Genomic DNA, 230,686 nt, shown 5'->3' with positions numbered 1-230,686 from the left:
TCAAAATTAATTGTATAGAATTACATTCGCATGCAAAATTTAAAGCTGAAAAACTCCGGAGGAGTTACATATTTATAGAATTACAATATTAGTATATAAGAAAAAGCCCCAGCGGGGAGACATATTTATTAAATAACAATAAAATATTTGCCCACAGAAACTAAACCTTAGAGGCTTAGAATCTGAGCAACTTAGCACCTCAAAAAAAATGACTTTCAAAGAACAAATACAACAAGGAATTCCTTCAATATTACCGCCTAAACAGGCTTACGATCCAGCTATTAATCATGCACCAAAACGAAAAGAAATTCTTTCGGCAGAAGAAAAAAAACTGGCATTGAAAAACGCTTTACGTTATTTTGATCCAAAACACCACGCTGAGTTAATTCCTGAATTTTCAGAAGAATTAGAAACTTACGGACGTATTTATATGTATCGTCTTCGTCCAGATTATAAAATGTACGCAAGACCAATTGACGAATATCCTGGAAAATCATTGCAGGCAAAAGCAATTATGCACATGATTCAGAACAATCTGGATTATGCTGTAGCACAGCATCCGCATGAGTTGATAACTTATGGAGGAAATGGAGCGGTTTTCCAAAACTGGGCGCAATATTTATTGACGATGCAATATTTGTCTGAAATGACAGACGAGCAAACTTTAACGATGTACTCAGGTCATCCGATGGGGTTATTCCCTTCGCATAAAGAAGCGCCGAGAGTTGTCGTAACAAACGGAATGGTAATCCCAAATTATTCTAAACCTGATGATTGGGAAAAAATGAATGCTTTAGGCGTTTCGCAATACGGACAAATGACAGCGGGAAGTTATATGTACATTGGTCCACAAGGAATTGTACACGGAACTACGATTACGGTTTTGAATGGTTTTAGAAAAATAAAACAAAATCCAGAAGGAAGTTTATTTGTAACTTCTGGTTTGGGCGGTATGTCTGGCGCACAGCCAAAAGCTGGAAACATTGCGGGTTGTATTACGGTCTGCGCCGAAGTGAATCCGAAGATTACAAAAATTCGTCACGAACAAGGCTGGATTAATGAAATTGTAACCTCAACCGAAGAATTAGTTGCGAGAGTAAATTCGGCGAAAGCCAAAAAAGAAACCGTTTCTATAGCTTATTTAGGAAATGTAGTTGATGTTTGGGAATGTTTCGACAAAGAAAACATCAAAATTGATTTAGGTTCTGATCAGACTTCACTTCATAATCCATGGGCTGGAGGTTATTATCCGGTTGGAATTTCGTTTGAAGACGCGAACAAAATGATGGCTGAAAATCCAGAATTATTCAAAGAAAAAGTTCAGGAAACGTTACGTCGTCACGCAGATGCAATTAACAAACATACTGCAAAAGGAACTTACTTTTTTGATTACGGAAATGCCTTTTTATTAGAAGCTTCTCGTGCTGGTGCCGATGTTATGGCTTCAAATAATATCGATTTTAAATATCCAAGTTACGTTCAGGATATTATGGGGCCAATGTGTTTTGATTACGGTTTCGGTCCTTTCCGTTGGGTTTGTACTTCTGGAAATCCAGAAGATTTATTAAAAACAGATACAATTGCGTGTCAGGTTTTAGAAGAAATGGCTAAAACGGCTCCAAATGAAATTCAGCAACAAATGCAGGATAATATCAAATGGATTAAAGGCGCGCAGGAAAATAAACTCGTTGTAGGTTCTCAAGCTCGTATTCTTTATGCAGATGCTGAAGGAAGAATCAAAATTGCAGAAGCGTTTAACCAAGCGATTGTAAAAGGCGAAATTGGCGCTGTGGTTTTAGGACGCGATCATCATGATGTTTCGGGTACAGATTCTCCGTACAGAGAAACTTCAAACATTTATGACGGTTCTCGTTTTACTGCCGATATGGCCATTCATAATGTGATTGGAGACAGTTTTAGAGGAGCAACCTGGGTATCAATACATAACGGCGGCGGCGTTGGCTGGGGAGAGGTTATAAACGGTGGTTTTGGTATGGTTCTTGATGGTTCTAAAGAGGCTTCAAAGCGTTTAACATCAATGCTTTTCTGGGATGTTAACAACGGAATTTCGCGTAGAAGCTGGGCTCGAAATGAAGGTGCTGTTTTTGCTATAAAACGTGCCATGGAAGTAGAACCTTTACTAAAAGTAACTTTACCCAACTTAGTTGACGAAAGCTTGCTTTAACAAACATGAACATTTAATTTTAATACTATGAGAACTTTCAAACTAATTCCTGTCTTTTTGCTTTTGGTACTTGCTTCCTGCAGCAGTGTTACGGTATATTCTGACTACGATAAAAATGTAGATTTTGCGCCTTATAAAACGTATGCTTTCTTTAAGCCCGGAATTGATAAGGTTGAGATTTCTGATTTGGATAAGAGAAGAATTCTTCATGCAATTGACAATGAAATGCAGGCTAAAGGTTTAACTAAAAGTGAAAATCCAGACTTATTGGTAAACATTTTTACTAAATCAAGAGAACAAGTTAATGTAAATCAATTTAGTGCCGGCTGGGGTTACGGCTGGGGCTGGGGTTGGAATCCGTGGATGATGTACGGAGGAAACCAAACTACTGTTTCTACTTCTACAGAAGGAACTTTATATATAGATTTAATCGACGCTAAAAAGAAAGAAATGATCTGGCAAGGTGAAGGTCAAGGAACTCTAACAAGAAACATTGATAAAAAAGATCAAAAAATCGCTGAATTTGTAAACAAAATTTTAGCGCAATATCCGCCAGTAAAAAAATAATTTTAAGTACATTTGTTTTTCAAACAAGAAAAAATGACAAATTTTAATAACATTATTATCGCTATTATCAGCATTATTGCAATTCAGCAGTAATGGCGAGGTGTTATATAAATAAGTAAACATACAATTTATGAAACCTCCCAAAACTGGGAGGTTTTTTTATTTTAAATAATTAAAAAGTCAGCCACGAATTGCACGAATTGGCACTAATTTTAAAATATAATTTGCCACAGATTTCACAGATTAACATGGATTCAAATCTTTAATAATCCTTTTAATCTGTGGCAAAAAACAAAAACAAACCATTATGGATTTATTCAACGAAGTATTACACGCCAAAAAGCAGCTTGAAAATGTAGTTGCCTCTACTCCGCTTACTCAAAACCTAAATCTTTCAGACGAATTTGAAGCTAATATTCTGCTAAAAAGAGAAGATTTACAAATTGTTCGTTCCTATAAAATTAGAGGCGCATACAATAAAATTTCCTCTTTAAGAGAAAAAGAAAAAGCTAACGGAATTGTTTGTGCAAGTGCAGGAAATCATGCGCAGGGAGTTGCTTATTCTTGTAATCTTCTAAAGATAAATGGCAAAATTTACATGCCGAAAACCACTCCAAAACAGAAAGTAAAACAAGTACAATTGTTTGGAAAATCGTTTGTTGAAATTGTTCTTACGGGAGATACTTTTGATGACGCTTATGCTTCGGCAACAGCAGACGCTATTAAAAATCACAAGACTTTTATTCATCCTTTTGATGATGAAAAAGTGATTGCCGGGCAAGGAACCGTTGGTTTAGAAATTCTCGACACTTATGCAGCACCAATCGATTACGTTTTTGTGCCAATTGGTGGCGGCGGATTGGCTTCTGGTTTGTCTGAAGTTTTTAAACATTTAAGTCCGCAGACTAAAATAATCGGCGTTGAACCCAAAGGTGCGCCTTCTATGAAAACTTCTATTGAAGAAAATAAAAATACAGCTTTAAAAACGATCGATAAATTTGTGGACGGTGCCGCTGTAAAACAAGTCGGTGATATGACTTTTGAAATCTGTAAACAAAATCTTCATGATATTATTCTGGTTCCCGAAGGAAAAGTCTGCACCACAATTTTGAGATTGTATAATGAAGAAGCAATGGTTGTAGAACCCGCCGGAGCTTTGACAATTGCAGCTTTGGATTTTTATAAAGAAAAAATAAAAGGTAAAACCGTTGTCTGTGTTGTAAGCGGCAGTAATAACGATATTGAAAGAACAGCCGAAATCAAAGAACGTTCTTTACTTTACGAAGGTTTAATGCATTATTTTATGATTCAGTTTCCGCAGCGTCCAGGTGCTTTAAAAGAATTTGTAAATAACATTTTAGGTCCAGATGATGATATTACTTATTTTCAATTTCATAAAAAAAACAATCGCGAAGTAGGTTCTGTGGTCGTTGGCTTAGAATTAAAAAACAAAAACGATATTATGTCTATCAAAATAAATATGACACAAAACGGATTCGAATTTCAATATTTAAACGACAATCAAGATTTATTCACACAATTGATTGGATAAAATAAAAGGCTGTCTAAAATTTAGACAGCCTTTTACAACCAAATATAAAATTACTAATTGAATCCTAGATTTGCAATTACTGCTTTAAGACTTTTTTAGAATAAGTTCCCTCGTTGTCATTTACTTTCACAATGTAAACTCCTTTTGAAAGTCTCGAAACTTCAATTTCAGAAATATTTCCTTTTACAAAACTTATATTTTTATTTAAAATAAGTTGTCCAGCCGTATTGAATATCTGCACATCTGCATTTCCTTCATGACTGGTTTTAATTTTTAAATGATTACTTGCTTCATCAATAAAAATAGCCATATCGGTTGTATTTTCCTCTTCCAAAGGAGTTGCTGCTAAAGCCTTTTTTGCCGTAGATTCAACTTGAACAAACTGCCATTGCTGATTTAATCCGCCCGTATATGCCCAAACTTGAATATTCGCTCCGTTTGCAGTCGAAACACTTTCAACATCAAGTGATTTGCCCGTGTTTACATTCGTGATTTTATAGTAACCAGTTCCAAGGTTTGCAACTGTCCATTTAAATTCATTAGAAGATGTAAAAGTTCTCTGCTGTACTTTTAATCCATCAGCAGTTCCGTTGCTTTCTACTGCAAGATACATTCCCGTAGATTTTACAATGATATAATAATTACCGCTTCCGTCAGAAACAAATTTCCAACGCTGGTTATTTCCTCCTCCATTTGTAATATCATATTGCTGAATTCTGCTGCCACTTGTCGTTGCATTATCAGCAACGTCTAAACCTTTATTGCTGTTTCTTGAAATGATATTATAATAGCCTGGAAATCCTGTAGTACTCGCATTTACCGTAATGGCACTTGTCGCTGTTTTTGCACCGTCTACAGTTGTAACCGTAATTGTTGCATTTCCTGCAGCAACTGCAGAAACCAATCCGTTTGAATTTACTGTGGCAACAGCTGTATTGCTTGAACTCCAATTTACAGCAGTATTAGTTGCATTACTTGGAGAAACTGTCGCTGTTAACTGCTGCGTCTGTCCAGTCGTAATGGTTGAAGAAGTCGGATTTACACTTACACCTGTAACCGCAATAGGACTCGAAGTTCCCCAATTGAAAGTAACTGCCGAAGAACCTGGAACAGCATAATTAAATGCTGATGATCCCGAAACTACTTTTATTGTATTTGATGATCCGCTTGTGTTGTAAAGTACAAGAGCCGTTGTTCCGTCAGGATTTTTGAAAGCAACTGAAAGAATACTGCCGCTTGTACTTGAAGCGCCGATTCTTACCGCTCCCGGTTTTACAAATTTTGAAATCTGCCCGATAATGTAATAAGCAACATTTCTAGTGTAACTTGTGCTATTGTTAACCGTAATAGCTCCTAAACAAGTTGTACATCCTCCAGGAGTTCTTGGGCCAAAACTTGGATTATTGGCTGCATTCCATTCTAAAACTGTTTTAGACCAGTTTGTTGTACTTCCAATAACTACGTTTTGCATATGCCAGCCAAAATCCCCGCCAAAGTTACCGCCAGCACCTGTATATTGCTCTGTAAAATAAACATTTTTATTAGTCGCATTTTTTACCGTTGACATAGCTGAGATATTCCCTAAATATAAGTGAAACGCAGCACCATCGACATAAGAACTATTATTTAAAACATCAATCGGATAAGCTGTATTATCGCAGTTATGATCGAAAGCAATAATTTTGACATTTCCAAAACCTGCCGATGCCATTTGAGGCCCTAATTGCTGATTGATAAAATTCTTTTGTTCTGTAGAATTCATCAGCATACTTGGTTCGTTATGCGGGTTTTCTGGTTCGTTTTGAGGTGTAATTGCCCAAATCGGAATTCCCTGCGCCTGCATTGCCTGAAGGTATTTTACAAAATATCTGGCATAAGCCGCATAATATTGTGTCTGCAGACTTCCTCCTATCCATGAGCCGTTGGTTTTCATCCAGCGCGGAGCCGACCAAGGTGTTGCCAAAATTTTAATATTTGGATTGATCAGCTGGATTTTTTTGATAATCGGAATTAGATACGTTAAATCTGGTCCGTTTAAACTAAAGTTGTTCATATTCGTATCTCCAGAAGTTTCGTTATAACTGTAAGAAGAACTGCTTAAGTCTGACGCAGCAATACTAATACGAACTACACTAGCGTTTAATCCTGTAGTTGGATTGTATAAATCGTTTAATAATTGATTTTGCTGTGTCGCTGCCATTCCGCTGATCACTTCGCAGCTTCCTTCAGTAAGCGTGTAACCAAAACCATCCATAGTCTGGTAAGTGGTTCCTGCATTAACAGTAACTGTAGAGGGGTTTGTTCCCGAGTTTGTTCCGAAACTTACAGAAGACTGCTGCTGTAATAATCTTGATTGATCGCCAGAGGTTATAAATGGCGTTACCGTCTGTGCATTAGTTTTTGTACTAAATAAAAGCAGCATAATGATAAAATTCATCATGGCAAACTTTACTCGATTTGTAGGTTTTTGAGTAGTTTTGTGCATTTTTTTGTGGTTTTTTAGATAGTTAAACTTTTCTCATTTTATTATGATATTTTTTATTAAAACGTATCAAAAGTACTATCATTCTCACGAAATCGATATATATCCACCTCTACAAATACACATCATTTGTAAAAATTAACTTAACAAAAACTTATCTGATAAAAAAACAAACACTTGACTATCAATACACTACAAAAACAAAAAGCACAAAAAATCTTACTTAACAATTCGGTAAAATTCAAAATCTAAAAACGATGAGTTTTTAAAACCTGTAAATTCTCTTTTGCCTTGAAATTACAGCTTGTTAAATGACAAATATCATGGATTAACCAAAGAGTTATGTTGTATTTTTGCGTTTTATATTATTTCGCAAAATCATGGAAACTCTTAAAGATATAACCACAATAGAAGATATTAAACAAATGGTCGATAGTTTTTACGGAAACGTGAGAAAAGACGAACTTATCGGACCTATTTTTAATGACAAACTGCAGGATCGCTGGGAACCGCATTTACAAAAAATGTATAATTTCTGGCAGACGATTTTGTTTGATGTACGTGCTTATTCTGGAACACCTTTTCCGCCGCACAAACAACTGCCTGTAGATAAAACGCATTTTGACCGCTGGATTGCTATTTTTAATTCAACTATTGATTCGCAATTTGCAGGACCTATTACTGAAGAAGCTAAAATGCGCGCAACAAACATGGCGTTTATGTTTAGCCATAAAATTGAATATTTTAGAAATCAGGGATTATAATATCAATGTTTTATTTTATGGATGCTATAATTTGTCCGTTTTTATATTGATTTTCGCCGTCTTCCCATGTTCCATATTCTGACGAGAATTTGAATTTTTCAGGATTTGATCCTTTTAGAATCGTATCTTCAAAATACACACTTTGGTTGTCTTTAGAATATTGATCTGAAAGAATTTCGAAGTTTGAAGAGTCTGCTCCGGCAATTTTTTTGAAATTATAATAAACGCCATTTTTGTCTTTTGAAAAATCATATCGTAATGATTCAAAACTTTCCGCATCAATTTCGGGATAGATTACGCCTTTGTCAATCAAAAGATTATTAACTTTAATTCGCCAATAATCAATTTCTTGAATTAATGTAATAGAATCAAAAGTATTGATTTCAAACTCAGCTTTTGTAAAAGCAGAAACAACTGAATTACCAATTCTGGCGTACGTTTCGTTTATAGCATGAATTTCGCCTTCAATCATTTTGTGTTTTTGGATAACCTCATCGACCTCAATCATTTCATTTCCTTCTCCTCTAAAGTTGAGAATTGCATAAATAAAATCAGCATCAACGGCAATTGTATCGTTTAAAGGCCTAAAAGTTTCTGGATTTACGTTGATTCTTTTATTTTTATAATAAACAGAATGAGCATCTTTAAACCAATAATAACGTCGGTAATCTGTAATCGACGGATCTAATAACTGATAGGTTTTAGGATCAGCATCATGGATTATTTCTAACTCATTAAAGTTTCTTCCATCTCGGCTGTAAACATGATTTTTGTCTTTAATGAGATAAAAATAATTCACTTCAAAAGTATCATAATCAACCTGTTGCTTTCTTCCTTTCCAGAAAATATTATTTTTATCTTTTCCGAAATCAACATTTAAAGGCTGAAAAGTAGCAACATCTGCATCTAACTCAAAATAGCCCAATTCGAACCAATTTCCCATTGGAGAATAAACGATTATATTTTTTCTGTAATGATGAAAATAAGAATTCGATACATCCAAATTTACAGGTTTTCCGATTTTAAAAAACAAATATCTAAAACCTAAAACAATCAGAATGATTATGGCTAAAACGATTAAAATAACTTTCATAATTATGGATTGGGACTGAAATGACAGCAAGTGTAAAACTAACCATTTTCTTGCAAGAAACATTTAGTCTTAATAAAGAAAGAAAAAATCTCAAAATGATTTTTATATCAAAGCCTTCAAATTAAAGATTGCGCAAGAAAACGTTCTTATTTTTAAAAATCTATTTAGAAAAAATTTATTTTAGTACTTGAAATTCGTAATTTTACATTTTAATCTACAACGTTTTCGAAATGAATCCAAATATTGAAACTAATCCGCTTTTAGATCGATTGCCTAAACATTTACAGCAATTCATTAAACCACAAGATTATAGTGATTATACTCCGATTAATCAGGCGGTTTGGCGTTACGTGATGCGCAAAAATGTGGATTATCTTTCTAAAGTAGCACACAGTTCATATTTGGATGGATTAAAGAAAACCGGAATCGAAATTGATTCAATTCCAAGTATGTACGGGATGAATCGCATTTTAAGTGAAATAGGCTGGGCGGCGGTTGCAGTTGATGGATTTATTCCCCCAAATGCTTTTATGGAATTTCAGGCGTATAATGTTTTGGTTATTGCTTCAGATATTCGTCAGTTGGAACACATCGAATATACTCCTGCTCCAGACATTATTCACGAAGGTGCCGGCCACGCTCCTATTATTGCCAATCCAGAATATGCTGAATATTTGAGACGTTTTGGTGAAATTGGCTGTAAAGCGATTTCTTCTCATAAAGATTACCAAATGTATGAAGCGATTCGACTGCTTTCAATTCTAAAAGAAGCGGAAGATACGCCACAAGAAAAAATAGATGAAGCCGAAAAAGCAGTTGCTGATCTCCAAAATAATATGGGCGAATTGTCTGAAATGGCTCAAATTAGAAACCTGCATTGGTGGACGGTAGAATACGGTTTAATCGGAACGGTCGAAAATCCGAAAATTTATGGTGCAGGACTTCTTTCTTCTATTGGCGAAAGTGCACACTGTATGACGGATAATGTGAAAAAAATCCCTTATGATATTTCGGCAGCCAACCAAAGTTTTGATATTACACAATTACAGCCTCAATTATATGTTACTCCGACATTCTCTTATTTGAGTTTGATTTTGGAAGAATTTGCCAATAAAATGGCTTTACGTACGGGAGGTTTATCTGGAATTCAGAAATTAATTCAATCGAATGCTTTAGGAACAATTGAATTAAGTACTGGTTTACAGATTTCAGGAGTTTTCACTAATGTTATTGAAGAAGATCATAAACCAGTTTACATTCAGACAACTGGAAAAACAGCTTTGGCTTACCGCGAAAAAGAATTGGTTGGCCACGGAACTTTAACTCATCCGCACGGTTTTGGAAGTCCGATTGGGAAATTGAAAGGTTTTAATCTTGCGATTGAAGATATGAGTCCGAAAGATTTACAAGCTTACAGCATTGTCGAAAATGAAACGGTAAAGCTTGAATTTGAAGGCAATATTATTGTTGAAGGTGAAATCATAACCGGTTCCCGAAATCTTCACGGAGAAATTATTTTAATCAGTTTTAAAAACTGTACGGTAACTCATGGCGAAACTGTTTTGTTTCAGCCGGAATGGGGAAATTATGATATGGCAATTGGTAAAAAAGTCGTTTCTGCTTTTTCTGGTCCTGCCGATGTAAATAGTTTTGACTTGATTAATATTGTTCCGACAACTCAAACTATTAAAGCAAAGCACACAGACGAACGTGATGAATTGGAAAATTTATATGCGTCTGTTCGTGATATTCGTGTAAACAAAAAATCAACTGCAGAGCTTCAAAATATCTTTAATAAATTAAAAGAAAATCATAAAAATGACTGGCTGCTTTCTGTTGAAATTGCTGAGCTTTTAAAAGATTCTTCAGATTCTCTTTTACAGGAAGTTCTTTCATATTTAGAGCAATTGAAAGAAAGACGTAAAGAAGTTGCACATTTAATTTCTGGCGGTTTAGATCTGATTTTTTCTACTGCTAAAGTTTAGAGTTTTTTTGCCGGAAAGGTACTTTTTGCCACAAAGGCGCAAAGGCACAAAGTTCATTTTCTCAGTATTGTCATTTCGACGAAGGAGAAATCTCCGCAAGCAGCTCGACAAAGTTTTTCCTAATCTTTGTAGAATATTGTCGCGGAGATTTCTCCTTCGTCGAAATGACAACCAGTGAGTAACTTTTAGTAGATTAAAATAAAAAACTTAGCGTCTTAGCGCCTTTGTGGCAAAACTCATAACTTAAGATCTTCTGTAAACTCTTTTTCCGATTCGATAGTTTTTCCGTTGTATTGAAGTGTCCAGCCCATTGAATTGGTTAGAATTAAAATCTTAGACAATTCGCTTATTAAACGGTTTTGGGCATTTTTTTTAAGAGAAGAGTTTTCGATCTTCTTTGCAAGATTGGCTTTTACCGACTTATTAATTTTATTGTAATCGTCTCCCGTAAACGGATTCAGTTTACTTTGTTCAACATCATAAAACTTAATATCGGGATTGATTTTAATTTCTTCTTTTGGAATATTTAAAATCGTAATCGTTTTGTTTTTTTCATCAATATCATATTTCATTTGATGTAAATCGTACGCAACTGTAACGTCAGCATTTACGACAATTAAAGCTTTCTTTTCAAAGGAAAGCATGTCAAGAAAATATTTTTGCTGGTTTTTATACGTTACAACTTCAGAGAAATGTCCTTCGGTTACAACCAATTTCCCAACATTCAAAATCTGCTGCTGAATTAGATTGGTATTGTATTCCATATCAGAATCATCTTCTTTTTTGAATTGGCAGTATTTAAACGCCAAAACAATCAGTACAACAATTACCGTGATTCCTAAAATTCTCTTGATCAAGTTTTGCATTCTCTAAAATATTTTAGACCAAATTAGTTATTTTGCCACGAATTGCACGAATTTACACTAATTATTTTGCTCATATTAATTCTAATTTCACAAATTAAAATTCGTGAAATTCGTGGCGAAAAAATCGTGGCAAAAAAACTAAAAAGGATATCCAATCGCGATATTCAAAATCAGATTGTCTTTTCTCCATGAACTATCTCCAAAATTAATTTTATCAATAACCCATCTTTGCCCGTCTGGAAGCGATGGATTTCTAAGCGGAATTGCTAAATCGGTTCTTAATACCAAGAATGATAAATCGAAACGCAGACCAACTCCCGCTCCAACGGCAATTTCTTTCATAAAATCTTTTGAAATCTCTGCTCCAGGTTTGTCGGGATCGGCGTGTAAAAGCCAAATATTCCCTGCATCAAAAAAGACTGCACCTCTCACAATACTAAACAGTTTTGCACGATATTCTGTATTGAATTCCAATTTCAAATCTGCCGATTGATCGGGCGTATAATTGATATTTGTAGATGGCGGAATAACGTAACTTCCCGGCCCTAAAGTTCTGGCTCTAAAAGCACGAATACTATTGGTTCCTCCAACCACAAATTGCTTAGACGTTGGTAATGTTCTTGAGTTGCCGTATGCAAATCCTGCTCCTACAATTAGTCTGCTGGCTAGTTCGCTTTCTTTACCTAATTTTAAATAATGTCTAAAATCAGATTTTATTTTTACATATTGGCTAAATGGTACATCAAAGATTGTTTTCGGATTATTATTATAATCAGCACCTGTAACCAAACCAGTAATATTTCCCGCTAAATCTAATTCTCCATTAAAATAAATGGTGTTTTTTCGGCGTTTCTGCATCGTATTGGTATACGTGTAATTGTATGTCGGGCCAAAAATCAATTGTTTTTCAATTACTCTGCCTAAGGCTGGATCTTCATCAATATCTTGTTGGTATTCCGGAGTTACATGATTTGGACTTACATATGTAATATCAATTACATTTAATTGATGTTCTTTTCGAATGTTTTCTTTCCATAAATAGCCAAACGAAGTATTAAATGAATTCAGTGCATATAATTGCGTTCTTTTCTGATATTCGTAACGCAGCGTTGTTTTTGTTCTCGGCACAAATTCGCTGTTTCCTTCAATATTAAAAGGCGTTATAAATCTTGGCCAAGTCAGACTAACTTCACCTCCAAGTTTATAAATATTTTTTCCTTTGTTTGGTCCACCCAACTGAAAATCGGCTCCTCCAAAAACAGATGCTGTAAACAATTCTGCACCTCTAAAAAAGTTTCGATTGTTCCAATTTAAATTCAATTCAGTTCCCGTATAACTCGCTGAATTGGTTTTCCCTAAAACCTCAACACGAATGAATTTCTTTGGCAGAAGTGTTAAGTAGTAATAAGAATCCAATGCATTTTCGATACTGTCTGAAGGTTTAAATTCGTTTTTAACGAAGCTGAAAGTCCCCAGATTTACAAATCGGTTCAGCGTTAAATTATGATCTTTTCTGTTGTATAAATCGCCTTTTTTAAAGTAAATCGTACGATCAAAAACTCTTGGTTTAAAAGTATCCGCAGTATCAATTATCGTAAAATCTTTGTACTGTACGATATCTCTTTTTCTGTAAACCATTGTATCATTTGACAACGAATAATTCGGATACACAAAAATATTGTTGATTGTATAAGCTCTCAGCGCTTTAGCAGGCGTTTCGTTTTTGATTACGATTTTAATTTTCACTTCATGATCACCTTTACTACTGTCAACCTGCGCCAGAAGATAATCGGGATTAAAGTAGTAATATCCTTTTTCTTTTAATCTCGCATCGATTCGTTCTCTTTCGGCTTTTATCAAATCCAAGTCATAAGGTTTTCCAACTTTCAAAAGACTTCTTCGGCTTGAACGACCAATTATTTTAGACATTTTAAGCGAATCATCAGGAAAAGTCACGCTTTTAATGATGTATTGTTTTCTTGGTGTTACAATATATTCTGCTGTTGCTCTTTTGTTTCGAACAGTAGAATCGGCGCTGACACGGGTTTTAAAATATCCTTTGTTTTCGGTATAATTTCGTAAAACGGAAGAGTTATAATCTAAATCTACTTTACTGAAAAGTACAGGCTCTTCTCCGACTTTATTTCGCAGCCAATATCTAAAACCTTTTTGTTTTTTAGGTTCACCTGCAATGTTATAAAACCACAATTTCGGGCGTAGTCCTAAAATTGATTTGTTCGGTTTTGGACGTAACAAACCTTCCAATTCTGTTTCCAGCGCTTTTCTGTCTTTCTTTTTGATGATCGAATCTTTAACCTTTACAGAACCTCCAACATATAAATAATCGCCTTCTGGAAGATATTTGGTATTACTGCATCCTAAAACAAAAAACAAGGAAAACAGTGCTACACATTTTGTAAAACAGCTTGTTGTATGATTATGTTTTTTGCTCATTTCCTTCAATTTTATTTTCTTCCTGATTTTCCTGCAGTTTCTCCTTTTCCTTCTGTTCTTTCTTTTTCTGCTTTTCTTTTTCTTTACGGATTTTTTCTTCTTTAATAAGTTCTTTTTCAGCTTCAGTACGATGAAAAAGCTCTCTAAATTTATTGTAACTCATCGTAATAATAAAAGCCACACCAGTTTCTACAACCTGACCTTCTACCGCAACCTGATATTGATTTTTTCTATAGGCACGAACCATATAACGTCCGTCTTTTGTGAGTTGATAATCTAAGGCAACGTCACCGGCAATGTTCGTGCTTTCTTCGTTCGCACGTTCTTGCCCTTCAACACCAAAACTACTTCCTACGGTAACTTTCAATCGGTCATCAAGTAATCTTTTAGAAACCGCTACGTTCAAATCGGTACGATTCTCTCTCGATCCCGTTGTGTAATCTTCTGTAGATTCTAAATCAAAATTTACTTCAAAACCTGTAATTAATTCTCCTGCCAGATTATTTAATTGCTGCGAAAGAATTTTACTCACACTCTGTCTTGCCAGCGTTTCTGCACTTGTACCGCCGCTTTCACTCGCAAACGGATTTTCACCCACAAATCGATTCAATAATAAAAGGGCAAAAACCTGTTTGTTTAATTCTGCCGGATCTTGTTCCAGCTGTTTTAATTTGTTTTGCGTCGTTTCTACAACATTTGACGAAACATCATAATTACCATCTGGGAGTTCAATTCCAAACGAAATTTCAGGTTTCATCAATTCACCATTCATTTTTAGCAGCGTATTAAAAGGAAGTTTTTGTTTGTAAGTATTTCTAACTGCCTGATCCATTGTAGACAATTGATTTCCTAATAAATCTATCGGAGCCGCATTTGCTTTATAAATGGCTGTAATATTTACATTTGCCATTGTCGGTTCGCCATTCCAGGTAATATAACTGCCTTTTTGAAGTTCGAATTTTCTTTTAATTCCGTTAAAATTCATTTCGTAAGCACCTTCACTAAACTCATATTTACCTGTCAAAGTCGTTTTACCCGATTGATCGATTCCGCCGACTAATTCTGCTTCTCCTTTTAATTTTAAATAATCGCCATTTCCTTTATCAATAATCAAATTCAGTTCGGCTTCTTTGTCAATTGTAATGGCAACATTGACGTTCATACCTTTTAATTCCGACTGATTCAGCTGATTTTCCATTTCAACTGTTTGTTTCAGATACATATTATCTTCATCCACGAACTCTACAATTCCCTCACGATCTGCAATTGATGGATCGGATTGTGGAAGAACTACAGAAAATTTGGTTTCTTTATTAATTTTAATCGTACCGTCAATAACAGGTGCATCCAGATTTCCTTTGATGTTTAATTTAGTATCTAAAAATAAATCTCCATAGAATAAATCATTATCTGCTGCTTTCGAATTTATCGCTCTAAAGTCGTTTGCCGCAACTAATAAATTGAAATTGTAAGCTTTAAAATCTGGTGTTTTAATATCACCGTCTACAAATAATTCATTGTCATTTTCGTCTAAAAGCGAGAATTTATCAAATGAAATAGTTCCGTTATTAATGGCTATTTTTTCTTGTTTAACTTTAAAATACGAGTTCAATTGCGTTACTCTAAAACCTGCGTCATTAAAATTTAATTCGCCGTTAACCTGAGGCGTTGCTGTACTTCCTGTAACTTTAAAATTCCCTGATAAATAACCGGTTCCTTCTTTGATATTATCCATGCTGAAACCCTGAATACTTTTGATATTGAGTTTATTGATATTTAAATCCAAATCAAAAGTCCCGGCGTCTAATTTATAATCTCCCGTCAGTTTAAGGTCGTTTCCTTCATCGCTTAACGCCACATTTGCAGCAAGTGTATTGGCAGTTTTATTGTCTACTTTTATTTCTAAATCTCCTACTTTGTCGCCTTTAAAAACAAAATCATCAATTTTTAAATCAGATGTGAAAGTTGGACTTGTCATAACGTTCTCAACAACTGCCGAACCGTTTATTAAACCCTGCATTAATTTTTCGTCTTTTTTGACGATGTTCATAATCGTTTCAATGTTGAAGTTTACAAACTCGACTTTTAGCGGTGAATTGTTTTCACTTCCTTCCGATTGTATCTTTAATTGATTCCCGGCATTGTCTAAATAAAACTTATTGATGTAAAGTCTTTTATCTCCAAATTCAATTGCATTTTCAGGATCAATGCTCCATTTATCATAGTTTAAAACGAAAGTATCAGCATCAATTTTAAAGATGTTTTTCGAGTTTTCATGATTCAGATTTCCAGCGATATAATATTGTTGCTTTTCTTTAGCGTCTTTTACTTCAAGTGCATAAATCAGTTTATTATCTGCTACATTTCCTGAAAGACTAGTAAACGGAATTTTAAGCGAACCGCTGTCGATTCCCGCAACTGAAACCAAATATTCTAAAGCATTTTCTTTGGCTTCGATATTTATTTTAGCATCAGAAATAGTGTTTTCTGCATATACAATTCGCGGAATTGTTCCTTTTACGTTCAAAGAATCTGTTTTGTTATCGTAATTTCCTGTAATTGTAAAAGGTTCTAAACCTGTTAATTTTGGTAATAACTTAAATAAAATCGGATCGTTATCTACTTTCAAAGTAAAAGCCAAACGTTGTTCATCTGCTTCTGCGTTTACTTTTGGATTTTGAAGATCAATATATTTTGATAAAGAGTTTTGAATCGAATTCGCCAAAGTCGTCAGTTTGTATTTTCCAACCACTTCTGCTTTTAAAAATTGAGACGAAATTTTGATCGAATTACTGTCTTTATCAGCGAAAGCTAAAACTCGAATAGAATCCAAAACAATCGGTTCTGCATCTTTTAAAATCTGAATATTGGATAGAAATACTTTTCCGTTCAAGAAATCTGGATTACTGTTGGCAATATCGGCGTCTACATTTCCGCGCAGTTTCATTGGACCTGCGTGAAGATTCAGTTTTTCTAAATCGGCAATATCTAAATTCAGTTTTAATTTTACAGACGGATATTTGTCTTTTGTATCGCCGCTTGCCGTTAACTCAAAATTCAGATTTGGATCTTTCATTCCTGATTTTACAGCAAAAGATCCGTTTTCAATATTTCCTTTTAAAGCTAAATCTCTGTACGTATATCGATTAAAAACGGCTTTCTGTACCAAACCATCAATCGCTGCATTTGCCGTTTTAGGGTCTAAGCCTGTTCCTTTAACTTTCGCTTTAAGCGTAATTTTTCCAATCGAATCGTTTTTAATCAATCGGCCTAAATCGAATTCCTGCAAAGAAACTGTGGCGTCGTATTTCTCTTTATTTTTAATACGCTGATCAAAAAGTGCGTCTACTTTTGCATTTCCGAAACTGCTGTTTAAAGCCAGATTCGTATTGAAATTCTGTACCGAACCTTTAAATTTTCCTGTCAAACTAATTTGCGACGGAATTTGAATATTCTTTGGAATTGTTCCCGCCGGGACAAACGAATTAATATCTTTTGAAGTACTTGAAAGCTTTTTGATATCTAAATCGAAATATGATTTTTGCGCATCAGGCAGTCCTTTGATCTTCCCCGAAAGGGAAACTTTTGTAGTTCCGATTCCGCTCATTTCGAATTGCGGAATATTCAAGTCTTTTACTTTTCCGTTTACTCTGGCATTCAAACTTAAAACCGCGTTTGGATCACTTTTAAACGGATTTTGTTTTTGTAAATCAGGCACAAAAAGCAAAATGTCTTTAAAGCCAATTTTAGATTGTTTTAGATTGGCGTCTAAACTCAGATTTCCTAAATCCTTTTTCAAGGCATCCAGCGAAGCATATTTTACAATAATTTTATCCTGAACAAGTGTTTGAGGCGTTCTCAGATATAGATTATCAAGAGAAGCATTTTTTGGTCCGTAAAAGAAATTAGTTTTAAGCGATTGAATATGTAAACCGCTTTTATCGTTTACAGTTAAGGTTTTGATATTTCCCGAAATCGTATCGTTGGAGTAATACAATTTATCGGCTTCAAAGTTGAATTTACTCAAATCCATGTGTGCATAATCGATTCCTTTTGCAACAGGTTTCGACTGCATATCATCAAATTTGAAAGCGATATTTTTTAAATCAACCTGATTTAATTTTACTTTCCAGCCGGCTTGTTTTATGGCTGTAGTGTCGAGGCTTGGCGCTTGGATCTGCTTATCTTTTGCACCCAGACGTAGATTTCCTTTAAGATCTTTAACTTCAAAAGTATCAAAATCCAAAAGCTGTTTTGTAAGATCGATTTCATTTACTGCTAAATTTAAGTTTCCTAATTTTATTCCAGAATCTAATCTGGAATCTTTATTATCATACGCAATATCAATTTTTGAAAGCGCAATTTTGCCTAAGCTGAGTTTAAAATCAGGTCGTTTAGAAACTGTATCAACGGTTTTCACTGAAACTTCCGCGATTTTTTCTACAACATCCTGATCCAGAACTAATTTTAAGCCGTCGAGATTTATATTCGGGATATTAAATTTCATATTATCCAAATCAAATTCTTTGAATTTGGTATCGAAATGTGTCAAATTTACCCGAATATCATTTTTAGCATAATCATCTTTAAAATTGAATTTAATTTTATCGAGATTGACTTTTACCACTGATATTTTAAAAGGTTTGCTGTCCGGATCTTCAACCTTTGGTTCTTTCGATTCGAATGCTTTTATGATGTAATCGAAATTGAAAACGCCGTCTTTGTTTCTTGAAATATTGGCTGTTGTATTTTCTAACGAAACTGAATTGATTTCGAGTTCGCTGCTTACCAATTTAAAAAGATCAACATCGACCTCTAAACGCTTACCTGCCAGTAATGTATCTTTCTTTTGATCTTCAAAATAGAAACCTTCCAGAACTACATCTTTGGGAAATTTTATGAAGATTTTATCGAGAGAAACTTTGGTTTTTATTTTTTTATGAAGAAAAGTTATGGCTTTATCTTTAACGAAATTCTGAACCGACGGAACCTGAATTAAAATAATTACCAATAATAAAAGTGCAACTACAGAAACCGCGCACCAAAGCAATATGCGAAGTGTTTTTTTTAGAAAATAAACGGGTTTCTTATTCATACGCTAATAAAATCAATTAGATTAAAATTGCTTCTGAAAAAAGCATAATTAGACATCTTACAAAAATGTAAATTTTAAGCTTTAACAATTTACATAATTATGAGCAATTATTCTAAAATTATACGATGGAATAGTTAATTTTCTTACTTTTTATTTTTTAAGAGACAGAGATACAAAGAGACAAAGTTTTTTATTAGAATTTTATGTGTGGTTGTTTTTTACCTAAAACATTTATTTTTTGCTGAAGTTTAGCTAAGAATTTTTGATGCTGTTCTGATTCTGGATTAAAACTGCGATGACGAAGGCTTTTTTGGATTTCGTCTACTTCTTTCATTACAGAAAAACTGGTTTCTGAAATATAATTTTCGCTGAAAAGTTTCCAGATGTAATCGATCGCAATTTGATTGGGATGAAGCATGTCTTCATTATAAAAACGATAATCGCGAAGTTCATCCATCATGATTTCGTACGAAGGAAAGTACTCAGTGTTCAGTTTATAGTGTTCAGTTTTTAGAGCAGAATGCAATGCTGTAAATAAATGCGATTTGCTTAATTGATTTTCGACAAAACCGTCTTTAATGTGACGTACGGGAGAAATCGTAAAAATGAAGTTTATATTAGGATTTAATCTCTGAATTAACTCAATTATGTTTTGAATACTCTTGTGAATAACTTCTGCCGATAGTAATTCTTTTGAAAATTGTTTTTGAGGTACTTTGTGGCAGTTAGCAACAATTTCATTACTTTCTAAACTTCTATAAATCCATGAAGTTCCGTATGTAATAATAATGTGAGTTGCTTCTTTTAACTGTTTATAGGTTTCCTGAACGGCTTTATTTAACGATTCTAAAAGTTCCTGGCGATCGGCATTGCTTAAATCTGAATGTACTTCAAAAGAATGCCAGCGTTCGTTATGAAAAAAAACATCTTTTTCCTGAAAGAAATTCTGTTCAGCTATTCTTATAAACAATTTTTCAATTGAAACCGGATTAAAGATTATCCCAAAAGGATTGGTTTCATTTTGAAATTTAAAATAATCGAATTTCGCGGCCATATTTTCTGCAAAACAAGATCCAATGGAAAGTAATTTCGAATTATAATCGATTGGAGTATTACTTTTTTGAATTGGCATTTGGGTTCTGAATTGCATGTTTTCTAATTTAAACAAAGTTAAAAATTCTTATTGACTCTTTCAGTTAATATATTTCAATCAAATTAAATAGTTTCACTTTTAGTGTAATTACTATCTAACAATAATCTTTTAAAAAAATTACACTTTTAATAACAAAAATCCATTTAAGAAACTAAAACAATTGCTTACTTTTGCATCTTCCATTTTTTTAAATACTCTATGAAATTATTATATTCTTATATAATCAAGCATAAAATGCTTTTGCTTTTTGCTTTGATTATGGCCTCTATAAACATTTGTTTCAGTTTATCAGACTCTATTATTACCGGAAAGTTAATGCAGGACTGCGGTGTTGGTCTTCACAAATATGACGGTAACGCAGCCGGTTTTATCAAATCATTATCTTTCTGGCTTGGTCTTTCGCTTGGCGCAGCCATGATTTCCAGAATTACCAAAAACTTTCAGGATTATTTTACCAACGTTGTCATTCAACGAACTGGTGCGCAAATGTATACTGACGGAATTAAAAAATCGCTGGATTTACCTTATGCTGAGTTTGAAGATCAGCGAAGCGGAGAAACGTTAAGCAAACTAACCAAAGTTCGTTCTGATTCTGAAAAATTAATTACACTTTCGATTTCTTTGATTTTTCAAACCATCATCGGATTCATTTTTGTAATTCTTTACGTCGCCCGAATTGATTACCGAATTTCAATTATCTTTTTAATTACGGCGCCAATTATTGCTTTGGTGAGTTCGTATTTAGGTAAAAAAATCAAGGTGGTTTCAAAGAAAATCGTAAATCAAACGAATGCTTTGGCTGGTTCTACAACCGAAAGTTTACGAAATATTGAGCTGGTAAAAAGTCTTGGATTAACGTATCAGGAAGAAAAACGTTTGAACTTAAATACTTTTAAAATTCTTCAATTAGAATTAGAAAAAATCCGTTTTATTAGAAGTTTGAGTTTTATTCAGGGAACAACGGTTCACTTTTTAAGAACCTGCGTAGTTTTTACTTTGTATTATTTCTTGTTTGGCGGAAAAATTATTGTGGGTGATTTGCTTACAATGGTTTTCTTTACTTTCTTCATTTTTGGGCCTTTACAGGAACTTGGAAATTTCATTATTGCATTGAATGAAACCAAAGTATCTATGGAGAATTTTAAAACGTTATTAAGCGCTCCAAAAGAATTTCGCCCAAAAAATCCAAAACATGTTGGCGCTATTCAGTCATTATTGTTTTCTAATGTAAGTTTTCAACATAAAACGGCAAAATTTAAAGCCGTAGAAAATATCAATTTCGAAATCAAACAAGGTCAGACAGTTGCATTTGTGGGTCCGTCTGGTTCTGGAAAAACGACTTTGGTAAAATTACTGGTTGGGTTGTATACACCTGCCGAAGGAGAGGTTCTTTATAATGATATTGATTCTACCGAAATTGATTTGCTGGATCTACGAAAACAATTAGGTTTTGTAACACAGGATGCACAGTTATTCTCTGGTACAATTCGCGAAAACTTATTATTCGTTAAACCAAATGCAACCGACGAAGATTTATACGATGCTTTAAAACGCGCCAGCTGTGATAAACTTTTAAGACGTGCCGAAGACGGTTTAAATACTACAATTGGTGAAGGCGGAATTAAAGTTTCAGGTGGTGAAAAACAGCGTTTGTCTATTGCCCGTGCTATTTTAAGAAATCCGAATTTATTGATTTTTGACGAAGCTACTTCTGCTTTGGATTCTATTACGGAAGAAGAAATCAATGACACTATTAGAAATATTTCAGACAAAAACCGAATTACAGTTTTAATCGCTCACCGTCTATCAACCGTTATGCACGCCGACAGAATATTTGTTCTTGAACAAGGTAAAATTATCGAACAAGGTAAACACGATGATTTGATTGTAGAAAAAGGCTTGTATTACGCAATGTGGAGACAACAGATTGGTGAGCGTAAGTAATTTTTAATGTTTTAAGTTAATCGTTTTCTCTTTGCGCAGAATTAATCTCGCAAAGTCGCAGAGTCGCAAAGTTTTTTTTAAGCTTTGCGACTCTTTGTCTTATTAGAGATTACTTACTACTCTTTTGATACCAAATTTTATTATTGGCACATTAAAATTTATTAGCAAACCTAATTTCATTTTTGTGATTTTAAGATAAGTTAATACTTGTTTTGCGTGGATATCTGTCAGTTGCTCTATTGATTTTATTTCTAAGATTACTTTATTCTCAACTATTAAATCAGCACGAAAGCCAATATCTAAATTTATTTGATCCCAAATTACAGGTAGTACTTTTTGTCTTTCTACACTTAAACCTCTTTTAGTTAATTCGTGAAATAAAATTGCTTCATAAACAGATTCCAATAAACCTGGTCCAAGTTTTACGTGTATTTTATAGCTAACATCAACCACAACAGCCGAAATTTCATTCTCATTCATTATTTATTTTTTAAAGTATAAACTTACAAAATTTAAAACTTAAAAAATAAAAAAACGCAAAGCTTAAAAAAACTTTGCGCCTTTGCGTCTTTGCGAGATTAAAAAATTACTTCACAAAATCAATTGCGTGTGTCAAAGCCTCAGAAATTCCAGAAGCATTTTTACCTTTTCCAGAAGCGAAGAAAGGCTGTCCTCCTCCATTTCCATCAATGTATTTTCCTAACTCTTTAATAACTGCATTTGCGTTCAAACCTTTTTCAGCAGCTAATTCTTTTGTGATATAACAGTGAATATTTGGCAAACCGTCTTCAATAGAAGCTAAGAAAACGAATGCATTTGGTTTAGAACTTCCAATGGCCTGCGCTAATTCTTTAGTCGAAGCCATGCTTAAATCTACTTGTTTTGCAAGGAAATTTACGCCGTTTACTTCTTGGAAATCATTTTCTAAAACCGTTTTTAAAGCGTTTACTTTTTCTTTTAATAACTGCTCAACTTGTTTTTTCAATTTTGCATTATCATCCTGAAGAGAAGCAACCGATTTTAAAACATCCTGCGGATTCTTAAGCGTTTCCTTTATCTCTGCTAAAGTATTTTCCTGATTTACATAGAAATTCTTCACTGCATCACCAGTAATCGCTTCAATACGACGAATTCCCGCTGCAACTGCACCTTCAGAAATAATTTTGAAATGCCAGATATCAGCCGTGTTTTTCACGTGAATACCTCCACATAACTCTTTACTATCTCCAAACTCGATCATACGAACAGTATCACCGTATTTTTCACCAAATAAAGCCATTGCTCCTTTATCTAAAGCTTCTTTGATTGGAATATTTCTGTGTTCAACCAATTGCAATTGCGCTTCAATCTGCGCGTTTACAGAAGCTTCTACTTGTTTAATTTCTTCGTCAGAAACTTTGCTGAAATGAGAAAAGTCAAAACGTAGGTAATTTGGATTTACCAACGATCCTTTTTGCTCAACGTGTGTTCCTAAAATATTTCTCAAAGCCAAATGCATCAAGTGCGTAGCCGAGTGATTTTTAGAAGTTGATGTTCTTAAATCTGTATTAACTTTTGCTACAAAACCTGCTTCAACATTTTCTGGAAGCTGTTTTGCAAAATGCAAAATCAAGTTATTTTCTTTTTTCGTATCGATAATTTCGATTGTTTCATTTGCAGAAACAAGCGTTCCTTTATCTCCAACTTGTCCTCCTCCTTCTGGATAAAATGGCGTGTTGTCTAAAACGATTTGGTATAAAATTCCATCTTTTTTAGAATCAACTTTTCTGATACGCGTAATTTTTACTTCGTTTTCTGTTTTATCATAACCTACGAACGTTTCAACGTTTCCAGGAATTAAAACATTCCAGTCTTCTGTCGAAACTTCAGAAGCTGCACGAGAACGCGCTTTTTGTTTTTGTAATTCAGATTCGAATTCTTCTTCGTTATAAGAGAATCCTTTTTCTTTTAGAATCAAAGCCGTTAAATCTTTTGGGAAACCAAATGTATCATACAATTCAAAAACTTTTGCACCAGAAACCTCTTTTCCAGAAGTTTCAGCAACCACGTTTTCTAACAACTGTAAACCTTGATCAAGTGTTCTTAAGAAAGAAGCTTCTTCTTCACGAATTACATTCGTAACCAATTGCTGCTGTGATTTGATTTCCGGGAAAAATTCTCCCATCTGGTTTGCTAAAACTTCTACCAATTTATTGATAAAAGGTTCTTTTGTACCTAAAAATGTAAATCCGTAACGAATTGCACGACGTAAAATTCTGCGGATTACATAACCAGCACCAGTGTTAGATGGCAACTGTCCGTCTGCAATTGCAAAAGCTACTGCACGCACGTGGTCTACCACAACACGAATTGCAATATTTGTTTTATTTTGTTCTTCGCTGATGTTTTTTACTTCATCAGATGTATATTTCAAGCCTGTAATCTGCTCTACTTTTTCGATAAGCGGCGTGAAAACATCAGTATCATAGTTAGACGTTTTTCCCTGCAAAGCCATACACAAACGCTCAAATCCCATTCCGGTATCAACGTGTTGTGCTGGAAGTTTTTCAAGAGAACCATCTGCTTTACGGTTGAATTCCATAAATACGTTATTCCAGATTTCAACTACCTGCGGATGATCATTATTTACTAAACTCTTTCCTGTAACCAAAGCTTTTTCAGCTTCCGGACGTAAATCCACGTGAATTTCAGAACAAGGCCCGCATGGTCCCTGATCTCCCATTTCCCAGAAATTGTCTTTTTTATTTCCAAGGATAATTCGGTCTTCATCAATTAAAGTTTTCCAGATATCCCAAGCTTCCTGATCAAAAGGAACGTTGTCTTCTTTACTTCCCTCAAAAACAGAAACATAAAGATTTTCTTTAGGAATTTTATAAACTTCTGTCAATAACTGCCAAGCCCAATTGATAGCTTCTTTTTTGAAATAATCACCAAAAGACCAGTTTCCTAACATTTCAAACATTGTATGATGATAGGTATCAAAGCCAACATCTTCAAGATCGTTATGTTTTCCCGAAACACGAAGACATTTTTGCGTATCGGCTATTCTTGGACTTTTTGGAGTTCCGTTCCCTAAGAAAAATTCTTTAAACTGGGCCATTCCCGAGTTGTTGAACATAAGGGTTGGATCGTCTTTAAGCACGATTGGAGCAGATGGAACAATTAAGTGTCCGTTGCTCTTAAAAAAGTCTAAAAATTGTTTACGTACGTCTTGTGATTTCATATTTAAATTAGAAAATGTATCTGTTTACAAATGTGTCAATTTGATAATGTGATAATTAGGAATGATCTCCAATTAATAATGCGTTAATTTTAAAATCGAAAGTTAAAAACTTATGTTTTAAAACAATAAATTCGCTATTTTGCGCATTATATAATTTATATAATTCCCCCAAATTATCAAATTATTTTGTTCTTGTAAAAAAGACTTCGATCAACTGAAACAATTCGTGATTTTGCTCGTCTACTTATTTTACAAGCTGCAAAAATAGCGTATTTTAAAATATGGCGAAAGTAAAATATTATTACGACTCAGAAAATCTGGCTTATACAAAAATAAAAACCAGAAAAAGAATAAAAATTGGTTACGCATTACTGTTTTTAGTGGCTTCGGCATTGTTTGGTTTTTTAGTTTTTGTTCTCTTAATCAACACTCCTTATTTTGAAACTCCAAAAGATCGTTTACAAGCGCGTGAAATTGAAAATCTAAAACTTCAATATGCCATTTTAAACAAAAAATTAGACGAAATTGATGCTGCTGCAGATGCCTTAGAAGAACGAGACAATAATATTTACAGAGTATATTTTAATAAAACCGAAATTCCGGATTCTATTAGAAAAGCTGGTTTTAGAAATTCTGACCGATATAAAGCATTAGAAGGCTATAATAACTCACAACTGGTTTTAAACACAACAAAACGAATTGACAAATTGTCTAAAGAGCTGGCCATACAATCTAAATCATTAGACGAAATATTAAAATTAGCAGGAGCAAAAGAAAGTCTTTTATTAGCCATTCCTGCGATTCAGCCTGTTCAAAATGAGAATTTAAAACGAGTTGCCTCAGGTTTTGGATACAGAATTGATCCTTTCACGAAAGTGCGAAAAATGCATAACGGAATGGATTTTACAGCCAACACAGGCGCTCCGGTTTATGCCACCGGCGACGGAGTTGTGGCAAGAGCTGACAACACGGCTTCTGGCTTTGGAAACCATGTTGTGATCAGGCACGGTTTTGGATATGAGAGTTTATATGCACATTTAAGCAAATACAACTGCAGACCCGGACAACATGTCAAACGCGGCGACGTAATTGGTTATGTAGGAAGCACAGGAAGATCTGAAGGACCACACTGTCATTATGAAGTTCACAAAGACGGAAAAGTGGTAAACCCGCTAAACTTCTATTACGGAAACATTTCGGCGGCAGAATATGTGGCAATTTCACAAATGGCAAACCAGGAAAATCAGTCATTAGATTAATACTACAAAAAGTATTATTTTTGAATAAAATTAGAAACAAAAACAAACATGCATATTGAGCTTTCAAAAGATAAAAGATATTACAGCATTGGCGAAGTTGCCAAAGCCTTTAATGTCAATGCATCATTGATACGTTTTTGGGACAGCGAATTTGATATCCTGAAACCCAAAAAAAACGCCAAAGGCAACAGAATGTTTACGCCGGAAGATATTACCAATCTTCAGCTTATATATCATTTAGTTAAAGAAAGAGGTTTTACGCTGGAAGGAGCCAAAACGCATTTAAAAGAAGGTCAGAAGAAAACGTTAGATAAATTCGAAATTATACGTAAATTAGAGACCATTAAAACACAATTAAACGATATTAAAAACGAATTGTAATTAAAAAATAGAAATAAACTTAAATCAAAACAAATATGAAAAAGTGGTTAATCCCTGTAGGAATTATTGTAGCACTTATTGCTATTATCGCATTTTGGTCAATTGGAATTAAAAATACTGCTTTACAACACAGTCAGGCTGTAAATAAAGAATGGGGTAACGTACAAACAGCTTACCAAAGAAGAAATGACCTTATTGGAAACTTAGTAAATACAGTTAAAGGTGCTGCTGATTTTGAAAAATCTACTTTAACAGCCGTTATCGAAGCTCGTGCAAAAGCGACATCTGTAACTATTGACCCAAGTAATGTAACTCCAGAGCAATTAGCACAATTTAACCAGGCACAAAGCGGCGTAACTTCTTCTTTATCAAGATTATTGGTTTCTGTTGAGCAATATCCAACTTTAAAAGCTAATGAAAACTTCCTGAAATTACAGGACGAATTAGCAAGTACAGAAAATCAGATTTTAACAGCAAGAACTCGTTTTAACGAAGCTGTACAAGTTTACAACGGATATGTTTTAAAGATTCCTAACAACTGGTTCTTGAGCGAATACAAAGAAAAACCATACTTTGAAGCGTCTACAGGTGCAGATAAACCCGTTGAAGTAAAATTCTAAAATCAGCAATTTAAACTCTAAAATCATTTCCCATGTCGAAAGTTGAAGATTTTTTAACCAAAGAAGAAGAACACGAAATTGTTGAAGCTATTCGTATGGCTGAAAAAAACACTTCAGGCGAGATTAGAGTACATATAGAAAAAACATCTTCTAAAGCTCATTACGATAGAGCTTTAGAAGTTTTTCATGAATTACGAATGGATGAAACTAAATTGCAGAACGGCGTTTTATTGTATTTTGCAGTTGAAGACAAAAATTTTGTGATTTGCGGCGACAAAGGAATAAATGACCTTGTGTCTGACGATTTTTGGGATTGTACCAAAGATGTCATGACAAATCATTTTAGAGCAGGGAATTTTAAGCAGGGAATTGTTGACGGTATTCTAAATGCCGGCGAACAGCTTAAAAAATATTTTCCTTCAACTGAAGACGATATAAACGAATTATCTAACGAAATTTCAAAAGGATAAATAATGAAAAATTCCAATATTAAAACCTTAAATTCCAATAGAATTTTTCAGTTTAGCTTTTTATTTATCGCATTTTTTTCCTGCAATATCATATTTGCACAATTTGACATTCCCAAAAAACCGGATTTTCAAACTTCTGTTTATGATTATGCTAATGTTCTAAGTGCTTCTGAAAAAACACAATTAGAAGAAAAATTAATTCGTTATTCTGATTCAACCTCAACTCAAATTGTAGTTATAACCATAGAAAGTCTAAAAGGAGAAGATGTAAGCCAGTTAGCCACAAAATGGGCACAAACTTGGGGATTAGGTCAGGAAAAAGAAGATAATGGTGTCATAATTTTATTGGCTAAAGCCGAAAAAAAAATCGCTATCAATCCGGGCTATGGTTTAGAAGACAGATTGACTGCTGGTATTGGCGGTACAATTATTCGAAATATTATCATTCCAGAATTTAAAGCGGGAAGTTATTATAATGGACTTGATAAAGGTGCCGATGCGCTTTTTGATGTATTTAAAGGAAAATACAAAGGCGAACGCAAGCAGTCTAAAGGAAATGATTTTCCAATATTACCCTTTATTATTATTGTCGTAATTGTTTTAATTTTACTTTCAAGAAATAAAAGAGGCGGAGGAGGAAATTCTGGAAACAGCGGCGGCGGACCAAGCCTGATGGATGTAATTCTTTTAAGCAGTCTTGGCAGAAGCAGTGGCGGTGGTTTTGGAGGTTTCGGAGGCGGATCATCTGGCGGAGGCGGTTTCGGCGGTGGATTTGGCGGAGGCGGATTCTCCGGAGGAGGCTCAAGCGGAAGCTGGTAAACTATTTTTGTTTCAGGTTACTTTTGTTTTAAGTTTCAGGTTAATTTATACAGATTTTAGTTTGTCCTTATTTTAGTTTAAATTTGTCATTAATAATTAACAATTTATAATTCATAACTACTATAGATGTTATCACATAAAGCAAAATACGCCCTTAAGGCCTTACTTTATTTAGCAGAACAAGACGAAAATCACATTTCTAGAACTATAGAAATAGCTGATGGCGCGAACATTCCTAAAAAGTTTTTAGAGCAGATTCTTTTAGATCTAAAACGAGGACGTTTTGTAAGCAGTAAGCAGGGAAAATTTGGCGGCTATTATTTGATAAAATCAAAAAATGACATCACTTTGGCAGAAATCCACCGATTATTTGACGGTGCAATTGCGCTTTTGCCATGCGCTTCTTTAAATTTTTATGAGCCTTGCTCTGATTGTAAGACCGAGTCTGAATGCAGTCTGCGTCACGGTTTAATGCTTATTAGAGACAAAACTTTAAAGGCAATGGAAGGTATCACAATCGCTTCATTAGTAAAAAAATAAAAAAATATTTTCTAATTCCTAGTAAATCGATAGAATTAATATTTATATTTGCACAAAATATATAACTAACCATTTACAAATTTTTAACTCATGAAAGTACATTTTAGGTCATCAGGTGTCAAAAAACTTTTGCAAAACAAACAAACCAAAATTACAGCCGCTGTAAAAAGCAATTCATTTATGATGTGTATATGTTGATTTAAAAAAATTTGATTTTAAATTCTACTAGTCACATATACTTAATATAAAAATGAAAACATCAATACAAAATATCTTTACAATATTATTCTTTTTAACCTTCTCTATCTCATTCGCTCAAAACATTGAAGGTGTAGTTACAACAAGTGAAAACATACCTTTAGAAGCCGTAAACGTGGTAGTTAAAGGAACAACAAACAGCGCTGTTACAGACAACAGCGGTAAATTTGTAATCGATTCTAAAGGAAGATTACCTCTTACGCTTTTAATTCAGTATGTAGGTTATACAACTGCCGAAATTGAAATTGCTGCAATACCTGTAAATCCAATTCAGGTAGCATTAAAAGAAGAAAACGAACTTATTGAAGTAGTCGTTTCTTCAAGAAGAAGAATTGAAAAAGTTCAGGATGTGCCAATTGCTATTTCTGTAATTACAGGAAAACAAGCAGAGCAAACCGGAGCTTTTAACGTAAACCGTATTAAAGAATTAGTGCCTTCTGTTCAGCTTTATTCTTCAAACCCAAGAAATACGGGAATCAACATTAGAAGTTTAGGTTCACCGTTTGGATTAACAAATGATGGAATTGATCCGGGAGTTGGTTTTTATGTTGACGGTGTTTATTATGCACGTCCGGCCGCTACAACTCTTGATTTTATCGATGTAGAACAAATTGAGGTTTTACGTGGTCCGCAAGGTTCTTTATTTGGAAAAAATACAACTTCGGGAGCTTTTAATATTACAACTCGTAAACCAAGTTTTACTTCAGGAGCAGATTTTGAAGTAAGCTACGGAAATTATTCTTTCCTTCAGGCTAAAGCTTCTGTTACTGGCGCTTTAGGCAGTAAAGTTGCAGGTAGATTATCTTTCTCAGGTACATCACGTGACGGTCTGGTTGATAATATTGCAACCGGAAGAGCAACAAATACTCTAAATAATCAAGGAATTAGAGGACAATTACTTTGGACTCCAACTGTAAATACGAATGTTATTTTTGCTGCTGATATTACAACACAGCGCCCTGACGGATATGCTCAGGTAGTTGCTGGTGTTGCTCCAACGCAAAGAGCAGCTTATAGACAATTTGACGCTATTATAGCCGATTTAAATTATAAACTGCCAAGCCAAAATGCTTTTGATCGTAAAATCGATCAGGATACTCCATGGCGTTCAAATCAAGATATGGGAGGTTTTTCTTTAAATGTTGATACAAAAATTGGAGGAGGAACGCTTACTTCTACGACGGCATGGCGTTTTTGGAACTGGGATCCGTCAAATGACAGAGATTTTACAGGATTACAGGTTTTGGCTAAATCTCAAAATCCAACAAGACAAACACAAATTACTCAGGAAGTTCGTTACGCAGGACAGATTACGTCTAAAATAAGCGGTGTTGCAGGAGTATTCTTTATCGATCAAACTTCGCAGACAGACGGAACTGAAGAATCAGGAAATGCACAATGGAGATTCTCTCAAAGTACGACAAGCAACTTATGGAAAACTCCGGGACTTTTTGAAGGATACGGTATTAAAACAGATGCCAGAATCAGAGCTTCGAGTGCTGCTGTATTTGGACAAATTGACTGGGCTGTTACAGATCGTTTACACATTTTACCAGGTTTAAGATATAATTTTGACAAAAAAGATGCACATTATGCACGTACAACATATGGTGGTTTACAAACAACAGATCCGCAGTTATTGGCTTTGAAAAAACTGGTTTACTCAGATCAGGCATTTGACTCAAGTACTGATAATACTGACTTTTCTGGAAATATTACCGTTACTTTTAAAGCTTCAGACAGAATTAATGCTTACGGAACTTTTGCAAAAAGCTACAAACCGGTTGGTGTAAACGTAGCGGGTCTTCCAACAAACTCTGCCGGGCAGCCGTTACTTGATCTTGCTGTAATTAAACCAGAAAAAGTATATCATTATGAGGTTGGAGTAAAAACTTCTCCTTTTAAAAATTCAATTTTCAATCTTGCATTCTTTAAAACTGATATTAAAGATTTCCAAACAAACGTTCAGGCTGCAGAATTAGGTGTAAACCGCGGTTATCTTGCTAATGCTGATAAAGTACGTGTACAAGGTGTAGAATTAGATGCAAGTTTTGTTATCAGTTCACACTTAACCATAAATGGTGCAGCAACTTATACAGACGGGACTTACGTAAAATTTACAAATGCACCGCTTCCGTTAGAAGAAACCGGAGCGCCGGTATCTTTTAAAGATGTTTCCGGAACTAATCTTCCTGGAGCTTCAAGATGGGCAGGATCTTTAGGCGGTGAACTTTCAGATAATGCGAGATTCTTTGGAAACGCAGGTAAAGTTTTCCTTGCTGTTGATTCTTATGCTCGTTCTGAATTTTCTTCAAGCCCTTCTGCTTCAAAATATTTAGTCGTTCAGGGATATGCAATTTTCAATGCTCGTTTAGGTTTCCGCGCATCACAAGGTTTATCTGTTCATTTTTGGGGACGTAACCTTTTAAACAAAGATTATTATGAGCAGTTATTGCCTGCAGGTGGTAACTCTGGACAATATGCTGGTGTTCTTGGCGATCAAAGAACTTACGGAATTACATTGAAATACAACTTATAAAATTAAAACTAAAAACTAATTAACGGGAACGTGTAAGCGTATCCCGTTTTTTTTTCTCAAAGCCTAAAGCAATTATAAATTTGACTTAGGCTTTTTTTACATTCTTCATTCAGCTGGTCAGCAACCTCATAAAATATCTTAGACCTTTTTTAAAACCTTTAAAGACTATTAAAAGAGACTTTAAAGAAAAAATTCTGCGTTTAAGCAAATAACTTTTAGAAAATAATTTAGCATTTGGCAAAAACGGAACCGAAATGTTTGTTATTACTTATTATCAAATAACTAGTTCTAATGTGTTTTTAGAATTTAACATTATTCCCTTAAGCTTATTCTTAAGGGTTTTAATTTTTAAATCCCAAATTGTATTAAATCTTGAATACACAAACAAAAACTTACCCTAAAATGTCATTTTTAAAACTTATAAAGGCAATTTTCAAAAAATCATTTACAGAATTTTGTTCGTTGACTTATCACATCTGATTTACAAACTAATCTTGATACTTTATCAATTTAAAGCTATTTATGATAATACAATAGGCGCAGATGAAAAGCTTGATGTTAAAAAGATATAGTTTAAAACCGAAAAAGATAAAATACTTTTCAATCAATTATCAAACATTAAAAATGAATAAAATGAGCAAAATGAACAAAGTAAAACAGTTTTTCAATTTAAGTATAATGCTTGCATTTACAGCATGTTTTCTATTAACGGGATGCGGAAAAAGCAATAAATCAGGAGAAACAACTGATGCAGCAGGTGAAAATACATCAGAAACTACACGTTTTATAAATGGTACTTATGCTGTTATGACAATGCAGAATGAAGGCGATTATAATTTAGTTGGAGGTCAGGACAGCAGCATGAAAGAATCTATAAAACAAATGCTGCAGCAATGGTGGTCAATATCTGATTTAAATTCCGGAATGAAACAAGTCAATGAACTTACATCTGAAAATGGAATGCACAGCAAAGAATTTGTAAGCGAAGTAAAAGAACTAGGTATTGATAAAATGTCTAAAGAAGAGTTTGAAACTAAATTAGCTGCTATTACAAATCCAGAACAAAAGATCCACTTTCAATTATTATATGATGCTTACAGTGACCTTGGTTATAAGGCAGTTACAGGGTGGGATCTTGGAAGAGCTAATTTTTTACTAACTAGTTTTTATGTAGCCGATTTTACAGATGAAAATACTGCTTTAGATAAGGCATTAGAAGTAACTAAGCGCATTCAAAAAACTTTTAAATCATGGGACGAATATAACAGAAGTTACATGTACGGCTATTTATACTGGAGTAATGAAGACCCTAAAGACAGCTCTTCTAAGTATACTCAGCGTCAAGGATTTATTTCTGAATTGAAAAAAGATTCGAAAAGTCCATTCCAGGTAAAATGGGACACAAAATTAGAAAAAGACTGGAAATAATTCCTAATAGTTAAAGGACAAAAAAATGAGTGATACAATTCATGGAGTAAATCTTCCGGAATATGAGGCCGCAATTGGTGTATAATGTAAAGGAATACGAACAGGCTTTAGCTCCAGTTTTAAAATTAAACATTGACGAAAACGGAAATCCGAAAGACATCGATGCGTGGGACATTGAAAGAATAGCTTCATTATCTCGTTACTGCTATGCCGCAGGATATATAGATCAAGAAACTTGTTTAGAATATCTGGAAACCGCAAGCAAAATGGCAAAAGAAAGATACAATAACTGGTCAGAATATGCTTCATCATTTATGACAGGTCGTGCATTCATGTACGGAGGAAATCCAGCAGACTTTGCAACTGTAATCTTGGGAATGCTAAACAACCAAAAAAGCATGTGGAATTTATATCCATTGAAATAATCTAAATACATTCTTCGGACATAATTATTTTTAGAGGGACTATTAAGTCCCTCTTTTATCAAATAAATCAAAGAAAAAATATTTGGAAAAAACTAGACAATAAAAAATAAAATGAACAATACTAACATACAAGAAATCCTTTTAAGAGAACATAATCGTGATAAAAAATTAACCTATTATGCTTTTGCATTTTATGCAGTAATTGGCATTTTGGTTTTAATTGTTTTATCTAACGTTTTATTTTCTCGTTTTGGTACTACCAGTACTCCTATTTATTACAAATTGATTATCCCAATTATTATTATCGGATTTGGTTTTTCAATACTTAAAAAATTCAAAGCACTTAATAATCGACACCTTTTAATAGAGCAGCTTTTTAATGATTTAAATACAGGAAAAAAAGCTTCTTCAATAACTCAATACGTTGATTACAAGATCATCTTACCGGTGGGGAAAATTAAAATTAAATTAAATCCTATAAATTTTCTTAGTTTCTCTATAGAAAATCAAATCTATATTCTGCCTGTACCTGCAGGAATTGAACCCGATTTTAAGGTTTTATTAAGCGGTGTAAATATAGAACATGTAAATAATTTAAAAGAAAATCTTAACAGCACTGAAGTAATCCAAATGACAGAATCTGTACCCTTAAAAACAATCGCTGAATTTAAAGAATATGCCGAAAAGGAGCTAACTCCTGTTTTGGATAATATGGAAAAAAGCCGTAAAAAAGGTTTAAATATGTCTATCATATCAATAATCTTTTGTGTTTTGATTATTGGAGGATATATGGGATTTAATTTCATAACAGCATCAAGTGCAGCTGCAAGTAATACAGATGACGGAAGCTCTGTATTTACAAACTATATAATAGGATTTGGGATAATTTGTGCCTTAATTTATTTGGTTTATATACCGATAATGAAGAAAAAATATCCGCAGACAGGAAATTCCGGAGAAAATTACGTTTCATTTAAAGAACAGATTTTCAAGAAAATGATTGCTTTTATTAATCCGTCTTTTCAATATGTAGAGCACGGTTATATTGGGGCAAGAGAAATATACGAAATTGGAATACTTGAAGATAAAACTTATGACGTGACTGGAAATGATCAAATACTGGGCTGCCATAATGGAGTTCCTTTTCAATATAGTGATTTGTATATAACTCATAAGCCACTCATCCATATGGAAAATCAATCGGATACAGAAATTTTCTCAGGGCAATTCTTCATGGCAAAATTCAATAAAACATTTAGTACACAAATTGTAGTTGCCCCCAAAACAGGAATTAAAGATTTAATTACCAGCAATTCTTTTTCTTCCAATATAATTAAACCAAAATCCAAAATAATACTGGAAGATCCTGATTTTACAAAAATGTTTGATGTTTATGCTGATGATCAAATAGAAGCCCGATATATTTTAACACCAAGCACTATGCAGAATATTAAGGATATTTCGCGTAAAGCAAAAGGAAACCTTTTCTTGTTTTTTACTAACAACAAAATAATCGTAGCTAACAATAATCGTACAAACAAATTTGAAACGGGATTAACTACGAAATTAAACCCTGAATTGCTTATTTCATTTTACGAAGATTTACACAAGCAATTTTCGATAATTGATGATTTAAAATTGAATATCAATATTTGGAAAAAATAATCTAATTCATAAAACATTCATATCCATATCATGACAGTATTTATTTTAAGCATCGCCATAATTGTCATTATTTTAATCTCTGTAATCTCTGTTTATAATTCGCTGAATACAAAACGTAATCAAATTCAAAATGCGTTTTCGTCACTCGATGCTTTATTTATAAAACGAAGTGATCTTATTCCAAATCTCGTAACAATTGTAAAACAATATACCAATTACGAAAAAGGTGTATTAGAAAAAATAACGCAATTACGTGAATTAAAATCCAGTACAACAGAATATTCAGCAGATAGTGAAGCCAGCCAGATGATGAAACAAATTATGCTTCAGGTAGAAAATTACCCTGAATTAAAAGCTGACAGCCAATTCAGTAATTTGCAGTATATCTGGAGTGAATCAGAAGAACAAATTGCTGCTGGACGTCGTTATTTAAGCGCATCTATTACAGATTATAATAATAGCATAAGTACTTTTCCAGGAAATTTTATTGGTTCTAAATTTGGTTTTACAAAACATGAATGGCAAATGGCTGCAGAGGCACAGCGTCAAAATCCAAATGCAGAAGATTTGTTTAATAAATAGATTAAAAAACATTCATTAAGGACGGACTATTTTATATAGCCCGTTCTTCAATTTACAAAATCACAAAATAGCATTTAAAACACATTTAATCCTGCTACAAATTAATTCTGGTTGTCTATATTCGCAGTTTGAATCTATCTTTTAGATGAAGATTTTAAGATTATTACTTATTTTAGGGATTTTAAGCCCTTTTTTATCAGCACAAAATGTAAAGAAAACAGATCAGCAGACGCTGACCTGGATTCGTTATTACAATATTTTTCCTTTGACTGAAAAATGGGCTCTGCATTCTGAATTTGACAACAGAAGTTTTGTTAATCCTGTTCATCAAAACCTATTTGTTATACGATCTCAAGTCCGTTACAGGTCAAATAAAATGACAGAATTAGGCGCCGGATTTGCTTATTTTAGTGTGAATACCCAAAATCCAAATGTCGATCCAGATTATTCCGTTCCCGAATATAGAGGCCAGCAAGATGTAACTTTAATTAATGATATTTCAAAAATTACATTTCACAATCGTTTTCAGCTCGAAGAACGTTTTATTCAAAAAGCAGATAAAAACGGACTTTTAGATGAGTTCTCATTTGCTTTTCGATTTAGATATCGTTTACAATCTATGTTTACTCTTTGGGAAAAAAAAGGTCAAAGCTTAAAAGGAACTATTTCTGACGAAATTTTATTCAATTACGGCAAAGACAATCGTAGAAATACATTCGATCAAAATCGCATTTATGCCTCATTACGCTATCATTTTAACCCTAATCTTGGTATAGAACTTGGCTATTTAAAAAACTTTCAAAGACGCGCAAGCGGTGTTGATTTTTATGATCGTGATATTATCAGACTTACGGTTTATCATAAAATTAATCGTAGATTTTAGATTTTAGATTAAAAAAGCGCGATCAAATTTGCAATTTGATCGCGCTTTTTTATTGCCTTTGTAACTTTGTCACTTTGCAACTTTGTCACTCTTTAAAAAACTATCCTCTCGCTTTTCTCTTCCCTCCTTTTTCAGATCCTGTAAAATTTCCAATTTTGTAAGCTAGAGAAAACATCACGTAGCGTCTTAAAACTGTATTTTCTTCATCACGGATTGAAGTTGCCGAAATAGTTCTCGTTGCACTTAAATTTTGATTTAAAACATCGTACACTTTTACTTTTGCATACAAGGTTTTATTTAAAAATCCGTAAGACAAACTTGTATTCCACAGATAAAAATCTTTTTTGAAATCGCCCGAAATATTTGAATTATAAGTGTATCCAAAATCATTTCCGAAGATTAAATTCTCTGGCCAGTATGTTGTTGTCTGTACATTAATTCTGTGCACAACATTTGAAGTCGCATCTCTTGAATAATTCTCATATTTAGACTGATTGTATGATAAATTATACGATGGCGCAATGGTTAACACATCTCCATAATCATACGACAAATATACTTTTGGCGTGATCGATGTAGATTTTGCATTGTATAAAACTGCATTTGTAAAACCTTTATCAAAGCTGTAACCTGCGTTTAAACCTAATCCATATCGCAGTGTATGTGCGCCGCTTTTTACAGACTGGTTCCAGTTTGCTCCAATCGAAGCATTATAAACGCCTGAAATATTTACATATGTTGTAGTTCTTTTTCCGCTGTCGTCGTAAACTGAAGTCGAAACAATATCATTGTCATAATAATCTCCTTTTACATACAAACTGTAACCTGAACGCGAACGGAAATCATAATTTCTGAAATTAAAATTAACGCTGTTTTTTTCTACAGGATGCAAATCAGGATTACCCACAATGGTATTTAACGGATTATTTAAATTTACAATTGGCATTAACTGCGCCGCTGTTGGCAGTGCATTTGAATAATCGTATTTAAATGATAAATTTTTAGAACGATTAAATTTATATCTCAATACAGCTGTAGCAAAAGGCAGAGCGTATTTTTTACTTAAATCAGTCGCATTATTTAAGTACAGCGAATGGTTATCAAAATTTACAATTGATGTACGGCTGTCCAGATTAAGCGTAAATTTATTTTTTTGAAGCGTAACACCCACTTTTGGCGTAACCGAGTTTTGTGTTGAACTTGTATAGTTACTTAATGCTAAATTAAGATCGTTATATTCCTGCGTATCCGGATCAAAATTAAATGTTCTTTCGTCGTTTATAGTGCTTTTCCAGTCAAAATCAGATCCAAATCTTACTCGTAAAGAATCTGTTATGGGTTCTGTATATTCAATATCGGCAGAATAAGAATCACTGCTGTTTCTCTTTTTTGTGGTTTGATTTCTTTCATCATTTGGCTGGCCGTCCTGATAAAAAATCGTTTCTGAAATATTCAAACCATCTGCGGTATTTTTTGTATTATTATTAGTAAAAACAAAACTGAAATTACGAGACTTTTTTTCAAATGATTTATTGAAATTAATCGTATTTCCAAAATTGGTATTATCGCCTTCAGAATATGATTTGGATGTACTTTCATTTAAAGGATTTCCGTTTTCATCTTCAGAAAAACTAGACGACGTTACATTGCTGTTTGTTCTTGATTGATTAAGTTTTGGCGCCACAACAATTCGCATACTTGGACTGATTTTATATTCCAGTTCGAAATTTACGTTGTTTCCGGTACTTTCATTTCTGGTTTTAGATTCCGCCTGAGTTATAAGATTTCCTGTTGGTAAAAAACTAAGCTGATTTGATTTACTGTCGTTATTATTTATGGTGTTTGAAAAGTTATAACTTCCCATCGCCAGGAGTTTTTCTGTCCAGTCATCAGAATAATTAACTCCAACTAAATTCGACTGCGTAATTCCTTTTCCGCTCGCACCAGAGCCAGAACTTCCTCCTTTAGAATTTCTTCCGCCTCCCATATTATCAAAAACATCGTCCATTGAAAATCCGGTCGAATTGATATTGTTTGATGAAGCCAGAAGACTGATTTTTTGTTTATTATTAAAATAATTCAAATTGACATTAGCTTCATAGCGATCATCTGTTCCATAACCGCCCATGACTTTTCCAAAATAACCTTTGTTTTTCTTCTCATCAATAGTAATATTGATACTAGAAAAATCTGAAGTTGATTCTTGTTTTGAGAGCTCTTCTTTTTTGGTTTTAAAGTCCGAAACCTGAATTTTTTTAATAATATCAGCTGGTAAATTTTTAATAGCAATGGCACCGTCTTTGTCAAAAAATGTTTTGCCGTTTACTAAAACCTGATTGACTTCTCGCCCGTTTACGGTAATTTTTCCATCATTATCGACATCAAAACCGGGTAATTGTTTTAGCAAAGTTTCGACATTAGAATCTGGACGGACTTTATATGAAGCTGCATTAAATTCTAAAGTATCTTTTTTAATGGTAATTGGTGCTGCCTCTGTTTTAATAACAACATCGTTCAGGGCATTTACATTTTCGATCATGTACAATTTACCAAAGTCTTTACTTTCTGTAAGCCCCTTGTATTCTTCGTAATAGGTTTGATATCCCATATAGCTCACCTTTAAAAAAACAGGCTTCTCATATTTTTTAATATCCATTCTAAAAGCACCATTTTTATCTGTGGTGGCATATTCAATTACGGTAGAATCTTTTATAGTAGTAAAGTAAACTGTTGCCATTTCTAACGGCAGCTGTGTGTTAACATCAAGAACGGTTCCTCTAAGTGTAATGTCGTTTTGTGCATTTGCAGCAAAGACAAAAAGGAAGAAAAATGATAAAAATGAATAAATCTTGGTCATAAAATTAGGTTAGTTAGATTAGTTAGACTTCAAAAAAAACAAAAGGTTTAATTGTTTTAATTGTAGTTTTTACATTTATTCAAATAACGTGCCATTTAAATTTAGTAATAAAAAAAGTCCCCATTTTAGCGGGGACTCATTTTTTTATTTTTCTCTGATATAAATGTCGATTGGAACTCCTGCAAAATCCCAGTTATCTCTAATTTTATTTTCTAAATATCTTTTATATGGTTCTTTAACATATTGAGGCAGGTTAGCAAAAAATACAAACTGAGGCGTTTGTGTTGGCAGCTGCATACAATATTTAATTTTTACATATTTACCTTTCATTGCCGGCGGCGGATATGCTTCAATCACTTTCAGCATATATTCATTGAATTTTGAAGTAGAAATTCTTTGTTTTCTGTTTTCAAAAACCTGAACCGTTGCTTCAAGCGCTTTTAATAAACGCTGTTTTGTTAATGCAGATACAAACAAAATAGGCACATCTGTAAAAGGCATTAATTCTTTACGGATTTTTTCTTCGTAATCACGGCTCGACATAGTATCTTTTTCAACTAAGTCCCATTTGTTTACCAAAATAACAACTCCCTTACGGTTTTTTTCTGCCAGCCAGAAAATACTCTGATCCTGACCTTCAAAACCACGTGTTGCGTCGATTACTAATATACAAACATCTGCATGTTCAATTGCTCTTACAGAACGCATTACAGAATAAAACTCTAAATCTTCTTTAACTTTTGCTTTACGACGAATTCCAGCTGTATCAACCAAGTTAAATTCAAAACCAAAACGGTCAAATTTTGTATCAATAGCATCGCGTGTTGTTCCTGCAATATCAGTTACAATATAACGATCCTGACCAATTAAAGCGTTTATAAAACTAGATTTTCCTGCATTTGGGCGTCCTACAACCGCAAAACGAGGCAAGTCTTCTTTAACTTCAACTTCTGGTTTTTCCGGGAAAGCTTCGATTAAAGCATCTAATAAATCTCCCGTTCCGCTTCCTGAAATACTGGCAAAAGTGTAATAATCTCCTAAACCAAGATTATAAAACTCAACTGCATCTTTTTCACGCATAGCGTTATCAACCTTGTTAACAGCCAATAAAACCGGTTTTGTTACTTTACGAAGTAATTTTGCAACGGTTTCATCCATTGGTGTAATTCCTTCTTCAACATCAACTACAAAAATAATAACATCAGCTTCGTCGATAGCAAGTTCTACTTGTTTTCTGATTTCGCCTTCAAAAACGTCATCAGATCCGCGAACGTATCCTCCGGTATCAATGACAGAAAACTCTTTTCCGTTCCACTCGCTTTTACCATAGTTTCTATCACGGGTAACCCCAGATACTGAATCTACAATAGCTTCTCTTCTTTGTATCAGCCTATTAAAAAGGGTTGATTTCCCTACATTAGGTCTTCCTACTATCGCAACAATGTTATTCATTTTTTTGAATTTTAGATTTCAGATTCTAGATTTCAGATTTCAATTTCCTTGAAATACTGCCACTTATAATCCAAAATGCTTTATTTAAATTTTTTGCAAAGGTAGTTAAAAAAAGATGTTAAGCTACTAAGTTTCTAAGTACCTAAGTTTTTTATTGTATTTCTTGTTATTTATGGAGCTGTTCCTGCTATCCGTTCCAATCTTTTGTTCCGCTAAAGAAGCGTCACAAAAGGATTTCCACTTCTATCAGGGCTAGATATGAGGATTTAAGAATATTTTCGTTTTTACGATTAAACAAATCAACGATTAACCGATTAAACAAAAATTACTGATTATACCCAAATCGTTTCAACATATTGGCGTTGCTTCTCCAGTTTTTGTTCACTTTTACGTAAAGTTCAATATGAATTTGTTTTCCGAAGAATTTCTCTAAATCAGCACGCGCGTCAGTTCCTACTTTTTTCAAAGCAGCACCTTTGTGACCAATAATAATTCCTTTTTGTGTATCGCGTTCTACCATAATTACAGAACGGATTCTGATAATATTATCGTCTTCTAAAAATTCCTCAGTAACAATTTCCACCGCATACGGAATTTCTTTACTGTAATTCAATAAGATTTTTTCGCGGATAGTTTCGTTTACAAAAAAACGTTCTGGTTTGTCTGTAAGCTGGTCTTTTGGGTAATAAGCTGGAGATTCTGGCAGTAATTGAATAATTCTGTCAAAAACTTCGGGAACATTAAAATTTTGTAAAGCCGATATTGGGAAAATTTCAGCATTTGGTACTTTTTCTTTCCAAAAAGCAACCTGTTCTTCCAGTTGTTCCTGATTTGAGTTGTCGATTTTGTTTAATAACAGTAAAACCGGAATTTTAGCATAAAAGATTTTTTTAAAGAAGTCTTCGTCTTTTAGGTTCTGCTCTCCTATTTCGACCATGTAAACTAAAATATCTGCATCTTCAAAAGCGGATTTTACGAAGTTCATCATCGACTCCTGCATTTCATAAGCCGGTTTTATAATTCCGGGAGTATCTGAAAGCACTACCTGAAAATCATCGCCATTTACAATTCCGAGAATTCTATGACGTGTTGTTTGTGCTTTTGAGGTAATAATAGATAATCTTTCTCCAACAAAGGCATTCATTAGAGTTGATTTTCCAACATTTGGATTCCCGATGATATTTACGAAACCTGCTTTATGTGACATTTTGAGTATAATTTATTTTGCAAAGGTAGTCATATCAAGTTAATACAGAAAATAAAACATTTTTTAAAATTTTCGTTGTTTTTCTCAAAAATCAACGTATCTTTGCACCCGAACATCGCGGGATAGAGCAGTAGGCAGCTCGTCGGGCTCATAACCCGAAGGTCACAGGTTCGAGTCCTGTTCCCGCTACTAAGACAAAAAAGCTTCAGAGAAATCTGGAGCTTTTTTTATAATGTCTGATTCAGAATATTGAATTAGATATCTAATAACAAAGTTTCCTTTTTACTTTGGTTATGACAAAATCTCCATTATCATATACTAAATACTTTATAATATATTCTTCATAACCGTAATTTGTTGAAAAATATACTTTAAAAGAATAATTTACAATATTCAAAATTCGCACATAAAATAATGGTGAATTCTCTGAATTATGTTTCAACGCAAAATTGTCGTTTACATTCTTAATATCATCTAAGATTTTTCTAGAGATCTTTAATATCTTTTCTTCGTTTTCAATAAACCTATCGATAAAATTTATTAAATATGAATTGAAATCATAACCTTCAATAATGTATTTTTTAGAAATTATTTTTTCCTTAAAAGAAAATTGATAATTGAATTTACGGAAGTCATCACCTGCAGACAATTCGGTCTTAGTTTCCCATATTCTTTCATCTGTAATTTGTCTAAAAATTAATGTCCTATTATTTTTAGTTTTTATTTCCATGAAATAACTCTTCTCGATTTTGTCTGTTAATAAATATTACACATTGATTAGTTTTCAAATATATGGATATGTAAACAAAAAAAAGCAGGAAAAAGAATTAAACTACATTTTACAATTTGTTTTTTTAAATTCTTTGAATAGTTCAATATTTCAAAAATAAAATTTAATCCGCGTATTTTATTATCCCATAATAATCTTAAAATAAAGAAAAAAAAAAAAAAGAATTTGAGAAATGCTTTTGAGTGCTTGTAGGAGTAGTCATGCAAAAAAAATAGAAAAGAAAAATTAAGATGCACATGCTAAAATACTGTATTAATCCAAGATAATCTGGTTAGATATTTGAATGCTTCCCGCTACTAAGACAAAAGCTTCAGAGAAATCTGGAGCTTTTTTTATTATATCAATTATGTTCACAAGTCTGACACTTGCATCGGCAGAAATCAGCTAAGTAATTTCATTATGAAATCCATTAAAGCTTTTTAAGAACGCGGTTTAGACAAATTTCTATCGTACATAATAATAGTTCCGGCAACGGCCACATTTAAACTTTTTTCTGATTTAAATTTGACTAAATGATGACATTTTTCCATTGCTTTTTTAGACAATCCATGATCTTCTGCTCCTAATAAATAAACGCATCTTCTTGGATGTTCAAAAGTTTCTAAATCGGAAGCTTTTTCAGCCAGTTCTACACCAACCAGCCTTGCTCCTTTAGGTAAATTTTCAAAGAAAGCTTCAAAAGTTTCATAATGAAAATAAGGAATTGATTTTACTGCATCATGAGTATCACAGGCTTGTTTCGCATATCGATTACCAATGGTAAATATAAAAGTCGCACCCATATTTTGAGCCGATCGCCATAAAACTCCCAAATTTTCTGGTGTTTTACCATTTTGTATTCCTATACCAAAGTATTCATTTATAAAGTTATCATTCATAAGGGCAAAAATACAAACTGTAAGTACACAAATCAATTTTTATTAAAAACGAAAAAGAAATCTAGAAAAAATGCGCAATCCCAAAACGTTTAGGATTGCGCATTTTTTATGAGTTTTCTTCGGCAAGATTATTACCAAATTGTGATTCTGTCTTTCTGAGGCAGAAACATTTTATCTCCAGATTTTACGTTAAACGCATCGTAAAAAGGCGTCGTGTTCATTAGAGGACCATTAACTCGCCAATTTGGGGGCGAATGCGGATTATTGTTAATCCATAAACGCAGGAACTCATCTTTCATTTTTACCCTCCATATTTTAGCTATAGAAATAAAAAAGCGCTGGTCTGGAGTAAAACCGTCAATTTTTGTATTTCCTTTTCCTTGTTCCGTCATTTTAAAAGCATCGTAAGCAACTGCAATTCCGGCAATATCTGCTGTATTTTCGCCAACTGTCATTGCGCCGTTTATATGCAGACCGTCTAAAACAGTATAGGTATTATACAAATTAATAACCTGCTGTATTCTTGACTTAAATTGCGCATAATCTTCTTTTGTCCACCAGTTTTTTAAGTTTCCATTTTTATCATATTGAGCACCCTGATCATCAAAAGTATGAGTTATTTCGTGACCAATTACCATTCCGATACCGCCATAATTAAGTGCATCATCTGCATTATTATCAAAATACGGAGCTTGTAAAATACCGGCAGGAAAAACAATTTCATTAGCTGTAGGATTATTATACGCCGTAACGGTTGGAACTGTAGTAAACCATTCTGATTTATCGACTGGTTTGTCCAGCTTTGCCAATTGAAATTGATATGCCGCCGAAGCTGCGGAAATCATATTCTCAAAATAAGTATTTCTTGCTATCTTTACATTACTGTAATCCCTCCATTTATCCGGATATCCAATTTTCTTGGTAATGGCGAATAATTTTTCTTTAGCTTTTTGTTTGGTAACACTGCTCATCCAATCCAGCTTATCGATTCTTTTGGCATACGCTTTTTGCAGATTATTAACGAGAACCAGCATGCGTTTTTTAGCATCTTCAGAAAAATATTTCTTTGCATACAATTCACCCAATGCTTCGCCTAAGTAATTGTCAACAACATTAGCCATTTTTTCACCGCGTGATTTTTGAACTGCCTGACCAGAAAGCACTTTGGTATACTCAAATGAAGCATCTACAAAAGGCTTGCTTAAATCATCTGCATATCTTTCGAGTGAATTTGCTTTCAGATAAATTTTCCAATTATTAATAGGAATGGTTTTTAAAAGTTTATTCAGTGCATCATAATACGCAGGCTGACCTACATTAATAGAATCTGTTTTTGCACCTAAATTATTTAAGAAAGTATTCCAATCTATATTTGGGTGTTTTTTTACAAGATTTGTCACTGCCATTTTATTATAATTTGCCTGTACATCACGAAGTTCAACTTTCGTTTTATGAGAAACCGCTAATTGTTTGTCAATATCGTACACCAAATCTGCATTCTTTTTAGCTTCCTGAGCATTACTTCCCGTTAATTGAAACAATGCAGTAAGATATTTTTTGTACGATTGCTGTATAGCTACAGTTGAAGAATCTGATTTAAAATAATAATCTCTATCTGGCAGACCAATACCCGTTTGATAGATTTGAGCAATATTCATACTGCTGTTTTTCTCATCTGGCGACACTCCAAAACCTATAATTGAAGAGTTGTTCACTTTTTCTTCATTAACTACAAAATTCATTAACGATGGTAAATCGGTGATTGCTTCAATTTTGGCAAGCAGAGGTTTAATAGGCGTATAACCCCGTTTATCGATAGTTATCGTATCCATACCCGATGCATAAAAGTCTCCCACTTTTTGCGCTATACTTCCTTGAGTATTACTGCTTTTCGAAATACTGTCTAATATTCCCTGCAGACGCATTCGTTGTGGAAAATTCATAAACATATAAGCGCCAACTCCGGCTTGAGAGGCAGGTATAGAAACAGAATCATACCATTTACCATTTACATATTTAAAAAAATCATCGCCAGGGCGCAATGTAGAATCTATTCCTGTAATGGCGACATTTTTTTTCCCTTCATGTTTTGAGCACGCCGTGAAGGCTAAGAATGCAATAATGAGTATTAATGTTTTTTTCATAGTCTAGATATTTCTATTAAAAATGAATAAAAATGTTTGAAAGAAGATGTTAAATATAGTTCATTTGTTCAGTAATTTTCGATTTTGATATAAAATTAAAAATCAAGAAACCATTTTATAAAGCCCATTAATAATTGGCTAAACATTTTAAGACTTGCTACAGCAATTAAACAACTGGTAAAACTTAAACTTTTATTTTTCAACAAAAAGCTCATTTACTACATCTAACAATTCAAATTCATCGACAGGAAATAATTCAACTGTTTTTTCCAAAATTAATCTTAAATCAATAGATGGTTTATCACAATCATCATATTCTAAAGCCAGAATACACAATTTTAGCATATTGAGAATAACACATCCCAACTCAGAGTAACTTGACATTTTAATTTCAGCATTATATATATTATTCGCAGTTGGCTTTAAAATGTTTAAATATCTGAATGATAATTTTTTAATATTTTCTAAAGCTCTTAATTCCTCTGATTCCATTTTATGATTATTAGATCAATTGATTTCATTCTTTTTCACCGATCAAAGAAAATACATATGTAATTAAATCGCTATAGCACATGTGCTATAATGCATCTTCAAAAAAAACATGGAAGTATATTTCGCTAAAGACATCTTTCAAAACCTAAAAGAATATTCTTTCAAAACAAAAAATATTCACTTTTATTAAAAGTTTTTTTGAATAAAAAAACACCTTGCTAATCTCATTTTTCACTCAAAATAACAAATTACAAATCAAACAAATACGTAAACATTAACTCAATTTATTTACAATTGAAATGTTATTAAATCTTATATTTTAGAAAATTTAAAGAAAGTTTTTTTGAAAAATCCTTTGCACATTCCAAAAATAGTTGCACTTTTGCACCCGCAATAACAAAGCAGGTCCGTTCGTCTATCGGTTAGGACGCCAGGTTTTCATCCTGGTAAGGGGGGTTCGATTCCCCCACGGACTACAAAAAAGCTTCAGAGAAATCTGAAGCTTTTTTTTTACTTTAAATTGGATTTTTATTTTTAGACTCTTTTGTCAATACTTCGTTAACTACATCCAAAAGTTCCATTTCATCAGCGCAAAATATACAAAGAGCCATATTCTAAAACTAACCCATATTCAAATAAAACTTAAGATGAGAAAAAAAGAAGTTCCTGAATCAGTGAAGATTGTCGGGAATAATATAAAAGAAATTATCAAAGAAAAAGATCTTAAAGTACGTCATGTTGCTCACGAATCAGATTTAGATATTGAAGCATTAAGAAGATATATGCTTGGAAAACAGATTATGGGAATTGACAAACTTATCCGAATTAGCAAAGCTTTAAATGTTGAAATTTCGGAGCTTTTTAAAAAAATATAATCACAAAAAAGTTTCAGATTTCTCTGAAGCTTTTTTATTTTAAATAATATTCATTTCTTTTAAGTTTTGAATTCAAATTAAAAAAACACAGACCTAAACTTTCCTAAAGGCTATTTTTCTAAAACACAAACTATTTTTCTAAAAACAGACTTACAAACCCACTTGATTTTCTTACATTTGTCCCGCAATGGTTTAACTGCAACTTTTCGAGGGCAGTTAACGAAGAGGGAATCAGGTGCAAATCCTGAGCAAGCCCGTTACTGTAAATTCCATGCAACATTTTGACTGATATGAAAACTCATTTTAGTTTTCAAAATCAAATCTTTTGCCACTGCATTTTATGCGGGAAGGCGGTTCAAAATGGGAATAAGTCAGGAGACCTGCCATTGTTGAGAAAATTCAGGCTTTCGCGGACCAAAGCTTTGAAACACCATCAAATTGATATTTGATTTTATTTTTTTTCGTTTTAAAACTATTTTTTACAAATAGACAATTTGCTATGCATATACGCAAAAGCATTTTAAGTCTGGTTGTAGTCAAGTTTATAATTAAAATAACGCAGAGATTAGTCGTAAGTAAGAACATTGCGCCAAATCTGCGGGATTTAAAAATCTGAATTTATCACAATTTAGAAATCATGTTTTTGGAAACTAAAGCCTCAGTTTTTCTGAGGCTTTTTTTTAATTATATGCTAACAACAAAACAGTCAGCCCTTTACAGAATACAAGCGTAAATTGTGAATATCTATTTGATGTTTTTCCAAATTTATTTTGCTGCAAAATCTATCTTTGGCATCCTTAAAAAATAGAAAAGATGAGCGCAATTTGGTACGAATGCAAAGTAAAATATAGAAAAACAGATGAAACTGGAGGCCAAAAAGTTTTAACAGAACCTTATTTGGTAGATGCTATATCTTATACAGAAGCCGAAAAAAGAATTAATGAAGAAATGGCGGCTTATATTAGTGAAGAGTTTAAAATCACGAATATAAAAGTGGCAAATTATGCCGAAATACATCCGTTTGAAAATGCAGACAGATGGTTTAAATCAAAAGTTTCTTTGATTGCTTATGATGAAGAAAGCGGAAAAGAAAGAAAATCAAACATGTACATGCTGGTTCAGGCAAATGATGTTAGAGAAGCCTACGATAACACGATTCATGTTATGAAAAATACAATGGGAGAATATTCTATTCCTGCCATTTCTGAATCGCCAATTATGGATGTTTTCCCATATTTCAGCGGTGAAGAAGAAGAAACTGAAATGTTGGAAAGATTTAATGCTCTAAAAGCTTCAAAACCTGTAAAGGCAGATGAAGAAATAATAGATCACATGGAATTTGAAACCGCAACAGAGGAATAAACAAACAAAAGCTTCAGAGAAATCTGGAGCTTTTTTATTTTAAACCAAAAAATCAAAATTAATCCTATATTAGCTTTGCATTTTAACTGAACCAAAACCACTTACCTTTTAAACCAAAAGTTCAATGAACAAAAAAACACTAATTTTAATTGGGTTTATTTTACTGAAATTTGTTCTGCAATACGTTTTAATAAGTCCCGAATATGATTTACAGCGCGATGAATATCTGCATCTCGATCAGGCACATCATTTGGCTTGGGGTTATTTATCGGTTCCGCCGGTTACTTCATGGATTTCGTATATAATTTTACTTCTAGGGAATTCTGTTTTTTTGATAAAGTTCTTCCCTGCCCTTTTTGGCGTTTTAACTCTTTTAATTGTCTGGAAAACTATTGAAGCTTTAAAAGGAAATCTTTACGCTTTAATTTTAGGCTCGCTTTGTGTTCTATTTTCGGCATTATTGCGAATAAACATGTTATATCAGCCAAACTCGTTTGATGTTTTATGCTGGACAGTATTTTATTACATTCTAATACAATATACCATTTCCGAAAAACCAAAATGGCTTTATATAGGAGCCGTAGTTTTTGCCTTTGGTTTTTTAAACAAATACAACATTGTTTTCCTTTTAATCGGACTTTTACCGGCACTTATTCTGTCTAAACAAAGAAAAATATTTACTGAGAAACATTTATATTTTGCCCTTATTTTGGGCTTAATCCTAATTTTACCAAACTTGTTATGGCAGTACAATAATCATTTTCCAATTGTACACCATATGAAAGAATTGGCCGAAACACAGCTTGTAAATGTAAACCGAGCCGATTTTTTAAAAGAACAAATTTTATTTTTTATTGGGTCTTTCTTTGTCATTCTTTCATCGTTTTACGCTTTGTTATTCTACAAACCATTCGAAAAATTCAAATTCTTTTTTGCATCAATTATCTTTACCATACTTGTCTTTTTATATTTTAAAGCAAAAGCTTATTATGCCATTGGTTTATATCCAATTTATATTGCTTTTGGTTCTGTTTTTCTTGCCGACATTTTACAAATCGGAAGAAAACGTTATTTAAAACCTGTTTTTATTGCACTTCCGCTGTTGTTTTTTATTCCAATGTATTTTATGGCTTTTCCCATTAAAAGTCCCGAAAAATTAGCGGCTCAAAAACTGGGAACACATCGCTGGGAAGACGGAAAAGAACATAATTTATCGCAGGATTTTGCCGATATGCTAGGCTGGAAAGAATTAGCCCGAAAAACCGATTCGGTTTATGCATTGTTTCCAAAATCAGAAAACACATTAGTTTTGTGTGATAATTACGGACAAGCCGGAGCTATAAACTATTACACCAAAAAAGGAATTAAAGCAGTTTCTTTTAATGCTGATTATGTGAATTGGTTTAATTTGAATGTCTATTACAAAAATCTGATTCGGGTTAAAACATTTGAAGAAAACAGCGCTGAATTTAAAGAAACAAGTCCGTTTTTTGAATCTGCATTTATAGCAGGACAAATCACAAATAAATATGCCAGAGAATACAAAACCACGATTTTTGTTTTTACAAATGCCAAAATCAACATCAATAAAAGACTTAAACAGGAAATTGATGAAGAAAAAAATTACGCTGATTAAATGACTGATTTTACCAATATTGAATATTTAAAAACCGGAAATCCAAAGCAGATTCTGGCTTATAAAATCTTAACTCAAAATAAGGTTTTAGAAACTCTATCTGAATTTGACCCTATTTTGGCCGGCACTATCCCAATTAATATTGATATCGAAAACAGTGATCTTGACATTATTTGCTATTGGAAAAACAAATCCGAGTTTGTTTCTAAAATTTCCTCGGCTTTTCAAAACAAAACCGATTTTAAAATTTGGGAAACTATTATCAATGAAAATGAATCTGTAGTTGCCAATTTTAGAATTGATGATTTTGAAATAGAGATTTTTGGACAAAATATTCCTTCGCAAAGTCAAAATGCTTACAAACACATGATTATTGAACATGAAATTCTGAAATTAAAAGGCGAAAGTTTTCGATTAGAAATCATAAAACTGAAGCAAAACGGCTTAAAAACTGAGCCGGCTTTTGGAAAATTATTAGGTTTTAAAAACGATCCGTATCAGGAACTACTGGATTACAAAACATAACAAACTTTAAAACAAATAGTTACAAACAAAAAATACATTCGCAAAAATATTTCACTAATTTCTTTGCATAACAGTATTTAGTGTGTATCTTTGCACCCGAAACATCGCGGGATAGAGCAGTAGGCAGCTCGTCGGGCTCATAACCCGAAGGTCACAGGTTCGAGTCCTGTTCCCGCTACTAAGACAAAGCTTCAGAGAAATCTGAAGCTTTTTTTGTATAAAATCAAGCACACGCCAAAAATGATCAATATTTGATTGATTTTCTTTGAGTTGATAAGATAAAAATCAATAATTTATTTAAAATTATATTATAATCGTAATTACAATGCTTAAAAAAAACAACCCCCAGATTTTATTTTTTATTCTTTTAAATTTATTTTTCACCCTAAATTCATTTTCTCAAAAAAGCATTTATGCCGGAATTGAAATTGGACGCAGAGCGATCAAAGTTTCTGTTATAGATGTAAACAACATTAGAAAAGCTGATTATAAAATTCTTTCTTTCTGGACTGAAAGAATTCCTTTTGCAGATCACATTGCTGCTAATAATGCACTTCCTCAGGAAGATATCAACAGAGCAAGTGTTATAGTTAGTGATCAATTAAAAAAAATAAGAGCTGAATATAAAATTCTCGAAGAAAACATTTTTATCGTCGCTGCTCCGGTTTTTCAATCAGCACGTAATATTGATGCATTAAAAAACAAAATTTCTTCTCTAACCAGCAAAGAACTTGATGTACTTGATGTTAGCGAAGAAGCAAAAACTCTTGTTAAAGGTGCTATTCCTCCAGTTGATTTTGCTAACGCTTTTCTTCTTGATATTGGTGCTCAAACTACTAAAGGCGGTTATATTGACGAACTTAAAGACAACAAATTAGAGTTTATACCATTAGAATTGGATTTTGGTACAATGACTCTTACTGATGCTGTTCAAAAAACGGTTTTAAATCCGTCTCAGGCAAATGACATGTCAACTTATCAGGAAAAATCATTTGATTTTAATTCGGTTTTGCGCAAGAAAGTAAAAGACTTATTGGATAAAAATCCGCTTTTATTGAAAAAAGACAAAATGTATTTATCAGGAGGAGCTGTATGGGCTTTTTCAACTTTATACTTTAATGAAAACGTAAAAGATCATTATATAGCTTTTACTTTGCAAGACGTTATTGATTACGATGCTGTTTTGAAGAACAATTTCGGTAAATTCACTGCACTTGCCAAAACCAATTCAGAAGCAGCAAGAGTTTTAAATACGTACGACCAAAAATATCTAATTTCTGCCAATAACATTCTTGTTTCATGCTTAGAAGGAATTCCAAATTTAGAAACTAAGAAAATATATTTTGTAAAAGAAGGACAGGTAACATGGTTAATCTCTTACATTGCAGATCGTTCTAAAAAAGTAAATACAAATTTCTAAAAAAGAACGGCATTACATTTTAAAAAGCTTCGGAGAAATCTGGAGCTTTTTTTTTGTTTTTAACAATCAGAAAGTCATTTCTATTTTTCTCATCTTTGTTTTTAAAATTCAATTCGACAAACATGAAAAGATCTATTTTCTGTATTTTAATCTTATCCTCTCTATTCGCCTGCAATCATAAAAAAGAAAATACTCCTATTTATAATATTGAAACCGAAAGCAAATATGAGATTAGCGAAGAAGATTCTATTATTACAATGAATCAGCTTGGCACTAATTACGATACTCTTATTAACAGAATTCGAAAAAAAGGAGATCGAGAAGCTTATATGGAGCTTTTTTATCATTTAATGGAATCTACCCGAGAAGAACAAACAGACAGTGTTATGGCACTTTCTAAAATAATGGCTCAGAAATATCATTACGAAACTGCCTATTTTGATTATTTTACTGCATTGTGCAAAAAACAAAACATTGAAGTTTATTATGAAGATTATATGTCTATCGATATTTCAAAAATGGACAAAACTTCGAAAAAAATGGCAGAAGACTGGCTTCAGCAAATGATTAAAAATAAAATAATTACAAAACAGCAGTACGATTCTATTCGAAAATAAAAAAAAACCGTTCCTTAAAAAGAACGGTTTTTAGAATATTTTAAAATCTGCAAATTATGCTCTAAACAAAGCATATTTGTTGTAGTTAAATAAAACTCTATCGTAAGGAACATAAAGTGAAACTATTTTTTCTGATGATTCATCGAATTTAATTCCGTTATGTTTTCTGAATAAGTAAATTTCTTTTAAACAATTTGAAAGACTTTGATGAATTTCACTTGTAAATGTCGGCAGTTTTTTATCTCCAACCAATAAATCAATTTGATAATTAGAACTGCTTTTTGAAAGATTGTTCCCTATAATTCGAATAGTAAATGTGGTTTGTTTTCCGTATTGTTCACCTTGATATTGTAGTGTCATAATTTTAGCGTAAAAAGGTTAATATTTTGTTTTCAGCTTTTATTTAAAATTGAATCGAATTTTAAAGTTATAAAAAAAATTGACTGCTTTAAAACTTAGATCAAAATTATTGAAACAAAGTTAAATATTATTTTAAAGTTCAGATTAAATTAAAATTAAAAAAAGCCGTTGTAATACGGCTTTTTCGCAATTAACTAAATATATTTAATCAACTTGTTTCAACGAGTAAAATTCATTCATAAGCACGATTAATTTACGGTAATATTTTCATTTTTTATTTCTTCGTTTACATCTAACAAAAATGGATTCCCATTGTTGTCAAACATTATCATATTTAAAGAATCCAGAACAGCAAGATTTCTAGATACAGAACCTTTAAACTTATTATAAGAAAGATTCAATTCAGTTAAATTAGACAAACTTTCTAATTCTTTCGGAATTTCTCCTTCTAAATTATTATTGAACAAACTAAGGTTTTGCAAAACATTTAAATTCACAATCTCTGAACTTAAATTACCAGAAAGTTTATTACTGTTTAAAAGAAGTACTTTTAAACTTGAAATTCTATAAAGCGAATTGGGCAATGCTCCTTCTAATTCATTATCAGACAAACAAAGAACCTGTAATTGATTCAGCTTTCTTATTTCGCTTGATAATCCTCCTTTTAGATTGTTTTTATGTAAATCCACAACAACCAAATTTACCAGATCAAAAAAATCAGCCGGCAATTCACCCTGCAGATTATTATTGGCGAGATTAAGACTTGTCACTTTTCCATTTTCGGCATGAACTCCATACCAGGTTGAAACTGACAACGATAAATCCCATTTTATTTTCCACTGCGAACCATTTGTTGCGTGGTAAAATTTTATCAGCACATCTTTCTCTTTATCTGAAACAGTATCTGCAAAAATATTAAGAGAAAAAACAAATGCTAAAAAAAGTGTTGCAAAGCTTTTCATAACAGACTTGGGGAGACTATGTTTTTCTTTGTTCCAAAATTAGAGAATTACTAGACATAAAGCACTGTATGTCGATAAAGTGTTGATAAATAAAAAATCGTATTATTTTTCCTTCTTTTAAAATTTAATCGGCGTTATTCTTTTTTGATTAATTTTGAATTAACTAATTACAAAAACCTAATATTATGGATTTTAACTTTTACGCATTACTAACCGCTGCGGTGGTAACTTTACTTGTTGGTTTTGCCTGGTATCACCCAAAAATCTTTGGAACAATCTGGATGAGAGAAAGTAATCTCACAGAAGATGAGCTCAAAAAAGGAAGCATGCTTAAAATTTTTGGCCTCACTTACATTTTTTCACTTATGATTACAATGACATTAATGTCGCTCACAATTCATCAGTCGGGCGCTGTTGGAATGGTTGGAGGACCTCCTTTAATTGCAAGTGCCAAACCATCATTTGCTGCTTTTATGGCTGATTACGGAAATGCCTACCGCACTTTTAAACACGGTGCTTTACACGGATTTATTTCAGGCCTGTTTTTTGCGCTGCCAATAATAGGAATCAATGGCTTGTTTGAAAGAAAATCATGGAAATACATTTTTATTCATGCCGGGTACTGGATTGTTACGCTTACATTAATGGGCGGTATAATCTGTGGATTTGCTTAAATTAAAAAATATAATACCCGTTTGAATTTTAATTTCAAACGGGTTTTCTTAATAATAACTTAAAGAAATGCAGTTATTATAAATATTATCTAATTTTGAAGAAATTAGCTCAAACCTTTGAATACAACATATTCTTTTCAAATTTATAACAGCACTTCATTACTGCCTTCAGAATGGAATTTGCTGGCCTCAGACAACATTTTTTTAACGCGTGAATATCTGGAAGTACTCGAAAATTCTTGTCCGGTAAATATGATTTGTCATTTTATTGGCATTTTTGAAGAAACTAAACTTATAGGAATCGTTTTAACCCAATTTTTGTTTGCCGAAAAACTGGAATCTTTTGGCGAACGTGATCAGTGCTTAAAAACTTCTGTACGCAACTTTGCGCTTAAGAATTTTGCTTCCCATGTTTTATTTATTGGAAATAATATGCTTACGGGCCAGAATGCTTTTGCTTTTGATAAAAATGTAAAAGAACCAAAGGCTGTAAAAACGCTTCATAAAGCAATCAATCAGCTTAAAAAAGATTTAAAAGCAAGTGGCAAAAAAGTCCACATTACCAGTATAAAAGATTTTACTGCAAAAGAAATCGAACCGCTTCAGGCTGAATTTAAAAACAATTATACGTTTTCGACACAGCCCAATATGATTTTTAAAATCAAAGAAAACTGGAAATCAGAACAGGATTATATTGATGCTTTGTCAAAAAAATACCGCGATCAATACAAACGTGCCCGCAAAAAATCTGAAGGAATCGAGAAAAAGCAAATGTCGTTATCTGATATTCGAAAATATGAAGATGTGATTTACGATTTATATTTTCATGTGGCTAAAAATGCGCCCTTCAATACTTTTTTTCTAGCTCGAAATCATTTCAGCTTTTTTAAAGAAATCATGAAAGAAGATTTTTTATTGTATGGTTATTTTTTAGACGAAAAATTAATCGGTTTTAATACCCTGATAAAAAACGGAGAGGTAATGGACACTTATTTTTTAGGATATGATGAAAGTATTCAACGCGAAAAAATGCTGTATTTAAACATGTTGTACGACATGATTGCCTATTCTATCAAAAAAGGTTTTAAAGAAATTGTTTTTGCCAGAACTGCTCTTGAAATAAAAAGTTCTGTAGGTGCAAAACCTGTAAAAATGTATGGTTTAATCACGCACAGCAATGCTTTGATAAACCATAACATTTCCAGATTTTTTAATTATTTAGAACCCAAAACAGAATGGCAGGAACGAAATCCGTTTAAATAAAAAAATATGTCGCTCCGCTTAGAGCTATGCTTCTTTTAAATAATTTTTCGCTATAGATATTTTGCTCTTCCAGAGCTGAAAAGTTCCGTGAAAAGCAAAATATTTATAGAAAATATTTGATGAATAGGTCTTAAAACTCCTGCGGAGAGACATATTCAACAACAAAATTTCTTCAATAAAAAAATCAAGATTACGGCACTGCCAATTTCATTTGCTTATGCAGAATATGGATTTCTAAAGAACTTTGTGCGCCGCAATATTCACCATCGATTTGAAAATGAACCGGATAATTTGTTTTTATTTCAGCTTTATCTGTCGAAATAATTACAATATCATCAGAATCAATTGGCATATTTCCGGTGATGATTTTTCCAATTAAAAGTAAATCTAAACTCTTTAAAATTACCAATTCAAACTTGCCATCATTGACCGCTCCGTTTGGGTTAATAATTACACCCGTTCCATATTTTTGCGAATTGGCAATTACAATCATTCTCGCTACATGCTGAACCGTTTTATTATTTGCCGTAATAGTTGCTGCAAATGGCTCTTCAGATTCTGTTAAGGTGGTAAAAGCCTGTAATGCATATCCCCAAAAACCTCTCACATCACTTTGTTCGTAGTTTTTTACCAAATTAGCATTCAACCCAAGATCACTTAAATGGATACTTTTTTTGCCGTTTATACAAATCATATCCATTTCAACATAATGATGCAGAAAGGCTATTTTTAAGTTCTCTTCGATTCCGGCTGGCAGATTTAAATCTACCGAAAGTCCGTTTGCAGAACCAGCCGGCAGAATTCCAATAATTACATCTTGGTCTTCCATGGCTTCTGCCACCATTTTTATCGTTCCGTCGCCGCCCGCAACTATAATTCTTTCCGGTTTATAATGATTATAAAGGGCTTGTATTTCTCTTACATCATTTTTTCCGTTAGTTTCATAAACTTCAAGATCAAAATGATTTGTTGCTGCAAATTCCTGAACCGACTCAACTAAATCTGATTTGTCAAGATCGCCCGAAATGGGATTTACAACGAATATGATGTTCTTTTTCAACTTTTTTATTTTTAAAAATCAATTAAAATAATTAATTTACAGTATTCTATAATATAAAAGTACGCAATTAATGAAACCAATTTTACAATTATATCGAGGTTATGCCAATGAAGAAGAATTAATTGTAATGGGGCATGTTTTTAAACGAACGTATAATTATGATTTCCAGAAGAAAAACTTAAAAAATGCACGTTCAATTATTAATCAGTTCAGGATAAAAACAATCCAAAATTTTGACGTTTACTTAAAATGCAATAATCAGGAAATCCATACCAAAACGCTGGACGATGGTTATTTTAAATTTTGTATTCCGTTGGAAAATGAAACACATTTTGGATGGATGGATTATGAAGTAACGATTAAATACAATAACAAAATCATTACTTCGAAAGGAAGTTTTATACGTCCGCACAAAGGAAAACTCGGTATTATATCAGATATTGATGATACTTTTTTGATTTCGCATACGCGGAATATTTTTAAGAAAATGTATATTTTACTTTTTAAAAATGTAAATGACCGAAAAGTTTTTAAAGATGTTGTACCGTATTATCAGGCTCTAAGTCAGGCTGGGCGAAGCAATAAAGAAGAAGAAAATGCTTTTTTTTATGTCTCGAGCAGCGAGTGGAATTTGTATCGTTTTATTGTAGAATTTACTAAAATTCATCAGCTGCCTAAAGCGGTTATTTTATTGAAAGATATTAAACGCGGCATTACTGATTTCTTTATGAGCGGACGCGGTAATCACGATCATAAATTTGAAAAAATCAAACACGTTTTAGAGTTTTATCCTAATTTAAAATATGTTTTGCTGGGAGATGATTCGCAGCACGATCCTGTTTTATATGAAAGAATATGCAAAATATTTCCGGTTACAGTTATAGCAGTTTACATTAGGCAAACCGGAAAAAGTAAAAAGAAGAAAGTAAAAAAAATCATGAAAAACCTTGAATCCTTAGATGTTTCGGTTTGTTATTTTAAAGAAAGCCGCGAAGCTATAGAGCATTCTAAATCTATTGGAATAATAAAGTTATAAGTTTTAGGTTTTGTAACGTGAAAACTGAAACCTAAATCCTTAAATAAAAAAACCTTTGTCAAAGTTTTAAACTTTAACAAAGGTTTAGAATATAACTTTCAGAAACTGAAAACTGTGACTGTGCCTGAAAACTAATTAAGCATTAAAATTATCAATTTCTTCCTGAACGATTTCCCAGTCTGTAAGCAATTGTTCCAAATCTTCTTTCTTTTTATTGTAAGCAGTAAAAAAAGAAGCATCTTCGATATGTTTATCGTAATTGGTTTCAAGCATTTTATCGTCATGCTGAATATCTTTTTCTAATTGTTGAATCTGGCTTTCGATTTTGCTTAATCGGTTTTGAAGCGCTTTTCCTTTTTTCTGATCTTCGTATGAAACCTTACTGGCTTCTTTTACCGGAGCTGCTGTTTTTACAACATCTTTTTTCTCTACTTCACGCATATTTTCAAGATTGCGCTGTTCCAGGAAAAAGTTGATATCACCCAGATATTCTTTGATTTTCTGATCTTTAAATTCGTAAACAATATTTGACATTCCCTGAAGAAAATCCCTGTCGTGAGAAACTAATAACAGAGTTCCTCCAAATTTTTGAAGTGCAGCTTTCAGAACGTTTTTAGATTTAATATCTAAGTGGTTTGTAGGCTCATCCATCAGCAGTACATTAATTGGCTGTAGTAATAGTTTACAAAGTGCCAAACGGTTACGTTCTCCTCCAGAAAGTACTTTTACTTTTTTCTCTACATCATCTCCTCTAAAAAGAAAAGATCCTAACATATCACGAACTTTCATACGGTTGGTATCCGTTGCCGCGTCTTCCATGGTTTGCAGCAAAGTGATTTCTCCATCTAAATATTCAGCTTGATTTTGAGCAAAATATCCTAATTGTACATTATGTCCTAATTTGATATTTCCTTGGTATTCAAATTCGTTTACTAATGCTTTAATGAAAGTCGATTTTCCTTGTCCGTTTTGACCCACAAAGGCAATTTTACTTCCTCTTTCAACCAGTAAACTAATATCTTTTAAAATGGTTTTGTCTCCGTAAGCTTTTGTAACATGTTCAGCTTCGATTACTACTTTTCCTGGCTCCTTTGAAACCGGAAAAGAAATATTCATTACAGAATTGTCGTCTTCATCGACTTCGATTCTTTCTACTTTATCCAGTTTTTTAATCAGCGATTGCGCCATAGAAGCTTTTGAAGCTTTGGCACGGAATTTCTCGATTAATTTTTCTGTCTCTTCAATTTTTTTCTGCTGATTCTTTTGAGTTGCTAATTGTTTTTCGCGAATTTCATGACGCAGTTCTAAATATTGAGAATAGGGTTTATTGAAATCGTATGCTTTTCCTAATGAAATTTCGATTGTTCTGTTGGTAACGTTATCTAAGAACATTTTATCGTGCGAAACAATTACAACAACTCCCGGATAATTGCGAAGGAAGTTCTCTAACCAAATGATACTCTCGATATCTAAGTGGTTCGTTGGCTCATCCAGAAGCAGTACATCATTTGACTGTAATAATAATTTTGCCAATTCGATACGCATTCTCCATCCTCCTGAAAAAGTTTCGGTTTGGTTATTAAAAACTTCTCTTTTAAAACCAAGACCTAAAAGAATTTTTTCTGTATCGCCCACATAATTGTAACCTCCCAAAAGATCAAAACGATGTGTGTAGTCTGAAAGGGCTTCAATTATTTGCCCGTATTCTTCACTTTCATAATCGGTTCTGGTAACCAATTGATGATTGATTTCTTCTAACTTTTTTTCTACAATTTTAATTTCTGTAAAAGCTTCATATGCTTCTTCTAAGACAGTTCTTCCCTGTTCAAAATCAATATCCTGACGAAGGAAACCCATTTTGATATCTTTTTCCTGAGAAATTACTCCAGAGTCAGGTTTAAAATCTCCGGCAAGCATTTTTAACATTGTCGATTTACCAGCTCCGTTTTTCCCAACCAGACCTACGCGGTCGCCGGCACCTAAACGAAAAGTAACTTCTTCAAATAAATATGTTCCTCCAAAAGAAACGGAAAGATTGTGTATATTAAGCATAATTTATAACTATTGTTATCAGCAGTAAAGGTTGAAAAATCGTACCTTTGTTGAAATTTTTTGCAAATGTTAAAAAAAGGATCCAAACTAAATAGTATTTTAACAGGAAGTTGTCCAAAATGCCAAAAAGAGAGCATGTATTCAGACAAAAATCCACTCCACTTGACTAATGTTCTAAAAATGAACGAGAATTGCAGTCATTGCGGTTTTAAATACCAAATTGAACCTTCATTTTTTTATGGAGCTATGTATGTAAGCTACGCTTTGAATGTAGCGGTTGGAATTGCTGCGTTTATTGTTTCATTTGTATTTTTTGGTGCAAGTATCGAACAATCATTTATAGCAATTGTAATTACACTGATACTCTTGTTTCCTTTTGTTTTAAGGCTTTCGCGAAACTTATATATTAATATGTTTGTTTCTTACGATCCTAAGGCCGGTCAGGCATAAGAGATTTTAAATATCTTCTGTGAAAACGTTTAATATCAGCTTCGCGGTCTATAGGAATGCCGTTTTCAATATGTTCATATAACATTTTTGCCAGTGCCGGTCCAAGCATTACGCCACGTGTTCCTAATCCGTTAAGAACATGTAGTGACTTATAAGCTTCATGAGTACCAATAATAGGTCTTCTGTCTGCAACAGTTGGCCTTACCCCTGCAAAATGTTTTATAATCTCAAAATCACAGGTTATAATCTCTTTTATACGAGCTAAAAGTTCCTGTTTTCCTTCTTCAGTTGGAAGATCTGTTTTGTCATGCCAATTATAAGTCGCACCTACTTTAAACAAATTACCGCCTACAGGAAGAATAAAAACACTTGTATTTACAATAACGTCTAATTTTAATTCCGGTGCTTTTATTAAAAACAACTCACCTTTTGTTCCATCCAAAGGCAGATAATTAAAATAAGGGTTTTTATGCAGTCCAAAACCTTCAGCAAATATGATATGACGGGCTTTAATATTTTTATACTGAATTCCTGAATCAAGCATTTCCAGAAAAGAGCTATGAAAAGATTCTTGAAGAAGTAAATCATTTTCTTTTAGATATTCTTTATAACTTTCTAATAATTGTCCGGTTTTAACATAGCCTGTATGCAAAACTTCACCATAATCGTATGGAGAATCAATGCTTTGATATTTTTTAGTAATCAGTTTTGTAGACAAAAAAGGAGCTAAATTAATTTTATCCGAAGCTGTAAACCAATTGTTTTGTTCTTCGATAGAAAAAAACTTTCTAAGAATAGGCAATTTAAAGTTGAACTTTTCCTGAAGTTTATCTTCAACCTGATCATAAAATTGATTCATTAACACCAGATGCTCTTTTGCATTCCAAACTTCGCTGAAACGCTTTAAAATTACAGGATTATACAAACCTCCGGCAATTCTCGAAGAGTTTTGCGATTTGTCATCAATAACTAAAATAGATTTATTGTTCTTTAGGGCAATTTCTGCAAAGGAGATTCCGGCTAATCCAGATCCGACGATTAAATAGTCAAGCATTGGTAATATAGATAAAATAAAAAAACTCTTACTGCAAAGGTAGCAAGAGTTTTTCGTTTAATTGTGCAAATCGGAATTTAGTAATTCCACATATCTTCTTCAAAGTTTCGGATTTTTTCTTTCACCCTTTCTGATTCTAATAACTGACTTTGTGCATTATCTTTAATATAATCTTTAATTTCACGATCTCCATATACGTTTTCCTCTTTATAAATTATCGAATTAAAACGTCGCGAATTTAAAATTTGATCGAATGATATGGGCAGTGCAGAATTTTGATCGTTAAAAGCTTTTGCTTCATGCAACACATCTCGTGCGTTTGGAAAGAAAACCCAAAACAATTCTATGTAATCCTTTTCGTCGCTGTTCATTGTGTAAACATCTGGAGTTACAGGACAAATTCCTAATAATCGATATTTCAATTCGCTTTGTCGTTTATCGAAATACCAGTATCCTTTAATTTTGTATTGAGAAACATCGGCAGAAGTAAGATCCTGCTTTAAAATATACTCAGCAGGAACCGTTCTTTTTGGTCCAACAGTTTCATCTACATAAGTAACCGATTTCTTTTTACCAGTACCCGTAACTACTTTCTTTTTTACAACTCGAGATCTGTAATCATCCGGATATTGATTGATAAGTTCTCGGCCGGCATCTGTAGTATCAACACGAGATAAAGCACCTTCAATATCTTTCATAGATTTTTTTGTATTGAAATAGCTGTCAGTATAAACTTCGGTTATTTTACCCTGTCGAATAGCTTTAGTTAATACATCATAAAGCGAACGTCTGTCTGGTCCAATGTTAACCGTATCCACAGGATAATACAACGGGAAATTTATTTTTTCGTTTAAATCAATAATTTCCCAAGTTGTCTTGGCCATTAAAACATCTCTGTCGTCTACATACCCATAAGCTAAGGGTTTGTCATTATCTGAAATCTGCTGTGCCGCAGTTTTTTGCCCAATTTGGTCAGCTCTTTTAGCATTCAATAAATTCGACTGTGCACTTCCTGTATACCCGCCGCATAAAGCAAACGTAGCAATTAAAAAATTTCTTACTTTCATCATGATCCAATATTATAAGAAATTAAACGTAATTTTATACTGAATATTATTATTTTTCTTACATAAAATCAAAATTACTAAAAAGTAATTTAAAGTGAGAGTTTTTATTACTAATTAACAAAAAGAAGCTTAACACAAATCCAAAAAAAAACTCTTACTACAAAGGTAGTAAGAGTTTTTTAAATATTTTATTTTCAGACACTTAGTAATTCCACATATCTTGTTCGAAGTTACGAATCTTCTCTTTTACTCTTTCAGATTCTAACAATTGATTTTGTGCGTTGTCTTTCATATAATCACTGATAGCTCTGTCTCCGTAAAGGTTTTCTTCTTTGTAGATCACCGCGTTAAAACGTCTAGAGTTTAAGATTTGATCAAATGAAATTGGAAGTGCCGAGTTGTTGTCGTTAAACGCTTTTGCTTCATGTAACACATCACGTGCATTAGGGAAGAAAATCCAAAACAATTCGATATAATCCTTTTCGTCACTATTCATTGTATAAACGTCTGGAGTTACAGGACAAAGTCCAAGTAAACGGTACTTTAATTCACTTTGACGTTTGTCAAAATACCAGTATCCTTTGATTTTATATTGTGTAACGTCAGCAGAAGTAAGATCTTGTTTTAAGATGTATTCAGCAGGAACTGTTCTTGTTGGTCCAACTGTTTCATCTACATAAGTAACAACTTTCTTTTTACCAGTACCAGTAACTACTTTTTTCTTCACAACACGTGATTTGTAGTCATCTGGGTATTGGTTAATAAGTTCTCTACCAGCATCTGTTGTATCAATACGAGATAATGCACCCTGAATGTCTTTCATAGATTTTTTAGTATTGAAATAACTATCAGCATAAACCTCAGTTATTTTGCCTTTTGTAATGGCTTTCGTCAAAACGTCATAAAGAGAACGTCTGTCAGAACCGATATTAGCTGTATCTACAGGAAAGTACATTGGAAAATTGATTTTTTCATTTAAATCAATAATCTCCCAAGTAGTTTTTCCCATCAAGATATCTCTATCATCAACATAACCGTAAGCTAGAGGCTTATCGTTATCTGAGATAAGCTGCGCAGGAGTTTTAAGTCCAATTTGAGCAGGAGTTTTTGCATTAAGCAAATTAGATTGCGCATTAGAAGCAAAACCTCCAGCGATAGAAACAATAGCTATTAAAAAATTTCTTACTTTCATCATGATATCATTATAAGATATTGAACGTAGCTTACACTACTTTATTATTGTATTTCGTAAATTACCGGAGCAGTTCTTGGTAATAAGTAACTTCCAGCTCCAACAAGTTTAGTTTTAATTTCAGAAATAGTAACTTGGTCTCCTTTACCAGCTCTAGCAAGAACTGATTTGCATTGTGCATTCATTTTATTACCAGTAACAACAACTGTAGGCTGTCCAGCAATTTTCATGTTGAATCCAACAACATCTAAACCAACTTCAAAATCAAAATCAAGTAATTTAGCACCAATAGTAGCAATTTCTAAGTTAGATTTAGGACCTTTAACAACTCCCATTTCACCTCTAATTGTACCTGTTGGACCAGGAATACCTTTAATTCTGAATGTTTTCTTATCTGTTACTTTATCTCCGTTTGGCAATGTACCAGTTACAGAAATTGTAGCTTCAGTACCTTGTCCAGGGCTCATGTTATATTTTCCAGGTTTTCCTGCAGAAGATAATCCAGGAGCACTTGCAACAATTTTGTTTGCATCAACACCAGCGAATGATACAGAGATTGGGTTAACAACTCCTCTATATACTACATTCATTTTATCAGCAGAAATTGTAGCTGAATTTGGTCTTGGAACTACAACGTATTTTCCAGCGAATTTAAGTGGAATATTTTTACCATCCTCTAAGAATGTAAATTGTCCGTTGATATCTTGTTCTCCAACTCCACCAGCAGTTAAAGAGATAACAGCTTGTCCGTTAACAATTTGTCCAGGACCTTGGAAAGAAGTTGGTTTTGTGTTTTCGTCATAACGACCTAAAACTACTTTACCAGTAACTTTTTCTCCTTGGAAATAAGCATTTTTGTCTAAAACAACAATTGCTTGGTAGTTGCTGTAAGAAGCAGCAGCAACTGCAGCTTTTCCTAATGCACTGTTGTAAACGTCAGCTTCAGTTTTCTTAACGTCATTTTGCCAAGCTGAAAGTTTAGCAGCTGATGCGATTGCAGGAAAACCTTTAAAGTGATATGCTAAGTATTTTTCTTTTATACCTTCTTTGTTTTTAACGTCAGATACATCAAATTTTTTCTCAACCTCAGAAATAATTCCAGCATATTTTTTATCTGTACCTAAAGCAGCTTTAATATCTGATTTGTATTTCTCGATTTTAGCGATAATTTCATTACCTTTTTTAGTGTAACCGTCTCCTGTAAACCAGTCATCGATGTTATCACCTCTATCCATAGCTTCGTATGGCATTTTTCCAGTTTCTTTATCAACTTCAAATCCTTTAACAGCTTGAGTTTTTAAAGATCCGATATATTCGTAAAAATCTTTAGAGATTGCTTCAACTTTGTGAGCTGTTTCTGCAGCTTTAGTGAACTCACCTTTTGCTTCAGCAGCTTTTTGATCTAAAGATGTTAATAAACTTGCATTTGTTTCTGTTGAACTAGTATTTGCACTTTCAAATTTTTCATTCATCAAACCAAAAGCAGAAATAACTTCTTTTGATACGTTCATTGCTAACATTGCGATGAAAACCAGATACATCAGGTTGATCATCTTCTGTCTAGGGGTTAATTTTCCTCCTGCCATTTTTTTCTAATTAGTTCTTTATTAATAAATTTAATATTTAGTTAAAAACTAATTATCCTTTGTTACTCATTGCAGAAAGCATACCACCGTAAACGCTGTTTAAAGAAGCGATGTTTGCAGTCATAGACGCCATTTGTTCTTTTAATTTAGCAGCATTTTCAGCAATTTCGCTGTTAGCTTGTGCATTTTTAGAAGCACTTTCTAATTGAACTTTATATAAACTGTTTAATGATTCCATTTGTGAAGCAGCTAAAGCCATTTCATCAGCATATTTCTTTTGTCCTGCGATTGAATCTACAGTTGGAGAAATTGCTTTTGCAGCTCCTTCGAAGTTTTTAATGCTGTTACCTAAACTTGCCATTAACTCACCGTCAACTTTAGCTTCTTTTAACATAGCATCTAATTTTTGAGATAATAAACCTTGGGCATCAGCTGTAGTCTCTGCTTTAACTTCTTTTTTTCTAGCTTGTCCGTTAGCTAATTCTGGGTAAACAAGAGTCCAATCTAACTCATCTTCAACTGGTTCAAAAGCTGATAACGCGAAGATTAATGCCTCAGTCAAAAGACCGATAGAAAGCATCACAGTTCCTGTCAATGGCCCAATCTCAAAGTGAGTAATTTTGAATAAAGCTCCAACGATTACCACTGCCGCTCCCATACCATAAGCGAAATTCATAACTTTTTTACTTAATAATGCCATAATAATTCTTTTTTAGGTTTTAATTTTAAATAGATTCGATTTGGTTTTTGTATATTGATTTAATTATACACTAATTATTATTTTCTTCCGCCTCCTGTTACTTGAGTTCCCATGTAATCTTGTACAGTTCTGAAACCAATGTAGCTTCTTGCAGAATCAGCATATTCGTGATCACGAGTACTTACTTGTAAGAAGTAAGCAACATCTTTCCAAGATCCGCCACGAACAACTTTTCTTTGGTTGTTTCCATCAATAACGTTAGGGTTCATTGTAGAAACATACTCGTATGCATTTGGATTGTAAGCCGAATCTGTCCACTCTGAAACGTTTCCTGCCATGTTATATAATCCGTATCCATTTTGCTCGTAAGATTTAGCTTCAACAGTATATAAAGCTTCGTCAGCAGCGTAATCTCCTCTGTTTGGTTTGAAGTTTGCCATGAAACATCCTCTATCACTCTTAGTGTAAGGACCTCCCCAAGGGTATGTAGCAGACTCTAGACCACCTCTTGCAGCATACTCCCATTCTGCTTCAGTTGGAAGTCTGAATGCATTAACTAAATCACGTCCTTTTTTCTTAGACTTGATGTAGCTGTTTTTATTTAAAGTTCTCCAAGCACAGAATGCTTTAGCCTGTTTCCAAGTCACACCAACTACTGGATAATCTCCATAAGCTTTGTGCCAGAAATAATCATTGTGCATTGGCTCATTATATGAATAAGCGAAATCTTTAATCCAAACTGTTGTATCAGGATATACACTAACCTGCTCAGTTTTAACGAAGTCTTTTCTTTTTCCAACTTTAGCTTTTGCAGCAGCCTGAATATCCATCCAAGAATAACGGAATTTCAATTTATTTACATCAATTGTTCTTAAACCATTGTATGATTCTTCAATTGGTAAATACATAGAGTCCATTACTTCAGCATAATACTCATCTGGATAAGCTTTAGTATCTCTAATTAATTTTACTTTTTTGTTTAATTTTCTACCAGCATACGGATCATCTTTTGTTCCTACACTATAGTAGTTATCATACATATATTTATCATAAGCCGTCATTTTATCTGGCTCAGAATCATTAAATGCATAATCAGCAATACTACCGCCTTTTTTACCTTTGTCACCAGTACTTTTTTGACCAGTTTCATCAGCTAAAATAGCAAGACGTACTCTCATTGTAGAGTCTTTTACCCATTCTACAAATTGACGGTACTCACTATTAGTGATCTCAGTTTCGTCCATATAAAACGAACGAACTGTTACAGTTCTTGTTGGAGCATCTTCTACATTAGCTAAGTCACCATCCGATTTACCCATAATAAAAGATCCACCCGGAACCAAAGTCATTCCATACGGTTTTTCAGGATGCCATTTCCCTCCTGTAACACCAACTAATTCACCTTTGTCACCTGACTTACCACAGCCGATTACTAGTGTTAACATTGCTGCAAATGCAATAAACTTCTTCATATAAATTTGGATTATCTATTCATTATTAAAAGTCCGTAAACGTATTTATTATTTATCTAAAAAACAATACCTATTTGCGAAATTTATTTTACCGTTCAAAAATAATGTTAAATAAAATAAAAAAAAAATATTTCCTCGACAAACTGATTAAAAAAATCGACGTAAAACGTTAAATTTTATAATAAATACTACTTTTCTTACTAATTATTTTAACTTATTTTTCTAAAAATTAAAAAAATTAAGATTTCTTTCGAAATTTTCTTCTACAAAGCGTTTTTTCGCTGTGCTTTCCACCATCTTTCTGGCAATTCTTGGTTACAAGCGCTCAAATATTCGTCATAAGAACACGGTAATAACGTATTTCTTTTTAATTTATTGCTGCCGTTTGTTTCAAATGGAATTTCAATCCACCAGCGCTCTGTTTTGTCACTTTTGTAAAAAACAAGCTCTTCTTCTTCAAGAGGAACAATATATTTTAAATAGTTTGTTCTGCTTCCAAATGGATATTCTTTAGAACGATAATGATATCCTTCAATAAAATACCATATTATCTGAGCCATAATAGGCGATTCCGGCAATGTACTGTTATGATTAAATATCCCGAAAGATGAAACTTTATCACTTATTCCGGCATATCTCGCCAAAGCACAAATCTCTTTTCCATTGAAACCATTTGGCTCAAAAGAGACCATATTTCCTGAAGCAGAAGACTTTACAGAATTTAAATCAATACTAACTAAGTCAGCATCTCTAAATACAGGTTCTGCCAGAGCAATATTATTTGAAATTTCACCTAAACGATATGCGTCAAAAAACAGCTTTTCAATTAAATCAATTTCTTCCTGAGAATTATAATAAGTCTGGTATCCTATATTACAGTAATTAAACAAATTATTTGGCTCATTGATAATGATTTGAGTCAGATAAGAATTAGCAGAAACTGTTTCATTTTCTTTACCAAAATCAAATTTATTATCTACGGCTACCATATTTACCATTTGCTCTAAATCATCATAGGCACGATACAAAGCGTAGGTTAAATCCTGAGAACCTCCCAGGACTATAGGAATGACTTTATTCTTAATTAAAGCCGCTACAACTTTCTTTACTGCAAAATAAGTATCCTCTACAGAATCACCTGCAAGAATATCTCCTAAGTCTGCAATCGATGCATCCCAGTTACCCGGAAACATACCGTAAAGCTTTTTACGTACAGCGGTTAGATTAACTTCATTTACCATATTAATATTGCGGCGGTCTTCAAGAACACCAACAATTGCAATATTAATTTTGTTTATATCCGGAAACTGATCCTGAGTATGCAAAACAATTTTGCTTCCCAGTTCTTGTGAAGACAATGAACTAATGAATTTTAAAATTCCGTCATTTAAAGGCTCTAGAAAATCAAATTCCATTGTTTATTTCTTTTTTGCTGGTGCTTTTTTAGCAGTAGTTTTTGTTGCTGTTGTTTTCTTTGCAGGAGCTTTTTTAGCCGCTGTTTTTTTAGCTGGTGCTTTAGCTTCAATCATTTCCTGAACCTGAGCAAGAGTTAATTTTGAAGCATCAACATCTTTACTTAACTCAATTTTAATTTTTCCTTTTAGGATTACAGAACGTCCCCAGCGTGCTTTTTCAACTACAATTCCTTCTTCTTCCCAGTTATGAATTACTTTATCAATATTTTTTTGAAGCTTATCTTCAATTAATTCTTCAACATCTGCCTGAGATAAATTATCAAAATTGTATTTTTTACTAACATTTACAAAAAGGCCATTCCATTTAATGAAAGGACCAAAACGTCCCACTCCTTTTTGAACTGCTTCTCCTTTATAAGTAGCAATTGGAGCATCAGCTAATGCTTTTTCGTCAATTAATTCCTGAGCTCTTTCTTTAGAAACTCCAAGCGGATCTTCTCCTCTTGGCAATGAAATAAAGACACTTCCGTGACGAACATAAGGACCGTAACGACCATTATTTACTTCAACTTCTTCTCCTTTATAATCACCTAAACTTTTTGGAAGCAAGAATAAATTCAAAGCTTCTTCAAGTGTAATATTTCCAATATTTTGATCTGCCATTAAGCTGGCAAATTTTTTATCTTCGTCATCTGCTTCTCCAATTTGAGCCATTGGTCCAAATTTTCCTAAGCGAACAGAAACTTGTCTTCCGTCTGCATCTTTTCCTAAGATTCTTTCTCCGCTTTCACGTTCTGCATTTGCCTCAACTTCTTTCACATTTGGATGAAACTGATTGTAGAAATCCTGCATCATTTTTGCCCAGTCGATATTTCCTTCGGCAATTTCGTCAAAATCCTGCTCTACTTTTGCAGTGAAATTATAATCCAGAATGTTTCCGAAATTCTTTACCAAGAAATCAGTAACAATTGTCCCGATATCTGTTGGAACTAATTTTCCTTTATCTGAACCTGTATTTTCTTTAAGGCTTTTTTCACCTACTTTATTATTTTGCAAAGTAAGCTGTGTATAATTACGTTCTACGCCTTCAAGAGTACCTTTTTCAACATAATTTCTGTTGATGATAGTCGAAATAGTCGGCGCATAAGTAGACGGACGCCCGATTCCAAGTTCCTCTAGTTTTTTAACCAAAGATGCCTCAGTGTAACGAGCCGGCGGTCTTGAATATCGTTCTGTAGCTGTAATATAGTTATTCGCTAGTTTTTCGTTTACTTTAAGAGCAGGAAGCATTCCTTCTTGTTCTTCTTCGTCATCATCATGACCTTCTAAGTATACTTTTAAGAAACCTTCAAAAAGTAAAACTTCTCCAGAAGCTGTAAAAATTTCGCTGTGATTATCGGCTTCGATTTTTACGTTTGTTCTTTCTAATTGAGCATCGCTCATTTGAGATGCTAAAGTTCTTTTCCATATCAAATCGTATAAACGAGCCTGATCGCGGTCGATATTTACGGTATGACGCGACATATCAGTCGGACGAATTGCTTCGTGCGCTTCTTGTGCTCCTTTGTTTTTATTAGCAAAAACACGAGGTTTAGAATATTCTTTTCCGTAAGATTTGATGATTTCTGCTTCTGCAGCATTCATTGCTTCGCTAGAAAGATTTACCGAATCCGTTCTCATATAAGTAATAAGTCCGGCTTCGTACAAACGTTGTGCAAGCTGCATAGTGATTCCAACTGGCAAGTATAACTTTCTTGCTGCTTCCTGTTGCAACGTAGAAGTTGTAAAAGGTGCTGTTGGAGATTTTTTGGTAGGTTTAGTTTCTAAATCTGCTACCTTATATTTAGAACCGATATTTTGATTTAAGAAATCTTCGGCTTCTTTTTTAGTATTAAAATTTTTTGGAAGTTTTGCTTTAAAAGCTTTTCCTGCTTCGTTTACAAATTCTGCAACAATTGAATAGGTTGCAACTGCATTAAAGTTCTGGATTTCGCGTTCTCTTTCTACAATTAAACGCACAGAAACAGATTGCACACGTCCAGCTGAAAGTCCGCCTTTGATTTTTCTCCATAAAACCGGAGATAATTCATAACCTACTAAACGGTCTAAAACTCTTCTTGCTTGTTGTGCGTTTACTAAATTATAATCAATTTCTCTTGGATTATCGATTGCTTTTAGAATCGCAGATTTTGTAATCTCGTGAAAAACAATTCGTTTGGTTTTTTTTGTATCTAGCTTTAATTCTTCCGCCAAGTGCCATGAAATAGCCTCTCCCTCGCGGTCCTCATCGCTTGCTAACCAAACCGTTTCGGCATTCTTAGATAGTGATTTTAGTTTCGTTACCAAGGCTTTTTTATCCGGAGAAACTTCATATTTAGGTTTAAAACCATTCTCTACATCTACTCCTATTTCCTTTGATGGTAAGTCGGCTATGTGACCATAACTTGACTCCACCTGAAAATCACTTCCGAGAAATTTCTCTATCGTTTTCGCCTTTGCAGGTGACTCCACTATTACTAAATTCTTTGCCATTGCTCTATTTTTCTGCAACAAAAGTATTTATTTTTTTTAAATATTAACCTTACGGATGCATTTTTGAAGTATTTTGATATTATGAAACTTAAAATTGCAGATTTATCTGTAATATTCTGTATTATATATATAGGTATAACTTTTACTTGAAAATGACCTTTTAATTCAGATTTTAGATTTTAGTCCCGAAGCTTCGGGATTAGATTTTGTATTTATGAATGATTTAAATCCTGCTCCATCTAAATCTACATTCAAAAATCTCAAATCATGTTCTTTCTAGCCCAGATTGAAGTGGAAAGCCCGGAGTAAAAAAATGCAAAAGTTTCTTGTTTTAAAAAAGCGACCAACGGAAGCTCTTTTTAAAACTTAGAAACTTTGCTTTTTTTATGAGGACTTGAAACGGAAAGCTGGAAATAGCTCCAAATAAGTAAAATGCAATTTGTAAAATGTAAAATGTATTTTGTAAAACAATGTCTATCAACGATTCTCAAAACATTGTTAATTCTTTATCTGACATCTTGTCATATTAACCTCAATTACGCTATCTTTGCACTTTGAATTTTTACAATGGAAAAGATTATTGAAGAAAGCAAACAGGGCGAAAGTCTTGTTTTAGAGAATAAACCTGAGAATACTAAAAAACTTTTTATAGAAAGTTACGGCTGTGCGATGAATTTTTCGGACAGTGAAGTCGTAGCTTCCATTTTATCTGACGGCGGTTATAACACAACTTCGGTTTTAGAAGAAGCTGATTTGGTTTTGGTAAACACTTGCTCTATCCGTGACAAAGCGGAACAGACAATTCGTAAACGTCTTGAAAAATACAATGCGGTAAAACGCACGAATCCGAAAATGAAAGTGGGCGTTTTGGGCTGTATGGCTGAACGTTTGAAAAGTCAGTTTTTGGAGGAAGAAAAAATCGTTGACCTTGTTGTAGGTCCGGACGCATACAAAGATCTTCCGAATTTATTGGCTGAAGTTGAAGAAGGACGTGACGCTATCAATGTAATTTTATCGAAAGAAGAAACATACGGAGACATTTCGCCAGTTCGCTTGATGAGTAACGGAATCACAGCTTTGGTTTCGATTACGCGTGGTTGCGATAATATGTGTACTTTTTGCGTTGTGCCTTTTACACGCGGACGTGAAAGAAGTCGTGAACCGCAAAGTATTATGTCTGAAATTCAGGATTTATGGAGCAAAGGTTTTAAAGAAATCACTCTTTTAGGTCAAAACGTTGACAGTTACCTTTGGTACGGAGGCGGTTTGAAAAAGGATTTCGTTAATGCTTCTGAAATGCAGAAAGCAACTGCAGTAGATTTTGATCAATTGCTTGAAATGGTTGCGGTTGGTTTTCCTAAAATGCGTATTCGTTTCTCGACTTCAAATCCGCAGGATATGCACGAAAGCATTTTACATGTTATGGCGAAATATCCAAACATTTGTAAACATATTCACTTACCGGTTCAGTCTGGAAGTAACAGAATTTTAAAAGAAATGAATCGTCTGCATTCTCGTGAAGAATATATGGCTTTGATTGACAAAATTAGAGCAATTGTTCCAGATGCTTCGATTTCGCAGGATATGATTGCTGGTTTCCCTACAGAAACTGAAGAGGATCACCAAGATACCATGAGTTTGATGGAATATGTAAAATATAATTTCGGTTATATGTATTCGTATTCTGAACGTCCGGGAACGCTTGCAGGAAGAAAAATGAAAGATGATGTTGAGGAAGAAACCAAAGCAAGAAGATTACAAGAAATTGTTGATTTACAGCAAAAACACGCTTGGTTTAGAAGTGAAGAATTTGTCGGCAAAACTGTTGAAGTTTTAGTGGAAAAAGTTTCTAAGAAATCGAAAGACGAATTTTCCGGAAGAAACTCTCAAAGTATTACAGTTGTGTTTCCGAAAGAGAATTACAAAATTGGGGATTTCGTAAACGTAAAAATCACAAGCTGTACTAGTGGAACTCTTAAGGGCGAAGCTGTTGGGTTGAGTAGTATGAATTGATTTTTTTAACCGCTAATTTCACAAATTTCCACAAATTAATTCTTCATGACTAACACAACTGAATATTATTATAAAAAAGATGAAAACTACCAAATAGTAGGGATATGTATGGAAGTACATAGATTATTAGGGCCTGGTTTACTTGAAATTGTATATAAAGATGCATTAGAAGTAGAATTCAAAATCAATAAAATTCCTTATCACCGAGAAAAGGAATTTGCAATTGAATATAAAGGAGTTATTTTACCTCATAAATTTTATGCTGATTTTGTAGTTTATGATGACATAATATTAGAAGTAAAATCTGTAAAAGAAGTTTGCAATGATCATCTTGCACAGGTCTTAAATTATATGAAACTAGCTGATACTCCTGTTGGAATAATTGCAAACTTTCAAAATAAATCATTAACACATAAACGATTAATAAATTCATAAAGCAAATTTGCGCTAATTTGCGTAATTTGTGGTTAATTAAAAAACCTAATTATTCGTCAATATTAAAAATCTGTGCCAATCCTTTTAATCTGTGGCAAAAGAAAAAAATATAAGCCAAGTTTTAGGCTATAAATATATCCTGAAACAGACAAAACTTGAAACAAAATATACATGGAAACAGTTCAAGCAATAAAACAACGATTTGAGATTATTGGTAATGATCCGAAATTAAATCGTGCTATCGAAAAAGCCATTCAGGTTGCTCCAACTGATATTTCAGTAATGGTAACTGGAGAAAGTGGTGTTGGTAAAGAAAATATTCCAAGAATTATACATTCGCTTTCGCACAGAAAGCATGGTAAATATATTGCCGTAAACTGCGGTGCAATTCCTGAAGGAACTATTGACAGTGAACTTTTTGGACACGAAAAAGGCGCTTTTACAGGCGCAACAAGCACGCGTGAAGGTTATTTTGAAGTAGCTGACGGCGGAACAATTTTTCTTGATGAAGTTGGTGAACTGCCTTTAACAACTCAAGTAAGATTATTGCGTGTTTTAGAAAACGGTGAATTTATAAAAGTAGGTTCGTCTCAGGTTCAAAAAACCAATGTAAGAATCGTTGCTGCAACAAATGTGAATTTGTTTAATGCAATCGAAAAAGGAAAATTCCGTGAAGATTTGTATTATCGTTTAAGTACGGTTGAAATCACGCTTCCTCCTTTGCGCGAAAGAAATGATGATATTCATTTGTTATTTAGAAAATTTGTAGCCGATTTTGCTCACAAATATAAAATGCCTCCTTTAAGACTGGATGACGATGCTGTTCAGCTTCTACAAAAATTTAGATGGAGCGGAAATATTCGTCAGCTTCGAAATGTGGCCGAACAGATTTCGGTTTTAGAAACTAATCGCGATATTAGCTTAGCAACTTTAAAATCATATCTGCCAACAGAAGGAAGCAATCTGCCTTCTGTAATCAGTGACAGTAAAAAAGAAAGCGATTTCAGTACCGAAAGAGATATATTATATAAGGTACTTTTTGATATGAAAAGCGACCTAAATGATTTGAAAAAACTGACCTTGGAATTGATGAAAAACGGTTCGTCTAAAGTTCAGGATATTAATCCAAATCTCATTCAGAAAATATACGGAAATCAGCAAAACGACAGTGAAATTGATTTTGAAGAAGAACCAAGAACCGCAGTTATGACACCGGCAGTTCGCGAAGAAAACTATCAAATTCCTGAAGACAATTATTTGTTTGCCGAAACTATTGAAGAAGAAGAAGTATTGCGTTTGGAACAAAAGGAAATCGAAATGATCAAAAAATCATTAGAAAAAAATAAAGGAAAACGAAAAGCTGCTGCCGATGAGTTAGGAATTTCAGAGAGAACTTTATATAGAAAAATTAAACAGTTCGATTTATAAATTCATGTAAAGAAGTTAAAACACAAAAATGTTTTAAACGAAATGAATATCTTTGACCCAAGCCTCTGCAAACTGGCAAAGCAATCCTAAAAACAAAATGAAACACTTAAAATATCTTTTACTATTATTAGTTGCGACCACTTTTAGCGGATGCGGCGTTTATAACTTTACAGGAACAGGAACAATTGATGCCAAAACATTTCAGGTTAACTTTTTTCATAACAATGCTGACTTAGTTGAACCGGGAATTGACAGAGATTTTACACTGGCATTGCAGGATTTGATCATGAATCAAACCAACTTAAACCTGGTAAGCAGCGGAGGAGAATTAGTTTATGAAGGTGAAATTGTTGATTATAGAATTACGCCAATGACAGCGACAGCAGATCAACAAGCGGCACAAAACCGTTTAACAATACGTATTAATGTAAGGTTTACAAATAAAAAGAAAGAAACTGACGATTTTGAAAAGCCTTTTGAGTTTTACTATGATTTCCCTGGAACAAGTCTTCCAACAGGAACGGTTTTAAACGAAGCTATTAAAACTATTTTTGAGAGAATCACTCAGGATATTTTTAATGAGTCACTGGCAAAATGGTAAAATGTTTATTTTCTAATAAACAATAATAACAAACAGATTAAACAAACAATAATGAACGTTACTGATTATACCTACTTAATGAACAAACCCGATGCTATAACAGATAAGCATGCGGAAGCATTAGGAAGTGTTTTGAATGAATTTCCGTATTTTCAAAGTGCAAGAGCGCTTCGATTAAAAGGTCTCTACAGTCAAAACAGCTTTAAGTATAATTATGCTTTAAAAGTAACCGCTGCACATACTGCAGATCGTTCGGTTTTATTTGATTTTATAACATCTGAAACGTTTACTTCTATTCAAAATGATTTTTATGATCAAAAATTAAAAGAGCTTTTAGAAATAAAGGTTTTTGACAGCGAAGTCGTTTCATTTGAGGAAGTTAAAAAAACTCCTGAAGTTCGTATTGATCCTATCGAACAATCTATTTTAAAATCGATTAAAGAAGCAACGACAGTAGTTTTTGAAGAACCTTCTAAAATTGAAGCAAAACCAGAACCTGTACTTGAAGAACCAATTTCTGCTCAAACAGAAGAAATACAGGAACAGCCAGCTGTTGTAACACCTAGTGAAGAAGAAATCCTTAGTTCGTTTAAAGAAATTAATGAAGTTGAAGAAAATACAGAAAATCAAATTATCGATGAACCTGTAGCAATTCTAAACGAAGAAGAAATATTTAATTCTTTTAAAGAAGTAACCGAAGTTGAACAAGGAACAACTGCGTCTACAGAAAATGCAGTTGAAACTTCTACAGAACAAGAGACAATAACAAACACTTTTACAGAAGATATTCAAGAAAAACCTGTTGAAGGAATTATTGTTGAATCTGTTCTTACACCAAGTGAAGAAGAAATACTAAACACTTTTAAAGAAGTAACAGAAATCGAAGAAGAAGTAATTGATCCAATTTTAGAAGAGGAATCAATTGCTGCGCCAAGCGAAGAAGAAATATTAAATACATTTAAAGAAACGCCTGTAGAGAACACAGCTGATTTAAATATTGTAAGACCTGCTGCAAGAGCTACTTTTTTTGATGAATTTGTAGATGATGAGCTTCCGGAAGTTCGTATAGACCCAGCTGAAGAATCCGTTTTAGTTTCTATTAAAAAAGCGGCTAATGTTAGTTTTGAAGAACCTGTATTAACAGACGAAACAAAGACTGAAGAAATAACAAAAGCTGAAGAAACTGAAATTTCAGAAATAGAAATTCCTGAGAATGAAACTTCTGAAGTAGAAATTCCTGAAATAGAAACATCTAAAACTGAAATTTCTGAAACAATAAAAGAAGCAGAGGAAAATTTAGAAATAGGAAAACCAATCGATTTTTCTGTCAGCGAAAAACATTCATTTCAGGAATGGCTTCAATTAGCAAGAGCAGAACCTATAGACCGTTCTGAAGATGCAAATGAAACTGGAAACAGTGAAAAAAAAACAATTGAACCAACTGAAATAGTTTCTGTTGAAGAGGAAAAGAAGAAAAAAGCGGAAATTATTGACAGATTTATAGAAACAAATCCTAAAATCTCTCCAATAAAACCAACAATGTCCACTCCTCCTATTCAATTTAATATAAATGAAGAGGAGAATTCATACCTTATGACAGAGACTTTAGCCCGTGTATATTTGGAACAAAAAAAATATACAAAGGCCATACAAGCATATGAAATATTAATTTTGAAATATCCAGAAAAAATTAGTTTCTTTGCAGACCGCATTTCGGATATAAAGATTTTACAACAAAATAACAATAACAATTAATACAATGAGCACATTTTCAATTTTCTTAGTTTTAATCACAATAGTTTGCTTTCTATTGATCGTAGTGATTATGGTACAAAACCCTAAAGGAGGAGGATTATCTTCTACTATCAGCGGAACTCAAATGTTAGGCGGTGTACAAAAAACAACTGACTTTTTAGATAAAAGTACCTGGACATTAGCTACTATTTTGATTGCTTTAATCCTTCTTTCAAGCTTAAGTTTTACTGGAGCTTTAGGAGATACAGGATCAAAAATTATTGAAAAAGGTGAAGCTCCGGCTGCAACTGCACCTGCTGCACCAGCTCAACAAACTCCTGCTCCGGCAGCACCTGCTACAAAATAATAATTTTGATATAATTCAGAAAATGCCAGCCTGTCAAAGCTGGCATTTTTTTTAAGAAAAAATGTCAGTTTATAGAGCATGGCACAATTTCTGAAAGTTTATAGAACATTAAAAAACGTATAACCTATAATAATATAAAATCATGGCTTTAAACATTAAACCGCTTTCAGACCGCGTACTTATTGAGCCTGTTGCAGCTGAAACTAAAACTGCGTCAGGGATTTTTATTCCAGATACTGCCAAAGAAAAACCACAAAAAGGAACTGTAGTTGCAGTAGGAAACGGATCTAAAGATCATACTATGACTGTAAAAGTTGGCGACACTGTTCTTTATGGTAAATATGCCGGAACAGAATTAAAATTAGAAGGCACTGATTATCTAATCATGCGCGAGGATGATATTTTAGCGATTATCTAAAAATATTGTATTTAAGTACGAAGCATAAAACTTCATTAACTTGAAACAAATCAAACTTTAAACAAAAATTAAAAAAATGGCAAAAGATATAAAATTTGATATTGAAGCACGTGACGGTTTAAAACGTGGTGTTGATGCATTAGCAAATGCTGTAAAAGTAACACTTGGACCAAAAGGTCGTAACGTAATTATTGGAAAATCATTTGGTGGACCAACAGTTACTAAAGATGGTGTTTCGGTTGCAAAAGAAATCGAATTAAAAGACTCATTAGAAAATATGGGTGCTCAAATGGTAAAAGAAGTAGCTTCTAAAACCAATGATTTAGCGGGTGACGGAACTACAACTGCTACAGTTTTAGCTCAGGCTATCGTAAAAGAAGGTCTTAAAAACGTTGCTGCGGGCGCAAACCCAATGGATTTAAAACGTGGTATCGATAAAGCTGTTGAAGCTATCGTTGCTGACTTAGCTTCTCAGGCTAAGGTTGTTGGAAGTGATTCTGACAAAATCAAACAAATCGCTTCTATCTCTGCAAATAATGACGAAGTTATTGGTGAGTTAATCGCTGATGCTTTCGCAAAAGTGGGTAAAGAAGGTGTTATTACTGTTGAAGAAGCAAAAGGAACTGATACTTTTGTTGACGTTGTTGAAGGAATGCAGTTTGACAGAGGTTACCTTTCTCCATATTTCGTAACAAACCCAGAGAAAATGGAAGTTGAATTAGACTCTCCATACATCTTATTATACGACAAAAAAGTTTCTTCTTTAAAAGAATTACTTCCTGTTTTAGAACCGGTTGCACAATCAGGAAAACCATTATTAATTATTGCTGAAGATGTTGACGGAGAAGCGCTTTCTACATTAGTAGTAAACAAATTAAGAGGTGCTCTTAAAATTGCTGCTGTAAAAGCTCCAGGTTTTGGTGACAGAAGAAAAGCAATGTTAGAAGATATCGCAATCTTAACAGGAGGAACTGTAATCTCTGAAGAAAGAGGATATACTTTAGAAAACACAACTATCGAAATGTTAGGAAATTCAAAAAGAGTTTCTATCGATAAAGACAATACAACTATAGTAAGTGGTGCTGGTGAAGCAGATATCATCAAAAACCGTGTAAACCAAATCAAAGGTCAGATGGAAACTACAACATCTGATTACGATAAAGAAAAATTACAAGAACGTTTGGCTAAATTAGCCGGAGGTGTTGCTGTTCTTTATGTTGGTGCTGCTTCTGAAGTAGAAATGAAAGAGAAAAAAGACAGAGTTGACGACGCTTTACACGCAACTCGCGCTGCTGTTGAAGAAGGAATCGTTGCCGGAGGTGGTGTTGCTTTATTAAGAGCAAAAGCAGCTTTAGCATCTCTTAAAGCTGACAATGCTGACGAAGCAACTGGAATTCAGATTGTATCTCGTGCAGTTGAATCTCCATTGAGAACTATCGTTGAAAACGCAGGTCTTGAAGGTTCTGTTGTTGTAGCTAAAGTTTCTGAAGGTTCAGGTGATTTTGGATACAATGCTAAAACTGACGAATATGTAGATATGCTTGTGGCTGGAATTATCGATCCTAAAAAAGTAACTCGTGTAGCTCTTGAAAATGCTGCATCTGTTTCTGGAATGATCTTAACTACAGAATGTGCATTAATCGATATTAAAGAAGAAAATGCCGGAGGCGGAATGCCAATGGGAGGTGGAATGCCGGGAATGATGTAATCGTTTCTTAATTTTCTTAAAACTTAAAAGCGCTGGATTTATCCGGTGCTTTTTTTTAGCCACGACTCGAGCGATAGCGAACAGACGAAGCAATTAGTGGCTAATCTTTTATTTAACATTCTCTTTTTCTTTTAAAAATGGTTTAGTGCTAACTTTGTATTCTTTAAAATTACACAATGAGAAAATTCACTACTCACCTTTTACTTTTTACATTTTTACTCCTCACTCCATTTTTAAATGCCCAAAACAAAAAAGACAATTACGTCGTTTTAGTTTCTATGGATGGATTTCGCTGGGATTTTCAGAAACAATTTGATCTTCCGAATTTAAAACAGATTGAAAAAGAAGGTGTTCATGCAAAATCTATGAAACCTTCATACCCAAGTAAAACTTTCCCAAATCATTATTCGATTGTAACGGGGCTTTATCCGGATCATCACGGAATCATTAATAATGTTTTTTATGATACTTCTTTAAATCAGTCTTTTTCATTATCAAGCGATGCAAAAAATGATTCCCGTTTTTATGGAGGAAATCCAATTTGGAATTTAGCCGAGCAACAAGGCGTAAAAACAGCTTCTTTCTTTTGGCCGGGTTCTGATATTGATAAAAGAAATCCAAGTTATTTCAAAAATTATAATGGTAAAATTCCGTATGAAGCCAGAATCGATACGGTTATGAAATGGCTGCAGCTTCCGGAAAAACAACGTCCGCATTTAGTGACTTTATATTTTGATGAACCAGATCATACCGGACATAATTTTGGGCCGCTTTCGCCGGAAAACAAAAAAATGGTCATTAAAATGGATTCTATTATGGGCGAAATTTCAAGAAAATTAGAACAACTGCCTATTGGAAAACAAATCAATTTAATCATTGTTTCAGATCACGGAATGGCCGATATAAGCAACGATAAAAAAGTGGCTGTTCTTGATTACTTAAAACCAGAATGGCTGGGTTATAAAGATGTAGTAAACCCAATTATGAGTCTGCAGGCAAAAGCCGGTTATCAGGATTCTATTGCTAACGCATTGAAGAAAGTACCGCATATTAAATTCTGGAAATCATCAGAAGTTCCAAAACGATTACATTACGGAACCAATCCCCGTGTACACGATTTTGTAATTGAAGCAGAAAAAGGATGGAGTTTGGTAAGTAAAGAAAGTACGCATATAAAAGGCGGCACACACGGTTATGATAATGACGAAAAAGATATGCACGCTATTTTTTACGCAAAAGGACCTGCTTTTAAAATCAATAAAAAAGTAAAAACATTCCAAAACGTTTCTGTTTACCCTTTAATTGCCCATATTTTAGGTTTACAAACCGGAGAGATTGATGGTAAGCTGAGTGATGTTGATGCAATGTTGAAATAATGTGCTAATTTGAGAATTTGTCTATTAGATAGTTCTATTCATTACATAAAAATCAATTGTCTCCTGTTTTAGCTGGAGATTGACTGATTGAATCCCAAGAGGGCTTTAGCCAAACTTTACAGTTCGGCTAAAGCCCTCTTCATCATTTATTTTGTTCCTCCAGATAAATCTGGAGACAATTCAACAAAATTTCTAATTATCAAATTGACATATTCTCTAATTAAAATTAGTTCCAACAGAAACTTCTTTCCATTGTCCTAATTCACTTTGAACACTTGCTATTTTTTGGTTTGCCATATTAAAGGCATCTTCACCTAAAAACAAATGAAGCGGTGGATTTTGATCCTGACTTACTTTAATTAAAGCTTCGGCTAATTTTATAGGATCTCCCGGCTGATTTCCGTTGATTCCTTCCTTGTGTGCGTTTTCAGATTGTCTTACTTCTTTGTATTCCGCAATTGGAGTTTCCGGCAGTAATAAAGAACTATCTTTTAAGAAATCAGTTCTAAAATAACCCGGATATACAATCGTTGCATGAACACCAAAAGGTTTTATTTCTGCTGCTAAAGATTCTGTTAAACCGGCAACAGCAAATTTGGTTGAACAATAGATTCCCCAGCCCGGAAACTCACCGTAATATCCTCCAACAGAAGAAATATTAAAAATATGCCCAGATTGATTTGCACGTAAAATAGGCATTGTATGTCTGATTACGTTTAATAATCCAAAAACATTTACTTCGTAATTCTTTCTTGCTTCTGCATCTGTTAATTCTTCTAAAGCTCCAAGTAAACCGTAACCGGCATTGTTTACCAAAACATCAATCGTTTTAAAATAGCTTATAGTTTTGTCAATAGCATTTTTTACACTTTTTTCATCTACCAAATCCATTTCAAGCGGAAGGAAATTTTCAGATGTATTTCCTAAAACTTTTATTAAAGCATCTTCACTTCGTGATGTTGCTGCAACTTTAAAACCTTCTGCTAAAAGTTTTTTAGCCAATTCTAATCCAAGTCCTTTTGAAGCACCTGTGATAAACCAAACTTTGTTATTTCCCATGATTTTAAATTTTTACGTTTATAATTACAAGACAAAGGTATTGGCTTAATGCTTCTTAAAAATTAAAGCAATCAAGTAAGAAGCTGCAAAAATCAAACAATTTCTGCTAACCGGTAGTTTTTAGGTGAGATTTGAGCGTTTTTCTTGAAAAAATTAATAAAATGAGACAGTTCTTCAAAACCTAAACACCAGGCAATTTCACTAATATTCCAATTGGTTTGTTTAAGCAGAATCATGGCTTCCTGAACAATTCTCTCTGAAATAATTTGCGAAGTCGTTTTTCCGGTTGTTTCTTTTAAGGCTTTGTTTAAATGATTAACATGCACATTTAACTGACTTGCATATTCTGAAGGCGAACGGAAATTAATTTGCTGTGTAATAGATTCTATTGGGAACTGACGTTCTAATAATTCTAAAAATAAAGAAGAAATCCTGATTACAGCATTTGATTTACTGTATAATGAAGTAGTTACAGTTTGTGTTTTGAGTGCGAGGTGAATAATTTCAAATACCAGATTTCGAAGTACATCATATTTAAAAGCATAATCGGAATTGATTTCATCGAACATTCTTAAATAAACCAATTTTAGAGATTCTGCTAATTCTTTAGAAATAGGAACAATAGGATTTCCTCCCGGCTGAAACAAAGGATATTCTTTTAAATTACCATACTGACTAAAAAACGCATCAGTAAAAATGCAGAAAAAACCGGTTTGATTTTCATCAATCTGTTCCCAATTATACGGAATCTGCGGATTAGCAAAAAATAAAGCCTGTTCTTCAATACCTACAACTTTATCAGCGTAGTGAACTTTGTTTTTTCCAATAATCAAACTGATTTTATAAAAGTCTTTTCTTGTGTATGGAAATGGTTTGCAGATACTTCCAACAAAATCATCAAGTTTAAAAACATTAAAGTGTCCGATTTCTTTTTTAAGATTCTCGGGCATTCCATTTACTTTTATCGTGTAAAAATCTTCTAAGGTTTCTGTAAGTTTCATTTCGTAAAGTTACAAAAATCAATCTTTGGTTTAATTAGAAAAATTTAGTGATTAGAAAATAAGAGAAATTAATTAAGAAACCACTTTATACGTTGGATCATCAATTACGTTTACACTTATAACAGCATCGGCATTTTTAAGTAATTGTCTGCAGTCGGCGCTTAAATGTTTTAGTTCGACTTTTTTATTAAGCTGATTGTATTTTTTAGTGAGATTATTTAATGCTTCAATCGCCGACATATCAGACACACGGCTTTCTTTAAAATCTAATATTACATGAGCCGGATCGTTCTGCACATCAAATTTTTCTAAAAAAGCAGTAACCGAACCAAAAAATAACGGACCGTAAATTTGATAATTTTTCACCCCGTTTTCATCAATAAAATGTCGGGCTCGAATTCTTTTGGCACTTTCCCAGGCAAAAACCAAAGCCGAAATAATTACACCAATTAAAACTGCCAAAGCCAGATTATGCAGTACAATAGTTATAAGCGCTACTAAAATTCCAACAAAAATATCATGTCTTGGCATTTTATTAATAATCCTGAAACTAGCCCACTCAAAAGTAGTAATAGCAACCATCATCATAACACCAACAAGTGCAGCCATTGGTAATTTTCCAATTACCGGAGCACCAACAAGAATAATCAGCAAAATGGTTAAAGAAGCAATAATCCCCGAAAGCCTGGCTCTTGAACCTGCTCCCAGATTTACCAAAGTCTGTGCAATCATAGGACAGCCTCCCATTCCGTAGAAAAACCCGTTTAAAATATTCGAACTTCCCTGCGCAATACATTCGCGGTTACTGTTTCCGCGGGTTCCGGTGATTTCGTCTACCAGATTCAGCGTAAGCAGACCTTCTGTTAAACCAACGGCCGCTACTATTACAGAATATGGAAATATAATTTTTAGAGTCTCATAAGAAATAGGAATATTTGGAATATGAAATGGAGGAAATCCGCCCTGAACAGATGCAATATCTTCTACAGTTTTGGTTTCAATATTAAAAATAATAACCAAAGCAAAAACAACCATAATAGCCACTAAAGATGCCGGAACTGCTTTTGTAATTTTAGGAAAAACCAAAACAATGGCAACAGTAAGCGCAACCAAACCCAGCATTATATACAAAGGTGTTCCCTGAAGCCACGAAACCTGACCGTTTACAATGGTTTTAAACTGTTCGAGCTGCGACATGAAAATTACAACCGCCAATCCGTTTACAAAACCAAACATAACAGGCTGAGGAACTAAGCGAATAAATTTTCCAAGTTTAAAAAGTCCAATACAAATTTGCACAACACCGCCAAGTGCCACGGCAGCAAAAACATATTCTATTCCGTGCGATTTCATAAGAGCAATTAGAACAATAACTGTTGCTCCTGCGCCGCCAGAAATCATTCCCGGTCTTCCGCCAAAAACAGCGGTTACTAATCCGGCAATAAAAGCCGCATACAATCCAACCAAAGGCGGAAATCCGGCTAAAATAGCAAACGACAACGATTCTGGAATCATGGTCATTGCAACTGTTAAACCGGCTAAAATTTCATTTTTATAATTGACTTTTTGGGTAAAATCAAAGAGTTGGAAAGCTTTTTTCATATCGCACAAATGTAGAAAATAATGCTCAAAAAGCGATTACTCATTTTGACTATGAAAAAGCTTTAAATATGCAGAAAAAAACAATTTGTTATGCCAAAAGTTTAAATAGCATGACAAAAACCGAAAGAATAAAACTTATCATTGTAATAAAATTTTTAAAAATAAAAAACAAAGCAAAATACTTACAAAAAAGCCAGATGCAATCACGTATTTATACCTGTTTTTATTTAAGTTTTTTGAGGGACTTAAAATCCTAACCCTGAAGCATTTTAATATTATTCTAGCCTGATACATGAAAATCCCAAACGATTTACATAATCGATAATAACGTTCCACTGTGGTTCTACAGCTTCTACACGAAGTATTTTATCGCAGTCTTCCAGATCAAAATTAATTTTATAAGAAGGAAACTGCCTTTTGATTACCGCAATTATATAATTTGTTTGGGCAGCCTTTTCTACGTTTGTTTTAAAAATTTCAACAACCATAATTAAACATTTTTTAGATCTTAAATTTTGATGATTCAAAAATAAATCACGTACACGTATTATAACAGCAATTTTATACCAGCGCCATATGATTTATACGAACGGCGTTTGTATAAAATATTTTATTCAAAGCATTATAAACTATAGGATTATAGTATTTTTGCCATTATGACATTTGCAAAAATCTACCAGAATTTTTTTCTCAGAAACCTCATCGTAAACATTCTCTTTTACCTAGTTATTGTAGCCTGTGTTTTCGACGAAATAAGAGCCGAAGGCTATAATTGTATCTACATATTCAGCAAAGTAGCTATAGGGTATTTTCCTTGTATTGTATGGATTACGCTTTTTAATATGTTTATTATTAAACCGTTTTTGTTTCGTAAAAAGTTTAAACTCTTTTTTGTACTTCTTGTGGCATACTGGGTGGCTTTTTATTACTTTATGAACTGGTTTTTTCCAAATGTGGGACTGGGAGATTTAAAAACCCTTCAAATTGTATCGCTTATTATTAACGGCACATTTTTTTATTTTATGCACATCGCCATAACTAAAAAAATGAGTCAGGCCGATAAAGATATTATGAACTTCAAGTCAGAAGTTTCCTTTTTAAAACAGCAGCTCAATCCGCATTTTTTATTAAATGCCATGAATAATCTTTATGGAGAAGCACTGGCAGAACCCGATAAAGTGCCAGATCGAATTTTAAATCTTTCAGATTTACTTCGGTATCAAATTGAAGCTTCTAAAAAAGATTATGTTTTAATGGAAGAAGAAATCGCTTTTATTAAAAAATACATTGATTATTATAAGTTTAGAAACGAAAGACTTGTTGTAAACCAAAACTTTGAAGGTCTTCATGATCTAATAGAAATTCCGCCTTTGTTCTTTTTACCTTTGGTAGAAAATGCAGTAAAGTTTTCTGCCGAAACCGCAGAACCTTTTATTAATCTGGATTTGAAAGTAAAAAACCGAAATTTGATATTTACCTTAAAAAACAATTATCTCGAATCAGGATCACGACTTTCCGGAACCGGAATTGGAATTGAAAATCTCAAACGACGTTTAGAAGTTTACGGCATAAAACACGATTTGAGCTGTAAAAAAGAGAAAAATACGTTTACTGTAAAATTAAGCATATGGCACTTACCTACCGCTGTTTAATAATCGATGACGAATCGCCGGCGCATAAAGCGCTGATTTCGCATATTTCTAAATTTGACGAACTGGAACATTCCGGAAGTGCTTTTAGTGGCATGGAAGCCTTAAAACTGCTTAATGCCAACCAATACGATATTATTTTCCTAGATATTAATATGCCTGTAATTTCAGGCGTAGAATTAATGGAAATGCAGCCCAATCGCCCGCTTACGATTGTCACTACGGCATATTCTGATTTTGCCCTTTCGGCTTACCAAAACGATGCGATCGATTATTTGCTAAAACCCATTTCTCCCGAAAAATTTGCCAAAGCCATAGAAAAAGCCAAAACCTATTTCTCTGGCAGCAACATAAAAAAGAATATCGATACCGAAACCAAAACATTTTCTTGCCGCGTAAACGGTCAGACAATCGACATGATGCTTTCTGATATTATTTATATCGAAAGTCTGGGCAACTACATGAAACTTTACAGTACAAAACACAATTTACCGCATATTATTTATGGTTCGCTTTCGAGCATTGCCGCAGAAATTAACTGCACCAGCTTTGTACAAGTGCACCGTTCTTTTATTGTAAATACAAACAAAATTTCATCAGTTACATTTAAAAGTCTTACGATGTCGAACGGAGAAATTATTCCTGTGGGAAGGAAATATCAGATTTTGTTAGATAATTTGATACGGTAATTACAGATTTAAAAATACGCTGAAAAATACTCCCCAGCTAGCGCGAGCGTCCCGCTCGTGAACGTATTAAATCTCTTGTATCAGCTAATTTTGCACGAGCGGGACGCTCGCGCCAGCATACATAATTCCAAAAACAAAAAAGAGACTTTAAAGTCTCTTTTTTCAATTTTAAGCATTTAGAAATTTTACATTAATAAAATTAAATTGCTTTTACCATTGTTACATTATCGCAGGCTTTTTGAATTTGCTTATCTGTGTATTGAGATAAAACTTTAACCAAATCTCTGCTTGTTTTAAGACAGCTTAACATTTTTTGTCTTACAATGAGATCGTTTCCAAATTCTGTATTGAGTAATAACTCAAATATTTCCTGCAAATACACAGGTTGTTTTTGAAATTCGCCGTCAAAACTCAGGTTTGAAACGAAAATGGCTACTGACCGCATTACGTCGCGGTGTGTTTTTTGATTTTCTTTTGTCATGTTCTGAAAATATTAAAACGCACGAAGCCCTCATCTTCGGTTGTGACAAAACATTCTTAAGGAATGAGATTAGGGCTATCACTAGCTCCATCAACGTGAATGAGGGCTCGTTTATTTAAACTTATAAAAGTCTTAGGAAATAAATCCTTAATAATGTTTTGTCGATGACAAACGTACAAAATTAATACATTCTGAAAAAGGAAAAAACAGGATATTTTCTTACAATTATTAATATTAGAATTTCCTTTTTAAATAACTAATAGCTCCCGTACTCCACAACGCCAGAAAAATCAAAACAGGCTGAAAAAACAATCGTATCAATCGGGCTTGATCGGTGTCGAGACCAAAGGCGGGCGTTTTGTTTAGATATTGCGCTATGTTACCCGGAAAAACCAATACGTAAAATACTGCCAGCGCAATTCCCACATACACTTTATATCGGGTAAGAAACAACATGCTGAGTCCTAAAGCTATTTCGACAACTCCGGAAAGAATTACAACAAGATCTTTATCCATAGGAACCCAATTAGGAACCTGCGCCTGAAAATCGGCTCTTTGAAAAGTAAAATGACCAAATGCGGCCGTAATCATAAAAAGCCCTAACAGAATTCTAAAGAAATTCTGCAATTTTGTGGTTTGTATATTTTCCATCTTAAAATCAATTTGTTTAGTAAAAATCTTCTGTCAAATTTAGAACATTAACACCTAAACTTCTTTGTATTGAAAGAGCAAAATAGCTGCGTAATATCCATGTTTTAAAAGTCAATATAAACAGAAATATGCGTTGTAATACCGCAGAAAACCGTTTGTTATTAAAAAATAGTCTTCATTAAAATAATTTTCTTACATAAATAATTATATTCGCACTTCAGGAAAACCACTAACCAAACTTGCAGCAAAATGTCCATTTTTAAATTTTTATTTAAAAAGTCAGATTTAGAATGTCCCAGATGTCTGGGAAAAGGATTTGTAGATCAGGAAGATATTCGACGTTTAAACAGGCAGTTAAAATGGGTGCCTGCTCCTTGTGCTTATTGTAATGCTTCGGGAACAACTTCTCCCGAAATGCTGGCAAATGTTCCTGTAGATGCGAGTTACCTTACGATCGATTTACCGGAATCTGAAATAGAAAAAATCAAAAATGCCGACCCCGAAATGCTGGAAAAAGGACGCCAGAAAGAGCTTTTTCTGGATAATTTAATTCAATATGTAGAGCATCATTATCAAACTCAAAACATGAATGCCGAAGGTATTGCAGAGTTGTATATTAAAAACGAAGATGAAAGGGCTTTGTTTGCTGTAGACAAAGAAGATTTGAAGGAATACATTGAAAAGATAATCAAATTAAAAAAATCGGAAATTAACTAAAAGTTTTAGTTTTTAGTCATTTTTTCTTTTTTTAAGGTTTCAACCTGCTCTTCTAAAAGCAAAATTATCTTTTGCAAACTGTCAATTGTTTCCTTTCTGGCATCGGCAAGATCTTTATAAAGCACTGATTCTTCTATATTAGATTCCTCAATTCCTACAAATTCTGTATTTTTTATCATTGGTCCTGCATTTTTTATCAACCAGTCGCAAGAATATCGGGGATAATTTTCAACTATTTTTTTTATCCATTTTGCCTGAATATCACTATTGTTCGCTATTGCACGAGATAAAACTCCCTTACTCGCACCAATCACCTGCTCCAATTTGGTTATTGTAATACCTTCATGAACAGCCAGGCTCTTTACATTTTCCAGAATACCACCCATTATGTAAGAAATTATCTTCGAAATAATTTTTTAGTTGAAAATTATCTTCTAAATTTGTTTTAATATTTAAAACAATTTAAACAATGGGTAAAAGTAAGACAAAAATTTACAAATCCTATGATTCTAATATTTTAGAAGCTTTGTTTTTAAAATACAAAGTTTCTAAATATTACATCCGCCAGTGTATAAATGGTTCTGTACAAGGAATAAAACCGGATAATATTAAGAAGGATTATGTAATAATGGAAAGAGCGAATAGGAACCTGGTTGAAAATCTTATCAAAAAGACACTTGAATAAAACCATTAAGGAACGGTTACATAAAACACCATAGGTGTATATCTATTTTCAAAGAAGAAGTATAAGAAATTATAAAGCTGCAAATTGGGTTTGCAGCTTTTCTTTTTTTAACATTAAATAGTAAAAAAACCTTTGTTTTAATTAAGCTTTATATCAAAAAAACAAAAACAGGTATAAATACTTGGTGTCCAAACTTTATTTCGGCGTATACTTGCATGCAATAATTTTTTTAATTTTAGAATATAGTTTTTCGCAAGAAAGCTTGTTAAGTTTTGTCACTTTTTTTTGGAACTGAAAGTGGGATTTCAAATCGCTGGTAACGATTGGAAATCCCACTTTTCATTTTTATAAGTTGTTCTAAAACAAAATAAGGTTTAGCAATTCTAAAATTGAGAATTAAACCTCACAGAAGCTTTAACAAGTGCCAGCGTTTTAATACTGCTTATTGGAAATTCTACCGTTTCATAATCCTTATTATACGATTCAAACTGTGCATATCCTTTTCGATTTGATTGTTTTAAATATCGGGTCAGGAAAAACTCGTTATCATCGTTATTAATGTATGCCAGATACATTTCACCCCAAACAATATTGTTTTCAATATTATTTATTTTTTTATAAACTACAACATCGCCGCTTTTTAAAAGTGGATACATGCTCTCGCCAATTACATACAATGCGCCGTCGTATTCAGAAATTCTGGGAACATTTAAAAAACTAATAGGCTTTTGAGTGCTTTTTTCTGCAAACAAATCAGCAATTCCGGCAGTTGTTTCGATATCATAAACCGGAATGTTATAACTATGCGCTCTTTTTTCTGTTTTTTTATAAACCTCGCGGTCCTCATTTACGCTGTCATATAAAAGCATTTCGCCATTGCCTTTTAAAAGCCATTCTGAATTAATATCCGGATACTGGTGTAAGATATTTTCTAATTTATCTACACCAATTGTTTTGTCATTTTTTAACTGACTGGCAAACGATCCATTCGACATTCCCACTACCCTCTCGAACGCCCTCACTCTAATGCGCTTGTAATCTAAATACTGTTTAATCCTTTTAAGTGTATTCTCCGCCATAATTTTCACTTTTTAATATAATATCCTACAAATAATTTGTAACTAAGAAATATCCTACGTATATTTGTCCTACTTTTAATACAAAATATACAATGGGCAAAAATATAAAATCTCAGCCAAGTTACAATCAAGAAGTGTTAAAGATTATTAAAGAAAAGCACGGTTATTCTTACGATTATATTCGAAAGTCGATTCGAGGTGACCGTACAGGCATTATATGCGACATTATAAAGGCAGAATACAAAAGGCTTGACAACGAATATAAGATTGTTAGAGAACGTCAGGAACAACGATTAAAAGAAGAAAAAAATAATTTATAAAACATTAAAATTTACCAGGGCAAAAAACCAAATTTTTCCAAAAACCGCGGTTCGCCCTTTTCGCCAAGGGTGTTCATAGAAAGTATTTAGAAATCCGCTATCCTTCTGGATATCTATATGAGAGAACCAAAATTAAGTCTGTTTATAACAGATCAAAAAAATTAGATATGCAGCTAATCCGGGCATGTCTAATGTATTGTCCCTGGGAAACAAAGCCGTAAAATTATTTTACGGCTTTTGTATTTTTTATACTCGCATTTTAATCGATAAAAGTCTGCAGTGCCTTTTTTAAATAAAGTTTTTCGGGTTTATTAATTTCTTCAATTACAAACATCCAGCTTTTTTCGAGACTAACTTTTTTATAAAAAATAAGAACAAGAGACCAATCAGCATTTTTAAGTTCTTCTTTGCGGTTAATTGCAATCTCGATTACGGTAAGCCACAAAAACCAATATTCATCATTTTTAAAATCCTGCATTATGGTCTGAAACATCGCATCATTGCCATTTTCAACAAATTTTGAATAACTCAGTAATCCAATTCGTAAGGTATTAATATAATGTTCGGCAATTTTAGTATTCTGGCTGTTACTTTTCGTGAGTTTTATGGCTATTTTCAAAAGTTGTAAAATCTCTTTTCTTTGCTCTTCGGGCTCTTTATAAAGATCTAGAAACCATAAAGCATCTACATAATGATAACCGGGCCAGAATTTAAAAGTACAGTTTTGATACAGCGCACTTCTGATTTCTTTGTTTTCAAGCAAGGCCGTTTTCTGCTGTTCATCTTCGGCATTTACCGCAATCAAAAGTCGGCTGCCTTTTATCTGCGGTTCCAGCTTAGACGAATGCACAAGTGCTTTTCCTATCATAAAATCTTTTGTAATAGCAAGCGAAGTATCTCTTTCGCCAATTGTCATTGCGCCCACGCTTACAGCGCCGCGGGGAAGTAAATAAAAATCGGCATTTGTAAACGAATCATTCAGCAGAAAACATTCGCGGTAAATTTCTGCAAGACAATTTATAAGCGCCGCATAATCTTCAGAATAAACCAAAAGACAATCAGAAGATATATTTCCTTTCAGCCTTTCATCATCTTTAATAATTCTAAAAGCAATATCGTAGAACTTCAAAAGCAGCTCTTCGGCTTTTTTATGATCATTTTCGATCATCTTCGTAAATCCGAGCAGGTCGATATAAGCCAGAATTTTTTCCATAGAAAATAATTTTACCGCTAAGGTTTATGCAAAATACGTCATTTTATTTAATTGATATTTAAGACCTTAAAAAATATTGAAATTGCTTTTCTAACCGTTTTTCAAATTCAAAAACAAAACCTTGTATCTTTGCCGCTTCTGCGCCTAAAAACAAATTAATGCCCTGATCGATATGAAACGAGAACATTATATTCCGTTTAATAAGGAATTCTTACTTGAGCAGCAAATTGCCGCTTTTGCCGAAGACAAACAAAAGGTTGACGGATATAAAAAATTATTCGAAATTATCGAACATTATTATCATTATGAGTCTTTTAACCTTAACCGAAATTTAAAACAAAACTATGCTTTATACGATCCGGATTTAAGCGAAAAGGAACGTGAAAAATATATTGGCAAAAGTGATTTTTCGGTTTTTAAAGAAACCCTGCTTACGGTTTTAGAACGCGGCAATTATTATCGAATCAGCGAAGAAACTTTAAAAACAGCGTTTGAAGAAAATGACTTAATTGGCTTAAATCTTTCTATAGATTTTAATGCTTTTAAGGATTACGAATTATACGTACGCGGTCATCATAAAGCAAAAGAAAAAATCAAAAAGTATTTTTTCTGGAAAAAAGAAGTCGAAATCGAATATTACGAACGTGTTCTTATTTACCTTAATTACAGCGATGCTGATTATCTGGCCGCCAAGAAAGTAAAATTAGGTAAAATGCCAATTGATCCGGGTTCGATTGCGTTGAAGATTTTTAAACGTGTTCCTAAAAACGATCTTGAAACCATTTTTCCAAATGCGGTTCCAAAAATGTCTTTAAAAGACAAAATGCTGCTTTGGGTTCCGGGTGTTTTTGGAGGTATTTCGTTATTGAGTGCCAAAGTAATTCCGGCTCTTATAAATATGTACGAAGCGTATCAAACCGGCGAAACGATTGACTTATTAAATAGTAAAACCTCTTTAAATCAGGGTTTAATTGCTTTAGGAATTCTGGCTGCTTATTGTTTTAGACAGTACAATAATTTTATAAATAAGAAAATCCGATATTCTAAAACACTTTCAGACAGTTTGTATTTTAAAAATCTCGGGAACAACAGCGGTGCTTTTTATTCGCTTTTAAATTCATCTGAAGAAGAAGCATTAAAAGAAACCATTCTGGCATATACTTTTTTAAATCAAAGCCAAAATCCATTAACGGCCGAAGAACTCGATTTACAGATTGAATCCTGGTTTTCTTCAAACTTAAAAACAGAACTTGATTTTGATGTACACGATGCACTTTTAAAACTAAAAAGCATTGGACTTGGAATTGAAAATAACGGAAAATGGCAGGTAATTCCGCTAAACGAAGCGTTGATTAAAATTGACGAATTGTGGGATAATGTTTTTAAATACAACCAAAATTAGGTTTTAGATTTTTTAACTCAAATAAAATATTCTTTTTGGGCTTACTTCGTAATCAATGTGTAATTTTGTAAGAACAATTTTAGGTTTAAACTATTTTAAATCTAAAATTTGTTATCAATTTAACGACTAGAATAACTTAAAAGACCCCAAAAATGAAACTTACCACATTTTTAAGCAATCAGGGCTATGATATAATTCAAGGTCCTGTACGAAACCACAAACCGCTGCAATTATGGCTTAAAAGGCCGTTTGATGAAGCTCAGCTTTACTACGCTCATATTGAGCACGCTTTTAAAAGTAACATTATTTTAAACGAAATTGTAAATCCTGCGTTAAATGTTAATTCAAACCATAAAGATGATTATGGATTTAATATTGGTATAACGCTTTTACAGCAGATTATGGAGACTTTGGGACTGGGAAATTTTGAATTAACTTCTAAAATTAAATCCGGAAAAAAAGTAACGATTAGTTATGATAATTCAATTACCAAAGAATACGCAGTTGGAAATCTGGAAGATTATATGTTTAATGCTGATTTTCTGCATCCAAATCCTGCTCTTCTTAAAAATGCCAACCGCAATTATATTCTTGTAATAAGCGGTATTGTGTTTGCCAAAAACGTAATTGTTGATATCGAAACTGATTTTGTTGTAGATAATAATTTAACGGCCAGTTTAAACGAAATTGCCAGCGGAAAAGTCGACTTTTCGGTTAACTCGCAAAATCAGCTTAAAATGGTTTCAAATACAGATACCCTTTTCCCAATAGCGGTAAAAGCCAACCGAATTGATTATGATAAAAGCAGATTTAAAAAATTAAAATTAGTTACAGATACTAATGATATTTTTTAATTTTTTGATCCTTAAATAACAAAATTAAAAACTGCGCAGAAGATAAAAACTTCTGCGTTGTTTTTTAAAATTTATAATGCATAAAAAAACATCTTTTGAAATTAAATCCTTCTAAAAACGAAACAAATTTGAGTTACACATGTTCTTGCTGCGGCGAGGTTTACGACGAAATGCCATTGTGTTTCGGCAATGAATTTCCTGCTTATTATTTCTCTGTTCCACCCGAAGAAAGAGAAAAGCGTATTGAATATGGAGGAAGCTGGTGTTATGTAGATGAAGAACATTTTTTTCATCGCGGCAGACTGACAATACCAATTATCGATTATCACGAAGATTTGGTTTTTAATGTCTGGACAACAATCAGCGAAGCTAATTTTTGCGTAAGAATGGATTTATGGGAAGATCCGGAACGTGTAAATCAGGAGCCTTATTTTGGCTGGATGCAGACTGATGTCCCTACGTACGGCAAAACAATTTCGCTGAAAACCATTGCCATTGAACAGGAATTAGGCTTAATTCCGGAAATAAAAATGATCGAAGAAAATCATCCTTTAACAATCGATCAGGAAAACGGAATAACTTTTGAAAAAGCGGTTGAAATTGTCAATCAAATAATGAAAATACAGCACGGTAAAAGCTAAAGGAAATTTTACTAGATTTACGGTAACTAACCTAAAACCACAAAAAATGAGAACATTAGAACAATGGTTTGCAGAATATGCCGTAAGTCATCAAAACCCAAAAAACAAAGCCATACATTACATTTGTGTTCCGGCAATTTACTTTTCTATAGTAGGTTTATTAATGAGTATTCCAAGCGGTATTATTGCGAATACTTTAAACCTAAATTTACCGGTTATCGAAAACTGGGCTTTTGTGATTTTGCTTTTTGTTCTAATTTTTTACATTCGGTTATCGATTACTATGGCGGTAAAAATTGCTATTTTTTCAGGAATCTGTCTTGTTGTTAATTATTACATCGGCCAGATATTTCCTTTATGGATATTCTCAATTGGTGTGTTTGTTATTGCCTGGATTGGGCAGTTTTACGGTCATAATATTGAAGGTAAAAAACCATCATTTTTAAAAGATTTACAGTTTCTTTTAATTGGCCCTGCATGGGTTGCAGAGAATTTGTTTTCTAGAAAACAGCCCTAAAATTCAGATTAAATTATTATTTTCGTTTATCCAAAAACAAATTTTATGCTGCAGTTAATCTGGGGAATATTAAATATTTCTATCGTAATTTTTTTCATTGTTTTGTGTTTTAAAGCGGTAAAACATATTCGTGAAAAGATTGGCCTTTTTGCAGCAATCATTTTTTCTTTTTGCTTATTATCTTTTATGGGCGGTCCTAAAAAAGACTATGAAAACAAAAAATTTAGTTTTGAAAATAAAAAAGAAAATACCCCAAATACTCTCGAAACACACACTACCACTATTATTCTGGAAGATAATTTAGTATCGCAGCTTAAAATGCTTGTGCAATATAATGATAAAGAGGCACTTTCTGCCATAACAACCACAACAGGACTTGTAAGCGGTACTAACTGGCGTACTGATTTTATCAATATCAATAAAACAAATAAAGATAACTTTTACAGATATCATGTTGGAGGTGTTTTAGAATGGAAACTTGCCGGAGTTGTTATGTATTCTCAATTATTGACTTTTGAGAAAACGGTCGAGTTTAAAAAAGAAAATTATTATTTTATTACCAAATAAAACCTTTTAGTTTAAACAGAACAAAAAACAGCTGGTATATTATTTGGTTTTAAATAGATAATCTATTTATTAATTTCAAAATTATATACCATGAAAGTAACGTACTACGGTCATTCGTGTTTTTCTGTTTTTGCCGGCGGGAAACATCTTCTTTTTGACCCTTTTATTACTCCAAACGAATTAGCAAAAGATATTAATGTCGACGAAATAAAAGCCGATTATATTTTTCTTTCGCATGCGCATTACGATCATATTCTGGACGTAGAACGAATTGCAAAAAATACCGGAGCAAAAGTTTTAGGAAACTTTGAAATCTACAACTGGCTTTTAAAACAAGGCATTGAAAATTCGCATCCCATAAATCCCGGCGGTAAATTCAGCTTTGATTTTGGAACTGTAAAATGTGTGATAGCACAGCATCCGAGCAGTTTTATGGATGGAAGTTACGGCGGTATTGCTTCTGGTTTTGTACTTACAACTGCCGACGGAAATTTTTACTACAGCGGCGATACGGCTCTGACGTTAGACATGCAGCTGATTCCGAAATTTACTAAATTAGATTTTGCCGTTTTTCCAATTGGTGATGGTTTAACAATGGGAATTGAAGAAGCCGTTGAAGCTTCAAAACTGGCTAGCGTAAATAAAATTCTTGGCGTTCATTACGATACTTTTGGTTTTATTAAAATGGATCATCAAAAAGCTTTAAATGATTTTCAAAAAGCCGGTTTAAATCTATTTTTACCCAAAATTGGAGATACAATCGAGATATAAAATCTGCTGCATTTCGTGAAATAGTCATTTTTTAGCGAAATAAAACTACGCTAAAAGTTTCCCTTTTCTGCCGAAGCGTGATTTTATTTCTATTTTTCAAAAGGCATCAAAATTGTTTGTTCATTCATTATTAACTAAAAACTAAAAATAATGAGTACTGTAAAAATAAATGCTGTAAACTCTGAAACTCAATTTGCAGATTTTCCTAATCGAAAAATTGCTTATCGCACTATTGGCGAAGGAAATCCAATTATTTTGATTAATCGTTTCAGAGGAACACTCGATACCTGGGATCCGCTGTTTTTGGATCTTCTGGCAGAAAAACATCAGGTTATTACTTTCGATTATTCGGGAATTGGATATTCAACCGGAAAACTGCCAACTGATGTTAAAGAAGTCGCCAAAGATGTAAAAGATTTATGTGATTTTCTAAAAATCAAAAAAGCCGTTTTTATGGGCTGGTCTTACGGCGGATTGGTCACGCAGGCCGCAACACATCAATATCCTGAACTTGTTACACACACTATATTATTAGGAACAGGACCAATAGGAAAAAGAGTTGTGCCTCTGGAACAATCATTTCTGGACCATGCCTTAAAGCCTGTAAATGATTTTGAGGATGAAGTTGTTCTTTTCTTTGAACCGGAATCTGAAGAAAGCAGGCAAGCGGCAAAGGCTTCTCACGAACGAATTGCGCAAAGAATCGATGTTTCTAAAATCCCATCAACAATGGAAATTTTTCAGCTGTATTTTGCAGGAGGCGAAGGCGCTGCCGAAGACAAAGAGAATTATAGAGATAAACTTAAAACAACTAAAACACCTATTTTAATAATTTCCGGAGATCACGACACTAGTTTTGCTGTGGAAAATTGGTATCCGCTGACCAGACAGCTCCCAACATCTCAGTTAATCGTACTGCCGCAAACAGGGCATGCTCCTCAGCATCAAAATATTCCGCTGGTAATACATTACATCGATAATTTTTTACAAAATACGAAATAGACTTCCGGAAATTTTTTAAGCTTATTCTTTAAAATTAATCATGGCTTTTACATTTTCATACAACTCCGGGAATTCTTTTTTAAAGATTTCCGGAGTTTCAAAAAAATGTTCCAGAATCACGGCCAGAAATTCAAACTTATTGGTATAAGCGTATTCTCTAAAATACTGTTTTTCTTTTAGTTTATTCCTTAAATGTTCTTCGTCAAAATATTTTTCGATTTCTGTAAATTCATCATAAAAAATTACGGCTCCGGCATCAGAACTTTTTCGGGAATAAAAATGCAGCACATGGGTAAATTCATGCAGTCCTAGATTGATATTATCTTTCGTTTGATGTCCGCTTAGGAAATCTTCCCAGGAAAAAACTACTGATTTCATTCTTGGATTGTATTCTCCTTTATGATATTCCTGATTTATAGTCGAATAATATACTGAGGGATAAATAATGATATTTTCAAATAATTCGAGCAAATAGGTTCGCATTCCAAAAGTCAGCATTATGTAAGTTCCGGCAATAATGAGTTTCATTTCCTGTATAACTTCAATATCTTTTCCATCAAAATTATAATGATCAATAAAGCATTTTACGCGATGTTCAAAATAGCCTTTCTTTTTGTCTGAGAGATTGAGATAAAACGGAAATTCACGACGAAGGATTGTTTTATCGGCTTCATTAAGTTTATTTAAAACCGGATGCCAGAATATAAATAATGGTTTATTAAAAAACAGTAAATAAGCGGGTTCAATAATCCTAAATATAATTACCAACAGAAATAAAACCCCAATAAAAAAGAGAACCAAAAAAAGAATAATCATGAGTTTTAATTCAATTTAAAAACAGAAAACTTTATTGGTCTCTGCTTTGCTAAAATATAAAATTGAAATTAAATATTTCTTTATATTCGTCCTGATAATCTTAAACCAAACTACAAAAAACTTTCCTTAAAAATGAAAAACATCACGCAGATTGAACTTGACAAATATAAGAGCCCGAATTATGAACTAATTGAAAACGGAATCTATTTTGACAAGCAAGACGGCGATTTATATGTTTTTGCCGTAACATATGAATTAGAAGAAAATGAAGATTCTCAATATCCGCTTGAAGACATTCTGGATGAATTCTATCTTCATGTTTCTGATTTTATTGATGAAGATGCTTTTAATATTTCAAAAATTGTTACTCTTGAATTAGGCGGAGATTTAGAGGATGCGCAAAATGCCGTAAAAAATCTTATTGGCAAACGAGCTTATAATGCTGAATATATTGACGAAGACGGCCATACTTATGTAAAACTTGTGATTGAATAATAAGTTTATTTATTTGTCTCTGAATATATTTAACTTTACATAAAACACAAAATCAATATATTATGAGAAAAATAATTGTTTTGTCGATGATTTCTTTAGATGGCGTAATGCAGGCTCCGGGCGGGCCAAAAGAAGATAAATCAAACGGATTTAAATTTGGAGGTTGGACAGCTCCTTTTGGAGATGAGGCTTACAGTAAGGCTGTAAAAAACGAAATAAAACCTGCTGATTATCTTTTAGGCCGAAAAACATTTGAAATCTGGGAAGATTATTGGCCAAAAAATGCCGCATTCTGGCCGGGAATTAATGAAGGAAATAAATATGTTCTTTCTAAAACGAGAAAAAAATCAGATTGGAAAAATTCTAATTTCATCAAAAGTCTTGCTGATATCAAAAAACTCAAAAATTCTGAAGGTTTAGATATTCAGGTTTGGGGAAGCAGTGAACTTGTGCATTTATTACTAAAAAATGATTTAGTGGATGAACTCAGATTAAAAATTCATCCGTTAATACTTGGTAAAGGCAAAAAGCTGTTCAATGATACGGCGCATCCTTCAGGATTTACATTAGTAGAAAATACAATAACTACAACCGGAGTTGTTTTAGCAAATTATAAACGAACCGGAGAAGTAAAAACAGGAAATGCCGGAAAAACAATTAAATAATCTATTAACCAATAAAACCAAAAACATGGAAAATAAGAATAATGTACCTGTATTTACGTTTAGCATTATAGCAATTATTGTTGGTGCTGCATTATATAAGCAATTCGATTTTGAAACTTTGAAATTTGAAAAACCTGCTCTGGCAGTCGTATATTCCATAGTTTTTGTTTTTTCAGTTTTTGTTTTAATTAAAAATTTCAGAAAACGAGCTGAAAAATAAAAAACAATTATCGAAATATTCAAAAGTCTGAAAAGTGATTTCTTTTCAGGCTTTTGTTTTTTTGAAGCTTCATCACCTCAAAAATATATCAAATTAAGATTGTCTCTTTTTTCCCAAAAACACATCAAAAATACCCTTTTGCTAACATTCCGTTAACACCTCGCTTTTCAAATGTTATAATTTTGCTAAAAATTTAAACTTATAACATAAAAAATGAAAAAAATTATTTTTGTTTTGATTATTTTTTTAACAGCATTGGGGCATGCACAAGTAACAGGTTCTGCTATGTCCGGTACTATTAAATCAAACAAAGGGGAGGCACTTCCCGGAGCAACAGTAGAAATTGTTCATAAACCAACAGGTACAAAGTACTTTTCTACTTCAGATTTTGACGGCGGATATTCTGCACAGGGTTTAAGACCAGGCGGACCGTACACAGTTAAAGTAAGCTATATGGGATATAAAACTTCCGAAATAACAGATATTAATGTTGGCTTAGGAAGTAACCTGACTGTCAATGTTAAAATTGAGGAAGAATCGAATGCTCTTCAAGAAGTTGTAGTTTCTACAAAATCAAAAGGGAATTTTAATAAAGGGAGAACGGGAGCTTCTCAACAATTCTCAAACAGAGAAATTACAGCCGTTCCTGTTTTAGGATCACGTTCTGTAAACGCGGTTACAAAATACAATGCTAATGCTGGTGCCAATGGAACTTTTGGCGGTCAGGATTCAAGATTAAACAATTTTACAATTGACGGTTCTGTTTTTAACAACGGATTTGGTCTTGGTTCTGAGTCACAAGCTGGAGGAAGAACCGGATCTACAGCAATTTCTCTTGACGCTATTGAACAGCTTCAGGTAAATATTGCTCCATTTGACATTCGTCAGTCAGGATTTTTAGGTTCTGGTATTAATGCTGTAACAAGAAGTGGAACTAATGAAATTGAAGGATCGGTTTACAATTCTTTCAGAAATAACAAAAAGAGTTTTATTGGAACTCATCCTGGTAAAGATGTAACTATCAAACCTGGAACGTTCGACGAAAAAATCTGGGGTGCACGTGTTGGCGCACCGATTATCAAAAATAAATTGTTCTTTTTTGGTAACTTCGAAACTATCGAAAATACAAGTCCTGCTACAACCTGGACATCTACAGGTTCTCCAAATGGAGGAGCGCAGATTTCTGCTCCAAGCTATACAGAAATGGAGACTCTTTCTAATTACATGAGAGATAAATTTGGATATGCAACTGGTCCTTGGGAAAATTATGATGCAGCAAAAACATCTAAAAAATTCTTAACTCGTATTGACTGGAATATTAATGACAATCATAAACTTACTGCTCGTTATGTATTCCACAATTCATCTTCTGATGAGTTAACTTCAAATTCAAACTCTTTAGGTTTTGGTAACAGAAGAACAAGTCCGTTGGCAATGTCTTTTAAAAACAGTGGTTATACTATTTTAGATAACACAAGATCTATCGTAGTAGAGTTAAACAGTAAATTTGGAAATTCATGGTACAACAACTTTATTGCTGGTTATGACAAACAAATTGAAGACAGAGGTTTACAAGGCGGTGGATTATTTCCAACTATTGATATTAAAAATGGTGCTGCAACTTATATCTCTGTTGGTTTAGATCCTTTTACACAAGGAAATAAACTTAGCTATTCTACACTTCACTTTACAGACAATTTAACTAAAACAATTGGTAAACATTCTATTGTTTTAGGAGCTAATTTTGAATATTTCAAATCAAGCAACTTATTTTTCTCAGGTTCAAACGGAGTTTATGTATTTAACTCTCTGGCTGATTTTTATGCTGCTGCAGATGAATCTATCGTAAACGGAGGCAAACCTTCAACTGCTACCAATACGTCTCCTGCACGTTTTCAATACAGATATTCTGCTTTACCCGGAGGCGAAGAACCAATGCAGGTTTTAAAGTCTAATAAATTTGATTTATATGCTCAGGATGAAATTAAATTAAGCGATAAACTTAAGGTAAGTATTGGTCTTAGAGCTTCTAGAGTTTGGTTTGCAGACACTGCTTTAGAAAACCCTGCAGTAACAGCTATGACTTTTGCTAATGGAGAAAAATTCAATACAGGAGAAATGCCAGATGCACAATACTTATTTGAACCTAGACTAGGTTTCAACTTAGATTTAAATGGAGATGCTTCTACATTAATTCGCGGAGGTTCTGGAATTTTTACAGGAAGAGCTCCATCTGTTTATCTTTCAAATCAAATTGGAAACAATGGTGTACTTACAGGATTTGTTGATGTAAGTGGTCCTGCTTTAGCAGCCGGAGGATATGGTTTTACACCAAGACCTGCTGAATATTTTACACCATCAACTCCAACTTTGCCAACTACTTTTGATTTAGCGTTTACAGATAAAAAATTCAAATATCCACAAGTTTGGAAAACAACAATGGCAGTAGATCAAAAACTTCCGTTTGGTTTCGTAGGTACTGTTGAAGGTATTATCCAGAAAAACATTAACGCTATTGATTATTACAACGCCAACTTTGATGGTCCGGTAGGAACTTTTGCAGGACCTGACAACAGACCAAGATATTCTCGTAACGATGCCGGAACAAGAGTAAATGATAATGTTTCTAACGGTATTGTATTAACAAATTCTGACAAAGGTTACTACTACTCTACTACTTTCAAATTAGAGTACCCATATCAAAATGGTCTTTGGGGATCTTTTGCCTACACACACTCTGAGGCAACAGATTTGATTTCTCCGGGATCAATCGCATCTGGTTCATGGACTGGTGCAAGATCTGTAAACGGAAATAATGATTTAGCTGTTTCTGCATCAAACAACAATACTCCAAACAGACTTGTTGGGGTTATTGGATACAGAATTGAATATGGTAAAGGTTTAGGCGGTGCTACTTCTATTAACTTAGGTTATATTGGAGAACAGGCAAATCCATTTACATATGCATACGGTGGAGATATGAATGGAGACCGTGTGAATGGAAATGATCTTATGTACATTCCTAACAGTGCTTCAGAAGTACGTTTCGCACCATTATCAGTAACAAATGTTGTAAACGGTGCAAATGTTGTAACAACGTATACAGAAGCTCAACAACAGGAAGCATTTGACGCTTACATCAATCAGGATAAATACCTTCGTACAAGAAGAGGTCAGTATGCTGAAAGAAACGGAGCGATCCTGCCAATGTTACACAGATTAGATCTTTCTCTTACTCAGGATATCTACATCAAAATTGGTGGTAAAAAGAATTCTTTCCAGGTAAGAGCAGACATCTTGAACTTTACAAACATGATTAATAAAGACTGGGGAGTTACTCAAAGAGCTACTAATCCAAACGTATTGGCTTACAACTCTACAACTACAGCAAACGTACCAGTTTATCAGTTAGCTACACAAACTAATCCAGATGGAACAAAAGTCTTAATTAAAGATACATTCCAAAAGAATGCTTCAACGTTTGATGTATGGCAGGCACAATTTACCATTAGATATACATTTGGTAATTAATACTGCATAACAACTTATTTAAGAAAGCCGTCTCAATAAATTTGAGACGGTTTTTTAATTTTATTTTACGTAGAAAACTCAGTGATTGTTGTTGGAAGTTTTATGAATTTATTTTCTTCATAATCGTAAACTCAATAGAATCAATTCGATTTATATTTTTTAGTTAATACTTCGCCTATTTTTTATTTTCTAAAAGGTTTACAAAATCAAGAATTATTTACGATAAACAAAAAAGCCTGAGAAAAAAATCTCAGGCTTTTTTTAGCATTTTAGTGACCACGGAGGGGTTCGAACCCCCAACCCTCAGAGCCGAAATCTGATATTCTATCCAGTTGAACTACGTGGTCATTTTTATTTTAGATTTATGATTTTAGAATTCAGATTAATCTAAAATCCGAAATCTAAAATTATTTACGAAAGTAATTTTTTTACAATTGTAGAGATTGTTTTTCCTTCAGCAGTTCCGCCTAATTGTGCAGATGCTAATCCCATTACTTTACCCATTGAAGCAATTCCAGAAGCGCCTGTTTCTGCAATGATTTTTGCAATTACAGCTTCTACTTCTGCTTCGCTTAACTGAGCCGGTAAAAACTTCTCAATTACCGCAACCTGAGCTAATTCTGGTTCAGCTAAATCAGGACGGTTTTGTTCTGTAAAGATTCTTGCGCTTTCTTTACGTGTTTTTACTAATCTTTGAAGTAATTTAATTTCTTCGTCTTCTTTTAAATCTTCTTTAGATCCTGAAGCTGTTGAAGCTAACAATAATTCAGATTTTACTGCTCTTAATGCTTCTAATGCTACTGTATCTTTTGCTTTCATGGCCGTTTTAATCTCATCCATGATTTTTGCCTGTAAACTCATCTTTACTATTTTTTATTTAAATAAGCTGCGCTTATAAATTTGATTATTGATATTGAAAGTCTTTTTCGCTTTCACTTGAACTGACAACAGAAATTAACTTTAAAAGTTAAATAAAGAAGTCAAATTTCTAAATTCTGTGCGAAGATAAAAAAAATAACCCGAAAATTAAATCCAATTTTCGGGCTATCCTTATATTATGATTGCAAAATTAATCTACGTTGTCGTGCAAAAATGAATTATTTGAACGCAATTGCAAATCGTTGTTACTATCTGTTCCTACCGAAATTCTAGAATTTGTATTGTTTGACTGAGAATTCGACAAATCGATTCCTAATCTTTTGTAAGCCGGCTCTTTTTCCAACTCATCAATTCTTGAAACGTTATTGTGAAATTTATAATTAAATTCTTTTAGTTTCTTTCTTCTTTCTTCTGCTCTTAAACGAAGTGTTTCTTCAATTGTTAATTCCATTGGAGAAACCTCAGAAGTTGTTGTATAATCCGGCTGACTTGCAAAATCAGCTCTTGACTTTAATGTAATATTTAATTCCTCAGGAACTACATCTTCAACCACTTTTTCAACTGGTTTTGAAGCCATTAAATCGTTTTCAACTTCCATGTATTCTTCTAACGAATATTTGATAATTCCGTTATCTGAAAGTTCTGTTACCGGTACAAATGAAACCGGATCGTTTACTTTAATGTTACGAGTTTCATTTGATAACTCAAAAACAATTTTATTGTCCTGTTCTGCAACTGGCTCTCTTTTCACTTCAGGCTCTGATTTGAAAAGTGGTAAATCAAATGAAAAAGTAGTTTGTTGTTCTTCTCTTTCAAAAGTTCTTTGCTGTACTGGTTTTACTTCCTGAACCGTTTCTGCTGCCGGAGTCGTAATTTTAAAATCAATATCAGTAATTGGTGAAACAATTTCAAAAGTTACATCTAGGTTTTTAATAAACTCAGACATTACTACCAATTCTTCCTGATTGATTGTTGGTGTTGTTACCGGAGCAACTGGAGTTTGTACGGGAGCAACCGTATCTTCCATTAAATCAAAAACAATCTTCTCTTCTGATTTTGCAGTAGGTGTTTCTGCATTTAAATCAAAAGAAGTAAGCGGTTTGTTTGTTAAATTATGAACACTTCTCTGCTCATCTTCTAACGTGTGAATGATTTTTTTAGGCTCTGTATTAACAATTTCGTTTTGCTGCTCGACATCAAAACCAGTCGCGATAATAGTTACAGCAATAGCTTCACCAAGGCTTTCGTCTTCTCCAACCCCCATGATAATATTAGCATTATAACCCGCTTCTGCCTGAATGTGATCATTGATCTCACCGATTTCGTCAAGTGTTATTTCGTTAGATCCAGAAACGATAAGCAACAATACGTTTTTGGCTCCTGTTATTTTGTTGTCATTCAATAATGGTGAATCCAGTGCTGATACAATTGCATCTTTTGCTCTGTTTTCTCCTTCTGACACAGCAGATCCCATAATAGCTGTTCCGCTGTTTGCCAAAACTGTTTTAGCATCGCGTAAATCGATATTTTGAGTATAGTGGTGCGTAATTACTTCGGCAATACCTCGAGAGGCTGTTGCTAAAACTTCATCTGCTTTAGAGAATCCGGCTTTGAAACCTAAATTCCCGTAAACTTCTCTTAATTTATTGTTGTTGATTACAATTAAAGAATCTACTTGTTTACGTAGTTTCTCGATTCCTAAAAGTGCCTGCTCCTGACGTACTTTCCCTTCAAACTGAAACGGAATAGTCACGATACCCACTGTTAAGATCTCTCTTTCTTTTGCTAATTGTGCAATAACGGGAGCTGCACCAGTACCGGTTCCTCCACCCATACCAGCGGTAATAAATACCATTTTTGTCCCGCGGTCTAACATTTTTTCAATGTCAGCAATGCTTTCAATAGCAGATTGCTGTCCCACGTCAGGATTAGCTCCTGCGCCAAGACCTTCTGTTAAATTCATACCTAACTGAATTTTGTTAGGCACTGAACTGTTCTGCAGTGCTTGTGAATCTGTATTACAAACTATAAAATCAACACCTTTAATACCTTGTTTAAACATGTGGTTAATAGCGTTGCTACCTCCTCCACCTACACCTATTACTTTGATTACATTTGATTGGTTTTTTGGTAAATCAAATGAAATACTTCCAAATTCTGAGTTGCTCATCATCTTTTTGGTTTTTTGAAATTCTTATTTAGTACATTTTTTACTTCTTGACTTGGGGCCAGAAAGTAATCCTTCTCTTTTATTATTCTGCGTTGTCTAAAAAATCTTTGATTTTGTCGACATATCTATCAAAAAATGATCTTCTGATTTTTGTTTCTGTAGATTCTGCTTCGGCTTTAGTCCTTACTGGTCTTGATTCCTCAATAGCCTCTACTTTCTCAACGTAGTTTTCTTCAACTTCGTATCGTTGCTGCACAGGTTGTTCAACAGTTCTGTAAACTACTTTTGGCTGTTCATTTACAACTTCCAATCTAATAGCACTTTGCGTACTATTTTCGATGCTGTTCATTACTAATCCAACTGCTGTTGCAAATAACGGACTTGAGATTTCTTCGCTTGAGTTTCCTGCTAAATGCTCGTTTGGATATCCAATTCTGGTATCCATACCAGTAATATACTCAACTAATTGCTTAATATGCTTTAGTTGCGCACCACCACCAGTAAGAACGATTCCTGCGATTAACTTTTTACGAGGATCTTCATGCCCGTAAGCTTTGATTTCTGCAAAAACCTGTTCAACGATTTCCACTACACGAGCGTGGATAATTTTTGAAAGATTTTTTAATGAAATCTCTTTTGGCTCTCTTCCTCTTAAACCCGGAATAGAAACAATTTCGTTGTCTTTATTTTCTCCCGGCCATGCAGATCCGAATTTTATTTTTAAAAGCTCTGCTTGTTTTTCGATAATCGAACAGCCTTCTTTGATATCATCTGTAATTACATTTCCTCCAAAAGGAATTACTGCTGTATGACGAATAATACCATCTTTAAAAATCGCCAAATCTGTTGTTCCGCCTCCAATATCGATAAGCGCAACACCAGCTTCTTTTTCTTCCTGACTTAAAACGGCATCAGCAGAAGCTAATGGCTCTAATGTTAAACCAGACAATTCGATTCCTGAACTCTGAATACATCTTCCTACGTTTCTGATAGAAGATGCCTGCCCAACTACAACGTGGAAGCTTGATTCTAATCTTCCGCCGTACATACCAATTGGTTCTTTTATTTCAGACTGTCCATCAATTTTAAACTCCTGAGGAAGAACATGAATAATTTCTTCTCCCGGAAGCATAGCCAGTTTGTTAACCTGATCGATTAAAAGCTGAATATCTTTTTCGCCAATTACTTCTTCCGGATTATTACGGCTGATGTAATCAGTATGCTGAATACTTCTGATGTGCTGTCCGGCGATACCCACAACAACATCTTTTATTTTGTAACCTGAGTTATTTTCTGCTTCAAGTATTGCCTGCTGAATAGATTGAATAGTCTGCGTGATGTTGTTTACAACTCCTCGTGCCACTCCCAGACTTTTGGATTTACCAATACCCAAAATTTCCAATTTACCATACTCGTTTTTCTTGCCTATCATGGCAACTATCTTTGTCGTTCCAATATCTAGACCTACTGCAATGTTATCTTTTTCCATTTTCTATTATTTTGTGCAAACTACTTGTTCCGTAAACCTAAGGTCAATTTTATTGTATTTGTATAATGTGCTATCTAAAACAGCCTTTTGAAAAAAGGCTTTATAATTTCTAAATTTTTTATCAACATTCATTGTACGACCAAAATCTATGACATAATCATAGTTTCGGTTAAACATTTTTAGGCTTCCATTAGGCATAACTTGAATCGCAATGATGTTTTTTTTCAAAAACGCATCATCGTAAATTGTGCGAAATAAAGCAGCTAAATCTTCGTTATTTTTTTCATTTATTGCCCCAGAAACAAGCGGAACTCGCGCCGTAAAATTATCTGACAAGGGCATTTTACCTCCCTCATAGTCAATATAAAAAGAGCGATCACCATTATAGATTCTTGCTATTGGTGTCTTCTGTTTTACTACCGCTTTTAGAACGCCATCGATACTTACAAAAACATTTGACTTCTCAATCATGTCTTGCGTATCAAGAGTTTTCTCTATCTTATTCAAATCTACTTCATCTTTTCTAATACTGGAAGCGTCTCTTTTATTTTCTATCAACAATTTATTAACCGTTTCCGGCTTCACAAAAAGCGTATTTTCACCTACAAAAATGACCATAGATTTTTTCAATTTTCTATCTCCATTTCTGTGCTGCGCGAAAGAGTATAAAAAAAGTACAAGCCCTAAAATGAGTACTAATCGAATATTTGTCCAATTAAATATTTTCATTCAGCATTTTTTTAATTGATGGTACCATTTCACCAATATCACCAGCTCCTATTGTTACAATTATTGGCGCATCACTGGCTTTGATTTCCGCTAATAAATTTTCTTTTGCAACATTTTTTTTGTTCGAATTTGTCATTTTACCCAACAGCCATTCTGATGTGATCCCTTCCATAGGTAACTCACGTGCAGGGTAAATATCCATTAAAAACACTTCATCAAACTGAGACAGACTTTCTGCAAATCCATCGGCAAAATCCCTTGTTCTGCTAAATAAATGCGGCTGGAAAACTGCCAGAACTTTACGTCCCGGATATAATTCTCTAACTGCCTGATGAACAGCATTTATTTCTGTTGGATGATGTGCATAATCATCAATATAAACTAACTTTTCAGATTTTATCTGATACGAAAAACGTCTTCTGATTCCGTTGAATGAGGCAATAGCTTTTGCAATGGCATCGGTCGGGGTGCCATACGTTTTTGCCATCGCAATAGCCATTAACCCATTCATTAAATTGTGTTTACCTGGTAGTCCAAAACGAAGATCTTTCATAATTTCTGATGGTGTCTGCACATCAAAAACATAACTTCCATCTTCGATTCGAACATTAAATGCTTTATATACAGCATCTTCATTTATAGCACATTGAACACCTTCCAGAGGTAATTCTTTGGTTATAAACAATTTGCTTTTATCGGTTACTTTTGAAGCAAATTCTTTAAATGATTCCTGAATTGCATCGCTTGTTCCGTAAATATCCAAATGATCTGCGTCCATTGATGTTACACAGGCAATATTTGGATGTAAATGCAGGAACGAACGGTCAAATTCATCTGCTTCAACAACCGTTACCGTTTTTCCAGTTCCAATTAAATTAGAGTTGTAATTCTCTACAATTCCGCCCACAAATGCCGTAACATCGGCACCGCTTTCGTGCAAAATATGCCCCAAAATACTAGATGTCGTTGTTTTACCGTGCGTTCCGGCTACTGCGAAACTAAACGTACCTTTTGTAATAATTCCTAAAACTTCGGCACGTTTTTTAACCTGATAATGTCTTTCTATAAAATAATTCCACTCAGAGTGTGTCATTGGTACTGCTGGTGTAAAAATCACCAGTGTATTTTCAACATAATAATCTGAAGGAATCAGACCGATATTATCTTCAAAATGAATATCTATACCACTTTCGATCAATTCAGCTGTAAGCATAGAAGGCGTTTTATCATATCCGGAAACATTTTTCCCAATATGCTTGAAATAACGAGCCAAAGCACTCATTCCGATGCCTCCGATACCTATAAAATAAACGTTCTGTATTTGATCTAAATTCATTTTAATTTGCTTTATGCATTAAGCCTCAGGCTTTAACCTTTCTGCTTTATTTTACTTTTTAATTAACTTCACAATTTCGGCAACAATATCTTGTGTTGCTTTTGGTCTTGCCAGTTTTTTAATGTTGGTACTTAATTGTTTTTGTTTTCCATCATCTTTCAGCAGCGCTTCAAAAACAATGCTAAATTCGCTTTCCAGCTGAGATTCTTTCAACAAAATTGCACCTTTTGCATCTACAATCGCCTGAGCATTTTTAGTCTGGTGATCCTCAGCTACATTGGGCGACGGAATAAAAATTACCGGTTTACCCACAATACATAATTCTGAAACTGACGACGCTCCTGCTCTTGAAATAATTACATCTGCCGCCGCGTAAACAAAATCCATTCTTTCTATAAAATCAACAACTCGTACATTTTGCTGATTGTATTTTTTATAATCTTCAAAATATAACTTTCCGCACTGCCAGATTATCTGAACATCTTGCGAAAGAAAATTATCCAGTTCCTTTTCGATTAACTGATTGATTCTTCTGGCTCCTAAACTTCCTCCCAGAACCAGCAGTGTTTTTTTATTTGTATCTAAACCGTAAAAAGCTATTGCTTCATCACGTTTTGTATCAATATCAATTAAATCCTGACGTACCGGATTTCCCGTTAAAACGATTTTCTCTTTCGGAAAAAATCTTTCTAAATTTTCATACGCCACACAAATTGCATTTGCTTTTTTACTCAGCAATTTATTTGTGATTCCCGGAAAAGAATTCTGCTCCTGAATTACGGTTGGAATTCCTGCCGAACCCGCAGCCTGCAATAATGGTCCGCTGGCAAAACCTCCGGTTCCAATTACAACATTGGGTTTAAACTTTTTAATGATTCGTCTTGACTCTAATAAACTGCTTGCCAGTTTTAGAGGAAACATCATATTTTGCAAAGTCAGTTTTCGCTGTAAACCTGCGATCCAAAGACCTTTTATTTCATAACCTGCCTGAGGCACTTTCTGCATTTCCATTTTATCTTTGGCACCTACAAAAAGAAATTCAGCTTCAGGATATTGTAATTTTAATTCGTTTGCAATCGCAATTGCAGGATAAATATGTCCTCCTGTTCCTCCTCCGCTTAGTATGAATTTATACTTTGTCATATCTTGTAATAGTTATTATTAAACTATTTTATCCTTTTATTTGTTTAAAACTGCATTCATCGGGTTTCTTGAATTGTCTTCGATGGAATACATGGCTTCTTCTTCGTAAATTTCTTCTTTTTCATTATTTGGCAAGTCTTCTTCTGCCAGTTCTTTATCTATCAATCTTTGAAGCGCTTCTTTTCTTCTTGCTTTTTCTTCCTGCTCTTCGGCGATTTCTTCTTCTTTTTTGGTTACACTAATAATAATACCAAGAGAGAAACAAGTCATCCAGATCGAACTACCTCCGGAACTTATTAATGGAAGTGTCTGCCCTGTTACCGGCAGCAATTCTACTGCAACCGCCATATTAATCATGGCCTGGAATATCATTGGAAATCCGAGACCAACGACGACTAATTTTCCAAATAAGGTATTGGCTTTATGTGATGCAATTACAAATCGAAACAATAACAACAAATACAAAACCAATATCGAAACTCCTCCTACTAAACCATATTCTTCTACTACAATGGCATAAATAAAATCCGAAGATGATTGCGGCAGAAAATTCTTCTGAACACTTTTTCCTGGTCCTAGTCCGCCTAATCTTCCAGATGCAATTGCAATTTTTGCTTTTTCAATTTGATAATCATCTTCATCTGGTTTATCTGTGGTAAAGTTCATAATACGACTTTCCCATGTTGAAACCCTGCTGAAAAATCTTGACTCCGGAAACGCTTTGGCAACCAAAAGGAAAAATGCCAGCATAGCGATTCCTGAACCAATGATAAAAGCAATATATTTTAATGGATATTTACCAATAAATGTCAGCATCATTACCATTGAAAAGATCAGCGCTGTGGTCGAAAAGTTCGCTGGCAGAATCAATGCCAGTGTTATAAAAACCGGAACCCAAAGCTGAATAAACGAGGTTTGAAACGGTTCGTTTTCTTCTTTTGTTTTCGACAAATAACGCGCAACGTAAATAAACAATACGCTGGCCGCTAATGTCGAAGTCTGAAACGTAATTCCAATGAACGGCACCTGAATCCAACGACTTGCATTTGCTCCTGCAATTACAGTTCCTTTCAACAAAGTGTAAAGCAGCAATAACCAAACTACCGGAAGCGCAATTTTTGAAATCGCTCTAAAATAATGGTACGGCACTTTATGAACCCAGTAAATAATCAGAAAGCCAATACATACGTGAGCCAAATGCTTAATCAAATAACCTAAAGTATTTCCGGTTCCGTGACCTATGTATGCCAGATTACTACTCGCACTAAAAACAGGCATAAACGAAAACAGCGCTAATAAAGCCACAAATGACCATATTACTCTATCTCCTTTTAGTTTGTTTACTAGTTCTTTCATAATTTTTTTGTTTCAGGTTTTTCTTGTTTCACGTTTCAAGTTTTAGGCATCGAACTTGAAACCTGAAACTTTAAACTTGAAACTATTATTTACAAGTTGTGAACTGCTTGTTTAAATTGCTTTCCACGATCTTCGTAGTTTTCGAATAAATCGAAACTTGCACAAGCTGGAGACAATAAAACCGCATCGCCTTTTTCTGTTAATCTTTGAGCTGTTTTTACAGCATCATTCATATTGTTTACTTCAACCATAATATCTACTACAGCTCCAAAAGCATCGATAATTTTACGATTATCAACTCCTAGGCAGATAATTGCTTTCACTTTTTCGCGTACTAATGACATTAATTCATTGTAATCATTTCCTTTATCAACTCCTCCAACAATCCAAACCGTTGGAACATTCATACTGTCTAAAGCAAAGAAAGTTGCGTTAACGTTTGTTGCTTTTGAATCGTTGATATATTGTACGTTCTGAATTTTTAATACTTTTTCTAAACGGTGCTCAACACCTTGGAAATTAGATAAACTTTCACGAATTGTTGCATTTCTAATTTGCATCAATTTTGCTACAGAGCTTGCTGCCATTGCGTTTTTCATATTATGTTTTCCTTCTAACGCAATGTGTTCTGTATCCATTGTAAACTCTTCTTGGTTGATCTTTATTTCCATTTTGTTGTTATTTATAGAAGCTCCTTCGTCAAAACTTTTCGTCAGTGAAAAAGGAATTAATTTTGCTTTTGTTTTGTTATTTTTTAACCATTCTGTGCTTGCCTCATCGTCTGCATCGTAAATGAGATAATCACTTTCGGTTTGGTTCATCGTTATTCGGAATTTCGAATTGATATAATTTTCATATTTATATTCATATCGATCTAAATGATCTGGACTTATATTGGTTATGATCGCAATATCAGGTCTGTAATCTATAATCCCGTCTAACTGAAAACTGCTTAATTCAAGAACGTATGCATCAAATTTATTTTCGGCAACCTGCCAGGCAAAACTCTTTCCTATATTTCCTCCTAATCCTACATTAAGTCCAGCCGATTTCAGTAAATGATACGTTAACATTGTTGTTGTCGTTTTACCATTACTTCCTGTAATTCCTACTGTGAGTGCTTCTGTGTAAGGTTTTGCAAACTCAATTTCAGAAATTACTTTTACTCCTGCAGCAACCAGTTTTTTTATTATTGGTGACTTTTCCGGAATTCCGGGGCTTTTCATTACCACATCAGCATTCAGAATCAAATCTTCGGTATGCTGTTCTTCTTCCCAGGCTATTTTATTAATGATAAGAACTTCTTTGTAACTCTCTTTAATCTTTCCAAAATCGGATACAAAAACATCATATCCTTTTTTCTTTCCAAGGATTGCGGTTCCTACACCGCTTTCTCCTCCTCCCAAAACAACCAATCTCATCTATCTTAGTTTTAAAGTAACGATTGACAATATGGCTAACATTACAGCAACAATCCAGAAACGGGTTACGATTTTACTTTCGTGATATCCTTTTTTCTGATAATGATGATGCAACGGTGACATCAGGAATATTCTTCGGCCTTCGCCAAAACGCTTTTTCGTATATTTAAAATAAGTCACCTGTATAATTACCGAAGCACTTTCGGCAAGGAAAATGCCGCAGAATAACACAATCAATATTTCTTTACGAACAGCAATAGCAAGAACAGCAATGATTCCTCCAATGGTTAAACTTCCCGTATCGCCCATAAATACTGATGCCGGAAATGAATTGTACCAAAGAAATCCGATTAAGGCTCCAACAAAGGCCGATATAAAGACGGTCATTTCTCCTGAATTGGGTATGTACATTATATTCAGATAATTTGAGAAAATGATATTTCCTGAAACGAATGTAAATATCCCAAGCGCGAGGACGGAAACTGCGGAAGTTCCGGCGGCGAGTCCATCGATTCCATCTGTTAAATTAGCTCCGTTTGAAACCGCTGTAATAATGAAAATTACTACCGGAATAAACACTAACCAAGCCCATTTTTCATATCCGTCCCCCATGAATGACAATACTTCTGCATAATCAAATTCATTGTTTTTTACAAAAGGAATTGTCGTTGCTGTCGATTTTTCTTCAACCGGCGCAGGCAATATTACTGTTGTATTTGCAGAGGTTCTAAAAACATCTGTACGACCGGTATCTGTTCTTACTGTAACGGCAGGATTGAAATACAAAACAGCTCCTACAATAATTCCTAAACCAACCTGACCAATAACTTTAAAAATACCTTTTAGTCCTTGTTTATCTTTTTTGAATATTTTGATATAATCATCTACAAAACCAATTGTTCCCATCCATAAAGTGGTTACAATAAGAAGCACGATATAAATATTGTGCAGTCTTGCGAATAACAATACCGGAATTAATGTGGCAAAAATGATGATTAATCCCCCCATTGTAGGCGTTCCAGCTTTTTCGTTCTGACCTGCAAGACCAAGCTCACGAACTGTTTCTCCAACTTGCTGACGGCGCAAAAAGTTAATCACTCTTTTACCATAAATAGTTGACAAAAGCAGTGAAAGCAAAAATGCTAAAGCCGATCTGAATGTTATATACTGGAAAACTCCTGTTCCAGGCACATCAAGTGTTTTGTCAAAATATTCAAATAAATAGTACAGCATATTTTTCTATTTTTTAAATTCCAATTTTGAAACTCCAAATTCCAATTGTGTGGTGGTATTTGAACTTAAAAATTCTTTATTATTTGTTTAGTTGAACTAAAATTTCTTTTACCGTTTCCATATCATCAAAATGGTGGCGAACTCCATTTATTTCCTGATAAGTTTCGTGTCCTTTACCCGCAATTAAAATGATATCATTTGGCTGTGCCAATTGACAAGCCGTTTTAATAGCTTGTTTTCTATCTGTAATTCTTAATATCTTTTTGTAATTATGAGCTTCAACACCTTGTTCCATTTCGTCGAGAATCACTTCTGGATCTTCATTTCTTGGATTATCTGATGTTAAAATTGCTTTATCACTTAAATCTGTAGCAATTTTTGCCATAATTGGCCTTTTTGTTTTATCTCTGTTTCCGCCGCAACCCACAACTGTAATCAATTGTTCGTTTTTGGTTCTAATATCATCAACCGTTTTTAGAACATTTTCTAAAGCGTCAGGCGTATGTGCATAATCTACAATTGCTGTTACTTTAGAATCAGTTACGATGTATTGAAAACGACCCGAAACACTTTCTAAATCAGACAATAAACGCAACGCTTCAAGACTATCCAATCCTAACTCTACAGCTGTTCCGTAAATTGCTAAAACATTGTAAGCATTAAACGTTCCAATTAGTTTAACCCAAACTTCGTTATCATTGATTTTCAACAATAGTCCTGATAACTGGCTTTCTAAAATGGTTGCTTTAAAATCGGCATAGGATTTTAGCGCATAAGTAAACTTTCTTGCCACAGTATTTTGCAGCATTACTGTTCCGTTTTTATCATCAATGTTAGATAATACGAAAGCTGTTTTTGGCAGAGAATCAAAAAATGATTTTTTTACATCTCTGTATTCTGCAAAAGTTGGATGGTAATCCAAGTGATCGTGCGAAAGATTAGTAAAAATTCCGCCTGTAAAATGTAAAGCTTCCGTACGCTTTTGATGAATTCCATGCGAACTTACTTCCATAAAACAATGCGTTACTCCAGCTTCGATCATCTCATTCAAATAATGATTGATTGTAATTGAATCCGGTGTAGTATGCGTTGCAGGATATTCTTTATCATCGACCATAATTTTTACAGTTGATAATAACCCAACTTTAAAACCTGCTTTTTTAAACAACTGAAACAATAATGAAGCAATTGTTGTTTTTCCGTTTGTACCTGTTACACCAACTAATTTTAGTTTTGAAGACGGATCTTCAAAATAATTAGCAGCCATAAAAGCCAAAGCTGTATTGGTATCTTTTACCTGAACATAAGTAACGTCTTTCTGAATATTTTCTGGAAGTGTATCGCAGATAACAGCTTTTGCTCCTAATTGAATTGCTTTTTCGATATAATCATGTCCATCAGAAAGTGAACCGCGAATAGCCACAAAAACATCATTTGATTCTACTTTCCTGGAATCAAATTCAATTTTCTGGATACTGATATCTGTCGAACCTGTTACAGATTCGATAGCAGCTTTATATAATATGTCTTTTAGTATTTTCACGATAATTCTAATACTATAGTTGTGTTTCTAATTATGTTTTGTCCTGCCTGAATCGATTGATTCTTAACTTTTCCAAATCCGTTGACTTTTACTTTTAAACCTAAATTTTCCAGTAAAGCAACGGCATCCATTCCCGGCATTCCTTTTAAATCAGGAATTTGATTTAATTTTTTATTCGATTCTTTGTCGTATTTATCATAACTGATTTCTTGTTTTGAAATCTTAGAATCCAATTGTTTTATTTTATTGGTAGAAGGCGCATCTGTAAAAATCTTTTGTGCGATTCTTTTAAAAACCGGCCCTGCAACATCGGCTCCGTAATAATTATTCTTAGATGTATTTGGCTTGTGAACTACCACAATACAAGAATATTTTGGATGGTCTGCCGGAAAATATCCTACGAAAGAAGATGCATAATACAAATCAGATTTTCCTTTTACGCCGCCATAATTTACCTGAGCTGTTCCTGTTTTTCCTGCCATCGAAAAATCTTTCGAATACAATTTAGAACCTGTTCCCTTTTTAACTACATTCAGTAATACTGCTTTTACTTTCTTCAATGTCTCTGGCGAACAAACTTTTGGATTGATTACTTCAACATCAAACTTTTTAATGGTTTTATTCCATTCTTTAATTTCAGATACAAACTGTGGCTTTACCATTACACCATTATTGGCAACAGAATTGTAAAGTGCCAGCGTCTGCATTGGTGTAACCGAAACGTTATATCCAAAAGCCATCCACGGAAGTGTAGTTCCTGACCAGTGTTTATCTCCCGGCTGTGGAATGTACGGTCTGCCTTCTCCTTTAAAATGAAGCCCTAGTGTTTTATTTAATCCCCAGCCTTTAATATGGTTTACAAACTTAGACGGGTTACTCTTGTAATTTTCATAAACTGCCTGTACCATAACAGTATTTGATGAAAGTTCGAAACCGCGCGCTAAAGAAACTTTTCCGTAACCACCATTGTGTGAATCACGAACACTTCGTCCGTAATACTTTACTACTCCTCCATGAGTATCATAAACCTTGCTCGTATCTGCTACTTTATCTTCTAAAATCGCCATTAAATCAACTAATTTAAAAGTCGATCCGGGCTCCTGAGATTCGGCAATTGCATAATTTGTAGTTTCATAATACGATCCGTCTTCTGCTCTCCCTAAATTCGAAATCGCTTTTACATGACCCGTTTCTGTTTCCATAACGACAACACAACCATGATCTGCTTCGTAGTCTTCTAACTGTTTCAACAAAGCGTGATGCGCAATATCCTGAATAAAAACATCTATTGTTGAAATTACATCGTAACCGTCAATTGGATCTACTTCGTTTACGTCACGAATTGGTTTCCATTGTCCTTTTGCGATTTTTTGTTTTAAAATCTTACCGTCTTTTCCATTCAGGTAACTTTTAAAAGCCCACTCGATTCCTTTTCCAACTTCAACTCCGGTTGCAGGATCGATTCGGTCGTAACCAATCGTTCTTTCTGCAATTTTTCCAATTGGGTGTTTTCTAACCGTTTCCTGCTCTACAATTATACCGCCTTTAAAAGCGCCTAAATTAAAAAGTGGAAATCCTTTAATTTTTACATATTCGGTATAGCTCAAATTACGAGCTATTAAATAATAACGGTTTTTATTAGCTCTCGCTTTTCTTAATTCCTTTTCATAATATCCTGAAGGTCTGTCTAAAACAGTTTCAAGAGAATCAGATAATGATTTTATATACTTTTCAAAAGTTTCTGTTTTTGGTGCTTTTGCATCAAAACGAATCTCATAATTTGGGATTGACGTAGCCAGTAAACTTCCGTCGGCAGAATAAATATTTCCTTTATTGGCAGGAATTACAAAATTTCTAACCGTACGCTGTTTGGCCAGTTTTCTGTAATAATCTCCTTCAACCCATTGAATATTGGTTAATTTAACGACAATAGCAATTGCCATCAAAAAGATGAAAACTGCTACGAGGTAAATTCTGTAGGATATATGTTTATCGTCTACTGCCATATTCTTTTAAAGAAACTTTTTTCTTCTTCTTTTTTAACTTCTATTTTTACAGGAGGAACTGTCGACGGAAAAATTTGTTTCTCTAACATTTTATCCGAGATGGTTGACTCCATTTTTAATTTCATCAATTCTGAACGTCGATCGACAAATTCTGATCTTAGTTCTTTTACTTCATTGTTCAGCTTTGCTATTTCAAATACTTTCTGCTCGTATCGCTGTGTATTTGCAATCATCAAAATCGCCAGCAGAATTATAAAAACAATGAATCGCCAGTTTTTTACGGCATCATCGTTGATTAAAAATCTTGCCTTTAATATGCTGAATACTCCACTTTTCATTTCTACCTATATATATGTATTATATTTTTTCAGCAATTCTCAATTTAGCGCTTCTCGCTCTGTTGTTTATTTTGATTTCTTCATCATCCGGAACGATCAGTTTTCCTATTGTTTTAAACGGCACCGAATAGTTTCCGTAAAAATCTCTTTCTGGTTCTCCTTCAAACATTCCGTTTTTAATAAATCTTTTTACCAGTCTGTCTTCAAGAGAATGGTATGAGATTACTGAGAATCTTCCGCCTGGTTTTAAAATCTCTAATGACTGCTCAATAAATTCTTTTAAAACATCCATTTCCTGATTTACCTCAATTCGAATGGCCTGATAAATCTGAGCCAGTATTTTGTTTCGAACTTTCTCTGGTAAATATTTTTTAAGAACTTCTTTTAATTCGTCTGTTGTTTTAATCGGCCTGTGCTGTCTCGCTTCTACAATTGTTCTTGCTAAAACAGGCGCATTTTTCAACTCCCCATAATCAAAAAAAACACGACGCAAATCCTGTTCTTCATATTCATTTACCACCCGGTAAGCATTTAAGTCATTTTTTTGACTCATCCGCATATCCAGCTCGGCATCGAATCGGGTTGAAAAACCTCTTTCCGGAACATCAAACTGATGTGATGAAACTCCTAAATCGGCCAAAATTCCGTCAACCGCTTTAACTCCGTGAAAACGCAGAAATCTTTTTATAAATCTGAAGTTTTCATTAATCAGCGTAAATCTTTCGTCTGGCAGTGCATTTGCCAGTGCATCTTCGTCCTGATCAAAAGCAAACAATTTTCCGTTTGGCCCTAAACGTCTCAAAATTTCTTTTGAGTGGCCTCCGCCTCCAAACGTTACATCTACGTAGATGCCGTCTGGTTTAATATCTAAACCATCAACTGTTGGATGAAGTAAAACCGGATTATGATATTCCATTGTCGTCGTCATTAATATTTCCCATTACTTCCTCGGCTAAATCAGCAAAATCCATATCTTCGCCGCTTATTGATTTTTCGTATAAATCTTTATCCCAAATTTCCACAATATTAACCGCAGATGAAAAAACAACATCTTTAGAAATACCAGAAAACGTTACCAAATCTTTTGGCACTAACAATCTTCCTAATGCATCAATCTCTACCACTTTTACGCCGGCAGTAAATCTGCGAATGAAATCATTGTTCTTTTTTACAAAACGATTCAACTTGTTAATTTTCGCCATCATCAAATTCCACTCATCCATTGGATACAATTCTAAACACTGCTGAAAAACAGAGCGCTTCAAAACAAAACCGTCCTGAAGCGAGGAAGCCAATTGCTTTTTTAAAGGCGCAGGTATCATTAACCTCCCTTTAGCATCGACTTTACACTCATATGTTCCTACAATTGTATTCAAGAAAAACCACTTAACATGTTATACAGCAAAAATATAAAAAAAAATACCACATATTACCACAAAATACCACTTTGTTGATAAGTTTAACCATTTTATTACCACTTTGCATAAACATTAAATAATCAGCCGTTTAGATATTAATCAGCTCACAGAATGATTCTTTTAACAATTAAAAATTTTAAACATCATTTCTCTTAAAAAATTAATTATAATGCAATGAATTTAACATTTACATAATATAACAAAAACCATTCTAAAAGCTGATTTTTAAACAGTTATAAGTTCTACTAAAATTATGTAGTTAAAAAATGGCGGCAAAAATTCATTTTTGTTTATTAAACCCTATATTTGTCGAAATTGAAATTGGCATTAGATTAGATGGACAAACACTATAAAAAAGAAGGCAAATACAGCTATTTTGAAGCTGGAGAAGGTACACCTATCGTTATTCTGCATGGGTTAATGGGAGGTCTAAGTAACTTTGATGGTGTAGCACAATATTTCCCAACAAAAGGATATAAAGTTGTTATTCCGGATTTGCCAATATACACACAAAGCATTTTAAAAACGAATGTAAAAAGTTTTGCTAAATACGTTAAGGATTTTATCACTTTTAAAGGTTTTGACAAAGTAATTCTTCTGGGAAATTCTCTTGGAGGGCACATTGCATTGTACCACACAAAACTTTATCCTGAAAAAGTAGCAGGACTTGTAATCACAGGAAGTTCAGGGCTTTATGAGAGCGCAATGGGCGACAGTTACCCACGAAGAGGCGATTATGAATACATTAAAAAGAAAGCCGAAGATGTATTTTATGATCCAAAAATTGCAACTCCGGAACTTATAGATGAAGTATATGCGACTGCCAATGACCGCATAAAACTAATCAAAACTTTAACAATTGCCAAGAGTGCAATTCGTCATAATATGGCCAAAGATTTACCAAAAATGGATGTGGAAACCTGCATTATTTGGGGTAAAAATGACTCGGTAACTCCGCCAAATGTTGCTGAGGAATTTGACAAATTATTGCCTAATTCAACTTTGTATTGGATTGACAAATGTGGACACGCTGCTATGATGGAACATCCTCAGGAATTTAATGAAATTCTTGAAAAATGGCTTACCGAAAAGAATTTATAGCATCTAACTTTCGATTTTAAAGGAGGTTTTAAAACCAAAAAACATGAAAATTAATACCGCCGAATTTATTGTCAGTAATTCTGATGCATCAAAATGCCCGAAAGATTTTTTACCGGAATACGCATTTATAGGCCGATCTAACGTTGGTAAATCATCTTTGATTAACATGATTACCAATCATAAAAACTTAGCAAAAACATCTGGAAAACCAGGAAAAACACAGCTGATAAATCATTTTAAAATCAACAATAACTGGTTTTTAGTCGATTTGCCAGGTTATGGTTACGCTAAAGTTTCTAAAAAAACAAAATCTGTTTTCCAGCAGTTTATTACTGATTATTTTGAAAACAGAGAGCAGTTGGTATGTGCTTTTGTATTGATAGATATTCGCCATGAAGCTCAAAAAATAGACATTGAATTTATGTCGTATATGGGCGAAAGCGAAATTCCTTTTTGCATTATTTTTACAAAAGCAGATAAAATAAGCAAAGGAAAAATTGATTCGCATATTGCTGCTTACCGCAAACAAATGTATGCTAACAACTGGGCAGAAATGCCTCAATACTTTGTAACTTCATCAACAGAATCAATTGGCAAGGAAGAACTTCTTTCTTACATTGACGAAGTAAATCAGGAAGTTTTTAAGAACAACTCAGAGTTCTAAAAATGAAATTCCAATTTTAAAACTCCAAACTTTTTAGAACTGGAGAATTTCATCAATAAAAAATCCCAAATTCCACTCTAATAATTGGAATTTGGGATTTTAAATATTTTTGGAATTTCTACTATTTAGTAAGTTCCAGTTTTTCTGCAAAGTAATCGCAGAAATCTTTCATTGTATCTGACATTTTTTCGTCATCTGTTGCACGTTTAAAAGTATCAGCCATTGCAACTAATGTCTGGTGGAAGAAAATTTTCATTTCGTCTACCGGCATATCTTTTGTCCATAAATCGATACGCATAGTTTCCTGCGCTTTACTGTCCCAGATTGACAACATAATAGCTTTTGCTTCTTCTGCAAGAACTCCGCCGTCTTGTGCACTCCATGTTAATTTTTCCGGAACACGGTTTTCGTCTAATTCGACATTGAATTTAATTTCTGATTTTATTGTATTTGACATTATTTCTTAGGTTTATATTTTGACTTTTCGAAAATTTCTTTTGCGTTTACTTTTAATAATTCCGACAGGGAAACATTATTGTTTTTCATATATGAGCGAACAATCTGCCATCCTATCCATGCGCCCACTCTTCCCGGAGAATCGTTATCTATTTCAAGATAGAATTTAGAAAACGGAGCCGGTGCTATAAAACGTGTTGTTAATTTAGGATCTAAACTGTACAGCATTTCGTTTTCAAGAAAATAACGCCACATATAGTTTTCATTTTCTTCACACCATTTTATCTGTTCAGACGAATAACCCATTTTTTCGGCATCTGTATATTGAGGCAGAAGTAAATCTTTTGCGTATAATTCTTTTCCTTCAAAAATCATTTGAGAAATCAAGTTTTTATCAGGATATGCCGGAATGTTTCTATAAGTAAAACTCGAAACTACATCTGGCATAATTTGTTTTTCTTCAAAATTGTATTTAATGTAATTTGGAAATTCATAGAACTTATGATCTTTTCCTAAATACAATTCCAGCGCTACAATTACAAGGCTGTCTGCATAAATTGCTTTTGTATTATAATCCATTTCACCAATTATGGTAATCACTTTTGGTGTTTTTGTTTTTGGAAAATAATATTTTACATGTTTAAAAAGCTCATTAAACTCTTCACGTACAGGCTCAAAATTGGCGTATTTTTTCTGCACTTCTTCATAAACTTCTCTCCAAATAGGTTCCTGCATTTTTTGCAGCCAGACATTATCGTCATTCCCTTCCGGAAAAAAGAAAGGATATTGTTTTTTTACTTTAGCGAGATCTTCTGGTTTGGTTTCAAAAAACACCTTGTCAAAACGTTCTACTTTAATATCAACCGGAATTTCTTCAACCTCTTTTTCAACCTTTGTTTTTTGGTCACAAGACAAAAAAAACAAGCACAGAACCACTACAAAGCGATAAATTTTCATTTTATTTTAATTAGATTTGTGTTGCTGGAATTTAAATACATATATATAGTATGTACTTAAAAATAATTCTGCAAATATACATCCCTGTATCTTAAAACTTGAACTATTATGGCTAAAAAAAGCACAATTCAAACAGAAAAAGTAAATACACATATTGTTGAATGGTTAAAAAACTATGCAGCTAACGCAAAAGTGAATGGTTTTGTTATTGGAATTTCGGGCGGAGTAGACTCTGCAGTGACTTCTACCCTGTGCGCACAGACCGGTTTACAGGTTTTATGCGTAGAAATGCCTATTCATCAAGCTGAAAGTCAAGTTTCTAGAGGAAGAGAACATATTGAGCAGCTAAAAAAGCGTTTTCCAAATGTTTCGAGTGTACAAACTGATCTAACTTCTACTTTTGAAGCTTTTAAGAGCGTTGTGCCAACCTCAAAAGATTCAACAAAAGTTAATTTATCATTAGCCAACACAAGAGCGCGTTTAAGAATGACTTCTCTATATTATTTAGCAGGAATTCACGGGCTATTAGTAGCAGGCACAGGCAATAAGGTCGAAGATTTTGGTGTAGGATTTTATACAAAATACGGAGATGGAGGTGTTGATTTGAGTCCGATTGCCGATTTAATGAAATCTGATGTTTATGCTCTTGGAGAGTTTTTAGCCATTCCAAATTCAATTTTAACGGCTGCTCCAACCGACGGACTTTTTGGCGATAACAGAACAGATGAGGACCAATTAGGCGCAAGTTACGACGAACTTGAGTGGGCAATGTTGGCCGCGGAGTCAGGAAATACGGCGGATGACTTCATGGGGAGAGAAAAATCTGTCTTTGAAATTTATAAAAGATTAAACACCAGTAATAAGCATAAAATGGACCCAATTCCAGTTTGTTTGATACCAAAAACGTTAAAATAAATATTTTAACATTTGTCTGCAATTAATTACAGAATTTATTTATTAATTTTACAGTTCCAAAAACATGATAACAATTCTAAAAAGGTAAAATTATGATTAAAGTATGTCTTGCAGACAATCATCCTGTGACTCACTTTGGCGTTAAGTCTTATTTTAAAGACCACGATCAAATTTCAATTGTTGCCAACGTAGGCAATTTTTCAATGGTTAGAGATATTCTTCAAACGAAGGAAATCGATATTCTAATCTTAGATTTAGAATTAGAAGGTCTTTCTAGTATCTTCGAAGTTAAGTCTATCCTGAAAAATTTCCCAAAAACAAAAATTGTAATTTTCAGTGACTTGGCTGAGCAAATGTATGCTCCAAATGCTATTAAAGCTGGAGTATCCGGGTATGTACACAAAACAGAAAAACTTGAAACTTTAGGTCTTTCTATTGTAAAAGTACACGAAGGAAAAATTATCATCAACGAAACTGTTCGCAAAAACATGGCCCTTATTGCTAAACAAAGCAAAAGCGAACGTTTATACAGAAAACTTTCTAACCGTGAAATCGAGGTTTTACGTTATTTAAGTGATGGTAAGAAAAACAATGAGATTTCTAAAATCTTAAGTCTGAACGAAAAAACGATCAGTACTTACAAATTAAGATTACTAACGAAATTAAATGTTACTAATTTAGTTGACTTAGTAAACAAAGCTAAGACTTTAGAAATTATTTAATTTGATGGTATCCTGATTGTTTATTCAATCATCAACCATAAAAAAAGCTCTATATTGTTAATCACTATAGAGCTTTTTGATTTTTATCCGCCGTGGTACGGCACCACTACCCTTCCTAATTTTTTAGAAAAATTATTGAGCAGTTTAGAATAATCAACTACCATTGATAATACTTCCATACTGTCCTGCTCCGGATTTGTAAGCAATGAGGTTTTTAATTCGTGAATTATTTTTGAAACCAAAAACCAGCGCATAGAAAATATTGTATCAGATACATTTTGTTCTATCGTTTCGTTTTTATGTTTCGGAAAAATATTCTGGCCTTCCCAGTTATGAATGGTCAGTCTTTCATCTTCCATCAAAATATTTGTCACTTCCTGAGCAAATTCAGGTTGTAAATGCATTAAATATTTATCTAAGCTAAAAGTTTCATTTTGATTATAAAAATCAATAATATTGGTAAAAAGATTCTGAAATAATACGTTGGACAATTCTACCTCATCTTCCTGAAGACTTAAATATATTTTTTCGTATACTTTATATTTTCGCTTTTCAGAAACCTCTTTTACATTTCCTTCTTCATCGGCTTTTAAGAAAACATCTTCAAAATCCTCCAAAACACTTCCGTACAAAAGAAGCAGTTCTATAATTTTTCTCTCAAAAACATACAGAATATCTACTTTTTCTGCTTGTTCCGGAGAATACGGCATATCTCCAGGATAATAATCATCTGGCGGTCCAGTTCTTGGATCTTCCGGATCTCCACCTGAAAAGCCGGCATTTTTTGGATTTTGGTTTCTAACTACTTCAAAAGGTTTTTGCTCCTGTTTTTGCTTTTTATTAGCGTCGGCAATATCTTTTTGAATTAATTGCGCCAGTGTACTTACCAAAACCTGCTCAGAAATATCCATAATTCTGGCACATTCCTGAACATAAACTTCACGCTGGATACGGTCTGGTATTTTAGAAATACTCACGACCATATCACGAATCAGATCGGCTTTTTTGATAGGATCATTTTTAGCTTCACCCATCAAAATAGAAGCTTTAAACTGAATAAAGTCTTTGCTGTTATTTTCCAGATACGCTACAAGATCATCATGAGAATTTTTTCTGGCAAAACTATCCGGATCTTCTCCATCAGGGAAAGCACAGACTCTTACGTTCATTCCTTCTTCAAGAATCAAATCAATTCCGCGGATAGACGCTCGCAAACCCGCCGCATCTCCATCAAAAAGCACTGTAATATTTCGGGTAAGACGATTTACCAATCGTATTTGATCCGGCGTTAAAGCCGTTCCTGATGATGCTACAACATTTTCGATTCCGGCCTGATTAAACTGAATTACATCGGTGTAACCTTCAACCAGATAACAGTTATTTTGTTTGGCAATGGATTGTTTGGCCTGAAAAATTCCATAAAGGACTTTACTTTTATGGTAAATATCACTTTCGGGTGAGTTTAGGTATTTGGCCGCTTTTTTATCGTTGGTTAAAATACGTCCTCCAAAACCTAAAACACGTCCGGACATACTATGAATTGGAAACATAACACGACCTTTGAATCGGTCAAACGGGCGATCTTCTCTTGGAATTGTTAAACCTGTACTTTCTAAAAATTCCAGTTTATATCCTTTTCCAAGTGCTTCTTTGGTTAAAGCATCCCAGGTTTCAGGGGAATATCCTAATGCAAATTTTTTGATGGTTTCGTTTGTAAAACCTCTTTCTTTAAAATACGATAAACCTATAGCTTTTCCTTCTTCAGAATTTACTAAAACATCCTGAAAATATTTAGCCGCAAATTCAGAAACCAAATACATGCTTTCGCGAACATCAGTCATAGCTTTTTCTGCTTCTGTCTGTTCGGTTTCTTCAATTTCTATATTGTATTTTTTTGCCAGATAACGAATGGCTTCAGGATAGGTAAATTGTGAATGTTCCATTAAAAAGGCCACAGAATTACCTCCTTTTCCTGAACTAAAATCTTTCCAGATTCCTTTTGCCGGCGATACCATAAATGAAGGCGAGCGTTCGTCTGAAAACGGACTCAGACCTTTAAAGTTACTTCCGGCACGTTTTAAATTGACAAAATCGCCAATAACCTCCTCTACACGAGCAGTTTCAAAAACGGCATCTATTGTACTTTGTGAAATCAAAACGTAAATTATTTTTTAAAAATTCGAGCCTGTAAAAATACGCAAATCCAAGCTGAATTTTTGCTATTAAAATAAAAAAAGTGTCTCTTTCGAAACACTTTTTCCACTAACTAAACTCAACTTTATATTTAATTTAAATCGAGACGTAATCCTAAAGAAATATTATTTTCTTTGACTAAATTATCCTGAAACAATGGATTTAAATCGTATTTGAAATACAAACTCAAATCTCTGTAACCAATATAAGAACTAAGACCGTATATAAAATTATTTACATTATAATCGCCTTTTATTCTGGTTTTGTATTTCAAATCTTCTTCTTCAAATTTCAGGATTTGTTTTGATTTTACATTGATTCCGGTATAACCTCCTATTCCAAAACGGAAACTTTTATGAGTTTTGAAATATGTTTTTCCATTGCTTTGAACGGGTCTTGTAAAATCAAATTCTAAATGTACAGGCAATACTAAATACACGTTTCTAAAACGGGATTCGGTTAAATGAATAGGGTTTATTTCCAGATTGGTCTGGTCTCCGTTTACTACAAAACTTTTATTTTCTGTTGCACGAATGTTATTGTACATTAACGAAAGTCCGTATTTAGCATGAAGTAAATTATCATTTTTCATTAATCTTGAATTATAGGTAAAACCCCATTCATAAAAATGCGAACCTATAAAACTGTATTTGGAATCCTGCAGTTTTCCGTCGGCCAGCATATTGTTTAAACCCATGGCAAAAACAAACTGAGAAGTAGTTCTTTTTTCGCCGCGAATAGAATCTCTGTCGTGTTTATACGATTTCCATCGAATCATGTAGATCTTTGCAGAATCTTCTTTTATTTTCCCGTCAACTTTCTTCTGAACTAAGTCATTTAACTCATTTTGGGCCAGAGTTACTTTTTCTTCTATAATTACAGCTCTGGCTTCGGCCAATTCTTTTTTGCGTTTATCAGCCTGTTCTTGTGTGATTTTACCTTCTGACAGCTGCACATTTATGGCTTCGATTTCTTGTTTTAAAGCTTCTTTTTCTTCTTTAGTAATTTTCTCGATTTTATTGGCAATTCTTTTTGCCTCAGACTCAAAAGTTTCCTGTCCTATTACTTTGCTTACTACTAAAAAGAAGAAAAGTATAAGATAAATGGTAAAATTTTTCATGATTGATTGTTTTAAATTGATTGAATATTTGATTGATGATGATTGTACTTATAATTTGTTATTTTTTTTCCTCCTGATTTCTGTTAGACAAAGCCACTTTAACTTCCTGAAGATTTTTGTTTACTTTGGTAATTACTTTTTCTCTAAAAGATAACTCAAGTTCGCCGTCGACCTGATTAAGTAAATCTGAGGCGTTTATTTTTACTTTTGCTTTTTTGATTTTATTTGAATTTTCTGCCATGACCTTATTTTCGGCATTTTCCAGCAATTGGTCTATGTTTTCTTTTTTAGAATTTTCGGCAATTACAGTTTGATTGATGTTTGTTGATTGTTTTTCCTGATTGTTTTTGATGATTGAAGACTCCGCAATTTGATTTGATTGTTTTTGAAGAATTGTTTTTGTTTGCTGATTGGGCTTTTTTTCTTCTTTATTTAAAATTTCTTTCGAAGGATTTTCTAAAACTGCTATTCCCGTCTGAATTGAATCGCCAGTATTTACAAGCGGTTTTTCGACAGAATCTTTTCTGATTTCTTTTTCTGTTACTGCATTTTTAGGAGATTCAATTGTATTTTCTTTTTGATTAAAAAAGATCGTCGCAATCAATAAAAAACCTATAAAACTTGCTGCAACATACAGCCATTTTCTGTTTTTCTTTGGTTTCTTTTCTTCAGCAACACTCAACATGGCATCTAATCGATCCCAGGTTTTACTGCTTGGCTCAATTTTGCGCTGATTTAGTTTATCACGGAAATCCTTTTCAAAATTATTCGGTTCCATTATCTTGTTTTTTTAAAATAGTAATTTGTGTTTGCAGCATCTTTCTGGCGTGTGATAATTGCGATTTTGATGTTCCTTCATTAATACCTAACATCTTTGCAATTTCATTGTGTTTGTAACCTTCTATTGCGTATAAATTGAAGACCATTTTATAACCATCGGGCAGAGCATCTATTAAATACTGAATTTGTTCTACGGTAAACTGGCTGTCAATTTCATTAAAACTTTCTTCGGTAAAAAATTCATCTTCGGCAAATTGTACTTTCTTTTGAACTCTTAAATACGAAATGCATTCGTTTACCATAATCCGCCTTATCCATCCTTCAAAACTGCCTTTGTGTTCAAAATTTTTCAGGTTTGTAAACACTTTCATAAAAGCGGTTATCATTACATCTTCTGCCAGCTGAATGTCCTTTATATACTGCCGGCACACGCTTAACATTTTCGAAGAAAACTTACTGTAAATCTGTTGCTGCGCCTGACGATTATTTTCGACAGCGAGCTTTATGATTTTAGCTTCTTCTTGATGTAACTGAATAATTTTCATTAATAAGCGTTTGGTTTTGGTTTTAGAAACAGACTTCTATTAGCATAGACGCATAGAGTTTTAAAATGGTTGCATGAGGTGGAAAAAAAATCAAATTTTTAAAATTCCAAATTCCAAAAATTATGCTAGTTTTTATTTTTTTTGTAGGTTTTTATCTATATTTTTGCAGGATAAAATTGATTATAATGACAGAGAATATCCAACTTTACCCTGATATCGAGAACGTTTTCATTGACAAAACATTAGGCATTTTTTTCAAACCTCTTTTAACAATAAAAACGTTAATTGATGGTGAAGATTATCATATACATATAGTTTCAACAGATGGTTTCTTTTGTAAAAATCAATACAAATATTCTGAAAACAATTTTTTTGGCTTTAAATATATTAACGGAAAATATGAATTTTTGGGCGAGTTATCAGTTTTTGATGATTATGAAAAAATTTACCAACTTCACAATGCTTTAGAAGAAGATTTTACTCAAAACAGAGACCTCTATTTAAAAGAAAAAAGAACTGTAAATGACTATTTAGAAAACATACTTCCACATTTAGAAAAAAATAGTTTTTACAATTTTTCAAATGCAGAATATTATGCAGAAGCATTTTACAGCTATAATTTTACGAAATATTTCTATAAAAAATTTGGCGTTCATAAACACATATCTGTCATAACCGAAAATTACGGTAAAAATACTGATCCTTTTTTATTAGATAAAAACGAAGCCCTTTGCATTCTTGAAGAGTTTCTAATCAATATAAATCACAATTTAAAAAATGATTATCAACTTAATCAAAACATGCTTGTTGGCGCGACAGAAAGTTCTCGATTTATGTCAATTATAAGAGATGGAATAGTATTTTCATTATTAGACACATCAAACAAAATTGTTTATATCCTTGAATATTAAACCTAACAGAAACTATTTTTTTCTTTCAATAACGTAGTTTACCATTAAGGTAAGTGCCGCTTTGAATTCAGAATCCGGGTAATTATTTAAAAGCGAAAGTGCTTCTTGCTGGAATTCGACCATTTTGTTTTCGGCGTAAGCCAAACCATTATTGTTTTTTACAAAGGCAATAACTTCTTTTACGCGTTTTTTGTCTTTGTTGTGGTTTTTGATGGAGTTTATCAGCCACTTTTTTTCCTGCGGCGTACAGGTATTTAAAACGTGAATTAAAGGCAGTGTCATTTTTTGCTCTTTAATATCGATTCCGGTTGGTTTTCCAATAGCTTCTTCGCTGTAATCGAATAAATCATCTTTGATTTGAAACGCCATTCCAATTAATTCGCCAAACTTACGCATGTTTTCTACCTGTGCATCATCTTCAATTACGGCTTTTGCTCCAAGCGCACAACAGGCGGCAATAAGTGTTGCTGTTTTTTTTCTGATGATTTCGTAGTAAACATCTTCGGTAATATCAAGTCGGCGGGCTTTTTCAATTTGAAGTAATTCACCTTCGCTCATTTCGCGAACGGCAACCGAAATAATTCTTAAAAGATCAAAATCGCCATTATCGATCGATAAAAGCAATCCTTTTGAAAGTAAATAATCTCCAACCAGAACTGCAATTTTATTTTTCCAAAGCGCATTAATTGAGAAAAATCCGCGGCGGCGATTACTATCGTCAACAACATCGTCGTGAACTAAAGTCGCCGTATGAATAAGTTCAATAACTGAAGCACCACGATATGTTCTCTCGTTTACAGTACCGCCAGAAACCATTTTTGCCGTAAGAAACACAAACATCGGACGCATTTGTTTTCCTTTTCGGTTTACAATATAATAGGTAATTCTGTTGAGTAAGGCAACCTTAGAGGTCATCGATTCATGGAACTTTTTTTCAAAAAGTTCCATCTCGGCAATAATGGGCTGTTTTATTTGTGAAGTAATATTCATTTCGATTCCAAATATACTATTTTAAATAAAAAAACGTTGTCTATTTTATGTTAGTATATCAACAATTTCAATACTAATTTAAAAAACAATCCAAAAACACCTCAATCTAATACTAATTTGAATTCATTAATTAAAAGTAAAACCAAAAAAACTATTTATTATGAAAACAAAATTTTTATTAATTGGAACATATATCGCTTTATCACTATTTACAAGTTGTAATTCTGATGAAAACACAAATGACGGAACGAGCAAGGTAATTACAAACGATGAAATTATTGCTAATGCCAAAATAGATGCCTCAATAGATGATGTTACGAATATTGCTGAAGATCAATTTAGTGCTCAGCTTAATATTAATAACAAACCTGCCGGAAACATTAAAAACTTTTTGCCTAGCTGTGCTGTTATTACAACAGTTTTAACGAATAATACGTTTACCAAAACGGTAGATTTTGGCGTGGACGGATGTACACTTGATAACGGAAACACGGTAAAAGGAAAAATGGTAGTTTCATTTTCTAATGATTTTTCGGCTTCTACACAGACTATTAGTTATACTTTTGAAGGATTTTATCATAACGGAAAAAAACTTCAGGGAAGCAAAAGCATTGTTCGAACTGTAAAATCTACTGATTTACTTGCAGAAGCGCATCCGGTTTCTACCGCCGAGATTGATTTAACTATTACTTTTGATGACGGAAGTGTTTACAGCAGAAAAGGTTCTCTTGTAAAAGAAATGACTGCGGGTTACAACACTTGGTTTAATTGGGAAGATAATGTATTTGTAGTAACCGGAAGCGGTACAACTACACTGCCAAACGGAGATACTTTTTCGGCAGAAATTACAACTCCTTTAGAATTTAAGGCTTCATGCAGAAAATCATTTGCTGTAAAAGGTGTGGTTTCTGTAACTAAAAACGGGGCTTCGGCTGTTATTGATTATGGCAGCGGAGATTGCGACACGCTGGCTAAAGTAACCAAAGACGGCGTAACAGAAGAAATCGATTTGAAAAAATAATTCCCTTTTTGCCCAGAAAAAAAGCATTAAAGACAAGATTCACCCTCGTTTTTAATGCTTTTTTAGTTACCATCAATATCAAATGTCCCGATGGAACATAATTCTACATTGTCTCTATTTTTTTTCTACTAATGAGATCCTAGCAGATTATATTGTTTCTGCTTCTTTGTTGGCTAATTGTCCGCAGGCCGCATCGATGTCTTTTCCGCGGCTTCTTCTTACTTTCACTACAACACCAATATTTTCAAGTGCTTTTATATAAGCCATAATCGATTCTTCTGAAGCTTGTTGAAATTCTCCGTCATCGATTGGATTGTACTCAATTAAATTGACTTTACAAGGCACATATTTGCAGAATTTCACTAAAGCATCTACAGAAGCTTTATCGTCATTAATTCCTTTCCAAACCACATATTCGTACGAAACTTTGCTTTTTGTTTTTCTGTACCAATATTCTAATGCTTCTCTTAAATCTTTTAAAGGAAAGTTTTTGCTGAAAGGCATAATCTTCGCGCGGGTTTCATCAATCGCAGAATGCAGGGAAACGGCCAGTTTAAACTTCACTTCATCATCGGCCATTTTTTTGATCATTTTCGGAATTCCCGATGTTGAAAGCATAATACGTTTTGGCGACATTCCTAATCCTTCTGGCGATGTAATCATATCAATCGCTTTAATGACATTATTATAGTTCATTAAAGGTTCTCCCATTCCCATAAAAACAATATTTGAAAGCGGATGATTATGATACAAACGACTTTCTTTATCGATTGCCATAATCTGATCGTAGATTTCTCCCGGCTCCAGATTTCGCATACGTTTTAATCTTGCTGTTGCACAGAAATTACAATCTAAACTACAGCCCACCTGACTCGAAACGCAGGCTGTTGTTCTGGTTTCGGTAGGAATTAAAACAGATTCTACCACTAATCCGTCATGCAGGCGTACAGCATTTTTTACTGTTCCGTCGTTACTGCGCTGCATGGTATCTACCTTAATGTGGTTGATAACAAAATTTTCTTCGAGCATAGAACGTGTTGATTTTGCAACATTTGTCATATCCTCAAAACTATGTGCTCCTTTGCTCCACAGCCACTCATAAACCTGATTTCCACGAAACGCTTTGTCATTATTAGCAACAAAAAAATCTCGTAACTGATCTTTTGATAAGGCTCTTATATCTTTTTTCTCAATTTGCATGCTGCAAAGTTAATCACTTTTGTCATTTTTTCTGCCTTTTAGATGCTTTCTTAGTTTTTATACCAAAATATTTCTTCGCTGCTGCGCTAAACATCCAACACACTAGATAACAATCATTTAATTATTTACTATCATTTTCAGAGAAACGAAAATGAGACTCTAGAAACTTCGTTACCCTTTACTATAAGAATTTAATAACAGTTTCCTCATGATTTTTATCATTTAATATCCTCTTAGTACGCAATAAATTTGATACAAGAAATAAGGTTAGTTCGCAACCACTTTAAAGAACTTTCCTAATTAAAACAACCTATACATATCAAAATGGAAACAATCAAATCAATCCTGGCAACAATTATTTTTACAACATTAACATTTCAGGCAAGCGCTCAAAGAACTTACACTTTAGTCGATACAAAATCAACTTTTGAAGTTGCAGGAACTTCTACTGTTCACGATTGGGTAATGAGGTCTACAGAAGGAACCGGAATTGCTAATTTAACCGTAAAAGATGCTAAACTAACAGGCATAAACAGCTTAACCATTACATTATTAGCAGAAAGCTTAAAAAGTTACAAAGCAAGTATGGATAAAGTAGCTTATGAAGCTTTAGATACAGAAACGCATCAAAATATTCAATACGTTTTAAAATCTGCGGTTAAGGTAGATGACACAACCTGGAATTTAACTGGAGTTTACACTATTGCCGGAGTAAGTAAAGAATATCAGACTCAGGTAAAGATTACTACTATAAACGGAGGGTTTATTTTGCAGGGTTCAAATCAAATTACTTTTGGCGATTTTGAAATGACACCTCCAAAAGCCGCTCTTGGAGTTGTAAAAGCCGGAAAAGATTTAACCGTGATTTTTAATATTACACTAAGCTAACCACTCTATTTTTTTTTTTTACAAAGGGACTTTCATAGTCCCTTTTTATTTTATCTCAAATTCTCTTTTCTTCTCTAACAAATTCATCTTTTAGGCAGAAAAACTTCTTCTTCCATTAATCCAAAATTTCTAAATAATATCAATTTATCAAATTAACATATTCCCTTTTGTTAATAATATCGATTTTATCAAAAATGAAAACGTTGTAGTTATTAAATATCAATTTAATAAAATTTTAACAATGATTTTTATCATGTATTTAACTGAATTATAGGCTGATCTTTGATACAAGTTAAAACAACATTCTTAGTACTAAATAGAAACCGGCCTATACATTAACTTATTTTTAATAATATAAACATGACAAAAATGAAAACCAATAAAATAAAATTAATTGCAGTTGTATTTGCAATTTTCGGAATCACTTCATTCGCTTCGGCACAAAAATCATACACACTTGACAGCAAATCTACTTTTTCAGTTGCAGGTACATCAACACTTCATGACTGGGAAATGAAATCGGCTTCGGGAACCGGAACAGCGAATTTAACAATAGCAAATTCTAAGCTTACAGAGATTGAATCTCTATCTGTTACTCTTTTAGCCGAAAGTGTAAAAAGCGAGAAAAAAAGCATGGATAAAGTAGCATATGAGACTTTAAAAACAGATAAAAACAAAAACATTAAATATGTTTTGAAATCTGCCGAAAAAGTAAACGAAACGACTTGGGAATTAAACGGAACTTATACAATTGCCGGAGTAAGCAAAGCTTATAAAACTACTGTAAAAACAACTGTTACAAAAGACGGATTAAATCTTCAGGGATCAAACAAAATCACTTTTACTGATTTCGGAATGAAGTCTCCAACTGCAATGCTTGGAACTATTAAAACCGGACAAGATTTAACTATAAAATTCAATTTAAACTTTAATTTATAACCGCCATGAAGAAGATTTATATTCTATTTATTACCCTTATCAGCACATTTGCTGTTAATGCACAAGTTAGTTTTGGAAACATGCAAAACCAAATCTCTAGAGGAAAAGACGGTATTAACGTTTTCGACGTACAAAAAGACAATAGAGAATTTAAAGGTCTTAGTATTGACTTTGGTGGGGCTTTCAACATGGATTTCCAAGCAACAAATTCATTCAACGATCAGCCTGCCAATTCTACAACTACGACTAATACAGCCACTGGGACCACTGTAAGAACAATTAACGGATATCGTTTAATGAATACTGAAAACAATTTTACTCTTCCTGCAGCTGATATGTATATTGGGGCTCAATTGTTTGACGGAGTAAGAGTTAATTTAGATGTTTATCTAGCGTCAAGACACCACAATGATTCTTATGTAAAAGGTGGATACTTACAAATTGACAAGTTAGACTTCATCAAAAAAGACTTCCTTGCTGATGTAATGAAATATGCTACAATTAAAATTGGACAAATGGAGAACAATTTTGGTGATGCTCACTTCAGAGGTTCAGATAATGGTAATACACTAAGAAATGCATTTGTTGGAAATAATATTATGTATTCTTTCACTACAGAAATGGGTATGGAGGTTTACTACAACAGAAGCGGATGGGTAAGCATGTTAGGTGTTACAAACGGTAATTTAAATCAAAGTAATGAACAGGTTTTTTATGCAGCTGGCCCAAACACAAACACAACACACAGCCCTTCAATCTTAGCTAAATTTGGTTATGACAAACAAGTTAGTCAAGATTTAAGAATAAGACTTACAGGTTCTTATTACCATAATGCAAATCTTGGTAACGCAAATATATATTCTGCTAACAGATCAGGATTTGGTTATTGGGGTATATTAAATAATAACGCTTATAACAATACTGTTACTAAGACTGATGCGAATGGTAATGTTGTTTCTACAAATAGTACTGATGTCCCTACTAGTTTCAGTAAAACGTCTACTCCAGAGGCAACGTTTAACCCTAATTTCAAAAATTGGGCAACTACGTACATGATTAACCCTTTTGTAAAATATAAAGGACTTGAATTCTTTGGAACTATCGAATTAGCTTCTGGAGGAGACAAAGCAGGAACTGACGACAAACGTACTGCTAATCAATATGCTACAGAGGTTGTTTACAGATTTGGAAATACTGAACAATTCTATCTTGGAGGAAAATACAATACAGTATCTGGAAAATTATCTAATGCTGATGCTAAAGAAGTTACTGTAGACAAATTTGAAGCAAGTGCTGGCTGGTTTATGACTAAAAACATTTTAGCTAAATTAAACTATGTTAACCAAAACTATAAAAATTACTCACAATTTGTAGGAGATCCTGCAACTGGAAATGTAAACAACTTTTATGGCGGTAAATTTAATGGTTTAGTATTCGAAGCAGTAATTGCGTTCTAATATAACAAAAATGAAAACGAGATTTCAAATATTAATTACGGGTTTAGCAGTTTTCTTTTTCTTAGGAAGTGCTAAACCCACTTTCTTTGCAGATGATACAGCCGTAGTAATAAACAAAATAAAGATAGAAATTACCGGAGTATCTACTGTAGGTAAATACAATTGCTCTAATACTTTTGCAGCAAAAGATACGGTCTATGTAAATTCAGTTAAAAAGAATGTTTTTAATACCGAAATCAAGATGTCTAACTTTGATTGCGGCAACAAAATCATGACCAAAGATTTACAGGGAACCGTAAAAGTAAAACAGTTTCCTAACAGCACAGTGTCGATTACAGACATAAAACAATGCGGTAAAAATTATAAATGCCGATTAAGCTTTTATATCACAGATAAAACATTAAAATACAAAGATTTTATTTTATATAATACCGATGATAAAATTCAGGGAACATTAAACTTAAAGTTTTCTGATATTGAACTGGAACCGCCCGTAAAAATGGCTGGTTTAATTAAAGTAAAAGACGATATTGTAATTAATTTCAGTCTTTATAAAAACTAAAAACACTACTTCAAAAGCTTTCAGAAAAAAATCATTTCAACTTTTCAAAAACGAAAAAGTTTGGCACAAGAATTGTCTTGCACTCAAAAGAAAAATAATCTTACAAAGGGCGCCGTTATTTTAAAATTTGTATTTTTATTATTCCACTTTATAACCTTTTAAATTTTATAACCTAAAAAAGACAATTCATTATGAAAAAACAAATTTTAAGTTTAGCTGTTGTTGCATTATTAGCATTTGGGGTTCAGTCATGTGAGAAAAAAGAAAACAAACCAGCAGATGAAGAACTAACTCTTGGAAACAAAGTAGATTCATTAACAACAGATATTGAAGAAGTAAAAGACACCGTTGTAAGCAAAACTGAAAGCGCTGCTGCAAAAGCAAAAGATGCTACAGAAAATGCCGCTAATGATGTAAAAGATGCTACTAAAAAAGCAGCAAATGATGTTGAAAACGCAGCCAAAAAAACAGCTGCTGATGTAAAAGACGCTACAAAAAAAGGAGCAGAAAAAGTTGAAAACGCTGCAAAAGCCGCTAAAGACGGAACAGTAAAAACAGCTAAAGATGTAAATGAAGCTTTGAAAAAATAAACTTCAAATTAAAACTAAAAACTAAAAACCATTCGGCATTAACGAATGGTTTTTTTATGCAAAAAAGCCAGCGGATATTTTTTGTATTTTTGCCTTAAATTAGAACAACTACAAGATGCATTTTATATCACAAGAATTAGAAGATTATATCGAACAGCATTCTGAAAATGAACCAGAATTACTCGCGAAACTAAATAAAGAAACATACCAGAAAATACTCTTGCCAAGAATGCTGAGCGGACATTTTCAGGGCCGTGTTTTAAGCATGTTATCCAAATTAATTCGTCCGGTAAATATTCTTGAAATTGGAACTTATACAGGTTATGCCGCGCTTTGTTTATGCGAAGGAATGCAGGAAAACGGACAGCTCCATACTATAGATATTAAAGAAGAATTAGTCGATTTTCAGCGAAAATATTTCGACGCATCGCCATGGGGAAATCAAATTTTTCAGCATTTAGGAGAAGCCATCGATATTATACCAACTATTGATGTAAAGTTTGATTTGGTATTTATTGATGCAGATAAGGAAAATTACCTCAATTACTGGGAAATGATTGTTCCGAAAATGAATAAAGGCGGTATTATTTTATCTGATAATGTTTTATGGAGCGGTAAAATCCTTGAACCGGTTCATCCAAACGACACCAGTACAAAAGTACTTTTAGAATATAACCAGCTTTTGAAAGAAGATCCAAGAGTAGAAACTGTTTTACTGCCTATTCGTGATGGGTTGACCGTGAGCAGGGTTTTATAGCTTTTGAGATGCTAAGTTTTTTCTTTTATATTATTTATTCTATTTAGATGAATTATTCAAACCAGATAAACAACGAAGGTTTTTCAATTATAAACAATGTATATACCGAAAATGAAATCGAAAAACTGATTTTGTTAATTGAAAATGCGACCCAAAATGACTCTGATAATGCAACCTTTAGAAAATCTCAGGACTTATTTGCTATCAGACAATTCCATAAAGAAGTTCCTGAAACTTTAGATTTTATTTTCAATGAAAATTTAAACGAAATTATTGAATCTAATTTTGGAAAAGGATACTTTATTACCAAATCTATTTATTTTGACAAAACTGAAAAATCAAATTGGTTTGTAGCTTATCATCAGGATTTAACGATTTCTGTAAATAAAAAAATTGAAGCTGCGAATTTTGAAAACTGGACCGTAAAACAAAATCAGTTTGCAGTACAGCCTCCAAAAGAAATTTTAGAGGATAATTTTACTATTAGAATTCATATTGACAAAACCACAAAAGATAACGGAGCTTTAAAAGTGATTCATAATTCTCATTCTAAAGGAATTTTGAGAATTGAAAATTTGGATTTTGATAATGAGAAAGAAACAATTTGCGAAGTCGAAAAAGGTGGGGTTATGATTATGAAACCTTTATTATTTCACGCTTCAAACAAAACAACAAACAACGAAAGAAGAAGAGTTATTCATATTGAATTTAGTAAACATGAACTTCCTTCGGGATTAGAATGGAGTGAAAAAACACTCCTTCAAAATAATTAAAATACTAAATAAATAAGGTTCTAAGCTTTCTCAAACAAAAACTCAGAACCTTAGTATCTTAGCAACTTAGAATCTTTAAAAATCTATCCCGGAAAATACTGCGGTTTTAATTTTCTGTAAGCCAAGAAAATTAACGAACCGAAAATTGCTCCAAAGAAATATCCTGCAAGGATATCGCCAGGGTAATGCAATCCTAAATAAATTCGGCTGTAAGCGAAGATCAAAGGCCAAAGAAATAAGAATCCTAAATATTTAAAATGACGTTTTAAAACCAAGTATAAAAACGTAGCAACAGCCATTGTATTTGCAGCGTGCCCTGAGAAAAAGCTAAACGATTGTCTAACCTGTACTACTCTAATAATGGTATTAATATCAGGATTATTACAAGGTCTTAAACGTTGAAAAGTGTGTTTGAACAAGTTACAGGTTTGGTCTGTAAAAGCAATTAAAACCGCTATAAAAAGCAGTAAATACAAAGTCTGCTTTCCTCCTATTTTTTTAAAGATAAAATAAAATAACAATAAAAAAAACGGAGTCCAATACAATTGATTTGTAATAAAAAGCCAGAACTTATCGTATGTTTCAGAACCTAAACCGTTAAGATATACCAATAAATTGATATCTAATTGTTCTATTTTTTCAAGCATATTATCTTTGGCGTTTTATAGGTCCTGTAAGTGAATCAATATCTTCTTTTACCTTATCAATTTCTGCTGCCGTATCACCCAGTAAATTATTATTTTCTCCTAATAAATTGGATTTTGCGCTTTCAATTTCGGCATTGATATTACCGGTCAGATTGTTCAACGATCTTGAATCAAGACCATTTGCCTCTGCCCCTTTTTGAATTTCACTTTTAATATCATTGGTTGCATTTTTTAACTGCGCCATTGCTTTACCCATTGTACGGGCAATTTCCGGCACCTTATCTGAACCAAAAAGCATTAGTACTATAAACAGTATGAATACTAATTCTCCTCCTCCTATACCAAACATATCTTTTATTTTTGTGTGCCACAAAGATATTAAATTTTGAAGTGCACAGTTTTAAAATTAACTTAAAAAAAAGGACTCTTTTCAGAGTCCTTTAAATTTGTCCTTAGTCAAATTTTGATTTTTGTTCAACTTTTGGCCATGAATTATTGGTTACATCAATATCAGCCGTAAGCAGTTTTGGATCTATTTGAATACTTTTTATAGCTTTTGAAGTTGCATAAACTTTTTTAGCTGTTTCGTTACTTTTTCTCCAGATTTGTGCCGGATACTGATAATTATCTTTTGTACCGTCTTCATATGTTATTTCAACCAAAATTGGCATAATCATACCGCCCGGCTTATTAAATTCAACTTCATAGAAGTATTTTGGCGACTTAATACCTGCTTTCTCTTCTGCAGTAAAAGTTTGATCTACATAATCAGCCAGCGGTTTAATATCTTCAACTTTTAATTCCTTTTTCTTAGAAGCATTAACTTCTGGATTATCTCCGGCAACTAAATACACAAAAGGTCCTTTTTCGAATCCAAAACGTCCTTTTCTCACTTTTACATCTTTAATATCTGTAGTTGGTGAATCAGAAACATAATATTGTTTTACATCTTTAATTCCGATATCTACAAAATCAGTTGAGTAAAACCATCCTCTCCAGAACCAGTCTAAATCTACTGCAGATGCATCTTCCATAGTTCTAAAGAAATCCTCCGGGGTTGGGTGTTTAAACTTCCATCTGTTTGCGTAGGTTTTAAATGCATAATCAAACAAATCTTTTCCCATAACTACTTCTCTTAAAATATTAAGACCTGTAGCAGGTTTTCCGTAAGCGTTATTTCCAAATTGATGAATTGTTTCAGAGTTAGACATAATTGGCTCTAAAAACTTCTGATCACCGCTCATGTAAGGAACAATATTTTTTGCAGGCCCGCGTCTTGATGGGAAAGTTGGATCCCATTCCTGCTCTGCCAGATATTCTAAAAATGAATTTAAACCTTCATCCATCCAAGTCCACTGACGCTCATCAGAGTTTACGATCATTGGAAAGAAAGTATGTCCAACTTCGTGAATAATAACTCCAATCATTCCGTTTTTAACCTCTTTGCTCGTTACTCCGTTTTCATCCGGACGGCCGTAATTCCAGCATATCATAGGATATTCCATTCCCTGATCTTCTGCTGAAACTGAAACTGCTTTTGGATAAGGATAATCAAAAGTATGAGAAGAATAGCTTTTTAAAGTATGTGCTACAACCAGCGTAGAAGTTTCACCCCAAAGCGGATTTGCTTCTTTTGGATAAACAGATTCTGCCATTACAGTTCTGTTTCCAATTTTTACAGCCATTGCATCATAAATGAATTTTCTTGAAGAAGCAATTCCAAAATCACGAACATTTTTAGCGCTGAATTTCCAAGTTTTTTTCTTCTCAGAAAAACCTTTTTCAGCCGCTTCTGCTTCTGCCTGAGTTACAATAACTACAGGTTTGTCGAATGATTTTTGAGCCTGCTCGTAACGTTTAACCTGCTCTGCAGTAAAAACTTCACTTCTGTTTGTTAATTCTCCGGTTGCATCAATTACGTGATCTGCAGGAACCGTAATATTTACATCAAAATTCCCAAAAGGAAGAGCAAACTCTCCGCTTCCCCAGAACTGCATATTCTGCCATCCTTCAACATCATTGTAAACCGCCATTCTTGGGTAGAACTGCGCAATTACATATAATTTATTACCATCTTTTTCAAAAAATTCATAACCAGAACGTCCGCCTTCTTTTCTGTAATTATTGATGTTATACCACCATTTAATAGAAAAAGAGATTTTTTCTCCCGGTTTTAAAGGTGAAGCCAGATTAATACGCATCATAGTTTCGTTGATGGTATAAGACATAGGATTTCCTTTTGCATCTTTTACCTGTTCAATATTAAAACCGCGCTCTAAATCTTTTTTCAGATATTTTGTTGCGAAACCTTCCAGAGGCAAAACCTGATTGATTTTTTCACCTTCTGCTAAAGTAGTCTGACCATTTGCTCTGGCCTGATTTTGATCCAGCTGAATCCATAAATATTCTAAAGTATCTGGCGAATTATTAGAATACGTAATAGTTTCTGCACCCGTTAATTTTGAATTTTTGTCGTCTAATTCAACATCAATCTTATAATCGGCCTGCTGCTGGTAATAAGCAGGTCCCGGTGCTCCAGACGCTGTACGAAACATGTTTGGTGTAGCCAGCAGATCGTACATCTGGCTGAACTTGTTGGTATCATATTTACCTTGCTGTCGTGGCGCGGTAGTTTTTTCCTGAGCGATTAACATTGCAGGAAAAAGCAATAATAATGAAATTTTTTTCATAAAAACTTGATGGTAATTTTGTCAGGGTGTGAAAATAATAATTAAAATATTAATTTGACTTATTAATTAATACTTTAACAATTCTTTCCTTGAAGATTCTGTAAAAAGAACACTTCTTTTAGTACCAAATGCTGAAATATGTGTAATATTCTGCTGTTCGCCGTTCCAGTCAACCAATATTGTGTTTGATATTTCGATTGTTTTAAATTTATCAACATCTTTTATTCTCGAATAACAAACCAAAACATCACCACTTTCTACTTCTTTGGATAAAAAAGTAATGGGCTTTAACTGACCGTTTATTTTAATTGTAAAATTTTCTGCTAAATATTTTTTAAACAAATCAACATCTGCCTGTGTTTCTTTTTCAGTGCCTACAAAAGTTTTTTTATGGTATTTTTTCTCCAGAGCATTATTCAAATCATCAATAAAAATACGAGAGGTAATTTGAATCATTTTTTTCTCTGCAGCATATTCTACCTGATAGACACCTACATAAAACTTATGAAATCCAAATGCCGAAAGCGACAAAAATAATATCCCCAGCAAAGGATAAATCCATTTTTTTTTCATTATTGCGCAGCATTCACTTTTTTAAATTCGGCATTTTTGTTGATTAAAAAATCAATAAGCTCAAATTTCTGATCTTCATTTACATGTCTTTTCGACTCAGGATCGTTTGAACAATACATTAAAAACAAATCAACTTCATCTGGTTTTAAACCTAATGTTTTAGTAAAAAAGTCAGGTTTGAAATTTGCTTTCGAATATTCAACAAAAGCGATATCTGAGATTACCTCTTCTTTTTCGTTATTTTTAGAAAGAAGCTTTTTAACATCTTTAAAAATACGCACAAAGTCTGTTCCGTATTTAATTGTTTGATCAGAGTACATTACAGTATTTTTTGCAGTAGATAATTTATCATCTTCAAACTGCATATCAACATATTTTTGACTATTGCTGTCAAGCGATTTTACTTTAAGATCTTTACGAACCAAAACCTCTTTTAACTCATTACTCACCAAATCTAAATTAACCGTAAAAAGAATCTGCGAGCAGTCTTTTTCTGTTAAAACAATTTTTTTAGACTGAAAAGCTATACCAGTAAAAAGCAGTGTATCTTTTGGCTGTGCCAAAATATCAAATAATCCGCCGGGACCTATAAAAGTTCTGGATTTTGCATTAATATTCAACACATAACCGCTTTCTATAGCAAGTGATTTGTTTGTAACCTGACCGTGCAGTGATTTTCTTGTTCCGTTTTGTCCAAGCATTATTTGACAAAATAAGCAAACAACGAATACTCCTATTTTATTTTTCATTTTCAAGAATTATTAGATATTTTCGGGCTAAATCTGTTATTAAAAACATACTCATTGTTTTGTTCTTTGTATTCAAAGATACGGCAAAATCAGCATCATCCACACAATATAATTGAAATCCTTTAATATCGTCTACCGGAATTTTCAATCTTTCGGTATAATAATTCTCATCAAAAAGGTATTCTATTTTTCTAAAAAGAGCTTCTTTTTTCTCAACATTCACTTCTTTTTTCAGCATGGCAGTTCGCCCGGAAATTCCATTTAAAATCTTATCTATAGAAGTAGATGTAGCGGTATAAACCTTGCGTTCTGCAGGTGTATATGTTTTTTGTCCGTAAGGCACAATTCCTAAATTTTCTGCAGTAATACCGTAATTATCATTAACAACAACTTCTTTTAATTCGATTTCTTTAGCCTCCATTTTTATAATAAGCAGACTTAAATTCAAATCTTCAGCCGAAATTCGGCGTTTAAGCGGTTCTAAATTTACAGCCGAAAAAACCAAAACATCGCCTTCGCTTGCTGCAATAGAAAAATGCCCGTCACTGTCAGAAACAGTCGAAACCTGAGTATTGTTGTTAATAATATTGACACTATTAACAGAAGTTGATTTTTCGAGAATCTGCCCTAAAATTTCTTTAGAAGTTTTTTTTTGTCCAAAACTAAGCTGCACAAAAACCAGAAAAAGGGCTATATAGAAAGTATTATTTTGCTTCACTTGCAATGATTTCTTTATATTTTACAGCTAATTCGCCCAACAAAAACTCTGTTGAAGTCTTATTTTTAGAATCTAAAATTTTAGTAAACTGTTGATTTTCGACGGCATAATATTCAAAACCTTTTACATATTCAGCCGGAATTTTTAACCGGTCAATAAAATGTTCCAGACTAAACATTTTCTCCAGCAGTTTCATAAAAAATTCTTTCTTTTCTACCTCTACTTCCTTTTTCAGCATAGCAGTTCGGCCTGAAAAAAAGTTAAACAAAGGATCAGCCGAAATCGATCCTCCCGCCATAGTTCCTGCATTAGCCGTTGGATTTAACGCTGTAGCAGTACGCAATTTTCTTTCGGCTTCAGTATACGTTTTCTGCCCGGAAGGCACAATTCCTAAGGCAACTGCATTAATATTATCGTATCTCCTAACTACAACTTCCTGCAACTGATGCATGACGAGACTCATTCTAACTGTGAAATTTAAATTCGTAAAATCTTCACAAGTCAGCAAAACCCTGTTTTCTTTAAATTGAATAGAAGAAAAAACAAGAATATCATCTGGTTTTGCCATTATCGAAAAAGCACCAGACGAATCTGTAGTAGTCATGACTTCGGTTTTGGCATTTACAACATACACTCCTTCAAGATCATTTGTATTTGAAATAATTTTTCCATTTATAACAGATCGTTCCTGAGTCTGCGACCAGGAATTCTGACTTAAAACGGCAACTAAAAAAAATACAATATTCTTTGTCAAAGCAAATAAATTAGGAAATTATTAAAAAGGTAAAAATATCCTAATGTCATCCAAATATAGTATTAACGAGTTGGTAAAAATATGTTAATTAAACTCTTAATTAGCAATTTCAAGAGCAATGTTATTTTTTAATATCTTTAGCCAATACAATTTGAGTTTAGAATTATGAAAAGCATTATCATCGCCAGCACCTCTACACTGCACGGCGGCAATTATTTAGAATATCTACTACCTACTTTGCAATCACATTTTAAAAACTGCAGCACCATTTTATTTATTCCGTATGCGCGTTCAAGCGGTATTTCGCACGACGAATACACAAAAAAAGCTGCTCAGGCTTTTGCAGCAATAAACATCAAAGTAAAAGGAATTCATGAATTTGAAAATCCGGAAGAAGCTATTCAAAATGCAGAAGGCATATTTACAGGCGGAGGAAATACTTTTTTACTTGTAACGCAATTATACAAAAACAAAATAATGCAGCTGCTTGCTGAAAAAGTAAAAAGCGGAACACCATATTTAGGCACAAGTGCAGGAAGCAACATTTGCGGACTTTCTATGCAGACAACAAACGATATGCCTATAATTTATCCGCCAAGTTTTCAGACTTTAGGATTAATTCCATTCAATTTAAATCCGCATTATTTAGATCCCGATGCTAATTCGCAGCACATGGGCGAAACTCGCGAAACCAGAATTAAGGAATTTCACGCTTTTAATGCAATTCCGGTTTTAGGTTTAAGAGAAGGAAGCTGGCTTGAAGTAAAAGGCGAAAAAATCACTTTAAAAGGAAACTTAAAAGCGCGCTTGTTTAAACAAAATGAAACTCCGGTTGAGCTGGAAACGGAAACCGATTTAAGCAATTTGAAATAAAATTTCTAATTTTTAAATTCCAAATTCCAATATTAAAATTAACTAACACAAGAGTTGGAATTTGGAATTTGAGAGTTCACAAATTTTAGTGTAAAAACAAAAAAGCCTCAAACAATGTTTGAGGCTTTTGAAGAGCGAAAGACGAGGCTCGAACTCGCGACAACCAGCTTGGAAGGCTGGAGCTCTACCAACTGAGCTACTTTCGCATTAACCGGGTGCAAATTTAAAAAATTTAATCTTTAAAAAAAAATAAAAATCAAAAATTTTATTTTCACAAAAACAAAACTAAGTTTGCTTTTTAGAGCGAAAGACGAGGCTCGAACTCGCGACAACCAGCTTGGAAGGCTGGAGCTCTACCAACTGAGCTACTTTCGCATTGGTTGTGCAAATATAGAAAGAAAGATAAGTTCAAAACAAGCTTTTTGGCAAAAAAAATTAATAAAAAACGACATTTTTTTATAACCTATTTAAAATTAAAAAGTTATAAAATCAATTATTTTTAAAAAATCATGACTATTATTAAAGAAATCCCATCAAAAGAAACCTATATTGTTCGTCAGCCAGTGCTAAGAAAAGGAAAACCTATCGAGTCCTGCATCTTCGAAGGCGACGATTTAGCCACTACTCATCATTTTGGTTTATATAATAATGAAGATTTAATAGGAATTATTTCGTTATTCAAACAAACGAATACTATATTTGCCGAAAAAAATCAGGCGCAGATTCGCGGTATGGCTATTTTAGAAAATAACCAGAAAAAAGGTTATGGAGAAGCATTAGTAAGACACTGCGAAAATTATTGCAAAGAACAAAATACAGAGCTTATCTGGTTTAATGCAAGAACAGCAGCCGTTGGTTTTTATAAAAGAATGGATTACCAAATTCTCGGAGAACCCTTTGATATTAAAGACGTTGGAGAGCATTATTTAATGTATAAAAAATTATAGAATGAGGAAACTTTACTTTTTTTTATTGGTATGCAGTTTAATTAGTTGTAAAAAAGAAGAGCCGAAAAAAAATCCGGCAGCAACTCAAAAAACTCCCGAAATTATACTTACTGATGAAAGAACAGTACCAGTTGACACCGCACTTTTAAGCACTTTTAAAAGCGAAACCCTAAAACAGTTTTATACTTCATCTGAAAATAAAACCGTTTGGGGCAACCTTAAAAAAAGAACTTATGTATTGTCTCAATTAGAAAAATCAGAAGAACTTGGTTTAAATCCTGAAGATTACAAATCATCGCAGCTTAAAAAATTCGAAAAACGAATAAGCTCATTAAACGATTCTGATTTAGCAACTTACGACATACTTTTGACCTATAATTTCGAGTTATATTTAAATCATTTATATAAAGGAAAACTCGATCCTAAAAAATTATACACAAACTGGGATCTCGAAGAAAAAACATTTGATGTAAATACTGTTCTTATTAAAGCTTTTAATAATGACAAATTAGACAGCATTGTAGAAAATATTCAACCAAAAGCAGACACTTACAAACAGTTATTAAAATCGCTTGAAATCATAAATTCTTTTCCTGATGAAGATCTTCAAACTATTAAAGACGTTAAAAAAATTACTTTAAATGATACCAGCAGCGCTTTAATAAACATTAAAAAAAGGCTTTTATACTGGAAAGACATGTCAGGAAAAGACAGTTTAACAGACAAATACGATAAAAAAACTTTTGAAGCTGTTAAAAAATTTCAGGCCAGACACGGTCTAGCAGATGACGGCGTTATTGGTATTGGAACTATTACTGCTTTAAATTATTCAAAAGAAAGAAGAAAACAACAAATTATTGCCAATTTAGAGCGCTGGAGATGGTACCCAGCAGAATTTGCAGAGAATTATTTTATCATCAATATACCAGATTACAGCCTGAATGTCGTTGAGGACAAAGACACAACTTTGGTAAGAAATGTTGTAGTTGGAACGAGTTCAAGAAGAACCCCTGTTATTACATCGGTTTTAAAAACAATTGTATTTAACCCAACATGGACTGTGCCGCCTACTATTTTAAAAGAAGATGTTGTTCCTGCCATGAAACGTAATCGCAATTATCTGGCAAAGAAAAACATAACAATTTATGACACTTCAGGAAATGTAGTAGAACCTGCAGCATGGAACGAGAATAAACCGAATAATTACAGATATGTGCAAAGTCCGGGTTATAATAACTCATTAGGTTTAATGAAAATTTTGTTTCCAAATCATCACAGCGTTTATCTGCATGATACCAATCACCGTAACTATTTCGTAAGAAATAATCGCTCATTGAGTTCCGGCTGTGTACGTGTAGAAAATCCACTGGAACTGGCAGAACATATTTTAAATGACTCCATACGTTTTTCAAAAACCAGAATCGATACAATAATTGCTTCTAAAAAAACGATGAGTTTTAAAATCGTTAAAAAATATGCTTTATATCAGTGGTACTGGACAGCATGGAGCAAAAAAAATCAGCTCATTTTCAGAGCTGATATTTATAATCTTGATGCGGATTTGTATTCTAAATTAAGAAATTAACTTCGACTCCATCATAAAACTTCTTGACGGATGATAGATATACAAACATGATTTATCTTTTATTGTTTCGATTATCTCATCTGTCAATTCCACAGGAACTGCAGGACAACCCTGGCTTCTGCCTAATCTTTTATGATCTCTGATGAAAGATTCAGAAACATAATCAGCGCCGTGCATTACAACACCTCTTTGGCGTGCATTGTCGTTTAGTCCTCTTTCAAGACCATCTAAACGAAGCGAAGCACCATGTTTTCCCTGATAAATTTCACCTGTTGCATAAAAACCTAAACTACTTTTAAATGAAGAGTTTAAGTTTGAAAAAGCAGTCGCAAATTCTTCGCCGGTATTTCTTCCGTGAGCTACCAGAGAATTGAATAAAACTGTATTAGTAGTCATATCAATTACCCAAAGACGTTTGGTATTTGCTGACAAACTAAAATCAATTAAAGTCAAAATGTTTTTTTGAACAATTCCTCTTTCTTTTAAAAGGTAAAAACCTTTCATTGCTTCAGAAAAAGTTTTAAGCTCTGGAAGCTTGTAATTGTTTGCGTTTAATGTGTTATAAACATTCTCAATTTTTGCCTCAACAGAAAGGTTGGTTTCAACTTTTGCAATACTTCTTGTTGCTGCGGTTTTTAGGTCGGGAGTGTTTTTTGAATCTTTACCAAAAGACAATAGCAAAAACACAAGCAATGGATAAATTTTGTAAATCATTGAATTTCTTTAGGTTAATAATAAAATTTGGGTATGGCAAAAGTATAAAAAATTCACCCCTTGCAAAATACAACCTTGGAAATCAGGCACTTTTTGTTTAAATTTTAACATAATTAACATAAAAATGTTATTTCTGTAAGATTATTTCCTCTGCTAAAAATCATAACATTTTGGCTTATTTTCTTAAAAAAAGTAGAATAAAATGGAAATTTTGAAACGAAATATGTAACAAGTAGAAAAAATTATAGTCTATTTATTCTATATTAAAGTGCAATAAATCATTATTTTCGATTAAAATTCAATGAAAAAACTCGTTTTTCTTAGTCTGCTTTTATGTAATTTTTTCTGCTACAGCCAGAAAAAAGCATTGCAAGCGAAATCTGTCTCGCAAAATATTTCTATAGATGGAAAGCTGGATGAAAGCGCATGGGAAAACGCCGCTGTTGCTTCTGACTTTATAACATTGGAACCTGATAATGGAAAAGCGGCGCCGGAGGCAAAAAAAACCGAAGTAAAAGTTTTATACGATAATGACGCTATATATATTGGCGCCCGAATGTTTGACGACGAACCTGATAAAATATTAAAAGAGATTTCACAGCGGGATAATTTTGGAACCGCAGATCTTTTTGGTGTTTTTATTAATGGTTTTAACGATGGCCAGCAGGATTTTATGTTTTATGTTTCGGCGGCAGATGTTCAGGGCGATTGTATTATGACTGATGCCAACGGTGAAGATTATTCGTGGGATGCGGTATGGATAAGCAAAGCCGTTTTGACTGAAAATGGATGGATTGCTGAAATAAAAATTCCATATTCGGCATTGCGATTTTCGCAGGAAAACAAACAAACCTGGGGAATCAACTTTTTTAGAGAAATAAAACGCACACGCTACAAATACACCTGGAATTTTGTCGATCGAAAAATTGGCACCTTTACACAGCAAGCCGGAACTTTAGAAGGAATTGAAAATATAAAACCTCCTACCCGATTGTTTTTGATGCCTTATGCTTCTTATTATTTAAATGCCGGAGAAGGCCAAAAAACCTACGGAACCATAAAGGGCGGCATGGATATTAAATACGGAATTAATGATGCTTTTACTGTCGATGCTATTTTAATTCCTGATTTTGGACAGACAAAATACGACGATCAGATTTTAAATCTGGGGCCGTTTGAACAGGAGTTTAACGAAAACAGGGCTTTTTTTACCGAAGGAACTGACTTGTTCAATAAAGGTAAAATGTTTTATTCCCGAAGAATTGGCGGTAAACCTTCTGAACCAAAATTAAATGATAATGAAGAAATAATAGAACAGGTTCAAAACGTAAATCTGATTAATGCTTTAAAACTTTCCGGAAGAACAAAAAATGGTTTAGGCGTTGGAATTTTGAATGCCGTAACCGAAAAAACTTTTGCCACAATAAAAGACACCATTACCGGCGAAACCAGACGCGTTGTGGTAGAACCGCTTACTAATTACAATGTTTTGGTTATGGATCAGCGTTTTCGCAAAAATTCATCTGTCACATTTATAAACACAAACGTAACAAGAAACGGACATTTTAGAGACGCAAACGTAACGGGTTTAGTTTGGGATTTAAACACAAAAGCCAATACCTATAATTTATCCGGAAATATAAAGTACAGCACACTAAATGCCGAAGAAGATAAAAAGGGAATGTATGCTACACTTAGTTTTGCGGAAACAAGCGGCAAATACCGCTATAGTTTTGGTTCTGATTTTGTAACCAAAGATTTTAACCCAAATGATCTGGGTATTAATTTCTATACCAATTATTACAACTTTTTCAATAATGTAAATTATCGAATTTTAAATCCAACTAAACTCTTCAACAGCTTTAGAATTAACCTGAACAATTATATTGAGTTCAATAAAGATTCAGGAAAAACACAAGATGCCAGCATTAATGCCAATGTAAATTTAACTACTGTAAAAAACAATTATTACGGTATGGGAATAACTGTTTATCCTGTGGAAATATGCGATTATTATGAACCAAGAACTGACGGACGATATGTAATTATTCCACGAAAAATTGATGTCTGGACTAGTTTATCTACCAACTATAACCACAAGTTTGCTTTAGACTTAAACCCTTCTATAACTGTTGCCGATGAACCTGGAAGAGCCGCTTTTGCGCTTGATGTTGGCCCAAGGTATCGCTTTAATGACAAACTTTTACTAACCTATACTTTCAGCTTTTTAAAAAGAAATAACAATAAAGGGTACATTGACAGTTATGACGATGACGATAATGAAAACACACCTGAAACGATTGTTTTTGCGAATCGTGATGTTATTACATATGCTAATACTTTGTCAGGAAAATATGCTATAAATAGTGCCATGACAATTAATCTGGCGGTTCGGCAGTATTGGTCATCGGCAGAAAATAAAAACATTCTTAAACTGGATCAGGACGGAACTTTAGATCCTTATTCTCAATATACTGAAAATAAAAATTCAAGTTTTTATTCCTGGAATGCGGATTTATCTTATTCGTGGTGGTTTGCGCCCGGAAGCCAGCTTTCGGCATTATACCGCAATAACGCTTCTAATTTTGAACGGGTTATCGATAAAGATTTCAAACGCAGCGTAACCAACCTGCTTACGAATGATGCCTTAAAACATATCTTTTCAATCAGCGTAAAATATTTTATTGACTATAATGCTGTTAAAAATAAGGTTAGAAAAAGAGCTTAGCGTGAATAAATTTTAAAAAATAAAGAGTTCTATAATTAATTTAGTATTTTTTGTTACACTTCATTTTATTAAATATAAATGTCACAAAGCTTTCTCTTCAAATTTTAGAAATGCCTTATCTTTGTAGAAAACAAAAATGTAATGAACAAAAAAGTTATCCTTATGATTTTAGATGGTTGGGGAAAATCTCCTGACCCTAAAGTATCTGCAATAGACAATGCAAATGTTCCATTTATAAATAGCCTTTACAAAAATTACCCAAGTGCACAACTGCGTACTGACGGATTAAACGTTGGTCTGCCGGAAGGACAAATGGGAAACAGTGAAGTTGGGCACATGAACCTTGGTGCCGGAAGAATTGTATATCAGGATTTAGCAAAAATTAACTTAGCAGTAGCCCACAAAACACTTGCTAAAGAACAAGTATTAATTGATGCTTTTACGTATGCTAAAGACAATAATAAAAAAGTACACTTTTTAGGATTAGTTTCTGATGGAGGTGTTCACTCTCATACATCACATTTACGCGGTTTGATCGATGCTTCGCAGGAATATGGTTTAGATCAAGTTTATGTTCATGCTTTTACAGACGGACGTGACGTTGACCCAAAATCCGGAGCAAAATACATTCACGATTTAGATGAATACATTAAAGATACTCCCGTAAAAATTGCTTCTATCGTAGGACGTTATTATGCAATGGACCGCGACAAAAGATGGGAACGTGTAAAACTAGCTTATGATTTAGTAGTTAACGGAATTGGAATTCCTTCTACAAATGCAGTAGCAAGTGTTCTTGACAGCTATGCACACGATGTTACTGACGAATTTATTGAGCCAGTTGTAATTGTTGATGAAGAACAAAAACCTCTTGCTACAATTGTTGAAGGCGACGTTGTAATTTTCTTCAACTTTAGAACAGACAGAGGTCGTGAACTTACTGAGGCGCTTTCGCAGCATGATTTCCACGAGCAGAACATGCACAAGCTTAACTTGTATTATGTAACGCTTACAAACTACGACGAAACATACCAAAATGTAAAAGTTGTTTACAACAAAGATAACATCACAGAAACTCTTGGTGAAGTTTTAGAAAAAGCAGGTAAAAAACAAATTCGTATTGCAGAAACTGAGAAATATCCTCACGTAACATTCTTCTTCTCAGGAGGAAGAGAAGTTCCGTTTGAAGGTGAATCAAGAATTTTGAGAAACTCTCCAAAAGTAGCCACTTACGATTTACAGCCGGAAATGAGTGCTTACGAACTGGCAGACGCTCTTGTTCCTGAGTTAAACAAAGGCGAAGTAGATTTCGTTTGCTTAAACTTTGCAAACGGCGATATGGTTGGTCATACAGGAATTATGGAAGCTGCAATTAAAGCTTGTGAAGCCGTTGATGCCTGCGCTAAAAAAGTAATCGATGCTGCTCTTGCTAACGATTATACAACAATCGTAATTGCTGACCACGGAAACTGCGAAACGATGATTAATCCTGACGGAAGCCCAAATACAGCACACACAACAAACCCAGTGCCGATTATTTTAGTTGACAAACAACTGAAAAGTATCCAGGATGGAGTTTTAGGAGATATTGCTCCTACTATTTTAGAATTAATGGGAGTTCAGCAGCCAAATGCTATGACTTGTCATTCTTTGTTGTAGAAAAATATTTCCTTTATATATAAAGAGGCGGATTCAAAAGAATTCGCCTCTTTTATTTTACATATCAATACTCCAGCGGAGTATAATATTTATAGAAAAACAATATTTCTATCGGAAAAAAGCTCCGGCGGAGCGACACAATCTACGAGATAATATTTCGCCTCGCTAGGGCTAATATGCATGCGTGTCTTTTTCCTATAAAAATATTATCCCTCTAAGACTTATAATATTAAATGATACAACCACTCAACTCCATAAATAATAAGTCCAATAATCCCTCCTACTAAAGTTCCGTTTATTCGAATATATTGAAGATCTTTACCAATTTCTAATTCCAGTTTTTCAGAAACCTCTTTTCCGTCCCAGCTTTTTACGGTCGATGAAATTAAATCTCCTATTACCTTTTTATTATTTAAGAGAACAGACAGCAAATCGTTTTTGATAAAACTGTTGATTTTTTCAAACATTACAGGATCTTCTTTTAATCCATTTCCAAAAGTCTGAATTAATCCTGCAATACTATTTTTAATAGACGATTCGTCGCCCTTATTCAAATCAGTTGTAATAGAAAGTTTTATTTCGTCCCAGATTCCGTTAATATAATCCTGAACTTCTTTTTTACCAATAAAACCTAAAATCATATCATTGATTTTAATTCGCATTTCTTCGGAGTTTTTTACTTTTTCTAAGAAATTAAAAATATACTCATCAATTTTTAAACGTACTGTACTTTCAGGTTTTTTGGCTTCATCAAGAAAATCCTGTAAACCGTTAAAAACACCTTCGGTAATACTTTTATCGGCAAGACCAAAACTCAGAAACGGAGTTGAAGCTTTTACCTTCTGTCTGATTAAATCTTTATTATTCGTCAATTCACTGCTCATAACCTCAAGAAGATTCGTCAGCATTTGATTTTTTAAATCTCCTTTCTGCAAAGGTTCTAAAGCGACTGCAACCCAGTTTCCTAAATTAACACCTTCGAGTTTTTCCTTAAACTGAACCTGAATAAACCTTTTAATATCTTCATCTTTAATCGCTTTTAAAATTCCCGGAATCAGGTTTACGGCCACAACATTGGCAACTTTATTTGAATTTTCCTGCTGCGAAAGCCAGTCAGAAGCCTTTAATGCAAAATTGAATTCGTCGAGCTTGATTTCCAGTTTTTCGCGATTTAAAAATTCTTCCGAAACAAAATTGCCCAGATTTTCTCCAATTTCATTTTTCTTAGTCGGAATAATAGCCGTGTGCCAAATCGGAATTCCAAGCGGATGTCGAAACAAAGCCACAACTGCAAACCAATCAGCAATACCGCCCACCATTGCAGCTTCGCTGAAAGCCTGCAAAATTGGAATTTTAAAATAAATAGCGATTATAAAAAGAAGCACCGCAAAACCTAAAAGTCCCAAAGCAGTTCCCTGCATTCTTCGCAGTGCTTTTACTTTGGTTATATCGTGATCTATAGTTGTTTTCATGATTACAAACGTTTTTACTACTAATTTAGGGCTTTTTTCTGAAACACTTTGACTCTATTGATTGTTTAATTAGCCACGAATTCACGAATTAATCAAATGGTTAAAGATTATATCAAAAATAAATTCGTGAATCCGCGGCAAAAATTTACTCAAAAAATATCATTAAAAATTGTACTTTTGCCAACTGAAAATCTGAAAAATATGATCATCCAAAAAACCAGAGAAGAAATCGAATTAATGCGCGAAAGTGCTTTAATCGTTTCAAAAACATTAGGAATGATTGCTTCTGAAATTAAAGAAGGAGTTACTACATTATATCTAGATAAATTAGCCGAAGAATTCATTCGTGATCACGGTGCAGTTCCTAGCTTTTTAGGATTGTACGGTTTCCCGAATTCACTTTGCATGAGTCCAAATTCTCAGGTGGTTCACGGTATTCCAAACAATACACCATTACAAAGCGGAGACGTAATTTCTGTAGACTGCGGTGCTTTTAAAAACGGATACCACGGAGATCACGCTTATAGCTTTGAAATTGGAGAAGTAGCGCCGGAAGTTAAAAAACTTTTACAGGTAACTAAAGAATCTCTTTATGTAGGAATTAGAGAATTTAAAGCTGGAAACCGCGTTGAAGATGTTGGAAATGCTATTCAAAAATATACTGAAGCTCACGGTTACGGCGTAGTTCGTGAATTGGTCGGACACGGTGTTGGACAAAAAATGCACGAAGAACCGGAAATGCCAAACTACGGAAAACGAGGCCGCGGAAAACTTTTTGTAGAAGGAATGGTTGTAGCAATTGAGCCTATGATTAACCTTGGAACAAAAAACATTAAACAGCATAAAGACGGCTGGACAATTACAACTGCCGACGGAAAAGCAAGTGCCCATTTCGAACACGATGTTGCCTTAATCGACGGTAAACCAGAATTATTATCGACTTTTCAATACATCTACAAAGCTTTAGGAATTGAAAGCAATGAAGAAGATGAATTTAGAAAAGTGCCTCTAGTATTGTAGTTATTAGCCGAGATTCTAAAATTAAAAAACATTCGAACTCCTGCAAGGTTTTCAAAACCTTGTAGCTGTCTTTTTTCAAACATAAATACCTACAAGGTTTTGAAAACCTTGCAGGAAAACAAAAATATTTTGGAATAACCCCATGAAAAAACTTTTCAAATTAGTTTTAAATACAATACCGCGTCCCATATTAATTCGTTTGAGTTATGTGGCTCGTCCTATTTTAGCTTTCTCATTAAGAGGTGATAAATTTACTGATCCTATTGACGGAAAAAGCTTCAAATCATTTTTACCTTACGGATACGGAAAACAGCGTAATAATGTGCTTTCGCCAAGCACGCTTTCGCTGGAAAGACACCGTTTGCTTTGGCTGTATTTAAACGATCAGACTGATTTTTTTACAGCACCAAAAAAAGTATTGCATTTTGCGCCGGAGCAGGCTTTTTACAAAAGATTCCGCAAGCAGAAAAACCTTGATTACACGACAACAGATTTACTTTCGCCTTTGGCAGATGTAAAAGCAGATATCTGCAATTTACCTTTTAAAGACAACGAATATGACGTTATTTTATGTAATCACGTTTTAGAACATATTCCGGATGACACTAAAGCCATGCAGGAATTATTTCGTGTTTTAAAACCGGGCGGAATGGCTGTTTTACAAATACCACAAGATTTATCGCGCGAAGTTACTTTTGCCGATGATTCGATTACAGACCAAAAAGAACGTGCAAAAATCTTTGGTCAGTACGATCACGTTCGCGTGTACGGCCGTGATTATTTTGATAAACTAAGAAGCATTGGTTTTATCGTAATCGAAGAAGATTATACTAATAAAATAGCCCCAGAACTGGTTGAAAAATACTGTTTGGCAAAAGGAGAAATTATCCCGCTTTGCTTTAAACCGGAAAACTAGTTTTCGACCTTACAAATGATATAAGTTCATTTAAAAAGAGTTTTCAAATTATTGATATTTTGAAAACTCTTTTTATTTTTAAACCAAACAGAATTCCCCAAAATTCTACCAAAATTAAACTATAAACCTTGAAGCCTGCAAAACCATTTCAGTTCTGTTTTGACATCAGTTTTGAAAAAAATCTGAATGCCTATACGCCTACCGCTTATGTTGTTGAAAATACAAGCGACATTAAATATCTTGACAAAAAAGCAAGCAAAGGTGTGCTTGAAAGTTTTGGAATAGATTTTGAAAATCTGGATCCAAATTCAAAAAAGATACTCACCATCTGCGAATCTTTAAAACCTGAATTTATATTCAAAAAATTCAGTGCCAAAGTAAAATCAGCTAAAACAATTGCCGATCTTCAGAAGGATTCTAAAATTGATTTTGCTATCCGACAGCATTTAAAACTCAATCTAACTCCTTTTTACAGTTTGATTGTGCAAGAGCAGTTTCCGCTTTCTCTAAATTTAGGACCCGAAAAAGATTTTTACCGTTCCAGAGTCAGCATTGATCCGCTCGATTTTGAACCTCAGATTCATTTTGATAAACATTCAGAAGGTATTACCTATACCCTTTCTTTAAAAGAAAATGAAACCACTTTTTTACCAATGGATCATAAAGTGGATATTCTTTTAGACGAGCCGGGCTGGCTTATTGTCAACAAAAAACTGGGGCAGTTAAAAGAACTAAATTCGAAAAAACTGACTCCGTTTTTAAAGAAAAAATCAATCGAAATTCCTTCAAAATTAGTTGATGATTATTTTAAAAATTTCATTCCCGAAATAGCTAAAAAAATTGACATTGAAGCCAACGGTTTCGAAATCGAACTTCGTGACCAAATCGTTTCGTGCACGATTCAGCCTGTTTTTGATTTCTTTAAAAACTGTTACTATCTCAATCTTTATTTTGATTATAACGGATATTCGTTTGATGGAAGCAAAACTAAAAAAACACATTCATTTGTTGATTTCAGCGTTGCTAATGAACCTCGAATCATTCAGTTTAAGCGAAATTCAGACGAAAATTTATATACAGAAAAATTACAGGAAATTGGTTTAATAAAAATTAAAAATGAATTATTCGGTTTGAATTCAGAAGCCGAAAGTTCAGATCCTTATATCAACATTCAATTAATAATTGACAACAAAGAAAAACTGGAAAGTTTAGGTTTTACAATTCAAAATCTAAAACTTGAAAGTAAAGAAATCATAACCGGAAATCATACTATTTCGGCTTCAAAAGAAACTACCGGAGACTGGTTTGATATTAAAATCATTATTACGATTGGTAGTTATAAAATCAATTTCAGTGAAATTATTCCGAACATCAAAAGCAAAGAAAGACTTTTTCCTCTTCCTGACGGAAATTACTTTTTAATTCCGCTGGAATGGTTCAGCAAATATGGATCTTTGGCAAAATTAGCCAAAACCGAAAACGGCGCTTTACTTTTACGAAAAAGCAATTTTACAGCTCTTGACGGAATTTCAGAAATTGATAATGATTTAGATCAAATTCACCAAGCCGAATTTACCGCTTCAGATTTAATAAAAGCAACTTTAAGACCTTATCAGGTTGATGGTGTGAAATGGCTTTTAGGACATTTTAACTCCAATATGGGTGCGTGTCTTGCTGATGATATGGGACTTGGAAAAACATTACAAACGTTGTCTGTTTTAGTTTCGGTGCAGGAACAATTAGGTTTTACAACCAAAACTACCAATTTTGATTTGTTTGCCAATGAAACGACAATTGAAAGAGAACCGCTTAAAGCTTTAATCGTTTTGCCTTCTTCATTGGTTTTTAACTGGTTTAATGAAGCTGGAAAATTTACGCCTCATTTCTCTAAAATGCAGTATGTAGGCAATGACAGAAAATCTTTAGCGGGCAGAATAAATTCAACCGATTTGATTTTTACGAGTTACAGCATTATTCACCGCGATATTTCTATTTTAGAAAAATACGATTTCCGTTATTTGATTCTGGACGAAAGCCAGTACATCAAAAACAAAAATTCTAAGATTTTTAAAGCCATAAATAAAATCAGCACCGGGCATAAAATAGCGCTGAGCGGTACGCCAATAGAAAATTCGCTGGACGATTTATGGTCACAAATGCAGTTTATTAATCCGGATATTCTGGGCAGTTACAATTTCTTTGTTGACAATTTCAAAAATCCTATTGAGAAAAAGCAGAATGAAGAAGTTTTAGCCGAATTAAAAAATCTCGTTCAGCCTTATATTTTAAGAAGGACCAAAGAACAGGTTTTAAAAGATTTACCGGAATTAACCGAGCAGATTTACTATTGCGACATGGATCCTGAACAGGAAAAATTATACGAACAAGAGAAATCTAAAGCTCGTAATTTCCTTTTAAAAACCGATGGTTCGAGTCCGGATAAAATCAGCATTATTAATACTTTGATGAAATTGAGACAGCTGAGCAACCACCCAAAAATGGTCGATCAGGAATCTGAAATTGATTCAGGAAAATATATTGCGGTTACCAATTATCTGGAAAGTCTTGTAAAAGAAAAACATAAAGTAATTATTTTCAGTTCGTTTGTTACCAACTTAGGTTTTTACACAGACTGGTGCAAAGAAAATAAAATCGAATATTGCGAAATTACCGGAGAAACGCCAGCAGCGAAAAGAGAACAGCAGGTAAAATTGTTTCAGGAAAAAGAAAATCCGCTATTGTTTTTTATCTCGCTAAAAGCAGGAGGTGTTGGTTTAAATATTACAAAAGCTTCGTATGTTTTATTCCTCGATCCGTGGTGGAATCCTTTCGCAGAAAAACAAGGTGTTGGCCGTGCGCACCGAATTGGTCAATTAAATAAAGTGAATGTTGTTCGTTTTATTTCGAAAAATACAGTTGAGGAAAAGATTATCAAACTTCAGGAAAACAAAAAACTGTTATCAGACTCTCTTTTAGAAGAAAGTTACATTAACGACGAAATCGAAGCGAATTTAGCATACATTTTAAATTCTTAACAAAAACCTATAAATCGGCATCTTACTACATTTAATAAAATTCTTATATTTACAATCTTACAATGTAATAAGATGCCGAAATTTTTATATACAAGCTTAGTTTTTCTTTTTATTTTCACTTTGGCAAAAGCCCAGGAAAAAGAAGTCGATCCTCCTTACAACATCAAAACCGTAACTTTTGTTCAAAATGGCAATAATGTCGTTCCGATATTTGAACTTAATTCAACTTTTGAATTTCAATTTGATGATTTATTTGGTAATGAAGCCAATTATTATTTCGAAATTACACATTGCGATTATAACTGGAAACCATCAGATATTCCTAAAACTGATTACTTAAGAGGCTTTGACGGTCAGCGAATTATGGATTATTCTAATTCTTTTAATACGCTTCAGGTTTATTCTCATTACAGACTTCCTTTTCCTAATCAGTTTACAACTCAGATTCGATTATCAGGAAATTATATCCTGAAAATTTTAAATGAAGATAAAGAAGTCGTTTTGTCCCGAAAATTTATTATTTATGAAGAACACTGCACAGTTGCGGCACAGGTAAAACGAACCCGAAACCTGAGCAATATTGACGCGAAGCAAAATCTGGAATTTACGATTGCTTCAAATGATATTACTTTTCAAACGCCAACACAAAACATAAAACTACTTTTACTTCAAAACGGAAATTTTAATACGGCTATTAAAAATATAGCGCCGCAATATACAATTGGCAATCAATTGATTTACAAATACGATTCAGAAACACAGTTTTGGGGCGGAAATGAATTTTTATATTTTGAGAATAAAGACATTCGTGCCGCTAATAATAATGTAGGCCGAATTGGTTCTAATAATGATATTTACAACGCTTATTTATATACCAATGCCGCGAGAGGAAATCAGATTTATACTAACTATCAGGATGTAAACGGAAATTTTGTGGTAAAAAATATAAATGGCACAGACAACAGCATCGAAGCTGATTATGCATGGGTATATTTTACGCTTTCGGCACCAGCTTTCAGACTTAACAAAGACATTTACATTACCGGAATGTTCAACAATTATAGTCTTTCGCCAGAATATAAAATGGATTATAATTCAGAAAAAGGAGTTTATGAAAAGGCTGTAATGATCAAACAAGGCTTTACCAATTTTCAATACACTATTGCTGATAAAAAAGGAAATATTGATCTTGAAAACGCTGTAGACGGCAATTTTTATCAAACAGAAAACGAATATACAATCTTAGTTTATTACAGAGAAAGTACAGATCGTTATCAGAGAGTTATTGGAAAAGGTAACGCAAGCTCTGTAAATATCGTTAATTAAAACATTGTTAAGGTTTTAGGTTTCCTGATTTTTTTTCGTAGCTTTGTACCTATAACACACAGATTTACTAGGTTAGTATGGTTTCTCAAATTACACGAGGCATAAAAATATCGGTTTTAACTAGTTTTGAAGGCACTTACTTCAAAAACTACAAGATTCACTTTGCATTCAGCTATGTGGTTACTATTGAGAACCATAGTAAAGATTCTGTTCAGTTAACTTCCCGCCACTGGGAAATATTTGATTCTCTAAATGATTTAGATATTGTTGATGGTGAAGGTGTTATTGGTAAAAAACCGGTTTTAAAACCAGGTGAAAACCATACTTACAGCTCTGGCTGTTTATTATCATCTCCTTACGGCGCTATGAAAGGTCATTTTAATATGATCAACTTTACTACGACTAAAACATTCAAAGTAATTGTTCCTACTTTTAGAATGTGTGCTCCTTTTGCGCTGAACTAATTCAACGTTTTATTTCGATTACCTCATCTTTTGCAAGTACATATACTGTGTCGTTTTCTTCGGGAATCAGATAAAAATTACCTGTGAATTCACCAAATGCCGGAAAAATCAATTGATCTGGTTTTCTAAAAAAACAAGACAAACTCAAGAACTGCCTTCCTAATCCTTTTAGCTTAATGCCCGGATGAATGTGTCCGCATAAATTGAAAAAGTTTTCTGCTCTCGACGGATGATGTGTCAACAGGAAATCATCGATTATAATTTCAGGATGAATTTCGATATTCAAATCCGTATAATTTTTTTTTGAAATAATATCGTGATTGCCTTCTACCAAAATAAGCTGCTGTGTAACGGTTTTAGTCCAGTCGGCAAAAAATTCCCATTCGTTGTTCATTTTACTGTGAAATAAATCTCCCAGAAAAATAATAGTTTCGGCATCAAATAACTGCAGAATGTTGTTTAACCGTTTAAAATTTTCATGAACTGCTTTTTCCGGAATTGCCATTCCGTGTTTTCTAAAATGTGCAATTTTGCCCAAGTGAAGATCCGAAATTAAGAGTATTTTCTTTTCTTCCCAAAAAGCCGCGCCGCACGGATGCAGGACAAAATTTTGATTATGTATCCTAATATTCATATTGCATTATTTCATGTAACTGGCCGTCATTTTTTTGATTCTTTCTTCTAAGGTTTCGCTTGATAATTTTTCACGCAGACGATCTGTAATTATCGGAAAACTAAACGGTGTAGGTTTCAAACATTGTTTCCAGACTATTTTCTGGCTGTTGATTCTTTCCAAAGCCTGAATTAAACGTCCTTCTTCCAGCTGATGTTCGAATGTTTCTGTAAAAGCCTGCTGCAATAATAAATTATCTGGTTCATAATCTCTAAAAACTTCAAAAATTAATTGCGAACCACTTTGCAAATGTTTTGTTTTAACCGGTTTTCCGGGCATTCCTGTAAAAACCAAACCGGCAATTACAGCAATATCCCTAAATTTTCTTCGCGCCATTTCGGTTGCATTTAAGCTTTTTTGCAAATCATAATGCACGTAAGCTGTTGTAAACAAATCATTATCAAAAACAGCCTGCATATCGATTTCCTGATCCGAAAGCAATTCAAACCCATAATCATTGTATGCCAGCGAAAAAGTAATGGGTGACAGAAGACTTATTCTGTACGAAAGCAAACTTGCCAGCGCTTCGTGAACATAACGGCCTTCAAAGGGATAAAAAATAGCATGAAAACCTTCTCTGGTTTTAAAAGTTTCAATTAAAAACTCATCACTGTCGGGAACAATGCTTTCTTTCCGCTGTCTGTCAAAAATAGGCTTTAATGCTTTTAATTCCGGAGATAAATTTTCGGTATTGGCCGCGTACAATTCTTCTCTTAATAATTCACTCATTTGTGCCGATAATGTCATGCGCCCGCCCATCCAGCTCACGGTTTTTGATGTTTTCTTTGGATCGGCTTTGCGAACCAGAACCTGCATATTTTTTATCTGAAACAATTCGAGTCTTCTTCCTGCAAAAGTAAAAACATCACCTCGTTGTAATTTTGAAGCAAACCATTCTTCGATTGTTCCAATGAATCCGCCGCCTAAAAATTTCACATTCAAAACCGCATCACCTACAATAGTTCCCATCTGCATGCGGTGATGCATGGCTATAAAACGACTGTTGATTTTAAAACGCCCGTCTTCTTCAATTTCAACTTTTTTAAATTCGTCATAAGCTTGTAAACTCTGGCTTCCGTTGGTAATAAAATTGAGAATCCAGTTCCAGTTTTCTTTGGTTATATTTTGATAACAGAAAGTCGTTTTTACTTCTTCAAAAATTTCATTCGGGAAAAATCCATCAGAAACCGCCAGCGTATTTAAGTACTGCACCAAAACATCCCAGCTGTTTAAATACGGCATTCGGTCTTCGACAACGGTTTTAGCAACTGCTTTTTTTAATGCCGAAGCTTCAATTAATTCCATCGCGTGTGTTGCCAGAAAATAAATTACACTTTCTTTTCCAGGCTGATGTCCGCTTCTTCCGGCTCTTTGCAGAAAACGTGCAACACCTTTTGGCCCGCCAATTTGAATAATGGTTTCTACAGGCGCAAAATCAACACCAAGATCTAAACTTGAAGTACAGACCACTACTTTTAATTCTTCATGTCGAATAGCACTTTCTACCCAAAGCCGGATTTCTCGGCTTATACTTCCGTGATGCATCGCCATTTCGCCAGCAAATTCAGGGTATTTTTCTAAAATCGCCTGATACCAGATTTCACAAGCAGAACGGACATTGGTAAAAATTAAAGTCGTTTTACTTTTTCTGACGATTTTTGCTACCTCATCAATCAAATGCAGTCCCATATGTCCACGCCACGGATAAGTTTCCATTTTTTCAGGAAGAATCGATTCTATTTTTATTTTTTTATTGATGTGTGCTTTTATTAAAACCGAATTTTGATACGCTTCTGAATCCGGCCCTAACAAAACCTGCTGTGCTAATTCGAGGTTGCCAATGGTTGCAGAAATTCCCCAGATACGCATTTTGGGCGCAATGGTTTTAAGACGTGAAAGTGCCAATTCCATTTGTACACCACGTTTGGTTCCTAATAATTCGTGCCATTCATCGACTATAATCGCACCGCAGTCAGCAAAAGTTTTAGGATAGTTTTTGGCAGCTAAAAGCAAATGAAGACTTTCTGGTGTTGTAATTAGTAAATCCGGCATTTTGTTTTTTTGTTTCGCCCTTTCGCTTTGCGAAGTATCGCCGGAACGTATTCCAACTGTTAATTGTAAATCCAGATCTTCGATAATACGCTCTGCAGCTTGTTTGATTTCTACCGAAAGCGAACGCAGGGGCGTAATCCAGATCGCTTTTAATCCGGATTTATGTTTTGTTTTATAATCGGGATTTTTTTTAATGTAATCAAGAACTACCGGAAACCACAACGCATAGGTTTTTCCGCTTCCTGTCGGCGCGTTTAATAATCCGTTTTTACCCTGCAGAAAAGCGGTCCAGGTTTGGTTTTGAAAAGGAAAAGATTTCCAACCCTGACTTTTAAACCAATTTTCGGCAATTGTATATAGTTCTTCTCTGTTCATTTTTTTTCTTAAGGTTCAAACTAACAAAGTAACAGAGTGACAAAGTATAAGGCTGTTTCTTAAAGTTTTTCCTTGAAACTCTGTTACTTTGTCACTCTGTTACTTTGTTACTTTTTAAAAAATCATATTTTTCAAATCTTCAATAGAATTGGCGTCTTCTATTTTCTTGTCGTGTCTCCATCTTAAAATTCTGGGAAATCGTGTGGCTACACCACTTTTATGTCTTTTGGAAAGTGAAATTCCTTCAAATCCAATTTCAAAAACTAATTTAGGCGTGACACTTCTCACAGGGCCAAAACGCTCTAAAGTGTTCTTTTTTATAAAATCATCCACTTTTCTAAACTCGGCATCGGTTAAGCCAGAATAGGCTTTTGCAAATGTTACGAGTTCTTTTTCTCCATTTTCATTGGTCTGCCAAAGTGCAAAAGTATAATCCGTAAATAAGTTTGATCTTCGTCCGTGACCGCGCATGGCATAGGTTAAAACAGCGTCGATTGTTAAAGGTTCTATTTTCCATTTCCACCAGTCGCCTTTTTTTCTTCCTACCTGATAGGGCGATGTATTTCGTTTTAACATCAAACCTTCGCTTTTCATTTCTCGGGCTCGTTCTCTTTCGTTTCTAACATCTTCCCAAGTTTTTAACGAAACTCTTTCTGAAAGCCTTAAAGGCGTATTAAGATCTTTAATATCTTCGTATAAATCTTCGAGTAAAGCTCTTCTTTCGCTGTAAGGAAGATTGCGTACATCCTGCCCTTCCCATTCTAAAATATCATACGCTTTTAAAATTACCGGCACTTTTTCGAGCAGATTTGCCGATATGGTTTTTCGTCCAATTCGAGCCTGCAAATCATTAAATGTTCCAATTTGATTAGATGGAAAAGCTAAAATTTCGGCATCAATCACAGTTCCGTTTGGAATTAATCCAACAAAGGCCTGAAATTCCGGATATTTATCAGTAACCAGCTCCTCGCCTCTTGACCAGACATAAATTTCATTATCCCGAATAATAGTCTGCGAACGAATGCCGTCCCATTTATGTTCAATTGACCAGTCTTCCGGATTTCCTAAATCTTCAATTTCGCCTTCAATGGGATAAGCAAGATAAAACGGATAGGGTTTTGAAAGATAATCTGAACTTTTTTCATCGAGAATCAATTCCTGAAATGTAATGGTCTTTGGGTTCCAGTTTCCCATTAATTTGTAAGCCAAAGCATCTTCATCAACTTCTTCTGCCTTCGATAATGCTCGTGTCATTAATTTTTGGCTTACGCCGATTCTGAAACTTCCGGTTATTAGTTTAGTAAAAACAAAACGTTCGTAATAATTAAGTGCTTTCCAATTTTCCTGGAGATATTCTTTTTTCTCAGAATCGGTTTTTCTCTTTAAAGCGATTATTTCCTGAAGAAATTCGGTTAAACTTTTATCTGAATGTTCGTTTGTTGTGGGAATAATCAAAGCAATGGTTTCGGCCAGATCGCCTACAATATGATAACTTTCTTCAAAAAGCCACAACGGAATATTCGCCAGTTCATTTGCCCAAAGACGCAGTAAAGTGGTATTTACAGGTCTTGGCGGACGTCGGTGCGAAAGAATAGCAATAGTCCATACTTTATCCTCAGGCGATGCATTTTTAAAATAAGCCGTTAGCGCATCGACTTTGACATTTGTTTTATTGGAACTGTCGAGTGTTTTTATGAGTTGGGCAAAATTTTTCATCTGCTTTTTTAATTATTCAGAAACAATAGGCGTTTCCTGATCGATTTCGGATTTTTCCATTTCGGCGGTTTCTCCTTCGTATTGCGTTTTTTCGGTTCTGGCGTCATAACCCAATTCTCTTAAATATTTGGCAAAAATATCAGTATAACCATGTGTACAGATTACCTTTTCAGCTCCCGTTGCTTTTATACTTCCTAATAAAGAATGCCAGTCGCAGTGGTCGCTTAACACAAAACCTTTGTCGATGGCACGTCTTCGTCGGGCACCTCGAAAAGCCATCCATCCGCTCGCTGCTCCGGTAACAAAAGGTGTCATTTTTCTAATCCAAATACTTCCGTGAGCACTTGGAGGCGCGAGAACTATATTTCCTAAAAGAGCTTCCCTTTTGGTTTCTCGTGTTATTAATTCGGTCGGCGGAAAATATACCATCGGGCGTAAAACATTTGTCATGTTTTCGATGGCGCCGTGTGTGTAGATTTTGCCAATATCGGTATCGAGATATTTTAAAAGCCGTTGTGCTTTTCCAAGTGAATAACCAAATAATATAGAAGTTCTTCCTTCGGCTTTATTTTCTGCCCACCAATTATTGATTTCAGAGATAACCTCAGCCTGCGGTGTCCAGTTAAAAGCCGGAAGTCCAAAAGTACATTCGGTTATAAAAGTGTGGCATTTTACCGTTTCGTATGGAGTTGAAATTCCGTCGTCTTCGGTTTTGTAATCTCCGGTAAAAACCCAGACTTCACCTTTATGTTCTACCCTGATCTGCGAACTCCCAATAATATGTCCGGCAGGATGAAGCGAAAATTTCACATTGTTGATTACAAAAGTTTCTCCCCATTCTTTTCCGGTAACATTTATTTCTCCTAATCTATGGCGGATTATGGGAATGTTAGAATGATGCGTAATATAATTTTGATGTCCCCAGCGTGCGTGATCTGAATGTCCGTGCGTAATTATGGCATTTTTTACCGGTCTCCACGGGTCAAGATAAACATCGGCCTGCTGGCAGTAAATACCTTTGTCATTAAAAGCTAAAAGTGGTATTTTCATAGTAATACAATTAAGACATTCTTTCGAGAAGTAACTCAAATTTAAAGCTTTATAAAAGCATTCATTTTACAACTTCGCTAGATTAGTTTATTAAATTACAACTTTTTAATATTGTATTGTGATATAATCAAATTATCATTTGTACTTTTGTAAAAAATTAAACAATTCGTAAATTTTAAAATAATTTATCCCATGTTAAAAGGATTCTTTCATGTACCAAAAGCGGTAAACGAGCCTGTAAAAAGCTACGCACCGAACTCCCCAGAAAAAGCAGCTGTTCAGGCAGCTTACACTACAATGTGGAACTCTCAAATTGACGTTCCTTTATATATTGGAAGTGAAGAAATCAAAACTGGAAACACAAAAAATATTACAGCTCCTCATGATCACCAGCACGTTGTTGGTAAATATCATTTAGCTGAAAAACAACATATTGAAAAAGCAATTGCCAATGCTCTTGAAGCAAGAACAAAATGGGCAAACATGGCATGGGAACAGCGTGCTGCTATTTTCTTAAAAGCCGCTGAACTTATTGCAGGACCATACAGAGCTCGTATTAACGCCGCTACAATGATTGGTCAGTCTAAAAATATTCATCAGGCAGAAATCGATTCTTCTTGCGAATTAATCGACTTTTTACGTTACAATGTTGAGTTCATGACTCAAATCTACAACGATCAGCCAAAATCAGATTCTACAGTTTGGAACCGTGTTGAATACAGACCATTAGAAGGTTTTGTTTACGCTATTACTCCATTTAACTTTACAGCTATCGCGGCAAACCTTCCTGCAAGTGCAGCTATGATGGGTAATGTTGTGGTTTGGAAACCAAGCGACAGTCAGGTATTTTCTGCAAAAATCATTATCGATGTTTTCAAAGAAGCTGGAGTTCCGGACGGTGTTATTAACGTAGTTTTTGGTGATGCTTTAATGATTACAGATACTGTATTAGCAAGCCGTGATTTTGCTGGTATTCACTTTACAGGATCAACTCATGTATTTAAAGATATCTGGGCTAAAATTGGAGCAAATATTCACAATTACAAAACGTATCCAAGAATCGTTGGTGAAACCGGAGGTAAAGATTTTATCATCGCTCACCCAAGTGCAAACGTAAAACAAGTAGTTACAGGTATTACTCGTGGTGCATTTGAATTCCAGGGACAAAAATGTTCTGCAGCTTCTAGAGCTTATATTCCTCAAAGTTTATGGCCTGCTGTAAAAGAGCAGTTAATTGCTGATGTAAAATCGATGAAAATGGGTTCTCCGGAAGATTTCGGAAACTTTATTACAGCGGTTATTCACGAAGGTTCTTTTGACAAATTAGCTAGTTATATCGATCAGGCGAAAAAGGATGCTGATGCTGAAATCATCGTTGGAGGAAATTATGATAAATCTGTAGGTTATTTTATTGAGCCAACGGTTATTGTAACTACAAATCCAAAATATACTACAATGGAAACTGAGTTATTTGGACCAGTTATCACACTTTATGTTTATGAAGATGCTAAATGGGAAGAAACTCTTGAATTAGTTGACACAACTTCTGAGTATGCTTTAACCGGAGCTGTTTTCAGCCAGGATCGTTATGCAATTGAAGTAGCCACTACTAAATTACAAAACGCAGCTGGTAACTTCTATATCAATGATAAACCAACCGGAGCAGTTGTAGGTATGCAACCATTTGGTGGTGCAAGAGCTTCTGGAACTAACGATAAAGCAGGTTCTGCATTGAACTTATTACGCTGGGCTTCTCCAAGAACTATTAAAGAAACTTTTGTAACTCCAGAAGATTACAGATACCCGTTTTTAGGATAATAATCTGAATTTAAATTCAGATATCATATTTATAAAAAGCCGGAATTTCAAATTGAAATTCCGGCTTTTTCTTTTCATTCATCTAAAAAATTTTATAGATCAAAATCTATAAAAGTATTAGGGAATTTATAAAATTCATACATATCTAAAAAATTGTAATACTTTTCTTTCCAATTAATTTATAATCAACACAATAAGCATCATAAAAAGCTTATTCTGTTATTTTTAAAACTTCTACCTCCAAAAAAAGAAAATCCATCGCTCTAATTTTGCCCAATATAAAATTACAAAAGTAACCTAGAAAAAAATATAAGTTATGAGAAATTTAAACAATGTGCCTAAAGTAATTTCAGAGGCAAAAAGTATTGGACATGCTATAGATTTTAAATGGACAAAAAAGAAAATAGATCAACTTTTAGATCCGCTGGTAGGAAACGAAGAATTAGAAGATATTTTAATGCAGATTAATCATAAAGGCTGCATGGGTTTAACCGCAGCACTTTTAGAATGGGTAAACTGGCGTTTTACAGGATACAGCCAGACAACTAACGATACTCAAAAACGATTGGAAGCACTTTGGTGCTCTATTAGTAATCGTGAGCAGACCAATCCTTTATTATTTGACACTAATTTTGATCTTTCTGCTTCAGGATCTGTTAATGGCGCAATATGGATTGCTTTAATGAATGTTAGAATGATTGATGTAAGATATCGAAAAGGTTCTTATTTTTTACAGAATGAACTTATTGGATTAGTTCTATTGGCACGCCATATAACTCCTAAAAAGAAAATATTTGATAAATGGTTTAACAGTACTGTAATCGAACTAACTCGTTTATATCCTTGTTCTTACAATAACATGGAACTTGACGAAAGCGATGAAGATGTTTATGACTCATCACACGAGCCTGTTATCTGCCGTGAATTTTTCTTTGATCCTGAATTCAAATACAGCGTTGAAGCATCAGAAAACGCGATTCATAATTTTATTGATAATCTGGACGTAAAAGCAAATCCTTTTTTAGATTTTTCTAGAAAAGCATCTTAAATTGCAGATCTACTCAATAAAAATTTAATATTGGTCGAGTATTCTTCTTGAGTGCTCGGCCAAATTTTACAATCAATAAAAACAAAAATGCAAAATTTAAATAACAAAACTTCACCATATCGTTGTCCTGTTAGTCATTGTGCAGGCTGGGTAGACTTAATTGAGGATAAACCTTCTAGTTTCTTTGGATGTGGTGAATGCGGTAGCATGTGGTATGAAGACAAAAATTTTCAAAAAGAAATTACAGAAATTATTTCTTTATATAACTATCGGGCAAAATGCTATGAAATAATTAAAGATAAATGGATGCCCGCGCCCTTTGAAAATGAAGATAAAAATTATGAAAGTTTAGTTGAATCAGAACCATATGATAAAAGTAAAAACTTTATTCGAGGTTGAAATGTCAATTAAAAATCAGAACATTTATGCCTGCACTATCAGAATATTCAAATGTACACAATACAGTTTTTAACATTATTACAAACAAGGGATACAACCTTTGGTATGATAAAAAAACAGAAACATATTGTGCCGAAAAAAATGGATGGGATTTTATGGCAGATACACCTTGTTCATTATTAGGTATTATATCCATATTTGAGTATAAAAATCCACAGCGTTATCAAGAATATTGGTGGAAAGAAGAAGGTTCTGTATCAGAAGAAGACCTTAGTAAAAGCCCTCCAAATTATTCCTCTGTTATTTATAAAAAATGAATTGGAGACTATGATTTTTCAATAACAAAGAAGTCTTATTGTTAATTACAATTCAAAAAATAACCCGAAAAGAAGTTCTTTTCGGGTTATCTGTTTTTATGACGTTTTAAGGCTTAAACTTTAAAGGAAGATGAACTACCTTTTTGGTTTCAAAAAATTCATCTTCAAAATAATCTGCAAGATCATATAATGTGGCACTTGGAAAATCTTTTAGTTCTTCGGCTAAATCACCGCCTTTTAAATACAGAATTCCATTTTTAAGCTTGTGTTTGTGCTGTTTTTTGATTTTATCCTTAATCCAAGAAACAAAATCAGGCATATTGGTTACGGCACGGCTTACAATAAAGTCGAAATCGCCTTTTACCAGTTCGGCACGTTTTTGTTCTGCTTTTACGTTCTTTAATTCTAATGCATCTGCAACACCCTGAACTACTTTTATTTTTTTTGCAATAACATCAATTAAATAAAAACGAGTTTCAGGAAAAAGAATTGCTAACGGAATTCCCGGAAAACCGCCGCCTGTTCCAACATCTAAAACTGTAGTTCCTGGTTCGAATTTCATAATTTTTGCGATCCCTAATGAATGCAAAATGTGTTTTGTATATAATGAATCAATGTCTTTACGCGAAATAACATTGATTTTTTCATTCCAATCGTGGTATAAAAAGTCTAATTTTTGAAATTGTTCAATTTGAAGATCGCTCAAATTGGGAAAATATTTCAATATCTCATCCATTGCTGTAAATTTTTAACAAAAGTACTACTTTACGATTGAAATATTTAACTCAATTTTGCAAATTGAAAATTTATAATAATTACCTTTGAAAACTATTTAAATTAATTATGAATAACACTGCTCCGACATTTGCCAGGCAAGACAATTTGAAGTTCTTTAGAACTCTTAACTCTCGAGTAAACAATTATTTCAAGGAAAATAATATCAAAAAAACCGGAAATTGGCAGTTACACTTAAAGGCTGTTATTCTGTTTGCTGTTTTTTTAACTCCTTATTTTTTGATCCTTACGCTTGATATGCCGTTTTGGGTTATGCTGCTTTTATCAATCGTAATTGGGATTGGAATGGCCGGAGTTGGAATGAACGTTATGCACGACGGAAACCACGGTTCTTATTCAACTAAAAACTGGATTAATAAATTTATGGGAGGTACAATTTATGTACTGGCAGGAAATGTTTACAACTGGCAGGTACAGCATAATGTTCTTCACCATACATATACTAACATTCCGGGGCATGATGAAGATCTTGATGCCGGAAGAATCATTCGTTTTACAGAACATGCAGAATGGCATCGTTTTCACCGTTTTCAACACTATTACTCCGTTTTCTTATACGGATTGCTGACTTTTAACTGGGCGTTGACAACTGATTTCAAACAGATGCGCAATTACCTAAAAAGAAAATTATCTTACGGAGAACCAAAAAGCCCAAAAATTCTTTGGACAACTTTAGTTATTACAAAAATGATTTACATTTCTATCTGGATTGTATTACCAATGGCAATTGGAATTACCTGGTGGAAAGTGCTTTTAGGATTTTTTGTAATGCACTACACTGCAGGACTAATCTTAAGCGTTGTTTTTCAATTAGCGCACGTTGTAGACCATACTGAAAACCCAACTCCAAATGAATTGGGCGAAATGGACAATACTTGGGCAGTTCACCAATTGTATACTACAACAAACTTTGCTCCTAAAAATGCTATTGTAAATTGGTACACAGGCGGATTAAACCACCAGATCGAACACCATATTTTTCCAAATATCAGTCATATTCATTATGGTAAAATTGCAAAAATCGTAAAAGAAACTGCAAAGGAATGCAACCTGCCATATTACGAATACAAAACAATGCGAAGTGCCGTTATTGCTCACTTTAAGCATTTACGTGATTTGGGTATGAAACCAGAATTATCAGTCTAGAAACTAAAAAAAATCTATTAATAATTAACCTTCCTTAAACAACACAGCAAATTTAAGGACATTCAAAAATTTTATAATGAATCATATTCTTTCGGACAGAATCAACAACTTAGCGACATCACAAACATTAGCGATGGCGGCTTTAGCACGTGAATTAAAAGCACAAGGAAAAGACATTATCAGTTTAAGTTTAGGCGAGCCTGACTTTAATACACCAGATTTTATTAAAGAAGCAGCTAAAAAGGCAATCGACGACAACTACAGTACATATTCTCCTGTTGATGGATACCAAGATTTAAAAGAAGCTATCTGCAGAAAATTCAAGAGAGACAATGATTTAGATTACAAACCATCTCAAATCGTAGTTTCTACAGGAGCAAAACAATCTTTATACAACATTGCACAAGTAATGTTAAACGATGGTGACGAGGTAATTTTACCAGCACCATACTGGGTTTCTTATTTCGAAATCGTAAAACTTTCTGGAGGTGTTCCAGTTGAAGTTCCAACTTCAGTAGAAACAGATTTTAAAATTACTCCTGAACAATTAGAAGCTGCAATCACGCCAAAAACAAAAATGATGTGGTTCTCTTCTCCATGTAATCCATCAGGATCTGTTTACAGCAGAGAAGAATTAACAGCTTTAGCTAAAGTTTTAGAAAAACACCCAAATATTTACGTAGTTGCAGACGAAATCTATGAGCACATTAATTTCTCTGGAACTTTCTGCAGTATTGGTTCTATCCCGGGAATGTTAGAAAAAACAATCACTGTAAACGGAGTTGCAAAAGCATTCGCAATGACAGGATACAGAATTGGTTACATCGGAGCTCCGGAATTTATCGCAAAAGCATGTACAAAAATTCAGGGACAAGTAACTTCTGGCGCAAATTCTGTTGCGCAAAGAGCTACTATTACAGCTGTAGATGCAGATCCAAGCGTTCTTAACGAAATGGTTCAGGCTTTCCACGGACGCAGAGATTTAGTGGTTGGATTATTAAAAGAAATTCCTGGCGTGAAAATCAACGTTCCAGAAGGAGCTTTCTATGTATTCCCAGACGTTTCTTCTTTCTTTGGAAAAACTTTAAAAGGACACGAAATTAAGGATGCAAATGATGTTTCGATGTATCTTTTAGCAGAAGCAAATGTAGCAACTGTAACAGGAGACGCTTTTGGAAATCCTAACTGTATTCGTTTCTCTTACGCAACAAGCAACGATATTTTAAAAGAAGCTTTACGCAGAATTAAAGAAGCTCTTACAGCTTAATTATTTTGCATGATATAGTAAAAAAGGGTGTTTTTAAACACCCTTTTTTCGTTTATTCCATTAACTGCAAAGCAATATCTTTTACAAGCGCAGTTGGAGAATTACACTCACAATTACTCAAACCTACAACATAAATTTCTTCCTCCGGTACATAAACCCCCATCGAATTAAACCCGAAAATACTGCCTCCATGCTCGCGGACTGTTTTATTTTTTAATTTTTCTAAATGCCAGCCGTATCCGTAATCTATATAAGTACCGTTGCTTAATTGATAATTGGTAAAAGCCATTTGAGTAAAAGTTTTTCCTAAAATTATATTGGTATCGAGAGCGTGCTGCCATTTTGCTAAATCATCTACATTCGACATTATCGATCCCGAAGCATATGGAATAGCAAAACTGATATAATTTGCATTCACCAAACCATTTTTGTCGCGATATCCAGAAACTCTGTTTTTTATAATTCTATCGTGACTGGCATAAAACGTATTTTCCATTCCGGCTTTCTTAAAAATATTTTTTGTTATAAAATCCTTATAACTCTCGCCCGAAACTATTTCAATAATATATCCCAAAAGCACGTAACCGGAATTACAATATTTATACTGTTCTCCGGGTTTAAAATCTATTGGCTCGTTTTTAAAAAAATCGACCAATTCTTTTGGCGATAAATCTTCTCTGGCAATATTTTTAATCGCTTTCATACTCGTAAAATCTTTAATTCCCGAAGTATGTGTCAATAAATGATGTATTGTAATATTGTTTCCGTTTGTTGGATAATCAGGAATGAATTTGGTGATTTCGTCGTCTAATTTTAATTTTCCCTTTTCGGCTAGAATTAAAACAGAAATCGCTGTAAACTGTTTGGTCATTGATCCAATTTCAAAAACAAATTCTGGTTTCATTTTTATATTCAATTCCAAATCGGCCATTCCAAAAGCTTTTCTATACAAGACTTTTCCTTTTTTTACAACTAAGAATGCACCACCCGGATTTTCAGATTTAAATTTTGCAGGAATCAAACTATCTATTTTAGCTTCTAAGTTTTGAAAAAATACATTCTGAAAATCCAAAAGCACAATAATTAAGAATTTTAAAATTGGTTTCATGTTTTGATTGATTAATGATTGATTCTGACGTTGACGACACAATTGTATTTCTGGTTACACATTTCCAATTTTGCGTGAGGGATAGAAGTGGAAAGCCCACAGCCTGACGAAGGAAGAGCGAGGACTTGAAACGGATAGCCCGGCCGAAGGGACACGCCCACATTAACGAGACGATACATTTAAAAGAATATAAAATTGTTTGAAACTTAAATTATACTTTCAAAATTCCCATTCTACAATATTGTAAAACATGAACTATAATCCTGTAAAACAAAGCTTTCTATAAATTACAAACTTTGTAATATATTAATTTCAAAAAATTATATGTCATGACACATACAGACGAAACCACAAAAGAAGCAGTTAAAACTTTAGAAGGATTAATTTCAATTCTTGAGGATGGAAAACTAGGATATACTAACGCGGCAGAACATGTAGAAAATCCAGCAATGAAAACCGATTTTCTGGAATATGCGCGCGAACGAGCTTTATTTATTGTTGAACTACAAGACGAAATCAACAAATTAGGAAAATCTACAGACACTTCTGGCGGAGGACCACTTGGAGCACTTCACAGAACCTGGATTGATATTAAATCATCATTTACAGGCGGTGATACTGAAGCAATTATCAATGCCTGCGTTACAGGAGAAGAAGCTGCTATTGAAAAATACAAAAAAGCTCTTGAAGAAAACCATTTAGAATACAGTCAGACTTCTATTGTTTCTAAACAGCTGAACAGTATTCAAAATACTTTATCGCAAATAAAAATGAGAGCAAACTAATCGATTGGTTCATGCTTTTTTTTGAAAACCACTTTAACTTTCGGGTTGAGTGGTTTTTTATTTTTATATAATCGCATTAGACTAAAATTTGTTCACTAGAAATAAGTTTAATTCATTCTATATTAAGTTAACAATTTCAAAAAAATCGCTTCATCTCTAGCAAACTCAAATAATTTATTAGACCTTTGCACACTTTTTTCCGTGAATACCACAAAAGGCTAAAGTTTTAGAAATGAAGAAGAAAATTGAAATATTAGCACCAGCTAGAGATTTAATTGGCGGTATGGCTGCCATAAACAGTGGTGCCGATGCAGTTTATATTGGTGCACCACAATTTGGAGCGCGCTCAAATGCCAACAACTCAATTGAAGATGTTGCGGCATTGGTAAAATATGCACACTTATTTAACGCTCAGGTTTTTGTAGTAATGAATACCATTTTGTACGACAACGAATTAGAAACTTGCCGTGCGATGATTTGGGAATTATATGGCATTGGTGTTGACGCCTTGATTATTCAGGATATGGCGATTATGGAAATGGACTTACCTCCTATCGTACTTCATGCCAGCACACAAGCCAATAACCGTGATGCCGATAAAATTAAATTCTTAAAAGATGCCGGAATTAAACGTGTGGTTTTAGCACGTGAACTAAACTTGCATCAAATTAAAACAATCTACGACGAAGCCGATGTTGAACTAGAATTCTTCGTAACCGGGGCACTTTGTGTTTCTTTTAGTGGAAACTGTTATATGAGTGTGGCAAACGGAGAACGTAGTGCCAACCGTGGTTCTTGTGCTCAAAACTGTCGTTTACCATACAACTTAATCGACGGAAACGGAGATACTTTAATCAGAAACAGCCACTTACTTTCTATTAAGGATTTAGACGTTTCAGATCAGATTCCAAATTTGATTGAAGCTGGAATTGTTTCTTTCAAAATCGAAGGCCGTCTTAAAGATGTTGCTTACGTAAAAAACAACGTATCATATCTTCGTCAGAAATTAGACAGTTATTTAGAAGGAAGCGATAAATACACTAAAGCTTCTTCTGGAAAATGTACTTATACTTTTGATTCTACTTTAAACCGAACTTTCAACCGTGGTTATACGGATTATTTCGTAAACGAAAGACACGCTAGCATTGGTTCTTGGGAAAGTCCAAAATCGAAGGGACAATATATTGGTAAATTGATCCGAACTATTGGAGACGCTTACGAAATCGAAAACGGTGAATTACTAAACAACGGCGACGGACTTTGTTTCATCAACGAACAAAACGAAGCCGACGGAATTTATGTAAACAAAGCCGAAAACGGAAAAGTTTATCCAAACGTTTTAAAAGAAATCAAAGACGGAACTTTTATTTACCGTAACAACGATGTCGCTTTCATTAAAATTGTTGAAAGAGAAGACAGCGCGATCCGTAAAATCGGAACGACTTTATTATTTACCGAAAACGAAAAAGGTTTCGAATTAATCGCAACCGACGAAGACGGAAACGTAAGCACAGTAACTTTAGAACACGCTAAAGAACAAACGAAAACTGGCGAATCTATCGCAGAAAATATCAAAACACAATTAGCAAAAACAGGTTTTACACCTTACAGCGCCGATGAAATTGATGTTGTATTTTCGCAAAACTGGTTCCTTCCTATTTCAAAAATCAATGAAATGAGAAGAAATGTTTTCGATCAGTTATCAGAAATCCGTTTGGCAAATTACAAACGCGAAGAACACCAATTGGTAAAAACGTCACATCCTTATCCGGAAACCAAACTGGATTTTATGTACAACGTTTCAAACAAAACGGCTCGTAAATTCTACGAACGCCACGGTGTTACCGAAATCGAAAAAGCATTCGAATTACAATGGGATCCAGGAAAATCTCGTGTAATGACCACAAAATATTGCATCAAATACGAATTAAAAAAATGCCCAATTCACCAAAAAGATATCGTGGGCGTTAAAGTAAAAGAGCCATTGGTTTTAAAGCAAGGCGAGTTAGAATACAAACTAAAATTCAACTGCAAACCCTGCGAAATGGAAATCTGGGAAAAAGATGCCGAATTTGAGATTGAAGAAGATCAATATCATTAATACTGCTTAACCGCAAAGAGTGCTAAGATTTACGCAAGGTTCGCAAAGTTTTTTTAATCTTTGCGAACCTTTTTTTATTCTGGTATTTCCACAATCTTGTCATTTCGACGAAGGAGAAATCTCCGCAAGTAACTCCGTTCCGATAAACCAATCTTTGTCGAGCTACTCGTGGAGATTTCTCCTTCGTCGAAATGACAGACTTTGTGGTTATTTAATCTAACAAAATAATTTGACGCTAAATAAATCTGCAAAATCTGCGAGAAATCCTTTGCGCTCCTTCTCAACTTAAAAACAAAAACTTCGCGAACCTTGCGTAAATCTTTGCGAACTTTGCGGTTAAATTTAGATAGCGTAGACGCACTGCAGTGCATCTCTACATTCAAACATGCAAATTGAACTTTGCGGTTAAAAACATTTTTCGTTACTTTTACTACTCCATTTATACAACACTTCAAAATGAAAATACTACTCCTAGGTTCAGGCGAATTAGGCAAAGAATTCACTATCGCCGCACAACGAATCGGACAAACCATAATCGCAGTTGACAGTTACGAAAATGCACCAGCCATGCAAGTCGCACACGGATTTGAAGTGATTAACATGCTCGACGGCGAAGCTTTAGACAAAATTGTAGCCAAACACAAACCAGATTTCATCGTTCCCGAAATAGAAGCCATTCGCACCGAACGTTTTTACGATTACGAAAAACAAGGCATTACAGTTGTTCCTTCAGCGAAAGCGGCAAACTTTACCATGAATCGTAAAGCCATTCGTGATTTAGCTTCAAAAGAATTAGGACTAAAAACTGCCAAATATCAATACGCTACTTCTGCTGAAGAATTACAAAAAGCCGTTCAAGAAGTTGGAATTCCGTGTGTGGTAAAACCTTTAATGTCTTCTTCAGGAAAAGGGCAATCGACAATTAAATCGCAGGAAGATATTTTGAAAGCCTGGGAATATGCCGTTGCAGGTTCACGTGGCGATGTTATTGAAGTTATTGTAGAAGCATTTGTTAACTTTAATTCAGAAATTACGCTTTTAACGATTACTCAAAATAATAATCCAACTTTGTTTTGTGCACCAATTGGTCACAGACAAGAAAGAGGTGATTATCAGGAAAGCTGGCAGCCTGCTTTGGTTTCAGAAAAAGATTTGTATGAAGCGCAAGATATGGCCGAAAAAATTACCGAAGCGCTTGGCGGTGCAGGACTTTTTGGCGTTGAATTTTTCCTAGCTGATGATGGTGTTTATTTCTCTGAACTTTCGCCGCGTCCGCATGATACAGGAATGGTAACTTTAGCAGGAACACAAAATTTCAACGAATTCGAATTGCATTTACGAGCGATTTTAAGTCTTCCAATTTTCGAAATTACTTTAGAAAAAGCCGGAGCAAGCGCCGTAATTTTAGCATCTGAAGATTCAATAAATCCAACTTTTACAGGAATCGAAAAAGTAGCCGCTTTACCAAAAACTGATTTCAGAATTTTTGGAAAACCCACTTCGAGACCGTATCGCAGAATGGGCGTTGTTTTAAGTTCTGATTCTTTAAATACGCCAATTGAAGAAGTAACAGAACGAGCAAAAGCAACCGCAAAATTAATAACTGTAAATTCTTAATTATGAAAAATCTAATATTAGCAGCATTTCTATTTATCGGAATCGCTGTAAACGCGCAAGACAAAAAGAAATTTGATAAACCAACCGTCGTAGAAGCTTCTTGTGGAGAATGCCAATTTGGGATGAAAGGCAAAAGCTGTGATTTAGCTGTTCGCATTGACGGAAAAAGTTATTTTGTTGACGGAACAACCATTCACGATCATGGTGATGCACATTCAGAAAAAGGATTTTGCAATGCCATCAGCAAAGCTTTAGTAACCGGAGAAATAAAAGGAAATCGTTTTAAAGCGACATCATTCACTTTAATTGACGAGAAAAAATAATGGCATTAATTCTTAAAAACATTGCCAAACACGTTTCGCTGACTCCAGAAGAACAGACACTTTTTTTATCTAAATTTGAAACGAATACATACAAAGCCAAGACCATTTTATTAAATGCCGGCGAAGTTTGCAAATACTCCTATTTTGTAAATTCAGGGATTTTAAGAAGCTTTAACATTAACGATAATATTGTAGAACATGTCCTTTCTTTTGCCTGTGAAGGCTGGTGGATGAGCGACATGTACAGCTTTTTTTCGCAAAAACCAGGCAATCTTTTTATTGAAGTTTTAGAAGAAGCAGAAGTACTTTCAATATCAAAAGAAAATCAGGAGCAATTATATCTTGAAATTCCAAAACTTGAACGTTTTTTCAGGATTTTGATTGAAAATTCATTAGTTGCCAATCAGCAAAGATTAATGGATAACTTAAGTTTACCTGCGGAGGAACGTTTTGAAAAATTCACAAAAAAATACGGAACGTTGGTGCACAAAGTTCCTCAAAAACAAATCGCTTCTTTTATTGGTGTAACACCTGAATTTTTCAGTAAAATGAAAGCTAGACTTTTAAAAAAGTAAATTTAAACCATTAAGAAATTAAGATTCATTAAGAATAGAAACTTAATTAGCTTCATTAAGGCAGAAACTTAATTTTCTTAATCTCTTAATGGTTCAAAATAAAAAACGGTTCAATGGTTGAACCGTTTTTTTGTGAATTAAAATTGCTCGACCTCTGTAGAATGTTCCATTGCTGTTATGGCTGATTTTCCAAGCATAACCGTATTTTGAACGGCGTCGAAATAAGAAGTTCCCACAAAAGCCTGATGTTTTACAGCTCTGAATCCAGTTTTTTGTAACGCAAATTCTCTTTCCTGCAATTCAGAATAACCCGCCATTCCTCGCTCTTTATACGCTTTAGACAATTCGAACATACTTGTATTCAAAGCATGGAAACCTGCTAAAGTGATGAATTGGAAAGCATAACCCATTGCTGCTAAATCTTCTCTGAACGTTTCCATTTCAGCAACTGATAATTTTGCAGCCCAATTAAACGAAGGCGAACAATTGTATGCCAGCATTTTATCCGGGAATTCTTTTTTCATTGCTTTTGCAAATTTTCTCGCATAATCCAAATCCGGATTGCTGGTTTCCATCCAAATCAAATCAGCGTATGGGGCGTAGCTTAAGCCACGGGCAATTCCCTGCTCAATTCCATTTTTTACGTAGAAGAAACCTTCGCTTGTTTTTTCGCCTGTTATAAATTTTCGGTCTCTCGGATCGGCGTCGCTGGTTAATAAATTAGCTGCGTCGGCATCGGTTCTGGCAACAATTAAGGTTGGAACTCCCATAACATCAGATGCCAATCTTGCAGCAATCAATTTATTAATTGCCTCTTGTGTTGGAACCAAAACTTTTCCGCCTAGATGTCCGCATTTTTTAGCAGAACTTAATTGATCTTCAAAGTGAACTCCAGAAGCTCCGGCTTCAATCATCGATTTCATTAATTCGAAAGCATTTAAATTTCCGCCAAAACCAGCTTCAGCATCAGCCACAATCGGAACCAAATAATCTTTTTTATCTTCAATATTATTAACGGTCTGAATCTGATCAGCTCGTAATAATGCATTATTAATTTTCTTCACCACCATAGGAACGCTGTTTACTGGATAAAGCGATTGATCCGGATACATTTCTCCCGCCAGATTCGCATCGGCTGCAACCTGCCATCCACTCAAATAAATCGCTTCTAAACCAGCATCGACTTCCTGAATCGCCTGATTTCCAGTTAAAGCGCCCAACCCGGCAACATAATCCTGACTTTTTAACTTTCTCCATAATTTCTGCGCTCCTATTTTGGCAATAGAATGCTCAATTTGATACGAACCTTGAAGCGTAACTACTTCTGCAGCAGTGTAAGGACGCTCAACGCCTTTCCATCTCGGGTTCGTAATCCAATCGTTAATCAATTCCTGAATTCTGTCTTCTGTTGTTTTCATAAATTTTATAGTTAAGAGTGGTTAGTAAGTAATAGTGTTTCTGCCTTTTATGCTTTCCTGCAAGGTTTTCGAAACCTTGCAGGTGTTTGTAACAGGATGGAATTATACCTACAAGGATTCGAAAACCTTGAAGGAACTCCAATTGCTTTATAAATATTTGTAACACGGAATCGTCAAAAAGTCAACAAAATCGACGTTTACAACTAGTCTTTCCAAAACTTTTTCGGCTAAAGAAAACTGCTGTTCTTCGTGTTTTTCTTCTCCTAATTCAGTTTTGATTTTTTGAAATTCATCTAAAGCCAATTCGTGATAATAAGCCAAATCTAATTTTCGCCCATTATCCAAAACCACTTTATTCTGAAGCCATTGCCACAGTTGCGATCTTGAAATTTCTGCTGTTGCTGCATCTTCCATCAAATTATGAAGCGCTGCAGCGCCTTGTCCGTTAAGCCAAGAAGCCAGATACAAAACCGCTACATTGATATTTTTTCGAACGCCGTTTTCTGTAATTAATCCAATTGGTGGTTCAATTAAATCTTCTTCAGTAATTTTTCGATGTTCTCTTTTAATATGAATTTGGTTTGGCGTTGGCATTCCAGCATCAAAAATTTGTTTTACAATCGAAACCAAATCCGGATGCGCTACCCAGGTTCCGTCGTGTCCGTTTCTAACTTCGCGTTCTTTATCGGTTTTAACTTTTGCGAAAGCAATAGCATTGGCTTCTTCATTATTCCTAATAGGAATCTGCGCTGCCATGCCACCAATTGCGTGAATTCCTCTTTTATGACATCTTTGAATTACCAAATTGGAATACGCATTCATAAAAGGCGAAGTCATAGTTACCTGATCACGATCTGGAACAATGAATTTTGGATTTTTTCTAAACTTTTTAATATAAGAGAAAATATAATCCCAACGCCCGCAGTTTAAGCCAACTATATGTTCTTTTAATTCGTAAATGATTTCATCTAATTGAAAACTTGCCGTAATGGTTTCAATCAAAACTGTCACTTTTATCGTCCCTCTTTTTAGTTTCAAATAATCTTCCGTGAAATCAATTACATTGTTCCACCAGCGTGCTTCCAGATAATGTTCTAATTTCGGAATGTAGAAATACGGTCCTGAATTATTTTCAAGCAGTCTTTTGTGATTGTGAAAAACGTACAAACCAAAATCGATCAAAGATCCTGAAGCTTCTTTTCCTTCAATTAAAATGTGCTTTTCCGGTAAATGCAAACCTCGCGGACGAACAATCAAAACAGCGATTTTTTCATTTAAATGATAGGATTTCTGTTTTACCAAATCGGTATACGTAATGGTTTTGTTTACCGCATCGATTAAATTCACTTGTCCGTCCATTAAATTTTGCCAGGTTGGCGAAGTGCTGTCTTCAAAATCGGCCATAAAAGTTTTGGCTCCCGAATTCAAAGCATTGATAATCATTTTGCGGTCAACTGGTCCAGTAATTTCTACTCTTCTGTCTAGTAAATCTTTCGGAATTTCCCCAGCCGTCCAATTTCCTTCTCTGACGCTTTTAGTTTCTGGAATAAAAGTCGGCATGACTCCGTTATCAAAAGCAATTTGTTTTTGTTCGCGTTGTAACAATAACAATTTTCGCTGCGAATCGAATTTTTTATGCAATTCGATAATAAAAGCAGTTGCTTCTTCTGTCCAGATTTTTGGATAAGCAAGCTTTTTGTCGGCCAGAATTTCTAAAGCCACTTCAGTAATCTCTAATTGGTTTTTCATAGCTGCAGATTTTAATTATTTAAATCATCAAAGAGAATCTCACTTTGACATTTTGTTTTTGTAGAAAATCACTAAATCACAACTAACTCATAATTAGCAAGTTTCAACGACACAATGTTATAAAAAAGTTTTTTACAAAACAAGCGAACGTTCGCTAAATTTAAAAAATATTTTTTTGGCGATTATTTTTATATTTTTTACATTTGATTTATGGATATCGAAAAAGACTATATAAAGCTGATTTTTGGGCTAAAAATGAAGCAGGTTCGAACTCAAAAGAACCTCTCTCTTTTTGGTTTAGCGAAACTGACCAATCTTTCAAAATCATACTTAAACGAGATTGAAAAAGGAAAAAAATACCCCAAAACAGATAAAATTTTGCTTTTATGTGAACATTTGGACGTTCCTTATGACCAAATGGTGTCTTTAAAACTGGATAATAATCTCGCTCCGATTGGCGAAATTTTAAAATCAGGAATTTTAAAGGAGATTCCGTTAGAGCTTTTCGGAATTCAGGAAGCGGATTTAATAGATATTATTGCGAATGCTCCAGCGAAGGTCAATGCTTTTATCAGTACGATAATCGAAATTGCACAGCATTATAATCTCAGCCGTGAAAGTTTTTTTCTTGCTGCGTTACGTTCGTATCAGGAAGCGCACAGCAATTATTTTGAAGATTTAGAAGAAAAAGTAATTGCATTTTCGAAATCCTTTCAAATTAATTTAGATTCGAAAATCAGCGTTGAAGAATTGGAAGCGATTCTCAAAGAAGAATACGATTATAAAATTGAAGAAATTGTTTTTAAAGATCAGGAAGCTTTAGAAGATCTGCGTTCCATTTATGTTCCAAAAAGCAAAACTTTACTGCTTTCGACTGAATTGGATGATCCTCAGAAAGCTTTTATCTTGGCTAAAGAAATCGCTTATAATTACCTCAAAATATCCGATCGTTTACTGACTTTCAGCTGGATAAAGTTTGAAAATTTCGATCAGGTTTTGAACAATTTTTACGCTTCTTATTTTGCTGGTGCTTTACTTCTACCAAGAAAAATGGTTGTAGATAAAATCAATCTTTTTTTGGAAAACGAAAATCCAAAACCGGAAGAATTTGTTTCTTTAATTGAAAGTTTTGAAGTTTCGCCCGAATCTTTTTACCAGCGATTGACCAATTTATTACCAAAAGATTTTCAGCTGAAAAACCTTTTCTTTCTGAGATTGTCACACCGAATTGGTTCTGATTTTTATCAGATAAATAAAGAGCTACACATTACACATCAGCAGGAACCCCACGCCAACGAAACCAACGAACATTATTGCAGAAGATGGGTTTCGGTAAAAACCATTGATGAAGCCATTAGACAAAATAAACCCCATTTTTTTGATGCGCAAATCTCAAGTTATGCCAACAGTGGTAACGAATATTTGGTTTTTTCATCGGCGACAAAAGATCCTTTTGCTGACAATGTTGTCAGAAGTATTTCGGTTGGAATTTTGATTAATTCTACCATGAAAAAGAAATTCAAATTTATTGATGAAAAACCTTTGGTAAAACGAATTGTCGGCGTTACCTGTGAAACCTGTGCTGTCGAAAATTGTCTGGAAAGAGCCGCTCCGCCGGTTGTTCTAGAGAAAAAGAAACGTCATGAAAATACAGATGCAGTTGTACAGCAGTTTATTAATCAATATAGTTAATCCAAGCTCCGGCAGAGCCTAATATTTATAGCATACACAATCACAATGAAATAAGCTCCAACGGAGCAACATGTTAATTATATATCGCTCCGCTGGAGCTTTAAAATTGGGATTTCATATATTTTCTACAAATATTAAACCTCTCCGAGGTTTTTAAAAACTTAGAATCTCAGAACCTTAGAAGCTTTTTTTCTTAACCTAGATTAAGTGCTTTTCCTTTACCATGATGGTATCTTTGTACTATAAAAATAACAAAACGACAAAGTCATGGAAAATATAGTATTACATAAAGCAGAATCAAGAGGAAATGCAAATCACGGATGGTTAAATGCTTATCACAGTTTTAGTTTTGCAAGCTGGTACAATCCAGATAAAATTCAGTTTGGAGCTTTAAGAGTTTTGAATGATGATACAATTGCTGCCGGAATGGGTTTTGGAACGCATCCCCATGATAATATGGAGATTATCACAATTCCGCTTGAAGGTGATTTGGCTCACAAAGACAGCATGGGAAATACTGAAGTAATCAAAAACGGTGATATTCAGGTGATGAGCGCGGGGACTGGAATTCAGCACAGCGAGTTTAACCCTAATGCAGATCAGCAGACTAAATTATTGCAGATTTGGTTGTTTCCAAACAAAAGAAATGTAACGCCTCGTTACCAGCAGATTACTTTAGATGTTGCCGACAGACATAACAAATTATCTCAGGTTTTATCTCCAAATGCAGATGACGAAGGAGTTTGGATTCACCAAGACGCTTGGTTCAATATGGGGAATTTCGATTCTGGAATTTCTGCAGAATATAAAATCAAAAAAGAAGGAAACGGAGTTTATGCTTTCGTTTTGAAAGGAAATGTAACGATCAACGGTCAAGAATTAAATTCTCGTGACGCGGTTGGAATTTCAGGAACTGATACCTTAAACATTCAAGCCAATACAGATGCTGAATTTTTATTAATGGATGTTCCGATGAATTATTAATTCAAACAAAAAAACAATTAAATACCTGTACCTTGAAACGATAATAAATCTGTAAATCAGATTATTATCGTTTCTTTTTTTGATAAAAGTTAAGCCACGACCCGAGCGATAGCGAACAGGCGAAGCAATTTCACTAATTGCACAAATTAAAAAGAAATAAAATTCGTGCGAATTCGTGTAATTCGTGGCAAACAAAAAATCTTTAGCTTAGAAAATAAATGGCATTTTTCATTTCTTAATCTAGGTTAAGTGCTCCACGACAACTGTCACCGTAACTTTGTCCTATCAAAATGAAACAAATTAATTATTAAAAAAAATAAAATTATGGCAACTACAAAATGGTCAATTGACCCAACTCACTCAGAAATTGGTTTTAAAGTAAAACACATGATGTTTACTAATGTTTCAGGAAAATTTGGAACTTACGACGCTACAATTACTACAGAAGGAAATGATTTCGAAAATGCAGCAATCGAATTTTCTGGCGATATCGCTTCTATTGATACTGCAAATGCAGACAGAGACGGACACTTAAGAAGTGCTGATTTCTTTGATGCAGAAAACAATCCAAAATTAACTTTCAAAGCTTCATCTTTCAAAAAAGTGGATGACGGAGATTATGAATTAACTGGAGATTTATCTATCAAAGGTGTTTCAAAATCTGTTAAGTTTCCTGTAGAATTCAGCGGCATCATGACTGATCCTTGGGGAAATACTAAAGTTGGTTTAAGTATCGAAGGAAAAATCAATCGTAAAGATTGGGGCTTAAACTGGAACTCTGCTCTAGAAACTGGAGGTGTTTTAGTTGGTGAAGAAGTTAAACTAAACATCGAATTACAATTCGTAAAACAAGCTTAATCTTTTGGTTTTAGATTAAAAATTGGTTGGTTAAAAGCCCTGTACTACAAAGTGCAGGGCTTTTTTGTTTGCCACGAAGCCCCTAAGGCGCTAAGTCTTTTTTTTGCCACAGATTAAAAGGATTATTCGGATTTTTAATCTGTGGCAAAAAATAATTCGTGAATTCGTGGCGGAAAAAAATCATCGCGCTATATTTCTAAATTCTGTTGGTGACATTCCTGTTTGTTTTTTGAAGAAGCGGGAGAAGTACGAGTAATCTTCGTAACCGACTTTAAACGCAACTTCGTTTACGGCTAATTGTTTATCAATCAACATTCTTTTGATTTCTAGAATTACGCGGTCTGTAATCACTTCTGTTGCTGTTTTTTGGAGGATTTCGTTGCAGATTCTGTTTAAGTGTTTTAATGTGATGTTGAGTTTTTCTGCATAAAACGAGGGCAATTTTTCGGTTCTGAAATATTCTTCTAGAAGCGATTCAAAAGTATTGATTTTGATGTTATATGAATGTGTTTGATGCGAATAAGTTTCACTATACTTTCTTGCAACTTCAATATGAATGCAGTCTAATAAATTCAGTAATTTATCTAATTGATATTTATTATTTTGAATATTTTCCTGAATCAGTAAATTAAAATACGGCTGAATTTTCGGTATTTCATTTTCTTCAAAAACCATTTCGGGTCTATTATGAATAGAATGATAAAAATTATAATCGTTGATTTTTTTCTGTCCGAAATACAGATTGTACAATTCCTGAGAAAAAATAATTACAAAACCTTCGATATCTTCAGACAAACTCCAATGATGCATTTGTCCAGGCTGCAGCACAAAAAGACTTCCTCTTTTTATTTCAAACTGATCAAAATCAACTTCATGTAATCCTGAACCTTTCGTAAAGAAAACCATTAAATACGAATCATGCCGATGCGGTTCTTCGACAAAACTGTGACTTTTTAAATGTTCTTTAAAAGTATTGACATAGAAATCACGGTGAATGTCGTTACAGCTGAAATTCTGAACACTATAAATTGGATATCTTTTCATTTTGGAATTTGGAATTTATTCTTTGGAAATTAAAATCAAAAATGTCTTTTTTGTGCTATAATAAGCGAAGATATAAAAAAGACTTTTAAGTCATTACAAATTACCTTTGTATAAACAAAAATCAACAAAGTCATGTCAAGCGCATTAACTCATATTTTAAAAAACGAATGTCCTGTTTGTCACAAAGGAAAAGTTTTTACCGACAAGAATATTTTTCTGAATTTCAGTTTTCCAAAAATGAACGAATACTGCAGTCATTGCCATTACAAATTCCAAAAAGAGCCTGGTTATTTCTTTGGTGCCATGTACGTAAACTACGGATTAACCGTGGCTCAGGGAATTGCAACCTATTGTATTGCACAGTTTTTCTTTGAGACAACCTTCGATTTAAGAATACTTCCAATCATTGCGATTGTGATTACTTTACTCACTCCTTTTAATCTCAGATTTTCAAGATTAGCATGGATTTATATGTTTAAAGGTTATACAAGCTAAAAAAGTATTATTTTTGCCGTCCAATTGAAACTACTTTTCAATTTCCAAAAAAAAGTAAAAATTAAATTAGACAGATGAAAGCATACGTATTTCCAGGTCAGGGCGCGCAATTCACAGGAATGGGTAAAGACCTTTATGAAAATTCGGCTTTAGCCAAAGAATTATTCGAAAAAGCTAATGAAATATTAGGTTTTAGAATTACAGATATCATGTTCGAAGGTACTGCCGAAGAATTAAAAGAAACTAAAGTTACACAGCCGGCTGTATTTTTACACTCTGTTATTTTGGCTAAAACAATTGAAGATTTCAAACCAGAAATGGTTGCAGGTCATTCATTAGGAGAATTTTCTGCTTTGGTTGCCAACGGAACTTTATCTTTTGAAGACGGATTAAAATTAGTTTCACAACGTGCTTTAGCAATGCAAAAAGCTTGCGAAATCACTCCATCTACAATGGCTGCGGTTTTAGGTTTAGCTGATAATATTGTTGAAGAAGTTTGTGCTTCTATCGACGGTGTTGTAGTTGCCGCAAACTATAACTGCCCGGGTCAATTGGTAATTTCTGGAGAAACTACTGCTGTTGAAAAAGCTTGTGAAGCAATGAAAGCAGCTGGAGCAAAACGTGCTTTAATTTTACCTGTTGGAGGTGCTTTCCACTCACCAATGATGGAACCTGCAAGAGAAGAATTGGCTGCTGCAATTGAAGCTACTACTTTCTCAACTCCAATTTGTTCAGTGTATCAAAATGTTACTGCAAATGCGGTTTCTGATGCAAACGAAATTAAAAAGAACTTAATCATTCAATTAACTGCTCCTGTAAAATGGACTCAGTCTGTTCAGCAAATGATCGCTGACGGTGCAACTTTATTTACGGAAGTTGGTCCTGGAAAAGTTTTAGCTGGTTTGATTAACAAAATTGATAAAGAAGCGGCTACTGCTAATGCTTAATTTTTTAAGTGTTCAGTATTCAGTTTTTTAGTGTTCAGTTTTGAATATCTAAATAAAAAATCCCGAATTCATTAATTATGAATTTGGGATTTTTACTTTGCGTTAGATGCACTGCAGTGCATCTCTACGAATACTTAATCTTTATTTTTTCCAAGGATATGACTTTATTCTTTTGTGCATTTCATTTTTAAACTCATCTGGCGTTAAACCTTTTTCGAATTCAGCATCAAAATCAAAAGTTTCAAAATCTATTCCTTTTTGTGCCGTCTTATTTTTTCCCCACCACTCTCTTATTCTCTTAATTGATTCTACTTTAGCCTCTTCTAAAGTCACGCCTTTAGCAAACTCAGTATCAAAATCAAAAATCTCGTGATCTATTCCTTTCATAAAAACACTTTCTTAATTCTACAAATTTACAATAAAAAGATCAATCCAAAATTTATTTGAGAGTTTTTTCTTTCTTTTTATAATTAATAATAAAAACTCCCAAAATAATCAGAATGGTTGCAATTATAAAATCAATTGTAATTTTTTCATCCAAAATTAGCCAACCAAAAAATACTGCAATTATGGTATTGATGTAGGCTAAAATAGAAACCTGAACCGGCGTAACATGTTTTAGTGCATAATTATAGCTAAAAAAGGCAATTACAGATCCGAAAATTGACAAATATAATGCTGCCAAAATACTTTTTGCACTCCATAAATGCACATCAATATTTGGCGAAAAAATAAATGCCAAAACAATCTGAATGCATGAAGCTATAGTAAACTGGTAAAATAAATTAAGAATTATATTCTTTGATTTGTTTCCGTGAATTTTGGTATAAATAGTTCCGCCTGCCCACGCAGTAATCGCAAACGCCATAAACATCATTCCTATTCTGTAGTCGGCATCTAAAAAAGATGCCAATCCGTCTTTAAATATAAAAACGACTCCCGAAAATCCGATTATAACACCAATAAACCCTTTTAAACTTGGCTTTTGCAATTTAAATAAAATACTGCCTAGAAAAATAAGTATCGGAGCCATGGCACTAATTACAGAAGCCAATCCACTTGGTATAGCCTGCTCAGCCACGGTTGTAAAACCATTTGCAATTACAAGCATCGCAACCGAAGCAACAAACTGATGTTTGAAATTGTCCCAGCCAATCCATTTTAACTCTTTTTTGGATAACAAAATAATCATCATTATCAATCCTGCTAATCCTTGACGGATAGAAGTCACAAACCAAGGCGGAATAGTTTCAACCGCCACTCTGATTCCTAAAAAGGTAGTTCCCCAAATAATTCCAACTGCCACTAAGGCAAATATTAATTTATAATCTAAAGTTTGTTTCATGATAATCAATATGCTAAAAAAAATCCCAAACTATACTGCTATAATTTGGGATCTTAAAATTTTATATTTTTAATTGAAAGGAATTTATTTGCTCCTCACTTTTTGTTCCCATTTCCAGGCGCTTGCCATTGCTTCGTCTAAACTTAATTCAGCTTTCCATCCTAACACATTATTTGCCTTATCTGTATTTGCATACGCTTCTGTAATATCACCTTCACGACGCGGCATCATTTTGTATGGAAGTTTTTTATCACTGACTTTCTCAAAACTGTGAATGACTTCAAGAACAGAACTTCCTTTTCCTGTACCTAAATTAAAAGTTTCAACTTTTGCTAAATTCTTCTTGTTTAATAAACGCTGCAACGCAATAACGTGTGCTTTTGCTAGATCTACTACGTGAATATAATCACGAACAGCAGTTCCGTCCGGCGTTGGATAGTCATTTCCAAAAACTGATAATTCCTGACGTAATCCTACTCCTGTCTGTGTAATAAACGGAACTAAATTTTGAGGAACTCCTAAAGGCAATTCGCCAATTTCAGCAGATTCATGCGCTCCAACCGGATTAAAATAACGCAATAAAATAGCGCTGATATTTGTTACTTTAGCTGTATCGGTAATAATTTCTTCTCCAATCTGCTTTGTGTTTCCATAAGGAGACATCGCTGTTTGAACTGGAGCATCTTCGGTAATCGGCATTTTTTCGGCTTGACCATAAACCGTACAAGAAGAACTAAAAATAAAACTTGCTTCAGATTTTTGCTGTAATCCTTGTAAAAGATATACTAAACTTCCAATATTGTTTTCATAGTACAACAACGGATTTTCAACACTTTCGCCTACCGCTTTTGAAGCTGCAAAATGAATTACACCTGTAACATTCGAATGTTTCAAAAAGAAATCCTGAACAGCTTTCTTTTCTCTTAAATCGATTTGCTCAAAAACAGGCATTTTTCCTGTAATTTTTTCAATTCCTTTTAAAACATCTATTGAAGAATTAGACAAATCATCTATCACTACTACTTCAAAGCCTTCATTTTGCAATTCGACTACAGTATGAGATCCGATAAATCCTAATCCTCCTGTTACTAATACTTTCATTTTGTGGTTGTTTGTGGTTATATTTTGGCTAATAATAAATTATCTTACTTTAAAAATTCGATTACGCTGTCTGTAATAAATTTAATCTGCTCGTCATCCAATTCTGTATGCATTGGTAAAGCAATAACTTCCTGAACTAATTGATTGGTTACAGGAAACTGTTCTTCTTTATAACGAGGATCCAAATAGGCTTTTTGAGAGTGAAGCGGAATTGGATAGTAAATTGCACATGGAATTCCTTTATCCAACAAATGCTGCATTAAAGCATTACGATCTGCATCAATAATTCTTAATACATATTGATGAAAAACGTGATCATTTTGATCTGCATCAAATTGAGGTGTAACAATTTTTGAATTTCCTGCAAAAGCTGCATTGTATTTAGTTGCCGCACTACGACGTGCTTTATTATATTCGTCTAACAAAGGAAGTTTTGCATTTAAAACTCCTGCCTGAATACTATCTAAACGAGAATTCACTCCAACAACATCGTGGTGGTAACGCTCGTACATTCCGTGATTTACGATTCCACGGATGATGTGTGCTAATTTATCATCATTTGTAAAAATGGCACCACCGTCTCCATAGCAGCCTAAATTTTTAGATGGAAAGAAAGAAGTTGCCGCAACATGACCAATAACTCCAACTTTAGTTTTTGCACCCGATTTAGAAATATAATCTGCTCCAATTGCCTGTGCATTATCTTCGATCACATATAAATTATGTTCTGCAGCAATTTCCATAATTGCATCCATATTTGCAGCACGTCCAAATAAATGAACCGGAACAATTGCTTTTGTTTTTGGAGTAATTGCTTTTTTAAGTGCTTCGATGTCGATATTCATATTTTCCATATCAACATCTACCAAAACTGGTGTTAATTGCAATAATGCAATAACCTCAACTGTAGCTGCAAAAGTAAAATCGGCAGTAATAACTTCGTCTCCAGGCTTAAGATCTAACCCCATCATTGCAATTTGTAACGCATCTGTTCCGTTTGCACAAGGAATAACGTGTTTTGCTCCTAAATACTCTTCAAGATTTTTTTGAAATTGATGAACTAAAGGTCCGTTGATGTAAGTATTTGTATCTAAAACTTCTTGAATAGAAGCATCTACAGTAGATTTTATTTTTTCATATTGACTTTTTAAGTCAACCATTTGTATTTTTTTCATTTTTGAATAGTATTAAAATTAAAGACTTCATTTTTAGCAGAAATCCTTAAAAGATGGAACAAAAATAGTTATTTAATACCTTCAAACAATGAAAATAGTAGAAAGAAACGTAATTTAGCCACAAAATTTTATACATGCTTTTTTTATACAATTTAGTAATTTCTATTGCAGGCTTTTTTCTTAAAATTGTCGCACTGTTTAGTCCGAAAATTAAGCTTTTTGTAGAAGGCCGAAAAAATGTTTTCGCAATTCTTGAAGAAAAAATAAAACCCGGTGACAAAACAATCTGGTTTCATTCAGCATCTCTTGGTGAATACGAACAAGGCCTGCCTGTTATCGAAAAAATAAAAGAAAAATATCCTTCGCATAAAATCGTTGTAACCTTTTTTTCTCCTTCTGGATACGAAGTGCGTAAAAATAACACAGTTGCCCATGTAACTGTTTACCTGCCTTTAGACACAAAAAGCAATGCAAAAAGATTTTTAAAATTAGTTCATCCTGAATTTACCTTTTTTATTAAATATGAATTTTGGCTTAATTATTTAAAAGAATTAGAGAAAAGCAAAACTCCAACGTATTTAATTTCAGGTATTTTTAGAGACAGCCAAATGTTTTTTAAATGGTACGGCGGTTTTTACAGAAAAGCGTTAAATGCCTTCACTTATTTTTTTGTTCAAAACGAAAGCTCCAAACAAAAAATCGAGGCCATTGGACATAAAAATGTTGTTGTTTCAGGCGATACACGTTTTGATCGTGTAAATGCCATCTTAGAAAGAGACAATACTTTGGATTATATTGAAAATTTTAAAAACAATCAACAAACCATTGTTATTGGAAGTTCATGGCCAAAAGATGAAGTTTTAATTGCTGAATATATTAATCAGGCACCAGAAAACGTAAAGTTTATTATCGCCCCTCATAATATTAAAGAAGATCAAATTGCGAATTTAAAATCGCAGCTTAAGAAATCTGTAGTTTTATATTCTGAAAAAGAAAACAAAAATTTAGCCGGATACGATGTTTTCATCATTGATACTGTTGGAATCCTGACTAAAATTTACAGCTACGGAACCATTGCGTATGTTGGCGGCGGATTTGGAAATCCTGGAATCCACAATATTCTGGAGCCGGCAACATTTGGAATTCCAATTGTAATTGGCCCTAATTATTCCAATTTTGCAGAAGCCGTTTCTTTGGTTAAACTTGGAGGATGTATTTCAATATCAAGTTTTTCAGAACTCAAAACAATTTTAGACCGTTTAATTATCAATCCAGAATTTTTAGCTGAAAAAAGCAATATTTGTAAATCGTTTATACAGAACAATAAAGGAGCAACAAATACGATTATGCAGACTGTTTCGTAAATCTTTCGCTTATTTAAGAGATTTTAAAGCTGTAAATTATCGAAATCACTCTGCGAGAATACATTTTTCTTTATTACACAGAAAGAGAATAATTCTTAAAATGCAAAATAAAACGCAATAGAGGCCATTAAAACAGCTATTTATGCGATAGAATATTCAGTAAATAATTATTTACACAAAACATTAGATAATTTAAGAAAAAATTATAATTTTGGCATATTATTTGATAAATAAGATAAACGTGAGCAGGGAAAATATTTTAAAAAAAAAGTGAAAAAATATTTTACATATTAAAAAATTTATATCTTTGCCACGAATTAATAATTAACCTTTTATAATAAAGTAAGATGAAAAAAGTATTTTTAAGTTTAGCTGTTGTTGCTGTTTTAACTGTTGTATCTTGTAAAAAAGCTGACGCTGCAGCTACTGAAACTGTAGATTCTACTGCTGTTGCTGTTGATTCTGCTGCTACTGTAGTTGATTCTGCTGCTGCAACTGTTGATTCTGCTGCTGCTAAAGTTGACTCTGCTGCTGCAAAAGTAGAAGATGCTGCTAAAGAAGTAAAAAAATAATTAGAACCTAAGTTCTAAAAATTTTAAAACCATCGAAATCGATGGTTTTTTTTTGATCAAATCTCAACAACTTGATCATTCAGCATAAAAAAAAGCGTTCATTATCTGAACGCTTTTTTTTTATTCCATTTCCTCTTCAACCAAAACCTCTTCATCTCCAAAAATCGATTCACTCGACGAGAAATCCAAAATCTCAGCCCTTGAAGCATAAGTTACAATTTCTTTTATTCCTTTCTGAAGAAGCAATTCCGTTGTATATTTCCGGCTTGTTGCAAAATGAACCTCACCCAGCATCAATTTAAAAAAATACTTCCCGCCAGAGCCTTTAAATTTCAAAAACTTCGCAAGCTCAATATTTACTTTAAACTTCTCAATATCTTCTTCACATTCAAACCTTAATTCATAACTCAGACTTGTAAAAATAATTTTTCCTTTTCTGGAAGTAAACACAAATTTATACTCATCATTAAATCGCTTACTGATTACAAAAGCACCCATTTATAAATTTTAGATTTTTTTAGATTGTTGATTTTAGATTTTCTTAGATCCTTAGATCCTTAGATCCTTAGATCCTTAGATTCTTAGATCCTTAGATTCTTAGATCCTTAGATTCTAATAAATTTACTACGTAAATTTATTAATTGCAAGTTTTGCAAATAAAAAAAGCCTCTTCAAAAGAAGAGGCTTTAGTACTCAGAGCGGGACTTGAACCCGCACGAACATTGCTGTTCACTGGATTTTAAGTCCAGCGTGTCTACCAATTTCACCATCCGAGCATTGTATGGTTTTTGAGCGAAAAACGGGGCTCGAACCCGCGACCTCGACCTTGGCAAGGTCGCGCTCTACCAACTGAGCTATTTTCGCATTTCAAATTTTTTAAGAACCGCAACACGTGTTTTGTTTCGTATTGCGAGTGCAAATTTAGGACATTTATTCAATTAAACAAGCCTTTTTTAAAAAAAAATGAAGCTTATTTTATAACTTTCTGATAACCTAAACTTTAAATTTGAAAAAATTTTGATTTTTATTTCTTAACCAGCATTCTTTTAATTTCATTAAGCTTCATTAAGGCTTCAACCGGAGTAATTGCATTAATATCTAAGCTTAAAATCTCTTCTTTTATTTCTTCTAATAAAGGATCATCAAGATTAAAGAAACTCATCTGCATTTCATCATTTGCAGATTTAATTCCGTTTAAAGCATCGCTTGAGTGATTCTTCTCTAATTTCTTTAAAAGTTTCTGAGCTTTAGAAATAACCAATTGCGGCATTCCAGCCATTTTTGCTACGTGAATTCCAAAACTATGTGCACTTCCGCCTTTTACAAGTTTACGAACAAAAAGAACAGTATCTTTTAATTCTTTTACCGCCACATTAAAATTCTGGATTCTCGGCATCGATTCGGTCATTTCATTTAATTCATGATAATGCGTCGCGAATAAGGTTTTTGCTTTTGATGGATGTTCATGCAAAAACTCGGCAATTGCCCATGCAATCGAAATCCCGTCGTATGTACTGGTTCCTCTTCCAATTTCATCTAAAAGAACCAGACTGCGATCTGAAATATTATTCAAAATAGAAGCTGTTTCGTTCATTTCGACCATAAATGTAGATTCACCCATCGAAATATTATCTGACGCTCCTACTCTTGTAAATATTTTATCGACAATTCCCATTCTTACGCTGTCTGCCGGAACAAAACTTCCCATTTGAGACAGAAGAACAATAAGCGCAGTTTGCCTTAAAATAGCAGACTTACCCGACATGTTAGGTCCGGTAATCATGATAATCTGCTGTGTTTCTCTATCTAAAAACACATCGTTTGCAATATAAGGAGTTCCAACCGGCAATTGTTTTTCAATTACAGGGTGTCTTCCATTTTTTATATCCAATTCAAAAGAGTCATCTATTTCAGGACACACATATTGATTTTCAACGGCCATTTGCGTAAACGAACACAAACAGTCTAATTGTGCCACCAAGTAAGCATTCATTTGAACAGGCTTGATATAAGTTGCAATCCAGGCAACCAGCTGTTCAAAAAGTTCTGATTCTATTTTATGAATTTTTTCTTCAGCTCCAAGAATCTTTGTTTCGTATTCTTTTAATTCTTCGGTAATGTAACGCTCTGCATTTACCAAAGTCTGCTTACGAATCCATTCTTCCGGAACTTTATCTTTGTGAGTGTTTCTAACTTCAATATAATATCCAAAAACATTATTGAAAGATATTTTTAAAGATGAAATTCCTGTTCGCTCAGATTCTCTTCTTTCAATTCCTTCCAAAAATTCTTTTCCTGATGTAGATATCGCTCTTAATTCATCTAATTCTTCATTAACACCTGTAGCAATTGCATTTCCTTTTGAAATAGCAACCGGCGCATCCTGATTTAAAGTGTCTTTAATTTTTTCGCGCAGCAAATCACAGGAATGCAGACTATCTCCAATAACTTTTACAGCTTCCTGCGGACTTTGAAGCGCCAGTGTTTTAATTGGAATAATGGCATCTAGTGATTCTTTTAAATAAATAATTTCGCGGGGAGAAACTTTTCCGGCTGCAATTTTAGAAATCAAACGTTCCAAATCTGAAATTTGCTTGATTTGATACTGAATATCGTGCAGAATTTCTGGATTTGATTTTAAATATGAAACTACCGCATGACGGCCTTTAATTTTATTAGCATCTTTTAAGGGCAAAGCCAGCCATCGCTTTAATAAACGGCCGCCCATTGGCGAAAGCGTTTTATCGATTACATCTAAAAGTGTTACCGCATTTGGATTATAACTATGATATAATTCTAAATTTCTGATTGTAAAACGGTCCATCCACACATACGCATCTTCTGCAATACGCTGGATTGCTGTAATATGCTGTATTTTATTATGCTGTGTTTCTGACAAATAATATAAAATTGCTCCGGCAGAAATAATACCCTCTTTTAATTCCTCAACACCAAAACCTTTTAAAGAGTTGGTCTGGAAATGTTTCGTGAGAGTTTCTAAAGCATAATCTTCTTTGTAAATCCAGTCTTCAAGATAAAAACTGTGAAAATCTTCTCCAAAAGCTTCTTTAAACTCGCTTTTACAGTTTTTAGGAACTAAAACTTCACTTGGATTAAAATTTTGAAGCAATTTATCAATATATTCAGCATTTCCCTGTGCGGTTAAAAATTCCCCAGTTGAAACATCTAAAAAAGAGATTCCGATATTTTTATTAGCAAAACAAACCGATGCTAAAAAGTTATTTGTTTTAGATTGTAAAACTTCGTCGTTTAAAGAAACCCCAGGCGTTACAAGTTCTGTAACTCCTCTTTTTACAATAGTTTTAGTCATTTTAGGATCTTCAAGCTGATCGCAGATTGCTACGCGAAGCCCGGCCTTAACTAATTTTGGCAGATAGGTATTAATAGAATGATGAGGAAAGCCCGCAAGAGCAGTTTCAGTATCAGAACCCGCACCTCTTTTTGTCAGGGTAATTCCCAGAATTTTAGAAGATCTGATAGCATCTTCCCCAAAGGTTTCATAGAAATCTCCAACTCTGAAAAGCAGACATGCATCAGGATATTTTCTCTTGATTTCGTTGTACTGTTTCATCAAAGGCGTTTCTTTCGCCACTTTCTCTTTCGCTGCCAAATTGTAATGTTTTTAAATGAAAAAATAAGACAGCGAATTTATAATTTTTTAACGGCATATCGAAGGACTACAAAAATTAAAATATTTTAAGATATTTTTAGGTTCTGATTTGAGAATTTTGCCTAGATTTGTTCATCATTAAAAAAGACCCTTAAAGATGAAAAAAATAATTTTATTCGCTATGTTAGCTGTAGCTGGTATTACAGCTTCTAATGCACAAACTACTAAAAAAGCAAAAGCTGCTAAAGTTGCGAAAATCGAAGGAGCTGGTATGGCTTTCGAAAGTGAAACTATCGATTACGGAACAATTGCACACAATGCTGACGGAAAACGTGAATTCGTTTTTGTAAACAACGGAACAAAACCGTTAATCATTACAAATGCTCAAGGATCTTGCGGTTGTACAGTTCCTACATCTCCAAAAGAGCCTATCGCTCCAGGAGCTAAAGGTGTTATTGGTGTAAAATATGCTACTGACAGAGTTGGTGCTTTTACAAAAACAGTAACTATTACTTCTAACGCAGAAGGACAACCAACAAAAGTACTTACAATTAAAGGTACAGTTTTACCAGATCCAGTAAAAAGCTAATCTGAAAACAATAAAATAATCAAAAAGCTTCCTTATCTTTGGAAGCTTTTTTTATGACCTGAATTTACAATAATGAGAAAACTCGAAAACAGCGAATTAGAACGAAAATCTATTGAAGATTTTAAAAAATCAGACAAAACTCCTTTAATAATTGTTTTGGATGACATTCGCAGCTTACATAATATAGGATCTGTTTTTAGAACTTCGGATGCTTTTTTGGTTGAAAAGATAATTTTATGCGGTATTACTGCTACACCTCCAAATAAAGAAATTCACAAGACTGCACTGGGCGCAACCGAAACCGTTGCCTGGGAGCATCATGAAAATGTATTGGAAGTTATCGAGAATCTAAAGAAAGAAAACGTATTAACACTTGCCATTGAACAAGTTGAAAGCGCAGTTTTTCTTCAGGATTTTAAGGTTGAAAAAAATCAGAAATATGCTTTAGTTTTTGGAAATGAAGTTTTTGGTGTATCGCAGGAAGCAGTTGCAATTTGCGACGGCTGTATTGAAATTCCTCAATTGGGCACAAAACACTCTTTAAACATTGCTGTAAGCGCAGGAATTGTAGTTTGGGATTTGTTTCAAAAATTAAACTGGCAAAAATAATATTTAAAACATTTTAGTTAAATAAATGTGATTATTCAATTATTCACAATATAAAATTGTTAGAAATTTAAAAATATTTTTTTATCATAGCAAAATTGATACTTTTATAAAATGAAAGGTATCAATTTTTTATATACAATTGTTTTTTTATTCGTTTTTGGCTTTTATCAATCTCATGCAAGTGAAAAAGCCTTACTTTCAAAAATTTCAAAAGACACAATAAAATCAAATAAAAAACAAAACACGAGACTAAACTTTGAGGTTACCCCGCCTGTAATACGAGCATCAGGCGATCAATTATACTGTCCGCAAACGAATATAAATATTGTAACTGATATAACAATTACTTACGATCCTTCTGAACCTTCTACTCAGGCAGTTTACATACAAATTTCATCCGGCTATTCAAGCGGTTTTGACAAATTAGAACTTTCAAACCCAGCGTCACACCCTGCAATTACAACAAGCTGGGATGTTACCGCAGGAAAACTAAAACTATCAAGTCCAACTGGTGTAAATGTTTTATATACTGACTTTATTAATGCAATTAAAGATGTTGTTTTTTCTAATCCTTCAGCGGGAGCCTCAGGAACCCGAACATTTTCGATCACAATTGGTCAGGCCAATTATCTGCCTTCGACTCAACACTTTTATTTATTTGTTCCAAACATTGGCATTAGCTGGACCAATGCAAAAATTGCGGCAGAAGCAAGCACATATTATGGTTTGAAAGGATATTTAGCTACTATACTTTCTTCAGATGAAGCCAAATTAATTGGCGAACAGGCATCGGGAACCGGATGGATTGGAGGAAGCGATGCCGAAACCGAAAATGTCTGGAAATGGGTTACAGGACCAGAAGCTGGAACTGTTTTCTGGAACGGAACTGCCAGCGGATCAACACCAAATTTTGCGTTTTGGAATACTGGAGAACCAAATCAGCTTGGCGATGAAGATTATGCACATATTACACAGCCCGGAGTTGGTATAAGAGGTTCATGGAATGATTTATCGAATACTGGAGATGCTTCCGGAAGCTATCAGCCAAAAGGCTATGTTGTTGAATATGGCGGCATGCCGGGAGAAAGTCCTTTAGAAATTGCGGCGAGTACTAAAATTACTATTCCTGCTGCTGTACCTTCTGCAAATCAAAGTTCAGTTTGCGATTCCGGCATTGTAACCCTTAACGCTGCTGCTACAACAGGAACTACGGTACACTGGCACGATGCTATCGTTGGGGGAAATTTATTAACAACCGGAAATACTTATACTACTCCTGTTATATATACAACCACAACTTATTACATTGATGCCGGATGCGAATCGAATAGAAAACCTATCTCGGCAGTTGTTAACTCTATTCCACTGCCTCCAACTCCAGACCAGACCGTTTATTATAATTGCGGACCTGGTTCTGCTATTATAAAAGCAAGCTCAAATATTGGAAAAATAAATTGGTTTAAAGATGCAACAGGTGGTGAAAGTTTATTTAATGGAAATAGTTTTATAACACCAGTAATTTCATCTAATACAACTTTTTATGCCGAAGCTAATAATGAAGGCTGTATTAGTCCTAGTCGAACGCCTGTAGATATTGAAGTTTATACACCGCCGGTAGTTACTGATGAAAATGTAGTTTTATGTCAGTATCAAGACGTAACATTAGATGCCGGACTCGCCGGAATGAGCTATTTATGGTCAAACGGAGCAACAACACAAACAATCAATGTTACTCAAAGCGGTATTTATAAAGTCGACGTTACAAGTCCTGCACCAGAAAACTGTACCAGTAGAAAAACAATTACCGTTGATGAACATTTAATTCCGGAAATAAACCGAATTGTAGTTAACGGAACCAAAGTCGAAATTCAGCTTAAAAAAGAAGAATCTTATTTTGAATATTCTATAGACGGTATCAATTTTCAGAATTCAAACATTTTTTACGATGCTCCTGCCGGACTTCATACTGCTTATGCTCAGGAAAAAAATGGCTGCGGCGGAACAGGAATGAATTTTGTTGTACTTGTTTTTCCAGCATTTTTTACTCCAAACAATGACAGCTATAATGACTTTTGGGAAGTCACAGGAATGGAAAATTATCCACAGGCAGAAGTCACTATATTTGACCGTTACGGAAAATTAATTGCACAATTAAATTCTTCAAATATGAGTTGGGATGGCACTTATGAAAAAACGCCTCTTCCTGCTTCAGATTATTGGTATGCCTTAAAAATTGATAACACACAACCTATTTTAAGAGGACATTTTTCGCTGAAAAGATAAATGAAACAATCAATGTAATTAATTCAATTTCTTCTGAATTTCATTGAGTACAAAAAGATAGTCTTCTTGTTTTTTTACAAAATCACGGTCAGAAACATCAATAATCAAAACATTTAAATCTTTTTGAGATTTAATATATTCTAAATAACCGTTGTTAATTTTATCCAGATATTCACCTTCTATGTTTTGTTCATACGTTCTGCCTCGTTTTTTTATATTTTGAAGCAGCCTCCCTGTATTTTGATATAAATAAACGTATAAATCCGGTTTTGGCATTTCTTTGTAAATGATATCAAATAGATTGCGATACAAACGATATTCATCTTCCTGCAAAGTAATTTTTGCAAAAATGAGCGATTTAAAAATATGATAATCCGCTACAATAAAATCTTTAAACAAATCAAACTGCGCCAAATCATCGGATAACTGCTGATAACGGTCTGCCAGAAAAGACATTTCCAGTGGAAAAGCATATCGATTTTGATCTTTATAGAATTTTGGCAAAAACGGATTATCGGCAAAACGTTCTAAAACAGTTTTAGCATTAAAATCTTCTGCAATTTTATGTACCAAAGTTGTTTTTCCTGCGCCAATATTTCCTTCAAAAGCAATATAATTAAACTTATCAAGCGGAATTTCACTCAAAGGACATTTTAAATCCTGAACAATTGTACAAACGCTGTCATCTGGTGAAACTGAAATTAATTCTGAGATTGATTTTTGCAATACAGGATGTTTCCAGTCTAATTTTAAATCCTGCATTGGGAGCAAAACAAAGTTTCTGTTCTGCATTAACGGATGCGGAATATGAAGTTTTTCAGTTTCAATAATTTCATTATCAAAAACAATTACATCAACATCAATTATACGAGATTGATATCCCTGCTGATTTAATCTGATTCGGCCTAATTGTTTTTCAACTTTTAAAACCTGATTTAGTATTTTTTGTGCCGATGAATCGGTATGCAAAAGCAACGCACAATTATAAAAAGCATCACTTTCAAACCCCCAGGCAGGCGTTTCATACAGCCCTGAAACACGAATTACAGTCCCTACTTCCTGATGTATCAAATCAATACAATTTTCGATGTTTTCTAACCTGTTTCCCTGATTGCTGCCTATAGATAAAACGACTTGATGCTGTGATTTCATAATTAATGCAAATTAACTAAAACTATTTTAGAATTAACCAATATATTTGTGAAACGGCACATAGATGTATTAAATTTATGTACGAAATTTGTAACATATAACCCTTTAACGCTACTTATTAAAAAAATATATACTTATGAAGTTTTTAGGAAATGTAATTGCCACAGTTATTGGTATTTTTGTATTTATTATGCTTTTCTTTTTTGGTGTAATCCTAATTGGAGCCATTTTTGGAGGAGATGATAAAGTTTCAGTAAAAAATGATTCGGTTATTGAATTAGACCTGAAACAGATCAATAATGATTATGCCGGAAAATATAAAGATCCTTGGGTAACCGTTTTCGCAGATAAAAAAGGAGTTGGTTTAACAGACGTTATCAGCGCTATAAAAGCCGCAGAAAATGACAATAATATTAAAGGTATTTCGATTTTAAACGATCAATCTTCACTTGGTCTGGCGCAGTACAAAGATTTGAGAAATGCACTTGAAAGCTTCAAAAAATCAGGAAAATTTGTCTGGGCTTATGCCAATACGTATTCGCAGAAAGAATACTATTTAAACTCTGTTGCTAATACTATTTATTTAAATCCAGCCGGAGATTTAGATTTTAAAGGACTTTCGTCAGAAGTTATGTTCTTTAAAGATTTTCAGGAAAAATCAGGTATTCATATGGAAGTAATACGTCATGGAAAATACAAAAGTGCCGTTGAGCCATTTTTAGAAAATAAAATGAGCGATGCCAACAGAGAGCAGGTTACAGCACTTTTAAACTCAATTTGGACAACAGTTTGCAGCGATATTTCTAAAAGCCGAAATATTCCGGTTGATAAATTAAACGAAATCGCAAATGGTTTATTAGCCAGAACTCCCGAAATGGCAAAAGCACAACGTTTAGTAGACATTGTAGCTTATGAAGATGTTTACCACAATGCCATTAAAAAAGCTTTAAAAGTAAAAGGCGATGACGACTACAATAAAATCTCGATTTTAGATTATACCCAAAATAATATGACCACAGCTTTAACGAATACTGCTGATGATCAAATTGCTGTTATCTACGCTCAAGGCGAAATTGCCGGCGGTGAAGGCGATGTAAATGTAATTGGTGAAGGCTCTATGCGACGTTCATTACAGGAAGCCAGAAAAAATGACGATATAAAAGCCATTGTTTTAAGAATCGACAGCCCGGGCGGAAGCGCTTTAACTTCTGATTTAATCTGGAGAGAAATTGAAATTACCAAAAAAGTAAAACCTGTCGTGGTTTCAATGGGAAATTATGCAGCTTCCGGAGGTTATTATATTGCCTGCAATGCCAATAAAATTTTCGCAGAAAGCAATACCATTACAGGTTCGATTGGTGTTTTTGGCATATTGCCAAACTTTACTCCGCTTGCCAACAAATTAGGAATTAATACAGAACAGGTAAAAACACACGAAAACTCAGCAAATTACAGCCCGTTTGTTCCTGTTGATGAAAAATTTAAAGCCTTTACACTAGAAGGAGTAGAACAGATTTACAAAACTTTTGTTACACACGTTGCCGAAGGCCGTAAAATGACTTTTGCACAAGTTGATTCTATTGCACAAGGAAGAGTTTGGTCAGGATCTGAAGCCGTAAAAATTGGACTTGTAGATAAAATCGGTGGTTTAAATGATGCCATTGCCGAAGCTGCTAAAATTGCTAAAATTAAAGATTACAGCACCCAAAATTATCCTGAATACGAAAAATCATTCAGTGATTTAATGGCAAATCTGCCTTTTGCACAATCAAAAGAAGCTTTTATTAAAGAAGAAATTGGCGAAGAAAACTATTTACTTATCGAACAGGTAAAAAGATTTCAAAGACAAAAAGGTGTCCAGGCCATGATGCCTTTCGGAATAAACATTAAATAAATTCCATAAAAAATGAAAAATATATTTATGTTTTTCAGCATTTTATTTTTTACAATTGTAAACTCTCAAAATGCAAAACAAGATACTTTTAAGGAAACAAATGTTACTTTAAAAATCAATATAGACCAGCTTTACGGCACGCTTACGGTTCCTGATGGAGTTAAAAAATGTCCGGTTGCTGTAATAATTGCTGGTTCAGGACCAACAGACAGAAACGGAAATAACCCAATGATGAAAAACAATTCCTTAAAAATGCTGGCCGAAGCGCTGGCAAAAAACGGAATTGCTTCTTTACGATATGATAAAAGAGGAATCGGCGAAAGTAAAGCATCAGCAGTAACAGAATCGGGTTTGGTTTTTGAAAATTATACCGAAGATGCCAAAAGCTGGATTAACTTTTTAAAACAAGACAAACGTTTTACACAGCTTACTGTTATAGGTCACAGCGAAGGTTCGTTAATTGGAATGATTGCAGGAGGAAAAGCAAATAAATTTATTTCAATTGCCGGAGCCGGAGAACCCGCAGACAAACTTTTAAAGTCGCAGATTTCTTCTAAGTCTAACAAGCAGATTGAGGATATGACGTTTCCTATTATCGATAGTTTGAAAAACGGTAACAAAGTAAACAAAGTTGATCCGCTTTTAAACTCTCTTTTTAGAGCCAGTATTCAGCCTTATTTGATTTCTTGGTTTAAATATGATCCCCAAGCTGAAATCAAAAAACTTACAGTTCCTGTTTTAATTATTCAGGGAAATAACGACTTACAGGTTTCTGTTAAAGATGCTGAGAATTTATCTCAGGCCAATAAAAACTCAGAATTGGTTATTGTTGATAAAATGAATCATGTCATGAAAATTATTGACGGTGATAAACAGGCAAATATGGCCAGTTACAATAACGAAAATCTTCCCATTTCTGAAACTTTGACTAATAAAATTGTTTCTTTTATTAAAAAATAAATACCATAACAACAAAAATCAGAATCCGTTTGAAAATTCTCAAACGGATTTTTTTTATGTGTTATTTCTTACAATTTAATATATTTGCATTTTGAAATGAAGATCTTTAAGAGATGCAGGATATAATGAATCAAATAAGAAGTTTAATAGACAGGCAGGATAATATGGCTGTAATTGATAAGTTATATATACCACACCCATACTCAAGTCGTCCTGCAGTTAAATTTGTTTTAGGCGCAGAATTATACCTTCCAAACATAAACAGAGTTGAATTACGTGAGAAAGGTATTCGTTTTTTAAGTGATTATTGGAAATGTTTTCCAGAATATATTAATAAAATTTTACTTCGAAATCGTACTCGTTATATTAGATTTAAAGGCGATCCCACAGATGTAATAATCCAGGACTGTAATAAATATCTAAAAGATCTTGGATATGGTGCTTCTCTTTGTAGTAAGCATAACATGCGTCCTAATGATTATATAAATCCCTATAAAGCCGGAATAGCAATCTCAAGAGAAAAGGATTTTCGTCCGTCTTCATTTGAGGCATATTTTCCCGTTTGTGATGAAAAAACAGGCATCCCAAATTATCAGCTGCTGTTGGAAGCAATATTAAAATGGGCTGAATTTTGCCAGCCAATTCATGGACTAGCGGGCTTTTCTTTAACATTTGACTTAGTTCAGGATAGTGTTTATGCTTTACCCATCATGAAGCGTTTTTCTGGATTTAATTTAATTGATGATGATTTTATTTTCGAAATTGATAATGTTTACAATCGAATAAAATGTGTGAACTGGCTTACGGTATTAAGCACACCATTAATAGACGAGTTAGGCGGAATTGAATTGATGAAAAATACATTATCACTCTGCAAAATACATGAATATAATGGCGGAGTAGTTATTCAGGCTGGCGAATTTCCTTTATTAGGCGATAGTCATACAGGAGAAATTCCTGAGCCTTACAGACAGGCTGCTCAATATACGAAACCAATCCGGTTTGAAGACTATGATGAAGGCCTCTTTAGAGTCCCTAGAGATACGGATGCAGTTATGGAAACGCTTTCCTGGATTAAACGTTTTGATTAAATATATTTAAGAAATATTATTAATCCAGATATTGAAAACTTTTCTATTTCTGAATTGATCATCGACAAAATTGTTTCATTTATAAAGAAATAAGTACAACAATAAATACTTAAAAACCGTTTGAAAAGTATCAAACGGTTTTTTTATTTTAATTACCATATTTTTCTTACATTATTAAGAAAATTTTATCTTGGCAGTTCAATAAAAAAACTATTTTTGCAAGAGTCAATTTTCAAAATTAAACCTCAAATCTATAAATATGTTAAAGAAAATTTTAAAAGTAACCGCCATTGTCCTAGTGGTTTTTGTGGCTGCATTATTTGCCATTCCGTTCTTTTTTAAAGATCAAATCAAGGCCAAAATTGCCGATGCGATCAATGAAAGTGTTGATGCCAAAGTAAGTTTTGCTGATGCTGATTTAAGTTTGTTTAAAAACTTTCCAAATGCAGCTGTTGGCATTGAAAAACTGGTTATCATCAACAAAGCACCTTTTGAAGGTGACACACTGGTTTCATTAGGAGAGTTGAACCTTAAAATGAGTATTAAAGAACTTTTTAAAGGAAAAGATGAACCTTTAAACATTCAGGGAATAAGTTCTCAAAATGGTTTAATCAATATTATCTTTAATAAAGATGGTGTAGGAAATTTTGATATAGCTTTAAAAGATAAAAAAGATGACAATAAAAAGGATGACAAAAGCAGTCCGCTTTCGTTAAAAATCCAAAACTATAAAATCGAAAACTTCACGTTTAGATATATCGATCAGGGTTCAAAAATTAAAATGGTAATTGATAGTTTGAACCACGAAGGAACCGGAGATTTTACAAACTCTAAGTTAGATTTAAACACAAAAACTACAGCTAATGTATCTTTAGATATGGATAAAGTTAATTATATGAAAAATATAAAACTGACTTTAGACGCTGTTTTAGGAATTGATTTAGACCAAAGCAAATATACTTTTAAAGAAAACAAAGCTTTAATTAACCAGCTGCCGTTAGAATTTGACGGATTTATTCAAATGGTTGAAGCCGGACAGGTTTACGATCTTAAATTTAAAACACCTACTTCATCATTTACTAATTTCTTAGGCTTAATTCCATCTGCTTATGCATCAAGTTTAGATGGCGTAAAAACAACAGGAGAATTTACGGTTGCCGGTTTTGCAAAAGGGCAGTTAACAGATACTACCGTGCCTAAATTTAATATTGAAATTGCGTCAAACAATGCTTCATTTCAATATCCGAATCTTCCAAAATCAGTTCAGAATATTGTAATTGATACTAAAATTATTAATGAAACCGGAATTTTAAACGACACGTATGTAAATTTAGATAAACTTTCTTTTAAAATCGATCAGGATGTTTTCAGTGCCAAAGCAAATATTAGAAACATTACTGTTAATCCGCTTGTAAATGCGGCTTTAAAAGGAACAATCAATTTAGCAAACCTTTCTAAAGCGTATCCAATTAAAATGGATAAACCTTTGGCAGGTATTTTAAAAGCTGATGTTACTACCGATTTTGATATGGCTTCTGTAGAAAAAAGTCAATATCAAAACATAAAAAATGCCGGAACAATGAGTTTATCAGGATTTAAATATACTGATGAAAACAATAAATCAATGAATATCAGCACGGCTTTAGTAGAATTTAATCCAAGTACAATTAATCTGAAACAGTTTAATGCTACAACAGGAAAAAGTGATATCGCGATTAATGGTATTCTTGAAAACTTTTACGGTTTTATGTTCAAGAAACAAGAACTTAAAGGAAACTTTAACATGAGCTCAAATCAGCTGGCAGTTGATGATTTCATGACTTCGGGAGAACCGGCAAAAGAAGAAACAAAAACGCCTGCAAAACCAGCCGATGCAATGAAAATTCCAGCTTTCTTAAACTGTACTTTAAATGCAAAAGCAACAACGGTTTTATATGATAACTTAAAACTAAATGATGTTTCCGGAAAACTGATCATAAAAGATGAGAAAGCTTTATTAGAAAACTTTAAAACATCGATTTTTGGCGGAACAATTGGTTTAACTGGAGCAGTTTCTACTAAAACCAAAGTGCCGACATTTGATATGAATTTAGGTTTTAACCAAGTTGATATTGCACAGACTTTTACGCAGTTAGACATGATGAAAAAAATTGCGCCAATTGCCGGAATCATTAATGGTAAATTAAACTCGACTATTAAATTAAATGGAAATTTAGATGAAAAAGAATTAACACCAGATCTAAAATCAATTTCTGGAGATTTACTTGGACAACTGCTTTCTACAACTGTAAATCCTAAAAACTCTACGGTTTTAAATTCTTTAACTTCAAACATCAAATTCCTTGATGCAAGCAAACTGAATTTAAACGATTTAAAAATGGCATTAACGTTTGATGACGGAAAAGTAAACGTGAAACCTTTCGATATTAAATATCAAGACATTAAAGTAACTGTAGGCGGAACCCATGGTTTTGACCAAACAATGAATTATAATTTAAAACTGGATGTTCCTGCTAAATATTTAGGAAACGAGGCAAATGCTCTTATCGCAAAAATGTCTCCTGCTGATGCGGCAAAACTGGAAAACATTCCAATTAATGCTGTTATTGGCGGCAACTTTTCGAATCCAAAAATCAGCACTGATATGAAAAGTGCTGTTACAAGTTTAGCTTCTCAGGTGGCAAATCAGCAAAAAGAAAAACTGACTCAAAAAGGCGCAGCAGCTTTGACAGATTTAATAAATAAAAACACCAAAGCAAAAGACACAACGCAGGCGGCAAAAACAGAAAAAGAACAAAAAGCTCAGGAAACTACCAAAAAAGCAACTGACTTAATTAATGGACTTTTCAAGAAGAAAAACTAAAACAAAAAAAGAGGCCAATCATAATGATTGGCCTTTATTTTTTATACTGCTTTAGGATATAATTTTAATTTTCCGTTTTCTAAAATTGAATTGATAATTTTAAAATATTCCGGCTGAAGACATTTCTTTGTATCGATTCCTACACTGCCGCCATCGTAAGGTTCGTATTTTTTGAGTTCCGAAACCGAAAATAGTCCCATAACCGGAGCCTGAACAGAACTTGCTAAGTGCATAATACCGCTGTCAGCACCAATAAACAAATCAACATTTGCAAGTACAGATCCCATTTCGCGGATATCCTTACTGTAATAAGTTGGAGCCTGAAATCCTATTTGAGAAACATTTTCAATTGGCAGAATTTCAATAATATTATAATTTCTGTATTCTACTTTAAGTTTAGAATAAAAGCTTTCCCACCATTCTTCAGAAAAACATTTTTCTCCGGTTGCATACGTAAACAAGCAAATAGTTCGTTTTGAAGGATCAATTATATGATCTAAAATTCGTTTTCCGTTAGCAATTTCTTCAATCGAAAGTTTAAGATCTAAAGATTCTACTATTTTATTCTTTTTTGGAAGCCCAAGTTTGGTTAAATACGTGCGGAAATTATACACAGGATATTTGGCAATATGATCGTAATCACTTTTAGATTCTGTTAGTTCACCATCAAGGTCTCCGTAGAATTTATATTTTGCTCTTGAGAATTTTACAGCCAGTCGGCCTGAAGAAGAGTTTTGATCGACATTTATAGCCATGTCGTAAGGCTCACTTGTAATTGAAATCCAAACTTTGATATATTCAATTAGACTTTTAAAAGGCTTTTTGGGCAGATGAATGGTTTTATTGACGACCTCATAATTTTCGAAGATAATGGGCGCTAAACCTCCTTTTACAAACAAATCAATTTTACAATTTGGAAATGTTTCTTCAACTTCCTGAACGAGAGGTGTAATCAATAAAAGATTACCAAGTCTGCCATTTGGCCTGCAAATTAAAACACGCTTAATTTCAGTTTTATCAACCAAAATAATATCGCGTTCGGTTTTTGGTTTACCAATGTTTTTCGTCAGACCACGCATTACGCCCCGCCTAAATTGATTTATTTTGCCTAAAACACTCATCTATTACAATAATTAAAAGGATTAAATAATTTATATACTTATAAAAAAAGCCTGAGATAGGATAAATTTCAAATCTAGGCTCTTTTTATTTTTAAAATTAAATTCTTTGAATAAGTAATTATTATAAAATTGTAACCAAATTTATCAAAATTCCCATTACTTTTCATTGAAATCCCAAAAATACTGCGATTACGATAAGGCTAAAAAATTATTATATAGATACAGTTATTGTGTAGACAAATGGTAGATTATGCTAGACGTTTATGGTTACAACATAACCTTCGGAGCCGCGAATATTAAAAACAGTTCCGTTTTCAAAAATTAAATATTGTCCTTTTATGCCTACCAGCTTTCCTTGAAATGAAGGAGTTTTATCTAAATTTAAACTGGCAACTTTAGCCGGATAATTTAAAACAGGATAATTTAATTCGTAAACATCATTTTTCTGGCTGTAGAAGTAATCTTTAACTTCTGTTGGAATTAAATTTTCGACTTTTGATTTTTCAAAGATTAAATCACATCCTTCAGAATTGCACTGCAGCATTTTTCTCCAATTTGTTTTATCGGCATAATGATCTTTAAGTGCAACCTCAGTAATTCCCGCCAAATAACGATTAGGAACCTCAACAATGGCAATGGCCTGCGTAGCTCCTTGGTCAATCCATCGTGTTGGAACCTGACTTTTGCGGGTAACTCCCACTTTAATTTCACTCGATAAGGCTAAATAAACAATATGAGGCTGTAATTGTGCTTTTTGTTCGTATTCTAAATCGCGGTCTGCAATTCCTAAATGTGCAGTACTTAATTCAGGTCTCATAATCCAATCGCCTACGGCCGGACTCGAATAAAAACAATCGTAGCAAAATCCTTGTCTGAATATTTTTTTCTTTTTATGACAATTCAAGCATTCAAAACCGGCAAAATTAATCTCAATTTCTTTGTCTAATAATTGATTAACATTGAGAAAACTATCCTCAAAAACTAAATAATACTGAATTGGACTGCCAATTTCAGTCTGCATTTTAGTAAGTACGCCTTGATATGTCATTAAATTAAAATTGTAGATTTTAGATATTCGATTTTAGTTTTACTATCTGAGATTTTAAGTTTTCTTTTTTTGAAAAAAACATTTTTTGAATTAAAATCTTAGTGCAAATGAAGCGGTTTTTATTACAAAAAACACTATTTTTGATACAGCAGCAAAGTTAATATTTGTGTTTTGATATTCAAATTTTAAGTTTCCTGATTTTGCCTGAAATGGTAAAAACTAACATCTAAAATCAACCGAAGTCCATGCCTTTATCAATAATAAACTCTTTTGCTTCATGGGTTCTGAAACAAAGAATCCATCAAATTGAACTTTTTTTAAAATACCCTAATGAAGTTCAGGAAGAACTATTGCATAATTTATTAATGGCATCTGAAAATACGGTTATTGGAAAAAAATATGACTTTGAATCTATAAACTCTTATCAAACTTTTGCAGAAAGAGTTCCTATTGCAAGTTATGAAGAATTGCAGCCTTTAATCGAACGTACACGTCAGGGCGAACAAGGTGTTTTTTGGGAGTCGCCAATTAAATGGTTTGCCAAATCGAGCGGTACTACAAATGCTAAAAGTAAATTTATTCCGGTAAGTAATGAAGCTCTGGAAGACTGTCATTATAAAGGCAGTAAAGATTTACTTTGTTTGTATTTAAATAATAATGAAGATTCTGAATTGTTTCTTGGAAAGAGTTTACGCTTGGGCGGAAGTTCTCAAATCTATGAAAACAACAATACTTTCTTTGGCGACTTATCTGCAATATTAATTGAAAATATGCCTATTTGGGCTGAGTTCAGCAGTACGCCAAGCAGTAAAACTTCGTTAATGAGCGAATGGGAAACCAAAATTGCAGCTATTATTAACGAAACTAAAAATGAAAACGTTACCAGTTTTGCCGGAGTTCCTTCCTGGATGCTGGTTTTAATGAATAAAGTTCTGGAAAACACAGGAAAACAAAGTTTATTAGAACTTTGGCCTAATCTGGAAGTTTATTTTCACGGCGGCGTGAGTTTTTCTCCTTATAAAGAACAATACAAGAAAATTTTACCGAGTAAAGATTTTAGATATTACGAAATCTATAATGCATCTGAAGGCTTTTTTGCTATTCAGGATTTAAACAATTCGAGCGATTTGTTACTAATGCTGGATTATGGAATTTTCTATGAATTTATTCCAATGGATACTTTTGGAACTCCAGATCAAAAAGTCGTTCGATTGGCAGATGTTGAATTGAATAAAAACTACGCCATTGTTATTACTACAAATTCTGGTTTGTGGCGTTATTTAATTGGCGATACGGTTCGTTTTACATCATTGAATCCGTATAGAATTAGAGTTACCGGAAGAACCAAACATCATATTAATGTTTTTGGCGAAGAATTAATGGTAGAAAATACGGATCAGGCGATTGCGAAAGCATGTCAGATTACTCAAACTGAAGTTATCGATTATACGGTTGCTCCTATTTTTATGCAGGATAAAGAAAAAGGCGCTCATGAATGGATGATTGAATTCAAACAAAAACCTGCTGATGTTGGTCTTTTTCAAAAAGTTCTGGATGAAACCTTACAGACTTTAAACTCTGATTATGAAGCGAAACGCTACAATAATATGACTTTAAATCCTTTGGTGATTAATGTTGCAAGAGAAAATCTTTTTTATGATTGGTTAAAGGAAAGAGACAAACTGGGCGGACAGCATAAAATTCCGAGACTTTCTAATCAAAGAGATTATCTGGAACAATTGAAAGAAATGTGTTAAAACAAATCAGCTTAAAATGAAAAATAAGTTTAGCGAAATGACCACAGACGAACTGATTAAAAATCAGAAAACATTAAAAACGGTTAATATTATTTTTATTGTAGTATTGGCTATGTTGTTTTTTCTAAATTTAATTATTGTTTTTCTAAAAGGTTTCAGCGCTTTAAATGTTATTCCTATTGCATTATTGCCAATTCTTTTTTTGAATTTGAAGAATTTGAAAGAGATGAAAAAAGAATTAGATTCTCGTAAATAAAAAATCTTTCTTTTCTTAGAAATCGATGATTCCACTTCGCATGAGGGATAGCAGCGAAAATCCTTTTGTGCCGGGGTTCGGCACAAAAGATTGAAGCGAATAGCCCGACCCGGAGGGACATGCCACTATTAAGATTCTGAGATTCTAAGCTGCTAAGGTTTTCTCAATATTACATCATATCGATATACCTGTCGTGGTATCCTAAAAGGTACAAAACACCGTCTAGACCTAAACTTGAAATAGATGTGGAAGCACTTTCTTTCACCTTTGGTTTAGCGTGAAAAGCGATTCCCAGACCAGCTAAATTCAGCATTGGAAGATCGTTTGCTCCGTCGCCAACTGCAATAGTTTGGTTGATATGAATTCCTTCTTTATCAGCAATTGCTTTTAAGTGTTCGGCTTTCTTTTGTCCGTCTACGATATCGCCTATATATTTTCCGGTTAGTTTTCCATCTTTTATTTCTAATTGATTGGCATGAACATAATCAATGCCTAATTCTTTTTGCAGGTATTCGCCAAAATAAGTGAAACCTCCTGAAAGAATTGCGGTTTTATAACCGTAATATTTTAAGGCTTTCATTAAACGGTGTGCTCCTTGTGTTATTGGCAGTTTTTCGGCAACAGATCGCAATACATCTTCGCTTAAACCTTCTAACAAGGCCATACGTTTTTTAAAACTTTCGTTAAAATCAATTTCGCCGTTCATGGCAGATTCTGTAATAGCACGAACCTGATTACCTACTCCGTTTAGTTCTGCCAGTTCGTCGATAACTTCGGTTTGAATTAAAGTTGAGTCCATATCAAAGCACACTAAACGACGGTTTCTTCTATAAATATTATCTTCCTGAAAAGAGATATCGACGTTTAATGTTCTTGAAATTTCCATGAAACTTGCCGTCATGACAATTTTATTTACAATTTCGCCTGTTACAGATAATTGAATACAAGAACGAGGATATTGCTCTTTTTCTACAATTGAAGTTCTTCCTGTTAAACGAATAATCGAGTCAATGTTAAGATTTTGATCTGACATTATTTTAGTAACTGCCGCTAATTGTGAAGCTGCCAGTTTTTCGCCTAAAATATTGATGATGTAGCGTTGCTTAGACTGTGATTTTACCCAGGTTTCGTAATCTTCAATTGAAATTGGAATAAACTTAACTTTGATTTCCAGTTCGTAAGCTTTAAACAATAAGTCTTTTAAAACTGGTGCAGATGAAGAACCTGCAGCTATTTCGAATAGGATTCCTAAAGAAAGTGTGTCATGAATATCGGCCTGGCCAATGTCTAAAATATTAGCATCATAAGCTGCTAATACAGCTGTTAAACCTGCTGTAACCCCTATTTTATCGTGTCCAGAAACTTTTAATAAAATAATTTCTTTATTTTCCTCTGCTGCCATTTTATCTTATTGATTTTAAAAGCGACAAAAATCGGCAATCTCTTGGTTATAAAAAAGAATAATCCTTGTTTTTTTTGTAAAGAAAAAGCGCATTATAATGCGCTTTTTCAAGTAATTTAACAATAATGTCACGTTATTAAAATAACATAACTTTTTAATTATTTATCAGGCTGGTTTTCATCAAAGTTTACCATCCAGTTTATTCCAAATTTATCTTTGAACATTCCAAAATAAGCGCCCCAAAAAGTTTTATTCATAGGCATTTCTACTTTTCCTCCTGCTGAGAGTCCGTTAAAAATTCGATCTGCTTCGTCTGTACTTTCTGTATTAATCGAAATTGAAAAATTGTCTCCAAATCCTACATCGCCATATCTTGGATGCGAGTCGCTTCCCATTAAAATGGTATTGCCAATTGGAAGCGAAACGTGCATAATTCGGTTTAAAGCTTCTTCAGAAAGTACTTCTCCTTCTTCTGCCGGAGCATCTTTATATTTCCCTATGTAAGGAAATTCTCCACCAAAAACTGATTTGTAAAACAGGAATGCTTCTTCGCATGTTCCGTTAAACATTAAATAGGGATTTATTGCTGCCATGATATTTTTGCTTTTTTGTTTGTTTTTTATTTGATAATTATTCTTCTGATAGTTGTTTTACTACGTCCAGACCTCTGGGAAAAACGTCTTTAAAATAATCAACATATTTTTCACTCGAATCGTTACGCGCAATCAATTCAGTAAATTCACCATCCGGAATTAATTGGTATGTTTCCATTGCACCGCTCCATTTTTTTGTTTCTTCATCAAGAGGCATTTCTTTAAAATCTTTTATCTCTCCTATATGCTTAAAAGCCATATATACGTTAGGCGTTTTTTTGTCGATAATACTATACATACCTTCTCCGTTTGGCGACATAAAATGTACTTTGTCTCCTTCGTTCCAATCAGTTATGGTATATGAACCTTCACAAAAAACACTTGTCCATTTTTTATAGGTTTCATCATTCCATAAAACATCCCAAATCTTTTGAGCCGGGGCTTTAATTCTGGTTTTAAATTCTAAAGTTTCCATAATTATGATAATTTAGCAAAATCCATAAATAAGACATTCCAACGATGGCCGTCTAAATCTGCAAAACCAAAACCGTACATCCAGCCTTGGCTTTCTGCAGGTTCAGCAAAAATGTGTCCTCCGGCTTCCTGAACTTTTTTGGCAAGTTCGTCTACTTCTTCTCTGTTTTCTGCGTCTATCGAAATCAGGATTTCAGAACTTGATTTAGTATCAGTAAGTTTGTTTTGCGAAAAACTTTCAAAAAGTGATTCTTCAAATAGCATTACAACAAAATGATTTTCGCCTACAACCATACAGGTAGAACTTGGCGTGTCATGCTGTTCATTAAACGAGAAACCAATTTTCCAGAAAAAATCTTTCGCTTTTGCCACATTTTTTACTGGCAGATTTAACCATATTTGTTTTGTCATTTTTTTGATATTTTTTCGTTAAACATTTTTTTTGAATTACATAAAAACAAAGAGTCCCTTTTCTCTTTGTTTTTATAAAGAATTAATTATTCTCAACATAACTTTTAAAGTTGTCCAGAATTGCCTGCCAGCCGCCACGCTGCATTTCTTCTGAATTTTGGGTTTCAGGATCAAAACTTTCTGTTATTTCGACTCCGTCGAGTGTTTCTTTAAAAAAAATTTCTACTTTTCTTCCGTCCGCCATAACATATTTTATTGCTTTATTAGGCTCAACAAAAGTATATTCGCCTTCAAAATCAAAGCTCATACTTCCATCTTTTGCTGCCATCGTAGATTTGAATTTTCCACCTTGCTTTACATCATTTTCTGCATAAGGCGTATGCCAGTCCGGAGAAGCAAAACTCCATTTTGTGATATGTTCCGGCAAAGTCCAAAAATCCCACACTTTGTTTATTGATGCATTGACTGTATTTTGTACTGTTATCATTATCTATTATTTTTAAATTACACTTCTTTACTATTTTCAACATATTTTTTAAAGTTATCAATTACCGCCTGACACCAATTTTTCTGCATATTTTCAGAATCACTTTTTATAGGTTCAAACACTTCTGTAATTTTTACTTTATTGCCGTAATCTTCAAAATGAACACTTCCTGTTCTGTTATCCAAAAGCTTATACTCTATAACTTTAAATTTTTCTACTTTGGTATATTCACCTTCAAAATCGAAACCTGCACTTTTATCTTTAGCAGCCATTTCGTATTTAAATTTACCGTTTACCCGTAAATCATTTTCAGCGTAAGGTGTATGCCATTCTTCAAAGGCATAATTCCAGTTTTGAATATGTTTTGGAGAAATCCAAAAATCCCAGACTTTGTTTATAGATGCGTTAATCGTATTTTGAACTGTAATCATTTTTTATTCTTTTAATTAATTACATCTGTTCCGGAATCTGGCTTTCATCCATATAAAAAACTTCCCAATGGTGTCCGTCTGGATCCAGGAATGTTTTTTGGTACATCCACCCATAATCCTGTTCTCTTTTATAATCTGTTCCGCCTGCTTTAACTGCTTTGTTTATCATTTCATTTACTTTTTCTCTTGATTCTAAAGAAATAGAAATAAGAGCTTCACTAGTAGTTTTAGAATCACAAATTTCTTTATCTGTAAATGTTTTATAAAACTCTTCGACTAAAAGCATTACATTGATGTTTTTACCAATAACAATACAAGCTCCTTTTTCGTTTGTGAATTTTGGATTGACAGAAAATCCAAGTTCTTTAAAAAATGATATTGCTCTGTTTAAGTCTTTTACAGCCAGATTTAAATACATATTTGTTTCCATAATATTATAAAGTTACAATTATTTAAAACAAATTTAGAATTTAAAAACAGGCTTTATGATACAATAAAAGTCAACTTTAGGGGCATTTAAGACAAAATACTTACATTTGTTTAGCAGTTAATTTCTTAAAAAACCACCAAATCATGAGCAAGAAAGTAGGTTTAATCGTTCCTCACGATTATAAATTGTTAAGCATAGCCGCTATTTTAGAAGTTTTTGAAACGGCAAATAAATTGAGTAAAGAAACTGAAAAACCATTTGAAATTATGATTTTTCAATCGGCAGAACAAATTGATCAGGAATCTTTATTTGGCTATAATATTAATTCGATTGAAGCTTCAAAAATTTTGGATTTAATTTTGATTCCGGCTTTTACAACTGACAATATGAGTGAAATGATTGCAAAAAATAAGCGTTTTATTCCGTGGCTTCAAAACCAGCACAAAGCTGGAGCAGAACTAGCCAGTTTTTGTACAGGAGCTTTTTTGTTTGCTGCTTCGGGATTATTAAACGAAAAACTGGCAACAACTCATGTCGATGCCTGCAGTGCATTTACAAAAGCATTTCCGATGGTAAAGTTAAAACCCGAAGAAACTTTAACAGCAGACGGAAGTTTGTACACCAGCGGAGGATCGACCTCAACGTTTCATCTCTTGATTCTTTTGGTTCAAAAATATTGCGGAAATGAAATTGCGGTACAAATTGCCAAAATTTTCTCGATTGATTTAAACCGATACAAGCAAAGTTATTTTAGTACTTTCAGACCCAATCATTTGCACAACGATACTTTAGTTGCCATGCTGCAGCAAAAAATTGAAAGTCAATATCACAGTATTGAAAAATTGGAAGAAATCACGAAAGATATTCCAACGAGTGCGCGAAATATGACTCGTCGTTTTAAACAAGTTACGGGGATCCCGCCAATTGAATATCTACAAAATATAAGAGTCGAAAGTTCTAAAAAATATCTGGAGCAAACCCAGCTTTCGATTTCGGAAATTATTGAAAAAACGGGATACAATGATCCAAAAGCTTTCAGGAAAGTATTTTATAAAATGGTAGGCATGAAACCTATTGAATATAGAGAGAAGTTTAGGGTACAATAATAGATATAAAAAAACCTGTTCAGATTGAACAGGTCTTTTTTATATTTATTAAAAAATTACGAAGCAATTTCCATACGCTTCAACAAGTTTTTGCTTAATGTATGTTCTGCATAATCTTTATCGATTGACAGTACTTTATCATCTGAACTTGGCAGTTCGTACATTGCATCTGTTAAGATTGCTTCACATAACGAACGTAATCCACGCGCTCCTAATTTGTACTCTAAAGCTTTATCTACAATAAAGTCTAAAGCTTCATCAGTAATACTGAATTCAACTTCATCCATTAAAAATAACTTTTGATATTGTTTTACCAATGCATTTTTAGGTTGTGTTAAAATCGCACGAAGAGTTTCTTTATCTAAAGGATCCATATGCGTTAAAACTGGTAAACGACCAATAATCTCAGGAATCAATCCAAAATCTTTAATGTCTTTTGGAATAATATATTGTAATAAATTGTCTTTGTCGATATTATCTACATTCTTGGAAGTAGAATATCCAACAGCCTGACGGTTTAAACGTTTTGAAATAATACGTTCTACTCCATCAAAAGCTCCACCTGCAATAAACAAGATGTTTTGAGTATTTACTTCAACAAATTTCTGGTCAGGATGTTTACGTCCTCCTTTTGGCGGTACGTTTACAACTGTTCCTTCTAATAATTTTAATAATGCCTGCTGTACACCTTCACCAGAAACATCTCGTGTAATAGATGGGTTGTCGCTTTTACGGGCAATTTTATCTATTTCGTCTATAAATACGATTCCTCTTTCTGCCTTTGTTACATCATAATCTGCAGCTTGTAAAAGACGAGTTAAAATACTCTCAACATCTTCTCCCACATAACCTGCTTCTGTAAGTACAGTTGCATCTACGATAGCCAAAGGAACATCTAACATTTTTGCAATTGTTTTTGCAACTAATGTTTTTCCGGTTCCGGTTTGCCCTACCATAATAATGTTACTTTTTTCAATCTCAACTTCGTCGTCTAATTGCTGCTGCATTAAACGTTTGTAGTGATTGTAAACGGCAACTGACATTACCTTTTTTGTCTGATCCTGACCAATAACGTATTGATCCAGAAAAGCTCTGATTTCTTTTGGCTTTTTTAGAATCAAATCTCCCACAAGCTTGGCACTTCCGCTTGATTTTAATTCTTCTAAAACAATTCCGTGCGCCTGCTCAATACACTTATCACAGATATGTGCATTTATACCGGCAATTAATAAATTAGTTTCTGGCTTTTTTCTTCCACAAAACGAACATTCTAATACTACTTTTGCCATTCTTTATTTAAGTTACTAAGCTGCAAAGATACTAAGTTTCTAAGCTTTTTAATCTAAAACTTAAAAACTTAACTTCTTTACAGCTTAATCTTATACTTTATTTGTGATTTTTCAAATTACAAAGACACTCAGAAGCTCAGCATCTTAGTAACTTAGAAGCTTAAAAAATTATCCTCTTCTTAAAACTTCGTCGATCATTCCGTATTCTTTTGCTTCATCAGCAATCATCCAGTAATCACGTTCACTGTCTTTATGAACTCTTTCGAAAGGCTGGCCTGAATGCTGTGAAATAATATGGTATAATTCGTCTTTTAATTTCAACATTTCACGTAAGTTGATTTCCATATCTGTAGCAACTCCCTGAGCTCCTCCTGACGGCTGGTGAATCATTACACGAGAATGTGGCAGAGCCGAACGTTTTCCTGCTGCTCCGGCACATAATAAAACGGCTCCCATAGAAGCTGCCATTCCTGTACAAATTGTTGCCACGTCTGGTTTGATGTACTGCATTGTATCATAAATTCCTAGACCTGCATAAACACTGCCACCTGGAGAGTTTAAGTAAATCTGAATATCTTTTGATGCATCTGCACTTTCAAGGAATAATAACTGCGCTTGTACAACATTAGCAATCTGGTCATCGATACCTGTTCCTAAAAAGATAATTCTGTCCATCATTAATCTTGAGAAAACATCAAGAATAGAAACATTTAATTGACGTTCTTCAATAATATTTGGAGTTAAATTCGTCGGCGTCATAGCGCTGATGATTTTGTCATAATACATGGCATTTACTCCGTGGTGCTTTGTAGCAAAATTTTTGAATTCTTTACCGTAGTTCATATGTATTTGTTTTACGTTTATTGGTGTATATTTTTCTAAATCTCTGCAAAGGTCATACCTTTTTGCAAAGGGTGTCAATATGTCTTATTTTAAGTCTCAAAGGTTCTGAGATGCTAAGATTCAAAGGTTTTTAAAACTTTGGGCATTTCACAAAATCTGAAACAAAAAAAGCGCCGACAGAAAACTGCCGACGCTCAAATATAATTATTTTTCAGAAATTATTCTCCGTAAGAAGCAGCAATAAATTCTTCGTAAGTAACTTCTTTAGTTGTTGGATTTGCTTTTTCTTTGAATAAATCTAACAATTTAGCAGCTACAACCTGCTCAGAAAGTCTTTTTACTTCTTCTTGGTTAGATAAAACTCTAGCTACAATTCCTTCTACTTCTTCGTCAGTTGGATTTGTTTGTCCAAATTGAGCCATTTGTTGTCTGATAGCACCAGAAGTAAATGCTTTTAAGTCTTCAAAAGTAATTTGGATATTACTTTGAGCCATTGCTTTTCCTTCGATTAATTGGAAACGTAATCCTTTTTCAGATCTTGCGTATTCAACTTCAGCTTCTTCTGCAGAAAGTTTTTTCTCTCCTACAGTTTGTAACCATTTTTTAAGGAATTCAGCCGGTAAATCAAATTTAGTGTTCTCGATTAAGAAATCCTGAACGTCTAATAATAATTTTTGGTCAGCTTGCTGTGCGAATTGAGCTTCAGCATCTTCTTTAATTTTAGCTTTTAACTCTTCTAAAGAAGCTACTTTTCCTTCACCAAAAAGTTTATCAAATAATTCCTGGTTTAATTCAGCTGGCTCAGAACCATTGATTGCTTCAATTGTAAAGTTTACCTCAACATCTAAACCGTGAACACCTTCGTGACCTACTTTTAGGTAATCCATTAATTGGTGATCGTCATCAAATAAACCTTTTGTGCTTACTGTAACAACATCTCCAACTTTTTTACCTGTAAATTGTTTTTGAGCTTTTTTACTAAATGCATCAACTGCAATTGTAGTAGTATTGTTGATTCCGTTTGCTTCGCTTGAGAAAGTTCCAGTTAAGTCAGATTTTGCATCAGATACTTCTTGAGGAACCGCTTTTCCAAATTGTTTTTGAATACGCTCTACTTGTCCGTCGATTAATTTATCGTCAGCAGTAACAATGTATTTTACGATATTATTTTTAGCTTCTAAATCAATTTCGAAGTTTGGCACTAAACCGATTTCGTATTCAAAAGTTAATTCTTCAGCATCCCAGTTAAAATCTTCATTGATTTTTGGAAGTGGAGTTCCTAAAAGATTTAATCTTTCAGATTGAATATAACGCTCTAAAGCCAAATCAACTACTTTTTTGATCTCTTCCTGCTTAATAGCTTTTCCATATTGTTTTTCAACAAGATCTTTAGGCACAGCCCCTTTTCTAAATCCTTTTACTTGCGCTAAAGGCATTTTTTCGTTAATTCTTTTTGCTACTTGACCTTTATAATCCATATGAACAACGTTCATAACGATTGTCTCGTTTACAGCGTCTATTGCTACTCTTTTAATATCCATCTTCTTCTTTAATTTACATAATAAAATTGGGTTGCAAAATTATAAAATTTTTGCAACCCAGCCAAGTTTTTAATCTATTGTATTTGAAGCAGTTTTAATCTGCTCAATTTGTTTTATTTATCGTCTCCCAGTATTTTATAAGTGATAGACTGCAGTATAGACAAAATAACACTAAAAATTAAGGCTGTCCAGAACGAATCTACTGCAAAACCGCCCACAATATTAGTACACAGCAAAATAATAACTGCATTTATAACTAATAAAAACAGTCCTAGTGTAACAACTGTAACCGGCAGAGTTAAAACAACCAAAATTGGTTTAATAAAAACGTTAAGCAATCCTAAAACTACTGCTACAATTACCGCTGTGCCAAAACTGGCAACATGAACCCCGCTTAAAAGGTTTGACAATAATAAAACTAAAGCAGCAGTAACAAGAAGTCTAAGTAATAATTTCATAGTTTTTCGAGTTTATAAATTTATTTAAAAGTATAAAATTTTTATCAAAAATGATTATTCTTTTAAAAAGCCGGCTGTAAGTTCAAAAAACATTTTTGGATTTTCGGCGTGCAGCCAATGTCCGGCATTTGGGATAGTTTCTAATTTAAAATTTGGAAAATGTTTACGAATGTCATCTAAATCAGAATCCTGAATGTAGCCAGAAATTCCACCACGGATAAATAATGTCGATTTATCAAAAGTCAAATTTTCTGCCAAAGGTTTTCCAATAGCATCAAGATTGTTGTTAAATGCTTCTAAATTGAATCGGAATGCTAATTGTCCCGGCTCTTTCCAATATAGGTTTTTGAGTAAAAATTGTCGGGTTCCAAAATCAGAAACATATTGCGAGACAATTTCTTCGACATCATTTCGGCTTGGCTTAACAGAAAAATCGACGGCATTTAATCCTGCCAAAATATCCTGATGGTGCTGTTTATAAAATTTCGGACCAATATCTGCTACAATTAGTTTATCTACAATTTCCGGATGTGTTACCGCAAAAAGCATCGCTACTTTCCCTCCCATTGAATGTCCAAGAATATCAATTCGGGTTAAATTATTTGCCTGACAATATTCAAAAACATCCTGAACCATTACCTCATAACTCCATTCGCTTGAATGAAAACTGCGTCCATGATTTCTTAAATCTAAAATATGAACCTGAAAACCAGCTTCAACATATTGTCCTGCCAGTGTTTTCCAGTTATCAGACATTCCAAGAAATCCGTGCATGATGACAAAAGGCTTTCCTTCGCCTTCTATTTTTGAATATAACATTTCTATTTCGTTTATAAAATTCTATATACAAATGTAAAAAACTTATCTATTATTATATAAAAGAATACATTCGTCAACGATTTTGTTTAATTATTTTTTATTACGGAAAAGTTTACATCTTACGGTTTCCCGTAAACTTTAGAGAAATTAAAAAACTATCTTGCGCCACAAAATGTAACCAACAAATCATTTAATTAAAAACACAAAAACATGATCAAAAAATTACTTTTACTTTCAGTAATTCTTTCTCAATTTGCTATTTCTTGTTCTAGTGACGAAATTACACCAGAAACTGAACCAGAAGTAGTTGTTCCAGAAAAACCAGAACCGGAAAAAACCTTAGAAGAACAAATCGCTGAACTTCTTAAAAAATCTTATTCTGAATTAACTCCTGCTCAGCAAAAAACAAAATTTGAAGCAGAAGCTAATGAAATGTTGGCTCAACTAGACAAAACAAAAAGCTCTGGAGCTATTGAAGCTTTAGGAAATTTAACAAGACTGTTAAGCTTAAACCATATTGATATTTTTGAAGGAAAAAATGACAATAAAGCAGAAGATATTTTAACTGTTTCTGGTGTTTATGGTATTTACACATGGAATAATACTAATAAGATATGGGTTAAAACTGCTTCAACAACAGAATTAAAATTTGTTTTCCCTGCTAAAGTTTCTCAAACGGCAAACAATGCTGTTTTTTCTGCAAAAAGTGTTTCTTCGGATGTTAAAGTAAAACTTAAAGATTTTTACGGAAACTGGTCATACGACGATAAAACGAAACAATGGATATTATCGGATACTGTAAATGATTATTATTTTTTACCGTCTTCATCTGATGGAATTCTAACAATCGATAATATACAAGCGGCTACACTTTCACAAACTGCAAAATATTCTAATGGAAAAGAAGTTCCTAATGAAGCTGCATTTAAAATGGTATTAAATGACGGATACACTTGGGAAATAAGCGGAGCAAAAGCATCTCCAAATACAGCAAAAGCATCTCTTACTTATAATGGGAAAAATCTAATTAGTTTTAATGCCGGAAGCACAGCTGAAATAGATAAGTTATTAGATAATGACGAACTTATTCAATACAGAGGAAAAGCAAACGGATTGATAAACATTTTAGATAATTTCGTTATTGTTGCTGATATGAACTTAGCTACGGAAGCAGCTGATAAAGAAGCATTATACAAAAATAATACTCGTCCTGCTTATCCAGATTACTATGACCCAAAAAGTGACTTTAAAGCTCATGCAGTTGCCTCAAATGCTTATGAATTAAAAATATCTGAAGGTCTTGCCGCTAATTTTAATAAAAATATAAACTTATCTTTAGTTTCTAAAAAGGATGGAACTAAAATCGCTACTATTGTGCAGCATTCAAAAAAAGATGGAGAATATACCTTTAGCATTCCGGTTTGGATAACTAATCCATGGAGCAATGAATCATATTGGGGTTATGATGGAACAAATCCTGAATTCACTCAACCATATCTTGAGGAAGTTTATTACTTGAAATTCAATGATAACACAGAAGTGGAAATGAGTGTTTATTTCTCTGAAGGCTTTGATACGCTTCAAGCTAAATTTCAAGATTTCATTTTATCTTTTGATAAAAAATAAATCTTTTAAAAATATACTTAAAAGCCGGTTTGAAATACTTCAAACCGGCTTTTGTTTTTTAGGAGGTGTTTTAACAATTATTGTACTTTGTCCATAACCGGCCCAAATTCCAATTCCTCCTTTTATATTCGATTTCAAACTTGTATTTGACGGATAAATTGGGTTTTTACTGTTTACAATTTCATTCTGCCAGCTGTTCCAGAAATCCAATGCTTCTTTAGTTTGTGTTCTTAGTTTTACATGAATCAAATCACCATCAGCAAAATAAGGTGTGAATTTTGTTTTAGGAAACAATAAAATCCCCCTGTTTATCTGCACTGAAACTGATGAGCTTTCGAAATTTTTATCGTCTAAATTACCATAAAATGAGGGCACGAAAATAGGCTCTTCCTTATCAATTTTTGTAGCAATTTGATAATAGTTTTTTTCACCTGCGGGATCATCAAATTTCACAAAAATATAACCTGTTGTATCTGTTGCATTTTTCTTTATGTATTCGGCACTTTTAAGCTGTACTGATTTTGGAATTGTCGTTGCCGCTTCAACCACTCGATTTAAATATTCAATTTTAATAGAATATTCTTTTCCTGCTTCGCCTTTTAATGTGGATCCAAAATACACAAAAGGAGGAATTCTGTTTTTATCATTTTTCACTCTTAGAACTTCAGAATTCTCACCATCTGAAATTGTAATTTTAGCAGACCGAATTACATGGTTTAAAACATTGGTAGAATCAATAACATCTGTTACCGGAATGCTTCTTGATAATAGAACATTTGCATAATCACCTTCTTCAATCCAGCCTTCAACCACAATTTTAGATTCAATGCTTTTTTCTTCGCTAAAATTATCATTTGAACAACTGATCATTAATCCGCCAAAAAGAAACAACAAATACTTTTTCATCTTTATTAAAATTTAAATCTCCAGCTTACAGAAGGAAGAATTCTATACAATACTTTCTCTTCCTGCTTTACAACAACCTTGTCTTTATTTTCATTTACTTCAACATCTAAAACAACATAAATAGGATTCGAAACATTAAATGTATTGTAAATTGAAAAGTTTAAAG

205 protein-coding genes, 8 tRNA genes and 1 riboswitch (1 of these 214 only partly in view) are annotated in these 230,686 nt (G+C 33.7%); of the genes, 108 read left to right on the top strand and 105 right to left on the bottom strand.

Going from position 1 to position 230,686, the window contains the following annotated elements:
* Nucleotides 1-208 precede the first annotated feature (208 nt).
* The 3 genes from ABD859_RS10030 to ilvA all read left to right on the top strand — a co-directional run bounded on the left by ABD859_RS10030 (nt 209) and on the right by ilvA (nt 4,304).
* On the top strand, nt 209-2,185 hold the full coding sequence (locus ABD859_RS10030) for a urocanate hydratase (protein WP_345143651.1): 1,977 nt from the start codon (nt 209-211) through the stop codon (nt 2,183-2,185).
* Between the two features lie 27 nt (nt 2,186-2,212).
* Nucleotides 2,213-2,752 (top strand): DUF4136 domain-containing protein, encoded by a 540-nt coding sequence (locus ABD859_RS10025; RefSeq protein ID WP_345143648.1) that lies wholly within the window; start codon nt 2,213-2,215, stop codon nt 2,750-2,752.
* A gap of 307 nt (nt 2,753-3,059) precedes the next feature.
* Complete coding sequence (gene ilvA / locus ABD859_RS10020) at nt 3,060-4,304, top strand: threonine ammonia-lyase IlvA (protein ID WP_345143646.1); 1,245 nt, start codon at nt 3,060-3,062, stop codon at nt 4,302-4,304.
* Nucleotides 4,305-4,380: 76 nt separating this feature from the next.
* Here the strand turns inward: ilvA and ABD859_RS10015 are convergent, their stop codons facing one another.
* Nucleotides 4,381-6,789 (bottom strand): RICIN domain-containing protein, encoded by a 2,409-nt coding sequence (locus tag ABD859_RS10015; RefSeq protein WP_345143644.1) that lies wholly within the window; start codon nt 6,787-6,789, stop codon nt 4,381-4,383.
* 377 nt (nt 6,790-7,166) lie between these two features.
* Here ABD859_RS10015 and ABD859_RS10010 point away from each other — a divergent pair, with 377 nt between their 5' ends.
* A complete protein-coding gene (locus ABD859_RS10010) occupies nt 7,167-7,550 on the top strand; it encodes a group III truncated hemoglobin (protein WP_345143642.1) in 384 nt (127 codons plus the stop codon).
* A 10-nt stretch (nt 7,551-7,560) separates the two neighbouring features.
* On the opposite strand, the gene ABD859_RS10005 is transcribed toward ABD859_RS10010, so the two are convergent.
* Nucleotides 7,561-8,643 carry a DKNYY domain-containing protein gene (locus ABD859_RS10005; protein ID WP_345143640.1) on the bottom strand — a complete coding sequence of 361 codons (1,083 nt, stop codon included), beginning with the start codon at nt 8,641-8,643 and terminating at the stop codon, nt 7,561-7,563.
* Between the two features lie 230 nt (nt 8,644-8,873).
* Here ABD859_RS10005 and ABD859_RS10000 point away from each other — a divergent pair, with 230 nt between their 5' ends.
* Nucleotides 8,874-10,628: an aromatic amino acid hydroxylase gene (locus tag ABD859_RS10000; RefSeq protein WP_345143638.1), complete on the top strand. Its 1,755-nt coding sequence runs from the start codon at nt 8,874-8,876 to the stop codon at nt 10,626-10,628.
* Between the two features lie 236 nt (nt 10,629-10,864).
* Here ABD859_RS10000 and ABD859_RS09995 read toward each other — a convergent pair whose 3' ends face one another.
* The 4 genes from ABD859_RS09995 to ABD859_RS09980 form a co-directional block, all read right to left on the bottom strand.
* Nucleotides 10,865-11,494, bottom strand: a complete 630-nt coding sequence (locus tag ABD859_RS09995; RefSeq protein WP_345143637.1) for a DUF4230 domain-containing protein — start codon at nt 11,492-11,494, stop codon at nt 10,865-10,867.
* A 138-nt stretch (nt 11,495-11,632) separates the two neighbouring features.
* Nucleotides 11,633-13,948: a translocation and assembly module lipoprotein TamL gene (gene tamL, locus ABD859_RS09990; RefSeq protein WP_345143634.1), complete on the bottom strand. Its 2,316-nt coding sequence runs from the start codon at nt 13,946-13,948 to the stop codon at nt 11,633-11,635.
* Nucleotides 13,932-19,043 (bottom strand): translocation/assembly module TamB domain-containing protein, encoded by a 5,112-nt coding sequence (locus ABD859_RS09985; protein WP_345143632.1) that lies wholly within the window; start codon nt 19,041-19,043, stop codon nt 13,932-13,934. Before ABD859_RS09985 ends, tamL begins: the two co-directional genes overlap by 17 nt.
* A 193-nt stretch (nt 19,044-19,236) precedes the next feature.
* Nucleotides 19,237-20,193, bottom strand: a complete 957-nt coding sequence (locus ABD859_RS09980; RefSeq protein ID WP_345143629.1) for a GSCFA domain-containing protein — start codon at nt 20,191-20,193, stop codon at nt 19,237-19,239.
* A gap of 201 nt (nt 20,194-20,394) precedes the next feature.
* Between ABD859_RS09980 and ABD859_RS09975 the strand changes: the two genes are divergently transcribed.
* The gene (locus ABD859_RS09975) at nt 20,395-22,140 is read left to right on the top strand and encodes an ABC transporter ATP-binding protein (RefSeq protein WP_345143626.1); all 1,746 of its coding nucleotides are present in this window, start codon (nt 20,395-20,397) and stop codon (nt 22,138-22,140) included.
* Nucleotides 22,141-22,242: 102 nt separating this feature from the next.
* Here the strand turns inward: ABD859_RS09975 and ABD859_RS09970 are convergent, their stop codons facing one another.
* Nucleotides 22,243-22,620, bottom strand: a complete 378-nt coding sequence (locus tag ABD859_RS09970) for a GxxExxY protein (RefSeq protein ID WP_345143624.1) — start codon at nt 22,618-22,620, stop codon at nt 22,243-22,245.
* Nucleotides 22,621-22,726: 106 nt separating this feature from the next.
* Nucleotides 22,727-25,363 carry an alanine--tRNA ligase gene (alaS, locus tag ABD859_RS09965; protein ID WP_345143622.1) on the bottom strand — a complete coding sequence of 879 codons (2,637 nt, stop codon included), beginning with the start codon at nt 25,361-25,363 and terminating at the stop codon, nt 22,727-22,729.
* A gap of 281 nt (nt 25,364-25,644) precedes the next feature.
* On the opposite strand from alaS, the gene ABD859_RS09960 reads away from it, so the two are divergent.
* The 12 genes from ABD859_RS09960 (at nt 25,645) to ABD859_RS09905 (ending at nt 37,232) form a co-directional block, all read left to right on the top strand.
* Nucleotides 25,645-26,622 carry a peptidoglycan DD-metalloendopeptidase family protein gene (locus ABD859_RS09960; RefSeq protein ID WP_345143620.1) on the top strand — a complete coding sequence of 326 codons (978 nt, stop codon included), beginning with the start codon at nt 25,645-25,647 and terminating at the stop codon, nt 26,620-26,622.
* 48 nt (nt 26,623-26,670) lie between these two features.
* On the top strand, nt 26,671-27,003 hold the full coding sequence (locus ABD859_RS09955) for a MerR family transcriptional regulator (protein WP_035651884.1): 333 nt from the start codon (nt 26,671-26,673) through the stop codon (nt 27,001-27,003).
* A 35-nt stretch (nt 27,004-27,038) separates the two neighbouring features.
* Nucleotides 27,039-27,623: a LemA family protein gene (locus tag ABD859_RS09950; RefSeq protein WP_345143616.1), complete on the top strand. Its 585-nt coding sequence runs from the start codon at nt 27,039-27,041 to the stop codon at nt 27,621-27,623.
* A 32-nt stretch (nt 27,624-27,655) separates the two neighbouring features.
* Nucleotides 27,656-28,093 carry a TPM domain-containing protein gene (locus ABD859_RS09945; RefSeq protein WP_345143614.1) on the top strand — a complete coding sequence of 146 codons (438 nt, stop codon included), beginning with the start codon at nt 27,656-27,658 and terminating at the stop codon, nt 28,091-28,093.
* 3 nt (nt 28,094-28,096) lie between these two features.
* Complete coding sequence (locus tag ABD859_RS09940) at nt 28,097-28,912, top strand: TPM domain-containing protein (RefSeq protein WP_345143611.1); 816 nt, start codon at nt 28,097-28,099, stop codon at nt 28,910-28,912.
* Between the two features lie 126 nt (nt 28,913-29,038).
* Entirely contained in the window at nt 29,039-29,452 is a 414-nt protein-coding gene (locus ABD859_RS09935; protein WP_026730483.1) for an RrF2 family transcriptional regulator, read from the top strand.
* 250 nt (nt 29,453-29,702) lie between these two features.
* Nucleotides 29,703-32,249 carry a TonB-dependent receptor gene (locus ABD859_RS09930; protein WP_345143608.1) on the top strand — a complete coding sequence of 849 codons (2,547 nt, stop codon included), beginning with the start codon at nt 29,703-29,705 and terminating at the stop codon, nt 32,247-32,249.
* Nucleotides 32,250-32,882: 633 nt separating this feature from the next.
* Nucleotides 32,883-33,677, top strand: a complete 795-nt coding sequence (locus ABD859_RS09925; RefSeq protein WP_345143606.1) for a DUF1266 domain-containing protein — start codon at nt 32,883-32,885, stop codon at nt 33,675-33,677.
* 62 nt (nt 33,678-33,739) lie between these two features.
* Entirely contained in the window at nt 33,740-34,102 is a 363-nt protein-coding gene (locus tag ABD859_RS09920) for a DUF1266 domain-containing protein (protein WP_345143603.1), read from the top strand.
* Nucleotides 34,103-34,213: 111 nt separating this feature from the next.
* Complete coding sequence (locus ABD859_RS09915; protein ID WP_345143600.1) at nt 34,214-35,767, top strand: DUF3137 domain-containing protein; 1,554 nt, start codon at nt 34,214-34,216, stop codon at nt 35,765-35,767.
* A 30-nt stretch (nt 35,768-35,797) separates the two neighbouring features.
* A complete protein-coding gene (locus ABD859_RS09910) occupies nt 35,798-36,349 on the top strand; it encodes a LemA family protein (RefSeq protein WP_345143598.1) in 552 nt (183 codons plus the stop codon).
* Between the two features lie 145 nt (nt 36,350-36,494).
* Nucleotides 36,495-37,232, top strand: a complete 738-nt coding sequence (locus ABD859_RS09905; protein ID WP_345143596.1) for a DUF2490 domain-containing protein — start codon at nt 36,495-36,497, stop codon at nt 37,230-37,232.
* Between the two features lie 100 nt (nt 37,233-37,332).
* Here ABD859_RS09905 and ABD859_RS09900 read toward each other — a convergent pair whose 3' ends face one another.
* From ABD859_RS09900 to era, 3 genes are all read right to left on the bottom strand, one after another.
* Nucleotides 37,333-40,089, bottom strand: coding sequence for an outer membrane beta-barrel protein (locus ABD859_RS09900; protein WP_345143593.1), 2,757 nt, complete (start codon nt 40,087-40,089; stop codon nt 37,333-37,335).
* A gap of 144 nt (nt 40,090-40,233) precedes the next feature.
* Nucleotides 40,234-41,541 carry a ribosome biogenesis GTPase Der gene (gene der / locus ABD859_RS09895; protein WP_345143590.1) on the bottom strand — a complete coding sequence of 436 codons (1,308 nt, stop codon included), beginning with the start codon at nt 41,539-41,541 and terminating at the stop codon, nt 40,234-40,236.
* A 325-nt stretch (nt 41,542-41,866) separates the two neighbouring features.
* Nucleotides 41,867-42,748, bottom strand: coding sequence for a GTPase Era (gene era, locus ABD859_RS09890; protein WP_345143588.1), 882 nt, complete (start codon nt 42,746-42,748; stop codon nt 41,867-41,869).
* 116 nt (nt 42,749-42,864) lie between these two features.
* On the opposite strand from era, the gene ABD859_RS09885 reads away from it, so the two are divergent.
* A tRNA-Met gene (locus ABD859_RS09885) sits at nt 42,865-42,937 on the top strand.
* 73 nt (nt 42,938-43,010) lie between these two features.
* On the opposite strand, the gene ABD859_RS09880 is transcribed toward ABD859_RS09885, so the two are convergent.
* From ABD859_RS09880 to ABD859_RS09865, 4 genes are all read right to left on the bottom strand, one after another.
* Entirely contained in the window at nt 43,011-43,478 is a 468-nt protein-coding gene (locus ABD859_RS09880; RefSeq protein ID WP_345143585.1) for a hypothetical protein, read from the bottom strand.
* Between the two features lie 479 nt (nt 43,479-43,957).
* On the bottom strand, nt 43,958-44,416 hold the full coding sequence (locus ABD859_RS09875) for an RNA methyltransferase (RefSeq protein WP_345143584.1): 459 nt from the start codon (nt 44,414-44,416) through the stop codon (nt 43,958-43,960).
* A gap of 131 nt (nt 44,417-44,547) precedes the next feature.
* A complete protein-coding gene (locus ABD859_RS09870; protein WP_345143582.1) occupies nt 44,548-46,560 on the bottom strand; it encodes a M13 family metallopeptidase in 2,013 nt (670 codons plus the stop codon).
* Between the two features lie 192 nt (nt 46,561-46,752).
* Complete coding sequence (locus tag ABD859_RS09865) at nt 46,753-47,052, bottom strand: hypothetical protein (protein ID WP_345143580.1); 300 nt, start codon at nt 47,050-47,052, stop codon at nt 46,753-46,755.
* A 404-nt stretch (nt 47,053-47,456) separates the two neighbouring features.
* Here ABD859_RS09865 and ABD859_RS09860 point away from each other — a divergent pair.
* The 8 genes from ABD859_RS09860 (at nt 47,457) to ABD859_RS09825 (ending at nt 53,487) form a co-directional block, all read left to right on the top strand.
* A tRNA-Glu gene (locus ABD859_RS09860) sits at nt 47,457-47,528 on the top strand.
* A gap of 171 nt (nt 47,529-47,699) precedes the next feature.
* Entirely contained in the window at nt 47,700-47,927 is a 228-nt protein-coding gene (locus ABD859_RS09855) for a helix-turn-helix domain-containing protein (RefSeq protein WP_345143578.1), read from the top strand.
* A gap of 171 nt (nt 47,928-48,098) precedes the next feature.
* Nucleotides 48,099-48,329, top strand: a riboswitch (cobalamin riboswitch).
* Between the two features lie 411 nt (nt 48,330-48,740).
* Nucleotides 48,741-49,289 carry a DUF4494 domain-containing protein gene (locus ABD859_RS09850; RefSeq protein WP_345143575.1) on the top strand — a complete coding sequence of 183 codons (549 nt, stop codon included), beginning with the start codon at nt 48,741-48,743 and terminating at the stop codon, nt 49,287-49,289.
* Nucleotides 49,290-49,413: 124 nt separating this feature from the next.
* The gene (locus tag ABD859_RS09845; protein ID WP_345143572.1) at nt 49,414-50,925 is read left to right on the top strand and encodes a glycosyltransferase family 39 protein; all 1,512 of its coding nucleotides are present in this window, start codon (nt 49,414-49,416) and stop codon (nt 50,923-50,925) included.
* Nucleotides 50,926-51,450, top strand: coding sequence for a DUF4269 domain-containing protein (locus ABD859_RS09840; protein ID WP_345143570.1), 525 nt, complete (start codon nt 50,926-50,928; stop codon nt 51,448-51,450).
* Nucleotides 51,451-51,555: 105 nt separating this feature from the next.
* A tRNA-Met gene (locus ABD859_RS09835) sits at nt 51,556-51,628 on the top strand.
* Nucleotides 51,629-51,775: 147 nt separating this feature from the next.
* Nucleotides 51,776-52,870, top strand: a complete 1,095-nt coding sequence (locus ABD859_RS09830; RefSeq protein ID WP_345143567.1) for an exopolyphosphatase — start codon at nt 51,776-51,778, stop codon at nt 52,868-52,870.
* A gap of 122 nt (nt 52,871-52,992) precedes the next feature.
* A complete protein-coding gene (locus tag ABD859_RS09825) occupies nt 52,993-53,487 on the top strand; it encodes a hypothetical protein (protein ID WP_345143564.1) in 495 nt (164 codons plus the stop codon).
* 54 nt (nt 53,488-53,541) lie between these two features.
* Here the strand turns inward: ABD859_RS09825 and ABD859_RS09820 are convergent, their stop codons facing one another.
* A complete protein-coding gene (locus ABD859_RS09820) occupies nt 53,542-53,847 on the bottom strand; it encodes a hypothetical protein (protein ID WP_345143562.1) in 306 nt (101 codons plus the stop codon).
* Nucleotides 53,848-54,095: 248 nt separating this feature from the next.
* Nucleotides 54,096-54,809 (bottom strand): leucine-rich repeat domain-containing protein, encoded by a 714-nt coding sequence (locus ABD859_RS09815; RefSeq protein WP_345143559.1) that lies wholly within the window; start codon nt 54,807-54,809, stop codon nt 54,096-54,098.
* 185 nt (nt 54,810-54,994) lie between these two features.
* Between ABD859_RS09815 and ABD859_RS09810 the strand changes: the two genes are divergently transcribed.
* The gene (locus tag ABD859_RS09810; protein ID WP_345143557.1) at nt 54,995-55,483 is read left to right on the top strand and encodes a DUF1761 domain-containing protein; all 489 of its coding nucleotides are present in this window, start codon (nt 54,995-54,997) and stop codon (nt 55,481-55,483) included.
* A gap of 117 nt (nt 55,484-55,600) precedes the next feature.
* Nucleotides 55,601-56,746, top strand: a complete 1,146-nt coding sequence (locus ABD859_RS09805) for a GNAT family N-acetyltransferase (protein WP_345143555.1) — start codon at nt 55,601-55,603, stop codon at nt 56,744-56,746.
* A 190-nt stretch (nt 56,747-56,936) separates the two neighbouring features.
* On the opposite strand, the gene ABD859_RS09800 is transcribed toward ABD859_RS09805, so the two are convergent.
* Nucleotides 56,937-57,806: a diacylglycerol/lipid kinase family protein gene (locus ABD859_RS09800; RefSeq protein WP_345143552.1), complete on the bottom strand. Its 870-nt coding sequence runs from the start codon at nt 57,804-57,806 to the stop codon at nt 56,937-56,939.
* Between the two features lie 70 nt (nt 57,807-57,876).
* Here ABD859_RS09800 and ABD859_RS09795 point away from each other — a divergent pair, with 70 nt between their 5' ends.
* Nucleotides 57,877-58,842: an App1 family protein phosphatidate phosphatase gene (locus ABD859_RS09795; protein WP_345143549.1), complete on the top strand. Its 966-nt coding sequence runs from the start codon at nt 57,877-57,879 to the stop codon at nt 58,840-58,842.
* 135 nt (nt 58,843-58,977) lie between these two features.
* Here ABD859_RS09795 and ABD859_RS09790 read toward each other — a convergent pair whose 3' ends face one another.
* Nucleotides 58,978-60,894 (bottom strand): ABC-F family ATP-binding cassette domain-containing protein, encoded by a 1,917-nt coding sequence (locus ABD859_RS09790; protein ID WP_345143547.1) that lies wholly within the window; start codon nt 60,892-60,894, stop codon nt 58,978-58,980.
* Nucleotides 60,895-60,960: 66 nt separating this feature from the next.
* Here ABD859_RS09790 and ABD859_RS09785 point away from each other — a divergent pair, with 66 nt between their 5' ends.
* On the top strand, nt 60,961-61,344 hold the full coding sequence (locus ABD859_RS09785) for a DUF983 domain-containing protein (protein ID WP_345143545.1): 384 nt from the start codon (nt 60,961-60,963) through the stop codon (nt 61,342-61,344).
* On the opposite strand, the gene ABD859_RS09780 is transcribed toward ABD859_RS09785, so the two are convergent.
* From ABD859_RS09780 to topA, 8 genes are all read right to left on the bottom strand, one after another.
* Nucleotides 61,325-62,398, bottom strand: a complete 1,074-nt coding sequence (locus ABD859_RS09780) for an NAD(P)/FAD-dependent oxidoreductase (RefSeq protein WP_345143543.1) — start codon at nt 62,396-62,398, stop codon at nt 61,325-61,327. The two genes, ABD859_RS09785 and ABD859_RS09780, sit on opposite strands and share 20 nt — an antisense overlap.
* A gap of 77 nt (nt 62,399-62,475) precedes the next feature.
* The gene (gene porN / locus ABD859_RS09775; RefSeq protein WP_345143904.1) at nt 62,476-63,465 is read right to left on the bottom strand and encodes a type IX secretion system ring subunit PorN/GldN; all 990 of its coding nucleotides are present in this window, start codon (nt 63,463-63,465) and stop codon (nt 62,476-62,478) included.
* Nucleotides 63,466-63,667: 202 nt separating this feature from the next.
* On the bottom strand, nt 63,668-64,657 hold the full coding sequence (gene porN, locus ABD859_RS09770; protein ID WP_345143901.1) for a type IX secretion system ring subunit PorN/GldN: 990 nt from the start codon (nt 64,655-64,657) through the stop codon (nt 63,668-63,670).
* A gap of 44 nt (nt 64,658-64,701) precedes the next feature.
* Complete coding sequence (gene porM / locus ABD859_RS09765; RefSeq protein ID WP_345143540.1) at nt 64,702-66,243, bottom strand: type IX secretion system motor protein PorM/GldM; 1,542 nt, start codon at nt 66,241-66,243, stop codon at nt 64,702-64,704.
* A gap of 52 nt (nt 66,244-66,295) precedes the next feature.
* Nucleotides 66,296-66,943, bottom strand: a complete 648-nt coding sequence (gene porL, locus ABD859_RS09760; RefSeq protein WP_345143538.1) for a type IX secretion system motor protein PorL/GldL — start codon at nt 66,941-66,943, stop codon at nt 66,296-66,298.
* Between the two features lie 77 nt (nt 66,944-67,020).
* A complete protein-coding gene (gene porK / locus ABD859_RS09755; protein WP_345143535.1) occupies nt 67,021-68,415 on the bottom strand; it encodes a T9SS ring complex lipoprotein PorK/GldK in 1,395 nt (464 codons plus the stop codon).
* A 263-nt stretch (nt 68,416-68,678) separates the two neighbouring features.
* Nucleotides 68,679-69,830 (bottom strand): formimidoylglutamase, encoded by a 1,152-nt coding sequence (locus ABD859_RS09750; RefSeq protein WP_345143532.1) that lies wholly within the window; start codon nt 69,828-69,830, stop codon nt 68,679-68,681.
* Between the two features lie 3 nt (nt 69,831-69,833).
* A complete protein-coding gene (gene topA / locus ABD859_RS09745) occupies nt 69,834-72,362 on the bottom strand; it encodes a type I DNA topoisomerase (protein WP_345143530.1) in 2,529 nt (842 codons plus the stop codon).
* Nucleotides 72,363-72,929: 567 nt separating this feature from the next.
* Between topA and miaB the strand changes: the two genes are divergently transcribed.
* The 9 genes from miaB to ABD859_RS09700 all read left to right on the top strand — a co-directional run bounded on the left by miaB (nt 72,930) and on the right by ABD859_RS09700 (nt 82,442).
* Nucleotides 72,930-74,375, top strand: a complete 1,446-nt coding sequence (gene miaB / locus ABD859_RS09740; protein WP_345143527.1) for a tRNA (N6-isopentenyl adenosine(37)-C2)-methylthiotransferase MiaB — start codon at nt 72,930-72,932, stop codon at nt 74,373-74,375.
* Nucleotides 74,376-74,420: 45 nt separating this feature from the next.
* A complete protein-coding gene (locus tag ABD859_RS09735; protein ID WP_345143524.1) occupies nt 74,421-74,810 on the top strand; it encodes a GxxExxY protein in 390 nt (129 codons plus the stop codon).
* A 171-nt stretch (nt 74,811-74,981) separates the two neighbouring features.
* Entirely contained in the window at nt 74,982-76,238 is a 1,257-nt protein-coding gene (locus ABD859_RS09730) for a sigma-54 interaction domain-containing protein (protein ID WP_345143521.1), read from the top strand.
* Nucleotides 76,239-76,335: 97 nt separating this feature from the next.
* Nucleotides 76,336-76,839 (top strand): LptE family protein, encoded by a 504-nt coding sequence (locus ABD859_RS09725; RefSeq protein ID WP_345143519.1) that lies wholly within the window; start codon nt 76,336-76,338, stop codon nt 76,837-76,839.
* Between the two features lie 51 nt (nt 76,840-76,890).
* Nucleotides 76,891-78,594, top strand: coding sequence for a tetratricopeptide repeat protein (locus ABD859_RS09720; RefSeq protein ID WP_345143516.1), 1,704 nt, complete (start codon nt 76,891-76,893; stop codon nt 78,592-78,594).
* Between the two features lie 4 nt (nt 78,595-78,598).
* The gene (gene secG / locus ABD859_RS09715) at nt 78,599-78,940 is read left to right on the top strand and encodes a preprotein translocase subunit SecG (RefSeq protein WP_345143513.1); all 342 of its coding nucleotides are present in this window, start codon (nt 78,599-78,601) and stop codon (nt 78,938-78,940) included.
* Nucleotides 78,941-79,082: 142 nt separating this feature from the next.
* Nucleotides 79,083-79,358, top strand: a complete 276-nt coding sequence (locus tag ABD859_RS09710; protein WP_012023920.1) for a co-chaperone GroES — start codon at nt 79,083-79,085, stop codon at nt 79,356-79,358.
* 76 nt (nt 79,359-79,434) lie between these two features.
* Nucleotides 79,435-81,066, top strand: coding sequence for a chaperonin GroEL (gene groL / locus ABD859_RS09705; protein WP_345143510.1), 1,632 nt, complete (start codon nt 79,435-79,437; stop codon nt 81,064-81,066).
* 176 nt (nt 81,067-81,242) lie between these two features.
* A complete protein-coding gene (locus ABD859_RS09700) occupies nt 81,243-82,442 on the top strand; it encodes an alkaline phosphatase family protein (RefSeq protein WP_345143507.1) in 1,200 nt (399 codons plus the stop codon).
* Between the two features lie 216 nt (nt 82,443-82,658).
* Here the strand turns inward: ABD859_RS09700 and ABD859_RS09695 are convergent, their stop codons facing one another.
* The 4 genes from ABD859_RS09695 to ABD859_RS09680 all read right to left on the bottom strand — a co-directional run bounded on the left by ABD859_RS09695 (nt 82,659) and on the right by ABD859_RS09680 (nt 86,592).
* Entirely contained in the window at nt 82,659-83,501 is an 843-nt protein-coding gene (locus ABD859_RS09695; protein ID WP_345143504.1) for an oxidoreductase, read from the bottom strand.
* Between the two features lie 92 nt (nt 83,502-83,593).
* Nucleotides 83,594-84,502 (bottom strand): helix-turn-helix domain-containing protein, encoded by a 909-nt coding sequence (locus tag ABD859_RS09690; RefSeq protein WP_345143501.1) that lies wholly within the window; start codon nt 84,500-84,502, stop codon nt 83,594-83,596.
* A 72-nt stretch (nt 84,503-84,574) separates the two neighbouring features.
* Nucleotides 84,575-86,104, bottom strand: a complete 1,530-nt coding sequence (locus ABD859_RS09685) for a SulP family inorganic anion transporter (RefSeq protein WP_345143498.1) — start codon at nt 86,102-86,104, stop codon at nt 84,575-84,577.
* Between the two features lie 275 nt (nt 86,105-86,379).
* A complete protein-coding gene (locus ABD859_RS09680) occupies nt 86,380-86,592 on the bottom strand; it encodes a hypothetical protein (protein WP_345143496.1) in 213 nt (70 codons plus the stop codon).
* 354 nt (nt 86,593-86,946) lie between these two features.
* On the opposite strand from ABD859_RS09680, the gene ABD859_RS09675 reads away from it, so the two are divergent.
* Together ABD859_RS09675 and ABD859_RS09670 are read left to right on the top strand one after the other, a co-directional pair.
* A complete protein-coding gene (locus ABD859_RS09675; protein ID WP_345143493.1) occupies nt 86,947-87,756 on the top strand; it encodes a sensor histidine kinase in 810 nt (269 codons plus the stop codon).
* Complete coding sequence (locus ABD859_RS09670) at nt 87,732-88,442, top strand: LytR/AlgR family response regulator transcription factor (RefSeq protein WP_345143490.1); 711 nt, start codon at nt 87,732-87,734, stop codon at nt 88,440-88,442. The genes ABD859_RS09675 and ABD859_RS09670 overlap by 25 nt, the downstream gene beginning before the upstream one ends.
* A gap of 199 nt (nt 88,443-88,641) precedes the next feature.
* On the opposite strand, the gene ABD859_RS09665 is transcribed toward ABD859_RS09670, so the two are convergent.
* Nucleotides 88,642-88,923, bottom strand: a complete 282-nt coding sequence (locus ABD859_RS09665) for a hypothetical protein (protein WP_345143488.1) — start codon at nt 88,921-88,923, stop codon at nt 88,642-88,644.
* Nucleotides 88,924-89,157: 234 nt separating this feature from the next.
* Complete coding sequence (locus tag ABD859_RS09660; RefSeq protein ID WP_345143486.1) at nt 89,158-89,574, bottom strand: DoxX family protein; 417 nt, start codon at nt 89,572-89,574, stop codon at nt 89,158-89,160.
* Between the two features lie 249 nt (nt 89,575-89,823).
* Between ABD859_RS09660 and ABD859_RS09655 the strand changes: the two genes are divergently transcribed.
* The gene (locus tag ABD859_RS09655) at nt 89,824-90,291 is read left to right on the top strand and encodes a hypothetical protein (RefSeq protein ID WP_345143484.1); all 468 of its coding nucleotides are present in this window, start codon (nt 89,824-89,826) and stop codon (nt 90,289-90,291) included.
* A 5-nt stretch (nt 90,292-90,296) separates the two neighbouring features.
* Here ABD859_RS09655 and ABD859_RS09650 read toward each other — a convergent pair whose 3' ends face one another.
* Nucleotides 90,297-90,677: a hypothetical protein gene (locus ABD859_RS09650; protein ID WP_345143482.1), complete on the bottom strand. Its 381-nt coding sequence runs from the start codon at nt 90,675-90,677 to the stop codon at nt 90,297-90,299.
* 83 nt (nt 90,678-90,760) lie between these two features.
* On the opposite strand from ABD859_RS09650, the gene ABD859_RS09645 reads away from it, so the two are divergent.
* A complete protein-coding gene (locus tag ABD859_RS09645) occupies nt 90,761-90,976 on the top strand; it encodes a hypothetical protein (protein ID WP_073407760.1) in 216 nt (71 codons plus the stop codon).
* Between the two features lie 383 nt (nt 90,977-91,359).
* Here ABD859_RS09645 and ABD859_RS09640 read toward each other — a convergent pair whose 3' ends face one another.
* The gene (locus ABD859_RS09640) at nt 91,360-92,055 is read right to left on the bottom strand and encodes a S24 family peptidase (RefSeq protein ID WP_345143478.1); all 696 of its coding nucleotides are present in this window, start codon (nt 92,053-92,055) and stop codon (nt 91,360-91,362) included.
* Between the two features lie 92 nt (nt 92,056-92,147).
* Between ABD859_RS09640 and ABD859_RS09635 the strand changes: the two genes are divergently transcribed.
* Complete coding sequence (locus ABD859_RS09635; protein ID WP_345143475.1) at nt 92,148-92,375, top strand: hypothetical protein; 228 nt, start codon at nt 92,148-92,150, stop codon at nt 92,373-92,375.
* A 259-nt stretch (nt 92,376-92,634) separates the two neighbouring features.
* On the opposite strand, the gene ABD859_RS09630 is transcribed toward ABD859_RS09635, so the two are convergent.
* Nucleotides 92,635-93,588: a hypothetical protein gene (locus ABD859_RS09630; RefSeq protein ID WP_345143473.1), complete on the bottom strand. Its 954-nt coding sequence runs from the start codon at nt 93,586-93,588 to the stop codon at nt 92,635-92,637.
* A 172-nt stretch (nt 93,589-93,760) separates the two neighbouring features.
* Here ABD859_RS09630 and ABD859_RS09625 point away from each other — a divergent pair, with 172 nt between their 5' ends.
* The 7 genes from ABD859_RS09625 (at nt 93,761) to ABD859_RS09595 (ending at nt 99,342) form a co-directional block, all read left to right on the top strand.
* Nucleotides 93,761-94,990, top strand: coding sequence for a TMEM143 family protein (locus ABD859_RS09625; RefSeq protein ID WP_345143470.1), 1,230 nt, complete (start codon nt 93,761-93,763; stop codon nt 94,988-94,990).
* 152 nt (nt 94,991-95,142) lie between these two features.
* Entirely contained in the window at nt 95,143-95,844 is a 702-nt protein-coding gene (locus ABD859_RS09620) for a gasdermin (RefSeq protein WP_345143467.1), read from the top strand.
* A 95-nt stretch (nt 95,845-95,939) separates the two neighbouring features.
* Complete coding sequence (locus tag ABD859_RS09615; protein WP_345143464.1) at nt 95,940-96,485, top strand: DUF2199 domain-containing protein; 546 nt, start codon at nt 95,940-95,942, stop codon at nt 96,483-96,485.
* Between the two features lie 46 nt (nt 96,486-96,531).
* Entirely contained in the window at nt 96,532-97,002 is a 471-nt protein-coding gene (locus ABD859_RS09610; protein WP_345143462.1) for an Mpo1 family 2-hydroxy fatty acid dioxygenase, read from the top strand.
* A 45-nt stretch (nt 97,003-97,047) separates the two neighbouring features.
* Complete coding sequence (locus ABD859_RS09605; protein WP_345143460.1) at nt 97,048-97,569, top strand: hypothetical protein; 522 nt, start codon at nt 97,048-97,050, stop codon at nt 97,567-97,569.
* A gap of 90 nt (nt 97,570-97,659) precedes the next feature.
* Entirely contained in the window at nt 97,660-98,340 is a 681-nt protein-coding gene (locus tag ABD859_RS09600) for a metal-dependent hydrolase (RefSeq protein ID WP_345143457.1), read from the top strand.
* 150 nt (nt 98,341-98,490) lie between these two features.
* Nucleotides 98,491-99,342 carry an alpha/beta fold hydrolase gene (locus ABD859_RS09595; RefSeq protein WP_345143455.1) on the top strand — a complete coding sequence of 284 codons (852 nt, stop codon included), beginning with the start codon at nt 98,491-98,493 and terminating at the stop codon, nt 99,340-99,342.
* Between the two features lie 21 nt (nt 99,343-99,363).
* On the opposite strand, the gene ABD859_RS09590 is transcribed toward ABD859_RS09595, so the two are convergent.
* Nucleotides 99,364-100,158 carry a zinc-dependent peptidase gene (locus ABD859_RS09590; protein WP_345143452.1) on the bottom strand — a complete coding sequence of 265 codons (795 nt, stop codon included), beginning with the start codon at nt 100,156-100,158 and terminating at the stop codon, nt 99,364-99,366.
* A 132-nt stretch (nt 100,159-100,290) separates the two neighbouring features.
* Between ABD859_RS09590 and ABD859_RS09585 the strand changes: the two genes are divergently transcribed.
* From ABD859_RS09585 to ABD859_RS09570, 4 genes are all read left to right on the top strand, one after another.
* Entirely contained in the window at nt 100,291-100,653 is a 363-nt protein-coding gene (locus ABD859_RS09585; protein ID WP_345143450.1) for a hypothetical protein, read from the top strand.
* A gap of 62 nt (nt 100,654-100,715) precedes the next feature.
* A complete protein-coding gene (locus ABD859_RS09580) occupies nt 100,716-101,318 on the top strand; it encodes a dihydrofolate reductase family protein (protein WP_345143448.1) in 603 nt (200 codons plus the stop codon).
* A 25-nt stretch (nt 101,319-101,343) separates the two neighbouring features.
* On the top strand, nt 101,344-101,538 hold the full coding sequence (locus ABD859_RS09575; RefSeq protein ID WP_345143445.1) for a hypothetical protein: 195 nt from the start codon (nt 101,344-101,346) through the stop codon (nt 101,536-101,538).
* A gap of 213 nt (nt 101,539-101,751) precedes the next feature.
* Nucleotides 101,752-105,069 (top strand): TonB-dependent receptor, encoded by a 3,318-nt coding sequence (locus ABD859_RS09570; RefSeq protein WP_345143443.1) that lies wholly within the window; start codon nt 101,752-101,754, stop codon nt 105,067-105,069.
* Nucleotides 105,070-105,342: 273 nt separating this feature from the next.
* On the opposite strand, the gene ABD859_RS09565 is transcribed toward ABD859_RS09570, so the two are convergent.
* The 15 genes from ABD859_RS09565 to ABD859_RS09495 all read right to left on the bottom strand — a co-directional run bounded on the left by ABD859_RS09565 (nt 105,343) and on the right by ABD859_RS09495 (nt 122,088).
* Nucleotides 105,343-105,416, bottom strand: a tRNA-Arg gene (locus ABD859_RS09565).
* Between the two features lie 64 nt (nt 105,417-105,480).
* On the bottom strand, nt 105,481-105,930 hold the full coding sequence (locus tag ABD859_RS09560; RefSeq protein WP_281235175.1) for a GatB/YqeY domain-containing protein: 450 nt from the start codon (nt 105,928-105,930) through the stop codon (nt 105,481-105,483).
* Between the two features lie 208 nt (nt 105,931-106,138).
* On the bottom strand, nt 106,139-108,121 hold the full coding sequence (gene ftsZ, locus ABD859_RS09555) for a cell division protein FtsZ (protein ID WP_345143440.1): 1,983 nt from the start codon (nt 108,119-108,121) through the stop codon (nt 106,139-106,141).
* A 79-nt stretch (nt 108,122-108,200) separates the two neighbouring features.
* Entirely contained in the window at nt 108,201-109,607 is a 1,407-nt protein-coding gene (ftsA, locus tag ABD859_RS09550) for a cell division protein FtsA (RefSeq protein ID WP_345143437.1), read from the bottom strand.
* A 6-nt stretch (nt 109,608-109,613) separates the two neighbouring features.
* Complete coding sequence (locus ABD859_RS09545; RefSeq protein ID WP_345143434.1) at nt 109,614-110,336, bottom strand: cell division protein FtsQ/DivIB; 723 nt, start codon at nt 110,334-110,336, stop codon at nt 109,614-109,616.
* Nucleotides 110,323-111,672, bottom strand: coding sequence for a UDP-N-acetylmuramate--L-alanine ligase (gene murC, locus ABD859_RS09540; RefSeq protein ID WP_345143431.1), 1,350 nt, complete (start codon nt 111,670-111,672; stop codon nt 110,323-110,325). The genes ABD859_RS09545 and murC overlap by 14 nt, the downstream gene beginning before the upstream one ends.
* Nucleotides 111,673-111,723: 51 nt before the next feature.
* Entirely contained in the window at nt 111,724-112,815 is a 1,092-nt protein-coding gene (gene murG / locus ABD859_RS09535) for an undecaprenyldiphospho-muramoylpentapeptide beta-N-acetylglucosaminyltransferase (protein WP_345143429.1), read from the bottom strand.
* 36 nt (nt 112,816-112,851) lie between these two features.
* Nucleotides 112,852-114,171, bottom strand: coding sequence for an FtsW/RodA/SpoVE family cell cycle protein (locus ABD859_RS09530; RefSeq protein ID WP_345143427.1), 1,320 nt, complete (start codon nt 114,169-114,171; stop codon nt 112,852-112,854).
* Between the two features lie 89 nt (nt 114,172-114,260).
* On the bottom strand, nt 114,261-115,592 hold the full coding sequence (gene murD, locus ABD859_RS09525; protein WP_345143424.1) for a UDP-N-acetylmuramoyl-L-alanine--D-glutamate ligase: 1,332 nt from the start codon (nt 115,590-115,592) through the stop codon (nt 114,261-114,263).
* Nucleotides 115,593-116,825: a phospho-N-acetylmuramoyl-pentapeptide-transferase gene (gene mraY, locus ABD859_RS09520; protein ID WP_345143421.1), complete on the bottom strand. Its 1,233-nt coding sequence runs from the start codon at nt 116,823-116,825 to the stop codon at nt 115,593-115,595. It lies immediately after the preceding gene.
* A 79-nt stretch (nt 116,826-116,904) separates the two neighbouring features.
* Nucleotides 116,905-118,368 (bottom strand): UDP-N-acetylmuramoyl-L-alanyl-D-glutamate--2,6-diaminopimelate ligase, encoded by a 1,464-nt coding sequence (locus ABD859_RS09515; protein ID WP_345143419.1) that lies wholly within the window; start codon nt 118,366-118,368, stop codon nt 116,905-116,907.
* The gene (locus ABD859_RS09510) at nt 118,365-120,374 is read right to left on the bottom strand and encodes a penicillin-binding protein (protein ID WP_345143417.1); all 2,010 of its coding nucleotides are present in this window, start codon (nt 120,372-120,374) and stop codon (nt 118,365-118,367) included. Before ABD859_RS09510 ends, ABD859_RS09515 begins: the two co-directional genes overlap by 4 nt.
* Nucleotides 120,365-120,712, bottom strand: coding sequence for an FtsL-like putative cell division protein (locus ABD859_RS09505; protein WP_012023880.1), 348 nt, complete (start codon nt 120,710-120,712; stop codon nt 120,365-120,367). The genes ABD859_RS09510 and ABD859_RS09505 overlap by 10 nt, the downstream gene beginning before the upstream one ends.
* A 19-nt stretch (nt 120,713-120,731) precedes the next feature.
* Nucleotides 120,732-121,640 (bottom strand): 16S rRNA (cytosine(1402)-N(4))-methyltransferase RsmH, encoded by a 909-nt coding sequence (rsmH, locus tag ABD859_RS09500; RefSeq protein WP_345143415.1) that lies wholly within the window; start codon nt 121,638-121,640, stop codon nt 120,732-120,734.
* Nucleotides 121,615-122,088: a division/cell wall cluster transcriptional repressor MraZ gene (locus ABD859_RS09495; protein WP_044047617.1), complete on the bottom strand. Its 474-nt coding sequence runs from the start codon at nt 122,086-122,088 to the stop codon at nt 121,615-121,617. The genes rsmH and ABD859_RS09495 overlap by 26 nt, the downstream gene beginning before the upstream one ends.
* Nucleotides 122,089-122,466: 378 nt before the next feature.
* Here ABD859_RS09495 and ABD859_RS09490 point away from each other — a divergent pair, with 378 nt between their 5' ends.
* On the top strand, nt 122,467-123,231 hold the full coding sequence (locus tag ABD859_RS09490) for an alpha/beta fold hydrolase (protein WP_345143413.1): 765 nt from the start codon (nt 122,467-122,469) through the stop codon (nt 123,229-123,231).
* A 43-nt stretch (nt 123,232-123,274) separates the two neighbouring features.
* Nucleotides 123,275-123,895, top strand: a complete 621-nt coding sequence (gene yihA / locus ABD859_RS09485; RefSeq protein WP_345143411.1) for a ribosome biogenesis GTP-binding protein YihA/YsxC — start codon at nt 123,275-123,277, stop codon at nt 123,893-123,895.
* A 121-nt stretch (nt 123,896-124,016) separates the two neighbouring features.
* On the opposite strand, the gene gldC is transcribed toward yihA, so the two are convergent.
* A complete protein-coding gene (gldC, locus tag ABD859_RS09480; protein WP_012023870.1) occupies nt 124,017-124,352 on the bottom strand; it encodes a gliding motility protein GldC in 336 nt (111 codons plus the stop codon).
* Nucleotides 124,352-125,308: a gliding motility lipoprotein GldB gene (gene gldB, locus ABD859_RS09475; protein WP_345143407.1), complete on the bottom strand. Its 957-nt coding sequence runs from the start codon at nt 125,306-125,308 to the stop codon at nt 124,352-124,354. The genes gldC and gldB overlap by 1 nt, the downstream gene beginning before the upstream one ends.
* 108 nt (nt 125,309-125,416) lie before the next feature.
* Here gldB and nadE point away from each other — a divergent pair, with 108 nt between their 5' ends.
* Both nadE and ABD859_RS09465 read left to right on the top strand, forming a co-directional pair.
* Nucleotides 125,417-126,223, top strand: a complete 807-nt coding sequence (nadE, locus tag ABD859_RS09470) for an NAD(+) synthase (protein WP_345143404.1) — start codon at nt 125,417-125,419, stop codon at nt 126,221-126,223.
* 92 nt (nt 126,224-126,315) lie between these two features.
* Nucleotides 126,316-126,945, top strand: a complete 630-nt coding sequence (locus ABD859_RS09465; RefSeq protein ID WP_345143401.1) for a LuxR C-terminal-related transcriptional regulator — start codon at nt 126,316-126,318, stop codon at nt 126,943-126,945.
* Nucleotides 126,946-127,028: 83 nt separating this feature from the next.
* Here the strand turns inward: ABD859_RS09465 and dnaG are convergent, their stop codons facing one another.
* The 4 genes from dnaG to ABD859_RS09445 all read right to left on the bottom strand — a co-directional run bounded on the left by dnaG (nt 127,029) and on the right by ABD859_RS09445 (nt 131,583).
* A complete protein-coding gene (gene dnaG, locus ABD859_RS09460; RefSeq protein ID WP_345143398.1) occupies nt 127,029-129,101 on the bottom strand; it encodes a DNA primase in 2,073 nt (690 codons plus the stop codon).
* Between the two features lie 128 nt (nt 129,102-129,229).
* A complete protein-coding gene (locus tag ABD859_RS09455) occupies nt 129,230-130,258 on the bottom strand; it encodes a coiled-coil domain-containing protein (RefSeq protein WP_345143395.1) in 1,029 nt (342 codons plus the stop codon).
* 58 nt (nt 130,259-130,316) lie between these two features.
* On the bottom strand, nt 130,317-131,036 hold the full coding sequence (locus tag ABD859_RS09450; protein WP_345143392.1) for a hypothetical protein: 720 nt from the start codon (nt 131,034-131,036) through the stop codon (nt 130,317-130,319).
* Nucleotides 131,023-131,583 (bottom strand): RNA polymerase sigma factor, encoded by a 561-nt coding sequence (locus ABD859_RS09445; RefSeq protein ID WP_345143389.1) that lies wholly within the window; start codon nt 131,581-131,583, stop codon nt 131,023-131,025. Before ABD859_RS09445 ends, ABD859_RS09450 begins: the two co-directional genes overlap by 14 nt.
* A 185-nt stretch (nt 131,584-131,768) precedes the next feature.
* Here ABD859_RS09445 and ABD859_RS09440 point away from each other — a divergent pair, with 185 nt between their 5' ends.
* Nucleotides 131,769-132,494, top strand: a complete 726-nt coding sequence (locus ABD859_RS09440; RefSeq protein ID WP_345143386.1) for a hypothetical protein — start codon at nt 131,769-131,771, stop codon at nt 132,492-132,494.
* 12 nt (nt 132,495-132,506) lie between these two features.
* Here ABD859_RS09440 and ABD859_RS09435 read toward each other — a convergent pair whose 3' ends face one another.
* Nucleotides 132,507-133,484, bottom strand: a complete 978-nt coding sequence (locus ABD859_RS09435) for a polyprenyl synthetase family protein (protein WP_345143383.1) — start codon at nt 133,482-133,484, stop codon at nt 132,507-132,509.
* A gap of 160 nt (nt 133,485-133,644) precedes the next feature.
* Between ABD859_RS09435 and ABD859_RS09430 the strand changes: the two genes are divergently transcribed.
* Nucleotides 133,645-134,505, top strand: coding sequence for a hypothetical protein (locus tag ABD859_RS09430; RefSeq protein ID WP_345143380.1), 861 nt, complete (start codon nt 133,645-133,647; stop codon nt 134,503-134,505).
* 147 nt (nt 134,506-134,652) lie between these two features.
* On the opposite strand, the gene rlmN is transcribed toward ABD859_RS09430, so the two are convergent.
* On the bottom strand, nt 134,653-135,705 hold the full coding sequence (gene rlmN, locus ABD859_RS09425; protein WP_345143378.1) for a dual-specificity RNA methyltransferase RlmN: 1,053 nt from the start codon (nt 135,703-135,705) through the stop codon (nt 134,653-134,655).
* A 324-nt stretch (nt 135,706-136,029) separates the two neighbouring features.
* Here rlmN and ABD859_RS09420 point away from each other — a divergent pair, with 324 nt between their 5' ends.
* The 7 genes from ABD859_RS09420 (at nt 136,030) to ABD859_RS09390 (ending at nt 141,671) form a co-directional block, all read left to right on the top strand.
* Entirely contained in the window at nt 136,030-136,593 is a 564-nt protein-coding gene (locus tag ABD859_RS09420) for a YceI family protein (RefSeq protein ID WP_345143375.1), read from the top strand.
* A 369-nt stretch (nt 136,594-136,962) separates the two neighbouring features.
* The gene (locus ABD859_RS09415) at nt 136,963-137,532 is read left to right on the top strand and encodes a YceI family protein (protein ID WP_345143373.1); all 570 of its coding nucleotides are present in this window, start codon (nt 136,963-136,965) and stop codon (nt 137,530-137,532) included.
* Between the two features lie 5 nt (nt 137,533-137,537).
* Entirely contained in the window at nt 137,538-138,989 is a 1,452-nt protein-coding gene (locus ABD859_RS09410; protein WP_345143370.1) for a hypothetical protein, read from the top strand.
* A gap of 10 nt (nt 138,990-138,999) precedes the next feature.
* Nucleotides 139,000-139,551: a YceI family protein gene (locus ABD859_RS09405; protein WP_345143367.1), complete on the top strand. Its 552-nt coding sequence runs from the start codon at nt 139,000-139,002 to the stop codon at nt 139,549-139,551.
* A 191-nt stretch (nt 139,552-139,742) separates the two neighbouring features.
* Nucleotides 139,743-140,141 carry a hypothetical protein gene (locus ABD859_RS09400; RefSeq protein ID WP_345143364.1) on the top strand — a complete coding sequence of 133 codons (399 nt, stop codon included), beginning with the start codon at nt 139,743-139,745 and terminating at the stop codon, nt 140,139-140,141.
* 115 nt (nt 140,142-140,256) lie between these two features.
* Nucleotides 140,257-140,898: an O-methyltransferase gene (locus tag ABD859_RS09395; RefSeq protein WP_345143361.1), complete on the top strand. Its 642-nt coding sequence runs from the start codon at nt 140,257-140,259 to the stop codon at nt 140,896-140,898.
* Between the two features lie 47 nt (nt 140,899-140,945).
* Nucleotides 140,946-141,671, top strand: a complete 726-nt coding sequence (locus ABD859_RS09390; RefSeq protein WP_345143359.1) for a phytanoyl-CoA dioxygenase family protein — start codon at nt 140,946-140,948, stop codon at nt 141,669-141,671.
* Nucleotides 141,672-141,754: 83 nt separating this feature from the next.
* On the opposite strand, the gene ABD859_RS09385 is transcribed toward ABD859_RS09390, so the two are convergent.
* The 7 genes from ABD859_RS09385 to ABD859_RS09355 form a co-directional block, all read right to left on the bottom strand.
* Complete coding sequence (locus ABD859_RS09385; protein ID WP_345143357.1) at nt 141,755-142,318, bottom strand: phosphatase PAP2 family protein; 564 nt, start codon at nt 142,316-142,318, stop codon at nt 141,755-141,757.
* A gap of 1 nt (nt 142,319) precedes the next feature.
* Nucleotides 142,320-142,667 carry a Sec-independent protein translocase subunit TatA/TatB gene (locus tag ABD859_RS09380; RefSeq protein ID WP_345143900.1) on the bottom strand — a complete coding sequence of 116 codons (348 nt, stop codon included), beginning with the start codon at nt 142,665-142,667 and terminating at the stop codon, nt 142,320-142,322.
* A gap of 103 nt (nt 142,668-142,770) precedes the next feature.
* Nucleotides 142,771-145,008, bottom strand: coding sequence for a M1 family metallopeptidase (locus ABD859_RS09375; RefSeq protein WP_345143354.1), 2,238 nt, complete (start codon nt 145,006-145,008; stop codon nt 142,771-142,773).
* Nucleotides 145,009-145,074: 66 nt separating this feature from the next.
* Complete coding sequence (locus ABD859_RS09370) at nt 145,075-145,581, bottom strand: DUF6702 family protein (protein WP_345143351.1); 507 nt, start codon at nt 145,579-145,581, stop codon at nt 145,075-145,077.
* Nucleotides 145,581-146,330 (bottom strand): BamP family beta-barrel-assembly machinery protein, encoded by a 750-nt coding sequence (gene bamP, locus ABD859_RS09365; RefSeq protein ID WP_345143348.1) that lies wholly within the window; start codon nt 146,328-146,330, stop codon nt 145,581-145,583. The genes ABD859_RS09370 and bamP overlap by 1 nt, the downstream gene beginning before the upstream one ends.
* Nucleotides 146,320-147,048 carry a carboxypeptidase-like regulatory domain-containing protein gene (locus tag ABD859_RS09360; protein ID WP_345143345.1) on the bottom strand — a complete coding sequence of 243 codons (729 nt, stop codon included), beginning with the start codon at nt 147,046-147,048 and terminating at the stop codon, nt 146,320-146,322. The genes bamP and ABD859_RS09360 overlap by 11 nt, the downstream gene beginning before the upstream one ends.
* Nucleotides 147,035-147,802 (bottom strand): carboxypeptidase-like regulatory domain-containing protein, encoded by a 768-nt coding sequence (locus ABD859_RS09355; protein ID WP_345143343.1) that lies wholly within the window; start codon nt 147,800-147,802, stop codon nt 147,035-147,037. The genes ABD859_RS09360 and ABD859_RS09355 overlap by 14 nt, the downstream gene beginning before the upstream one ends.
* A 165-nt stretch (nt 147,803-147,967) precedes the next feature.
* On the opposite strand from ABD859_RS09355, the gene pepE reads away from it, so the two are divergent.
* Entirely contained in the window at nt 147,968-148,675 is a 708-nt protein-coding gene (gene pepE, locus ABD859_RS09350) for a dipeptidase PepE (protein ID WP_345143341.1), read from the top strand.
* 133 nt (nt 148,676-148,808) lie between these two features.
* On the opposite strand, the gene ABD859_RS09345 is transcribed toward pepE, so the two are convergent.
* Nucleotides 148,809-148,881 (bottom strand) — tRNA-Gly (locus ABD859_RS09345).
* 96 nt (nt 148,882-148,977) lie between these two features.
* Nucleotides 148,978-149,050 (bottom strand) — tRNA-Gly (locus ABD859_RS09340).
* A gap of 134 nt (nt 149,051-149,184) precedes the next feature.
* Here ABD859_RS09340 and ABD859_RS09335 point away from each other — a divergent pair.
* Nucleotides 149,185-149,622, top strand: coding sequence for a GNAT family N-acetyltransferase (locus tag ABD859_RS09335; protein ID WP_345143338.1), 438 nt, complete (start codon nt 149,185-149,187; stop codon nt 149,620-149,622).
* 1 nt (nt 149,623) lies between these two features.
* Nucleotides 149,624-151,207: a L,D-transpeptidase family protein gene (locus ABD859_RS09330; RefSeq protein ID WP_345143335.1), complete on the top strand. Its 1,584-nt coding sequence runs from the start codon at nt 149,624-149,626 to the stop codon at nt 151,205-151,207.
* On the opposite strand, the gene ABD859_RS09325 is transcribed toward ABD859_RS09330, so the two are convergent.
* A complete protein-coding gene (locus ABD859_RS09325; protein WP_345143333.1) occupies nt 151,196-151,921 on the bottom strand; it encodes a murein L,D-transpeptidase catalytic domain family protein in 726 nt (241 codons plus the stop codon). The genes ABD859_RS09330 and ABD859_RS09325 overlap by 12 nt on opposite strands.
* A 301-nt stretch (nt 151,922-152,222) precedes the next feature.
* Here ABD859_RS09325 and ABD859_RS09320 point away from each other — a divergent pair, with 301 nt between their 5' ends.
* Together ABD859_RS09320 and gpmI are read left to right on the top strand one after the other, a co-directional pair.
* Nucleotides 152,223-154,649 carry a DUF5916 domain-containing protein gene (locus ABD859_RS09320; protein ID WP_345143330.1) on the top strand — a complete coding sequence of 809 codons (2,427 nt, stop codon included), beginning with the start codon at nt 152,223-152,225 and terminating at the stop codon, nt 154,647-154,649.
* Between the two features lie 141 nt (nt 154,650-154,790).
* Nucleotides 154,791-156,308, top strand: coding sequence for a 2,3-bisphosphoglycerate-independent phosphoglycerate mutase (gpmI, locus tag ABD859_RS09315; protein WP_345143327.1), 1,518 nt, complete (start codon nt 154,791-154,793; stop codon nt 156,306-156,308).
* A 221-nt stretch (nt 156,309-156,529) separates the two neighbouring features.
* Here the strand turns inward: gpmI and ABD859_RS09310 are convergent, their stop codons facing one another.
* Nucleotides 156,530-157,780 carry a DUF445 domain-containing protein gene (locus ABD859_RS09310; protein WP_345143324.1) on the bottom strand — a complete coding sequence of 417 codons (1,251 nt, stop codon included), beginning with the start codon at nt 157,778-157,780 and terminating at the stop codon, nt 156,530-156,532.
* Between the two features lie 201 nt (nt 157,781-157,981).
* Here ABD859_RS09310 and map point away from each other — a divergent pair, with 201 nt between their 5' ends.
* From map to apaG, 5 genes are all read left to right on the top strand, one after another.
* A complete protein-coding gene (gene map, locus ABD859_RS09305) occupies nt 157,982-158,800 on the top strand; it encodes a type I methionyl aminopeptidase (RefSeq protein ID WP_345143321.1) in 819 nt (272 codons plus the stop codon).
* A gap of 142 nt (nt 158,801-158,942) precedes the next feature.
* Nucleotides 158,943-159,716 carry a class I SAM-dependent methyltransferase gene (locus ABD859_RS09300; RefSeq protein ID WP_345143318.1) on the top strand — a complete coding sequence of 258 codons (774 nt, stop codon included), beginning with the start codon at nt 158,943-158,945 and terminating at the stop codon, nt 159,714-159,716.
* A gap of 128 nt (nt 159,717-159,844) precedes the next feature.
* A complete protein-coding gene (locus tag ABD859_RS09295; protein WP_345143316.1) occupies nt 159,845-162,751 on the top strand; it encodes a DEAD/DEAH box helicase in 2,907 nt (968 codons plus the stop codon).
* Between the two features lie 72 nt (nt 162,752-162,823).
* Complete coding sequence (locus ABD859_RS09290; protein ID WP_345143314.1) at nt 162,824-164,077, top strand: type IX secretion system plug protein; 1,254 nt, start codon at nt 162,824-162,826, stop codon at nt 164,075-164,077.
* A 77-nt stretch (nt 164,078-164,154) separates the two neighbouring features.
* Nucleotides 164,155-164,541 carry a Co2+/Mg2+ efflux protein ApaG gene (gene apaG / locus ABD859_RS09285; RefSeq protein ID WP_012023834.1) on the top strand — a complete coding sequence of 129 codons (387 nt, stop codon included), beginning with the start codon at nt 164,155-164,157 and terminating at the stop codon, nt 164,539-164,541.
* A gap of 1 nt (nt 164,542) precedes the next feature.
* Here apaG and pdeM read toward each other — a convergent pair whose 3' ends face one another.
* The 4 genes from pdeM to ABD859_RS09265 all read right to left on the bottom strand — a co-directional run bounded on the left by pdeM (nt 164,543) and on the right by ABD859_RS09265 (nt 170,407).
* The gene (gene pdeM / locus ABD859_RS09280) at nt 164,543-165,175 is read right to left on the bottom strand and encodes a ligase-associated DNA damage response endonuclease PdeM (protein ID WP_345143310.1); all 633 of its coding nucleotides are present in this window, start codon (nt 165,173-165,175) and stop codon (nt 164,543-164,545) included.
* Between the two features lie 6 nt (nt 165,176-165,181).
* A complete protein-coding gene (locus ABD859_RS09275) occupies nt 165,182-167,641 on the bottom strand; it encodes a ligase-associated DNA damage response DEXH box helicase (RefSeq protein ID WP_345143307.1) in 2,460 nt (819 codons plus the stop codon).
* A gap of 114 nt (nt 167,642-167,755) precedes the next feature.
* A complete protein-coding gene (locus ABD859_RS09270) occupies nt 167,756-169,357 on the bottom strand; it encodes an ATP-dependent DNA ligase (RefSeq protein WP_345143304.1) in 1,602 nt (533 codons plus the stop codon).
* 12 nt (nt 169,358-169,369) lie between these two features.
* Complete coding sequence (locus ABD859_RS09265; protein ID WP_345143301.1) at nt 169,370-170,407, bottom strand: ligase-associated DNA damage response exonuclease; 1,038 nt, start codon at nt 170,405-170,407, stop codon at nt 169,370-169,372.
* A gap of 192 nt (nt 170,408-170,599) precedes the next feature.
* Here ABD859_RS09265 and pruA point away from each other — a divergent pair, with 192 nt between their 5' ends.
* The 4 genes from pruA to ABD859_RS09245 all read left to right on the top strand — a co-directional run bounded on the left by pruA (nt 170,600) and on the right by ABD859_RS09245 (nt 173,989).
* The gene (pruA, locus tag ABD859_RS09260) at nt 170,600-172,225 is read left to right on the top strand and encodes an L-glutamate gamma-semialdehyde dehydrogenase (RefSeq protein ID WP_345143298.1); all 1,626 of its coding nucleotides are present in this window, start codon (nt 170,600-170,602) and stop codon (nt 172,223-172,225) included.
* Between the two features lie 316 nt (nt 172,226-172,541).
* Nucleotides 172,542-173,273 (top strand): hypothetical protein, encoded by a 732-nt coding sequence (locus tag ABD859_RS09255; protein ID WP_345143295.1) that lies wholly within the window; start codon nt 172,542-172,544, stop codon nt 173,271-173,273.
* An 87-nt stretch (nt 173,274-173,360) separates the two neighbouring features.
* Nucleotides 173,361-173,672, top strand: a complete 312-nt coding sequence (locus ABD859_RS09250) for a hypothetical protein (RefSeq protein ID WP_345143292.1) — start codon at nt 173,361-173,363, stop codon at nt 173,670-173,672.
* 26 nt (nt 173,673-173,698) lie between these two features.
* The gene (locus ABD859_RS09245; RefSeq protein WP_345143289.1) at nt 173,699-173,989 is read left to right on the top strand and encodes a hypothetical protein; all 291 of its coding nucleotides are present in this window, start codon (nt 173,699-173,701) and stop codon (nt 173,987-173,989) included.
* A 106-nt stretch (nt 173,990-174,095) separates the two neighbouring features.
* On the opposite strand, the gene rsmG is transcribed toward ABD859_RS09245, so the two are convergent.
* Nucleotides 174,096-174,725 carry a 16S rRNA (guanine(527)-N(7))-methyltransferase RsmG gene (gene rsmG, locus ABD859_RS09240; protein WP_345143286.1) on the bottom strand — a complete coding sequence of 210 codons (630 nt, stop codon included), beginning with the start codon at nt 174,723-174,725 and terminating at the stop codon, nt 174,096-174,098.
* Nucleotides 174,726-174,832: 107 nt separating this feature from the next.
* Between rsmG and ABD859_RS09235 the strand changes: the two genes are divergently transcribed.
* Together ABD859_RS09235 and ABD859_RS09230 are read left to right on the top strand one after the other, a co-directional pair.
* Nucleotides 174,833-175,930, top strand: coding sequence for a fatty acid desaturase family protein (locus ABD859_RS09235; RefSeq protein ID WP_345143283.1), 1,098 nt, complete (start codon nt 174,833-174,835; stop codon nt 175,928-175,930).
* 76 nt (nt 175,931-176,006) lie between these two features.
* Nucleotides 176,007-177,197: a pyridoxal phosphate-dependent aminotransferase gene (locus ABD859_RS09230; RefSeq protein ID WP_057123704.1), complete on the top strand. Its 1,191-nt coding sequence runs from the start codon at nt 176,007-176,009 to the stop codon at nt 177,195-177,197.
* A gap of 52 nt (nt 177,198-177,249) precedes the next feature.
* Here the strand turns inward: ABD859_RS09230 and ABD859_RS09225 are convergent, their stop codons facing one another.
* Entirely contained in the window at nt 177,250-178,305 is a 1,056-nt protein-coding gene (locus tag ABD859_RS09225) for a serine hydrolase domain-containing protein (protein WP_345143279.1), read from the bottom strand.
* Nucleotides 178,306-178,634: 329 nt separating this feature from the next.
* Between ABD859_RS09225 and ABD859_RS09220 the strand changes: the two genes are divergently transcribed.
* The 5 genes from ABD859_RS09220 (at nt 178,635) to ABD859_RS09200 (ending at nt 183,706) form a co-directional block, all read left to right on the top strand.
* Entirely contained in the window at nt 178,635-179,090 is a 456-nt protein-coding gene (locus tag ABD859_RS09220) for a ferritin-like domain-containing protein (RefSeq protein WP_345143276.1), read from the top strand.
* 232 nt (nt 179,091-179,322) lie between these two features.
* Nucleotides 179,323-181,191, top strand: coding sequence for a peptidase U32 family protein (locus ABD859_RS09215; protein WP_345143274.1), 1,869 nt, complete (start codon nt 179,323-179,325; stop codon nt 181,189-181,191).
* A gap of 456 nt (nt 181,192-181,647) precedes the next feature.
* A complete protein-coding gene (gene purT, locus ABD859_RS09210; RefSeq protein ID WP_345143271.1) occupies nt 181,648-182,808 on the top strand; it encodes a formate-dependent phosphoribosylglycinamide formyltransferase in 1,161 nt (386 codons plus the stop codon).
* Nucleotides 182,809-182,810: 2 nt separating this feature from the next.
* Nucleotides 182,811-183,131 (top strand): DUF6370 family protein, encoded by a 321-nt coding sequence (locus ABD859_RS09205; protein ID WP_345143269.1) that lies wholly within the window; start codon nt 182,811-182,813, stop codon nt 183,129-183,131.
* Nucleotides 183,131-183,706, top strand: a complete 576-nt coding sequence (locus ABD859_RS09200) for a Crp/Fnr family transcriptional regulator (protein WP_345143267.1) — start codon at nt 183,131-183,133, stop codon at nt 183,704-183,706. Before ABD859_RS09205 ends, ABD859_RS09200 begins: the two co-directional genes overlap by 1 nt.
* Before the next feature lie 137 nt (nt 183,707-183,843).
* Here the strand turns inward: ABD859_RS09200 and aceA are convergent, their stop codons facing one another.
* Entirely contained in the window at nt 183,844-185,124 is a 1,281-nt protein-coding gene (gene aceA, locus ABD859_RS09195; protein ID WP_345143264.1) for an isocitrate lyase, read from the bottom strand.
* A gap of 147 nt (nt 185,125-185,271) precedes the next feature.
* Entirely contained in the window at nt 185,272-186,873 is a 1,602-nt protein-coding gene (gene aceB, locus ABD859_RS09190) for a malate synthase A (RefSeq protein ID WP_345143262.1), read from the bottom strand.
* Nucleotides 186,874-187,083: 210 nt separating this feature from the next.
* On the opposite strand from aceB, the gene ABD859_RS09185 reads away from it, so the two are divergent.
* From ABD859_RS09185 to ABD859_RS09175, 3 genes are all read left to right on the top strand, one after another.
* Nucleotides 187,084-188,565, top strand: a complete 1,482-nt coding sequence (locus ABD859_RS09185) for a helix-turn-helix domain-containing protein (protein ID WP_345143259.1) — start codon at nt 187,084-187,086, stop codon at nt 188,563-188,565.
* A gap of 267 nt (nt 188,566-188,832) precedes the next feature.
* A complete protein-coding gene (locus ABD859_RS09180; RefSeq protein WP_345143257.1) occupies nt 188,833-189,549 on the top strand; it encodes a pirin family protein in 717 nt (238 codons plus the stop codon).
* 324 nt (nt 189,550-189,873) lie between these two features.
* Complete coding sequence (locus ABD859_RS09175; RefSeq protein ID WP_345143254.1) at nt 189,874-190,407, top strand: YceI family protein; 534 nt, start codon at nt 189,874-189,876, stop codon at nt 190,405-190,407.
* A 180-nt stretch (nt 190,408-190,587) separates the two neighbouring features.
* On the opposite strand, the gene ABD859_RS09170 is transcribed toward ABD859_RS09175, so the two are convergent.
* Entirely contained in the window at nt 190,588-191,451 is an 864-nt protein-coding gene (locus tag ABD859_RS09170; RefSeq protein WP_345143251.1) for a helix-turn-helix domain-containing protein, read from the bottom strand.
* A gap of 132 nt (nt 191,452-191,583) precedes the next feature.
* On the opposite strand from ABD859_RS09170, the gene ABD859_RS09165 reads away from it, so the two are divergent.
* Together ABD859_RS09165 and fabD are read left to right on the top strand one after the other, a co-directional pair.
* Nucleotides 191,584-191,946 carry a DUF983 domain-containing protein gene (locus ABD859_RS09165; RefSeq protein WP_345143248.1) on the top strand — a complete coding sequence of 121 codons (363 nt, stop codon included), beginning with the start codon at nt 191,584-191,586 and terminating at the stop codon, nt 191,944-191,946.
* Between the two features lie 74 nt (nt 191,947-192,020).
* Complete coding sequence (gene fabD, locus ABD859_RS09160; RefSeq protein ID WP_345143246.1) at nt 192,021-192,893, top strand: ACP S-malonyltransferase; 873 nt, start codon at nt 192,021-192,023, stop codon at nt 192,891-192,893.
* Between the two features lie 141 nt (nt 192,894-193,034).
* On the opposite strand, the gene ABD859_RS09155 is transcribed toward fabD, so the two are convergent.
* The 4 genes from ABD859_RS09155 to ABD859_RS09140 all read right to left on the bottom strand — a co-directional run bounded on the left by ABD859_RS09155 (nt 193,035) and on the right by ABD859_RS09140 (nt 196,514).
* Nucleotides 193,035-193,280 carry a hypothetical protein gene (locus ABD859_RS09155; protein WP_345143243.1) on the bottom strand — a complete coding sequence of 82 codons (246 nt, stop codon included), beginning with the start codon at nt 193,278-193,280 and terminating at the stop codon, nt 193,035-193,037.
* A gap of 52 nt (nt 193,281-193,332) precedes the next feature.
* Nucleotides 193,333-194,238 carry a DMT family transporter gene (locus ABD859_RS09150; protein WP_345143240.1) on the bottom strand — a complete coding sequence of 302 codons (906 nt, stop codon included), beginning with the start codon at nt 194,236-194,238 and terminating at the stop codon, nt 193,333-193,335.
* Nucleotides 194,239-194,322: 84 nt separating this feature from the next.
* Entirely contained in the window at nt 194,323-195,339 is a 1,017-nt protein-coding gene (galE, locus tag ABD859_RS09145; protein WP_345143237.1) for a UDP-glucose 4-epimerase GalE, read from the bottom strand.
* Between the two features lie 44 nt (nt 195,340-195,383).
* Nucleotides 195,384-196,514, bottom strand: coding sequence for a DegT/DnrJ/EryC1/StrS family aminotransferase (locus ABD859_RS09140; protein ID WP_345143234.1), 1,131 nt, complete (start codon nt 196,512-196,514; stop codon nt 195,384-195,386).
* 134 nt (nt 196,515-196,648) lie between these two features.
* On the opposite strand from ABD859_RS09140, the gene ABD859_RS09135 reads away from it, so the two are divergent.
* Together ABD859_RS09135 and ABD859_RS09130 are read left to right on the top strand one after the other, a co-directional pair.
* Nucleotides 196,649-197,878: a 3-deoxy-D-manno-octulosonic acid transferase gene (locus tag ABD859_RS09135; protein WP_345143231.1), complete on the top strand. Its 1,230-nt coding sequence runs from the start codon at nt 196,649-196,651 to the stop codon at nt 197,876-197,878.
* Nucleotides 197,879-198,225: 347 nt separating this feature from the next.
* On the top strand, nt 198,226-198,450 hold the full coding sequence (locus tag ABD859_RS09130) for a PG1828 family lipoprotein (RefSeq protein WP_012023801.1): 225 nt from the start codon (nt 198,226-198,228) through the stop codon (nt 198,448-198,450).
* Nucleotides 198,451-198,570: 120 nt separating this feature from the next.
* Here ABD859_RS09130 and ABD859_RS09125 read toward each other — a convergent pair whose 3' ends face one another.
* The 4 genes from ABD859_RS09125 to mutS form a co-directional block, all read right to left on the bottom strand.
* Nucleotides 198,571-198,948 carry a DUF1508 domain-containing protein gene (locus ABD859_RS09125; protein WP_345143228.1) on the bottom strand — a complete coding sequence of 126 codons (378 nt, stop codon included), beginning with the start codon at nt 198,946-198,948 and terminating at the stop codon, nt 198,571-198,573.
* 192 nt (nt 198,949-199,140) lie between these two features.
* Nucleotides 199,141-199,226 (bottom strand) — tRNA-Leu (locus tag ABD859_RS09120).
* A gap of 15 nt (nt 199,227-199,241) precedes the next feature.
* Nucleotides 199,242-199,314, bottom strand: a tRNA-Gly gene (locus tag ABD859_RS09115).
* A gap of 160 nt (nt 199,315-199,474) precedes the next feature.
* Entirely contained in the window at nt 199,475-202,081 is a 2,607-nt protein-coding gene (gene mutS / locus ABD859_RS09110; protein ID WP_345143225.1) for a DNA mismatch repair protein MutS, read from the bottom strand.
* Nucleotides 202,082-202,238: 157 nt separating this feature from the next.
* Here mutS and ABD859_RS09105 point away from each other — a divergent pair, with 157 nt between their 5' ends.
* The 3 genes from ABD859_RS09105 to ABD859_RS09095 all read left to right on the top strand — a co-directional run bounded on the left by ABD859_RS09105 (nt 202,239) and on the right by ABD859_RS09095 (nt 205,562).
* The gene (locus tag ABD859_RS09105; RefSeq protein WP_345143222.1) at nt 202,239-202,670 is read left to right on the top strand and encodes a DUF1573 domain-containing protein; all 432 of its coding nucleotides are present in this window, start codon (nt 202,239-202,241) and stop codon (nt 202,668-202,670) included.
* 72 nt (nt 202,671-202,742) lie between these two features.
* The gene (locus ABD859_RS09100) at nt 202,743-203,279 is read left to right on the top strand and encodes an RNA methyltransferase (RefSeq protein WP_345143219.1); all 537 of its coding nucleotides are present in this window, start codon (nt 202,743-202,745) and stop codon (nt 203,277-203,279) included.
* Nucleotides 203,280-203,390: 111 nt separating this feature from the next.
* Nucleotides 203,391-205,562 (top strand): T9SS type B sorting domain-containing protein, encoded by a 2,172-nt coding sequence (locus ABD859_RS09095; protein ID WP_345143216.1) that lies wholly within the window; start codon nt 203,391-203,393, stop codon nt 205,560-205,562.
* A gap of 18 nt (nt 205,563-205,580) precedes the next feature.
* Here ABD859_RS09095 and folK read toward each other — a convergent pair whose 3' ends face one another.
* Nucleotides 205,581-206,714, bottom strand: a complete 1,134-nt coding sequence (gene folK / locus ABD859_RS09090) for a 2-amino-4-hydroxy-6-hydroxymethyldihydropteridine diphosphokinase (RefSeq protein ID WP_345143214.1) — start codon at nt 206,712-206,714, stop codon at nt 205,581-205,583.
* A 136-nt stretch (nt 206,715-206,850) separates the two neighbouring features.
* Between folK and sppA the strand changes: the two genes are divergently transcribed.
* The 4 genes from sppA to ABD859_RS09070 all read left to right on the top strand — a co-directional run bounded on the left by sppA (nt 206,851) and on the right by ABD859_RS09070 (nt 213,522).
* Nucleotides 206,851-208,608, top strand: coding sequence for a signal peptide peptidase SppA (gene sppA / locus ABD859_RS09085; RefSeq protein WP_345143211.1), 1,758 nt, complete (start codon nt 206,851-206,853; stop codon nt 208,606-208,608).
* A 12-nt stretch (nt 208,609-208,620) separates the two neighbouring features.
* Entirely contained in the window at nt 208,621-209,568 is a 948-nt protein-coding gene (locus tag ABD859_RS09080) for an alpha/beta hydrolase family protein (RefSeq protein WP_345143208.1), read from the top strand.
* A gap of 125 nt (nt 209,569-209,693) precedes the next feature.
* Nucleotides 209,694-210,659, top strand: coding sequence for a type VI immunity family protein (locus tag ABD859_RS09075; protein WP_345143205.1), 966 nt, complete (start codon nt 209,694-209,696; stop codon nt 210,657-210,659).
* A 259-nt stretch (nt 210,660-210,918) separates the two neighbouring features.
* Nucleotides 210,919-213,522, top strand: a complete 2,604-nt coding sequence (locus ABD859_RS09070; protein WP_345143202.1) for an AsmA-like C-terminal region-containing protein — start codon at nt 210,919-210,921, stop codon at nt 213,520-213,522.
* A 41-nt stretch (nt 213,523-213,563) separates the two neighbouring features.
* Here the strand turns inward: ABD859_RS09070 and ABD859_RS09065 are convergent, their stop codons facing one another.
* The gene (locus ABD859_RS09065) at nt 213,564-214,643 is read right to left on the bottom strand and encodes a glycosyltransferase family 9 protein (protein WP_345143199.1); all 1,080 of its coding nucleotides are present in this window, start codon (nt 214,641-214,643) and stop codon (nt 213,564-213,566) included.
* 253 nt (nt 214,644-214,896) lie between these two features.
* A complete protein-coding gene (locus tag ABD859_RS09060) occupies nt 214,897-215,691 on the bottom strand; it encodes a DUF2797 domain-containing protein (protein WP_345143196.1) in 795 nt (264 codons plus the stop codon).
* Between the two features lie 245 nt (nt 215,692-215,936).
* On the opposite strand from ABD859_RS09060, the gene ABD859_RS09055 reads away from it, so the two are divergent.
* Together ABD859_RS09055 and ABD859_RS09050 are read left to right on the top strand one after the other, a co-directional pair.
* Nucleotides 215,937-217,448 carry a GH3 auxin-responsive promoter family protein gene (locus ABD859_RS09055; RefSeq protein WP_345143192.1) on the top strand — a complete coding sequence of 504 codons (1,512 nt, stop codon included), beginning with the start codon at nt 215,937-215,939 and terminating at the stop codon, nt 217,446-217,448.
* Nucleotides 217,449-217,464: 16 nt separating this feature from the next.
* Nucleotides 217,465-217,704 carry a redox-active disulfide protein 2 gene (locus ABD859_RS09050; protein ID WP_345143189.1) on the top strand — a complete coding sequence of 80 codons (240 nt, stop codon included), beginning with the start codon at nt 217,465-217,467 and terminating at the stop codon, nt 217,702-217,704.
* A gap of 169 nt (nt 217,705-217,873) precedes the next feature.
* Here the strand turns inward: ABD859_RS09050 and serB are convergent, their stop codons facing one another.
* The 7 genes from serB to ABD859_RS09015 form a co-directional block, all read right to left on the bottom strand.
* Nucleotides 217,874-219,106 (bottom strand): phosphoserine phosphatase SerB, encoded by a 1,233-nt coding sequence (gene serB / locus ABD859_RS09045; protein WP_345143186.1) that lies wholly within the window; start codon nt 219,104-219,106, stop codon nt 217,874-217,876.
* A gap of 158 nt (nt 219,107-219,264) precedes the next feature.
* Complete coding sequence (locus tag ABD859_RS09040; protein WP_345143183.1) at nt 219,265-219,699, bottom strand: VOC family protein; 435 nt, start codon at nt 219,697-219,699, stop codon at nt 219,265-219,267.
* A gap of 37 nt (nt 219,700-219,736) precedes the next feature.
* Entirely contained in the window at nt 219,737-220,174 is a 438-nt protein-coding gene (locus ABD859_RS09035) for an SRPBCC family protein (RefSeq protein WP_345143180.1), read from the bottom strand.
* Nucleotides 220,175-220,176: 2 nt separating this feature from the next.
* Nucleotides 220,177-220,584 (bottom strand): VOC family protein, encoded by a 408-nt coding sequence (locus ABD859_RS09030; RefSeq protein WP_345143177.1) that lies wholly within the window; start codon nt 220,582-220,584, stop codon nt 220,177-220,179.
* 82 nt (nt 220,585-220,666) lie between these two features.
* Complete coding sequence (locus ABD859_RS09025; protein ID WP_345143174.1) at nt 220,667-221,071, bottom strand: SRPBCC family protein; 405 nt, start codon at nt 221,069-221,071, stop codon at nt 220,667-220,669.
* A 17-nt stretch (nt 221,072-221,088) separates the two neighbouring features.
* Entirely contained in the window at nt 221,089-221,502 is a 414-nt protein-coding gene (locus ABD859_RS09020; RefSeq protein WP_345143172.1) for an SRPBCC domain-containing protein, read from the bottom strand.
* 19 nt (nt 221,503-221,521) lie between these two features.
* Nucleotides 221,522-221,932: a VOC family protein gene (locus tag ABD859_RS09015; protein ID WP_345143169.1), complete on the bottom strand. Its 411-nt coding sequence runs from the start codon at nt 221,930-221,932 to the stop codon at nt 221,522-221,524.
* Between the two features lie 143 nt (nt 221,933-222,075).
* On the opposite strand from ABD859_RS09015, the gene ABD859_RS09010 reads away from it, so the two are divergent.
* Complete coding sequence (locus ABD859_RS09010; protein WP_345143166.1) at nt 222,076-223,038, top strand: GlxA family transcriptional regulator; 963 nt, start codon at nt 222,076-222,078, stop codon at nt 223,036-223,038.
* Between the two features lie 56 nt (nt 223,039-223,094).
* Here ABD859_RS09010 and clpX read toward each other — a convergent pair whose 3' ends face one another.
* The 5 genes from clpX to ABD859_RS08985 form a co-directional block, all read right to left on the bottom strand.
* The gene (gene clpX, locus ABD859_RS09005) at nt 223,095-224,327 is read right to left on the bottom strand and encodes an ATP-dependent Clp protease ATP-binding subunit ClpX (RefSeq protein WP_345143164.1); all 1,233 of its coding nucleotides are present in this window, start codon (nt 224,325-224,327) and stop codon (nt 223,095-223,097) included.
* A gap of 168 nt (nt 224,328-224,495) precedes the next feature.
* Complete coding sequence (gene clpP / locus ABD859_RS09000) at nt 224,496-225,170, bottom strand: ATP-dependent Clp endopeptidase proteolytic subunit ClpP (protein WP_345143162.1); 675 nt, start codon at nt 225,168-225,170, stop codon at nt 224,496-224,498.
* A gap of 218 nt (nt 225,171-225,388) precedes the next feature.
* Nucleotides 225,389-226,711, bottom strand: coding sequence for a trigger factor (locus ABD859_RS08995; RefSeq protein WP_345143160.1), 1,323 nt, complete (start codon nt 226,709-226,711; stop codon nt 225,389-225,391).
* A gap of 113 nt (nt 226,712-226,824) precedes the next feature.
* Nucleotides 226,825-227,169: a phage holin family protein gene (locus ABD859_RS08990; protein WP_345143157.1), complete on the bottom strand. Its 345-nt coding sequence runs from the start codon at nt 227,167-227,169 to the stop codon at nt 226,825-226,827.
* 54 nt (nt 227,170-227,223) lie between these two features.
* Nucleotides 227,224-227,988 carry an alpha/beta fold hydrolase gene (locus ABD859_RS08985; RefSeq protein ID WP_345143154.1) on the bottom strand — a complete coding sequence of 255 codons (765 nt, stop codon included), beginning with the start codon at nt 227,986-227,988 and terminating at the stop codon, nt 227,224-227,226.
* A 210-nt stretch (nt 227,989-228,198) separates the two neighbouring features.
* Here ABD859_RS08985 and ABD859_RS08980 point away from each other — a divergent pair, with 210 nt between their 5' ends.
* On the top strand, nt 228,199-229,614 hold the full coding sequence (locus ABD859_RS08980; protein ID WP_345143151.1) for a hypothetical protein: 1,416 nt from the start codon (nt 228,199-228,201) through the stop codon (nt 229,612-229,614).
* Between the two features lie 39 nt (nt 229,615-229,653).
* Here ABD859_RS08980 and ABD859_RS08975 read toward each other — a convergent pair whose 3' ends face one another.
* Both ABD859_RS08975 and ABD859_RS08970 read right to left on the bottom strand, forming a co-directional pair.
* Complete coding sequence (locus ABD859_RS08975) at nt 229,654-230,520, bottom strand: DUF4249 domain-containing protein (protein ID WP_345143148.1); 867 nt, start codon at nt 230,518-230,520, stop codon at nt 229,654-229,656.
* 5 nt (nt 230,521-230,525) lie between these two features.
* Nucleotides 230,526-230,686, bottom strand: partial view of a TonB-dependent receptor gene (locus ABD859_RS08970; protein WP_345143145.1) — the 3' portion only. 2,107 nt of this gene lie beyond the right edge of the window; only the last 161 of its 2,268 coding nucleotides appear in the window; its start codon lies off the right edge, out of view; it ends in the stop codon at nt 230,526-230,528.

The organism is Flavobacterium ginsengiterrae (assembly GCF_039539785.1).
Lineage (GTDB): Bacteria > Bacteroidota > Bacteroidia > Flavobacteriales > Flavobacteriaceae > Flavobacterium > Flavobacterium ginsengiterrae.
This window is presented reverse-complemented; position numbering and strand designations above follow the sequence as displayed.

What these genes read in the sequence shown, in the direction of transcription:
- ABD859_RS10030 (WP_345143651.1), top strand. Translation starts at nt 209, where the DNA reads ATGACTTTCAAAGAACAAATACAACAAGGAATTCCTTCAATATTACCG.
- ABD859_RS10025 (WP_345143648.1), top strand. Translation starts at nt 2,213, where the DNA reads ATGAGAACTTTCAAACTAATTCCTGTCTTTTTGCTTTTGGTACTTGCT.
- ilvA (WP_345143646.1), top strand. Translation starts at nt 3,060, where the DNA reads ATGGATTTATTCAACGAAGTATTACACGCCAAAAAGCAGCTTGAAAAT.
- ABD859_RS10015 (WP_345143644.1), bottom strand. Translation starts at nt 6,789, where the DNA reads ATGCACAAAACTACTCAAAAACCTACAAATCGAGTAAAGTTTGCCATG.
- ABD859_RS10010 (WP_345143642.1), top strand. Translation starts at nt 7,167, where the DNA reads ATGGAAACTCTTAAAGATATAACCACAATAGAAGATATTAAACAAATG.
- ABD859_RS10005 (WP_345143640.1), bottom strand. Translation starts at nt 8,643, where the DNA reads ATGAAAGTTATTTTAATCGTTTTAGCCATAATCATTCTGATTGTTTTA.
- ABD859_RS10000 (WP_345143638.1), top strand. Translation starts at nt 8,874, where the DNA reads ATGAATCCAAATATTGAAACTAATCCGCTTTTAGATCGATTGCCTAAA.
- ABD859_RS09995 (WP_345143637.1), bottom strand. Translation starts at nt 11,494, where the DNA reads ATGCAAAACTTGATCAAGAGAATTTTAGGAATCACGGTAATTGTTGTA.
- tamL (WP_345143634.1), bottom strand. Translation starts at nt 13,948, where the DNA reads ATGAGCAAAAAACATAATCATACAACAAGCTGTTTTACAAAATGTGTA.
- ABD859_RS09985 (WP_345143632.1), bottom strand. Translation starts at nt 19,043, where the DNA reads ATGAATAAGAAACCCGTTTATTTTCTAAAAAAAACACTTCGCATATTG.
- ABD859_RS09980 (WP_345143629.1), bottom strand. Translation starts at nt 20,193, where the DNA reads ATGCAATTCAGAACCCAAATGCCAATTCAAAAAAGTAATACTCCAATC.
- ABD859_RS09975 (WP_345143626.1), top strand. Translation starts at nt 20,395, where the DNA reads ATGAAATTATTATATTCTTATATAATCAAGCATAAAATGCTTTTGCTT.
- ABD859_RS09970 (WP_345143624.1), bottom strand. Translation starts at nt 22,620, where the DNA reads ATGAATGAGAATGAAATTTCGGCTGTTGTGGTTGATGTTAGCTATAAA.
- alaS (WP_345143622.1), bottom strand. Translation starts at nt 25,363, where the DNA reads ATGAAATCACAAGACGTACGTAAACAATTTTTAGACTTTTTTAAGAGC.
- ABD859_RS09960 (WP_345143620.1), top strand. Translation starts at nt 25,645, where the DNA reads ATGGCGAAAGTAAAATATTATTACGACTCAGAAAATCTGGCTTATACA.
- ABD859_RS09955 (WP_035651884.1), top strand. Translation starts at nt 26,671, where the DNA reads ATGCATATTGAGCTTTCAAAAGATAAAAGATATTACAGCATTGGCGAA.
- ABD859_RS09950 (WP_345143616.1), top strand. Translation starts at nt 27,039, where the DNA reads ATGAAAAAGTGGTTAATCCCTGTAGGAATTATTGTAGCACTTATTGCT.
- ABD859_RS09945 (WP_345143614.1), top strand. Translation starts at nt 27,656, where the DNA reads ATGTCGAAAGTTGAAGATTTTTTAACCAAAGAAGAAGAACACGAAATT.
- ABD859_RS09940 (WP_345143611.1), top strand. Translation starts at nt 28,097, where the DNA reads ATGAAAAATTCCAATATTAAAACCTTAAATTCCAATAGAATTTTTCAG.
- ABD859_RS09935 (WP_026730483.1), top strand. Translation starts at nt 29,039, where the DNA reads ATGTTATCACATAAAGCAAAATACGCCCTTAAGGCCTTACTTTATTTA.
- ABD859_RS09930 (WP_345143608.1), top strand. Translation starts at nt 29,703, where the DNA reads ATGAAAACATCAATACAAAATATCTTTACAATATTATTCTTTTTAACC.
- ABD859_RS09925 (WP_345143606.1), top strand. Translation starts at nt 32,883, where the DNA reads ATGAGCAAAATGAACAAAGTAAAACAGTTTTTCAATTTAAGTATAATG.
- ABD859_RS09920 (WP_345143603.1), top strand. Translation starts at nt 33,740, where the DNA reads ATGAGGCCGCAATTGGTGTATAATGTAAAGGAATACGAACAGGCTTTA.
- ABD859_RS09915 (WP_345143600.1), top strand. Translation starts at nt 34,214, where the DNA reads ATGAACAATACTAACATACAAGAAATCCTTTTAAGAGAACATAATCGT.
- ABD859_RS09910 (WP_345143598.1), top strand. Translation starts at nt 35,798, where the DNA reads ATGACAGTATTTATTTTAAGCATCGCCATAATTGTCATTATTTTAATC.
- ABD859_RS09905 (WP_345143596.1), top strand. Translation starts at nt 36,495, where the DNA reads ATGAAGATTTTAAGATTATTACTTATTTTAGGGATTTTAAGCCCTTTT.
- ABD859_RS09900 (WP_345143593.1), bottom strand. Translation starts at nt 40,089, where the DNA reads ATGACCAAGATTTATTCATTTTTATCATTTTTCTTCCTTTTTGTCTTT.
- der (WP_345143590.1), bottom strand. Translation starts at nt 41,541, where the DNA reads ATGAATAACATTGTTGCGATAGTAGGAAGACCTAATGTAGGGAAATCA.
- era (WP_345143588.1), bottom strand. Translation starts at nt 42,748, where the DNA reads ATGTCACATAAAGCAGGTTTCGTAAATATCATCGGGAATCCAAATGTT.
- ABD859_RS09880 (WP_345143585.1), bottom strand. Translation starts at nt 43,478, where the DNA reads ATGGAAATAAAAACTAAAAATAATAGGACATTAATTTTTAGACAAATT.
- ABD859_RS09875 (WP_345143584.1), bottom strand. Translation starts at nt 44,416, where the DNA reads ATGAATGATAACTTTATAAATGAATACTTTGGTATAGGAATACAAAAT.
- ABD859_RS09870 (WP_345143582.1), bottom strand. Translation starts at nt 46,560, where the DNA reads ATGAAAAAAACATTAATACTCATTATTGCATTCTTAGCCTTCACGGCG.
- ABD859_RS09865 (WP_345143580.1), bottom strand. Translation starts at nt 47,052, where the DNA reads ATGGAATCAGAGGAATTAAGAGCTTTAGAAAATATTAAAAAATTATCA.
- ABD859_RS09855 (WP_345143578.1), top strand. Translation starts at nt 47,700, where the DNA reads ATGAGAAAAAAAGAAGTTCCTGAATCAGTGAAGATTGTCGGGAATAAT.
- ABD859_RS09850 (WP_345143575.1), top strand. Translation starts at nt 48,741, where the DNA reads ATGAGCGCAATTTGGTACGAATGCAAAGTAAAATATAGAAAAACAGAT.
- ABD859_RS09845 (WP_345143572.1), top strand. Translation starts at nt 49,414, where the DNA reads ATGAACAAAAAAACACTAATTTTAATTGGGTTTATTTTACTGAAATTT.
- ABD859_RS09840 (WP_345143570.1), top strand. Translation starts at nt 50,926, where the DNA reads ATGACTGATTTTACCAATATTGAATATTTAAAAACCGGAAATCCAAAG.
- ABD859_RS09830 (WP_345143567.1), top strand. Translation starts at nt 51,776, where the DNA reads ATGCTTAAAAAAAACAACCCCCAGATTTTATTTTTTATTCTTTTAAAT.
- ABD859_RS09825 (WP_345143564.1), top strand. Translation starts at nt 52,993, where the DNA reads ATGAAAAGATCTATTTTCTGTATTTTAATCTTATCCTCTCTATTCGCC.
- ABD859_RS09820 (WP_345143562.1), bottom strand. Translation starts at nt 53,847, where the DNA reads ATGACACTACAATATCAAGGTGAACAATACGGAAAACAAACCACATTT.
- ABD859_RS09815 (WP_345143559.1), bottom strand. Translation starts at nt 54,809, where the DNA reads ATGAAAAGCTTTGCAACACTTTTTTTAGCATTTGTTTTTTCTCTTAAT.
- ABD859_RS09810 (WP_345143557.1), top strand. Translation starts at nt 54,995, where the DNA reads ATGGATTTTAACTTTTACGCATTACTAACCGCTGCGGTGGTAACTTTA.
- ABD859_RS09795 (WP_345143549.1), top strand. Translation starts at nt 57,877, where the DNA reads ATGAAACCAATTTTACAATTATATCGAGGTTATGCCAATGAAGAAGAA.
- ABD859_RS09790 (WP_345143547.1), bottom strand. Translation starts at nt 60,894, where the DNA reads ATGCTTAATATACACAATCTTTCCGTTTCTTTTGGAGGAACATATTTA.
- ABD859_RS09785 (WP_345143545.1), top strand. Translation starts at nt 60,961, where the DNA reads ATGTTAAAAAAAGGATCCAAACTAAATAGTATTTTAACAGGAAGTTGT.
- ABD859_RS09780 (WP_345143543.1), bottom strand. Translation starts at nt 62,398, where the DNA reads ATGCTTGACTATTTAATCGTCGGATCTGGATTAGCCGGAATCTCCTTT.
- porN (WP_345143904.1), bottom strand. Translation starts at nt 63,465, where the DNA reads ATGAAAGTAAGAAATTTTTTAATTGCTACGTTTGCTTTATGCGGCGGG.
- porN (WP_345143901.1), bottom strand. Translation starts at nt 64,657, where the DNA reads ATGAAAGTAAGAAATTTTTTAATAGCTATTGTTTCTATCGCTGGAGGT.
- porM (WP_345143540.1), bottom strand. Translation starts at nt 66,243, where the DNA reads ATGGCAGGAGGAAAATTAACCCCTAGACAGAAGATGATCAACCTGATG.
- porL (WP_345143538.1), bottom strand. Translation starts at nt 66,943, where the DNA reads ATGGCATTATTAAGTAAAAAAGTTATGAATTTCGCTTATGGTATGGGA.
- porK (WP_345143535.1), bottom strand. Translation starts at nt 68,415, where the DNA reads ATGAAGAAGTTTATTGCATTTGCAGCAATGTTAACACTAGTAATCGGC.
- ABD859_RS09750 (WP_345143532.1), bottom strand. Translation starts at nt 69,830, where the DNA reads ATGGAATTTGATTTTCTAGAGCCTTTAAATGACGGAATTTTAAAATTC.
- topA (WP_345143530.1), bottom strand. Translation starts at nt 72,362, where the DNA reads ATGGCAAAGAATTTAGTAATAGTGGAGTCACCTGCAAAGGCGAAAACG.
- miaB (WP_345143527.1), top strand. Translation starts at nt 72,930, where the DNA reads ATGGAAAAGATTATTGAAGAAAGCAAACAGGGCGAAAGTCTTGTTTTA.
- ABD859_RS09735 (WP_345143524.1), top strand. Translation starts at nt 74,421, where the DNA reads ATGACTAACACAACTGAATATTATTATAAAAAAGATGAAAACTACCAA.
- ABD859_RS09730 (WP_345143521.1), top strand. Translation starts at nt 74,982, where the DNA reads ATGGAAACAGTTCAAGCAATAAAACAACGATTTGAGATTATTGGTAAT.
- ABD859_RS09725 (WP_345143519.1), top strand. Translation starts at nt 76,336, where the DNA reads ATGAAACACTTAAAATATCTTTTACTATTATTAGTTGCGACCACTTTT.
- ABD859_RS09720 (WP_345143516.1), top strand. Translation starts at nt 76,891, where the DNA reads ATGAACGTTACTGATTATACCTACTTAATGAACAAACCCGATGCTATA.
- secG (WP_345143513.1), top strand. Translation starts at nt 78,599, where the DNA reads ATGAGCACATTTTCAATTTTCTTAGTTTTAATCACAATAGTTTGCTTT.
- ABD859_RS09710 (WP_012023920.1), top strand. Translation starts at nt 79,083, where the DNA reads ATGGCTTTAAACATTAAACCGCTTTCAGACCGCGTACTTATTGAGCCT.
- groL (WP_345143510.1), top strand. Translation starts at nt 79,435, where the DNA reads ATGGCAAAAGATATAAAATTTGATATTGAAGCACGTGACGGTTTAAAA.
- ABD859_RS09700 (WP_345143507.1), top strand. Translation starts at nt 81,243, where the DNA reads ATGAGAAAATTCACTACTCACCTTTTACTTTTTACATTTTTACTCCTC.
- ABD859_RS09695 (WP_345143504.1), bottom strand. Translation starts at nt 83,501, where the DNA reads ATGGGAAATAACAAAGTTTGGTTTATCACAGGTGCTTCAAAAGGACTT.
- ABD859_RS09690 (WP_345143501.1), bottom strand. Translation starts at nt 84,502, where the DNA reads ATGAAACTTACAGAAACCTTAGAAGATTTTTACACGATAAAAGTAAAT.
- ABD859_RS09685 (WP_345143498.1), bottom strand. Translation starts at nt 86,104, where the DNA reads ATGAAAAAAGCTTTCCAACTCTTTGATTTTACCCAAAAAGTCAATTAT.
- ABD859_RS09680 (WP_345143496.1), bottom strand. Translation starts at nt 86,592, where the DNA reads ATGGTTGTTGAAATTTTTAAAACAAACGTAGAAAAGGCTGCCCAAACA.
- ABD859_RS09675 (WP_345143493.1), top strand. Translation starts at nt 86,947, where the DNA reads ATGTTTATTATTAAACCGTTTTTGTTTCGTAAAAAGTTTAAACTCTTT.
- ABD859_RS09670 (WP_345143490.1), top strand. Translation starts at nt 87,732, where the DNA reads ATGGCACTTACCTACCGCTGTTTAATAATCGATGACGAATCGCCGGCG.
- ABD859_RS09665 (WP_345143488.1), bottom strand. Translation starts at nt 88,923, where the DNA reads ATGACAAAAGAAAATCAAAAAACACACCGCGACGTAATGCGGTCAGTA.
- ABD859_RS09660 (WP_345143486.1), bottom strand. Translation starts at nt 89,574, where the DNA reads ATGGAAAATATACAAACCACAAAATTGCAGAATTTCTTTAGAATTCTG.
- ABD859_RS09655 (WP_345143484.1), top strand. Translation starts at nt 89,824, where the DNA reads ATGTCCATTTTTAAATTTTTATTTAAAAAGTCAGATTTAGAATGTCCC.
- ABD859_RS09650 (WP_345143482.1), bottom strand. Translation starts at nt 90,677, where the DNA reads ATGGGTGGTATTCTGGAAAATGTAAAGAGCCTGGCTGTTCATGAAGGT.
- ABD859_RS09645 (WP_073407760.1), top strand. Translation starts at nt 90,761, where the DNA reads ATGGGTAAAAGTAAGACAAAAATTTACAAATCCTATGATTCTAATATT.
- ABD859_RS09640 (WP_345143478.1), bottom strand. Translation starts at nt 92,055, where the DNA reads ATGGCGGAGAATACACTTAAAAGGATTAAACAGTATTTAGATTACAAG.
- ABD859_RS09635 (WP_345143475.1), top strand. Translation starts at nt 92,148, where the DNA reads ATGGGCAAAAATATAAAATCTCAGCCAAGTTACAATCAAGAAGTGTTA.
- ABD859_RS09630 (WP_345143473.1), bottom strand. Translation starts at nt 93,588, where the DNA reads ATGGAAAAAATTCTGGCTTATATCGACCTGCTCGGATTTACGAAGATG.
- ABD859_RS09625 (WP_345143470.1), top strand. Translation starts at nt 93,761, where the DNA reads ATGAAACGAGAACATTATATTCCGTTTAATAAGGAATTCTTACTTGAG.
- ABD859_RS09620 (WP_345143467.1), top strand. Translation starts at nt 95,143, where the DNA reads ATGAAACTTACCACATTTTTAAGCAATCAGGGCTATGATATAATTCAA.
- ABD859_RS09610 (WP_345143462.1), top strand. Translation starts at nt 96,532, where the DNA reads ATGAGAACATTAGAACAATGGTTTGCAGAATATGCCGTAAGTCATCAA.
- ABD859_RS09605 (WP_345143460.1), top strand. Translation starts at nt 97,048, where the DNA reads ATGCTGCAGTTAATCTGGGGAATATTAAATATTTCTATCGTAATTTTT.
- ABD859_RS09600 (WP_345143457.1), top strand. Translation starts at nt 97,660, where the DNA reads ATGAAAGTAACGTACTACGGTCATTCGTGTTTTTCTGTTTTTGCCGGC.
- ABD859_RS09595 (WP_345143455.1), top strand. Translation starts at nt 98,491, where the DNA reads ATGAGTACTGTAAAAATAAATGCTGTAAACTCTGAAACTCAATTTGCA.
- ABD859_RS09590 (WP_345143452.1), bottom strand. Translation starts at nt 100,158, where the DNA reads ATGATTATTCTTTTTTTGGTTCTCTTTTTTATTGGGGTTTTATTTCTG.
- ABD859_RS09585 (WP_345143450.1), top strand. Translation starts at nt 100,291, where the DNA reads ATGAAAAACATCACGCAGATTGAACTTGACAAATATAAGAGCCCGAAT.
- ABD859_RS09580 (WP_345143448.1), top strand. Translation starts at nt 100,716, where the DNA reads ATGAGAAAAATAATTGTTTTGTCGATGATTTCTTTAGATGGCGTAATG.
- ABD859_RS09575 (WP_345143445.1), top strand. Translation starts at nt 101,344, where the DNA reads ATGGAAAATAAGAATAATGTACCTGTATTTACGTTTAGCATTATAGCA.
- ABD859_RS09570 (WP_345143443.1), top strand. Translation starts at nt 101,752, where the DNA reads ATGAAAAAAATTATTTTTGTTTTGATTATTTTTTTAACAGCATTGGGG.
- ABD859_RS09560 (WP_281235175.1), bottom strand. Translation starts at nt 105,930, where the DNA reads ATGAGTTTACAGGCAAAAATCATGGATGAGATTAAAACGGCCATGAAA.
- ftsZ (WP_345143440.1), bottom strand. Translation starts at nt 108,121, where the DNA reads ATGATGAGCAACTCAGAATTTGGAAGTATTTCATTTGATTTACCAAAA.
- ftsA (WP_345143437.1), bottom strand. Translation starts at nt 109,607, where the DNA reads ATGGAAAAAGATAACATTGCAGTAGGTCTAGATATTGGAACGACAAAG.
- ABD859_RS09545 (WP_345143434.1), bottom strand. Translation starts at nt 110,336, where the DNA reads ATGAAAATATTTAATTGGACAAATATTCGATTAGTACTCATTTTAGGG.
- murC (WP_345143431.1), bottom strand. Translation starts at nt 111,672, where the DNA reads ATGAATTTAGATCAAATACAGAACGTTTATTTTATAGGTATCGGAGGC.
- murG (WP_345143429.1), bottom strand. Translation starts at nt 112,815, where the DNA reads ATGACAAAGTATAAATTCATACTAAGCGGAGGAGGAACAGGAGGACAT.
- ABD859_RS09530 (WP_345143427.1), bottom strand. Translation starts at nt 114,171, where the DNA reads ATGAAAGAACTAGTAAACAAACTAAAAGGAGATAGAGTAATATGGTCA.
- murD (WP_345143424.1), bottom strand. Translation starts at nt 115,592, where the DNA reads ATGAGATTGGTTGTTTTGGGAGGAGGAGAAAGCGGTGTAGGAACCGCA.
- mraY (WP_345143421.1), bottom strand. Translation starts at nt 116,825, where the DNA reads ATGCTGTACTATTTATTTGAATATTTTGACAAAACACTTGATGTGCCT.
- ABD859_RS09510 (WP_345143417.1), bottom strand. Translation starts at nt 120,374, where the DNA reads ATGGCAGTAGACGATAAACATATATCCTACAGAATTTACCTCGTAGCA.
- ABD859_RS09505 (WP_012023880.1), bottom strand. Translation starts at nt 120,712, where the DNA reads ATGAAAAGTGGAGTATTCAGCATATTAAAGGCAAGATTTTTAATCAAC.
- rsmH (WP_345143415.1), bottom strand. Translation starts at nt 121,640, where the DNA reads ATGACGACGACAATGGAATATCATAATCCGGTTTTACTTCATCCAACA.
- ABD859_RS09490 (WP_345143413.1), top strand. Translation starts at nt 122,467, where the DNA reads ATGGACAAACACTATAAAAAAGAAGGCAAATACAGCTATTTTGAAGCT.
- yihA (WP_345143411.1), top strand. Translation starts at nt 123,275, where the DNA reads ATGAAAATTAATACCGCCGAATTTATTGTCAGTAATTCTGATGCATCA.
- gldC (WP_012023870.1), bottom strand. Translation starts at nt 124,352, where the DNA reads ATGTCAAATACAATAAAATCAGAAATTAAATTCAATGTCGAATTAGAC.
- gldB (WP_345143407.1), bottom strand. Translation starts at nt 125,308, where the DNA reads ATGAAAATTTATCGCTTTGTAGTGGTTCTGTGCTTGTTTTTTTTGTCT.
- nadE (WP_345143404.1), top strand. Translation starts at nt 125,417, where the DNA reads ATGGCTAAAAAAAGCACAATTCAAACAGAAAAAGTAAATACACATATT.
- ABD859_RS09465 (WP_345143401.1), top strand. Translation starts at nt 126,316, where the DNA reads ATGATTAAAGTATGTCTTGCAGACAATCATCCTGTGACTCACTTTGGC.
- ABD859_RS09455 (WP_345143395.1), bottom strand. Translation starts at nt 130,258, where the DNA reads ATGAAAAATTTTACCATTTATCTTATACTTTTCTTCTTTTTAGTAGTA.
- ABD859_RS09450 (WP_345143392.1), bottom strand. Translation starts at nt 131,036, where the DNA reads ATGGAACCGAATAATTTTGAAAAGGATTTCCGTGATAAACTAAATCAG.
- ABD859_RS09445 (WP_345143389.1), bottom strand. Translation starts at nt 131,583, where the DNA reads ATGAAAATTATTCAGTTACATCAAGAAGAAGCTAAAATCATAAAGCTC.
- ABD859_RS09440 (WP_345143386.1), top strand. Translation starts at nt 131,769, where the DNA reads ATGACAGAGAATATCCAACTTTACCCTGATATCGAGAACGTTTTCATT.
- ABD859_RS09435 (WP_345143383.1), bottom strand. Translation starts at nt 133,484, where the DNA reads ATGAATATTACTTCACAAATAAAACAGCCCATTATTGCCGAGATGGAA.
- ABD859_RS09430 (WP_345143380.1), top strand. Translation starts at nt 133,645, where the DNA reads ATGAAAACAAAATTTTTATTAATTGGAACATATATCGCTTTATCACTA.
- rlmN (WP_345143378.1), bottom strand. Translation starts at nt 135,705, where the DNA reads ATGCAAATTGAGAAAAAAGATATAAGAGCCTTATCAAAAGATCAGTTA.
- ABD859_RS09420 (WP_345143375.1), top strand. Translation starts at nt 136,030, where the DNA reads ATGGAAACAATCAAATCAATCCTGGCAACAATTATTTTTACAACATTA.
- ABD859_RS09415 (WP_345143373.1), top strand. Translation starts at nt 136,963, where the DNA reads ATGAAAACCAATAAAATAAAATTAATTGCAGTTGTATTTGCAATTTTC.
- ABD859_RS09410 (WP_345143370.1), top strand. Translation starts at nt 137,538, where the DNA reads ATGAAGAAGATTTATATTCTATTTATTACCCTTATCAGCACATTTGCT.
- ABD859_RS09405 (WP_345143367.1), top strand. Translation starts at nt 139,000, where the DNA reads ATGAAAACGAGATTTCAAATATTAATTACGGGTTTAGCAGTTTTCTTT.
- ABD859_RS09400 (WP_345143364.1), top strand. Translation starts at nt 139,743, where the DNA reads ATGAAAAAACAAATTTTAAGTTTAGCTGTTGTTGCATTATTAGCATTT.
- ABD859_RS09395 (WP_345143361.1), top strand. Translation starts at nt 140,257, where the DNA reads ATGCATTTTATATCACAAGAATTAGAAGATTATATCGAACAGCATTCT.
- ABD859_RS09390 (WP_345143359.1), top strand. Translation starts at nt 140,946, where the DNA reads ATGAATTATTCAAACCAGATAAACAACGAAGGTTTTTCAATTATAAAC.
- ABD859_RS09385 (WP_345143357.1), bottom strand. Translation starts at nt 142,318, where the DNA reads ATGCTTGAAAAAATAGAACAATTAGATATCAATTTATTGGTATATCTT.
- ABD859_RS09380 (WP_345143900.1), bottom strand. Translation starts at nt 142,667, where the DNA reads ATGTTTGGTATAGGAGGAGGAGAATTAGTATTCATACTGTTTATAGTA.
- ABD859_RS09375 (WP_345143354.1), bottom strand. Translation starts at nt 145,008, where the DNA reads ATGAAAAAAATTTCATTATTATTGCTTTTTCCTGCAATGTTAATCGCT.
- ABD859_RS09370 (WP_345143351.1), bottom strand. Translation starts at nt 145,581, where the DNA reads ATGAAAAAAAAATGGATTTATCCTTTGCTGGGGATATTATTTTTGTCG.
- bamP (WP_345143348.1), bottom strand. Translation starts at nt 146,330, where the DNA reads ATGAAAAATAAAATAGGAGTATTCGTTGTTTGCTTATTTTGTCAAATA.
- pepE (WP_345143341.1), top strand. Translation starts at nt 147,968, where the DNA reads ATGAAAAGCATTATCATCGCCAGCACCTCTACACTGCACGGCGGCAAT.
- ABD859_RS09335 (WP_345143338.1), top strand. Translation starts at nt 149,185, where the DNA reads ATGACTATTATTAAAGAAATCCCATCAAAAGAAACCTATATTGTTCGT.
- ABD859_RS09330 (WP_345143335.1), top strand. Translation starts at nt 149,624, where the DNA reads ATGAGGAAACTTTACTTTTTTTTATTGGTATGCAGTTTAATTAGTTGT.
- ABD859_RS09325 (WP_345143333.1), bottom strand. Translation starts at nt 151,921, where the DNA reads ATGATTTACAAAATTTATCCATTGCTTGTGTTTTTGCTATTGTCTTTT.
- ABD859_RS09320 (WP_345143330.1), top strand. Translation starts at nt 152,223, where the DNA reads ATGAAAAAACTCGTTTTTCTTAGTCTGCTTTTATGTAATTTTTTCTGC.
- gpmI (WP_345143327.1), top strand. Translation starts at nt 154,791, where the DNA reads ATGAACAAAAAAGTTATCCTTATGATTTTAGATGGTTGGGGAAAATCT.
- ABD859_RS09310 (WP_345143324.1), bottom strand. Translation starts at nt 157,780, where the DNA reads ATGAAAACAACTATAGATCACGATATAACCAAAGTAAAAGCACTGCGA.
- map (WP_345143321.1), top strand. Translation starts at nt 157,982, where the DNA reads ATGATCATCCAAAAAACCAGAGAAGAAATCGAATTAATGCGCGAAAGT.
- ABD859_RS09300 (WP_345143318.1), top strand. Translation starts at nt 158,943, where the DNA reads ATGAAAAAACTTTTCAAATTAGTTTTAAATACAATACCGCGTCCCATA.
- ABD859_RS09290 (WP_345143314.1), top strand. Translation starts at nt 162,824, where the DNA reads ATGCCGAAATTTTTATATACAAGCTTAGTTTTTCTTTTTATTTTCACT.
- apaG (WP_012023834.1), top strand. Translation starts at nt 164,155, where the DNA reads ATGGTTTCTCAAATTACACGAGGCATAAAAATATCGGTTTTAACTAGT.
- pdeM (WP_345143310.1), bottom strand. Translation starts at nt 165,175, where the DNA reads ATGAATATTAGGATACATAATCAAAATTTTGTCCTGCATCCGTGCGGC.
- ABD859_RS09275 (WP_345143307.1), bottom strand. Translation starts at nt 167,641, where the DNA reads ATGAACAGAGAAGAACTATATACAATTGCCGAAAATTGGTTTAAAAGT.
- ABD859_RS09270 (WP_345143304.1), bottom strand. Translation starts at nt 169,357, where the DNA reads ATGAAAAATTTTGCCCAACTCATAAAAACACTCGACAGTTCCAATAAA.
- ABD859_RS09265 (WP_345143301.1), bottom strand. Translation starts at nt 170,407, where the DNA reads ATGAAAATACCACTTTTAGCTTTTAATGACAAAGGTATTTACTGCCAG.
- pruA (WP_345143298.1), top strand. Translation starts at nt 170,600, where the DNA reads ATGTTAAAAGGATTCTTTCATGTACCAAAAGCGGTAAACGAGCCTGTA.
- ABD859_RS09255 (WP_345143295.1), top strand. Translation starts at nt 172,542, where the DNA reads ATGAGAAATTTAAACAATGTGCCTAAAGTAATTTCAGAGGCAAAAAGT.
- ABD859_RS09250 (WP_345143292.1), top strand. Translation starts at nt 173,361, where the DNA reads ATGCAAAATTTAAATAACAAAACTTCACCATATCGTTGTCCTGTTAGT.
- ABD859_RS09245 (WP_345143289.1), top strand. Translation starts at nt 173,699, where the DNA reads ATGCCTGCACTATCAGAATATTCAAATGTACACAATACAGTTTTTAAC.
- rsmG (WP_345143286.1), bottom strand. Translation starts at nt 174,725, where the DNA reads ATGGATGAGATATTGAAATATTTTCCCAATTTGAGCGATCTTCAAATT.
- ABD859_RS09235 (WP_345143283.1), top strand. Translation starts at nt 174,833, where the DNA reads ATGAATAACACTGCTCCGACATTTGCCAGGCAAGACAATTTGAAGTTC.
- ABD859_RS09230 (WP_057123704.1), top strand. Translation starts at nt 176,007, where the DNA reads ATGAATCATATTCTTTCGGACAGAATCAACAACTTAGCGACATCACAA.
- ABD859_RS09225 (WP_345143279.1), bottom strand. Translation starts at nt 178,305, where the DNA reads ATGAAACCAATTTTAAAATTCTTAATTATTGTGCTTTTGGATTTTCAG.
- ABD859_RS09220 (WP_345143276.1), top strand. Translation starts at nt 178,635, where the DNA reads ATGACACATACAGACGAAACCACAAAAGAAGCAGTTAAAACTTTAGAA.
- ABD859_RS09215 (WP_345143274.1), top strand. Translation starts at nt 179,323, where the DNA reads ATGAAGAAGAAAATTGAAATATTAGCACCAGCTAGAGATTTAATTGGC.
- purT (WP_345143271.1), top strand. Translation starts at nt 181,648, where the DNA reads ATGAAAATACTACTCCTAGGTTCAGGCGAATTAGGCAAAGAATTCACT.
- ABD859_RS09205 (WP_345143269.1), top strand. Translation starts at nt 182,811, where the DNA reads ATGAAAAATCTAATATTAGCAGCATTTCTATTTATCGGAATCGCTGTA.
- ABD859_RS09200 (WP_345143267.1), top strand. Translation starts at nt 183,131, where the DNA reads ATGGCATTAATTCTTAAAAACATTGCCAAACACGTTTCGCTGACTCCA.
- aceA (WP_345143264.1), bottom strand. Translation starts at nt 185,124, where the DNA reads ATGAAAACAACAGAAGACAGAATTCAGGAATTGATTAACGATTGGATT.
- aceB (WP_345143262.1), bottom strand. Translation starts at nt 186,873, where the DNA reads ATGAAAAACCAATTAGAGATTACTGAAGTGGCTTTAGAAATTCTGGCC.
- ABD859_RS09185 (WP_345143259.1), top strand. Translation starts at nt 187,084, where the DNA reads ATGGATATCGAAAAAGACTATATAAAGCTGATTTTTGGGCTAAAAATG.
- ABD859_RS09180 (WP_345143257.1), top strand. Translation starts at nt 188,833, where the DNA reads ATGGAAAATATAGTATTACATAAAGCAGAATCAAGAGGAAATGCAAAT.
- ABD859_RS09175 (WP_345143254.1), top strand. Translation starts at nt 189,874, where the DNA reads ATGGCAACTACAAAATGGTCAATTGACCCAACTCACTCAGAAATTGGT.
- ABD859_RS09170 (WP_345143251.1), bottom strand. Translation starts at nt 191,451, where the DNA reads ATGAAAAGATATCCAATTTATAGTGTTCAGAATTTCAGCTGTAACGAC.
- ABD859_RS09165 (WP_345143248.1), top strand. Translation starts at nt 191,584, where the DNA reads ATGTCAAGCGCATTAACTCATATTTTAAAAAACGAATGTCCTGTTTGT.
- fabD (WP_345143246.1), top strand. Translation starts at nt 192,021, where the DNA reads ATGAAAGCATACGTATTTCCAGGTCAGGGCGCGCAATTCACAGGAATG.
- ABD859_RS09155 (WP_345143243.1), bottom strand. Translation starts at nt 193,280, where the DNA reads ATGAAAGGAATAGATCACGAGATTTTTGATTTTGATACTGAGTTTGCT.
- ABD859_RS09150 (WP_345143240.1), bottom strand. Translation starts at nt 194,238, where the DNA reads ATGAAACAAACTTTAGATTATAAATTAATATTTGCCTTAGTGGCAGTT.
- galE (WP_345143237.1), bottom strand. Translation starts at nt 195,339, where the DNA reads ATGAAAGTATTAGTAACAGGAGGATTAGGATTTATCGGATCTCATACT.
- ABD859_RS09140 (WP_345143234.1), bottom strand. Translation starts at nt 196,514, where the DNA reads ATGAAAAAAATACAAATGGTTGACTTAAAAAGTCAATATGAAAAAATA.
- ABD859_RS09135 (WP_345143231.1), top strand. Translation starts at nt 196,649, where the DNA reads ATGCTTTTTTTATACAATTTAGTAATTTCTATTGCAGGCTTTTTTCTT.
- ABD859_RS09130 (WP_012023801.1), top strand. Translation starts at nt 198,226, where the DNA reads ATGAAAAAAGTATTTTTAAGTTTAGCTGTTGTTGCTGTTTTAACTGTT.
- ABD859_RS09125 (WP_345143228.1), bottom strand. Translation starts at nt 198,948, where the DNA reads ATGGGTGCTTTTGTAATCAGTAAGCGATTTAATGATGAGTATAAATTT.
- ABD859_RS09105 (WP_345143222.1), top strand. Translation starts at nt 202,239, where the DNA reads ATGAAAAAAATAATTTTATTCGCTATGTTAGCTGTAGCTGGTATTACA.
- ABD859_RS09100 (WP_345143219.1), top strand. Translation starts at nt 202,743, where the DNA reads ATGAGAAAACTCGAAAACAGCGAATTAGAACGAAAATCTATTGAAGAT.
- ABD859_RS09095 (WP_345143216.1), top strand. Translation starts at nt 203,391, where the DNA reads ATGAAAGGTATCAATTTTTTATATACAATTGTTTTTTTATTCGTTTTT.
- folK (WP_345143214.1), bottom strand. Translation starts at nt 206,714, where the DNA reads ATGAAATCACAGCATCAAGTCGTTTTATCTATAGGCAGCAATCAGGGA.
- sppA (WP_345143211.1), top strand. Translation starts at nt 206,851, where the DNA reads ATGAAGTTTTTAGGAAATGTAATTGCCACAGTTATTGGTATTTTTGTA.
- ABD859_RS09080 (WP_345143208.1), top strand. Translation starts at nt 208,621, where the DNA reads ATGAAAAATATATTTATGTTTTTCAGCATTTTATTTTTTACAATTGTA.
- ABD859_RS09075 (WP_345143205.1), top strand. Translation starts at nt 209,694, where the DNA reads ATGAATCAAATAAGAAGTTTAATAGACAGGCAGGATAATATGGCTGTA.
- ABD859_RS09070 (WP_345143202.1), top strand. Translation starts at nt 210,919, where the DNA reads ATGTTAAAGAAAATTTTAAAAGTAACCGCCATTGTCCTAGTGGTTTTT.
- ABD859_RS09065 (WP_345143199.1), bottom strand. Translation starts at nt 214,643, where the DNA reads ATGAGTGTTTTAGGCAAAATAAATCAATTTAGGCGGGGCGTAATGCGT.
- ABD859_RS09060 (WP_345143196.1), bottom strand. Translation starts at nt 215,691, where the DNA reads ATGACATATCAAGGCGTACTTACTAAAATGCAGACTGAAATTGGCAGT.
- ABD859_RS09055 (WP_345143192.1), top strand. Translation starts at nt 215,937, where the DNA reads ATGCCTTTATCAATAATAAACTCTTTTGCTTCATGGGTTCTGAAACAA.
- ABD859_RS09050 (WP_345143189.1), top strand. Translation starts at nt 217,465, where the DNA reads ATGAAAAATAAGTTTAGCGAAATGACCACAGACGAACTGATTAAAAAT.
- serB (WP_345143186.1), bottom strand. Translation starts at nt 219,106, where the DNA reads ATGGCAGCAGAGGAAAATAAAGAAATTATTTTATTAAAAGTTTCTGGA.
- ABD859_RS09040 (WP_345143183.1), bottom strand. Translation starts at nt 219,699, where the DNA reads ATGGCAGCAATAAATCCCTATTTAATGTTTAACGGAACATGCGAAGAA.
- ABD859_RS09035 (WP_345143180.1), bottom strand. Translation starts at nt 220,174, where the DNA reads ATGGAAACTTTAGAATTTAAAACCAGAATTAAAGCCCCGGCTCAAAAG.
- ABD859_RS09030 (WP_345143177.1), bottom strand. Translation starts at nt 220,584, where the DNA reads ATGACAAAACAAATATGGTTAAATCTGCCAGTAAAAAATGTGGCAAAA.
- ABD859_RS09025 (WP_345143174.1), bottom strand. Translation starts at nt 221,071, where the DNA reads ATGATAACAGTACAAAATACAGTCAATGCATCAATAAACAAAGTGTGG.
- ABD859_RS09020 (WP_345143172.1), bottom strand. Translation starts at nt 221,502, where the DNA reads ATGATTACAGTTCAAAATACGATTAACGCATCTATAAACAAAGTCTGG.
- ABD859_RS09015 (WP_345143169.1), bottom strand. Translation starts at nt 221,932, where the DNA reads ATGGAAACAAATATGTATTTAAATCTGGCTGTAAAAGACTTAAACAGA.
- ABD859_RS09010 (WP_345143166.1), top strand. Translation starts at nt 222,076, where the DNA reads ATGAGCAAGAAAGTAGGTTTAATCGTTCCTCACGATTATAAATTGTTA.
- clpX (WP_345143164.1), bottom strand. Translation starts at nt 224,327, where the DNA reads ATGGCAAAAGTAGTATTAGAATGTTCGTTTTGTGGAAGAAAAAAGCCA.
- clpP (WP_345143162.1), bottom strand. Translation starts at nt 225,170, where the DNA reads ATGAACTACGGTAAAGAATTCAAAAATTTTGCTACAAAGCACCACGGA.
- ABD859_RS08995 (WP_345143160.1), bottom strand. Translation starts at nt 226,711, where the DNA reads ATGGATATTAAAAGAGTAGCAATAGACGCTGTAAACGAGACAATCGTT.
- ABD859_RS08990 (WP_345143157.1), bottom strand. Translation starts at nt 227,169, where the DNA reads ATGAAATTATTACTTAGACTTCTTGTTACTGCTGCTTTAGTTTTATTA.
- ABD859_RS08985 (WP_345143154.1), bottom strand. Translation starts at nt 227,988, where the DNA reads ATGTTATATTCAAAAATAGAAGGCGAAGGAAAGCCTTTTGTCATCATG.
- ABD859_RS08980 (WP_345143151.1), top strand. Translation starts at nt 228,199, where the DNA reads ATGATCAAAAAATTACTTTTACTTTCAGTAATTCTTTCTCAATTTGCT.
- ABD859_RS08975 (WP_345143148.1), bottom strand. Translation starts at nt 230,520, where the DNA reads ATGAAAAAGTATTTGTTGTTTCTTTTTGGCGGATTAATGATCAGTTGT.